The organism is Stenotrophomonas sp. G106K1 (genome assembly GCF_037969685.1).
GTDB classification, from domain to species: Bacteria; Pseudomonadota; Gammaproteobacteria; order Xanthomonadales; family Xanthomonadaceae; genus Stenotrophomonas; species Stenotrophomonas lactitubi.
In genome coordinates, this window is sequence record NZ_JBBPFR010000006.1 from 1 (window position 1) to 226,027 (window position 226,027).

At 66.6% G+C, this 226,027-nt stretch carries 199 protein-coding genes, 1 tRNA gene and 3 pseudogenes; 92 read left to right on the top strand and 111 right to left on the bottom strand.

The genetic code is table 11. The annotated features are described in order from the left end of the window. On the top strand, nucleotides 1-246 hold a 246-nt coding region (locus tag WKB25_RS07665; protein ID WP_340569810.1), incomplete at its 5' end, for a transposase. Between the two features lie 234 nt (nucleotides 247-480). Here the strand turns inward: WKB25_RS07665 and WKB25_RS07670 are convergent. The 7 genes from WKB25_RS07670 to WKB25_RS07700 form a co-directional block, all read right to left on the bottom strand. Beyond that, nucleotides 481-1,368 carry a DMT family transporter gene (locus WKB25_RS07670; protein ID WP_340569995.1) on the bottom strand — a complete coding sequence of 296 codons (888 nt, stop codon included), beginning with the start codon at nucleotides 1,366-1,368 and terminating at the stop codon, nucleotides 481-483. A gap of 32 nt (nucleotides 1,369-1,400) precedes the next feature. Continuing rightward, a complete protein-coding gene (gene murB, locus WKB25_RS07675) occupies nucleotides 1,401-2,465 on the bottom strand; it encodes a UDP-N-acetylmuramate dehydrogenase (RefSeq protein ID WP_340569811.1) in 1,065 nt (354 codons plus the stop codon). A gap of 8 nt (nucleotides 2,466-2,473) precedes the next feature. Beyond that, the gene (locus tag WKB25_RS07680; RefSeq protein WP_340569812.1) at nucleotides 2,474-3,529 is read right to left on the bottom strand and encodes a quinone-dependent dihydroorotate dehydrogenase; all 1,056 of its coding nucleotides are present in this window, start codon (nucleotides 3,527-3,529) and stop codon (nucleotides 2,474-2,476) included. A gap of 9 nt (nucleotides 3,530-3,538) precedes the next feature. Next, nucleotides 3,539-4,309, bottom strand: coding sequence for a class I SAM-dependent methyltransferase (locus WKB25_RS07685; protein ID WP_340569813.1), 771 nt, complete (start codon nucleotides 4,307-4,309; stop codon nucleotides 3,539-3,541). A 7-nt stretch (nucleotides 4,310-4,316) separates the two neighbouring features. Next, a complete protein-coding gene (locus tag WKB25_RS07690; RefSeq protein ID WP_340569815.1) occupies nucleotides 4,317-4,607 on the bottom strand; it encodes a DUF4190 domain-containing protein in 291 nt (96 codons plus the stop codon). 159 nt (nucleotides 4,608-4,766) lie between these two features. After that, entirely contained in the window at nucleotides 4,767-5,555 is a 789-nt protein-coding gene (locus WKB25_RS07695) for an SDR family NAD(P)-dependent oxidoreductase (protein WP_340569816.1), read from the bottom strand. Next, the gene (locus WKB25_RS07700; RefSeq protein WP_025874884.1) at nucleotides 5,555-7,087 is read right to left on the bottom strand and encodes an aldehyde dehydrogenase family protein; all 1,533 of its coding nucleotides are present in this window, start codon (nucleotides 7,085-7,087) and stop codon (nucleotides 5,555-5,557) included. Before WKB25_RS07700 ends, WKB25_RS07695 begins: the two co-directional genes overlap by 1 nt. Before the next feature lie 185 nt (nucleotides 7,088-7,272). Here WKB25_RS07700 and WKB25_RS07705 point away from each other — a divergent pair. The 4 genes from WKB25_RS07705 (at nucleotide 7,273) to WKB25_RS07720 (ending at nucleotide 18,391) form a co-directional block, all read left to right on the top strand. After that, nucleotides 7,273-7,349, top strand: a tRNA-Arg gene (locus WKB25_RS07705). Nucleotides 7,350-7,393: 44 nt separating this feature from the next. Beyond that, complete coding sequence (locus WKB25_RS07710) at nucleotides 7,394-7,858, top strand: N-acetyltransferase (RefSeq protein ID WP_340569817.1); 465 nt, start codon at nucleotides 7,394-7,396, stop codon at nucleotides 7,856-7,858. Between the two features lie 766 nt (nucleotides 7,859-8,624). Beyond that, nucleotides 8,625-14,693: a CshA/CshB family fibrillar adhesin-related protein gene (locus WKB25_RS07715; protein ID WP_340569818.1), complete on the top strand. Its 6,069-nt coding sequence runs from the start codon at nucleotides 8,625-8,627 to the stop codon at nucleotides 14,691-14,693. Next, nucleotides 14,690-18,391 (top strand): hypothetical protein, encoded by a 3,702-nt coding sequence (locus tag WKB25_RS07720; RefSeq protein WP_340569819.1) that lies wholly within the window; start codon nucleotides 14,690-14,692, stop codon nucleotides 18,389-18,391. The genes WKB25_RS07715 and WKB25_RS07720 overlap by 4 nt, the downstream gene beginning before the upstream one ends. A gap of 87 nt (nucleotides 18,392-18,478) precedes the next feature. Here the strand turns inward: WKB25_RS07720 and WKB25_RS07725 are convergent, their stop codons facing one another. Then, on the bottom strand, nucleotides 18,479-18,838 hold the full coding sequence (locus WKB25_RS07725; RefSeq protein ID WP_089240789.1) for a response regulator: 360 nt from the start codon (nucleotides 18,836-18,838) through the stop codon (nucleotides 18,479-18,481). Beyond that, nucleotides 18,828-19,961, bottom strand: a complete 1,134-nt coding sequence (locus WKB25_RS07730) for an ATP-binding protein (protein WP_340569820.1) — start codon at nucleotides 19,959-19,961, stop codon at nucleotides 18,828-18,830. The genes WKB25_RS07725 and WKB25_RS07730 overlap by 11 nt, the downstream gene beginning before the upstream one ends. A gap of 177 nt (nucleotides 19,962-20,138) precedes the next feature. On the opposite strand from WKB25_RS07730, the gene WKB25_RS07735 reads away from it, so the two are divergent. The 5 genes from WKB25_RS07735 (at nucleotide 20,139) to WKB25_RS07755 (ending at nucleotide 26,280) form a co-directional block, all read left to right on the top strand. Continuing rightward, the gene (locus WKB25_RS07735; RefSeq protein WP_340569822.1) at nucleotides 20,139-23,237 is read left to right on the top strand and encodes a response regulator; all 3,099 of its coding nucleotides are present in this window, start codon (nucleotides 20,139-20,141) and stop codon (nucleotides 23,235-23,237) included. Continuing rightward, entirely contained in the window at nucleotides 23,234-24,058 is an 825-nt protein-coding gene (locus tag WKB25_RS07740) for a CheR family methyltransferase (RefSeq protein ID WP_340569823.1), read from the top strand. The genes WKB25_RS07735 and WKB25_RS07740 overlap by 4 nt, the downstream gene beginning before the upstream one ends. Beyond that, the gene (locus WKB25_RS07745; RefSeq protein ID WP_340569824.1) at nucleotides 24,058-24,633 is read left to right on the top strand and encodes a chemotaxis protein CheB; all 576 of its coding nucleotides are present in this window, start codon (nucleotides 24,058-24,060) and stop codon (nucleotides 24,631-24,633) included. Before WKB25_RS07740 ends, WKB25_RS07745 begins: the two co-directional genes overlap by 1 nt. Next, the gene (locus WKB25_RS07750) at nucleotides 24,630-25,769 is read left to right on the top strand and encodes a response regulator (protein WP_340569825.1); all 1,140 of its coding nucleotides are present in this window, start codon (nucleotides 24,630-24,632) and stop codon (nucleotides 25,767-25,769) included. Before WKB25_RS07745 ends, WKB25_RS07750 begins: the two co-directional genes overlap by 4 nt. Before the next feature lie 82 nt (nucleotides 25,770-25,851). Beyond that, nucleotides 25,852-26,280: a BLUF domain-containing protein gene (locus WKB25_RS07755; protein WP_340569826.1), complete on the top strand. Its 429-nt coding sequence runs from the start codon at nucleotides 25,852-25,854 to the stop codon at nucleotides 26,278-26,280. Between the two features lie 3 nt (nucleotides 26,281-26,283). On the opposite strand, the gene WKB25_RS07760 is transcribed toward WKB25_RS07755, so the two are convergent. Further along, complete coding sequence (locus WKB25_RS07760) at nucleotides 26,284-26,601, bottom strand: metalloregulator ArsR/SmtB family transcription factor (RefSeq protein WP_340569827.1); 318 nt, start codon at nucleotides 26,599-26,601, stop codon at nucleotides 26,284-26,286. A gap of 87 nt (nucleotides 26,602-26,688) precedes the next feature. Here WKB25_RS07760 and WKB25_RS07765 point away from each other — a divergent pair, with 87 nt between their 5' ends. The 9 genes from WKB25_RS07765 (at nucleotide 26,689) to thrC (ending at nucleotide 35,540) form a co-directional block, all read left to right on the top strand. After that, complete coding sequence (locus WKB25_RS07765; protein ID WP_340569828.1) at nucleotides 26,689-27,132, top strand: YeeE/YedE family protein; 444 nt, start codon at nucleotides 26,689-26,691, stop codon at nucleotides 27,130-27,132. After that, complete coding sequence (locus WKB25_RS07770; RefSeq protein ID WP_340569829.1) at nucleotides 27,129-27,542, top strand: DUF6691 family protein; 414 nt, start codon at nucleotides 27,129-27,131, stop codon at nucleotides 27,540-27,542. Before WKB25_RS07765 ends, WKB25_RS07770 begins: the two co-directional genes overlap by 4 nt. Nucleotides 27,543-27,605: 63 nt before the next feature. Continuing rightward, nucleotides 27,606-28,658: a linear amide C-N hydrolase gene (locus tag WKB25_RS07775; RefSeq protein ID WP_340569830.1), complete on the top strand. Its 1,053-nt coding sequence runs from the start codon at nucleotides 27,606-27,608 to the stop codon at nucleotides 28,656-28,658. Between the two features lie 66 nt (nucleotides 28,659-28,724). Then, entirely contained in the window at nucleotides 28,725-29,423 is a 699-nt protein-coding gene (locus WKB25_RS07780) for an AraC family transcriptional regulator (RefSeq protein ID WP_340569831.1), read from the top strand. 70 nt (nucleotides 29,424-29,493) lie between these two features. Beyond that, the gene (locus WKB25_RS07785) at nucleotides 29,494-30,444 is read left to right on the top strand and encodes a DMT family transporter (protein ID WP_340569832.1); all 951 of its coding nucleotides are present in this window, start codon (nucleotides 29,494-29,496) and stop codon (nucleotides 30,442-30,444) included. Between the two features lie 138 nt (nucleotides 30,445-30,582). Beyond that, nucleotides 30,583-30,720 (top strand): hypothetical protein, encoded by a 138-nt coding sequence (locus WKB25_RS07790; protein WP_236512853.1) that lies wholly within the window; start codon nucleotides 30,583-30,585, stop codon nucleotides 30,718-30,720. An 85-nt stretch (nucleotides 30,721-30,805) separates the two neighbouring features. Next, nucleotides 30,806-33,310, top strand: coding sequence for a bifunctional aspartate kinase/homoserine dehydrogenase I (thrA, locus tag WKB25_RS07795; protein WP_340569834.1), 2,505 nt, complete (start codon nucleotides 30,806-30,808; stop codon nucleotides 33,308-33,310). Beyond that, on the top strand, nucleotides 33,307-34,221 hold the full coding sequence (locus WKB25_RS07800) for a homoserine kinase (RefSeq protein ID WP_340569835.1): 915 nt from the start codon (nucleotides 33,307-33,309) through the stop codon (nucleotides 34,219-34,221). Before thrA ends, WKB25_RS07800 begins: the two co-directional genes overlap by 4 nt. Before the next feature lie 29 nt (nucleotides 34,222-34,250). Continuing rightward, nucleotides 34,251-35,540, top strand: coding sequence for a threonine synthase (thrC, locus tag WKB25_RS07805; RefSeq protein WP_340569837.1), 1,290 nt, complete (start codon nucleotides 34,251-34,253; stop codon nucleotides 35,538-35,540). A gap of 56 nt (nucleotides 35,541-35,596) precedes the next feature. On the opposite strand, the gene WKB25_RS07810 is transcribed toward thrC, so the two are convergent. Beyond that, entirely contained in the window at nucleotides 35,597-36,349 is a 753-nt protein-coding gene (locus WKB25_RS07810; protein ID WP_340569838.1) for a helix-turn-helix domain-containing protein, read from the bottom strand. Between the two features lie 139 nt (nucleotides 36,350-36,488). Here WKB25_RS07810 and hisS point away from each other — a divergent pair, with 139 nt between their 5' ends. From hisS to cueR, 19 genes are all read left to right on the top strand, one after another. After that, a complete protein-coding gene (gene hisS, locus WKB25_RS07815) occupies nucleotides 36,489-37,886 on the top strand; it encodes a histidine--tRNA ligase (RefSeq protein WP_340569839.1) in 1,398 nt (465 codons plus the stop codon). 23 nt (nucleotides 37,887-37,909) lie between these two features. Next, complete coding sequence (locus WKB25_RS07820) at nucleotides 37,910-38,179, top strand: hypothetical protein (protein WP_340569840.1); 270 nt, start codon at nucleotides 37,910-37,912, stop codon at nucleotides 38,177-38,179. Nucleotides 38,180-38,343: 164 nt separating this feature from the next. Further along, on the top strand, nucleotides 38,344-38,652 hold the full coding sequence (locus WKB25_RS07825) for a YerC/YecD family TrpR-related protein (protein ID WP_340569841.1): 309 nt from the start codon (nucleotides 38,344-38,346) through the stop codon (nucleotides 38,650-38,652). A gap of 34 nt (nucleotides 38,653-38,686) precedes the next feature. After that, nucleotides 38,687-39,598: an ATP phosphoribosyltransferase gene (gene hisG / locus WKB25_RS07830; protein WP_340569842.1), complete on the top strand. Its 912-nt coding sequence runs from the start codon at nucleotides 38,687-38,689 to the stop codon at nucleotides 39,596-39,598. Then, nucleotides 39,595-40,890 carry a histidinol dehydrogenase gene (gene hisD / locus WKB25_RS07835; RefSeq protein WP_340569843.1) on the top strand — a complete coding sequence of 432 codons (1,296 nt, stop codon included), beginning with the start codon at nucleotides 39,595-39,597 and terminating at the stop codon, nucleotides 40,888-40,890. Before hisG ends, hisD begins: the two co-directional genes overlap by 4 nt. Continuing rightward, nucleotides 40,887-41,981: a histidinol-phosphate transaminase gene (gene hisC, locus WKB25_RS07840; protein ID WP_340569844.1), complete on the top strand. Its 1,095-nt coding sequence runs from the start codon at nucleotides 40,887-40,889 to the stop codon at nucleotides 41,979-41,981. The genes hisD and hisC overlap by 4 nt, the downstream gene beginning before the upstream one ends. Continuing rightward, nucleotides 41,978-43,051 (top strand): bifunctional histidinol-phosphatase/imidazoleglycerol-phosphate dehydratase HisB, encoded by a 1,074-nt coding sequence (gene hisB, locus WKB25_RS07845; protein WP_340569845.1) that lies wholly within the window; start codon nucleotides 41,978-41,980, stop codon nucleotides 43,049-43,051. Before hisC ends, hisB begins: the two co-directional genes overlap by 4 nt. Beyond that, on the top strand, nucleotides 43,048-43,650 hold the full coding sequence (gene hisH, locus WKB25_RS07850) for an imidazole glycerol phosphate synthase subunit HisH (protein ID WP_340569846.1): 603 nt from the start codon (nucleotides 43,048-43,050) through the stop codon (nucleotides 43,648-43,650). Before hisB ends, hisH begins: the two co-directional genes overlap by 4 nt. After that, a complete protein-coding gene (hisA, locus tag WKB25_RS07855) occupies nucleotides 43,647-44,381 on the top strand; it encodes a 1-(5-phosphoribosyl)-5-[(5-phosphoribosylamino)methylideneamino]imidazole-4-carboxamide isomerase (protein WP_340569847.1) in 735 nt (244 codons plus the stop codon). Before hisH ends, hisA begins: the two co-directional genes overlap by 4 nt. Next, nucleotides 44,375-45,151, top strand: coding sequence for an imidazole glycerol phosphate synthase subunit HisF (hisF, locus tag WKB25_RS07860; protein ID WP_340569848.1), 777 nt, complete (start codon nucleotides 44,375-44,377; stop codon nucleotides 45,149-45,151). Before hisA ends, hisF begins: the two co-directional genes overlap by 7 nt. Next, complete coding sequence (gene hisIE / locus WKB25_RS07865) at nucleotides 45,141-45,761, top strand: bifunctional phosphoribosyl-AMP cyclohydrolase/phosphoribosyl-ATP diphosphatase HisIE (RefSeq protein ID WP_340569849.1); 621 nt, start codon at nucleotides 45,141-45,143, stop codon at nucleotides 45,759-45,761. Before hisF ends, hisIE begins: the two co-directional genes overlap by 11 nt. Before the next feature lie 74 nt (nucleotides 45,762-45,835). Next, nucleotides 45,836-47,425, top strand: a complete 1,590-nt coding sequence (locus WKB25_RS07870; protein WP_340569850.1) for a calcineurin-like phosphoesterase family protein — start codon at nucleotides 45,836-45,838, stop codon at nucleotides 47,423-47,425. Nucleotides 47,426-47,473: 48 nt separating this feature from the next. Next, nucleotides 47,474-47,758: a hypothetical protein gene (locus WKB25_RS07875; RefSeq protein ID WP_025874818.1), complete on the top strand. Its 285-nt coding sequence runs from the start codon at nucleotides 47,474-47,476 to the stop codon at nucleotides 47,756-47,758. An 85-nt stretch (nucleotides 47,759-47,843) separates the two neighbouring features. Then, a complete protein-coding gene (locus WKB25_RS07880; protein WP_340569851.1) occupies nucleotides 47,844-48,866 on the top strand; it encodes a glucokinase in 1,023 nt (340 codons plus the stop codon). Nucleotides 48,867-48,918: 52 nt separating this feature from the next. Beyond that, entirely contained in the window at nucleotides 48,919-49,917 is a 999-nt protein-coding gene (locus WKB25_RS07885; protein ID WP_340569852.1) for a N(4)-(beta-N-acetylglucosaminyl)-L-asparaginase, read from the top strand. Beyond that, nucleotides 49,914-50,645 carry a copper homeostasis protein CutC gene (locus tag WKB25_RS07890; RefSeq protein WP_340569854.1) on the top strand — a complete coding sequence of 244 codons (732 nt, stop codon included), beginning with the start codon at nucleotides 49,914-49,916 and terminating at the stop codon, nucleotides 50,643-50,645. Before WKB25_RS07885 ends, WKB25_RS07890 begins: the two co-directional genes overlap by 4 nt. Nucleotides 50,646-51,029: 384 nt before the next feature. Beyond that, a complete protein-coding gene (locus tag WKB25_RS07895; protein ID WP_340569855.1) occupies nucleotides 51,030-53,987 on the top strand; it encodes a TonB-dependent receptor in 2,958 nt (985 codons plus the stop codon). Between the two features lie 382 nt (nucleotides 53,988-54,369). Next, entirely contained in the window at nucleotides 54,370-56,871 is a 2,502-nt protein-coding gene (locus WKB25_RS07900; RefSeq protein ID WP_340569856.1) for a heavy metal translocating P-type ATPase, read from the top strand. A gap of 12 nt (nucleotides 56,872-56,883) precedes the next feature. Continuing rightward, entirely contained in the window at nucleotides 56,884-57,336 is a 453-nt protein-coding gene (gene cueR / locus WKB25_RS07905) for a Cu(I)-responsive transcriptional regulator (RefSeq protein ID WP_340569857.1), read from the top strand. A gap of 77 nt (nucleotides 57,337-57,413) precedes the next feature. Here the strand turns inward: cueR and WKB25_RS07910 are convergent, their stop codons facing one another. Then, complete coding sequence (locus tag WKB25_RS07910; protein ID WP_100465215.1) at nucleotides 57,414-57,608, bottom strand: heavy-metal-associated domain-containing protein; 195 nt, start codon at nucleotides 57,606-57,608, stop codon at nucleotides 57,414-57,416. Nucleotides 57,609-57,758: 150 nt separating this feature from the next. Further along, entirely contained in the window at nucleotides 57,759-60,833 is a 3,075-nt protein-coding gene (locus WKB25_RS07915; RefSeq protein WP_340569858.1) for a TonB-dependent receptor, read from the bottom strand. 1,032 nt (nucleotides 60,834-61,865) lie between these two features. Between WKB25_RS07915 and WKB25_RS07920 the strand changes: the two genes are divergently transcribed. The 6 genes from WKB25_RS07920 to WKB25_RS07945 all read left to right on the top strand — a co-directional run bounded on the left by WKB25_RS07920 (nucleotide 61,866) and on the right by WKB25_RS07945 (nucleotide 71,779). Further along, entirely contained in the window at nucleotides 61,866-64,304 is a 2,439-nt protein-coding gene (locus tag WKB25_RS07920; protein WP_340569996.1) for a GH92 family glycosyl hydrolase, read from the top strand. A gap of 96 nt (nucleotides 64,305-64,400) precedes the next feature. Next, entirely contained in the window at nucleotides 64,401-65,450 is a 1,050-nt protein-coding gene (locus tag WKB25_RS07925; protein ID WP_340569859.1) for a LacI family DNA-binding transcriptional regulator, read from the top strand. 70 nt (nucleotides 65,451-65,520) lie between these two features. Beyond that, nucleotides 65,521-66,834, top strand: a complete 1,314-nt coding sequence (gene fucP, locus WKB25_RS07930) for an L-fucose:H+ symporter permease (RefSeq protein ID WP_340569860.1) — start codon at nucleotides 65,521-65,523, stop codon at nucleotides 66,832-66,834. A 7-nt stretch (nucleotides 66,835-66,841) separates the two neighbouring features. After that, on the top strand, nucleotides 66,842-67,837 hold the full coding sequence (locus WKB25_RS07935) for a carbohydrate kinase (protein ID WP_340569861.1): 996 nt from the start codon (nucleotides 66,842-66,844) through the stop codon (nucleotides 67,835-67,837). Beyond that, nucleotides 67,834-69,060 carry an AGE family epimerase/isomerase gene (locus tag WKB25_RS07940; protein WP_340569862.1) on the top strand — a complete coding sequence of 409 codons (1,227 nt, stop codon included), beginning with the start codon at nucleotides 67,834-67,836 and terminating at the stop codon, nucleotides 69,058-69,060. Before WKB25_RS07935 ends, WKB25_RS07940 begins: the two co-directional genes overlap by 4 nt. A 100-nt stretch (nucleotides 69,061-69,160) precedes the next feature. Continuing rightward, nucleotides 69,161-71,779 carry a glycoside hydrolase family 2 protein gene (locus WKB25_RS07945; protein WP_340569863.1) on the top strand — a complete coding sequence of 873 codons (2,619 nt, stop codon included), beginning with the start codon at nucleotides 69,161-69,163 and terminating at the stop codon, nucleotides 71,777-71,779. 51 nt (nucleotides 71,780-71,830) lie between these two features. Here WKB25_RS07945 and mtnC read toward each other — a convergent pair whose 3' ends face one another. The 35 genes from mtnC to WKB25_RS08120 form a co-directional block, all read right to left on the bottom strand. Next, complete coding sequence (gene mtnC, locus WKB25_RS07950; RefSeq protein WP_340569864.1) at nucleotides 71,831-72,526, bottom strand: acireductone synthase; 696 nt, start codon at nucleotides 72,524-72,526, stop codon at nucleotides 71,831-71,833. Nucleotides 72,527-72,529: 3 nt separating this feature from the next. Further along, nucleotides 72,530-73,087 (bottom strand): acireductone dioxygenase, encoded by a 558-nt coding sequence (locus WKB25_RS07955; protein WP_340569865.1) that lies wholly within the window; start codon nucleotides 73,085-73,087, stop codon nucleotides 72,530-72,532. 91 nt (nucleotides 73,088-73,178) lie between these two features. Continuing rightward, nucleotides 73,179-73,820: a methylthioribulose 1-phosphate dehydratase gene (locus WKB25_RS07960; RefSeq protein ID WP_340569866.1), complete on the bottom strand. Its 642-nt coding sequence runs from the start codon at nucleotides 73,818-73,820 to the stop codon at nucleotides 73,179-73,181. A gap of 144 nt (nucleotides 73,821-73,964) precedes the next feature. Next, nucleotides 73,965-74,726, bottom strand: coding sequence for a DNA adenine methylase (locus WKB25_RS07965; RefSeq protein WP_340569867.1), 762 nt, complete (start codon nucleotides 74,724-74,726; stop codon nucleotides 73,965-73,967). A 138-nt stretch (nucleotides 74,727-74,864) separates the two neighbouring features. Beyond that, nucleotides 74,865-75,203 (bottom strand): tail fiber assembly protein, encoded by a 339-nt coding sequence (locus WKB25_RS07970; protein WP_340569869.1) that lies wholly within the window; start codon nucleotides 75,201-75,203, stop codon nucleotides 74,865-74,867. A 2-nt stretch (nucleotides 75,204-75,205) separates the two neighbouring features. Then, nucleotides 75,206-75,955, bottom strand: a complete 750-nt coding sequence (locus WKB25_RS07975) for a hypothetical protein (protein ID WP_340569870.1) — start codon at nucleotides 75,953-75,955, stop codon at nucleotides 75,206-75,208. Nucleotides 75,956-75,960: 5 nt separating this feature from the next. Then, the gene (locus WKB25_RS07980) at nucleotides 75,961-78,267 is read right to left on the bottom strand and encodes a hypothetical protein (RefSeq protein WP_340569871.1); all 2,307 of its coding nucleotides are present in this window, start codon (nucleotides 78,265-78,267) and stop codon (nucleotides 75,961-75,963) included. After that, a complete protein-coding gene (locus WKB25_RS07985) occupies nucleotides 78,212-78,442 on the bottom strand; it encodes a hypothetical protein (protein WP_340569872.1) in 231 nt (76 codons plus the stop codon). The genes WKB25_RS07980 and WKB25_RS07985 overlap by 56 nt, the downstream gene beginning before the upstream one ends. After that, nucleotides 78,439-78,669, bottom strand: a complete 231-nt coding sequence (locus WKB25_RS07990) for a hypothetical protein (RefSeq protein ID WP_180167694.1) — start codon at nucleotides 78,667-78,669, stop codon at nucleotides 78,439-78,441. The genes WKB25_RS07985 and WKB25_RS07990 overlap by 4 nt, the downstream gene beginning before the upstream one ends. Nucleotides 78,670-78,679: 10 nt before the next feature. Then, nucleotides 78,680-79,462, bottom strand: coding sequence for a phage BR0599 family protein (locus WKB25_RS07995; protein WP_340569873.1), 783 nt, complete (start codon nucleotides 79,460-79,462; stop codon nucleotides 78,680-78,682). Further along, on the bottom strand, nucleotides 79,459-81,162 hold the full coding sequence (locus WKB25_RS08000) for a hypothetical protein (protein ID WP_340569874.1): 1,704 nt from the start codon (nucleotides 81,160-81,162) through the stop codon (nucleotides 79,459-79,461). Before WKB25_RS08000 ends, WKB25_RS07995 begins: the two co-directional genes overlap by 4 nt. Next, entirely contained in the window at nucleotides 81,162-82,142 is a 981-nt protein-coding gene (locus tag WKB25_RS08005) for a hypothetical protein (RefSeq protein WP_340569875.1), read from the bottom strand. The genes WKB25_RS08000 and WKB25_RS08005 overlap by 1 nt, the downstream gene beginning before the upstream one ends. A gap of 3 nt (nucleotides 82,143-82,145) precedes the next feature. Continuing rightward, nucleotides 82,146-83,081, bottom strand: coding sequence for a hypothetical protein (locus WKB25_RS08010; RefSeq protein ID WP_340569876.1), 936 nt, complete (start codon nucleotides 83,079-83,081; stop codon nucleotides 82,146-82,148). A gap of 44 nt (nucleotides 83,082-83,125) precedes the next feature. Then, nucleotides 83,126-86,683, bottom strand: coding sequence for a phage tail length tape measure family protein (locus WKB25_RS08015; RefSeq protein ID WP_340569877.1), 3,558 nt, complete (start codon nucleotides 86,681-86,683; stop codon nucleotides 83,126-83,128). Between the two features lie 126 nt (nucleotides 86,684-86,809). After that, nucleotides 86,810-87,328 (bottom strand): DUF6631 family protein, encoded by a 519-nt coding sequence (locus WKB25_RS08020; protein ID WP_340569878.1) that lies wholly within the window; start codon nucleotides 87,326-87,328, stop codon nucleotides 86,810-86,812. After that, nucleotides 87,328-88,092, bottom strand: a complete 765-nt coding sequence (locus WKB25_RS08025; RefSeq protein WP_340569879.1) for a hypothetical protein — start codon at nucleotides 88,090-88,092, stop codon at nucleotides 87,328-87,330. Before WKB25_RS08025 ends, WKB25_RS08020 begins: the two co-directional genes overlap by 1 nt. A 2-nt stretch (nucleotides 88,093-88,094) precedes the next feature. Further along, nucleotides 88,095-88,256, bottom strand: a complete 162-nt coding sequence (locus tag WKB25_RS08030; protein ID WP_340569880.1) for a hypothetical protein — start codon at nucleotides 88,254-88,256, stop codon at nucleotides 88,095-88,097. Then, a complete protein-coding gene (locus tag WKB25_RS08035; RefSeq protein ID WP_340569881.1) occupies nucleotides 88,253-88,732 on the bottom strand; it encodes a hypothetical protein in 480 nt (159 codons plus the stop codon). Before WKB25_RS08035 ends, WKB25_RS08030 begins: the two co-directional genes overlap by 4 nt. Continuing rightward, complete coding sequence (locus tag WKB25_RS08040) at nucleotides 88,729-89,259, bottom strand: DUF1320 domain-containing protein (RefSeq protein ID WP_340569882.1); 531 nt, start codon at nucleotides 89,257-89,259, stop codon at nucleotides 88,729-88,731. Before WKB25_RS08040 ends, WKB25_RS08035 begins: the two co-directional genes overlap by 4 nt. A gap of 8 nt (nucleotides 89,260-89,267) precedes the next feature. Beyond that, nucleotides 89,268-89,756, bottom strand: coding sequence for a hypothetical protein (locus tag WKB25_RS08045; RefSeq protein WP_340569883.1), 489 nt, complete (start codon nucleotides 89,754-89,756; stop codon nucleotides 89,268-89,270). Nucleotides 89,757-89,916: 160 nt separating this feature from the next. Next, complete coding sequence (locus WKB25_RS08050) at nucleotides 89,917-90,867, bottom strand: major capsid protein (protein WP_340569884.1); 951 nt, start codon at nucleotides 90,865-90,867, stop codon at nucleotides 89,917-89,919. Between the two features lie 54 nt (nucleotides 90,868-90,921). Beyond that, nucleotides 90,922-91,281 carry a capsid cement protein gene (locus WKB25_RS08055; protein ID WP_340569885.1) on the bottom strand — a complete coding sequence of 120 codons (360 nt, stop codon included), beginning with the start codon at nucleotides 91,279-91,281 and terminating at the stop codon, nucleotides 90,922-90,924. A 64-nt stretch (nucleotides 91,282-91,345) separates the two neighbouring features. Beyond that, on the bottom strand, nucleotides 91,346-92,500 hold the full coding sequence (locus WKB25_RS08060; protein WP_340569887.1) for a hypothetical protein: 1,155 nt from the start codon (nucleotides 92,498-92,500) through the stop codon (nucleotides 91,346-91,348). Nucleotides 92,501-92,725: 225 nt separating this feature from the next. Next, nucleotides 92,726-93,301, bottom strand: a complete 576-nt coding sequence (locus WKB25_RS08065) for a phage virion morphogenesis protein (RefSeq protein ID WP_242880466.1) — start codon at nucleotides 93,299-93,301, stop codon at nucleotides 92,726-92,728. Continuing rightward, a complete protein-coding gene (locus WKB25_RS08070; protein WP_340569888.1) occupies nucleotides 93,301-94,575 on the bottom strand; it encodes a phage minor head protein in 1,275 nt (424 codons plus the stop codon). Before WKB25_RS08070 ends, WKB25_RS08065 begins: the two co-directional genes overlap by 1 nt. A gap of 3 nt (nucleotides 94,576-94,578) precedes the next feature. Next, nucleotides 94,579-96,099 (bottom strand): DUF935 family protein, encoded by a 1,521-nt coding sequence (locus WKB25_RS08075; protein ID WP_340569889.1) that lies wholly within the window; start codon nucleotides 96,097-96,099, stop codon nucleotides 94,579-94,581. After that, on the bottom strand, nucleotides 96,096-97,832 hold the full coding sequence (locus tag WKB25_RS08080; RefSeq protein ID WP_340569890.1) for a hypothetical protein: 1,737 nt from the start codon (nucleotides 97,830-97,832) through the stop codon (nucleotides 96,096-96,098). The genes WKB25_RS08075 and WKB25_RS08080 overlap by 4 nt, the downstream gene beginning before the upstream one ends. Beyond that, complete coding sequence (locus WKB25_RS08085; protein WP_340569891.1) at nucleotides 97,833-98,432, bottom strand: DUF3486 family protein; 600 nt, start codon at nucleotides 98,430-98,432, stop codon at nucleotides 97,833-97,835. After that, on the bottom strand, nucleotides 98,395-98,709 hold the full coding sequence (locus WKB25_RS08090; protein WP_225792080.1) for a DUF4423 domain-containing protein: 315 nt from the start codon (nucleotides 98,707-98,709) through the stop codon (nucleotides 98,395-98,397). The genes WKB25_RS08085 and WKB25_RS08090 overlap by 38 nt, the downstream gene beginning before the upstream one ends. Next, nucleotides 98,699-99,013 (bottom strand): hypothetical protein, encoded by a 315-nt coding sequence (locus tag WKB25_RS08095; protein WP_340569892.1) that lies wholly within the window; start codon nucleotides 99,011-99,013, stop codon nucleotides 98,699-98,701. Before WKB25_RS08095 ends, WKB25_RS08090 begins: the two co-directional genes overlap by 11 nt. After that, nucleotides 99,010-99,255, bottom strand: a complete 246-nt coding sequence (locus tag WKB25_RS08100; protein ID WP_340569894.1) for a hypothetical protein — start codon at nucleotides 99,253-99,255, stop codon at nucleotides 99,010-99,012. The genes WKB25_RS08095 and WKB25_RS08100 overlap by 4 nt, the downstream gene beginning before the upstream one ends. 16 nt (nucleotides 99,256-99,271) lie before the next feature. Further along, nucleotides 99,272-99,754, bottom strand: a complete 483-nt coding sequence (locus WKB25_RS08105; RefSeq protein WP_340569895.1) for a hypothetical protein — start codon at nucleotides 99,752-99,754, stop codon at nucleotides 99,272-99,274. Continuing rightward, nucleotides 99,751-100,482, bottom strand: coding sequence for a hypothetical protein (locus tag WKB25_RS08110; RefSeq protein ID WP_340569896.1), 732 nt, complete (start codon nucleotides 100,480-100,482; stop codon nucleotides 99,751-99,753). The genes WKB25_RS08105 and WKB25_RS08110 overlap by 4 nt, the downstream gene beginning before the upstream one ends. A gap of 202 nt (nucleotides 100,483-100,684) precedes the next feature. Next, nucleotides 100,685-101,068: a hypothetical protein gene (locus WKB25_RS08115; protein ID WP_340569897.1), complete on the bottom strand. Its 384-nt coding sequence runs from the start codon at nucleotides 101,066-101,068 to the stop codon at nucleotides 100,685-100,687. After that, nucleotides 101,065-101,523 carry a helix-turn-helix transcriptional regulator gene (locus WKB25_RS08120; protein ID WP_340569898.1) on the bottom strand — a complete coding sequence of 153 codons (459 nt, stop codon included), beginning with the start codon at nucleotides 101,521-101,523 and terminating at the stop codon, nucleotides 101,065-101,067. The genes WKB25_RS08115 and WKB25_RS08120 overlap by 4 nt, the downstream gene beginning before the upstream one ends. 98 nt (nucleotides 101,524-101,621) lie before the next feature. Here WKB25_RS08120 and WKB25_RS08125 point away from each other — a divergent pair, with 98 nt between their 5' ends. The 18 genes from WKB25_RS08125 (at nucleotide 101,622) to WKB25_RS08210 (ending at nucleotide 111,681) form a co-directional block, all read left to right on the top strand. Further along, nucleotides 101,622-101,834 (top strand): hypothetical protein, encoded by a 213-nt coding sequence (locus WKB25_RS08125; protein WP_340569899.1) that lies wholly within the window; start codon nucleotides 101,622-101,624, stop codon nucleotides 101,832-101,834. Beyond that, nucleotides 101,831-102,139: a helix-turn-helix domain-containing protein gene (locus tag WKB25_RS08130; RefSeq protein ID WP_340569900.1), complete on the top strand. Its 309-nt coding sequence runs from the start codon at nucleotides 101,831-101,833 to the stop codon at nucleotides 102,137-102,139. Before WKB25_RS08125 ends, WKB25_RS08130 begins: the two co-directional genes overlap by 4 nt. A gap of 15 nt (nucleotides 102,140-102,154) precedes the next feature. Next, nucleotides 102,155-103,078, top strand: coding sequence for a hypothetical protein (locus tag WKB25_RS08135; RefSeq protein ID WP_340569901.1), 924 nt, complete (start codon nucleotides 102,155-102,157; stop codon nucleotides 103,076-103,078). 2 nt (nucleotides 103,079-103,080) lie between these two features. Continuing rightward, complete coding sequence (locus tag WKB25_RS08140; protein WP_340569902.1) at nucleotides 103,081-104,886, top strand: hypothetical protein; 1,806 nt, start codon at nucleotides 103,081-103,083, stop codon at nucleotides 104,884-104,886. Beyond that, entirely contained in the window at nucleotides 104,883-106,058 is a 1,176-nt protein-coding gene (locus WKB25_RS08145) for an AAA family ATPase (RefSeq protein WP_340569903.1), read from the top strand. The genes WKB25_RS08140 and WKB25_RS08145 overlap by 4 nt, the downstream gene beginning before the upstream one ends. 2 nt (nucleotides 106,059-106,060) lie before the next feature. After that, nucleotides 106,061-106,303 (top strand): hypothetical protein, encoded by a 243-nt coding sequence (locus tag WKB25_RS08150; RefSeq protein WP_340569904.1) that lies wholly within the window; start codon nucleotides 106,061-106,063, stop codon nucleotides 106,301-106,303. After that, nucleotides 106,303-106,599 (top strand): hypothetical protein, encoded by a 297-nt coding sequence (locus WKB25_RS08155; protein WP_340569905.1) that lies wholly within the window; start codon nucleotides 106,303-106,305, stop codon nucleotides 106,597-106,599. Before WKB25_RS08150 ends, WKB25_RS08155 begins: the two co-directional genes overlap by 1 nt. Before the next feature lies 1 nt (nucleotide 106,600). After that, nucleotides 106,601-106,990: a hypothetical protein gene (locus WKB25_RS08160; protein ID WP_340569906.1), complete on the top strand. Its 390-nt coding sequence runs from the start codon at nucleotides 106,601-106,603 to the stop codon at nucleotides 106,988-106,990. Further along, nucleotides 106,980-107,288, top strand: coding sequence for a hypothetical protein (locus WKB25_RS08165; protein WP_340569907.1), 309 nt, complete (start codon nucleotides 106,980-106,982; stop codon nucleotides 107,286-107,288). The genes WKB25_RS08160 and WKB25_RS08165 overlap by 11 nt, the downstream gene beginning before the upstream one ends. Further along, on the top strand, nucleotides 107,285-107,767 hold the full coding sequence (locus WKB25_RS08170; RefSeq protein ID WP_340569908.1) for a hypothetical protein: 483 nt from the start codon (nucleotides 107,285-107,287) through the stop codon (nucleotides 107,765-107,767). Before WKB25_RS08165 ends, WKB25_RS08170 begins: the two co-directional genes overlap by 4 nt. A gap of 250 nt (nucleotides 107,768-108,017) precedes the next feature. Further along, nucleotides 108,018-108,641: a DUF3164 family protein gene (locus WKB25_RS08175; RefSeq protein ID WP_340569909.1), complete on the top strand. Its 624-nt coding sequence runs from the start codon at nucleotides 108,018-108,020 to the stop codon at nucleotides 108,639-108,641. Next, nucleotides 108,634-108,933 (top strand): hypothetical protein, encoded by a 300-nt coding sequence (locus WKB25_RS08180; protein WP_340569910.1) that lies wholly within the window; start codon nucleotides 108,634-108,636, stop codon nucleotides 108,931-108,933. Before WKB25_RS08175 ends, WKB25_RS08180 begins: the two co-directional genes overlap by 8 nt. Further along, entirely contained in the window at nucleotides 108,923-109,114 is a 192-nt protein-coding gene (locus tag WKB25_RS08185) for a hypothetical protein (RefSeq protein WP_340569911.1), read from the top strand. Before WKB25_RS08180 ends, WKB25_RS08185 begins: the two co-directional genes overlap by 11 nt. Continuing rightward, a complete protein-coding gene (locus WKB25_RS08190; protein WP_340569912.1) occupies nucleotides 109,111-109,569 on the top strand; it encodes a hypothetical protein in 459 nt (152 codons plus the stop codon). The genes WKB25_RS08185 and WKB25_RS08190 overlap by 4 nt, the downstream gene beginning before the upstream one ends. Beyond that, nucleotides 109,569-109,955, top strand: a complete 387-nt coding sequence (locus tag WKB25_RS08195) for a DUF2528 family protein (protein WP_340569913.1) — start codon at nucleotides 109,569-109,571, stop codon at nucleotides 109,953-109,955. Before WKB25_RS08190 ends, WKB25_RS08195 begins: the two co-directional genes overlap by 1 nt. Then, nucleotides 109,955-110,857 carry a recombination-associated protein RdgC gene (locus tag WKB25_RS08200; protein WP_340569914.1) on the top strand — a complete coding sequence of 301 codons (903 nt, stop codon included), beginning with the start codon at nucleotides 109,955-109,957 and terminating at the stop codon, nucleotides 110,855-110,857. The genes WKB25_RS08195 and WKB25_RS08200 overlap by 1 nt, the downstream gene beginning before the upstream one ends. Before the next feature lie 3 nt (nucleotides 110,858-110,860). Further along, nucleotides 110,861-111,328, top strand: a complete 468-nt coding sequence (locus tag WKB25_RS08205; RefSeq protein ID WP_340569915.1) for a regulatory protein GemA — start codon at nucleotides 110,861-110,863, stop codon at nucleotides 111,326-111,328. Beyond that, nucleotides 111,325-111,681, top strand: coding sequence for a Mor transcription activator family protein (locus tag WKB25_RS08210; RefSeq protein ID WP_340569916.1), 357 nt, complete (start codon nucleotides 111,325-111,327; stop codon nucleotides 111,679-111,681). Before WKB25_RS08205 ends, WKB25_RS08210 begins: the two co-directional genes overlap by 4 nt. A 640-nt stretch (nucleotides 111,682-112,321) precedes the next feature. Here the strand turns inward: WKB25_RS08210 and WKB25_RS08215 are convergent. Together WKB25_RS08215 and WKB25_RS08220 are read right to left on the bottom strand one after the other, a co-directional pair. Then, nucleotides 112,322-113,749, bottom strand: coding sequence for an amino acid permease (locus tag WKB25_RS08215; RefSeq protein WP_340569917.1), 1,428 nt, complete (start codon nucleotides 113,747-113,749; stop codon nucleotides 112,322-112,324). A 97-nt stretch (nucleotides 113,750-113,846) separates the two neighbouring features. Continuing rightward, nucleotides 113,847-115,322, bottom strand: a complete 1,476-nt coding sequence (locus tag WKB25_RS08220; protein WP_340569919.1) for an amino acid permease — start codon at nucleotides 115,320-115,322, stop codon at nucleotides 113,847-113,849. 131 nt (nucleotides 115,323-115,453) lie between these two features. On the opposite strand from WKB25_RS08220, the gene WKB25_RS08225 reads away from it, so the two are divergent. Continuing rightward, nucleotides 115,454-116,068 (top strand): NUDIX hydrolase, encoded by a 615-nt coding sequence (locus tag WKB25_RS08225; RefSeq protein ID WP_340569920.1) that lies wholly within the window; start codon nucleotides 115,454-115,456, stop codon nucleotides 116,066-116,068. A gap of 158 nt (nucleotides 116,069-116,226) precedes the next feature. Here WKB25_RS08225 and serA read toward each other — a convergent pair whose 3' ends face one another. Beyond that, nucleotides 116,227-117,468 carry a phosphoglycerate dehydrogenase gene (gene serA / locus WKB25_RS08230; RefSeq protein WP_089240876.1) on the bottom strand — a complete coding sequence of 414 codons (1,242 nt, stop codon included), beginning with the start codon at nucleotides 117,466-117,468 and terminating at the stop codon, nucleotides 116,227-116,229. 169 nt (nucleotides 117,469-117,637) lie between these two features. Here serA and WKB25_RS08235 point away from each other — a divergent pair, with 169 nt between their 5' ends. The 3 genes from WKB25_RS08235 to WKB25_RS08245 all read left to right on the top strand — a co-directional run bounded on the left by WKB25_RS08235 (nucleotide 117,638) and on the right by WKB25_RS08245 (nucleotide 121,255). After that, the gene (locus WKB25_RS08235; RefSeq protein ID WP_340569921.1) at nucleotides 117,638-119,026 is read left to right on the top strand and encodes an FAD-binding oxidoreductase; all 1,389 of its coding nucleotides are present in this window, start codon (nucleotides 117,638-117,640) and stop codon (nucleotides 119,024-119,026) included. Between the two features lie 62 nt (nucleotides 119,027-119,088). Next, on the top strand, nucleotides 119,089-119,388 hold the full coding sequence (locus WKB25_RS08240) for a DUF2388 domain-containing protein (RefSeq protein ID WP_340569922.1): 300 nt from the start codon (nucleotides 119,089-119,091) through the stop codon (nucleotides 119,386-119,388). Nucleotides 119,389-119,488: 100 nt separating this feature from the next. Beyond that, complete coding sequence (locus tag WKB25_RS08245) at nucleotides 119,489-121,255, top strand: DUF4105 domain-containing protein (RefSeq protein ID WP_340569923.1); 1,767 nt, start codon at nucleotides 119,489-119,491, stop codon at nucleotides 121,253-121,255. Here WKB25_RS08245 and WKB25_RS08250 read toward each other — a convergent pair. Then, nucleotides 121,233-122,300, bottom strand: a complete 1,068-nt coding sequence (locus WKB25_RS08250) for an ATP-binding protein (protein ID WP_340569924.1) — start codon at nucleotides 122,298-122,300, stop codon at nucleotides 121,233-121,235. The genes WKB25_RS08245 and WKB25_RS08250 overlap by 23 nt on opposite strands. Then, nucleotides 122,300-123,016, bottom strand: a complete 717-nt coding sequence (locus WKB25_RS08255) for a response regulator (RefSeq protein ID WP_340569926.1) — start codon at nucleotides 123,014-123,016, stop codon at nucleotides 122,300-122,302. The genes WKB25_RS08250 and WKB25_RS08255 overlap by 1 nt, the downstream gene beginning before the upstream one ends. A gap of 130 nt (nucleotides 123,017-123,146) precedes the next feature. Between WKB25_RS08255 and WKB25_RS08260 the strand changes: the two genes are divergently transcribed. From WKB25_RS08260 to WKB25_RS08275, 4 genes are all read left to right on the top strand, one after another. Then, a complete protein-coding gene (locus WKB25_RS08260; protein WP_340569928.1) occupies nucleotides 123,147-124,295 on the top strand; it encodes an efflux RND transporter periplasmic adaptor subunit in 1,149 nt (382 codons plus the stop codon). A gap of 21 nt (nucleotides 124,296-124,316) precedes the next feature. Further along, the gene (locus WKB25_RS08265) at nucleotides 124,317-127,481 is read left to right on the top strand and encodes a multidrug efflux RND transporter permease subunit (RefSeq protein WP_340569930.1); all 3,165 of its coding nucleotides are present in this window, start codon (nucleotides 124,317-124,319) and stop codon (nucleotides 127,479-127,481) included. A 25-nt stretch (nucleotides 127,482-127,506) separates the two neighbouring features. Beyond that, nucleotides 127,507-127,854, top strand: coding sequence for a nuclear transport factor 2 family protein (locus tag WKB25_RS08270; protein ID WP_340569931.1), 348 nt, complete (start codon nucleotides 127,507-127,509; stop codon nucleotides 127,852-127,854). Nucleotides 127,855-127,937: 83 nt separating this feature from the next. Next, the gene (locus WKB25_RS08275; protein WP_340569932.1) at nucleotides 127,938-128,636 is read left to right on the top strand and encodes an MliC family protein; all 699 of its coding nucleotides are present in this window, start codon (nucleotides 127,938-127,940) and stop codon (nucleotides 128,634-128,636) included. 30 nt (nucleotides 128,637-128,666) lie between these two features. Here WKB25_RS08275 and WKB25_RS08280 read toward each other — a convergent pair whose 3' ends face one another. From WKB25_RS08280 to WKB25_RS08310, 7 genes are all read right to left on the bottom strand, one after another. Continuing rightward, nucleotides 128,667-129,218, bottom strand: coding sequence for a hypothetical protein (locus WKB25_RS08280; RefSeq protein ID WP_340569933.1), 552 nt, complete (start codon nucleotides 129,216-129,218; stop codon nucleotides 128,667-128,669). After that, the gene (gene yeiP / locus WKB25_RS08285; RefSeq protein WP_099818338.1) at nucleotides 129,208-129,774 is read right to left on the bottom strand and encodes an elongation factor P-like protein YeiP; all 567 of its coding nucleotides are present in this window, start codon (nucleotides 129,772-129,774) and stop codon (nucleotides 129,208-129,210) included. Before yeiP ends, WKB25_RS08280 begins: the two co-directional genes overlap by 11 nt. Before the next feature lie 49 nt (nucleotides 129,775-129,823). Then, on the bottom strand, nucleotides 129,824-130,594 hold the full coding sequence (locus WKB25_RS08290) for an SDR family NAD(P)-dependent oxidoreductase (RefSeq protein ID WP_340569935.1): 771 nt from the start codon (nucleotides 130,592-130,594) through the stop codon (nucleotides 129,824-129,826). 79 nt (nucleotides 130,595-130,673) lie between these two features. Further along, complete coding sequence (locus WKB25_RS08295) at nucleotides 130,674-133,247, bottom strand: EAL domain-containing protein (protein WP_340569936.1); 2,574 nt, start codon at nucleotides 133,245-133,247, stop codon at nucleotides 130,674-130,676. Next, nucleotides 133,244-134,137: a hydroxymethylglutaryl-CoA lyase gene (locus WKB25_RS08300; RefSeq protein ID WP_340569937.1), complete on the bottom strand. Its 894-nt coding sequence runs from the start codon at nucleotides 134,135-134,137 to the stop codon at nucleotides 133,244-133,246. Before WKB25_RS08300 ends, WKB25_RS08295 begins: the two co-directional genes overlap by 4 nt. A 171-nt stretch (nucleotides 134,138-134,308) precedes the next feature. After that, nucleotides 134,309-134,695 (bottom strand): VOC family protein, encoded by a 387-nt coding sequence (locus WKB25_RS08305; RefSeq protein WP_340569938.1) that lies wholly within the window; start codon nucleotides 134,693-134,695, stop codon nucleotides 134,309-134,311. 1 nt (nucleotide 134,696) lies between these two features. Then, nucleotides 134,697-135,485: an enoyl-CoA hydratase-related protein gene (locus WKB25_RS08310; RefSeq protein ID WP_340569939.1), complete on the bottom strand. Its 789-nt coding sequence runs from the start codon at nucleotides 135,483-135,485 to the stop codon at nucleotides 134,697-134,699. A 120-nt stretch (nucleotides 135,486-135,605) separates the two neighbouring features. Here WKB25_RS08310 and WKB25_RS08315 point away from each other — a divergent pair, with 120 nt between their 5' ends. The 3 genes from WKB25_RS08315 to WKB25_RS08325 are packed head-to-tail and all read left to right on the top strand — an operon-like array spanning nucleotide 135,606 to nucleotide 137,973. Then, nucleotides 135,606-135,860, top strand: coding sequence for a FeoA family protein (locus WKB25_RS08315; RefSeq protein WP_176020820.1), 255 nt, complete (start codon nucleotides 135,606-135,608; stop codon nucleotides 135,858-135,860). Further along, nucleotides 135,857-137,719 (top strand): ferrous iron transport protein B, encoded by a 1,863-nt coding sequence (gene feoB / locus WKB25_RS08320; RefSeq protein ID WP_340569940.1) that lies wholly within the window; start codon nucleotides 135,857-135,859, stop codon nucleotides 137,717-137,719. The genes WKB25_RS08315 and feoB overlap by 4 nt, the downstream gene beginning before the upstream one ends. After that, the gene (locus WKB25_RS08325; protein WP_340569941.1) at nucleotides 137,719-137,973 is read left to right on the top strand and encodes a DUF6587 family protein; all 255 of its coding nucleotides are present in this window, start codon (nucleotides 137,719-137,721) and stop codon (nucleotides 137,971-137,973) included. The genes feoB and WKB25_RS08325 overlap by 1 nt, the downstream gene beginning before the upstream one ends. A 111-nt stretch (nucleotides 137,974-138,084) precedes the next feature. On the opposite strand, the gene WKB25_RS08330 is transcribed toward WKB25_RS08325, so the two are convergent. After that, nucleotides 138,085-138,864: a 3-oxoacyl-ACP reductase gene (locus WKB25_RS08330; RefSeq protein ID WP_340569942.1), complete on the bottom strand. Its 780-nt coding sequence runs from the start codon at nucleotides 138,862-138,864 to the stop codon at nucleotides 138,085-138,087. Nucleotides 138,865-138,934: 70 nt separating this feature from the next. Here WKB25_RS08330 and dapB point away from each other — a divergent pair, with 70 nt between their 5' ends. The 5 genes from dapB (at nucleotide 138,935) to WKB25_RS08355 (ending at nucleotide 145,882) form a co-directional block, all read left to right on the top strand. After that, a complete protein-coding gene (dapB, locus tag WKB25_RS08335; RefSeq protein WP_340569943.1) occupies nucleotides 138,935-139,654 on the top strand; it encodes a 4-hydroxy-tetrahydrodipicolinate reductase in 720 nt (239 codons plus the stop codon). 308 nt (nucleotides 139,655-139,962) lie between these two features. Further along, nucleotides 139,963-141,093 (top strand): glutamine-hydrolyzing carbamoyl-phosphate synthase small subunit, encoded by a 1,131-nt coding sequence (gene carA / locus WKB25_RS08340; protein ID WP_340569944.1) that lies wholly within the window; start codon nucleotides 139,963-139,965, stop codon nucleotides 141,091-141,093. Nucleotides 141,094-141,242: 149 nt separating this feature from the next. Then, nucleotides 141,243-144,485, top strand: coding sequence for a carbamoyl-phosphate synthase large subunit (carB, locus tag WKB25_RS08345; protein WP_340569945.1), 3,243 nt, complete (start codon nucleotides 141,243-141,245; stop codon nucleotides 144,483-144,485). An 8-nt stretch (nucleotides 144,486-144,493) separates the two neighbouring features. Further along, complete coding sequence (gene greA / locus WKB25_RS08350) at nucleotides 144,494-144,958, top strand: transcription elongation factor GreA (RefSeq protein WP_176022519.1); 465 nt, start codon at nucleotides 144,494-144,496, stop codon at nucleotides 144,956-144,958. A gap of 3 nt (nucleotides 144,959-144,961) precedes the next feature. After that, a complete protein-coding gene (locus WKB25_RS08355; RefSeq protein ID WP_340569946.1) occupies nucleotides 144,962-145,882 on the top strand; it encodes a phosphoglycerate mutase in 921 nt (306 codons plus the stop codon). Nucleotides 145,883-145,919: 37 nt separating this feature from the next. Here the strand turns inward: WKB25_RS08355 and WKB25_RS08360 are convergent, their stop codons facing one another. Beyond that, nucleotides 145,920-146,867 (bottom strand): DUF1176 domain-containing protein, encoded by a 948-nt coding sequence (locus tag WKB25_RS08360; RefSeq protein WP_340569947.1) that lies wholly within the window; start codon nucleotides 146,865-146,867, stop codon nucleotides 145,920-145,922. 111 nt (nucleotides 146,868-146,978) lie between these two features. Continuing rightward, nucleotides 146,979-148,022 (bottom strand): DUF1176 domain-containing protein, encoded by a 1,044-nt coding sequence (locus tag WKB25_RS08365; protein ID WP_340569948.1) that lies wholly within the window; start codon nucleotides 148,020-148,022, stop codon nucleotides 146,979-146,981. A gap of 122 nt (nucleotides 148,023-148,144) precedes the next feature. Between WKB25_RS08365 and recJ the strand changes: the two genes are divergently transcribed. Continuing rightward, the gene (gene recJ / locus WKB25_RS08370; RefSeq protein ID WP_340569949.1) at nucleotides 148,145-149,902 is read left to right on the top strand and encodes a single-stranded-DNA-specific exonuclease RecJ; all 1,758 of its coding nucleotides are present in this window, start codon (nucleotides 148,145-148,147) and stop codon (nucleotides 149,900-149,902) included. Between the two features lie 12 nt (nucleotides 149,903-149,914). On the opposite strand, the gene WKB25_RS08375 is transcribed toward recJ, so the two are convergent. Beyond that, on the bottom strand, nucleotides 149,915-150,964 hold the full coding sequence (locus WKB25_RS08375; protein WP_340569950.1) for a DUF1176 domain-containing protein: 1,050 nt from the start codon (nucleotides 150,962-150,964) through the stop codon (nucleotides 149,915-149,917). A 137-nt stretch (nucleotides 150,965-151,101) separates the two neighbouring features. Between WKB25_RS08375 and WKB25_RS08380 the strand changes: the two genes are divergently transcribed. The 9 genes and pseudogenes from WKB25_RS08380 to WKB25_RS08420 all read left to right on the top strand — a co-directional run bounded on the left by WKB25_RS08380 (nucleotide 151,102) and on the right by WKB25_RS08420 (nucleotide 165,085). Continuing rightward, nucleotides 151,102-153,975: a VIT domain-containing protein gene (locus WKB25_RS08380; protein WP_340569951.1), complete on the top strand. Its 2,874-nt coding sequence runs from the start codon at nucleotides 151,102-151,104 to the stop codon at nucleotides 153,973-153,975. 65 nt (nucleotides 153,976-154,040) lie between these two features. Continuing rightward, nucleotides 154,041-154,333, top strand: a pseudogene (locus WKB25_RS08385) (LytTR family transcriptional regulator); the annotation flags it as partial. Nucleotides 154,334-154,423: 90 nt separating this feature from the next. Next, a protein-coding gene (gene prfB, locus WKB25_RS08390) for a peptide chain release factor 2 (protein WP_099818762.1) occupies nucleotides 154,424-155,549 on the top strand; the annotation gives its coding sequence in 2 pieces (ribosomal slippage) (nucleotides 154,424-154,498 and nucleotides 154,500-155,549; 1,125 coding nt in all). Nucleotides 155,550-155,648: 99 nt separating this feature from the next. Then, nucleotides 155,649-156,431: a helix-turn-helix transcriptional regulator gene (locus tag WKB25_RS08395; protein ID WP_340569952.1), complete on the top strand. Its 783-nt coding sequence runs from the start codon at nucleotides 155,649-155,651 to the stop codon at nucleotides 156,429-156,431. A 325-nt stretch (nucleotides 156,432-156,756) separates the two neighbouring features. Next, nucleotides 156,757-158,139, top strand: coding sequence for an NAD-dependent succinate-semialdehyde dehydrogenase (locus tag WKB25_RS08400; RefSeq protein ID WP_340569953.1), 1,383 nt, complete (start codon nucleotides 156,757-156,759; stop codon nucleotides 158,137-158,139). 75 nt (nucleotides 158,140-158,214) lie between these two features. Beyond that, a complete protein-coding gene (locus WKB25_RS08405) occupies nucleotides 158,215-159,855 on the top strand; it encodes an acetolactate synthase large subunit (protein WP_099818359.1) in 1,641 nt (546 codons plus the stop codon). A 200-nt stretch (nucleotides 159,856-160,055) separates the two neighbouring features. Then, a complete protein-coding gene (gene lysS / locus WKB25_RS08410) occupies nucleotides 160,056-161,567 on the top strand; it encodes a lysine--tRNA ligase (RefSeq protein WP_340569954.1) in 1,512 nt (503 codons plus the stop codon). A gap of 204 nt (nucleotides 161,568-161,771) precedes the next feature. Further along, on the top strand, nucleotides 161,772-162,917 hold the full coding sequence (locus tag WKB25_RS08415; RefSeq protein ID WP_089240946.1) for a two-component system response regulator: 1,146 nt from the start codon (nucleotides 161,772-161,774) through the stop codon (nucleotides 162,915-162,917). Next, a complete protein-coding gene (locus tag WKB25_RS08420; RefSeq protein WP_340569955.1) occupies nucleotides 162,914-165,085 on the top strand; it encodes a response regulator in 2,172 nt (723 codons plus the stop codon). Before WKB25_RS08415 ends, WKB25_RS08420 begins: the two co-directional genes overlap by 4 nt. Nucleotides 165,086-165,190: 105 nt before the next feature. Here WKB25_RS08420 and WKB25_RS08425 read toward each other — a convergent pair whose 3' ends face one another. The 5 genes from WKB25_RS08425 to betI all read right to left on the bottom strand — a co-directional run bounded on the left by WKB25_RS08425 (nucleotide 165,191) and on the right by betI (nucleotide 172,020). Beyond that, nucleotides 165,191-166,063 (bottom strand): crotonase/enoyl-CoA hydratase family protein, encoded by an 873-nt coding sequence (locus WKB25_RS08425; protein ID WP_340569956.1) that lies wholly within the window; start codon nucleotides 166,061-166,063, stop codon nucleotides 165,191-165,193. 161 nt (nucleotides 166,064-166,224) lie between these two features. Then, nucleotides 166,225-167,901 carry a long-chain fatty acid--CoA ligase gene (locus WKB25_RS08430; RefSeq protein WP_340569957.1) on the bottom strand — a complete coding sequence of 559 codons (1,677 nt, stop codon included), beginning with the start codon at nucleotides 167,899-167,901 and terminating at the stop codon, nucleotides 166,225-166,227. Between the two features lie 230 nt (nucleotides 167,902-168,131). Beyond that, nucleotides 168,132-169,814, bottom strand: a complete 1,683-nt coding sequence (gene betA / locus WKB25_RS08435; protein WP_340569959.1) for a choline dehydrogenase — start codon at nucleotides 169,812-169,814, stop codon at nucleotides 168,132-168,134. 101 nt (nucleotides 169,815-169,915) lie between these two features. Beyond that, nucleotides 169,916-171,388, bottom strand: a complete 1,473-nt coding sequence (betB, locus tag WKB25_RS08440) for a betaine-aldehyde dehydrogenase (protein WP_340569960.1) — start codon at nucleotides 171,386-171,388, stop codon at nucleotides 169,916-169,918. Nucleotides 171,389-171,429: 41 nt separating this feature from the next. Then, on the bottom strand, nucleotides 171,430-172,020 hold the full coding sequence (betI, locus tag WKB25_RS08445) for a transcriptional regulator BetI (protein ID WP_340569961.1): 591 nt from the start codon (nucleotides 172,018-172,020) through the stop codon (nucleotides 171,430-171,432). A 170-nt stretch (nucleotides 172,021-172,190) separates the two neighbouring features. On the opposite strand from betI, the gene WKB25_RS08450 reads away from it, so the two are divergent. After that, complete coding sequence (locus WKB25_RS08450; RefSeq protein WP_340569963.1) at nucleotides 172,191-173,741, top strand: BCCT family transporter; 1,551 nt, start codon at nucleotides 172,191-172,193, stop codon at nucleotides 173,739-173,741. A 186-nt stretch (nucleotides 173,742-173,927) separates the two neighbouring features. Here the strand turns inward: WKB25_RS08450 and acnA are convergent, their stop codons facing one another. Further along, complete coding sequence (gene acnA, locus WKB25_RS08455) at nucleotides 173,928-176,681, bottom strand: aconitate hydratase AcnA (RefSeq protein ID WP_340569964.1); 2,754 nt, start codon at nucleotides 176,679-176,681, stop codon at nucleotides 173,928-173,930. A 299-nt stretch (nucleotides 176,682-176,980) separates the two neighbouring features. On the opposite strand from acnA, the gene WKB25_RS08460 reads away from it, so the two are divergent. The 3 genes from WKB25_RS08460 to acnB are packed head-to-tail and all read left to right on the top strand — an operon-like array spanning nucleotide 176,981 to nucleotide 180,243. Next, nucleotides 176,981-177,205, top strand: coding sequence for an AbrB/MazE/SpoVT family DNA-binding domain-containing protein (locus WKB25_RS08460; protein ID WP_008268694.1), 225 nt, complete (start codon nucleotides 176,981-176,983; stop codon nucleotides 177,203-177,205). Between the two features lie 6 nt (nucleotides 177,206-177,211). Beyond that, nucleotides 177,212-177,610: a type II toxin-antitoxin system VapC family toxin gene (locus WKB25_RS08465; RefSeq protein WP_005409506.1), complete on the top strand. Its 399-nt coding sequence runs from the start codon at nucleotides 177,212-177,214 to the stop codon at nucleotides 177,608-177,610. A gap of 41 nt (nucleotides 177,611-177,651) precedes the next feature. After that, nucleotides 177,652-180,243 carry a bifunctional aconitate hydratase 2/2-methylisocitrate dehydratase gene (gene acnB, locus WKB25_RS08470; protein ID WP_340569966.1) on the top strand — a complete coding sequence of 864 codons (2,592 nt, stop codon included), beginning with the start codon at nucleotides 177,652-177,654 and terminating at the stop codon, nucleotides 180,241-180,243. A gap of 162 nt (nucleotides 180,244-180,405) precedes the next feature. On the opposite strand, the gene WKB25_RS08475 is transcribed toward acnB, so the two are convergent. The 41 genes and pseudogenes from WKB25_RS08475 to fliE form a co-directional block, all read right to left on the bottom strand. After that, entirely contained in the window at nucleotides 180,406-181,380 is a 975-nt protein-coding gene (locus tag WKB25_RS08475; RefSeq protein ID WP_340569967.1) for a hypothetical protein, read from the bottom strand. Between the two features lie 44 nt (nucleotides 181,381-181,424). Next, the gene (locus tag WKB25_RS08480; protein ID WP_340569969.1) at nucleotides 181,425-183,008 is read right to left on the bottom strand and encodes a hypothetical protein; all 1,584 of its coding nucleotides are present in this window, start codon (nucleotides 183,006-183,008) and stop codon (nucleotides 181,425-181,427) included. Nucleotides 183,009-183,100: 92 nt separating this feature from the next. Then, nucleotides 183,101-184,174 (bottom strand): chemotaxis response regulator protein-glutamate methylesterase, encoded by a 1,074-nt coding sequence (locus tag WKB25_RS08485; protein ID WP_340569970.1) that lies wholly within the window; start codon nucleotides 184,172-184,174, stop codon nucleotides 183,101-183,103. Beyond that, the gene (gene cheD / locus WKB25_RS08490) at nucleotides 184,171-184,767 is read right to left on the bottom strand and encodes a chemoreceptor glutamine deamidase CheD (RefSeq protein ID WP_340569971.1); all 597 of its coding nucleotides are present in this window, start codon (nucleotides 184,765-184,767) and stop codon (nucleotides 184,171-184,173) included. The genes WKB25_RS08485 and cheD overlap by 4 nt, the downstream gene beginning before the upstream one ends. Next, complete coding sequence (locus WKB25_RS08495; protein ID WP_340569972.1) at nucleotides 184,764-185,633, bottom strand: CheR family methyltransferase; 870 nt, start codon at nucleotides 185,631-185,633, stop codon at nucleotides 184,764-184,766. The genes cheD and WKB25_RS08495 overlap by 4 nt, the downstream gene beginning before the upstream one ends. Before the next feature lie 32 nt (nucleotides 185,634-185,665). Continuing rightward, a complete protein-coding gene (locus WKB25_RS08500; protein WP_340569973.1) occupies nucleotides 185,666-187,930 on the bottom strand; it encodes a methyl-accepting chemotaxis protein in 2,265 nt (754 codons plus the stop codon). A 755-nt stretch (nucleotides 187,931-188,685) separates the two neighbouring features. Further along, the gene (locus WKB25_RS08505) at nucleotides 188,686-191,076 is read right to left on the bottom strand and encodes a methyl-accepting chemotaxis protein (RefSeq protein ID WP_340569974.1); all 2,391 of its coding nucleotides are present in this window, start codon (nucleotides 191,074-191,076) and stop codon (nucleotides 188,686-188,688) included. Nucleotides 191,077-191,174: 98 nt separating this feature from the next. Continuing rightward, entirely contained in the window at nucleotides 191,175-191,558 is a 384-nt protein-coding gene (locus tag WKB25_RS08510) for a hypothetical protein (RefSeq protein ID WP_025878966.1), read from the bottom strand. Nucleotides 191,559-191,695: 137 nt separating this feature from the next. After that, nucleotides 191,696-192,305 (bottom strand): annotated as a pseudogene (locus tag WKB25_RS08515) (chemotaxis protein CheW). Nucleotides 192,306-192,507: 202 nt separating this feature from the next. Next, a complete protein-coding gene (locus WKB25_RS08520) occupies nucleotides 192,508-193,281 on the bottom strand; it encodes a flagellar brake protein (protein WP_340569976.1) in 774 nt (257 codons plus the stop codon). A 213-nt stretch (nucleotides 193,282-193,494) separates the two neighbouring features. Then, entirely contained in the window at nucleotides 193,495-195,741 is a 2,247-nt protein-coding gene (locus WKB25_RS08525) for a methyl-accepting chemotaxis protein (RefSeq protein ID WP_340569977.1), read from the bottom strand. Between the two features lie 384 nt (nucleotides 195,742-196,125). Beyond that, nucleotides 196,126-198,105 (bottom strand): chemotaxis protein CheA, encoded by a 1,980-nt coding sequence (locus WKB25_RS08530; RefSeq protein WP_340569978.1) that lies wholly within the window; start codon nucleotides 198,103-198,105, stop codon nucleotides 196,126-196,128. Nucleotides 198,106-198,150: 45 nt separating this feature from the next. Continuing rightward, on the bottom strand, nucleotides 198,151-198,516 hold the full coding sequence (locus WKB25_RS08535) for a response regulator (RefSeq protein ID WP_025878971.1): 366 nt from the start codon (nucleotides 198,514-198,516) through the stop codon (nucleotides 198,151-198,153). After that, nucleotides 198,513-198,821 carry an STAS domain-containing protein gene (locus WKB25_RS08540; protein WP_059064119.1) on the bottom strand — a complete coding sequence of 103 codons (309 nt, stop codon included), beginning with the start codon at nucleotides 198,819-198,821 and terminating at the stop codon, nucleotides 198,513-198,515. The genes WKB25_RS08535 and WKB25_RS08540 overlap by 4 nt, the downstream gene beginning before the upstream one ends. An 84-nt stretch (nucleotides 198,822-198,905) precedes the next feature. Continuing rightward, entirely contained in the window at nucleotides 198,906-200,135 is a 1,230-nt protein-coding gene (locus WKB25_RS08545) for a chemotaxis protein CheW (protein ID WP_340569979.1), read from the bottom strand. Next, a complete protein-coding gene (locus WKB25_RS08550) occupies nucleotides 200,132-200,914 on the bottom strand; it encodes a ParA family protein (protein ID WP_340569980.1) in 783 nt (260 codons plus the stop codon). The genes WKB25_RS08545 and WKB25_RS08550 overlap by 4 nt, the downstream gene beginning before the upstream one ends. 169 nt (nucleotides 200,915-201,083) lie before the next feature. Continuing rightward, nucleotides 201,084-201,929: pseudogene (motD, locus tag WKB25_RS08555) on the bottom strand (flagellar motor protein MotD); the annotation flags it as partial. Nucleotide 201,930: 1 nt separating this feature from the next. Beyond that, nucleotides 201,931-202,671: a flagellar motor protein gene (locus WKB25_RS08560; protein ID WP_025878976.1), complete on the bottom strand. Its 741-nt coding sequence runs from the start codon at nucleotides 202,669-202,671 to the stop codon at nucleotides 201,931-201,933. A 126-nt stretch (nucleotides 202,672-202,797) separates the two neighbouring features. Then, nucleotides 202,798-204,636 (bottom strand): chemotaxis protein CheA, encoded by a 1,839-nt coding sequence (locus WKB25_RS08565; protein ID WP_340569982.1) that lies wholly within the window; start codon nucleotides 204,634-204,636, stop codon nucleotides 202,798-202,800. A gap of 2 nt (nucleotides 204,637-204,638) precedes the next feature. Further along, nucleotides 204,639-205,244 carry a protein phosphatase CheZ gene (locus tag WKB25_RS08570; protein WP_340569983.1) on the bottom strand — a complete coding sequence of 202 codons (606 nt, stop codon included), beginning with the start codon at nucleotides 205,242-205,244 and terminating at the stop codon, nucleotides 204,639-204,641. Continuing rightward, nucleotides 205,244-205,636, bottom strand: a complete 393-nt coding sequence (cheY, locus tag WKB25_RS08575; RefSeq protein ID WP_005413247.1) for a chemotaxis response regulator CheY — start codon at nucleotides 205,634-205,636, stop codon at nucleotides 205,244-205,246. Before cheY ends, WKB25_RS08570 begins: the two co-directional genes overlap by 1 nt. Before the next feature lie 19 nt (nucleotides 205,637-205,655). Further along, nucleotides 205,656-206,399 (bottom strand): RNA polymerase sigma factor FliA, encoded by a 744-nt coding sequence (locus tag WKB25_RS08580; RefSeq protein WP_025878979.1) that lies wholly within the window; start codon nucleotides 206,397-206,399, stop codon nucleotides 205,656-205,658. Beyond that, nucleotides 206,396-207,283 (bottom strand): P-loop NTPase, encoded by an 888-nt coding sequence (locus tag WKB25_RS08585; RefSeq protein WP_025878980.1) that lies wholly within the window; start codon nucleotides 207,281-207,283, stop codon nucleotides 206,396-206,398. The genes WKB25_RS08580 and WKB25_RS08585 overlap by 4 nt, the downstream gene beginning before the upstream one ends. Further along, complete coding sequence (gene flhF, locus WKB25_RS08590; RefSeq protein ID WP_340569984.1) at nucleotides 207,270-208,889, bottom strand: flagellar biosynthesis protein FlhF; 1,620 nt, start codon at nucleotides 208,887-208,889, stop codon at nucleotides 207,270-207,272. Before flhF ends, WKB25_RS08585 begins: the two co-directional genes overlap by 14 nt. 145 nt (nucleotides 208,890-209,034) lie before the next feature. After that, on the bottom strand, nucleotides 209,035-211,137 hold the full coding sequence (gene flhA, locus WKB25_RS08595) for a flagellar biosynthesis protein FlhA (RefSeq protein WP_340569985.1): 2,103 nt from the start codon (nucleotides 211,135-211,137) through the stop codon (nucleotides 209,035-209,037). Then, complete coding sequence (gene flhB / locus WKB25_RS08600) at nucleotides 211,134-212,264, bottom strand: flagellar biosynthesis protein FlhB (protein WP_033831035.1); 1,131 nt, start codon at nucleotides 212,262-212,264, stop codon at nucleotides 211,134-211,136. Before flhB ends, flhA begins: the two co-directional genes overlap by 4 nt. Before the next feature lie 133 nt (nucleotides 212,265-212,397). Continuing rightward, complete coding sequence (locus WKB25_RS08605; RefSeq protein WP_340569986.1) at nucleotides 212,398-214,524, bottom strand: EAL domain-containing protein; 2,127 nt, start codon at nucleotides 214,522-214,524, stop codon at nucleotides 212,398-212,400. 162 nt (nucleotides 214,525-214,686) lie between these two features. Continuing rightward, a complete protein-coding gene (fliR, locus tag WKB25_RS08610; protein WP_089241001.1) occupies nucleotides 214,687-215,478 on the bottom strand; it encodes a flagellar biosynthetic protein FliR in 792 nt (263 codons plus the stop codon). A gap of 16 nt (nucleotides 215,479-215,494) precedes the next feature. After that, nucleotides 215,495-215,764, bottom strand: a complete 270-nt coding sequence (locus tag WKB25_RS08615; RefSeq protein WP_005413254.1) for a flagellar biosynthetic protein FliQ — start codon at nucleotides 215,762-215,764, stop codon at nucleotides 215,495-215,497. A gap of 77 nt (nucleotides 215,765-215,841) precedes the next feature. After that, on the bottom strand, nucleotides 215,842-216,621 hold the full coding sequence (fliP, locus tag WKB25_RS08620; protein ID WP_025878986.1) for a flagellar type III secretion system pore protein FliP: 780 nt from the start codon (nucleotides 216,619-216,621) through the stop codon (nucleotides 215,842-215,844). A gap of 1 nt (nucleotide 216,622) precedes the next feature. Then, complete coding sequence (gene fliO, locus WKB25_RS08625) at nucleotides 216,623-217,030, bottom strand: flagellar biosynthetic protein FliO (protein WP_340569987.1); 408 nt, start codon at nucleotides 217,028-217,030, stop codon at nucleotides 216,623-216,625. Beyond that, nucleotides 217,027-217,362, bottom strand: a complete 336-nt coding sequence (gene fliN, locus WKB25_RS08630) for a flagellar motor switch protein FliN (protein ID WP_089241007.1) — start codon at nucleotides 217,360-217,362, stop codon at nucleotides 217,027-217,029. Before fliN ends, fliO begins: the two co-directional genes overlap by 4 nt. After that, a complete protein-coding gene (gene fliM, locus WKB25_RS08635; RefSeq protein WP_025878989.1) occupies nucleotides 217,359-218,363 on the bottom strand; it encodes a flagellar motor switch protein FliM in 1,005 nt (334 codons plus the stop codon). Before fliM ends, fliN begins: the two co-directional genes overlap by 4 nt. Nucleotides 218,364-218,373: 10 nt before the next feature. Further along, on the bottom strand, nucleotides 218,374-218,889 hold the full coding sequence (locus WKB25_RS08640) for a flagellar basal body-associated FliL family protein (RefSeq protein ID WP_025878990.1): 516 nt from the start codon (nucleotides 218,887-218,889) through the stop codon (nucleotides 218,374-218,376). Nucleotides 218,890-219,085: 196 nt separating this feature from the next. Further along, nucleotides 219,086-220,249, bottom strand: coding sequence for a flagellar hook-length control protein FliK (locus tag WKB25_RS08645; RefSeq protein ID WP_340569988.1), 1,164 nt, complete (start codon nucleotides 220,247-220,249; stop codon nucleotides 219,086-219,088). Then, nucleotides 220,249-220,731, bottom strand: coding sequence for a flagellar export protein FliJ (gene fliJ / locus WKB25_RS08650; RefSeq protein WP_340569989.1), 483 nt, complete (start codon nucleotides 220,729-220,731; stop codon nucleotides 220,249-220,251). Before fliJ ends, WKB25_RS08645 begins: the two co-directional genes overlap by 1 nt. Further along, nucleotides 220,728-222,128 (bottom strand): FliI/YscN family ATPase, encoded by a 1,401-nt coding sequence (locus WKB25_RS08655; RefSeq protein WP_099818396.1) that lies wholly within the window; start codon nucleotides 222,126-222,128, stop codon nucleotides 220,728-220,730. The genes fliJ and WKB25_RS08655 overlap by 4 nt, the downstream gene beginning before the upstream one ends. After that, the gene (locus tag WKB25_RS08660) at nucleotides 222,125-222,766 is read right to left on the bottom strand and encodes a FliH/SctL family protein (protein WP_340569991.1); all 642 of its coding nucleotides are present in this window, start codon (nucleotides 222,764-222,766) and stop codon (nucleotides 222,125-222,127) included. The genes WKB25_RS08655 and WKB25_RS08660 overlap by 4 nt, the downstream gene beginning before the upstream one ends. Beyond that, nucleotides 222,763-223,749, bottom strand: a complete 987-nt coding sequence (fliG, locus tag WKB25_RS08665; RefSeq protein ID WP_099818764.1) for a flagellar motor switch protein FliG — start codon at nucleotides 223,747-223,749, stop codon at nucleotides 222,763-222,765. Before fliG ends, WKB25_RS08660 begins: the two co-directional genes overlap by 4 nt. A gap of 10 nt (nucleotides 223,750-223,759) precedes the next feature. Beyond that, nucleotides 223,760-225,406, bottom strand: coding sequence for a flagellar basal-body MS-ring/collar protein FliF (gene fliF / locus WKB25_RS08670; RefSeq protein WP_340569993.1), 1,647 nt, complete (start codon nucleotides 225,404-225,406; stop codon nucleotides 223,760-223,762). Nucleotides 225,407-225,418: 12 nt separating this feature from the next. Continuing rightward, nucleotides 225,419-225,784, bottom strand: a complete 366-nt coding sequence (fliE, locus tag WKB25_RS08675) for a flagellar hook-basal body complex protein FliE (RefSeq protein ID WP_340569994.1) — start codon at nucleotides 225,782-225,784, stop codon at nucleotides 225,419-225,421. Nucleotides 225,785-226,027: the final 243 nt, after the last annotated feature.

The following is a 226,027-nucleotide window of genomic DNA, read 5'->3' on the forward strand; positions in this document are numbered from 1 at the left end:
TCCCATGACAGCGGGACGGTGCGCGGCAAACGAAGTATCCACGGTGGTAGAGCCGAGATCCGCCAGGTCCTCTACATGGCCAGCATGTCGGCGCTGCAGCACGAACCTCGATTGCGGGACTTTTATCGCTCGCTGCGGGCGCGCGGCAAGGAGGCCAAAGTGGCCATCGTGGCCGTGATGCGCAAGATGCTGGTGATCCTCAACGCCCGAGTACGTGACGCCCAAAGCGGACCGACCCCCGCCTGACCTCAGTGCGTGCGTACATCCAGAGGCTGCCGGCCAGCGGCCGGCACTACCGTGCCCGTCTGCAGGAAGGGCCGAAGCTCCTCCTGCAAACACAGTTGCTACAGGGACGTATTTACGGCGTCCCCGCAATCCGACACCACCTCGCCATCCCACGGAATGTCGCTGTTGAAGTTGCTTCGGCTGTTGCAGTTGCTCCGGCCTCTGCGGGTGCCGGGCGCAGCCCGGCCAGAACCCTTACTCTGCCGGCTTGGCGGCCGCGCTGGCGGCGACGCTCGCGGCACGCCGTGACAGCACTGCCTCGCGATGGGCGATGTAGGCGTTGGCGGCGAGGATGATGCCGGCGCCAATGATCGTCCAGCGATCTACCGTCTCGGCGAACAGCAACCAGCCGCACAAGGTCACCAGCGGCAACTGGAGGAAGCTGATCGGGGTCAGCGCGGAGACTTCGCCCAGTCGTAACGCGCGCGTCCACAACAACTGGCCGATGGTGCCCAGTACGCCGGTGGCCAGCAGCCAGACCCAGGCGATGCCGGCGGGCCACACCCACACGAACAAGGCCGGTATCAGCGACAGCGGCACCCAGAACACGTAGGTGTAGAGCACCACGGTATCGGCGCTGTCGATGCGGGTGAGCTGCTTGATCTGGATCGCCACCAGCGAGCTGAGCACGGCGGCGGCCACGGCGATCAGGCTGCCGGACGTGAAGCCGGCCGTGCCCGGGCGCACGATCACCAGCACGCCGATGAAGCCGACCACCACCGCCGCCCAGCGCCGTAGGCGGACCTTTTCGCCCAGCCACAGCACCGCAGCGATGGTGACGAACAACGGCGTGGAGTAGGACAGCGAAACGGCCTGTGCCAGTGGCAGGTGGCCCAGCGCCCAGAACGCACACAGCATCGACCCCAGGCCGATCGCGCTGCGCACGAAATAGCGCGGCAGCTGCTGCGTCTTCAACGGGGCATGGCCCGGGCGCAGCAGCATCGGCAGCAGGGCAAGCAGGCCGAAGGCATTGCGGAAGAACGCCACTTCCTGGGTCGGCACGTAGCGGGTGGCGTAGCGGATCGCCACCGCCATCAGGCCGAACGCCATGGTGCTGCCGAGCATCAGCAGCGCCGCCCGCAACGGGGTGGCGCTGGCGGGTAGGGCGGGTGTGCTCACCACTGTGCGCCGAGCAGGCGGGGCTCCGGTTCGATCGGCACGCCGAATTTCTCCAGTACCGAGGCGGAGATCCGCCGTGCCAGCGCCAGCAGTTCAGTGCCGGTGGCGTTGCCGTGGTTGACCAGTACCAGCGCATGGCTGGGCGCAACGCCGGCGTCACCCTCGCGGAAGCCCTTCCAGCCGCAGGATTCGATCATCCAGGCGGCCGAGACCTTGCGGCGATCGTCGCGGTCTGCCGGGAACACCGGCAGCTCGGGGAAGTGCTGCAGCAGCACCTCCACCTGTTCCAGTGGCAGCATCGGGTTCTTGAAGAAGCTGCCCGCGTTGCCCAGCACATCCGGGTCGGGCAGCTTGCGGCGACGGATCGCGATCACCGCATTGGCGACGTCCACCGCACTCGGCAGTTCCACGCCCTGCGCCTGCAGTTCTTCACGGATGCCGGCGTAGCCCATGCGCAGGTCATGCAGCAGGGGCAGCTTCAGTTCGATGGCGGTGATCAGGTAGCGGTCCGGCTGTTGCTTGAACACGCTGTCGCGGTAAGCAAAGCCGCACTGCTCGTTGTCCAGCCGTACCCAGGTCTTTTCCAGGCAGTCCCAGGCCTCTACGGTCTGGATGAATTCGCCGACCTGGGCGCCATAGGCACCGATGTTCTGGATCGGCGATGCACCGGCCGTACCAGGAATCAGCGCCAGGTTTTCCAGTCCGGACAGGCCTTCCTGCAGCGACCACATCACCAGCCCGTGCCAGGACACGCCGGCTCCGGCGCGGATCACGGCGTGGTCCGCACGGTGTTCCAGGAAGGTGATTTCGCGGTTGCCGAACACCAGCACGGTGCCGGGCAGGTCGTCGGCGATCAGCACGTTGCTGCCGCTGCCGAGCACCAGCAACGGGCCATCGGCTACCTCCGGCAGGGCCAGGACCTCCGGCAGCAGCGCGGCATCGTGCAGTTCCAGCAACTGCGCGGCGCTGGCCTGCACGTGGAAGGTGTTCAGCGCCTGCAGCGGCGCGTTACGGGTGAGGGTCCAGCGCAGCGGGGCTGCAGTGTTGTTGGTGTCGTCCATGGGGGTACTCACAGCGGTGCCACCGCGCCGCGGCTGGGCGCCTCGCGTCGGCGCCGGATCGCCTCCACACAATCGGCGACCAGCGCCGGGCCCTTGAAGACCAGGCCGCTGTAGCACTGCACCAGCGCTGCACCGGCGGCCATCTTGGCCACGGCGTCGGCACCGGACAGGATGCCGCCGACACCGACCAGCGGCACCGATTCGGGCAGGCGCGCGCGCAGGCGGCGCAGCACCAGGGTGGACTGCTCCAGCACCGGGGCACCGGAAAGGCCGCCGGCTTCATTGGCCAGCGGATCGCCGGCAACCCGGCTGTGGTCGATGGTGGTGTTGGTGGCGATCACACCGTCCACCTGCAGTTCGCCCAGCACGCGCGCGGCGGCGTCGATGTCGCGCTCGCTGAGGTCCGGGGCCACCTTGACCAGCATCGGCACGCGCCGGCCATGCCGTGCGGCCAGCGCTTCCTGGCGCTCACGCAGCTGGCTGACCAGCTGCCGCAGCGCGGTCTCTTCCTGCAGCTCGCGCAGGCCGGCGGTATTGGGCGAGGAAATATTGACGGTGATGTAGTCGGCCAGCGGGTACACCTTGTCCATGCAGGCGATGTAATCATCGGCGGCCTGTTCGTTGGGGGTGTCCTTGTTCTTGCCGATGTTGATGCCGAGGAGGCCGCGCCGGTTGCGCGCGCGTTCGACGTTGCGCACCAGCGCATCCACGCCCGCATTGTTGAAGCCCATGCGGTTGATGATCGCGTTGTGCGCCGGCAGCCGGAACAGGCGCGGCTTCGGGTTGCCGACCTGCGGCCGCGGCGTGATCGTGCCGATCTCCACGAAGCCGAAACCCAGCGCGAACAGCGCATCGATGTGCTCGCCATTCTTGTCCAGGCCAGCAGCAAGGCCCACCGGATTGGGGAACGTCAGCCCGAACACCGTGCTGGGCATCGGCGCGATGCGTGCGGCCACCAGCGGCGTGGTGCCGGTGCGATAGGCCAGGTCCAGAGCGGACAGGCCGAGACCGTGGGCGCGTTCGGCGTCGAGCGAGAACAGGAAGGGGCGGGCAAGCGAATACATGCGTTGGTTTCAGTCCAGCGTGCCGAGGAAGGCTCGGGTTCGATATTCAAAAGCGACCTGGCCGTCGACGGCGTGGGCGGTGAACAGGTCCTGCAGCGCAGCCAGCATCGGCGCGTGGCGCGGATGGCCGGGCTGCGGCGCGTAGGAAGAAGACAGCAGGCGCCCGCTCAGGGCGTCCAGGTCCAGGTGCTGCACGTTCGGCAGTTGCACCATGCCGCGCAGGCCGGAGCCGAACCAGGCCTGCATGGTGTCGTCGTCCTGGTAGCGTTCGGCCACCGCGGTGTAGTCGGTGCCGTAGTCCAGCAGCAGTTGTTCGTAGCCGACCAGGAACGGACTGGCATCGAGCAGACGCGAATTCCAGTAGATCAGCGCCAGGCCGCCCGGGCGCAGGATGCGCTGCCACTCGGCGCGCACGGCCACGGTGTCGAACCAGTGGAAGGCCTGCGCGGCACTGACCAGGTCAACGCTGGTATCGGCCAGGCCGGTGGCCTCGGCGCGGCCATCGACGGCGGAGAAGTGTGGATACTGCGGCGCCAGCCAGTGCTCGGCGGCGGTGCGCATCGCCGCGTTGGGTTCGACGGCGACCAGTGGATGGCCGGCGGCCAGGAACTGCCGGCTGGAGATGCCGGTGCCTGCGCCGATGTCAGCAACCAGCGCGCTGGTTGCCACGGCCATCGGGCCATGCAGCCAGTCCATCAGCGCGGCCGGATAGCCGGGGCGGTAGCGGACATAGTCCGCGACGCGGCTGCTGAAGCGTTCAGTGCTGTCCGGGGAGGTCATCGTGCTTTCACCAGCGCAGTCCAGGTTTGGCGTCGGCACCAGCCGCCACCATCGCGAAGATCAGGATGGCCACCAGGCCCACCGCAGCGAGGATGTTGAGCCAGCCCATGATCAGCCCGGCCAGGGCCATGCCATCGCCCTCCTGTTCGCCAGCGCGGCGGCGGATCTCGGCGCGGGCCAGGTGCCCGGTGATGATGGCAACGACGGCGGCGACACCCGGCAGCACGGTCCAGCTGCAGATGCCCGCGATCAGGCTGACCACGGCCAGGGCGTTGCTCTGTCGGGGTGGCACGCTCATCGAGTCCTCCATGGCAGTGCCGACATGATAGTGCCTCTGCTCCGGCAATCCCATGGGCAGTGCCCTGTAGAGCCGAGCCCATGCTCGGCTGACGCTTCGGCTGGTACGGCATCGCCCGCGTTGCGCGCGCAAGCCGAGCGTGGGCTCGGCTCTACAGATTCAGCCCATCAACACCTGGCCGCCATCGACGTTGAGCACGTGGCCGGTGATCCAGCGCGCCAGCGGCGAGCACAGGAACAGCGCGGCGTCGGCGATCTCGCGCGGCTGCCCGAAGCGGCCGAACGGAATCTTCGCCAGGGTGCCGTGGTACAGCGCCGGGTCTTCGACACGACGTCGATCCCAGAGACCATCGGCGAATTCGATCGAGCCTGGTGCAATGGCGTTGACCCGGATCCGGTCCGGGGCCAGAGCCAGCGCCTGCGAGGTGGTGTAGTGCGAGAGTGCGGCCTTGGCCGCCGCATACGGCGCGCCGCCGGGACGCGGCTGCTGCGCGGCGATGGAGGACAGATTGAGGATGCAGGCGTCCGACGAGGCGCGCAGCCACGGCAACGCAAGGCGCGAGGCGCGGACAGCGGCCATCAGGTCGATCTGCAGGCTGGCGGCCCAGCTGTCTTCGTCATCGGCCATGCCGTAGCCGGTGGCGTTGTTGACCAGCACATCGATGCCGCCGAGCGTATCGGCGGCGGCCTGCAGCCAGGCGTCTATGCGGCCAAGGTCGCCCAGATCGGCGACGAAGGTGTGCAGCTGCGTGCCCTGTGCCTGCGCATCGGCCTGCAGGGCATCGAGGCCGGCCTGGCCGCGCGCGCAGACCGAAACCTGCGCTCCGGCGCCGACAAACGCCAGCGCCAGTTCGCGACCGATGCCCTTGCTGCCACCGGCAATCAATACCCGGCGGCCGGTGAAATCGATCACCGGCCGGCCGTCGCGCAGAGACGCGGTCTCTGCCATCACAGGTCGAACTTGATGCCCTGGGCCAGCGGCAGCGAATCGGAATAGTTGATGGTGTTGGTCTGGCGGCGCATGTAGACCTTCCATGCATCCGAACCGGATTCGCGACCACCGCCGGTGTCCTTCTCGCCACCGAAGGCACCACCGATTTCCGCGCCCGAAGTGCCAATGTTGACGTTGGCGATGCCGCAGTCCGAACCGGCCGCCGACAGGAAGCGCTCGGCGGTCTTCAGGTTGGTGGTGAAGATCGAGGAGGACAGGCCCTGCGGCACGCCGTTCTGCATGTCGATGGCTTCGTCCAGCGTGCTGTACTTCATCACGTACAGGATCGGCGCGAAGGTCTCGTGCTGCACTACTTCATCGCTGTTCTTCAGGCCGGTGACGATGGCAGGCAGTACGAAGTTGCCGGCGCGGTCGATGCGCGTACCGCCGGTTTCGATGGTGCCGCCGCTGGCCTTGGCCTTCTCAATGGAGGCCAGGAACTGCTGCACGGCACCGTCGCTGTTGAGCGGGCCCATCAGGTTGGCCGGGTCGGTCGGATCGCCGATCTTGCCTTCCACCTGCTTGTACGCCTTGACCAGCGTGGCCAGCACGTCGTCATGGATGGATTCGTGCACGATCAGGCGACGGGTGGTGGTGCAGCGCTGGCCGGCGGTGCCGACCGCACCGAACACGATGCCGGGGATCGCCAGCTTCAGGTCGGCGGTTTCGTCGAGGATGATCGCGTTGTTGCCGCCCAGTTCCAGCAGGCAACGGCCGAGACGGTGCGCCACCTTCTCGGCAACCGTGCGGCCGACCTGGGTGGAACCGGTGAAGCTGATCAGCGGCACGCGCTTGTCGGCCACCATTTTTTCCGACAACGCGGTGCCGGCGTCGTTGATCAGGAAGAACAGATCCGGGAAACCGGCATCGCGCAGCGCTTCATTGCAGATGCGCATCGAGGCGATGGCGGTCAGCGGGGTCTTGTTGGACGGCTTCCACAGGCAGATGTCGCCGCAGATCGTGGCCAGGAACGAGTTCCATGCCCACACCGCCACCGGGAAGTTGAACGCGCTGATGATGCCGACCAGGCCGAGCGGCTGGTACTGCTCGTACATGCGGTGGCCCGGGCGCTCCGAATGCATGGTGTAGCCGTACAGCATGCGGCTCTGGCCCACGGCAAAGTCGGCGATGTCGATCATCTCCTGCACTTCACCGTCGCCCTCGGGCTTGCTCTTGCCCATTTCCAGCGCGACCAGCGAACCGAGGGCGTCCTTGTGCTTGCGCAGCGCTTCGCCGCACAGGCGCACGGCTTCACCGCGACGCGGGGCCGGGGTGGTGCGCCAGACCTTGAAGGCTTCCTGCGCACGAGCGATGACGGTTTCGTACTCGGCTTCGGTGGTGGCGCGGACCTGCGCGATCGGCTCGCCGGTGGTCGGGTTGATCGGGGTGATCAGCTCACCGCCGGTAGCGCTCGACCACTCCCCGTTGCCCAGGTAGGTGCCAGCGTTGATCGCGTCCAGACCAAGGGACTTGAGCAGCTCGGAAGACATGCAGACTCCTGTGTTTCGTTACGTTGTGTTTGGTGCCGTCGCGGGCAGGTGGGGGCGCGACGAACTGAGCCGCCGATGGTAACAGAGCGACCAGAACTGCCATGGTGCGCCGCGCCAGTGGCAGTGGCGTCGCAGACGAATGCTTGGAGGGCAGGGCGGCTTGCCTGTAAACTTGGCGGCTGCATGGCCCCGTAGCTCAGCTGGATAGAGCGTCCCCCTCCTAAGGGGAAGGTCGCCCGTTCGAATCGGGCCGGGGTCACCATCCACGTCGGGCGCATCGACCCGCGCCCGCAAAACGCCGGTGCCATGGATCACGTCCTGCAGCCCGTCCTGCCTTCGCACTTCGCGGTCATCGCCGGCTGGCTCGACTCACCTGAGGCGACCCTGCGCTGGGCAGGTCCCGGTGTGCCGATTCCCTTGCCTGCCGATGCCTTCGCCGCTGCGTTGGCGTTGCCTATGCGCCCGGGCTGGGCACTGCTGGATGCCGACGGCACCTGCCTGGGCTTCGGCCAGTTCTGGCAGACCGCAGCTGGCAGCACACACCTTGGGCGCATCATCGTGTCGCCACAGGCACGCGGCCGCGGGCTGGGCCGGGCGTTGATGATGGCGCTGTGCGCCGAAGCCGTTCGCCGCACCGATGCAGTGCAACTGACATTGAAGGTCTATCGGCACAATCCGGCCGCCGTGGCGCTGTACCGCGACCTTGGCTTCGTTGCCAGCGAAGAAGCGTCCACGCCAGAACTGCTGTTCATGGCCCGCCGTACCGCCTGAGCTGCGGAAGAGCGCTCTCCACTCCCGCTGCACATCACCTGCACGCGCTGCTGCAAGCGGACTCGGCAGTCTGGTGCTGTCCCCATCGGTTGCCTAGGAGCGCCCCCATGAATACCCCCGGCACCCCCAAGCCTTCCTGGCGCCAGCGCAACGTGCTGCTGACCGTTGCCGCCGTACTGCTGGTGATCGTGCTGATCCTGCTTTTCATCCCCTGGTAGCTGCACGGCCGCCGCCAGGTGCGGCGTGATTTCCCTTCCATTTCAATGCCGCCGGTAGCCCATGGCCCGGCGGTTTTTTTGTGCGCGCCCCTGCCGGTCTCCTCGTCCCGGCTCCGAAAATGCGTGACGAATTGCCGGAAAGGGCGGTCCGGCTGCCGGATCCGTGCACGAGCCCCCGGAGGCCGGTTGCTACAACTGTGCTCGCTGGGCCGGCGCCAAATTCAGCAAATTTAAATGTGACGTACATCACACAATTGTTTGTATTGTGTTATCTTCGTCACAGTTTTGCGCACCTGACCAACAGGGGCCAGGGATGGTTGTAGTCGCCACGGAGCCGGCAGACACGCATTCGTAAGCGTCTCCGGGTCCGGGAGAACCATCCCCGGCAACCCACTGAACAGCGGCCCCACTGCGGGGCCGATGACGGGGAAAAAACCAACATGTGGCAGTCGACGACGTCGCGCATCAGCGCGGGCGGTGAATCCGTTCATCCTGAAAAAAGTGCACACCCAGGCCGGGCCGGACGATGGCTGGCCGCTGGCCTGCTGTTGCTGCTCTCAGTGCTGCTGCCATCGTCGACCTGGGCTGCGGCCTACGCGACCGGCGGCACCAGCCCCTACCGCAACACGGTGCTGTGGCTGACCTGGGGCGGCGGCTCGGCGCTGGGCACGCATGGGGTGACGCTGAACAGTGGCGATACCTCGTCGATCTCCATGCCCGTTGCCTCCGGCATCGACCTCAACGTCAGCTGCAGCCTGGCCAACATCAGCGGTGGTGGCATCCTGCAGAGCTACCGTCCCGGCAACTTCAGCGGCGACAGCCTGGATGACCTGTACAACGTCGGTGGCGCTGGCGGTGCCAACCAGCTGATCGCGGGCATCTCGCGCAGCGCCGGCACATCCTCTTTCGAGATCAACTGCGTCTCGACACTGGGCGGCGCGCCCTATCGTCTGCGCGGCGTGGTGATGGCCGACGCCGAGTCGATCAACAACAGCGGCGAGTTCGTCGAAGCCAGTGCACTGGGCACCTGGAACGTGGTGGAGATGCGCAAGAACCTCGGCGCAGGTGCCTACAACGTGACCAAGTCCAGCAGCGGCGGCAACAGCGTGATCCGCTTCGGGCCGGGCAACGACAACAACACTGCTGCGGTGACGTTCCTCAACTTCGACAATGCCGCGCATGCGCCGGGCAACCTCGCGGTGAACATGGGCTTCTCGATGCGCGGCGGCGGCACCACCGCCATCGCCATCGGCCTGCTGGTGCCCTACGCCGACTTCGGCGATGCACCGCAGAGCTATGGCGACGCCATGCACGTGGTGGACGATCTGCAGTTCCGCCCCGATGGCCTGCCGGTCAATGCCACCCCCACCAACATCAACACCGCCGGCTATACACCGGGCGGCCTGGCACCGCCGCTGACCGACTTCCTCGGCACCGTGGGCCCGGATACCGAGCAGAAGAGCAGCTACAGCGCCGATGCGAAGGGCGACGACAACTTCCCCGCGGGCAATCCCAACGAAGAGAATGCCTGGTCGACGAACTACGTGCTGACGGTGATGCAGGCCGGTACCCAGATCGGCCAACCGGTGGCGTGCGTGGGCAACGGCAGCGTGGCTGGCTGGATCGACTTCAACCGCAACGGCACCTTCGACCCGGGCGAGCGCAGCAACACCGCTGCCTGCAGTGGCGGCGGGGCCAATCTGAGCTGGACCGTCCCCGCGCAGGTAAGCGCCGGTACAAGTTACGTGCGCCTGCGCTATGCGACCAATGCGGCGCAGATCCAGCAACCGACCGGCGTGGCCGATGACGGTGAAGTGGAAGACCATCTGATCACCATCACCGCACCCGCGCTGAAGGTGGTGAAGGGCAACAATGCCACCGGCGGCATCTGGAACTACGGCCAGACCGGTACCCAGTACACGCTGACGATCAGCAACACCACCAGCGTGCCGACCGGCAATCCGCCGAACGTGCCGGCGGGTGTGATCACCGTGCGCGACCAGTTGCCGGCGGGTATCGTGCCGAACTGGACCGGAACCCTCAGCAGCGGCAGCTGGAGCTGTACGGCGAGCGGTCAGGCGGTGACCTGCACCAGCAGCCAGGTGCTGTCGGCAGCCGGCACCGCCGGTGACAGCAGCAGCTTCACCCTGCCGGTGACGGTGTCCGCATCGGCAAGCGGCCTGCTGCGCAACCACGCCAGCGCCGGTGGCGGCTACGATCCGTTCAACGGTGGCAATCCGCCTGAACCGGGCGAGGCGTGCACCGACGCCAACCACTGCACCCGCAGCGATGTGACCGTGCCGGTCACCCGGGTGAGCTATGCGAAACGCTCCAACACCACCGGACCGGTGACGGTCGGAGCGACGGTGAGCTACACGGTCGATGTGACCATTGCCGACGGCAACAGCCGCGACGTGCTGACCCTGACCGATACCCTTGGCACCGGCCTGGACTTCGCCAGCGTGACCAATGCCGGCGCCTTCACCTGCAATGCCGCCAATCCGTTGGTGTGCACGCTGCCAGCGGGCACCGTGCCGGGCACCTACAGCCTGACCTATGCGGCCACCGTCAACGCACAGGCCAGTGGCCAGGTGGTCAATACGGTGGTTGGCACCGGCACCGACACTCCCACCTGCAGCAGCAACTGCACCACCACCACACCAGTAGCGGCGCCGCGCATCTCGGTATCCAAGGCCAGCGGTGCGGCCGGCCCGGTCGCGGTGGGCGACAGCGTTGCCTACACGGTGAGCGTGGTCGTGGCCGATGCGCGCACCACCGCTGTGACTACGCTGACCGACACCCTGGGCACCGGCCTGGACTTCGGCAGCCTGACCAATGCCGGCGGCTTCAGCTGCGTGCCCGGCAATCCGCTGGTGTGCACGCTGCCTGTCGGCACGGTGCCAGGAACCTATGCGTTCTCGTATACCGGCATCGTCAATGCACAAGCTGTTGGCCAGGTGCGCAATGCCGTTGTGCCGAGCGGTCCCGACAATCCGTCGTGTGTCGGCAGCTGTGATACCACCACGCCACTGGCCAGCCCGCAGGTGAGCTACGCCAAACAGGCGTCCACCGGTGGACCGGTGGGGGTGGGCGACAGCATCGGCTATACGCTCAGCGTGACCGTTGCCCGTTCGCGCACCACCGATGTGGTCACCCTCACCGATACGCTGGGCAGCGGCCTGGATTTCAGCAGCGTGACCAGCGCCGGCATCTTTACCTGCAATGCGGCCAACCCGCTGGTGTGCACGCTGCCCGCCGGGACGGTGCCGGGTACCTACAGCCTGAGCTACACCGCCACGGTCAATGCGCAGGCCAGTGGCACCGTGCGCAATGCGGTGCTCGGCACCGGCACCGACACGCCTTCGTGCACGACCAACTGCGATACCACCACGCCGGTGGCGACGCCGGGCGTGAGCTATGCCAAGTCGGTGAACAGCGCCGGCCCCGTGTCGGTGGGTGACAGCCTGACCTACACCTTGACCACGGTGGTGACCAACTCGCGCACCACCGACGTGGTGACGCTGACCGACACGCTGGGCAATGGCCTGGATTTCGGCAGCGTGACCGGTGCCGGCCTCTACGCCTGCAATGCGGCCAATCCGCTGGTGTGCACATTGCCGGCGGGTACCGCACCGGGTAGTTATAGCCTGTCGTACACCGCCGTGGTCAACGCCCAGGCCACCGGCCAGGTGACCAATGCGGTGCTGGGCAGCGGCGGCGACAACCCGAGCTGCACCGTCAACTGCGATACCACCACGCCGGTGGCAGGCAGCCAGATCGACTACCGCAAGACCTCGGCCGCCGCCGGCCCGGTCAAGGTGGGCGACAGCATCGCCTACACCCTGACCGCGGTGGTCAGCCGCTCGCGCACCACTGCTGTGTTCAGCCTGACCGACACGATGGGGCAGGGCCTGGACTTCGGTTCGGTCACCGCCACTACCGGCTTCACCTGCAACGCCGCCAATCCGCTGGTGTGCACGTTGCCGGCCGCCACCGCACCGGGGACCTACACGGTCGACTACACCGCGACGGTGAATGCGCAGGCCAAGGGCAGCGTCAGCAACGCCGTGCTTGGCAGTGGCACAGGAACCAATACCTGCACCACCGACTGCACCACCACCACCCCGGTGCTGGCGGCGACAGTCACTTACCGCAAGTCCTCCAGCACCGCATCGCCGGTCAACATCGGCGATGCGGTGGACTACAGCGTCGAGGTGGTGGTCGCCAACTCGCAGACCACCGATGTGCTCACCCTGACCGATACCCTGGGCACAGGCCTGGACCTGCAGTCGGTGACCCAGCCGGGCGCCTTTACCTGCAACGCCAGCAATCCGCTGGTATGCACGCTGCCGGCGGGCACCGCACCCGGGACCTACACGCTGGGCTACCGCGCGCAGGTCAACGCGCAGGCCAGTGGCAGCGTCCGCAATGCGGTGCTGGGCAGTGGCGGCGACACCCCCACCTGCACCGGCACCTGCAGTACCGAACACGTGCTGGCCGAGCCGCGCGTGGTGCTGGAAAAGCTGTCCGGCCCGGCCAGTGGCAGTGAAGTGCGTCCGGGCGACCGCCTGCGCTATACCCTGCGGGCCACGGTCGAGCGCGCTTCGCTGCGGCAGCCGCTGCAGCTGCTGGATACGCCCGACGCCGGGCTGAGCGTGGACACGCTGCCGGCTGGCTGCGTGCAGCAGGGCACCGACATCGTCTGCACGCTGCCGACCGGTACGCCGGTGGGGCAGCATGAATTCGTCTACCAGGCCATCGTCAACCAGGAAGCACGCACGGAAGTGCTCAACCGCCTGCGCGGCCAGTACCCCGATGGTTCGCCGCCGCCGGAATGCAGCACCTGCGAAACGCGGCACAAGGTGATCTCGGACTTCGCGCTGCGCATCACCAAGACCGCCAACCCGCGCCTGGTGAAAGTCGGCGACCTGGTGCGTTACCAGCTGGTGGTCGAGAACGTCGGCAGCAGCCATTGGCGCGACGGCGTGGTGGTCGATACACCGCCGCCGGGCTTCAGCTATGTGGATGGCTCGATGCGCGTGGCCGACGACGACGGCGCGTTCTCGCTGGGCGGCAGCCAGACCCCGCTGCGCATCGGCGCGGTCGACATTGCCGTGGGCCGCAGTGCCACCATCACCTACCTGTTGCGTGTGGGTGCGGGCGTGCGCGCCGGCAACCACATCAACCAGGCCGTGGCCACTGCCGACGACGGCACCCCGCTGTCGAACGTGGCGACCGCTGAAGTGCGCATGGATGCCGATCCGCTGCTGGAAGACAGCCTGGTATTCGGCACCGTGTTCGATGATCGCGATGGCGACGGCTGGCAGGACAGTGCGGAACTGAGGGGCGTGCGCGTGCAGGGTGGTTTCGCACCGGCTGCCTACGTGCCGGGTTCGACCACGCTGGATCGTGGCGATGGCCCGCAGCCGTTGGCCGATGCCAGCGCGCCGCTGCTGCATGGCGTGCAGGTGGGCGTGGTGCATGGGCTTGCGTCTACCTCGGACACGGTCGAGAGCCACCAGGTGGTGATCCGCCAGCGCCTGCGCGAACTGGCCTTCACCGATGATTTCGTGCTGGAAAGCGCACAGGGCCATCGCCTGCAGCTGGATGCCCAGGGTGGCGCAACCGTGCAGCGCAGCGGCGAGGCGGCGAAGGGCCTGACCGCGGCGGAGCCGGTCGTGCATCGCGAGATCGCGCGGGTGGCCGAGGGCTATGAAGTGGCCTACGTGATCCGCAACCACGGCATCCAGGAGCAGGGCATTCCCGGCGTGCGCCTGGCCACGGTGGAGGGCCTGCTGATCGAAACCGATCCGTTCGGTCGTTACCACCTGGCCGATGTGCACGGTGGCGATGCGCGATTGGGCCGCAACTTCATCGTCAAGCTGGATCCGGCAACGGTACCGGGTGGTTCCGAGCTGACCACCGAAAATCCGTTGCTGCGTCGGGTCACCCAGGGCGTGCCGACCCGCTTCAGCTTCGGCGTGCGCCTGCCGCCGTCGCCGCAGGCGGCCGCCGAGCGCGCCGAGCTGGCGTTGGGGGAGGTGTTGTTCGCGCCGGGCAGCAGCGAACTGCGCGCCAGCTATCGCCCGGTGCTGGCGAAGATGGCCGCGGTGGTTGACCGTTACCAGGGCGGTGACGTGGTGATTGCCGCCAACGGCGAAAGCCAGGCATTGGCCTTCGCCCGTGCGGTGGCCGTGCGTGATGCGCTGCAGGCCGAGGTGGCCGAAGGGGCGCGCGCTGGCCTGAGTGTGCAGCTGCGTACCGACGTGCGCGATCCGCACTCGCTGGTTGCTGGCGTTGATGCCGGTGGTGCGTTGCTCGGCAACGTGCTGTTCGACACCGACAAGGCGGTGATCCGCGAGGAGTTCAAGCCGCTGTTGGCCGCGATCGCCGCGCGCTTGGAGCAGATGGGGGGCGGCCAGGTCAGCCTGGTCGGTCATACCGATGTGCGTGGCAGCCACGTCTACAACCAGGCGTTGGGCCTGCGCCGTGCCAATGCCGTGTTCGAAGCGCTGCGCGTCCAGCTCAGCCCCGCCGTGCAGCAGCGTCTGCGCGTGCGCAACGAGGAGACCGCCGCCACCCGCGCGGCGGCCCGCCAACAGGAGGCCCGCCGATGAGCGCCCATCACTCTGTCGTCCGGCGTCCTGCCCGCCTGCACCGCGCCGCGTTGTACCAAGCGCTGCTGTTGAGCCTGACAGCAACCGCACAGGCGGCGCCACCGCCGGCCAACGTCACGTCCAGCGACGCCGCGCCGATCCACTGCGAGAGCAATCAATGCAGCGCCGACGGCGACCTCCTGTTCACCCTGCGCTCGCGCAGCTTCGATGAGCCGGTGACCGACGGCACGTCGACGCGTTCGTCGTCGCAGGTACTGCAGCCCGACCGCCGCGTAAGTGTTGCCCTGGACGAGCCGGGCAAGGCGACCGTGCGCGGTGAGTTCATGATCCGCCTGCCGGAAGGCGGCGCGATCTGGGCCACCGAAGACCCCGCCATGGGACAGCCCGAGCTGTCGATCTCGGCGCCGGGCATGGTGGCGTTCGACCAGGGCCGCATCGTGCGACCGGTCGAATTCTTCGTGCGTGGCAACTACACCGCGTTCATCAAACGCCTGGAAGTGAGCATCTACCGCGGCAGCGACAGTGACCGGGTCGCGCCCCTGGCGACCTTTGAACTGCCTGTGGCTGCGGTCGGGCAGGGCAGTTGGGACGGCACGCTGCCGGCGTCCACGCCACTGCGTCGCGGTGACCGCCTGCTCTATGTGCTGCGCGCATACGATGCCGAGGGCAATGTCGATGAGACGTCTGCGCAGTCCATGCAGCTGGTGACGCTGGCCGAAGTGGAGCGTGGCAACCAGCAGTTGCGTGACGCCATGGAAGATCGCCGCGGTACTTCCGTTGATGCCAGCCAGGCCGCTTCGTTGTCGCTGCTGGAGCAGCTGTTCGACAGCAACGGCCTGCGTCAGCAGAACATCCCGGTGTACGGCTCGCGCGTGCGCCTGCGCGGCCGTGACCTGCCGCTTGGCGCGGCACTGAAGATCAACGGCGAAAGCTATCCGCTGGACCAGGATCGCAAATTCGCCGCAGAATACCTGATGCCGATCGGCCATCACGCGTTCGATGTGCGGGTCGAGCGACCCGACGCACCGGCGATCGCACGGACCCTTGAGGTGGATGTCAGCGGCCGCTATCTGTTCGGCGTTGGCTTGGCCGACGTCACGGTGTACCAGAACAAGGCCAGTGGTGCGGGCCGCGATATCGCCCGTGGCGAGCGCGATGACGATGTACTCAGTGACGGGCGCCTGGCGTTCTATCTGAAGGCCAAGACGCGCGGCCGCTATCTGCTGACTGCGCAGGCCGATACCCAGAACCGGCCGTTGGACGAGCTGTTCACCGGCTTCACCACCGCCGATCCGCAGGACCTGTTCCGCAGCCTGGATCCGGACCTGTATTACCCCACCTACGGCGACGATTCGCTGACCCAGCGCGACGTCGACAGCATGGGGCGCTTCTACCTGCGCATGGACTGGGACAAGAACCAGGCACTGTGGGGCAACTACAACACCGGCCTGAGCGGTACCGAATACGCCCAGTACGTGCGCTCGCTGTACGGTGCGGCGCTGTCGTGGCGCTCACGCGGCGCCAATGCCTGGGGCGATGCGCAGACCGAACTGCGCCTGTTCGGTTCGCAGGCCGAGACCGCGCCGGGCCACAGCGAGTTCATCGGCACCGGCGGCAGCCTGTACTACCTGCGCCACGCCAGCATCCTGCGCGGCTCGGACCAGGTGGTACTGGAAATCCGTGACCGCACCACCGGCCGTGTCGAGCAGCGGGTGTCGCTGGTGCGCGGTGCCGACTACGAGATCGACGCGCTGCAGGGCCGCATCCTGCTGACCCGGCCGCTGGCCCAGGTCAGCCGCGAGAACCTGCGCCGGATCAGCCGCGACGTGCCGCTGGACGGCTACGAGCAGCGCCTGATCGTCGATTACGAATGGGTACCGACCGGTTTCGACAATGACGACATCACCGCCGGCGTACGTGGCAAGCACTGGTTCGGCGATCACGTGGCGGTGGGCGCCACCTATGTGGACGAACAGCGCGCCGGGCAGGACTATTCGCTGCGCGGTGCGGACCTGACCCTGCAGGCCGGTCGGGGCACCTACCTGAAGGTCGAACACAGCCGCAGCGAGGCGACCAGTGCCCCGGTGTTCTTCTCCGACAACGGTGGCCTGAGCTTCACCCGCCTCAACCCCGAAGGGCCGCGCGAAGGCGAGGCGACCGCGGTGGAGGCACGGGTGAACCTGCGCGAGCTGGGCTGGACCCAGCGCGACTGGAGTGCCGGTGCCTGGTGGCGGCAGGTCGACGGTGGTTACTCGGTGGGCCGCTTCGACACCGGCCAGCGCGTGCGTGAGCAGGGCGCCGAGCTGCTGGGCTACGTGACCGACGATTTCAGCCTGTACGCGCGTTACAGCGAAGCACGGCGGGGCAATGAATCGTTGATCCAAGCCCAGGCCACCGCCGAATGGCGGATCGGCGACAACGACCGCGTGTCGGCCGAGCTGCGCCGGGTGCAGGAGGACCGCGGCATCGGCAGCAATGCCGGTGTGCTGGCAGCAGCGCGCTACACCCATCGCATCGGCACCGCGCTGGACATCTATGGCGGCGGTCAGCTGACCGTCGATGACGATCATGGCCGCTACGCGGACAATGATGCGGTGGTCGCCGGTGGTACCTACACCTTTGCCAACCTGTCCACGATCGGCGCGGAGGTGAGCGATGGTGATCGGGGCAGTGCCGCGCAGGTCAATGCCGAGTACAAGCTGACCCCGCAGCACAGCTTCTATGGTGCGTTCACCCAGTCCACCGACCGCAGTGAATACGATCCGCTGTTCAGCCCCAACGCGCAGGACGGCTGGACGCTGGGCCAGCGCTGGCGCCTGTCCGACCAGGTCAACGTGTTCAATGAGAGCCAGTTCCTGAAATCCGGCCAGGAATCGGGCCTGGCGAACACCTTCGGCATGGATTTCTATCCGGCGGTGGGCTGGAACGCGGGCTTCACCCTCAGCGATGGCAAGCTGGATTCGAGCAGTGGCCAGGTCGACCGCAAGGCCGTCAGCCTGTCCGGCGGCCGTACGTCGCCGGGTACCGAGTGGCAGAGCAAGCTGGAGTGGCGTCGTGACACCGGTGCGGAGCGGCGCACGCAGTGGGTCAGCACCAACCGTCTCAGCCATCGTCTCAATGACAGCTGGCGGATCGCTGCGCGGTTCAACTACGCCGACACCGACGATGCGATCAACCCGATGGCCGGTGCGCGCTTCATCGAAGGCAATCTCGGCTTCGCCTACCGTCCCTGGGACAATGACCGCTGGGCGCTGTTCGGTCGCTACAGCTATCTGTACGACCTGTCGACGATGGGCCAGGTCAACGGCGTGGACTACGATCAGCGCACCCAGGTGCTGTCGCTGGAAGGCGTGTACCGCATCGACCAGCGCTGGGAAGTGGCGGCCAAGCTGGCCCGCCGCGAAGGCGAGGTGCGTTATGGCCGCGGCACCGGCCCGTGGTTCGATTCAGCGACGAACTTCGGCACCGCGCAGCTGCGCTATGACCTGGACTACCAATGGCATGGCCTGCTGGAATACCGCCTGCTGGACGTGCGTGATGGTGGTCGCCGGCAAGGTTGGCTGGCGGGTGTAGACCGTGATGTCGGCCGCAACTTCCGGGTCGGCGTGGGCTACAACTTCACCGACTTCAGTGATGATCTGACCAGGTTCGATTACACCCATCGCGGCTGGTACCTGAACCTGGTGGGTCGCTATTGATGACAGGGCAACGCCAGACCATGCCTGGCGGGCCCGAGACGGTCGCTGCGAGTAGTGCCAGGCCATGCCTGGCAAAACAGCGGTTCCTCACTCCTGCTTGAGCAGCTCCACCAGCTGCCGCAACCGGTACGGCTTGGGCAGGAATTCCACCTGCTCGGGCAGCGGCGGCAACTGCGAGCGCGCGTAGCCGGAAGACAGGATCATCCGCGCCTGCGGCTGGTCCCGCGCCACATGCTCGCTCAGCTCGATGCCGGACATGCCGTTGGGCATGCTGATGTCACTGAACACCACATCGAAACGCGCGCCACCCTGCAGCAGGGCGACCGCTTCCTGCGCATCCGCCGTGGTCGCCACGTCGATGCCGAAGTCGCGCAGGGCCAGCCCGATCATCTCGCGCAGATCGGTCTGGTCCTCCACCATCAATACGCGGATCGGATCATCGGTCATCTGCGGGGTCCTCGGTAGCAGGGAGCAGCAGGCTGACCGTGGTGCCGACACCGGGCGTGGTGGACACATCAACGAAACCGCCGCTCTGGGTGGTGAATCCGAACACCTGGCTCAGGCCCAGACCGCTGCCCTTGCCGATGTCCTTGGTGGTGAAGAAGGGTTCGGTCGCACGCTCGGCGATGTCCGGAGCCATGCCATGGCCCTCATCGCAGACGCTCAACGTCACATAGGTCCGTTGCCGGGATGTGTCGGCGTCGGGGTCCATGCGGTGTTCCAGCGCGGTGGCGATCAGTACCCGACCGCCCCCCACCGTGGCATCCGCAGCGTTGCCGACCAGGTTGGCGAGCGCTGTCTGCAGCTGCACGGCATCGCTCAATATCGCAGGCAGGCCGGCCGCCAGCGCGGTTTCCAGGGTGACGCCGGCAGGGCAGGTGGCCTGCAGGGCGGGCAGCCAGTCGTGGATACGCGCATTGATGTCCAGCGTTTCGCGGATCAGGGTCTGCCCGGTGCTGAAGGCCAGCAGTTGCCGGGTCAGCAGGGCGCCACGATCGCTGGCCGCCTGCGCGGTGGTGAGCAGGGCATTGGCACGCTCATCATCACCCATGCGTGCTGACAGCAGGTCCAGCGCATTGACGATGGTGGTCAGCAGGTTGTTGAACTCGTGGGCAAGGCCGCGGCTGAGTTGGCCGACCGTCTCGAACTGCTGGGTCTGGCGCAACGCCCGCTGCGCGTCGCGCAGGAGCCGTTGCGCCTGCCACTGCTCGGTGATGTCGCGGGTGATCTTGACGAAGCCCACCAGCTCGCCGTTCTCGACCACCGACTCGATGACCACGCTGGCGCGGAACGGCGACCCGTCACGGCGCACACGCCAACCTTCGGCGGCCTGGTGCCCGCTTTCCGCCGCCAGTCGCAGCAGCCGCTGCGGCTCGCCGGCATCGCGCTCGGCCGGCAGATAGAAGCGCCCGAAGTGGGTGCCGATGACTTCTTCCGACCGATAGCCCTTGATGCGCTCGGCACCGGGATTCCAGCTGCAGACGATGCCGTCGGGATCGAGCAGGTACAGCGCATGATCGCGCACGCTGTCGATCAGCAGTCGCAGCTGTCGGGAGGGGTCCGTCAACATGGACGGCGTCGAAGCGGCAGCGACCACGATGGAATGCGTATTACCTCTGTGAGGGACGAGAACGTAGGCAGTGGAGTGTGAAGAAAACGTGCACGCAGCGCCCGTGCCATTGGTCGTATGCGGCTGAATGCGACACGGAGTAACATCACCCCCTTTTCCAATGTGGAACCGACCTGCATGCGTCCTGGTGCGACTACGCGTGACCGCTGGATCTGGATGACCTCGGCGGTGCTGGTGGCGGCTACGGCCGCGCTGGAACTGGTGGTGCCGCTGGGCTATGCGGTATGGCTGGCCTATTTCATGGCTATCGGCGTCACTGTGTTCCAGCGCAGCGCGCGGGTGCCGTTCGTGGTGGCCGTCTGCGCCTGCGTGATGCTGGCGGTGGGCTACAACGTGGCGCCGGCCAGCACCAACTCGTCCTTCTCGTTCGTCAACCGGACCATCGGCGGCGCCGCTTTCCTGATGATCGCACTCATCGCATCGCGCGCCATCCAGGCGCGGCGCGAGGCGATGCGCGCGCTGTGGCTGCAGGAAGCGGAGAACGCAGTGGCGATCGGCCTGCGCGGCGAGCTGGCGCCCGAGCAGATCGCCGAAGCGGCGGTGACGGCGCTGGCGACCCACCTGCGCGCAGATGTCGGAGCGCTCTATCGGCTGGAGGGTGGCCGCTTGCAGCTGACCGGTGGGCTGGCGTTGCCTACCGGCATCCCGGCCACGCTGGGCCTGCAGGAAGGGGTGGCAGGGCAGGTCGCCCGCGATCAGCTGGCGCGGCACCTGCAGGGCGGCGACGCGGCCACGCTGGAGCTGCAGACGGGCCTGGGGCGCGTGCCTGTGCGCGAGCGCATCCTCGCCCCGGTCAGCAGTGACGGCGCCGTGGTCGGCGTGATCGAGCTCGGCCGCTCGGTGGTGGGCGATCAGCGCGCACTGGACGACGAGCTGCTGGAGCGCTGCGCCGAAACGATCGGCATGGCACTGCGCACCTCGATGCTGCGTGGACAGTTGATGGTGCTGCTGGAGGAGTCGCAGCGCCAGGGCGAAGAGCTGCAGGCACAGCAGGAAGAACTGCGCGTGGCCAACGAGGAGCTGGAAGAGCAGAGCCGCAGCCTGATGCAGTCACAGAGTCATCTGGAACAGCAGCAGGCCGAGCTTGAGCAGAGCAATGTGCAGCTGGAAGAGCGCACCCACGAGCTGGAGGCGCAGAAGCAGGCGCTGCTGGTCGCGCAGGGCCAGCTGGTCCGCAACAGCAACGAACTGGCCGCCACCTCGCGCTACAAGTCCGAGTTCCTGGCCAACATGTCGCACGAACTGCGCACGCCGCTGAACAGTTCGCTGATCCTGGCCAAGCTGCTGGCCGACAACAAGGACGGCACGCTCAGCGACGAGCAGGTCAAGTACGCCCGCGCCATCCTGTCGTCCAACAACGACCTGCTGGCGCTGATCAACGACATCCTTGACCTGTCGCGCATCGAAGCAGGGCACGTCGAACTGGCCGACGAAGTGGTGGTGGTCGACAGCGTGCTGCAACGGCTGCGCGAAACCTTCGAGCCGATGGCGCGGCAGAAGGGCCTGGCGCTGCAGATCGAGGCCGATGGCCTGGCCCCCAGCCAGCTGGTGGCCGACAACCAGCGCCTGCAGCAGATCCTGAAGAACCTGCTGGCCAATGCACTGAAGTTCACCGAGCACGGCAAGGTCAGCCTGCAGGTGCGCAACGGCGGCAATGGCCGGATCCGCTTCGAAGTTTCCGACAGCGGTATCGGCATCGCACGCGACCAGCTGCAGCTGATCTTCGAAGCCTTCCGACAGGCCGATGGCAGCACCCGCCGCCGTTACGGTGGCACCGGCCTGGGCCTGTCGATCTCGCGTGACCTCGCGGTACGCATGGGCGGTGACATCCAGGTGGACAGCGAGCCGGGCCGCGGCAGCTGCTTCATTCTTGAGCTGCCCTTGCAGGGCGCGCCGATGGCCGAGGCCGGCGGAGACACCGCAGTCGCCACGCCCGAACAACAGGCCCCCGTCGCGCCGACGGCCCCTACGCCTGTTGCCCAGCGCTCCAGCGCCACTCCGGTCGCCACGGTGGCCGATGACCGCGGCCGGCGCCGCCACGCAGGGCGATTGATCCTGGCTGTGGAAGATGACGCGGTCTTCGCCGAAGCGCTGGTGACGCTGGCGCACGAACTCGATTTCGACTGCGTGGTGGCCACCACGGCCGAAGAGGCGTTGGCACTGGCGGCGGAACTGCGCCCCAACGGCATCCTGCTGGACATCGGCCTGCCCGACGTCTCCGGCCTGACCGTGCTTGAACGACTCAAGCGCAACCCTGAGACCCGGCACATTCCGGTGCACGTGGTCTCGGGCATGGACCGCAGCCAGGTGGCGCGCGAGCTGGGTGCGATCGGTTTTGCGATCAAGCCGACCACGCGCGAACGGTTGGTGGCAGCGATCGAGCAGCTTGAACAGACCAGCCAGCGCGACGTACGGCGCCTGCTGATCGTGGAGGACGACAACGACCTGCGCCGCAACCTGGAACTGCTGCTGGGCCGCGATCAGCTGCAGATCGCCGCTGTCGGCACGCTTGCCGCAGCGGTGGAACAGCTGAGCACGGTCACCTTCGACTGCATGGTGATGGACCTGTCGCTGCCCGACGGCAGTGGCTACGATCTGCTTGAGCACATGGCGGGCAACGATGACGTCGGCTTCCCGCCGGTCATCGTCTACACCGGCCGTGCCCTCAGCCGCGAGGAAGAGCAACGCCTGCGCCGCTACTCCAAGAGCATCATCATCAAGGGTGCGCGTTCGCCCGAGCGCCTGCTCGACGAGGTGACGCTGTTCCTGCACAGCGTGGAGGCCAACCTGCCCAGCGACCAGCAGCGACTGCTGCGCGAAGCGCGCCGCCGCGACACCGTGCTCGACGGACGCACCGTGCTGCTGGCCGAGGACGATGTGCGCAACATCTTCGCGCTGTCCAGCGTGCTGGAGCCGCTGGGGGTGACGCTGGAGATCGCCCGCAACGGCCAGGAGGCCGTTGATCGGCTGGCCCAGCGTGACGTGGACCTGGTGCTGATGGACATCATGATGCCGGAGAAGGATGGCCTGCAGGCGATGCGCGAGATCCGCGCGCAGCGCCACCTGCAGGACCTGCCGATCATCGCGCTGACCGCCAAGGCCATGCCCGATGACCGCGAGCACTGCCTGCAGGCCGGTGCCAACGATTACATCGCCAAACCCATCGACGTGGACAAGCTGGTATCGCTGTGCCGGGTCTGGTGCTCGCGGCAATGAACGAGCAGGCGCTGTTCGACCTGGAGCTGAAGCTGCTGCTGGAAGCGCTGTACCAGCGCTACCACTACGACTTCCGCAGCTATGCGGTGTCCTCGCTGCGCCGTCGCGTCAGCCAGGCCATGCAGCGTTATGAATGCGAGCGCCTGTCGGACCTGCAGCATCGGCTGCTGCACGAACCGGAGCTGTTCGCCCAGGCCATGCAGTTCTTCACCGTGCAGGTCTCGGAGATGTTCCGTGACCCGGAGTATTTCCGGCAGATGCGCGAACAGGTGGTGCCGGTGCTGCGCACCTACCCCTCGGTGAAGCTGTGGGTGGCGGGCTGCAGTACCGGCGAGGAAGTGTGGTCGCTGGCGATCCTGCTGCACGAGGAAGGCCTGCTTGAGCGCAGCATCGTCTACGCCACCGACATCAACCCCGCTGCACTGGCCACGGCCGAGGCAGGCGCCTACGGCATCGACCGCCTGGCGCAGTTCAGCCGGAACTACCTTGCCGCTGGCGGCACCGGTTCACTGTCGGACTATTACACCACCGCCTACGACGGCGCGGTCTTCGACCGCCAGTTGCGCCGCAACGTGGTGTTCGCCGACCACAGCCTGGCCACCGACACGGTGTTTTCGGAAGTACACCTGGTGTCCTGCCGCAATGTACTGATCTATTTCAATCGCGACCTGCAGGATCGGGCGGTGGGATTGTTCCGCGAAGCACTGGTGCATCGCGGCTTCCTGGGCCTGGGCAGCAAGGAATCGCTGCAGTTCGGTCGTCATCACGATGCGTTCGAAGCCTGTTCGCGGGAGCACCGCCTGTACCGGAAGGTGGCCTGATGGTGGCGATGTCGCGCCCAGAAATGGTGGTGATCGGCGCATCGGCCGGTGGCGTGGCCGCCCTGCAGATCGTGCTTGGCGCGTTGCCGGCCACCCTGCCGGTGCCGGTACTGGTGGTGCTGCACCTGCCGCGTGATCGTTCCAGCCGCATCGCCGATGTGCTGGCACCGTCCTGCGCGCTGACCGTGCGCGAGGCGGAGGACAAGCAGCCGCTGCAGGCGGGAACGGTAACCTTCGCGCCGCCGGACTACCACCTGCTGGTGGAGGACGCGCAGGCCATCGCCCTGTCGATGGACGAACCGGTGCTGTTTTCGCGGCCGGCCATCGATCCGCTGTTCGAATCGGCCGCCGCCGTGTTCGGCACGCGCGTGCTGGCGATCCTGCTGACCGGTGCCAGCAGCGATGGCAGTGACGGCGTGGCCGCGGTGCGCGCTGCGGGTGGCCAGGCCTGGCTGCAATGCCCCGAGGAGGCCGAGGCACCGCTGATGCCGGCCTCCGCCCTGCAGCACGCCGGCGCCGACGCCGTGCTGCCCCTTGAACTGATGTGTCGTCGCCTGAAGGAGTTGTTTGCATGAACCTGCTGCCACCGGACCCTGCCCAGTCGCAGGCCCCGGTCAACCTGCTGATCGTCGACGACGTACCGCAGAACCTGGTGGCGATGGAGGCGCTGCTGCGCCGCGAGGGCGTCAACCTGCTGCTGGCCGATTCCGGCGCGCAGGCGCTGGAACTGCTGCTGGAGCATGAGGTGGCGCTGGCGCTGCTGGACGTGCACATGCCGGAGATCGATGGTTTCATGCTGGCCGAGCTGATGCGCGGCTCGCAGCGCAGCCGCGACGTGCCGATCATCTTCCTGACCGCCTCGCCGGATGATCCGCTGCGGGTGTTCAAGGGCTACGGGACCGGCGCGGTGGATTTCCTGCACAAGCCGGTAGCGCCGCAGGTGATCCTCAGCAAGGTCAACGTGTTCATCGAGCTCTACCAGCAGCGTCAGCTGCTGAAGGCGCGCAACGAGGCGCTGGAGCGCGCGTTGAAGCTCAACGAGACCATGGCGGCGGTGCTGACCCACGACCTGCGCACGCCGCTGTCGGCCATCCTGCTGTGTGCCGACAAGCTGTCGCTGGAGCTGCCGGCCGACAATGCCGGCGCGCAGCGGACACTGAGCTATCTGGAAGCCAGCACGCTGCGGATGGCGCGCATGGTCGAGCAGCTGCTGGACTTCTCGCGTATCCGCAGTGGTGGCCTGCGCCTGCAGACGGGTGCCTGCGACCTGGCCGAGGTGACGCGTGCGGTGCTGGTGGAGACCGGTGCCGGTCATCGACCCGATCGGATCGCACTGGATGTGCGCGGTGATTCGACCCTGCAGGGCGACATGGATCGTTTGGGGCAGATCATCGCCAACCTGGTCGGCAACGCACTCACCCATGGCGCCGACGCGGCGATACAGGTACAGGTCGATGGTAGCGATGCAAGTATTGTCGCGTTGCGCGTAAGCAACGCCGGCCATGTCGATGAAGCATTGCTGCCGCGTTTGTTCGAACCGTTCAAGGCAAGTTTCCACCAGAGCAACGGGCTTGGGCTGGGGCTGTACATCGTTGACCAGTTCGTGCGTGCCCATGGTGGACAGCTGAGCGCGCGCAACGACGCCGGACAGGTGGTGTTCGAGGCACTGCTGCCGCGCCGCGCCGATGGGCGCAGTCCGGTCGTTTCCTGAATTCTTCAGCTGGCGCGTGAGCGTACTGAGACGAATTCGTCCGCAACTGCTACCGTGGCACCACTCTTGCAAAGGAAGCCCCATGCCACTGCGTGCCATCGCCTACGTCAGCCAGTCCAAGCCGGATCTTTCCGCCGAACGTCTGCAGACGCTGGTCGATGATGCTGCGCGCTTCAACAAGCTGGCAGGGGTGACCGGCGTATTGCTGAATGACGGCGAACGCTTCCTGCAGTACATCGAAGGGCCACCCGATGGCATCGATTCGGTGTATGAGCGCATCCTGCAGGCTGGCAGTCATGTCGACATCGTCGAGCTCGCGCGCGGCCGGGTTGGCCAGCGTCAGTTTCCGTACTGGGCGATGCGCGTGTTGCCGGTGGACGCTGCGCTGCTGCGCCAGCTTTCCGCAGGGGACTGGTCGGGATTCGCACGTACGATGAACGGTGACAGTGGACTGTTTACCGCAGTGGATCTGTTGACCGAGGTCGTGCGGCCGGCGCTCAGCGCGGGCTGATCGCTAGCGCTGCGGTGCGCAGTACGCCGTGTGCAATGCCTGCAGCACCCCCAGCGCCGGACCTTCCAGCAGCCGATAGTGCAGTGTCTGTGCCTGCCGTCGCGTTGCCACCACATCCAGATGGCGCAGAACGGCCAGATGCTGTGACAGCGCCGATGCGCTCAGGCCGGTCACCGCCTGCAGTTCCGGCACCGGTGCTTCACCTTCCACCAGACGACACAACACACGCAGGCGCGCCGGGTGGGCCAGCGATTTCAGCAGGGCAGCCGCCTGTGTGGCGTGCGTGGCCATCGCAGCGCTGTCGGTGCTGATGCTGCGCATGGCTTGACCGGATAGTTAAGGAAAGTCTAATTTAGATAAATCTAAATTGAAGGGCAAGCCGATGCGCGCGATGCGGAGGGGCGGGGCATGAACCTGCCATGGGCGGCAATTGCAGGCGGCGGCCTGATCGGTGCGTCGGCAGTGGTGCTGCTGGCCACGCTCGGTCGGGTGGCCGGCATCAGCGGCATCGCCGCCGGCGCCGTAGCCGCACCGCGAGGTGATCGTGGCTGGCGCTGGGCTTTCCTGCTCGGACTGATGGTGGCGGCGGCGGCGGCGGCGGTGCTGAGCTGGCAGGCGGGCGCGGGACAACCACCGCGCGTGTTGTTGCGTGACGCACTGCCGGCCTGGCAATTGATCTGTGCCGGTGTGCTGGTGGGCTTCGGTACGCGGCTGGGCAATGGCTGCACCAGCGGCCACGGTGTCTGTGGGCTCGCCCGTGGTTCACGACGATCGCTGGTGGCGGTGCTGGTGTTCATGGCCTGCGCGATGCTCACCACGTTCCTGGTGCGCCACGGCGGGGGGCTGTCATGAGCCGCGGCTTGTGGGCCGCATGTGGTGCCGGTGGCCTGTTCGGTGCCGGCCTCGCCCTGGCCGGCATGACCGACCCGCGTCGCGTGCTGGGTTTCCTCGATGTGGCTGGGGACTTCGATCCCACGCTGGCCTGGGTGCTGGCGTCGGCGCTGCTGGTCAGCGCACTGGGGCACTTCTGGCTGCGGCGGCAGGAACGTCCACGCTGCGCCGAGCGCTTCCAACTACCGACGGCGCAGGCGGTTGACAGGCGGTTGCTGCTGGGCGCGGCAGTGTTCGGTATCGGCTGGGGCTGGGTCGGCTACTGCCCGGGGCCCGTGCTGGCCGCGTTGGCGGTGGGCGCGCGCGAAGCCCTTTGGTTCGTGCCGGCGATGGCGGCTGGTTTCTGGCTGCATGACCGCTGGCTGCGCTGAGGTTTCACGTTTGCCTCACCGGTGCAGGGTTCAGATCACTTTTCCCGGGGAAAGGAGCATGGCATGGCACGGATGAAGTGGAACGGCAGCGCGTTGTTGGCGGCGGCACTGGCGACAGCGGCGATGCCGGCGATGGCCTGCACGCGCGCGGTGTATCTGGGCGACAACGGCGATGTCATCACCGCCCGCTCGATGGACTGGAAAGTGGATGTCGCCACCAATCTCTACGTGTTGCCGCGCGGCATCGCGCGCACCGGAAAGGCCGGGCCGGGTTCGATCGCCTGGACCGCGCGCTACGGCAGCGTGGTGGCCACCGGCTATGACATCTCCACCACCGATGGCATGAACGAGAAGGGCCTGGTCGCCAACCTGCTGTGGCTGGTCGAGTCGGAATACCCGGTCCAGCGCAGCGGCAAGCCCGGCCTGTCGATTTCGTTGTGGGCGCAGTACGTGTTGGACAATTTCGCGACGGTGGAAGAAGCCGTGACCGCGCTGCAGCGCGAGCCGTATTCGATCATCACCGACAAGGTGCCTGGCGAAGACCGCCAGGCGACGCTGCATCTGTCGCTGTCCGATGCCAGTGGTGACAGCGCCATCGTCGAGTACATCGGCGGACGCCAGGTGATCCACCACGATCGCCGCTACCAGGTGATGACCAATTCGCCGATCTTCGACCAGCAGCTGGCGTTGAACAGCTACTGGCAGCAGATCGGCGGCACGGTGATGCTGCCAGGCACCAACCGTTCGGCCGACCGCTTCGCGCGTGCGTCGTTCTACATCAACGCGATTCCGAAAGCAGAAGATCCGGTGGAGGCGCTGGCCAGTGTGTTCAGCGTGATCCGCAACGTGTCGGTGCCGTTCGGCATCACCACGCCGGGCGAGCCCAACATTTCGTCCACCCGCTGGCGCACGGTCGCCGACCACAAGCGGCGCCTGTACTTCTTCGAGTCGGCTCTGACGCCCAACACCTTCTGGGTCGACCTGACCAAGGTCGATTTCGGCGGCAAGGTTCTCAAGCTCGATCTCGGCCGTGATCAGCGCAATACGTTTTCCGGGGATGCGCTGCAGCACTTCGTGCCCAGCGCGCCGTTCACCTTCCTTGGCGTGGAGGGGTAACGCGGGGCTGTGCCGCCAGCGCCTGGCAACGTTGCGGGCCGGCAGCGGCGCGCGCACACTCTTTAAATGGGCGCGATCTTCCATCTACGACACTATGGTCAGGCCACCGGCCTGGATCGCCACGACTATGCGCAGTGGGTGTTGCCCCTGCAGGGTGAGCTGCAGTTCGAGATGGAGGGCAGGGGCGGCCGTCTTGACCTGCTGCAGGGGGCCTTCGTGGCTGCCGGCGAGGCGCACGACCAGGTGGCCGATGGCCCCAACGGTTTCGTGATTGTCGACTGCGGACCGGGTGTGCTTGATGACGCGACCCAGGAGCACCTGTGCCGGCAACGCTGGCTGCACCTGCCGTTGTCGCTGCGGCAACGGCTTGCCCGGGTGCAGGCAGGGCAGCCGGTGCCGGCGCTGCTGCCGGAACTGCTGCGGATGTTCGCCCCAGCGGGCAGCGGTGCGCGCCTACAGGGTGTGTGCGCTGCCCTGGAGGCAATGCCCGGACAGGTGTGGTCGGTCGCGCGCATGGCCGCCTTCGTCGGCATCAGCGAAAGCCGCCTGCATGCGGTGTTCCGGCGCGAGTTCGGGGTCAGTCCACAGGCCTGGCTCAGTGCCAGCCGCCTGCGTTGGGCCAAGCACCAGTTGCGGGTCAGCCCGGCGTCGATCAGCGACATCGCACTGGCCGCTGGGTATTCCGAACAGAGTGCACTGACCCGTGCGCTGCGCCGCGAATGCGGGCAGACCCCGGCGGCATGGCGGCGGGCGGGCGGCCAGTAGCCTCGGTCAATACGCCGCCCTCTCTGTCGCCTACACTTCGCGGCCCGTGCTCTCCCGCCAAGAACCTGCAATGCGCAACAACCCGATTGCTCTGGGCATCGCCAATGGCATTGCCGCCGGTGCGCTGTGGGGCGTGGTCTTCCTCGCGCCCGCCGTGCTGAACACCTTCAACGCACTGCAGCTCTCCGCTGGTCGCTATCTGGTCTATGGCCTGATCGCGGTGGCCCTGCTGCTGCCGCGCTGGAAGCGCCTGGCGCCGAAGCTCGGCCGCGCCGAATGGATCGGCCTGTTGTGGCTGAGTCTCGCGGGCAACCTGGTGTACTTCCTGCTGTTGGCCACGGCGGTGCAGTGGGCCGGTGGCGCCGCTGCTTCGTTGATTGTCGGCCTGATTCCGGTAGTGGTCACCCTGGTGGGCGTGCGCGAGCAGGGCGCAGTGCCGTTGAAGCCGTTGCTGCCGGCGCTGGGCCTTTGCATGCTCGGGGTGGCGATGGTCGGCTGGGAAGCGCTGATGTCCGAACACTTGGGCACTCCCTGGCGGCAGCGCTTGATCGGCCTGCTGTGCGCGTTCGGTGCATTGTTCTCGTGGGCGCTGTACTCCATCGGCAACAGCCGCTGGTTGGCGCGACGGCCAGATCTTTCCAGCCATGACTGGTCGCTGCTGACCGGCGTCACTACCGGCGGCTTGTCACTGCTGCTGGTGCCGATGGCGTTCGTCGGACACGCCGGGCCTCATACGGCCGCGCAGTGGGGTGGGTTCTGGGCCATCAGCGCGGGCGTTGCGGTGGTCGCTTCGATCCTCGGCAATGCGTTCTGGAACCGCGCCAGTCGCCTGTTGCCGCTGACCCTGACCGGGCAGATGATCGTGTTCGAAACCCTGTTCGCGTTGCTGTATGCCTTCGCCTGGCAGCGGCGTTGGCCAAGCCTGCTGGAACTGCTGGCGATCGTGCTGCTGGTCGGCGGCGTGCTGTTGTGCGCGCATGCGCACCGCACCCCACGCGCGATCACCGAACATGTCGGCTGAATCGACGCATTGAAGCCGACGATCACCGGTTTGTCTCAATTGCAACCAAATGCCGGCACGTTGACCGATGATCGCCGCAAAGAAATATTGCGCCGCAACACTTGACAGCGGCCATCGTGCCGGTGTTTTCTGTACGCCATGGTTCTTGATGCCGCCAACGCCCGTCTGATCGCCCCCGCTGCCGCGGGCCGTTCGACTGCGCCGGTCGCCATCACCACCACCATTACCACCACCACCGTCACCACTGCCCTGGTGCGGCCCGTCGTCTTCGTGTAACTCCCGAAAACAACGGCCCCGCACCATCCAGGTGACGGGGAAACTCGACCACCTGCATGCGACGGGGCCTCCAACCGAGGTCTGCATGTCTTCCATCGCCCCCGCCCATCCGCCTGCTCCGTCCGTTCTGGCCGCGCCGTCCACCGTCGTGCACAAGTTCGGCGGCACCTCAGTGGCCGACGCTGAGCGCTATCGCCATGTTGCCGGTCTGCTGCTGGCCCGCCCCGAGTCGTTGCAGGTCAGCGTGGTCTCGGCCATGAAGGGTGTTACCGACGCGCTGATCGAACTGGCGCATCTGGCAGCCCAGGGCGATGCCGGCTGGCAGGAAGCCTGGCATGCACTGCGCGCGCGCCATCGCGGTGCCGCAGTAGCGCTGCTGGGTGAGCAGGTGGGCGACACCGTGGACTGGATCGATGCACGCTTCGACCAGCTGGCAGAGGTGTTGGCCGCCCTGGCGGTGATCGGTGAACTGCCGCGCGAAGTGCTCGACCGCGTGCAGGGCCTGGGCGAAGTGTTCTCCGCACAGTTGCTTGGCACACACCTGCGTGCGCTGGGTGAGGACTGCGCGGTGCTGGATGCGCGCGATGTTCTGGTGGTCGGTCATGGAGAACTGGGCGTGGATGTCGACTGGGATGCCAGTGCCGGCCGCCTTGCCGCGTGGCGGCTGCAGCACCCGCAGCTGCGCGTGGTCGCTACCGGTTTCGTTGCGCGCGATCGCCAGGATCGCGTCACTACGCTGGGCCGCAACGGCAGCGACTACTCCGGTGCGATCTTCGCCGCATTGTTCAACGCCGATGAACTGCATATCTGGACCGACGTCGACGGTGTGCTGTCGGCCGACCCGCGGCTGGTGCCGGAGGCCGTGCAGCTGCACGCGCTGAGCTACGACGAGGCCTGCGAACTGGCCTACTTCGGGGCCAAGGTGGTGCATCCGCAGACCATGTCACCGGCGATCAGGCTGGGCCTGCCGATCTTCATCCGCAATACGTTCCACCCCAGCCATCCGGGTACCCGCATCAGCGCCGAGCGCTCAGCACGTGGCCCGGTGAAAGGACTGACGCTGAGCGCGGATCTGGCCCTGCTGAACCTGGAAGGCACCGGCCTGATCGGCGTGCCGGGTACCGCCGAACGCGTGTTCGCCGCGCTGCGCCAGGCGCAGGTCTCGGTGGTGATGATCTCGCAGGGGTCTTCCGAACATTCGATCTGCTGTGTGGTCCGTGCTGGCGAAGCGGGGCGTGGTCGTGATGCCGTGGTGCAGGCGTTCTCGCACGAGCTGGCTGCAGGCCAGGTGCAGCGCGTGCAGGTCAGCGAGGGCGTCAGCGTGCTGGCCGCGGTCGGCGATGGCATGGCGGGCCAGCCGGGCGTGGCCGCACGGCTGTTCGAATCGCTGGGGCGCGCACAGGTGAACATCCTGGCGATCGCGCAGGGGTCGTCCGAACGCAACATCTCGGTGGCGGTGGCCAGCGCCGATGCGACCCGCGCGCTGCGTGCCGCACATGCCGGTTTCTGGCTGTCGCCGCAGACGTTTGCGGTGGGTGTGATCGGTCCGGGCAATGTCGGTGCGGCGCTGCTGGACCAGCTGCTGGCCGCGCGCCCGCAACTGCTGGCCAAGGCCAACGTCGATCTGCGCCTGCGCGCACTTGCGTCACGCTCGCGCATGCGCCTGGAGGCCGATGGCCTGCATAAAGACTGGCGGCAGGCTCTGCAGGACGCCGGACAGGCCAGCGACCTGGACCACTTCACCGAGCACCTGCTGGCCGCGCATCTGCCGCATGCGGTGGTGATCGACTGCAGTGGCAGCGCCGAGGTCGCCGAGCGCTATGAAGGCTGGCTGGCCGCAGGCATCCATGTGGTGACCCCGAACAAACAGGCTGGTGCTGGGCCGCTAGCACGCTACCAGCGCATCCGCGCGGCGGCCGCCGGCAGTGGCGCGCGCTTCCGCTACGAGGCCACGGTGGGTGCCGGCCTGCCGGTGATCACCACGCTGCGTGACCTGGTGGATACCGGCGACGAAGTGCTGGCGATCGAAGGCATTTTCTCCGGCACGCTGGCCTGGTTGTTCAATCGCTTCGACGGCAGCCAGCCGTTCTCGGAACTGGTCGCACAGGCGCGTTCGATGGGCTACACCGAGCCGGACCCGCGCGACGACCTGTCCGGTGTGGATGTTGCGCGCAAGCTGGTGATCCTCGCCCGTGAGGCCGGTCACGCACTCAGCCTGGAGCAGGTGCAGGTGGAGAGCCTGGTGCCGGCGCTGCTGCGCGAGGGAAGCGTGGACGACTTCATGGGGCGCCTGGGCGAATCGGACGACGCGCTGTCGGCACGGCTGCACGACGCCCGCCAGCGCGGTGCGGTGCTGCGCTATGTCGCACGGCTGGGGCCGGATGGTGCCTCGGTCGGCCTGCAGGAGCTGCCGGCCGACCACGCGTTCGCCAACCTGCGGTTGACCGACAACGTGGTGCAGTTCCGTACCCGCCGCTACTGCGACAACCCACTGGTGGTGCAGGGCCCGGGTGCGGGTCCGGAAGTCACCGCTGCCGGTGTGTTCGCCGATCTGCTGCGGGTGGCGGCCGGCGAAGGGGCGCGCCTGTGATCGCACGCGCCTTCGCGCCCGCATCGGTGGCCAACGTGGCCGTGGGCTTCGACATCCTGGGCCACGCCATCGCCGGTATCGGCGATACGGTGAGCGTGCGCCGCATCGACGAACCTTTGGTACGCATCGACGCCATCCGCGGCAGTGCGGTCGAGCTGCCGCTGGAAGCCGCCGGCAACACCGCTGGCGCGGCGCTGATATCGCTGCGTGAGGGGCTGGGACTGGGCTTCGGTTTTGCCATCGAGATCGACAAGGGCATTCCCTTCGGCTCCGGCATGGGCGGATCGGCCGCTTCCTGCGTAGCCGCGCTGGTGGCGGCCAATGCGCTGTTGGACGTACCGCTCTCGCGCGAGGCGCTGTATCCGTTCGCACTCGATGGTGAAGCGGTGGCGAGCGGTGGTCGCCATGGCGACAACGTCGGCCCGCTGCTGTTGGGGGGCGTGGCGCTATGTACGGCTGATCGCCTGGTGCCGGTTCCGGTGCCGGCCAGCTGGCACAGCCTGCTGGTGCATCCACATGCGGTGCTGGAAACCCGGCGTGCGCGGCAGGCGCTGCAGGGCAGCTATGCGCTGGGCGAATTCGTTGCGCAGAGCGCCAACCTGGCGCTGGTATTGAGTGGTTGCCATCGCAGCGATGCATCGCTGGTGCGCGCCGGCCTGCGCGACGTGCTGGTGGAGCCGCGGCGGGCGGGCCTGATCGTTGGCTTCGACGCGGCGCGTGACGCCGCACTGGCCGCAGGTGCGATGGGTGCGGGCATTTCCGGTGCCGGGCCCAGCGTATTCGCCTGGTTTGAAGATGCCGACCAAGCGCGCGCGGCAGCGGAACCGGTGCGTGCGGCCTTCGCCGCTGCCGGTTTCGACAGCGATGCCTGGGTGTCGCCACTCGATGCCCCCGGAGCCCTTTTGTGCTGAATTCTTCCTCCCTACCGGATATCGATCCCATGCAATTCGTTTCGACCCGTGGCCAGTCGCCGGCTGTTGGACTCAGTGCGGCCATCGCCGCCGGTCTTGCACCCGATGGTGGGCTGTACGTGCCGCAGGTGCTGCCGGCACCGCGCACGCTGCAGGCCGGTGCGACCCTGGCCGACACCGCGGCAGACCTGCTGGCGCCTTTCTTCGATGGGGATGCGCTGGCCGATGCCTTGCCATCGATCTGCCGTGAGGCCTTCGATTTCCCCGTGCCATTGCGTGCGCTGGGCAACAGTGGTGATCACGTGCTGGAGCTGTTCCATGGGCCGACGGCCGCATTCAAGGACATCGGTGCGCGCTTCCTGGCCGGTGTGCTGTCGCGGTTGCAGACCGGCAAGGACCGCGATCTGACCATCGTGGTGGCCACCTCCGGTGACACCGGAGCGGCGGTCGCGGCAGCCTTCCACCAGCAGCCGGGTGTGCGTGTGGTGGTGCTTTATCCCGATGGGCGGGTGTCGCCGCGGCAGGCGCATCAGCTTGGCTGCTTCGGCGACAACATCCAGGCGCTGCGGGTGGCCGGTTCGTTCGATGATTGCCAGGCGATGGTGAAGCAGGCACTGGCCGATCGTGATCTGCAGGCGCGGGTGCCGCTGAGTTCAGCCAACAGCATCAGCCTGGGCCGGCTGCTGCCGCAGATGAGCTATTACGCGCATGCGGCGCTGACCCATCACGCGCAGCATCAACGGCGATTGAACCTGGTGGTGCCGACCGGAAATCTTGGCAACGCCATGGCGGCGGTGCTGGCACGCGCACTGGGCGTGCCGATCGGGCAGATCGTGCTGGCGACCAATGCCAATGCGGTGCTGCCACGCTACTTCGGTGGCGATCAATACCAGCCCGCGTCCAGCATTGCGACCGTGGCCAACGCCATGGATGTCGGCGCTCCCAGCAATTTCGAGCGGCTGCGCTGGCTGTACCACGGCGACGATGCCGAGCTGCGGGCGGCGTTCCGTGCTTCTGCAGTGGATGACGTGACCATCCGCGCGACCATCGCCAGTGCCCATGCCAGCGACGGTGAACTGTTCTGCCCGCACACGGCCACGGCGCTGAAGGTGCTGCAGGATCTGCGCGCGGGCGGCGCCAAGGGCAATTGGGCGGTGGTCGCTACCGCGCACCCTGCCAAGTTCGAGGCGGTGGTGGAACCGTTGATCGGCGAAACGGTGGCGGTGCCGCCGGCATTGGACGCGCTGCTGCAGCGTCCAGCGCATGCCGAGCCGCTGGCGGCCGATTACGCGGCGTTGCGCGCGGTGCTGATGCGTTGATTGGAGGTCTCTGCGGTTGCCGGCCAGCGGCCGGCAACCCGATACCGATCAGGCACTCAGCCCTGCACTTCACCGGCCAGACTGCGCAGTCCATCCTCGTCGAGGATCTCAACGACGCTCAGATGGGGCAGGGCGATCAAGCCCTGCTGGCGCAGCTTGGTGAAGGTGCGGCTGACCGTCTCCATGGTCAGGCCCAGATGGTCGGCGATGTCGCCGCGCCCCATTGGCAGCGAAACGCGCAGGCCATCCCCGCCCAGCCTGGCCTCGCGCGCGGCCAGGCGAAGCAGGAAATCAGCGAGTTTTTCCGCCGGTTGCAGGCGTGCCAATGCCAGCGCGGCATCCTGTGCGGCATCCAGTTCCTGGCAGGCGCGCTGCAGCAGCTTGCGCTCAAGGTGCGGATAGCGCGCACGCAGGCCCTTCATCTGCGGCAGGGCGACGCGACAGACGCGGCTGTCGGCGATGGCCTCGATGTCGTAGCGATGGTGGTCGCTGCCGCTCAGGCCCAGGTAATCGCCGGGCAGCACGAAGCCATTGATCTGGCGGCGGCCATCGGCAAGCGTGCGCACCAGCCGCAGCGCGCCACCGGTCAATGTATAGACGTGCTGGCGCTCTTCGCCGCTGCGGGCGAGGGTGCTGCCCATCGTCACCTGCTGCGACACGGTCACCTGCTCCAGCGCCTGCACTTCATCGGGAGACAGCGCCGAGCACACCGCAAGGTGGCGAACCGAGCAGTGCAGGCAGTCCAGCGTGGCGCAGGACGGCGCGGCGGGGTCGTTGGTGGCGGGCGGAGCGCCGGAAGGCCGGGACATGTTGCGTGGGCGTATCGCGGGCGGGGGAGGGCTTTATGATACTTCAAGCGGCCGTTGGACCCCTTATCTCCGGCTGAGCGATGCGGGGCGCTAGAATGTCGCCCCCTCCCACGTCCCCGTTCCCGCAGGAGTTCCGCCCGTGATCAAGCCCCGTACCCCGCCCGGCACCCTTGAACTGCTGCCGCGCGAGCAGATTGCGTTCCAGCGCATGCTGGACGTCATCCGCCGCAACTACGAGCGCTTCGGGTTCCTGCCGGTGGAGACGCCGGTGTTCGAGCTGTCCGATGTGCTGCTGACCAAGTCCGGCGGCGAGACCGAGCGCCAGGTGTATTTCGTGCAGTCCACCGGCGCGCTGGCCAACGCCGCCGAATCCGGTGACCGTTCGCTGCCGGAGATGGCGCTGCGCTTCGACCTGACCGTGCCGCTGGCGCGGTACGTGGCCGAGCACGAACACGAGCTGACCTTCCCGTTCCGTCGCTACCAGATGCAGCGCGTGTACCGCGGCGAGCGTGCGCAGCGCGGCCGCTTCCGCGAGTTCTACCAGTGCGACATCGACGTGATCGGCAAGGACAGCCTGAGCGTGCGTTACGACGCCGAAGTGCTGGCGGTCATCCACGCGGTGTTTGCCGAACTGCGCATCGGTGACTTCAGCATCCAGCTGAACAACCGCAAGCTGCTGCGCGGCTTCTTCGAGAGCCTGGGCGTGGCCGAAGGCGAGCGCCAGCTGGCGGTGCTGCGAGAAGTGGACAAGCTGGACAAGCGTGGCCCCGACTACGTGCGCGACACGCTGGTGGGCGAGGGATTCGGTATTCCGGCCGAACAGGTCGAGAAGATTCTTGCCTTCGTCGCCGTGCGTTCGCAGGGTCATGCCGATGCGCTGGCGCAGCTGGCGGCACTGGAAGCCGGCGCCGGTTCGTCGGAGATCCTGCGTGCCGGCGTGGCCGAGCTGCGCGAAGTGCTGCAGCTGGTGCAGGCGCTGGGCGTGCCGGAAACCGCGTACTGCCTGAACTTCTCCATCGCGCGTGGCCTGGATTACTACACCGGCACGGTGTACGAGACCACGCTGACCGACCACCCGCAGATCGGTTCGATCTGTTCCGGTGGCCGTTATGAAGACCTGGCCAGCCACTACAGCAAGTCCAGGCTACCGGGCGTGGGCATTTCCATCGGCCTGTCGCGCCTGTTCTGGCAGCTGCGCGAAGCTGGCCTGATCGAGGGCATCGAGGCCAGCAGCGTGCAGGCGCTGGTGGCGCTGATGGACGAGCAGGGCATGCCGCAGTCGCTGGACATTGCCCGCCGCCTGCGCGCCGGTGGCATCAACACCGAAGTGCAGATGGAGCCGAAGAAGATCGGCAAGCAGTTCCAGTACGCGGCCAAGGCGGGTATCCGCTTCGTGGTGTTGGCGGGCGAAGACGAACTGGCGCGCGGCGTGGTGGCGGTGAAGGACCTGCTGCGCGAGCAGCAGTTCGACGTATCCCGCGACGAGCTGGCCAGCACCCTGCAGGTGGAGCTGGAGCAGTCGCGGGTCATGGCGTGAAGCCTGCCGCCGCAGGGGCGCTGATGCTGCTCCTGCTGGCGGGCTGCCAGAGTGATCCGGCGCTGCGCAGCACCAGGATCGGCCCGGCGCACTACCAGCTGGTGGTTGATCGCTGCCATGTGCTCGACCGGGCGCAGCTTGAGCAGGATCTGCATGCCTTGGCCGAGCGCGCGTGCCCGGGCCGGGCCGGGGCGCTGCACAACCTGCAGTCCCATCCCAGCCGGCAGGGCAGCCTGTTCGGCGAATGCCTGCGGCGCGGCGCGCTGCAGGCGGAGGTCCGCTGTCTGCCCTGAGCGGGGCCACGTCCATCGCGGCATCCGAACGCCCACCGCCTGGTGGGCGTTTTCGTTTCCGCCGCCTGAACGGGCCTGCCGGCACCTGATCGGCCCTTTGACGCAGTGCGCAAGAATGCGTTAATGTACTAACACGCTATTACATTGATGCAAGAGTCCTGCCCGTGAAAGCCCGCCCCGACATCGCCGCCAAAGACCCGCAAGCCGATCTGGACGCCCTGGCCCGAGCCTTTGCCGCCCTGCGCGAGCCGGAACAGGTGGTCGCCTTCCTGCGTGACCTGTGCACGCCGGCCGAGCTGGAAGCCATGGCCGACCGTTGGAAGGTGGTGCCGCTGCTGCAGCAGGGCATGCCGTACCGCGAGATCCACGAGCGCACTGGCGTCAGCGTGACCACCACCGGACGGGTGGCACGCACGCTCGAGCATGGCCATCGAGGCTATGCCGCTGCCGTCGACCGCCTTGCTTCGCGCTGATCCGCGCCCTGTTCCGAACTTCGAGACCTCCCCCATGAGTGCAACCCAGGCAGCGCCGGCGCGAGACCGGCTGCGTATCGCCATCCAGAAGAGTGGCCGGCTGGCCGAACCCGCCCGCAATCTGCTCAGTGCCTGCGGCCTGAGCTGGCGCGAGAGCCGCGACAAGTTGTTCTGCTACGGCGAATCGTTGCCGGTGGACCTGCTGCTGGTGCGCGACGACGACATTCCCGGCCTGATCGCAGATGGCGTCTGCGACCTGGGCATCGTCGGCCGCAACGAACTGGACGAGCAGGCCGCTGCGCGTCGCCAGATCGGCCTGCCGGATGCCTACCAGGCGCTGCGCGGGCTGGGCTTCGGACAGTGCCGGTTGATGCTGGCGGTGCCGGAAGAGTGGCAATGGCAGGGGCCCGCGCAACTGGCCGGCACCCGCATCGCCACCAGCTATCCGGCCATCCTCAAGCAGTGGCTGGCCGCGAAGGGCGTGGATGCGCAGGTGGTGGAACTGTCCGGCTCGGTTGAGATCGCGCCGCGCTTGGGCACCGCCGATCTGATCTGTGATCTGGTCTCCAGCGGCGCCACCCTGCGCGCCAACCAGCTCACCCCGGTGCACAACCTGCTCGACAGTGAGGCCGTGCTGGCCGGTGCGGTGCGCATTCCCGATGATGCCCGTGGTGCCCTGCGCAGCATGCTGCTGCGTCGCCTGGACGGTGTGGTGCAGCGGCAGGACCGCAAGCTGCTGATGTTCCGCGCCAACGAGGACCGCGTCGACGCGCTGGCACAGTTGCTGGCCGATGCCGAGCCACTGGTGCGTTTGCCTGCCGATGGCGGTGCATTGCGCCTGCAGACCATGTGCCCCGGTCCGTTGACTTGGCAGCGCATGGAAGAACTGGAGCGCGCCGGCGCCCAGGGCCTGATGGTACTGAGCGTGGAGCGGTCGCTGGCATGAATCGTCTTATCTGGTCGCAACTTGATGAGGCCGCGCGCAGTGCGGCGCTGACCCGCCCGGTGCAGACCGTGGCGCAGCAGACCCGTGATGCGGTGGCCGCGCTGATCGCGCAGGTACGTACACAGGGCGACGCCGCACTGCGCGCGATCACCGCGCGCTTCGATGGCGTGGACCTGCAGGATTTCGAAGTCTCCGACAGCGAGTTCGCCGCTGCCGAAGCAATGGTGCCTGCCGCGCTGCGCCAGGCCATGGTCGAGGCGGCCGAGCGCATCACCCGCTTCCACAAGGCGGGAATGGGCCAGGGCTATGCGGTGGAAACCGCGCCGGGTGTGGTCTGTGAGCGCATGCTGCGGCCGATCGGCCGGGTTGGCCTGTATGTACCGGCCGGCAGTGCGCCATTGCCGTCCACCGCGCTGATGCTGGGCGTGCCGGCGCAGCTGGCCGGTTGCCCACAGGTGGTGCTGTGCACGCCGCCGCGTGCCGATGGTACGGCCGATCCTGCAGTGCTGGTGGCCGCGCGCCTTACCGGAGTGCAACGTGTGTTCAAGCTGGGCGGCGCGCAGGCGATCGCGGCGATGGCCTATGGCACCGGGAGCATCCCGGCGAGCGACAAGCTGTTCGGGCCCGGCAACAGTTTCGTCACCGAGGCCAAGCAGCAGGTGGCGCAGGACGGTGCCGCCGCCATCGACATGCCAGCCGGTCCCTCGGAAGTGCTGGTGATCGCCGATGCCGGCGCCAATCCGGCGTTCGTCGCCGCCGATCTGCTGTCGCAGGCCGAGCACGGCCCGGATTCGCAGGTACTGCTGCTGACCGATGACGCGGCGATGCTGCTCGCCGTCGAGGCCGAAGTCGAACGCCAGGTGGCCCTGCTGCCGCGGCAGGACATCGCCCGCCAGGCACTGTCGGCGTCGCAGTTGATCCAGGTTGAATCGCTGGTGGATGCGTTTGCGATCAGCAACCGCTACGCCCCCGAACACCTGATCCTGGCCCTGCGTGAACCGCGCGACTGGCTGGGCCAGGTGCAGGCGGCCGGTTCGGTGTTCCTCGGCGACTACACGCCGGAAGCACTGGGCGACTACTGCAGCGGCACCAACCACGTGCTGCCCACCGCCGGTGCCGCGCGTGCCTACAGCGGTGTCAGCGTGGCCAGTTTCCAGAATCTGATCAGCGTGCAGAGCGCGAGTGCCGCCGGCTTGGCCGCGATCGGTGGCTGCGCGCGCATCATCGCCAGCGCCGAAGGGCTGGACGCGCACGAACGTGCCGTGGCGCTGCGCATGGAGGTGGCCGCATGAGCGCGGACATCGACGGCGTGCTGGCCTTGGTGCGCTCGGATCTGCAGGCCTTTGCCGGCTACAGTTCGGCGCGCAGCAGCGCTGTGCAGGGTGAAGTGTGGTTGAACGCAAACGAATCGGCGTGGGCCAATCCGGCCGATGCCACCGGCGGCAGCCGTCGCTACCCGGAGCAGCAACCGGCTGCGCTGCGTGAAGCGCTGGCGTCGCTGTACGACGTGCAGCCGCAACAGCTGCTGGTAGGCCGTGGCAGCGACGAAGCGATCGATCTGCTGGTGCGCGCCCTGTGCGTGCCGGGCCGCGATGGCGTGCTGGTGACGCCGCCGGTATTCGGCATGTACGCGGTCTGCGCGCGGTTGCAAGGTGCACCGTTGATTGAAGTCCCACTGATCGATGATGAAGAGGGCCTGCGCACGGACCTGGATGCGGTGATTACCGCTGCGAAGGGGCAGGGCGCCAAGCTCGTTTTCCTGTGCGCGCCGTCCAATCCTGCCGGCAGCGATATCGCGCTGGCGGAGATCGAGCGCGTGGCTGTTGCCCTGCGTGGGCAGGCACTGGTGGTCGTGGATGAGGCCTATGTCGAGTACGCGCAGCGCGCCTCGGCGACCTCGCTGCTGGCCACGCACGCCAACCTGGCGGTGCTGCGCACATTGTCGAAGGCGCACGCACTGGCTGCCGCGCGCCTCGGCACCCTGATCGCCGCGCCGGAACTGATTGCCGTGCTGCGTCGCTGCCAAGCGCCATACCCGGTGCCGACGCCGTGCGCCGAGCTGGCCGTGCAGGCACTGCAGCCGGCTGCGCTGGCACGCACCGCCGAACGCGTAGCCACGGTCATCGCTGAGCGCGAGCGCCTGGGCACCGCGCTGGTTGGCCTGCCGGGCGTCCGTCGCGTGTACGCCTCGGCCGGCAACTACCTGCTGGTCCGCTTTGCCGATGCCCAGGCCGCATTCGACACGCTGCTCGCTGCGGGCGTGGTGGTGCGCGACCAGCGCGCTGCGCCGCTATTGGGCGATGCACTGCGCATCAGCATCGGCAGCCCCGAGGAGAACGACCGCGTGCTTGCGGCCCTGTCGGCACGGAGGGCTGCGGCATGACGCCCATCCTGTTCATCGACCGCGACGGCACCCTCATCGAGGAACCGGCGGATTTCCAGATCGATGCCTACGAAAAGCTGCGCTTCGTGCCGCAGGTGATCCCGGCGCTGCTGAAGTTGCGCGATGCCGGTTACCAGTTCGTGATCGTCACCAACCAGGACGGCCTGGGCAGCGAAGGCTATCCGCGCGCCAGCTTCGATGGCCCGAACGACCTGATGCTGCAGATCTTCGAAAGCCAGGGCATCGTCTTCCGTGATGTGCTGGTCGATGCCAGCTGGCCGCACGAGAACGCGCCGACGCGCAAGCCCGGCATCGGCCTGATGACCGCCTATCTGCAGGACCGCAGCATCGACTGGGCGCGCTCGGGCATGGTCGGCGACCGCATCACTGACCTGCAGTTCGCCGACAACCTCAACATTCGTGGCTTCCAGCTGCGCACCGAGCAGTTCGGCGGCGAATGGGACTGGCCGGGCATCGCCCACGCACTGGCCGATGCGCCGCGTACGGCGCTGGTCCAGCGCAATACCAGGGAAACGAAGATCCGTGTCGAACTGGATCTGGATCGTGCCGGCGATGCGCACATCCACACCGGCCTGCCATTCTTCGACCACATGCTGGAACAGATCGGCAAGCACGGTGGCTTCGCTCTGGACATCCGTGCCGAGGGCGACCTGCACATCGACGAACACCACACCATCGAAGACACCGGCCTGGCGCTGGGCCAGGCCCTGCGCGAAGCACTGGGGGACAAGCGCGGCATCGGCCGCTACGGTTTCACCCTGCCGATGGATGAAACCCTGGCCAGCGCTGCGCTGGATTTCAGTGGCCGCCCGTATTTCGTGTTCGAAGGCGAGTTCAAGCGCGAGCGCGTGGGCGACATGCCGACCGAGCTGGTCCCGCACTTCTTCCGCTCGCTGTGCGATGCCAGCGGCCTGAACCTCAACCTGCAGGTGCGTGGCGACAACGACCACCACAAGGTTGAAGCCTGCTTCAAGGCATTGGCACGTGCGTTGCGTCCGGCGCTTGCGCGGCAGGGCACCGCGTTGCCGACCACCAAGGGGGCGCTGTGAGCGAGGTTGTGCTGATCGATGCCGGCGGCGCCAACCTGGGCTCGGTGCGCTACGCATTGGAACGGCTCGGTGCCACGGTGAAGCTGGTCCGCGACCCTGCTGGCCTGGCCGGTGCACGACGGGTCATCCTGCCCGGCGTCGGTGCGGCTGGCCCCGGCATGCAACGCCTGCATGCGCAGGGCCTGGTCGAGCCGCTGCGCCAACTGCAGGTGCCGCTGATGGGTATCTGCCTGGGCATGCAGTTGTTGTTCGATCGTTCCGAGGAGGCCGGCGTGGATACGCTTGGATTGATCCCCGGGGTGGTGCGCAAGCTGGTGCCGGCCTGTGGCATCCGCGTGCCGCACATGGGCTGGAACCGGCTGCTGCCGCTGCGCCCGTCGCTGCTGCTGCAAGGGGTGCCCGAGCGCGCCAGTGCGTATTTCGTGCACAGCTACGCCGCGCCGCTGAACAGCCATACCGTTGCCGCCTGCGACCACGGTGGGCTGTTCACCGCCGTGGTCGAGCAGGGTCGCTACTTCGGCGCCCAGTTCCATCCAGAGCGTTCCGGCGATACCGGCTCGCTGATGCTGCGCAATTTCCTTGAGGGCACCGCTGCATGAGTTTCATCGTCTATCCCGCGCTGGATATCCGTGATCGCCGGGTGGTGCGGCTGCGCCAGGGTGACTACGCGCAGGAAACCCACTATGGCGACGATCCGTTGCCGCGTGCGCAGGCATTCGCGACGCAGGGCGCACAGTGGATGCACCTGGTCGACCTGGATGCCGCACGTGCCGGTGGCTATACGCTGGCGCCGTTGTTGGCGGCGATCCGTGTGCAGACCCCGCTGCAGGTGCAGACCGGTGGTGGCGTACGTGGCCGCGACGACGTGGCGCGCATCCTCGATGCCGGCGCCAGCCGCGTGGTGATCGGGTCATTGGCGGTGCGCGAACCCGAACAGGTGATCGGCTGGCTGGCCGAATTCGGCCCGGAGCGGCTGACCATCGCCCTCGATGCACGCCAGGACGCGCAGGGACAGTGGCAGTTGCCGGTGCACGGCTGGACCGAAAACGCAGGGGTGACCCTGGATGCGCTGGCCGAACGCTACGCGCAGGCGGGCATGCGCCACCTGCTGTGCACCGACATCGCCCGCGACGGCATGCTGGCCGGCCCCAACATCAGCCTGTATCAGCACCTCGCAGCATTGCTGCCGGGCGTGGCGGTACAGGCGTCGGGCGGTATCCGCGACGTGGCCGACGTGGCGGCGGCGCAGGCCGCCGGCTGCGGCGGTGCGATTCTCGGCAAGGCGCTGCTGGAACAGCGGATGGACCTGGCGGAGGCGCTGGCATGCTGAGCCGCCGCATCATTCCCTGCCTGGACGTACGCGATGGCCGCGTGGTCAAAGGCGTGCGCTTCCGCGATCACGTCGACATGGGGGACATCGCCGAACTGGCCCAGCGCTATCGCGACCAGGGTGCCGACGAGCTGGTGTTCTATGACATAGGCGCCAGCCCGGAGGCGCGTTCGGTGGACGTGGCCTGGATCGAACGCATCGCGCGCCTGATCGATATCCCGTTCTGCGTGGCCGGTGGCATCGACCGCGTGGAGACGGCGCGCCGCGTGCTGTTCGCTGGTGCGGACAAGATATCGATCAACTCACCCGCGCTGGGCCGCCCGGAACTGATCACCGAACTGGCTGAAGAATTCGGCGTGCAGTGCGTGGTGGTGGGTGTCGACTCGGTGCGCGAGGAAGACGGCCAGTGGCGCGTGCGCCGATTCAGCGGCGATCCGGACAAGACCCAGGCGGTGCCGTTGCGCACGCTGGACTGGATCGTCGAGGCGCAGCGCCGCGGTGCCGGCGAGATCGTGCTGAACTGCATGGACAGCGATGGCGTGCGCCGCGGCTACGACGTGGAGCAGCTGCGGCAGGCGCGTGCGCTGTGCCAGGTGCCACTCATCGCTTCCGGTGGTGCGGGTGCGATGGAGCACTTCGCCCAGGCCTTCGACCAGGCCGACGTTGACGGTGCGCTGGCGGCCAGCGTGTTCCACAGTGGCGCCATCGCCATTGCCGACTTGAAGCGCTACCTGCGCGAGCAGCAGATCGAGGTACGAGATGTCTATTGACGTGCGGCCGTCGCCGCAGGCGCTGGAAACGCTGGACTGGGACAAGGGTGATGGACTGTTGCCAGCCGTGGTGCAGGACGTCGACACCCTGCAGGTGCTGATGCTGGGCTACGTCAGCGCCGAGTCGCTGGCAGCGACGCTGGCGATCGGACACATGACCTTCTTCAGCCGCAGCAAGCAGCGCCTTTGGACCAAGGGCGAGCAGTCCGGCAATGTGCTGGTGGTGCAGTCGATCAGCGTCGATTGCGATGCCGATACGCTGCTGGTGCTGGCACGCCCGGCAGGCCCAACCTGCCACACCGGTGCGGAAAGTTGCTTCGATGGCGCTCCGAAGGACTTCCTCGGTGGCCTGGACCAGCTGGTCGCCGTGCGTGAGGCGCTTCGCCCTTCCGGCAGCTATACGACGTCGCTGTTCGAGGGCGGCATCCGCCGCATCGCGCAGAAGGTGGGCGAGGAAGGCGTGGAGACGGCGCTGGCCGGCGTGGCGCAGGGCGATGAAGCACTGCTCGGTGAGGCCTCGGACCTGCTGTACCACCTGCTGGTGTTGCTGCGCGCGCGCGGGCTGTCGCTGGAAGATGCCCGCGACGTGCTGGAAAAGCGCCATCGTTGAACATCGTTGAACAAGGTGTGCGGACCAACGGTCCGCACCTACAATATGGGGTCTCTTTTGCCCGGACCGCCCCCATGAAACTGCCTGCCGCCTGGCTGTGCTGCCTGTTGCTGACCTCGCCGGCCTGGGCCGCGGACACCGTGGTCAGCGGCAAGGTCTATCTGGAGCGTGACGGCAAGCCGGGCCGCGGTGCGACCGATCCGGGTCTGGCTGGCGTGCAGGTGTCCAATGGCGAAACCATCGTCAAGACCGACGCCGACGGCAGCTACAGCCTGCCGGTGCGTGACGGCCAGACGGTCTTCGTGATCAAGCCCGATGCCTATTCCTTCCCGAAGGCCGCCGACGGCCTGCCGTCGTTCTGGCGGCACTACCGGCCCAACGGTTCGCCTGCGCTGAAGTACGGTGGCATTGCGGCCACCAGTGACGTCGCCCGCAACTGGGACTTCGCCCTGCAGAACGACCGGCATGACAGTCGCCGTGGCTTCCAGATGCTGGTGTTCACCGATTCGCAGACCGCCAGCCTGCAGGACATCGGCTACTACCAGCAGTCGATCGTGGCGCCGCTGGTGGGGCAGACCAAGGCCCGCCTGGGCACTACGCTCGGTGACATCGTCAACGACGACCTGACCCTGTACCCGGCGATCAACAAGGTCACCACCGAGCTCGGCGTGCCGTGGTTCCACGTGCCCGGCAACCACGACCTGGATTTCGACGCGGCCAATGATGCGCATTCGCTGGACAGCTGGCGCAACATCTACGGCCCCGATACCTATGCAGTGGAAGAGGGCGGTGCCAGCTTCGTGTTCCTCGACGACGTGGTGTACGACCCCAATGCCAAGTCGAAGTATGTCGGTGGCCTGCGCGAGGATCAGTTCGCCTTCCTTGCTGCCTATCTGAAGGGCCTGCACAAGGACCGCCTGCTGGTGCTGGGCATGCACATTCCGCTGTTCGATGCGGCACCGGGTCGCGAGACCTTCCGCCATGCCGACCGCCAGCGCCTGTTCGACCTGCTGAAGGACTTCCGCAACGTGCTGGTGCTCAGCGGCCACAGCCACACCCAGCAGCACGTCTACCACGGCAAGGCTGACGGCTGGCAGGGTGCCAGGCCGTTGCACGAGTACAACGTCGGTGCCAACTGCGGTGCGTTCTGGTCGGGCGTGAAGAATGCCGCCGGCGTACCGGACAGCACCATGAGCGACGGCACGCCGAAGGGCTATGCGCTGCTGGACGTAGCCGGCAACGGCAGCTACCGCCTGCAGTACCGCGTGGCCGGTGCGGCAGCCAGCGAGCAGATCGGCCTGCATGCGCCGAAGGTGCTGCGCAAGGGCGCGTACCCGGCGTGGGGTATCTACGCCAACGTCTACATGGGCGAGGATGCCAGCGTGGTCGAGTACCGCGTCGATGGTGGCGCCTGGCATCCAATGAAGCAGGTCAGCCAGCCTGATCCGCGGCTGATGGTGGAGAACGTCGCCGACGATCTGGCCTCCACGCTGCGCGGCTACGACCGTTCGCCGGAAGCCACTGCTTCACCGCACCTGTGGCGTGGTGCGTTGCCGACCGATCTGGCCGTGGGCAGCCACAAGGTCGAGGTGCGTTCCACCCAGCCGGATGGTGCGGTGTTCACCGCCAGCACCAGCTACAGCCTGCAGACCGCGCAGCCCTGAGCGCGGGCCGGGCTGCCCTCACGAACTTCCATCACGAAAGGACGCAGCATGGATATCCGCTTCATGGCCGGCACCACGCCAGTCACCCTCAGCCGCCACTGGTTTACCGGCGCGATGATGCTGCAGAGCGCCAGCGAGAAGGTATGGGTGCAGCATCCGCTGCATCCGGGCACGCACTTCTCGTTTTCGCTGGTACAGTCGTGGCAGCGCCATATCGCCGGCCACGAAGTGCTGGTGGAGCGGACCCGGCCGCTGCTGTTCGCCGGGTTCCGCCCGCAGCGCCTGCGGGTGCTGGTGGACGGCGTGCAGGTGGCCGAGCAGGAAGGCATGTGACCCCGGGCGCCGCTGTCGCCGCGCTAGGCAAAGGACGGCCGATGCCTGAGAATCGGCACGATTCAATCGATCCAAGCAGGCCAGCGTGAACGTTGCAGCAGTGTCCCCGGTTCCATCCGAACCCGCCCGCAGCGGCGTTCCCCGCAGCCTTGTGGTCGCCGATGTCGGTGGTACCTTCGCCCGCCTGGCGCTGGCCGAGACAGTGCCGGGGCAGGCGCCGCGGCTGGGCAGCTACCGCACCTACGCCTGTGCCGACCACCCCAGCCTGGCGGCGATCCTCGCCGATTTCACCGCCAGCCTCGGCCAGCCGATGGCCAGCGCTGTGGTGGCCATCGCCGGCCTGCTCGATGGCGATACCCTGATCAACGCCAATCTGCCGTGGACGGTTTCGCTGTCGGCAACGCGCCGCGAGTCGGGCCTGCCCGACCTGCAGCTGATCAATGATTTCGAAGCGGTGGCGCTGGCCATTCCGTACCTGCAGGCCGACACGCTGGTGCCGCTGAACGGCGACGCCGATCCGGCCAAGACGTTCCCGGCGCTGGTGCTGGGGCCCGGCACCGGCCTGGGTGCGGCATTGCGCTTCGCCGATGGCGAGCGCCCGGTGCTGGCCAGCGAGATCGGCCACGCTGCGTTGGGCGCCGGCAACGCGCTGGAACTGCACGTGCTGGGCCAGTTGCTGCAGCGCTGGCCGCACGTGGACAACGAGCGCGTGCTGTCCGGCAGCGGCCTGATGAACCTGTATCCCTGCCTGTGCGAACTGCGCGGCGTGGCGCCGCAGTGGACCAGCACCGAAGCGCTGATCGCAGCTGCGCGGCAAGGCGACGATGCGCTGGCGGTGGAGACCCTGCAGGTGTTCTGTGCCTGGCTGGGCAGCCTGGCCGGCGACGCGGCGATCGCGGTGGGGGCGCGTTCGGTGTATCTGGCCGGCGGCATTTCCACCCATGTGCAGGACTTCCTGGCCGACGGCCGTTTCCGTGAGCGCTTCCTCAACAAGGGCGTGCTGACCGACGTTCTGCGGCAGGTGCCGGTGTGGCGGGTCGAACATGGCCAGCTGGGCGTGCTCGGTGCAGCGGCCTGGCACGCAGCGCGGGCGCCCGCGCACGATTGATCGGCGCTGCCGGCATCGGGCCGGCGGGCGCAGCATGCAGACGGAGGCGAAGATGGTGGATCGCAGGCAGTTCCTGCAGGCCGGTGCACTGGCCGCAGGTGTGGCAGCGTTGCCGGTGGTGAAGGCGCGCACGCAGGGCGGGGCCAAAGTGGTATCGACCTGGGACTTCGGCGTGCCGGCCAACCAGGCCGCGTGGAAGGTGCTGGCGCAGGGCGGCAGTGCGCTGGATGCGGTGGAAGCCGGTGCGCGCTGGGCCGAGAGCGAGCTGTGCAACCCCACCGTCGGCCATTGCGGCAACCCGGACCGCGACGGCGTGCTGAGCCTGGACGCCAGCATCATGGATGGTGACGGCCGCTGTGGCGCGGTCGCTGCGCTGGTCGACATCCTGCATCCGGTGTCGGTGGCCCGCAAGGTGATGGAGAACAGCCCGCACGTGCTGCTGGTGGGCGAGGGCGCCCAGCAGTTCGCCGTGCAGCAGGGCTTCGAGCGCCAGCACCTGCTGACCCCGAAGGCCGAAGCGGCGTGGCGCGAATGGTTGAAGACCGAGAAGTACGCGCCGCAGATCAATGCCGAGCGCCGCGGTCTACCCGGCAACAGCGACAACCACGACACCATCGGCATGCTGGCGCTGGATGCCAAGGGCAATCTGGCCGGTGCCTGCACCACCAGCGGCATGGCCTGGAAACTGCACGGCCGGGTGGGCGACAGTCCGATCATCGGCGCCGGCCTGTACGTGGACAACGAAGTGGGCGCCGCCACCGCCTCGGGGGTGGGCGAAGAGATGATCCGCAACGCGGCCTCGTTCCTGGTGGTCGAGTTGATGCGCCAGGGGCGCTCGCCGGCACAGGCCTGCCGCGAGGCGATCGACCGCGTGGTGCGCAAGCGCCCTGAAGCGAGCAAGACACTGCAGGTCTGCTTCCTGGCCATGAACAAGCAGGGTGAGGTGGGCGCTTACGCGCTGCATCGCGGCTTCGTCTATGCGGTGTGCGATGCGCAGCGCCAGGACGATCTGCGCGATTCACCGTCGATCTATACGAGCACGCAGGCGTGAGCGCGCGCCTGACGCTGGAGATCGCCAGCAACTCGGTGGCTTCGGCGTTGGCTGCGCAGGCCGGTGGCGCAGATCGCATCGAACTGTTCGACAACCTTGCCGAAGGCGGTACCACGCCGTCGTTTGCCAGCATCGCCATCGCCCGCGAGCGGCTGCAGATTCCGTTGTTCGTGCTGGTGCGGCCGCGTCCGGGGGATTTCCACTACGACGCGCTGGAAACCGAGCTGATGCTGCGCGACATCGCCCAGTGCCGCGCACTGGGCTGCGATGGCGTGGTGATCGGTGCGCTGGATGCGCAGGGCGATATCGACCTGCCGCTGTGCCGCGAACTGCTGCGCGCGGCCGGCCCGTTGCAGGTGACCTTCCACCGTGCCTTCGATGCCGCGCGCGATCTGCCGGCGGCGCTGGAGCAGGTGATCGGGCTGGGCTGCCAGCGGGTGCTGACCTCCGGCGGCCAGGCCAGCGCCGACGCCGGTGCCGACGTACTGGCCGCGCTGGTCGCACAGGCGGCCGGCAGGATCAGCGTCATGGCCGGCGCCGGGCTGGGCCCGGGTAACATCGCCGCCGTGGCGCGGCAGACCGGCTGCCTCGAACTGCACGCCTCGGCCAAGGGGCAACGACGCTCGGCCATGCAGTTCCAGAACCCGGCCCTGCGCGGTCTGGATCCGGACTGGAGCCAGACCGCGACCGCCACCGTGGCCGCATTGCGGCAGGCGCTCGACGCCTGAGAGCCGCCGGGGGGGCGGATCCCTTCGCAGAAGGGCTCTGACCCCGGCCAGACGCTATCGGGTCAGAGCCCCTCTACGAGAGGATCCGACCCGGGTACCAAGTTCGCCACGGACAAAACCGTTCTGCGCGCGAGTGTCGTGATCGTGTCATCGACATCTGATTTGCATTGGCAACGATGTTTCGCAACCCGTTGATTCAATTGCCTACCGGCAGCCGATAGTGACACGCAGCGGTCGGATGCTGCGTCGCCGCATGCTGGGCGCGGTTCAGCTGTGCTTTAGTTTGGATCGATCCACAGGGGAGGGTGATCGAATCGAGATGGATCGATTCAACGCCCGGGATCGCCATCCGACCGCGCGCCCACCATCCAAGAGCAACCACCCATGGCTCAGTTCGTCCGCAACCGTCGTCATCTGCTGTCCCAGGCCCTCGTGCTTGCCTTGCTGCCCTTCGCAGCGGGCGCACAGGAAGCGGCCACGTCGTCCACCAAGGACCTCGATGCCGTCACCGTTACCGGCTCACGCATCAAGCGCGCTGGCGTCGAGGGCCCAGCCCCGGTCAACGTGATCACCGCCGCACAGATCCAGAAGGAAGGCTTCGTCACCGTCTACGACGCCCTGAAGACGCTGACCGAAGCGACAGGCACCGTTGAGGCGGCATCGCAATGGGGCTCGCACACGCCCAATGCGAGTGGCCTGAACCTGCGCGGCATGGGCCCCAACCGCAGTCTGTTGCTGGTCAATGGCCGCCGCGTGGCCGACTACCCGCTGCCCTATGGCGGCGAGACGAATTTCTCCAACTACAGCAACATTCCTGCCGCTGCCGTGGAGCGCATCGAAGTGCTGACCGGCGGCGCATCGGCGATCTATGGTTCGGACGCCATCGCCGGCGTGGTCAATGTCATTCTGAAGACCAACTACGACGGCGACGAAGTGCGCGTGCGCGGTGGTACCTCCACCGAAGGCGGCCGCGATACCTGGGACCTGTCCTGGGCAGGTGGCAAGACCGGCGACAACTGGAGCGTGACCTATGCCCTGCAGTACACCAAGCGCGATCCGCTGTTCGGCCGCGACCGGCCGCAGATGGACGACGCTGACGATGCGCTGTACCCGTCCTGGAATATGGAACAGCGCAAGGTCGGTTTCCGTCCCACCGCAGGCCTGGCGCTGATCGACCCGAGCAACGGCCAGCGCCTGGCGCCGCCGGACGGCACCTGCGAGAAATTCGCTGGCGAGTACTACACCGCCGATCGGCTGGTCTACAACTACAACGCCAATACAGTGAGCAACACCGGCCGCCTGTGCGGCATGAGCGCCGACTACGCCAACTGGCTGCTGACCGGTGGCTCGGAGAACGTGTCGGGCAATCTCTATGGCACCTTCGATTTTGGTGACGGCCTGCAGGCCTGGAGCAGCCTGGCGGTGTACCGGTCCGAGGCGATCTGGGGCACCAACCCACCCAGTGTTTCGTTGATCGACGATGCCAACGGTTACTACTGGGACGCCAACCGCAATCGCCCGGTGCTCGGCGTGCGCCAGTTCACCCCTAATGAAGTCGGTGGCCTGGGCACGCTGCGCAATACCAACCGCGAGTTGTCGTGGGATATCAGCGCAGGCCTGCGCGGGCGCTTGGCCGAACGCTTCGACTGGAGCGCCACGGTTGGCCGTTCCTACTACCGCGTTGAAGAGCGGCAGAACGTGGTGGACGAACAGGACTCGTACGACTTCTTCCTCGGCCCACGGCTGGGCACCACCGGCGACGGTGAGGCCATCCATGCATTGAACGAGTCGCGCTGGTGGAACCCGGTCACCCCGGACCAGTACTGGCAGATGGGTACGGTCGCGAAGAATCGCGCGTCGTCCTACGTCAACCAGGCCTCGGCCGACATCACCGGTGAACTGTTCCAGGGTTGGGCCGGGCCGATTTCGTTCGCGGCAGTGGCCGAAGTGGCCAAGCAGGGCTATCACCTCAGCCCGGACCCGCGTGCCGGCATCGATTTCGACCTGCAGAACGTTGATCGTGGTGGTGGTGAGCGCACCCGCTATTCGGCCGGTGTCGAGTTCAAGATCCCGTTGGTCGACAGCCTGATCGCCACCGCGGCGGCACGCTACGACCGTTATGGCAGCTACAAGGCCGACGGCGGCGGCGAGGCGCTGGATGTCGGCAGCCAGAAGGAAACCACCTGGAACGCTGGCCTGGAATGGCGTCCGTTCGAGTCGCTGCTGGTGCGCGGCTCCTACGCCACCAGCTTCCACGCGCCGGACATGCACTACCTGCTCGGCCAGGCCAGCAGTTCCGAAGTGCTGACCTACGATCGCCTGCGCTGCATCGAGAGCGGCGCCTATCTGGTCAACAACTGCGGCGTGGGCAATACCGATGTCTGGTATGCGTTCGACGTGAACCGTCGGGGGACGCCGTTGCTGCGCTCGGAAACCGGCGATTCGTGGACGGTCGGCTTCGTCTGGGACGTGCTGCCGAACCTGTCGATGAGCGCGGATTACTGGGCGATCAAGCTGGAGGACATGATCGTCGACGTCGGTGCGGACGAGGTACTGGCCAGTGAGGCCGGCTGCCTGACCGGCAAGAACATGGACGGCACGCCCTGGGCGAACCCGGCGGGTGACGCGTACTGCGCCGGCATCCTCGCCCGCGTGAATCGTGACAGCAGCGGACGGTTGGTGTCGATCGAGCGCGGGCCGTTCAACCTGGCCAGCCGTGAAGTGCGTGGTATCGATCTGAGCGCGCGCTATCGGCTGGAGACGGCCGCATGGGGCAGCTTCCAGCTGGGGGTGAATTACACCAACCAGATCTCGACGAAGGAGCAGCGCTACGCCAACGACCCGAACCCCGAGCGCCGCGACCGTGACCTGCGCAGCAAGCTGCGCGCGAGCCTGGCCTGGCAGGGAGGAAACTGGAATGCGAACGTGTATGCCGACCGCATCGGCTCGGTGCCGGGTGTGCGCTACCACTGGGGCACCGACCGCCTGGACAACCCTGGCGGCTGCCTGCCCTTCGCCGATGGCTACGTGCCCAGTGACAGCCCGTCGCTGAACTGCCTGGAGCCTGCCACGCGTCCGGACGGATCGGTCAATCCGAACCCGAATGCGGGGCAGCAGACGGCGCGCTATTACGGCCGGGTCGGGCCGTTCATCACCTGGAATTTCAACATCGGCTACCAGGTGACCGAGTTCATGAAGGTCAATCTGTATGTCAACAATGCCTTCAACGCGACCAGCTGGAACCACAAGGACCCGTACAAGGTCGACTACGATTTCGCCCCGACGCGTCTGCTGGGTGCGGTGGGGCGTGAGTTCGCGCTGGAGTATGTGTTTACGTTCTGAGGGACGGCGGCGCCGGGCATGACCCGGCGCCAGCCACAGGGTGCCGGGCAGCCACGCATGGCGTGGCTCTACTGGGCGAGCGCGGGATGCCGGGCAGCCACGCATGGCATGGCTCTACTGGGCGTGGGCGGGATGCCGGGCAGCCACGCATGGCGTGGCTCTACTGGGCGAGCGCGGGATGCCGGGCAGCCACGCATGGCGTGGCTCTACTGGGCGAGCGCGGGTGCCGGGCGGCCACGCATGGCGTGGATCTACTGCAAAGCCGCAGTAGAGCCACGCCATGCGTGGATAGGCTGTCGGCGGGAGATGGTGGATTTGACCTTCCCACGATGGCAAGGTCTAGGCTGGTCACCTCTCCAGATGGAACCAGGGAAACCAGGCCATGAGCACCTCCAGCGTTACAGCCGTCCCCGGGACGGCTTCCACCCTCAGCCTGCCAATCGAAGGCATGACCTGCGCCAGCTGTGTTGGCCGGGTCGAAGCGGCCCTGGCCAAGGTCGAGGGGGTCGCCAGCGTGTCGGTCAACCTGGCCACCGAACGTGCGGACATCCGCTCCTCTGGCCCTCTCAACCGCGACGCCCTGATCCAGGCGGTGGAAAGCGTGGGCTACGAGGTACCGGCGGCGACCACCGAACTGGCCGTGGAAGGCATGACCTGCGCGTCCTGCGTCGGCCGCGTGGAGCGCGCGCTGCTGGCGGTGCCGGGCGTCAGCCAGGCCAGTGTCAACCTCGCCACCGAACGTGCGACCGTGCGCGGCGTCGCCGGCATCGACGCACTGGCAGCGGCGATCGACAAGGTCGGCTACGCGGCGCACGCGATCGATGGCGGCACCCAGGTCGATGAGGAAGCGGCGGAAAAGAAGGATGCCGAGCGGGGGGCGCTGAAACGCGACCTGATCCTGGCCAGCGTGCTGGCGGCCCCGGTGTTCGTGCTGGAAATGGGCTCGCACCTGATTCCCGGCATGCATCACTGGGTGATGTCCACGATCGGCATGCAGGCCAGCTGGTACCTGCAGTTCGTGCTGACCACGCTGGTCCTGGCCATTCCCGGCCGGCGCTTCTACCAGAAGGGCTTCCCGGCGCTGCTGCGCCTGGCGCCGGACATGAACTCGCTGGTGGCGGTGGGCACCGCCGCGGCATTCGGTTATTCGGTGGTGGCCACCTTCATCCCGCGCCTGCTGCCAACGGGCACGGTGAATGTCTACTACGAAGCGGCGGCGGTGATCGTCGCGCTGATCCTGCTCGGCCGGTTCCTGGAGGTGCGCGCGAAGGGCCGCACGTCGGAGGCGATCAAGCGTCTGGTCAACCTGCAGGCCAAGGTGGCGCACGTCAGCCGTGAGGGTCGCATCGTCGATATCCCGATCAGCGAGGTGCTGCTGGGCGACCTGCTGGAAGTGCGTCCGGGCGAGCGCGTGCCGGTGGATGGTGAGGTGACCGACGGTCGCAGTTTCGTCGACGAATCGATGATCACCGGCGAGCCGATCCCGGTGGAGAAGTCGGCCGGCAGCGGCGTGGTCGGCGGCACCGTCAACCAGAAGGGCGCGCTGACCCTGCGTGCGACGGCGGTGGGCGGGCAGACCATGCTGGCGCAGATCATCCGCCTGGTTGAACAGGCGCAGGGCTCCAAGCTGCCGATCCAGGCCGTGGTCGACAAGGTGACGCTGTGGTTCGTGCCGGCGGTGATGCTGGCGGCCCTCGCTACCTTCCTGGTGTGGCTGATCTTCGGACCGTCGCCGTCGCTGACCTTCGCGCTGGTCAACGCCGTGGCCGTGCTGATCATTGCCTGCCCGTGCGCGATGGGGCTGGCGACGCCGACCTCGATCATGGTCGGCACCGGCCGCGGCGCCGAGATGGGCGTGCTGTTCCGCAAGGGCGAGGCGCTGCAGCTGTTGAAGGACGCAAGGGTGGTGGCGGTGGACAAGACCGGCACCTTGACCGAAGGCCGTCCGCTGCTGACCGACCTGGAGATCGCCGACGGCTTCGATCGCGCGCAGGTACTGGCACGGGTGGCAGCGGTGGAATCGCGCTCGGAGCATCCGATCGCCCGCGCCATCGTCGAGGCGGCGACGGAGGAGGGCATCGCGCTGCCGGCGATGGCTGATTTCGAGTCGGTGACCGGCATGGGCGTGCGTGCCACCGTCGATGGCGCACGCGTGGAAGTGGGCGCCGATCGTTTCATGCGTTCGCTGGGCGTGGACATCGGCAGTTTCACCGCGCTGGCCGATCGCCTGGGCAATGAAGGAAAGTCGCCACTGTATGCCGCCCTCGATGGCCGCTTGGCGGCGATCATCGCAGTCTCCGATCCGATCAAGCCGAGTACGCCGGCCGCCATTGCCGCCCTGCACCAGCTTGGCCTGAAGGTGGCCATGATCACCGGTGACAACGCCGCCACCGCACAGGCCATCGCCCTTCAGCTCGGCATCGATGAAGTGGTGGCCGAAGTGTTGCCGGAAGGCAAGGTGGAGGCGGTGCGCCGGTTGAAGGCAGCTTACGGGCAGATCGCGTTCGTTGGTGATGGCATCAACGATGCGCCGGCGCTGGCCGAGGCTGATGTCGGCCTGGCCATCGGCACCGGTACCGACGTCGCAGTAGAGTCGGCCGACGTGGTGCTGATGTCGGGCAACCTGCAGGGCGTGCCCAACGCCATCGCGCTGTCGAAGGCGACCATTGGCAACATCCGCCAGAACCTGTTCTGGGCCTTTGCCTACAACACCGCATTGATCCCGGTCGCGGCCGGTGCGCTGTATCCGGTATGGGGCGTGTTGCTGTCACCGGTGTTTGCCGCCGGTGCCATGGCCCTGTCCAGCGTGTTCGTGCTCGGCAATGCGCTGCGCCTGCGGCGCTTCCAGGCGCCGATGGCGGACGCGTCCCAAGCGGCCCACTGAAGGAGCGATTGAATGAACATCGGTGAAGCATCGAAGGCCTCCAGCGTGTCGGCCAAGATGATCCGCTATTACGAGCAGATCGGCCTGATTCCGCCGGCTGAGCGCACCGGCGGGGGCTATCGCGCCTATTCTCAGGCCGACGTACATCGGCTGCGTTTCATCCGTCGCGCGCGAGATCTCGGCTTTTCGGTGGCCGAGATCACCGACCTGCTGGGCCTGTGGAACGACACCTCGCGCCACAGTGCCGACGTCAAGCGCCTGGCCGAGCAGCACATCGCTGATCTGCAGCAGCGCATCGAGAGCATGCGGCAGATGGCCGACACGCTGCAATCGCTGATCAGCTGCTGCGCCGGCGATGATCGCCCCGAGTGCCCGATCCTGCAGCGGCTGGGCGACGGCGAAGAGGGCGCTGCGCCGATTGCAGCGCCCGCAGGGGCAGTACGCAGGCGCGCGCGCAGAACCTGACCAAGGCAGACAGAAAAGAAAATGCCCGCCCCGGCAATTGCATGGGGCGGGCATCGTTCATGCAATCGGCCGCGTGATCAGGCCGTGCGCGGCGGGAAACCCGCTTCGGTCAGCGCCGCGACGATCTGCGCTTCGCTGGCCGAGGTCTGCACCTGCACGCGGCGGCTGGCCGGATCGGCCGACACGCTTGCCGCCGGGTCGACCAGCTCGATCGCCTTGGTCACGCTGCGCGCGCAGCCACCGCAGGTCATGCCTTCCACATGGAATTCCATCTGTAGCTCCTTTGATGCTCTGGGGGTGGAGCCAGTGTGCACGTTCCAACGATGGCAGGGTCAAGCGATACGCTGAACAAAAACGGCAGCCACCTGTACCAGCGCGGCTGCCGTGGAGGATCGTCCCCGCCCGAAGGCGGGGGTACTGCTTCAGAACTTCCAGTTCACGCCGAAGTACAGCTGGCGGCCGGCGTAGATGTTGGACAGCAGGCGGGCCTGGCTGTCGTTGCCCATATAGCTGCGCAGCTCGGACTTGGTGGCGTTGAGCACCGAGGCGGTAACGGTCCAGTCCGGGGTCAGGTTGTAGGCCACGTTCAGGTCGAGCTGGTCGTAGGGCTTGGTGTAGGTGGTGAGGCCGTTGTTGAGGCCGCCGACCACTTCGCCGCGACGGTTGTACGAGGCGCGTGCCAGGAACTTCTCGTTCTCGTAGAACACGGTCACGTTGGCCTGGTTCTTGGCGCTGCCCACCAGCGGCGAGGAACCGATCTCTTCGCCATCCAGCACGATCGAGGCCAGATTGGTGTCGTTGTAGGTGTAGTTGGCCTGCACGCCCAGACCGAAGTCGAAGGTGTACTGACCGTACAGCTCCACGCCCTGTGAGACACCGTCACGGCCGTTGGCCTGGGTTTCATACTTCTGCACCGTCACCGATTGCCCGCCAACGGTCATCTGCTGGTCGCGCACCACCGGCACGGTGAAGTTGTCCACGTTCTTGCGGAACAGCGCCACGCCGGCCACCGAACCCGGCTTGAAGTACCACTCCAGGCCGAGGTCGAACTGCACGGCTTCGAATGGCTCCAGCGCCTTGTTGCTGCCCGATCCATACCAGCCCGGGGTGTCGGTGCCGCCGGCGACGCGACGGTCGTTGCTGTATTCCTCGCTGACGTAGCGCAGGCCGCCTGGGTAGGCGATGGAGGTGTAGCTCGGGCGGGCGATCACCTTCGATGCGGCACCACGCAGCACCAGGTTGTCGGTGATGTCCCAGGCGATGTTGAAGCTGGGTAGGAAGTCGGTGTAGGTCTTGTCCAGCGAGCTGAGCGTGTAGACCTTGTCGCGCACCTGGTTGTCCGGCAGGCGCACGAAGCCGCCCTGGCATCGCAGGTTCGGATCGGCGGCCGGATCATCGCAGCTCATCGGTGCGCCGCTTGCGTTGTCGACGAAGTAGTCGTTGAAGCGCTCGACCGAATCGCTGGACTGGGCGAACTGCTTGGTGCGCACCACGCGCACGCCGACGTTGCCGCGCACGCGGTCGGTACGGAAGTTGGCCTGGAAGTAACCCGAGTAGATCTTCTCGTTGACGTCGTAGACGAAGTCTTCCTCGGTGCGGTTGTACGAACCGCCGTAGGTCTTGTTGAGATAATCGATGTAGGCCGGGTAGTTGATGCCCGGGAACACGTTGGCGTTGAAGCCACCGGTGATGTTGCTGATCGGATTGGACAGGAAGAAGCCCGGCTGGGCATTGCCTGCCGTTGGATCGCAACCGGCCTGGTAGCGGTTGTTGTCATAGTCGGCCGGGTCCAGGCCCGGGCACACCCAGTAGGTGTTGCCGGTGTTGCGGTGGACCTGGCCGTCACGGTACTTGGCGCCGAACTGGATCGAGTCCAGCCAGCCGGCTTCGAACAGCTTGGTGACGTCGGCCTGGAAGTAGTTCTGCTTGACCTCGGTCTGCATCCACGACGAATCGGTCGAGCCGGTATCCACTTCGGCGATGCCGGCCATCAACTGCTGCTGCAGATCCGGCGAGAACTGCACCGACGGCGTGCCGGTCAGGTCCCACGCGGTGTACTGGTTGCCCGACTGCCATTGATCGCCGACCTTGCGGCGCGGCTTGGCCGACATCCGGAAGTTCATCGACGGGCCGCCTTCAGACCAGGTACGGCCACCGGTGAACGACGCCTTCCACAGCGGGCTGATGTCCCAGTCGATGGTCAGGTCGGCGGTCTGCGAGAGCGCCTTTTCCTTGCTGTAGCCACCGGTCAGCTGCGGGGTGGGGATGGTGCAGTCGTCCGGGCCCCAGCCGCCGGGCTGCATGCCGGCAGCTGCGGCTTCCTGTTCACTGCAGTAGTAGGTCTTGCCGGCCAGCTTTTCATACTGCGCGCCGGTGACGATGCTGCCGCTGGGGTCGAAGTCCAGCCCGTTGAGCAGGCGGCCGCCGGCCCAGTTGCCGTCCTGGTTGTAGCGGGCCAGGTTCCACTCCGGCACCTTCAGCATGTTCTGGGTGTAGTCACCCTGCAGCTCGAAGCGGAAGTAGTTGGCGGTCAGGGTGAGGTTGTCGACCGGCTTGAACTGGAAGGTCAGCTGGCCGCCCTTGCGCTCGCGCTTCTCTTCCTTCACCGCGAAGTTCACAGAGGTCGGCATGAAGAACTCGCTGTAGTTCTTGCCGGTTTGGTTGTTGAAGCCGGACTCGCCCCACCAGTAGTGGATGCCATCCTGTTCCAGCAGGTTGCCGTTGGCATCGCGGGCGGTGGTGCCGTTGCCGTACCACTGGTAGTCCTCGGTGCTGGCTTCCATGGTGCGGCTGGTGCGCTTCTGCTGGGTCACGCCGACCAGCACGCCGAAGCGCTCGTCCTTGCTGTGCCAGGAGTACAGCGCCGATACCTGTGGATCGACGTCGTGGCTGGTGTCCGACGAGGTGCCTTCCAGGTTGACGTAGCCGGAGTTGGCTTCCATCTCCAGGGGGCGGCGGGTGTGCAGGATGACCGTGCCGCCGATGCCGCCTTCATCGATGCGTGCTTCCGGCGACTTGAACAGCTCGGCGCTGGACAGCATGTTCGACGGCAGCAGGGTGTAGTTGAACGAGCGGGTGGCTTCGTTGTTGGTTTCCGACGAAGCGACGAAGTTGCCGTTCAACTGGGTCAGGGTCAGGTCGGGCGCGAGGCCGCGCACGCTGACCGACTTGCCTTCGCCACCGCTGCGGGTGATGACCACGCCGGGCACGCGCTGCAGCGCGTCGGCCACGTTCTTGTCGGGGAACTTGCCAACGTCCTCGGCGGTGATCACTTCGACCACGGCATTGGCGTCGCGCTTCTGCTGCAGGCTCTTTTCGATTGCATAGCGGTAGCCGGTGACCTGGACGCTGTCCAGGGTGGTGGCGTCCTGCGCGCCGGTCGTTGCCGCCTGCTGCGCGGAAGCGCCAAGCGGAGCGACGGCGGCGGCCAGGGCCAGCGCGATGGCCAGCGACAACGCGTCGTGGCCCTGCGTACGTGTTGATTGCTTCATTGCCATCTCTCCCTCTCTCCTGGATTGATCCGGTGACTGACTGACGCGGAAACTTGAATCGATCTAATTCGTGATGCTGATCTTGCCTTCGCCGTGCAGATGCAACGAGCGCGTGGCAGATGGCGCGGCACGTCCTGTCTTGCTCCCCAACTCCGGGCCATCGCGCTGTCGTCTTGGATCGATCTAAGCGATGGGCGGGGCGATTTTTAGCACGGCAACGGCGCCGGTGCATGTTGCTGCGCAATATGGCAGCGACGTGTCGCGCAAATGACCCTTTATGGAAAAATGCTGTAAGCGTTTACATGCGCAAATGGGCGGGGCCGGCCGGGCTGCGCCCGGCACCCGCATAGGCCTTCAAGCCAGGGCAGCAGCAACAGCAGCAACAACAACAGCGGTTTTCCGTGGGATGGCGGGGGGGGCGGTTGCGGGGGACGCTGCAAGTACGTCCATGTAAGCTCGGTCGCGCCATCCATGGCGCTCACGCCCCCGCAACCGGACCCACCCCGCCTTCGACAGATTCCCGATGCCGTTGGTAGGTGTCGACCTTGGTCGATACGAAGATCCACGCCGTGCGTGGATGAAATCCAATTCCATTCGATGATTTCGAAATCGGTAGGAACATCCATCCACGCATGGCGTGGATCTACCAGGCATCAGGAAACTGTCAGGGGTGGGGCGGTGTGGGTATGCAAGACCGTTGGCGCCATGGATGGCGCCATCGAGCCCCCATGGATGGGTTTACGGCGCGTCCTGCATACCCGCAGCGCCCCGCCCAGCTCGGGAGCCTGCATCTGCTGTTGCTCCGGCCTCTGCAGGTGCCGGGCGCAGCCCGGCCGAAGCCCCACCCCTCATGCTGCGCCGCAGAATGCATTGGGCGAAATTCCCATGGTCTACTTGAATCGATCTAAATCCGCCGGGGTGCGGATTTGTACCGATGGAAACGAGGGCTGGGCCTGTGCGGCCGGTCCTTCGCTGCCGCCCTGCCGCCAAGGAGTCCTGCCCGTGACCAGGTTGTCCCACCGTCGTCCCGACCGCCGCCTGTCGGCACTGTCCCATCGGCCCTTGGCCCGCATCGCCTGCCTGTTGGCCCTCGCGGTGACGCCCTGGCTGCAGGCCGCACCGGCCGCGCTGGAGCGCGAGGTCAACACCTTCATCGGCAGCAAGGATGATGGCAACACCTTCCCCGGTGCCTCGGCGCCGTTCGGCTTGATCCAGGTCAGTCCGATCGGCAGCCATTATTCGGGCTGGCGCTACGACGACGACAAGATCCGCGGCTTCGGCCACTCCTTCCTGTCCGGCGCCGGTTGCTGGGAGCAGGGTGGGCAGGTCTCGGTGCTGCCGGTGACCGGTAGCATCGGCCCCGGTGGCGACTTCGATACCGCCAACCCCAAGCAGTTCGACCACAAGGCGTATGCCTCGGCCTATACCCATGACGGCGAAATCGGCCAGGCCGGCTACTACAAGGTGCGTCTGACCAGTTACGGCGGAATCGACGCTGAGGCGACGGCGCGTACGCGTGCGGCTGCCGAGCGCTACACCTTCAGCCAGGGCAAGGGCGATGGCCACGTGCTGGTCAATGTCGGCCAGGCCAACGAGCGCCATTCGGTGATCGGCAGCGTGATCGACGTGGTGGGTGACCGCGTGGTGGAAGGCAAGCTGGTCACCAAGAGCTTCTGCGGTGGCCATCAATACACCACCTGGTTCCGTATCGAATTCGACCGTCCGTTCAAGGCACATGGCACCTGGGGCGAGGGCGGTGGCCTGCCGGGCGCGCGCCACAGCATGGAAGGCGAGCAGAAGCCGAATGGCGCGTGGCTCAGCTTCGACCTGGCCAAGGGCCAATCGGTTACTGCCGTCAGCGCGATTTCGCATGTGGACGCCGAAGGTGCACGCACCAACCTGCGCGCCGAGGGCATGCAGGGCGGGGCGCTGCTGGGCTTCGAACGCATGCGCGCGCTGTCGCAGCAATCCTGGCGTGAGCAGCTGGCACGCGTGCGCGTGCAGGGTGGCAATGGCGATGACCGCACCGTGTTCTACAGCGCGCTGTACCACGCACTGCTGCAGCCGCTCACCGGCAGCGATGCCGACGGTCGTTACCGCGGCTATGACGATGGTATCCATCGCGCCGATGGTTGGACCTACTACGAGTATTTCTCGCTGTGGGACACCTACCGCGCACAGAACCAGTGGCTGGCACTGACGCGCCCGGACGTGGCGCGCGATATCGGTCGCAGCCTGCTGGCGATCGACGAGCAGGGCGGTTGGCTGCCGCGCTGGGGCTATGCCAACTTCGAGACCAACATCATGACCGGCGACCCGGTCACCCCCTTCATGGTCGACCTGTGGCGCTTCGGTGCACTCAAGGGCCGGGAAGGACAGGCGTGGGATGCGCTGCGTCGCAATGCGTTCGGTACGCCGCCGCTGAATTCGCGTGCTGCCGGTCGCTCCGGCAACCCGACCTACCTGGACAAGGGCTACGTGGTTTACGACCGTGCGTTCCCGTCCAAGGGCATGGACGTCGATCCGCACCACGGAGGTTCGGCAACGCTGGAGTACGCCTTGGCCGACTGTGCGCTTTCGCAGATGGCCGATGGGCTTGGCCATGTCCAGGATGCAGCGACGCTGCGTGAGCGCGGTCGCAACTGGCGCAACGTTTGGGACCCGCAGGTACGTGATGCGGAAACCGGCTTCAGCGGCTTCCCGCGCCCGCGCACCGAAGATGGCCAGTGGTATACCCCGGCAGACGGCCATTACAGCCCGCGCTCGCACCATGGCTTCCATGAAGGGACCGCCTGGCAGTACCAATGGCTGGCGCAGCAGGACGTGCCGGGCCTGGTCGAGGCGATGGACGGTCGCGAGCAGGCGGGCCGCCGCCTGGATGCGTTCTTCGCGATGGATGCGCTGCAGGCCGACCCGCTCAATGCGGCGCGCCGCGAGTGGGTGGTGGGCCCGTACAGCTACTACAACCAGTTCCGCTACAACCCCAACAACGAACCCGACCTGCATTCGCCGTGGCTGTACACGCTGATCGGCCAGCCTTGGAAGACCGCCGCAGTGGTGCGTGCTGCGCAGCAGCTGTTCACCAATGCGCCCAATGGCGTGACCGGCAACGATGACCTCGGCACGATGTCGGCCTGGTACCTGTTCAGTGCGATCGGCGTGTACCCGGCGGTGCCGGGCAGCGGCGAGTTCCTGCTGCATACGCCGCGCTTTGCCAAGGTCGAAGTCGAGCTGGGCAATGGCCGCACCCTGCGCATCGAGGCGCCTGGCGCCGATGGCCGTCGCCTGCAGTACGTGCAGGGCGTGCAGGTCGATGGCCAGGCGCATGCCCCGGTGTGGCTGGGCTGGAACCAGCTGCAGCAGGGCCCGAAGCTGCGCTTCGCTCTCGATGGCACGGCGCCGACGCAGGGCTGGGGCACGGCGGTGCAGGATCTGCCGGTGTCCTGGTGCGCGGCACCGGGCAGCCAGCTGCACTGAGCCGGGCTGTGCCGTTCGAGGCAACCCAGCGAACGGCACGGCACGACAGGGCCGCGATCCATTAGGCTTGAGCATCCATCGGAGTGCGGGAAGACGATGAACGACAACGGCGACAGTTCCAGCAAGCGTTCCGGCAAGGCGGTGACGGTGACCGACATCGCCCGTGCCATCGGCGTTTCGCGCGCGACCGTGTCGCTGGTGCTGCGCGGCAGCCCGCTGGTCAACGTCGATACCCGCGCCCGGGTGGAGGCTGAGCTGCGGCGCCAGCGCTACGTCTACAACCGCGCGGCGGCGAACCTGCGGCGACGCACATCGTCCAGCATCGCCCTGGTCATCAACGATCTGTCCAACCCGTTCTTCGCCGAGTTCGCTTCCGGTGTGGACGAAGCACTGGGGGGGCGTGGTTACGTGACCCTGCTCGGCAGTACCGGCGAGTCACCCGAGCGCCAGCAGGCGGTGCTGTCCACGTTGATGGAGCACACGCCTGCAGGCCTGATCCTGTCGCCGGCCGAGGGCAGCGATGCCACGCTGCTGCGGCAGGCGCTGGGTGCCAATGCCAACGTACTGCTGTTCAACCGCGAGCTGGAAGGTGCCGAGTGGGACTTCCTGACCCTGGACAACCAGCATGGCGCCTACCTGGCTACCCGCCACCTGATCGAGCGCGGTCATCGCCAGATCGCCTTCTTCGGTGGTCATGCGGCATCGAGCTCCTGCCACCAGCGTCGCGCTGGTTTCCAGCAGGCGCTGGCTGAAGCCGGGCTGGCGCTGCCGCCGGGCTGGATGATCGAATCGGCACCCAACCGCCTGGAAGCGGCCGCGCGCACCGACGAACTGTTCGTCGACGGCCATCGGCCGAGCGCGGCGGTCTGCTACAACGACACCGTCGCGCTGGGGCTGATGCTGGGCCTGAACTCGCGCGGCATCCGTCCTGGCGGTGACTTCGCGGTGACCGGTTTCGATGATATTTCCGAAGCGTCGGTGGCCGTGCCGCCGTTGACCACGTTGACTGCCGACCCGCGCGAGCGCGGCCGGCAGGCGGCGTCCCTGCTGCTGCAGCGACTTGAGGAACCGGAGGCGCCACCACGGCGCACGGTCGCCCCGGTACAGTTGCGCATCCGCGAAAGCAGTGCCGCTCGTCCGAACTGATGCTCTGCTGCTGAACTGATTGCACCCTTCCACGCACCAACGACCTTTCGCGCATCGAGGCGCGTACCGCATGCCGATCTCCGCAACGCCCCGTCCATCCGGTTCCCCGGGCAACCAGCCTGCCGTCACCAACGGCAAGGCACTGGCCGTGGTCACCACCATCTTCTTCATGTGGGGCTTCCTGACCTGCCTCAATGACATCCTGATTCCGCACCTGAAGGCGGTGTTCGAGCTGAACTACGCCAAGGCGATGCTGGTGCAGTTCACCTTCTTCGGCACTTACTTCCTGATGTCGTTGCCGGCCGGGCGGCTGGTGGCAGCGCTGGGTTACAAGAAGGGTATCGTGGCCGGCCTGGTGATCGCCGGCGTCGGCGCGCTGGGCTTCTGGCCGGCGGCCGAGCTGCGTGTCTATGGCGCCTTCCTCGGTGCGTTGTTCGTGTTGGCCACCGGCATCACCGTGCTGCAGGTGGCAGCCAACCCGTATGTCGCCCTGCTTGGGCCGGAGCAGACCAGTTCCAGCCGCCTGACCCTGGCGCAGGCGCTGAACTCGCTGGGTACGGCCATCGCGCCGATCTTCGGCGGCATGCTGATCCTGTCCAACACGGCCATGAGCGGTGAGCAGATCGCCGCGCTGCCGGCCGCCGAGCAGCTGGCCTACCGTACCGCCGAGGCGCACGCGGTGCAGGGTCCCTACGTGGGTCTGGCGGTGGCGTTGATGCTGCTGGCCCTGTTCGTGTTCCTGTTCCGCCTGCCGGCGCTGAACGACACCACCGAGCAGGCTGACCAGGGTCATCAGCACAGCTACCTGGATGCGCTGCGCAAGCGCCATCTGCTGCTGGGCGTGCTCGGTATCTTCTTCTACGTCGGCGCTGAAGTATCGATCGGCAGCTTCCTGGTCAACTACCTGTCCATGCCCACCATCGGCGGCTTCAGCGAGCAGGAAGCCACCCACTATGTGTCGGCCTACTGGACGATGGCGATGATCGGTCGCTTCGCCGGTTCGGCGCTGCTGGCGCGCTTCTCGCCGAGCCGCCTGCTGGCGATCTTCGCTCTGGTCAATGTCGGCCTGCTGACGCTGACCATGATGACCTCCGGCAATGTCGCGCTGTATTCGGTGGTGGCGATCGGCCTGTTCAACTCGATCATGTTCCCGACCATCTTCGCGCTCAGCATCGAGCGCCTTGGCCCGCTGACCAGCAAGGGCTCGAGCCTGCTGATCATGGCCATCGTCGGTGGCGCCGTGGTGCCTTACCTGCAGGGCGTCCTGGCCGACCACGTCGGCGTGCAGGCCAGCTTCATCCTGCCGCTGCTGTGCTACGGCTACATCATTTTCTACGGACTGGTCGGCGCCCGTGCGCCGGCTGCCGGCACGCACGGAGGCTGAGTCGAAAATGGGTTCCATCGTCTGCTTCGGCGAAATTTTGATCGATCTACTAGCGCAGCCGCCGGCCTCGGCCGATACCCCGCGCGCGTTCCTGCAGTACGCCGGAGGGGCACCGGCGAACGTCGCGGTGGCCGCCGCACGGCTGGGCGCGAAGACGCAGTTCGTCGGCATGCTCGGCCGCGACATGTTCGGCGACTTCCTGGCGGAGAGCCTGAGCGAACACGGCGTCGGCACCGACTACATCGTGCGTACCGACGCGGCCAAAACCGCCCTGGCCTTCGTGGCACTGGACGCCGGTGGCGAACGCAGCTTCAGCTTCTACCGTCCACCTGCCGCCGACCTGCTGTTCCGTGACAGCGACTTCCAGGCAGGCTGCTTCGATGGCGCGCAGTGCTTCCATGTCTGTTCCAACAGCCTGACCGAAGCAGACATCGCCGACGCGACGTTCGCCGGCATGGACCGGGCGCGCACGGCCGGTGCGGTGGTCAGCCTGGATCTCAACCTGCGTCCGGCGCTGTGGCCGGCCACTGTCGACCCGGCACCGCGGCTGTGGCAGGCGCTGGAACGTGCCGACCTGGTCAAGCTGTCACGCGAGGAACTGGAGTACCTTGCGGCACCGCTCGGCGATGACGGCGAGGCACTGGTGCTGCGACGCCTGCTGGCCGCGCAGGCACGCTGGGTGATCATCACCGACGGCGCCGCCACGCTGCATTGGTACACCCGCGAAACGCAGGGCAGGGTCACCAGCTTCCGCGTGCCCACCGTGGACACCACCGCCGCCGGTGATGCCTTCGTTGGTGGCGTGCTGGTCGGGCTGCTGGAGCGGGGTGGGGCGGGTGCGGGCTTCGCCGCGTTCTGCCAGGACCCGCAGGCGATCGCCGCCACGCTGCGCTTCGGCGCCGCCGTTGGCGCACTGGCGGTGACACGCAAGGGCGCGTTCGCTGCGATGCCCTCGTTCGATGAAGTGCAGCAGCTGCTGCAGGCACAGGATCTTCCCGCATGAGCACCTCGCCCGATTTCCGTTCTCCCGCCTTCCTGCGCGCGCACATCGCCGACACGATGGCGTTCTACCACCCGCGCTGCATCGATCCGAGGGGCGGCTTCTTCCACTACTTCCGTGACGACGGCAGCATCTACGATGCCAGCCATCGCCATCTGGTGAGCAGCACCCGTTTCGTCTTCAACTACGCCATGGCTTACCGCGAATTCGGCAATGCCGAGTATCGCGATGCGGTCGAGCACGGCGTGCGCTATCTGCGCGAGGTGCATCGCAATCCGGCCACCGGCGGCTACGCCTGGACCCTGCGCGATGGCGTGGTCGAGGACGACATGAACCACTGCTACGGCGTGGCCTTCGTGCTGCTGGCCTACAGCTGTGCATTGAAGGCGGGCATCGAAGAAGCCCGCACGTGGATGGACGAGACCTGGCAGCTGTTGGATGCACGCTTCTGGGAGGCGGAACACGGCCTGTACAGGGACGAGGCCGACGGCCAGTGGAACTTCACCGGCTACCGCGGCCAGAACGCCAACATGCACATGTGCGAGGCGATGCTGGCCGCGTTCGAGGCCAGTGGCGAGCAGCGCTATGTCGAGCGCGCGCTGCAGCTGGCCGACAACATGACCCGCCGCCAGGCGGCCAAGGCCGGTGGCCTGGTCTGGGAGCACTACGACGTCAACTGGAACATCGACTGGGACTACAACCTGGACGATCCCAAGCACCTGTTCCGGCCGTGGGGCTTCCAGCCGGGACACCAGACCGAGTGGGCCAAGCTGCTGCTGATCCTGGACCGTCACGTGCAGGCCGACTGGCTGGTGCCGACCGCGCAGCATCTGTTCGATGTGGCCGTGGAGCGCAGCTGGGACGAGGCGCGCGGCGGCCTGTACTACGGCTTCGCACCGGAGTCGCGCCGGCAGCCTGGCATGGACGGCGCGCCGATCGGTGGCGACAGCTTCGTCTGCGACGACGACAAGTATTTCTGGGTGCAGGCCGAGACGCTGGCCACCGCCGCACTGATGGCCAAGCGCACCGGCGATGACCGCTATTGGCTGTGGTACGACCGTATCTGGGCGTACTCGTGGGAGCACTTCGTTGACCATCGGTACGGCGCGTGGTTCCGCATCCTCGACGCTGACAACCGCAAGTACAGCGACGAGAAGAGCCCAGCTGGCAAGGTCGACTACCACACCATGGGCGCCTGCTACGAAGTGCTGAACGTCGTGCGTTGAGTCTGCCGCGCTGCGCGCTCGCCGGACGTGGTCCGGCGCTACCGTGGCGTGTTGCATTGGTAGCGCCGGGTCATATCCGGCCGAACAACAGGAGCATCACGTGCATCGCCTTCCCCTCGTTGTCCGTCTGCTCCTGCTGCTGATCGCAGCTGTCGCGTTTCCCGCCGCCGCGGCACCGCTGCAGGCGCAATGGGAGTTCCGCCTGCTGCCCGGTGATGCGCAGGGCGCGGCCCATCCGGGCCTGCAGCAATGGCGCGCGGCCACGGTGCCGGGCAGCGTGCATACCGACCTGCTGGCGCACGAGCTGATCCGCGATCCCTACGTCGGCGCGCCCGAAGCCGAGCTGCAGTGGATCGGCCTGGCTGACTGGGAGTACCGCGCCCGTTTCGATGTGGACGGCGTCACCTTGGCCAGGCCCAACGCCGAACTGCGCTTCGATGGCCTGGATACCTATGCCGAGGTGAAGCTCAACGGCAAGCCGCTGCTGCGTGCCGACAATGCCCACCGCACCTGGCATGCCCGCGTGGAGGGGCGCCTGCGGGCGAAGGGCAATGAGCTGCAGATCGTGTTTCGTTCGCCGATCCGCACGCTGCTGCCGGGCGTGCAGGCGATGCCGCACAAAATCGCAGGCAATTATCCTTCGCCGTACGGCGATGAACCCAAGGATACGATGGTCGGCAACTTCGCGCGCAAGCCGGCCTACCACTTCGGCTGGGACTGGGGCCCGCGCTACGTTACGGCTGGTGTCTGGCGCGGCGTCGACCTGCAGGCATGGGATGCGCATCGGTTGACCGACCTGGCCGTACGCACCGATGCGCTTGATGCGGAAAAGGCAATGCTGGCCGTAGTGCTGCAGGTGGAGCGGGGCAGTGCGGCCGGCTCGGCCATGCTGAATGTGGCGGTGCGCGATCCTGAAGGACGCAGCGTGACCCAGGTACAGCGCACGGTGTTGCTGAAGCCTGGCCAGAACAGCCTCGAGGTGCCGGTCGAGCTGGCCAAGCCACGGCGCTGGTGGCCGGTCGGCCAGGGTGCGCAGGACCGCTACACCGTGCTGGCCTCGCTCGACGGTAGTGCCGATTCCACGTTGAAGCGCGAGCAGCGTATCGGTCTGCGCACGGTCGAGCTGCGCCGTGAGCAGGACGACAAGGGAGGGCAGGGCTTCGCCTTCGTGATCAATGGTGTGCCGATCTTCGCCAAGGGCGCGAACGTGATCCCGTTCGACGCCTTCCCTGCGCGCGTTGATGCTGCGCGACTGCGCCAGGTGCTGGTCGCCGCGCGCGATGCCAACATGAACATGCTGCGCAACTGGGGCGGCGGTTACTACGAGGACGATGCGTTCTTCGATATTGCCGACGAACTGGGCCTGCTGGTCTGGCAGGACTTCATGTTTGGCGGTGGCATGCAGCCCGGTTACGACCCGGCATTCCGCGCCAGCGTGGTCGCCGAGGCGCGCGACAACGTGCGCCGCCTGCGCCACCATCCCAGCATCGTACTGTGGTGCGGCAACAACGAAGAAGAGACGGCGTGGAAGGACTGGGGCCACGGCCGCGACCTGAAGGCCGCCGATCCGGCGTTCGCAGCGAAGGTCTGGCAGGGCTATGTCGACCTGTTCGGCAACGACCTGCGCCAGGTGGTGGGCGAAGACGGGCTGGGCGTGCCGTACTGGTCCAGTTCGCCCAGCAACGATCTGGACGGGAAAGCCAACGACTCCACCCGCGGTGACAAGCACTACTGGCAGGTGTGGGGCAATCCGGCATTGCCGGTGCAGGCCTATCTGCGCGAGACCCCGCGCTTCATGTCCGAGTACGGCCTGCAGGCCTGGCCTGCGGTGGCAACGGTGGACCAGATCGCCACCCGCGCCGAGCAGCGCATCGACAGTCCGGTGATCCGTGCACACCAGAAATTCATGGCCGGCGAGGGCAATACGCGCCTGCTGCACTACATCGCGCTGGGCTACGGTACGCCGAAGGACTTCCAGGACTTCGTCTATCTGAGCCAGGTGATGCAGGCCGATGGCATTGCCCTGGCGGCGTTGCACCATCGTGCTTCGCGACCGTACACGATGGGCTCGCTGTACTGGCAGCTCAATGACGTCTGGCCGGGTGCATCGTGGTCAAGCGTGGACTACTTCGGCCGTTGGAAGGCGCTGCACTTCGCCGCACGCCGCTTCTTCGCGCCGGTCACGGTGGCGGCGCTTCGCGATGAGGGTAGTACGCGCGTGCGCCTGATCAACGATGGTGCTGCGCTGGGCGCACGCTGGCGCCTGCGGGTGATGGACATGGAAGGCAAGGTGCTGCGTCGGCGCGAGCAGGCAGTGACGCTGGTCGCTGCCGGGGTGACCGATATTGGCAACTACGCGGATGCCGAACTGCTGGCCGGCGCCGATCCGGCGCGGACGGTGGCGGTGTTCGAGCTGCTGCAGGACGGCAAGGTGACGGCGCGGCAAGTCGTCGGATTCGTCGAGGCCAAGGACCAGGTGCTGCCACGGCAGCAGTTGAAATCAACCCTGGCGATCGACGGTGACCACTATCGCCTGCGGCTGCAGAGCGCTGCGCTGGTGCGCGCGGCCTGGATCGATTTCGGTGCGCTCGACGTGCAGGTGGAAGACAACCTGCTGGACCTGCTGCCGGGTGAAACCCGCGACATCGCCGTGCGTGGACCTGTGGACCTGACTGCGCTGCGTGAAGCGTTGAAGGTGCGCACCCTCAACGATCGTTGAGGGACACGCTTTGGTAGATGCCAACCAAGGTTGGCATCTACCAGTTTTCGCTTACAGCTGGATCTGCTGGAAGTTCTCGACGCGGTCATGGCCGTTGGCGGCTGCGCCGATGCGTGGCATCGGGTAGTCCTCAAGGCGATCGATCAGACGCGTCTGCAGGCCGGCTTCGCGGGCGGCGTCCAGTTCCTCGACCACGTCGGACAGGAACAGGATCTCGCCAGCGGGAACGCCGATGGCCTGCGCGATATGGTGATAGCTGTCGGCCTCGCGCTTGCCACCGACTTCGGTATCGAACCAGCCCGACACCAGTGGACTGAGGTCACCGGCATCGCTGAAGCCGAAGAACAGCTTCTGCGCCGGCACCGAGCCGGAGGAGTACACATACAGCGGCAGGCCCGAGGCGTGCCAGCCTTTCAGCACCGGCGCCACTTCCGGGTAGAAGTGCGCGGTGTAGTCGCCACGACGGTAGCCCGCGTCCCAGATCAGCCCCTGCAGGGCCTTCAGCGCGGTGTGCTTGCGGTCCTGGTCGATCCAGCCCTGCAGCGTCTCGGCCACCAGACTGTCCTGGCAGGCGCCGCCGATCTCGCTGGCGACGGCGTCCAGCCAGCGACGCACCTCCGGCTGCTGGCCATGTTCGGCGACGAAGCCGGGCAGCGCCTGGCGTGCGTACGGAAACAGCACGTTCTTGACGAACGAGATGCTGCTGGTGGTGCCTTCGATGTCGGTCAGGATGACGCGGGGCTGCATTGATCAGGACGCCTGGGTCGGAATGTAACGGGGGAATTTCTGCGCGATGTCGGTGCCGGTGAAGTGACCGACCCAGCCATCCGGCTCGGTGAAGAAGCGGATCGCCACGAAGCTGGGCTCATCGCCCATGTCGAACCAGTGGGTGGTGCCGTCGGGCACGGCGATCAGGTCATCCTTCACGCATTCGATCTCATAGACCTTGTCGCCCACGTGCAGGGTGAACAGGCCGGAGCCAGCAACGAAGAAGCGCACTTCGTCTTCCTTGTGGAAGTGCTCGTCGAGGAACTTCTTGCGCAGCTCGGCGCGGTTCGGGTTGTCCGGCGCGATCGAGGCCACGTCCACGCTCTTGAAGCCGCGCTCGGCGACCAGGCGGTCGATGTCGGCGCGGTAGGCAGCAAACACCTCGTCCTGGCTCGCGCCCGGGGCGACCGGCGCGGTGGCCTGCCAGCGTTCAAAGGTGACGCCGATCTTCTGCAGTTCGGCAGCAATGGCCGCGCCATCCTGGGTGTCCAGCAGCGGCGATTCGGGGCGGGTGTCGTCGTAGATGCGCAGTCGGCTCATGGCGGCAGCTTGAACGTCTCGGGGGAGGACAGGGTAGCAGGGTGGCAGCGATGGCCAGATTCCAGAATGGCATCTGGCCGTGCCCGACGCTTCAGCGGTGCAGCTTGCGCAGCTCCAGCTCGCAATGCAGCAGGAACTCGAATGCTTCCATGTGCCGGCGCGCTTCGGCCATGTCGCGACCCCAGGCGTACAGGCCGTGGCCGTCGATCAGGTAGCCCCACAGGGGCTGGGTATCGAGCAGGGCGTCGACCTGGGCCGACAGCACGTCCATGTCCTGGGTGTTGGCAAACACCGGGATGTCGATGGCCATCTCGTGGGTGCTGTTGCCGGCGAAGGCCTTCAGCAGTTCGTAGCCTTCCACCCGGATATGGCCCTGCGGGGCGTACAGCCGCGAGGCGATGGTCTGCACCGGCGAATGGGTATGCAGCACGCAGCCGATCTCCGGGAAACGGCGATACAGCTGGGTATGCAGCAGAGTTTCGGCGGACGGGCGCAGCGGGCGGCCGACGGCCTTGCCATCGAAGTCCACCACCATGATGTCGTCTTCGATCAGGCGGCCTTTGTCCTTGCCGGACACGGTGATCGCGGCGTGGCGGTCATCCAGGCGGTGGGAGAAGTTGCTGCTGGTGGCCGGAGTCCAGCCGGCCTGGGCCAGTTCGCGGACGTTGTCGATCAGCAGCTGGGCCAGTTCGCTCAGGCGCGCGGTGTCGTAGGGGAAGGTGGGGGCGTTCATGGGGGCGATTTTACTGGATTCGGCCAACGTGTAACGGCGCGCGATAAATCGCCCGCCACGGGTGAGATAAACGGTGGGGTGCCCATGTTGCCCCCGCTGAAATGAAATTGCACGGGGCGGAATCCGCCCCGTGCCCCTGGGCATCTACCAGGTCGTGTAGATCAACTCTCGCCGCTGGACCGCCTGCCGGCCGATCGTGTATCGGATCGGTACCACCCGCGCCCTGAACTGTCCGAACACCTCCCGCATAGCCGGGTGGTCGTTGATCGTCAGGATGGCCAGGCCACGCAGCGCCGCCATCTGCTTGGCCAGTTCCCGGTACTGCTCCATCTCAAACGGAGCGCCATACCCCTCAGTCTCCCAGTACGGTGGATCGAGGAAGAACAGCGTGTCGGCTGCATCGTACTTGCCCATGCACTGCTGCCAAGCCAAGTGCTCGACGGTGACCTTGTGGAGCCGCAGGTGGGCGGCGCTCAGATCTTCCTCGATGCGCAACAGGTTCAAACCCTTGCCACCCCGGCCAAAGCCGGGGGTCTGGCCGGTTGCCTTTCCACCCCAAGCCAGCCGCTGCAGGTAGTAGAAGCGCGCAGCGCGCTGGATGTCAGTCAGTGTGTCCGGGTGCTGGAGCTGGCACCAGCGGAACATTTCCCGGCTCGTCAGGGCCCATTTGAACTGGCGGACGAACTCCTCAAGGTGGTTCGCCACCACCCTGTAGAGGCGCACCAGCTCGCCGTGACAGTCGTTCAGCACCTCGGCCCTGGCGGGCTCCCTGGCAAACAGCAGGGCGGCACCGCCGGCGAATGCCTCGACATAGGTTCGGTGGGGCGCATCTGCCACCAGCGGCAGCAGGTGCGGCAGCAGGCGGGTCTTCCCGCCCGGCCAGGGGAACAGCGTGGTCGTCTTCATTCTCAGCCTCTGCGATGGTTCTAGGCCAGGCTTGGTTTCCCCGCGCGGGGAGCAGGGCCTTGGCCAATATCACGCGGGCTGTACGCGTGTGTTGCGGCGCCAAGCTGGCAGTTGCTGCTGCCAGCCTGGCGCCCTGTTTTAGGAGGCGTCTGTCGCTGGCCGCATCACGGAAGCAGCGCCATCCAGCCCGGCCGGCGGGCTCGGCATAGGGCAATACGGAAACCCTGCCTTCTCGGGCAGATCGCGAAGCTCCTGCCGATAAAGGGCCCAGGCCAGCTTTGCGTTAGATTCCAGCGGACTGTCAGGTGCCTGCGTCCAATCGGTCGCCCGCAGCATGCGGCTGCGTTCCACCCTCATCTGCTCCGCCGCGACACGGGCGAGGACCGCCACCGGGATTTCATCTGCGCGGACCTCTCCAGGGTTCAGATCCATGCCAAGCGTGATTGCCCGATACCCGGATTCAGTTACTGCGTACATGCTCACCTCTCATACCTGTAGCCATAGACGCGGACGTAAAGGCCCGACCCCGTCACCGAGGTGTCGAACTTGTAGAGGAACTGCTGGCTGGTGCTGAGCGGCACGTCTGGCGACAGGTTGTTCTTAGGAGGGATGGGGCCGATGTAGTTGGTGCTGGTGAGCGTGCCGACGATGGGATGCCCATAGAGCACGCTGGCGCTCGCGTTGTCATTCCCCATCAAGCACTTCGCAGCCACTCCGGTGACGGGCACGTAGGGCGAACAGTCGACCGCAGTGGACACGGAGGCCAAACCATTGCCGACTACGAAGTCGTTCAGGGAGCAAAAGAGAACCTCGCCAGAAGCCACCGCGTGAACAAACGGGCGAATAGCGCCGGTAGCATCGGTGCGGAAGCTACCGATATAGCGGCGCGTGTTGGCCCCGGTTTTGGCACGGGCACTCCCGCTGTAGGGAGCGGCCGGCGCATCGGTTACAGCCTCGATCGACGGCGTTGAGCCGTTGAGGAACAGATAGAGGTGGTACCAAGTGTTGCCTGCGAGCGTTAGACCGCTGAGGGTCAGGGCGCTGGGAACCTCGATCGCCTGCTGCAGCGACGGGATCCAAGCGCTGCCGCTGGATACGCGGACGGAAGCTGGCCCCACATACTCCATGCGCAGGCCGAGGATGTGGCCGGCCATCGTCCACAGGCCGGCGCCGGCCGCCACCGAGGCCGCGCTGGCGGCGGCGAGCTGAGAGAGTTTGACGTCAGGCATTGGGGTTACTCCAGGATGATCGGGTCGCCGGCTTCCGTGACGATGCGGTCGCCCGCTTCGGTCACCAGCTGGGCGCGGTAGAGGAAGGTGTGCTGCAGACGCTGCCAGCTGGGGAAGCCAGCCCGGACGGCCTCGACCTCCACCCGCAGGGTCTTGCCGCCGCTGCCAATTGGCGGCTGGTAGCTGGCCGTGGTGCCGGCGATATCGTCCTGCCTCAGCACCTGCTGGCCAGCCAGGTACCAGCGGACCGTGTAGGTAGTGCCAGGCTCAGGGCCGATGCTGGCCTGCTCGGAGTCGATCAACTGGTCAGCCTGCAGGATGCGGTCGCGGTGCGCCCAACTGGCCACCACAGTGCCACCCGTGCCCCATGCATCGACCGGATATGCATCGCCGTTGATCCGAAGCCGCCCAGGCGGATACGGCAACGCCTGCCGACGCTGGATCGTCATCGGAATCACCGTCGCCAGGGCTGGGTTCAACTGGCCTTGGGTGGTGCGCGTGAGCAGCCTGGCCTGGATGAACTCGCCAGCGAGGTATTCGCGTCCGTCAAAGCCCACGTACTCATCGGTGAACCAAACCCGTGCACCGATCGAGTGCGCCACCGGAACCGTATCGACACAGCCTCGGGCCACAGTGAGGGTTGCCGCCACTGGGTCGATCGCCACCACACGAACCAGTTCATCGTCGATCAATGCTTCGGTCCCGACCTCGACGCCGTCCAGACTGATGCCGGCGGAAAGACTGATGGCTGTCGTGGTGGCCGTCATCGGGGTAATCAGCAGGCCACTGGGGGCGAAATCGGCGGTGCCGACCTCCGCGTAGTCGGCGCTACCGATCCTAGTCTGCAGGGTGTACCCGAACGCGGCCGACGTGGGCCGGACGCCAATGGAGGTCAGGAAGCCGACATTGACGTTCAGGGCGCCGACGGCAGTAGGGCCCAAGGTCGCAGCGAGGTCGCGGTAGCTGGCCTCCTGCAGCCGCTGCACCGTCACGGGCTTGGGCGCATTGTCCGGTTCCACCCAGTCACTGCTTTCCGGCTGGATGTAGCTGGCTGCGGCCATGCCGCTGACGTCCTGGCTGACCGTGAGCGTGTAGGAACTGTCGGTCTGCGTGCCCTCATCGACTTCCAGGATCCGCACGGGCATCCGGACTACACCTCGGCGTGGCCACGTCAAAGCACGCAGCTGCCCGCGCTTGAATGGGCCGGCATCGTGGCGCACGCGCACTTTGACCCGGCAGGCCAAGCTACTGACGGCCGCCACCTCTCGCGCGGCCACGCGAGAGGCCAGAGCGGCGTTCCAAAGGCCGGGATAGGTCTTGCGCTGGTTGATGACACGTCCCTGCGCCTGGACATTGGCGGCGTTCTGGTAGGTGACCGCTGCATCCTTGTTGGTGGCCACGTCGCGATAGACGACGGTCACCTCGTTGACGCTGTTATCCAGCATCGGCTGCTGCCACTCAACGACCTCCAAAATGGCGTCCGGCCCGATCTCGACCAGGGCGGCCGGGTCGTAGTCGGCTCGCAGCAGTACCAGCTCGGTGAGGCCACTAACCGGGTCTTCGATTCGCATCGCGCCAATGTGGTCACAGACGATGTCCATGAACTCCTTGGCACTGGTCGACCTCGACCACTTCAGGCACAGCCCGAAACCCTCGGCTTTGAGTGTCTGCGCCGCCTGCCGGAAGCTCTCGTCGTTGATGACGTCGACCGGGTGCCCCATTCCCTCAGTTCGCACCTGATAGATGATGTGGGCCGGGTTCATACCCTCATCGATCTGCACCAGGTCAGCCTGCCAGAGCCCGTTCCGCCAGCCCTTTCGCCAGCGGGAGACCTTCTTGGCCCAATTCTTGATGTAGGGATTCATGGCCGAGACCTGGCCATTGAACACGGTCGTCAGAAGGTTCCGGGCAGCCGGCCACGGGCCTGGCACCTGCGCCTGCAGGTAGGCGCTGGGCATCTGATCCGGTTCGCCCATGCGAACCTCCAGCGTGCCCGCGATGCCGCCTTCGCCCTTGTCGCCGCCGAACACCTCCGGCGCCAGGATCCGGATCGTCTGCGAGGTCGTTATCGGGCCCGTGGCTGGGACAACAGACGGAACGTTCACGCCGATGATCTTCTGCCAGTACTCCTGCCGGCTTCCGTCCCATACAAGACGGTCGCCCACCCGGATTTCGCGCAGCGAATCGACGGGCCCAAGGCACTCACCCATGTAGATGCCCATGAAGTAGCGATAGCCGACGGTTTGTTTCTTGCCACTACCCACGGTCAGCCTCCCCGCGCGCAAGGGCTGCCAGGCGATGCGCGAAGGCATCGTCCAATGCTTCGAACTGCTCCACCGGCAGCCCCTCGTCCAGGAACTGACGCAGATCCAGTCCGTGCCTGTCCATCCAGGTGCGGATGCCGGCGGCGCATAGCACGCCGGCCTGCTCGCCCAGCTTCGCGGCGCGAGCGTGTTCGACGGTGACCAGGACCGGCGACCGCTTCACTTCTTCCCGCCCTTGACCTTGATGGGGGTCGTTCGCAGATCGCCATACCAGACCACATTGGGGTCATCGATCCAGACGGTGCCGAACACCATCGCCACCTCGCGCCCATCCTCCGCGGTAGGCACGTTGAAGTCTTCCAGCGCCGACGGCCGTGGCACCTTCGGCTTGGGCATCATCACGTAGCTGATGATGAGTGCCACGATCATTACGACGATTTGAACCCACATAGTCAGCTCCTCAGAAGATGGGATCAGGGCCGAACGGATTCTTCTTCGGCAGCGTGTGCTGACCGCCGTAGTTCGGTGCGTTGTTGAACTTCTCGTGGCAGACCTTGAGCGAGTGGCCGCAGCCCGGATAGGCCGAAACCAACTCACCCGCCGCCAGCGGCGAGGCAGTCAGAAGCGTGAGCGTGGGGCCCACATGCGCCGTCACAAATCGGTACTCGGTGGCCGTGCCTCGGCGCCACATGATGTATCCGCCCTGGAACCAGCCATCCGGCTTGGCTGCGAATGCGGTCGACGACACGGTAGAGGTGGTGGCAGCGGTCAGTACGCCGTCGATCCGAAAATCCTCGCGATTAAGGGCGCAATCGCGGTCGAACACCGCAAAGGGGCAAAGCACCTGCCAGCAGCGCCGCAATCCGTTGGTGGCGGCCGCGTTGGCGTTGCTCTGACAGGTGAGCACCATGTCGCTCTGCCGTTCGTTGCAGTCGGTCAGCACCCCATTCCAAGTGCCACGGATGACCCCGTCGCTCTTGCGGATCCGGCGCCAGCGCACGGTGATCCGCTCGGTCGGTGGATAGGGGCGCAGTACGGAAAGCAGCGGCAGTGTCAGCGGCACTGTCAGCTCCAGGTTGGAGCGCGCATCCTGGGAAGACTGACCAATGCGGCCACGCTTGATGGCGGCGGCCACAAACTGCTGGGCATCGTAGGTTTCGGCCCGATCGGCTGAGGTGTAGCGCCAGCGCTCAGACCCCCGGCCGAATTCGTACAGCTCGATGTGGCGAGAAAACAGGCTCACGGCTCAGCCTCCTCGGCGCCAACGCCGGCGAAGGAGACGCGGCAACGTGCAACACCCTCGCCATCGGTTTCATGGGAAAGCTCAACCGTGTCGGAGCTGAGGCGCCCAAGCACCATCCAGCTGATCAACCGGACGTTGTCCGGCTGCAGCGCGACACCATGCGGCACGTCCAGCTGGAGGAACTCCCGCTGCGGATCCAGCTCGGTCGTCTGGATGAGCTGCCGGTACAGCACCTGGCCGCCGAACAGCTCGATGCGAAGATGCCGGCGACCTGCCTGCGCACGCCCGAAGCGGGCGACACCTGCCCAAGCGACAACGATGCCGCTGGAAGTCGACAGGGATGGTTCAACCAGCTCCAGGTCGTCAGCCCAGGATGGCACCCATAGCGCCGAGGCGCGACCCTGCAACCAGTACAGCAAGCTGCGCAGGGTGACCTGCTCCGATCGGCCCCAGGTCTGCCACGCATGAGACTGCAGTGGCCAGGCCTTGCCGCTGATGTCGTCGATCGTCACCGGACCGATGTCACCGTCGATCACCACCAGCTGCCGACCGAATTCGGCCGTCTGTGTCTGGTCGAGGTCGGGGCGCTGCTCCAGCACGGGTCGACCGCGATAGGCCGCAGTCGGCGCCACCGCCGGCCAGTCGCAGGTCTCCACCGCAGCCAGGCGCACGGTCGACCGCATGACCTGGTCGGTCACGCGTTCCAGGCTGGGAGTCTCGGCAATACGAGCCGTCCTGCAGGGCAACACGCGGGTGCCAGGCGCCCAGGCATTCGCCGTGGGGCGGGCAAGCTGCAGGCTGTCGGCGGCAATGTCTGCCACTTCCACCAGCTCGTATGTGGTGACGTCCTTCCAGAGCATGGCCAGCCCGCCTGGCCGGTAGTCGCGATGGGCGGCGGCCTGCACCGGAATGGATTGGACACCCAGCGCCAGGCGCGCCTGCAGCCACGACACGTCGTTCCAGACCGGCAGCGCCCAGGTACGCGCGGACCAGTCGAACAGAGCGTGTTCGAGCACCTGGCGCTCGCGCCGGTCGGCCAGCACGCTGAACTCCCAAGAGCGCCTCGGCGCACCACGTAGAGGAAATCGGGCTTCGCCACCGCCGACCGATTGCTGGACGTCCGTGGCCCACGCCAGGGTTTCCGTGACTGGGCGCTCCCAGTCCGGGGGAAGCATCCACGCCGACATGCGATTACCGGTGATGGTGATCGCCCGGGCTCCCAAGAGGCTAAACGTGAACGTGAGCGTGGCGGTGATGATCGGGGGCCCCTCGGTCGATACGGTAAGGCTCCACTGCCGAACCTGCAGCGGAGCGAACACCAGCGGCGGCGCTCCGGGGCCGGTCAGGTCGATGCCTTCGCCGCCGTCGAGGGAAACGGCCGACAGATTCTGTGGCTGGAAGTACGCGTTCCAAAGACGAACTGAGCGAACCTGGTTTGTCACAAGGTTGCCGAGGTCGATGCGCAGGGGCAGAACGTGCAGCCTGTAGAACCAATCATCGTGCGAGGTTCGCAGTGCCGAGCCGGCCACCGGCTGGTCGGGCACAACGATGGCACCCGCCACAGCCGGCCCCGAGCGCAGATCTGGCCGTGACAGAGACGCGCGCGTCGGCATCAACGGGAAAGGAGTGCGTGGAATGTCCAGGTTCTGGCTTTGCCAGAACCCTGCCACGCTGCTGACGTCGGGAAGGATGAGCGCCATCAGGACTTCCGCACTGCCCAGCCATAGTTCCCCGTTGCTGGGGGCGCGTTGCTGGTAGTACTCATGGCGAGCTTGCGCAGCCAGGGAAATACCACCCAGGTCTCATCGCCAATGGTGACCTCCTGTTCCGGCTCCAGCTTGGCGATCGAGCAGGCGCGCGTGCCAACCACCACACCCACAGGGGACAGATTCGGAGTTGCGCCCGCACGGCGAATGGACATTGTGATCGGGTGGAAGACGCTACGTCCTGAGAAAATGTTCTCGTCCGCACCACCCAAGGCGCGCCCCAGCCACATGAGGTCGTACTGGGATGAAGTGGTCGTCGCCTGCCCGAGCGAACCGATGCCGGTGCATGCAGAGCCCTCCGCTCCCAAAGCTCCGTTGTAGTAGTTGCTGATGCGGTGGAAGCTGTTGCTTCGGCCATCCTCCACCGAGTCGGCGCGCAGATGCCCGCAACCGGTCGACGACGAGTTGTGACCGAACAGCGCCCTGTTGTTGCCGTTGGACGTGAGGTAGCCACTCCACGTTCCAGTTAACTGGCCCCAATAGGTTCCATCGGCATACGTGCCACCAGCGTAATCCCCAGCCTTCTGCAGGACACCGAAGGCGTGATGACGATAGTCGCCAGCGGTTGCCGTCGAGATTGCGACATGAACAGCGGTCCCATTGGCGAACAGCTTGAGCCGAGGATACGGGCCGGCTTGCACGTTGCTGTTGCCATCTGATGGCGAAACATTCGGCTGTGATCCGGGGACCGCAGCGGCCGAGAATCCGACGGACACACGGCTCTTCAGACTGATCTGATCGGTATTGTAGAGATGGACGTAATCTGACACGCCCGGAATGCGCAGGGTGATCGTCCTGTTGGTGCCGCTGAGTGTGTTGCGCTCCACAGTCCAACCGTTGGCCGCGCAGAACTGCGCGATCAGATCAATCAACGTGTGGAGATTGGCCACATTGGCGTGTTCGATGTACGGCATGACTTACTCCAGGGCGAAGGCTGCGAACTGCCCGTCGCCTGTGCGATAGACGTTGGGGATCAGCAGGTGTTCAACGCCACCAGCAGTTACGCGCTGCTCCGCGACAGCACCGAGTGACGGGGTGTAGAACACACCATCGAATCCACCATAGAACTGTCCGCCCTCTGGAACCTGGTCGAAGGCAGTTCCGATATCAGGGCTTCCGGACTGGTAGGCGACGGCCAGTAGTTGGCCACGTTGCAACCATGCAGTGCCGTCCAGGAGGCGGCGATAATTGCTGTTGCAGATCGGCGCCCAGGGCACCGTAAGCCGACCGACAGTCTGACTGGAGTAGCTGATGTTGTAAGTGTTCCGTATCGGAACCCATGCCTGCATTGGGGAGAACAGGTACGACTGCGCCAGCGAGGTATTGGACGTGCCGGAAGCCGATGGGTTCCAGAAGTTGCTGTGCATGTTGCTGTCATCGGATGCAAGGTTCAGCCGCGAGTAGCTGGATGCGCCAACGAACAGCGGGTACGACCAATCCTCCGGCAGATGCTCTGGGAGGATGAAACCTGCGTACAGAGCATCGTAGCGGCCATTGACCCTGGTGATGACCTTGAAGCACCGACCGTTGGCGATGAACCAGTAGACGAACGCGGAATTCACCAACGGCATGCCGACGTGGTTGCTGTTGGCGCCAACCGGGTCGATGGACGGCAGTGCCGGGTTGTACGCGGTGTGCCCTCGCAGGGCCAGCGTGTAGTAGCTGTTGGACACGTCGGTGTAAGCCTGCAGCGACAGGTAGATTTCATCGGTCCCTGCCAGACCCCTGCCTTTGAACGACACGAAATCGTTGGCAGCGACAGGGCCGGAGATGGCCCCGCCGATCGCAGTCCACTGCTGGTCCGCCGCGACCAGTGCGGGGTCGGAGGTCAGGAAGTCGCGCAGCTGCAGCAACAGATCGTTGACGTTGGCGGCCGTGCCGCTTTTCCAGGCCATGCTCAGAGTCCCAATACTTGTCGGATCGCCGCAGAGTTGCGGCTGATCTTGTTGATGACGGTGGTGTCGCTGCCCGGGTCGTCCAGGTACTGGTCGAGCAGGTCTGGCGACACCTGGTTGATCACGCGTAGACCCAGCTGCGCGGCCGCTGCCACCGGCGTAGGCGACGCGGCGGTGAACATGGGCGTGTTGGCGATCATCGGCGTAACTGCGCCGCCCTCGGCGTAACCGCGCCAGCGATCGATGGCCGCCATGCCGATCTGGTTGAAGGCCGAAAGGAATGCCAGCGCACCCGGTTGGCGCACGACCTCCTGGCGGTGGACAAACTCACCCGCATGGACACTGCCTGCGTACTGGTACTTGCCGCCAGGGCCGGTGTAGCCACCGGTGGCGAAGCTTGATGCTGCGCCAATTGCATTGGCTGCAGCCATTGCCGCCGCCGCCGACTGCATCTGAATAGCTGCGGCCGTAACGGCCGCTGCGCCACTGATCAGGCCGGCGCCAGACGTACTCAGTGCGGTGGCGCTGGTGGCCACGGCGGTGGCGCCAGCGGTGACGCCTGCGGCTGCGCTGGACAGGGCAGCTGCAGACGCCTGCGTGGCAGCGGCACTGGCGACGTCAGTGCCGGCATCGACGCCCTTGTCGAACACCATCGAGGTAATGCGGTTGGCCAACGCCTGCGACCACTGATCAGCCACGAACTCGGCCAGGCCGGTCGACACGGACACGAAGAAGGACCGGACTGTCTCGCCCAGGGACGCGTTGCCGGTCGCCAGCGACATGAACGCGTCCTTGAACGCGCTCTGGAAGGTGGTGCGAACGTTCTGCTGCAGGAGGTTGGTGGTCTCGGCCATCTCCCGCAGCTTCAGCTCGATCTGTTCGACCGCAGCCAGGGCCTCCGGATTACCGAGCGCGGTCGCTGCTGCCCGCATCTGCGGCACCAGGTCGCGCAGGGTGACCAACTTGGCTTGGTACAGGTTCACGATGCGCTGTTGGGCGTCGGCCTCGGTGATCAGCCCCGCCTGCAGTTCGACCTGGATGCGCTGCTGCTCCAGCCCGACCTGGCCCATCGTGCGGTTGTAGGTCTCCTGCACACCCTTGAGCTGGGCGCTGGCCTCGGTGAGCTTCATCAGTTTGGCGACGTCGGCCGCCTCGGCGCTCTTGCCGACGTTGTCCAGCTGCTGCTGCAGGCGCCCCAGCTCCTTGACCGTTCTGGCCACCTCGGCGTCCTGGCCGGCGCCCTGCAGCTGGGCCAGCTGCAGGCGGACGTCGACCATGCGCTTGGCCATCTCAACGCGCTGGCGTTCGCTGTCCAACAACTGTGCCTGGTCGACCAGCTGGGACTTGAGCGTCTCGCTGGCATTCTTGTAGGCGCCGCTCTCGATTTCGTAGCGGATCCGTGCCGCTTCGCCGGCCTTGGTTTCACCCTCCTGCAGGTCGCCCAGCATGGAGACCTGCTTGGCGAGGTTGTCCAGCTCACGTTGAGCCGCAGTGTCGGCCTTTTCGCCGTCGGTTTTGCCCGGCTTCCGCGTACGGCTGCGGTCCTTGTACTGCTCCTCAAGCTGCTTGAGGGCCTTGTCGTAGGCGCCGCCTTTGATGCTGCCATCGGCACCGAAGACGACATCGCGCAGCAGCGCCGGGTCCGTGTTGCCAGCCGCAGCCCCGTCACGCAATGCGCGGAATTTTTTCCCCAGCTCATCGACGGCCTTGGCCATCTTCTCAGCCTTCGGCGCGCCGCTGTCGAGCTGATCCTGGATTGCCTTCGATGCAGCTACTGCCTTGGTCTGAACGTCCTGGTTGGCCTTGTCAGCCGCAGCCCGCTGCTCCAGGGCCGCCTTCTCCGACTCCAGCGCCGCGATGCGCGCCTTGGTCTGCTGCTCGCCTGCAGCGCCACGGGTTGCATCACCCGGAATCGGGCTGTTGCGCAGCGACTGGAAGAACGCCAGATCCTCGCGGAGCGAGCTGAGGCGCGCCTCCACGTCCGTGCGGCCGACGTCCTTCATGGCCTGCCAGGTGCGCAGTACCGCGCCCTTGACGCCTTCCCAGGCCTGCTCCAGGAACCCCGCCGACTGGCGGGCTTCTTCGATCCTCTGTTTGTGCACTTCGGCGAACGCGCTGATGGCCAGCCGCGCAGCATCGGTTTGGCGCCCCTGATCCTCCAGGGCGCGCACGTGGTCGTACACCTCCAGCGTGAGGAAGTTGTACTGCTCGTTCAGTTCGGCAAGCGTCGCCGACGGGGCCTTGGCCAGGGCGATGATCTTGGCGGTCGTGTTCTCAATGCTGTCGCCGGTGAGCTTGGACAGGTTCACCGCTGCCTCGGCCGCCTCGCCGAGCGAATCGCTCGCAATCCGGCCGGAGCCGGCCAGGCCATTCAATGCCTGCTGGGCCTTGCCGTACTCGCCAGTGGTGCCACCCACCTGATTGCGCAGCTCAGCCAGGTGTCCGGCCGTCGTCCCCGCCGCGTTGCCGGTAGCGATCAGGGACAGCTCCAGGGCGCGGTTCTCCTGATAGCCCTTGTACGCGGCGGCGGCGAACAGACCCAGCGTGGCCACGGTGCCACCAATGGCTGCGCCGAGGAGGCCGAAGCCGGCCGCGCTGCGACTGCCCAGGTTGAGCAGCATGCTGCCGGCGCCGGAGACATTGCCCTGCAGGAGATTGGCGCCGACGCCGGCCAAGCTGGTGCGCACCTCACGGGCCGAGAGGCTGAGGTTGCGCATACGCCGATCGGCCAGATCGACGCCGTCGCTCAGCTGCTGCCAGTGGGCACGCTGGCTGGCGATGCCCACCATTGCGCGGTTGTATGCCTCACGCGAGATCGTGCCGGCATCGACCGATTTCTTCAGCTTCGCCTCGTCAGCGTCGAGCCTGACCAGGGCGGCGTGCGCAGGATCGTAGGCGCGCAGCAGCTGCTGCATCTGACGCTCTTCCTTGGCACGGGAGGCCGCCGTCTGCTCCTTGCTGGCCTGCAGCTGTTTCTCTTGCTTATCCAACTTGCCGAAGATCTCGACCTGCTCTTCGACCGAAACCAAGCCGGCGCGCATGTTGCGGTCGAGCAGCTGCTCGGTCTCGGCCAGGTCTTCGAACGAGCGTGCGCCGCGCTCGACGCGCTGCTGCAGCTCAGAGATGGACTGGATCTGCTGGGTTGTGGTGGCCTGAGAGGCATAGGCCGCCTGAACGGCCTCGCGTGAGGCGCGCGCCTGCTCGGCGGTGGCGGCGGCGTGCCGCGACGTCGCTTCGCTGTTGGACTGGCTCGACTGTACTTGAGCATCTAGCGCCCGCTTGTAGTCCAGCGATGCCTGCACCATGTCCTGGATGCGTTTGGCCGCCTGCTCGGCGGTCTCACCCTGACGCTGCAGACCGGCGGCCGCTGTCTCTGCCGCCTTACCAGTTTCGGCAACGCCCTTGGCATTACCGACCTTGGCCAAGCCGTCGGCTGCCTTCTGCGCCGAGCCGCCAATCTTCTCCAGATCCTTGTCCAGGGCTTGGACCGCGCTGCCGGCCTGCCCGAGGTCCGCTCGGATCTTGAGGGCCAGTTCCATGTTGCCGGCGTTGCGGTTCACGTGATTACTCCAGTTGCTTGGATAGATCCTTGGCTACGGCGCCACCAGCGAATGCGGCGTTGATGTCGTGCAGCCTGGCGCGGCGCTCCCTGCGGCTGCGCCTGTCCTCTTCCCGCAGGAAGAGCATCAGCTGCCGCTGGGTGTATCGCCCGATTTCGGCGGGGGTTCGTCCGTAGCCCGCCCGGATGAGGATTGAGTAGAGCTGGGCCCAGCCAATGACCTTGCCAGCCGCTCGGCCGCTACCTTTCGCATCAGGCGTTCGATGAAAAAATGGCCGTTCACCCGCCACCACAGCAGCTGCAGCTGCTCGCCGTCGCGATAGCTGAGGCCAGAGATCCATTCCTTGTCCTGGTCCGTCGCAGCAGCGATCAGCACCAGCACGTCGTCGATGTTGGTGGCCAACACTTCGGCGACGGCTTCCATGCTCGGGATTGCAGTCGCATCACCGAACGCGTGATGCAGCCCCTCGATCAGCGGGCGGATGTGACGGTCCAGCCGAGCGGCTTCCACGAAGCCGTACTCGCGCACGGTGATTTCGCGTCCGCCGATCACCGTCGTGCCCTCCGGGTGCAGGATGGCCAGCTCGTCGGGAGCGCCCGTCCTGGGCGCTCCCTTCTTGGCCGCGTCCTCGACCTTCCTGGCCATCAGGCGGCCTTCTTCTGCAACAGGCGACCGAAGCCACCCAGCACCGGATCGCTGGCGCGGGCCGGATCGAACAGGATGGCGGCCGACAGAGCCAGGTTGCCGTACTCCTGGTTAATCAGGCCCAGCGACTGCACCGGGGCAAAGCGTGCGCGCCACAGTTCGATGACCACAGCATCACCGGTCTCGGTGTTGATGCCGTCAAACTGCAGGAACTGTACTTTGCCCGGAGCGGAGAACAGCACGGTGTTCTCCACCCCCTCGTAGCTGTAGGCCGCTTTGAACGGCTGCTGGAAAGAGCCGATCTCCTTCACTTCGACGACGCTCTGGCTATGCCCCACCAGCCCGTAGTTCGCGGGCGGCACAGTGGCCGGCGTGGTGGCGCTGTCGGTGAGCACCAGGGCGGACGCGAACGGATGGTCCAGGCGCACCTGGTCACCCACCACCAGGCCGGTCGGGAACACCTCGCCGGTCACCGTGGCGGCGGCGATGTCCGCCACTGTTGCCTGGAAGCCCAGCGCGAGGTTGGCGGAGGACCAGTAGTCCAGCGTCAGGTTCAGCGCAGCGGTAGTGCCGGTGTCCAGGCGGCCGAGCTGCAGGCGCTTGCCGGAGAACGAGTCGGTCTTGTCGGTGCTGTTGGTCGAAAGCTCCAGAGTGGCTTCGGGAACGTTGCCGAGCCAGCGCAACTTACCGATCTTGCCATCGGCCTGGACGTCGGCGCTGCGGATGTAGCCCTGCAGCGAGAAAAGGGAACCGGTACCGGACATCGTTACTTCTCCTTCGTATCGGCGACCACGCGGTTCGCGACCAACCACTCGCGATCGGCTTCGGACACCTTGATCTTGGCCTTGGCGTCGTACTGGACGCCGGCGTGGGTGTGGGGCTTGTCGAGGGTGACTTCGACCAGCTTCTGGACGGGTGCTTCGTTCACCGCGCTGCTCCTTTGATGATGTGCTGCGTTTGATAGATGTCGGCCCACAGGGCGACGCTGGCGTTGTAGTCCTGCATGTCGCCCTGGACGAACTGGCAGGCGCGCGCGCCCGGCAGGTTGGGAACCCAGCCAATCAGCGCTCCGCGAATGGCGGCCAGCACCGCCTGCAGATCCTGGGCGACCTGCTCGCCCCGCTGATCCCGGTAGTTCCGCGCCGCGACGACGACAGCAAAGCTGGCGTAGGCGATCTGGCTGCTCGGCACCTGCTGGCCCGGAGGAGCCACGCCCTGCTGCTGGGAAACCGCCTTTTCTCGGGCCAGTACCAGGTAGGCACAGGGCGCCGGGAAGTCCTGGAGCGACTGCACGGCGTGGTAGTCGGCCGCGCCTTTGATAGACCGCAGCGTCTGGTTCTCCAGCAGCTTGGCCGCCACCAGGCGCTCACGGACCAGCTCGACGTCGAAGGGCGCGGCGCTCACTTGCCGTAGTCCTCCAGCGTGGCGTGGGTGAACTGTCGCGCCGGCGCGCACCACTCAGGCGAACCACTGCTCGGAGGCGGAAGCGGATCGTCCACGCCCAGCGAGAACTTGCCGTCCCTGGTCAGTTCCAGAAATCGCAGTGCTTCCTTGTAGTCGCGCACCACCGGGTCCGTCCGGTCTTCGGTGTTGACCCGATCCTTGTGCAGCAGGTAGCGGGCGATCCAGCGTGCCCACGTCGGGACGATCGTCGGCACCGGGTTGAGCGGCACGGTGTAAGGCACCGGCTTGCGCACGACCAGGTAGCCATTGATTAAGCCGTCGGCGTCGTCCAGGGCGCGCTGCACGTGCGCTGCAGCCTGGTCGGCGATCGCAACGTCTGCAGGATCGTAGGCACTGCGGTCCTCGCCGAGGAGCGTGGCGTCCATCAGTGCCTCATCGACGATGCGGAAGCGCTCCGGCGTGGCCACCTCGGCCAGTTCCCTGGCGAGTTTGGCGGCCGACAGCAGGGGCAGCGTGCAGTAGGACATGGCGGCCCTCAGACGTGGTCGAAGGGTTCGGCCGGCTCGGTGCCGAGGACGCCAGCATCCTGGTAGATCGCCGCGTCGTCCTCGGAGATTTCGATCCAGGCCGGAGGCTTGACGGGGTGCCCCTTGAACTTGAACGGAGTCAGCACTTCAAAACAGACGCGTGCCGGCGCGTCGGCATCGTGCGAACTCACGCCGGCGGCATCAGCGGCACCGGCCGCGCCACTGGCTTCAGCGGTGGCCGGCGGTACAGACGCGGTAACGTCGCCGCCGGCGCCAGGAGCCTGATCGTTCTCAGCCGGTGCCAGCGCCGGGTCGGCGGTCAAGTCCGACGATGCGGCGGCGCCGACATCGATCTCGGAATCGGCATCGGCCGGAGGATCCAACTGTGCCGTGGCGATCGCTACGGGCTTCTCTTCCGTGACGGCCGGCGCGGCGGCCGGCTTGCTGTCCTGGACGGTCTTGGGTGCGCTGGGCGGCGCAGTGCGGGGCTTGGCCACGACGAGGATCTCCGAATAGATGGCGCCGTGCTCTCCGGCTGTCACGCATGGTTCGCTGTGCTCCGCACTGCCAGGCCCGCGTTCGCCTGGTGCCGCTGCCGCTCTTGGTGTGGCGTCGGCCGCTCTGGGGACAGTCCTGTCACCAGCGACCGGGTTGTTGTTACTCCGCGCCAGCGCCCTGGATCAGGTAGCCGGCGAGCATGCCGCTCATCACCGGCGTACGATCGGCGTCCACCGGGTACACCCAGGAGCGAGCGTTCTCATCGCGATACGGCTTGCGGACCAGCGGCATGCCGGTGATCGAGTACGTGTAGCCATAGCTCGGGCGGGCGTTGCTGCGACTGTTGCCACCGGTCGGCGGGGCCACGTAGGCCACGATCACGTCGTTGCCCCAGACGTCGCTGAGGGCGTCGTCCTGGCCGCTCGCGCCCACGGCCTCACCGACGACCACGTTCTGCACGTTCCACAGCTTGGCCAGCAGCTCCGCAGTCACCGAGTCACGTCCGGTGTACTTCAGTCGATCGATGATCGACTTGTTGGCTTCCAGGGCAGCGAAGGACGAGGCCGACAGCAGAACGGTGTTGGGGCGCACGCCGATCGAGCCGCGCACCGCGTTCTTGGCCTTGCCGATATCCTGGGTCGGATCGCTTCCATCAGCCGTCCAGCGATCGGCGGCGAGCAGGGCGATCTTGTGGTCGTTGTCGTACTTGCTGGCGTCGCGGGCGAGTTCAGCGCACTCGTACTCATGTGCCAGCTCGTGGGTATCCAGGACGACGTCGACCGCGTCGCTGGCCAGATCGAGCCCCGGCACCTGGGCTGCGTCGTTCGAATTTTCGTCCGGTACCAGCGCTTCCAGCCCCGCCGGCGTGATCGCGTAGGGCTTGCCGGCGTAACCGAAGGTGACGCGCTTGGTTGCCGAGCCCGGCGCGCGCTTGGTGTTGTAGCGGCGGAAGCTCTCCTTGCCGAACTCCAGGATCTGGCCGCCGTAGGCACGCACCGTGGCGATCGGGAAGAGGAAGCGACCCACGTTGCCCGGGCGCAGGTAACCCTGCGCGTGGGTGGTCAGGATGGGGTCGATGACGCGGGACTGGGCGAGCGTTTGCTGGGACATGACTGGGTCTCTTGGATTCGACGAAGGTGTGGGTGTGCCGCTGTGGCGTTTGGCTTAGCCAGCCGGTGCCGGGGTCGGCGCGTTCTGGATCAGCAGCACTTCGATGCGGTCGCCATCGGCAGCTGCGGCCTGCAGCGCCTGTGCGACGGCGACGCCGGTCGTAAGGGCAACCGCCTTGCCATCACTGCCGACCTGCACATACGCGTTCTTGGCAATCGCGCCGCCGGCGGTCACGACCGACGTGCCCAGCACGTCGGTCGTGACCAGGTCGCCGACCTTTGCCTCGGTGGTAGTCACGCCGAAGGTGTTTCCGGCGGCGGTGGCATAGGCGCCAGCTGCGCCGACAAAGCGCTCGCCGGCCAGTGCGGCCGTGGCGGCGATGGAGAGGGAAAGCAGAGCAATCTTCTGGGTCATGGTCGTGCGCTCCTGGCGCCTATAGCTGCGAATGGTCTGGGTGGTGCCTGGTTGTCGTTGGCGATCAGCGGCCGCCGACGGCCTTCACCGCGTCCAGGTACTTCACGCCGGGGTTGGTCTGCTGGAAGGCAAGTGCCTTGCGATGCAGTTCCATGCCGGCGGCATCGACCTGCAGGCCGCCGCCCGGCGTGGCGAAATCGGCCGGAGCGGAAATGTCGGGAAGGCCGCCGCCGGACTTCTCGCTGAAATCGATGGCCTTGGGCAGGCTGGACAGCAGCTCGCGCAGGACTGACTCGGCGGGTTTGGTGACCTGGGTTTCGCCCTCGGCGAAGTTCAGCGGCTGACCACCGGCCGGCAGCGCCAGCAGCAGCTCGACCACACCTGCCTTCTGGCGCGGCAGCAGCTTGCCGTCGTTGACCAGGCCCTCGGCAAAGTTGGTGACGTCTTCGCGACGCGCACCTGCCTCCCGTGCGGCAAGCGCTTTCTCGCGCGCATCCAGGGCGGAAGTCTGCTGGTCCAGCTCCTGCTGGCGCTGGGCGATCTGTTCCGAGGTCTGCTGGGACATGTGAATCTCCGTTGTTCGTTCATCGGTGGGTGCCGCGAAGGCGGTGGGTTGCAATCCCGAACGCTCGTCCGGGTCACGGGTGCTTTCCGTGACCTCGCGGATCTGCCATTGCGGGATGAGCTTGTCGGCGGTTTCCAATCCATCGCGGTCGATGAGGTAATCGCGCATCGACTGCAGCAAGCTGCTCAACGTCCAGCCCAGGCGGGCGAGCGGCTGCGAGAAGCAAACCGCCTCTTCGCCCTCGGAGAAGGACGCGGACTTCAGGCCCTTCACTGCTGGCGGCTGCGCGCCCAGGAAACCGATGTGCCGCAGATAGAACTTGCCGGGTGTCGGATTGCCAGGCGTGTCGGGAAGGAAGATTGATGCACTGATCTTCTTGAAGCGCCCCTTGTTCACCATGCCGGCGAAATCGGGGTCGACCTGGTGCGGCTCGGCGAACAGCACGCCGTCGCGACACTCCAGGGATTTACCCCAGCCGTATGCCGGCAGGTCGGCCTTGGGATGACCGACAACGATCGGCGCCTCATGCAAGTCGACGCTATAGGTCTGCGCGATCTGCTGAACGTCGGCTGCGCTGAACGTAAAGGAGCGACCGTCCTCGGCGACGTGCGTTCCGGCCTTGAAGATTTCGAGAGCTGCGGCGGGCTGGTTCATGCCGCCATGTTCCTGTCGCGATCGCGTCAGGTCATATGCACGGGTTCACAGCTTTTCGGACGTCGCGCGCGTGCGAGTTTTGGCGGCTTCGATACGCACGCTGGCATAGGTGCGTTCGATGCGGGAAGGATCACGCAGAAAGCGGTGTCTGACACCTGCGGCACCCGAGCGATGCACCACCGTGCCACTCAGCGCGCCATCGGGCGCAGCGGCGCGCTGTCGCGCTCACTCGGAAAACAACCCGGCCACGTGATCGGAGGCAATGAGGACGACCTCTTGCTCGTCCTCGTTGGACAGACCGAGCCAGGGGCGTGCGGGAATGCCGATGGTGTACGCCGGCAAGGTGACCCACTGAGCGAAGTTGGATTGTCGGCGCTTCACGAACTGCGTACCGACTTCGCCGTCCCGGCCCTGCCGGAAGTACACCTGCGTGGATCGTGCAGGGCGATTGATCGTCGCTCCGAACTGGTGGACAGCCCCGTAGGGCGCGTTGGTGCCGACCAGCAGCGTGTCGCCTACCACCTGATGCGCGAGCTGGTCGCCGAGCATATGGAAGTCAAAGCGGAGCATCGGAACGCCAGGACGCTTGCGCTCCTTCTGGCGTCGATAGCTTGGGGAGAGCGGCGCCCAAGGCGCGCCGTCCGGTGACACCTGGCGTGCTGCTCGGTCCCGCGTTGAACGCAGGAGGTACTCGCCGATGTCCTCAAGCATCGGCTGCAGTGCATCGTTGCGCAGGCCCTTGGCCGCGCTGCGAAGCGCGGGGCCTGCTGTGTCCTTGGTGATCTCGACGCGCGCGGCCATTAGGGAATCCCGCCCTGGATCAGCTGCCAGCTTCCACGGTCGACCAGGCGACGAAGATCCACCGACGAAACGACGCTGGCATCCTGGATCAGGTTGGGCATGGCGGCGCTTCCTTGGATCCGAACGTCGACGACAAGGCGCTGCCGCCGATCACCTTGAAGCACGAAGCGCACGATGCTGCTCGCGGCGTCATATAGAAGAGCGAATGGCGATCGCAGCGCGTTCGCCAGCGATGGAAGGTATGCCGCTGGCACCCGGTCCAATACCTCGGCTGCCTCAACGGCGATCGCGGCCGACCCCAGTTCGGCCGCCTTGCTTGACAGAGCATCGACTGCACTGACCTGGAGGGCGCCAACGAGATACCGGCTCGAATGCGCGCGACCAGCCGCTGCAGCCGCGCGCCATTCGCTTAGGCCGGCCTGCAGCGCGTCCAGCGCACGGGGGCGCTCCAGCACCTGAGTAGCGGTGCGCGCTGCTGGCGTGGCCGGCAGGCGCACATTTCGGCGCAGCGCGGCCTGTAGCGCTTCCTCGATACCGCTGCCCAGCGCAGGAGGCGTTTGTGGTCCGCCCCTGCGAATCGGCCAACCGTCCAGACTGCGGCCGGGGGCATAGCCGAAACCGGGATCCACGCCCACCGGCGTTTCCACCAGGAACGGACCGCCGGGACTTCGCTGCCCGACCATGCGCTGTTCAAACTCGATCGCAGGCGCTGTGTCTGGGCCGTCCTTACCCAGCCGCGTCAGGTCACGATCGTTCAGCGCCTCGACATAGCACTGGCAGCCCCAGCCGTTGGCCGGGAAGAACCACTGCCACCACGGATCATCACAGTGCAGAACCATGCCATCCCAGGCCTGGTGCAGTGGCCGGGGCGTCTCGACTGCGTCGCTGTGGCGGTAGCGCCACCACGGCCTGGACTTCTTCAGGGCCTGCAGCTGATGCCATCGGCCCGCGTTGTAGCTCTGGCGCAGGTTGGTTTCGTAGATGACGCGGGAGCGCCAGTTGCGTCCACCGTTGTAGTCCCAGCCATGTGTGGCGACGATGCGGTCGAAATCACGACGGAACTGCTCCAGCGTCACTCCATCGTCGATGGCCTTGCGGATCGCCGTGGCAAAGTCCGCCACCAGCTCATCACGGTTGGCGCCGGCGACCATGAAACCCTGGTCATGCTCCGACTCCCATACGTCCAGCCAGCTTTCCGTGACGATGTTGCGCTTGCGACGGAAGAACGCGATCTGCTGCTCAAAGGGAACTTGGCCATAGCCCACGGTCGCCATCGATCAGCCTCCGGCGGCGCGCTGTGCGTCGTCTCGCCCGCGCAGGTGGGCGGCGCTCAGGCCAAGGGCGACGCCGTTGGCGAATTCCTCCAGGCTCATCTCCGGCGCCGCTGCCAGGACCTGGTCGTACAGCTCCTCCAACGAGGTGGCGTTTTCTGTCAGCTGCTGCAGCCCCTGAACCCACGCCGCGCCGGCTTCGCGCGTTGAGCGGTCGAGCTGGGCCGTCATGCTCCCAACGTGCTGGCCGTCCGCTTCTGCGAACGCCGCCGGATAGTGACGCCGGAGCAGCGCCAGGACCGAATTTTCCGGGTCGGCGAAACGCGCGTCGTCGATGGCGGTCGGTGGCGTCTGCGGCTCGGCTGGCGGCTCCCTCAGCTCATAGTTCGGTCCATACGTCTGCTCGATGTAGACGGGCTTGGGGCGATAGCCCAGGCGATAGAGCTTCTCGTCGCGAGATGCCGCTGCATCAAGATCCTCAGCCTCATCAGTGACCCGATAGACACGCGGGACTTCCGCACCTGGGAAGTTCATTTCCGTCAGCCAACGGGCCGGCCCTTTGGTGAAGGACTCACAGATCAGGTCGGCGTCGGCCTTGATGATGTCCCTGCGGACCTCGGCCTGCAGTTCGTCATTGCCAAGCTTTCCGGCCGTGCCTTGCGTGCTGGCGGTTTGCCCGAGGACGACCTTCTGGATCGTGGCGTCCATGTAGTCCTGCAGCGCCTTGTAGTCCGCCGTCCCGCTACGACCTGCCTCAAGCAGGGCAACCTCCATTTCCTTGGGCATGATGATGCCGCTGTCGGTCTGGATGGCGCGGGTCGCGCCCAGCAGCCTATTCCGCTCTTCAGCAGTGGCGTTCTCGTCGTACTTGCCCACCGCCGTGGGCATGCCGAACTTCTCCAGGAAGATCAGCCAGAACTTCAACCCATTGCGCTTGAACAGCACCGGCCAGTACAGCCAATGCGCCAGGCCGAGGCCGTAGGGCTCATCATCATGATCGGCGCCTGCGCAGTAGTTCCAGAAGTATGGAGCCGGCGCCGGGATACCTTCAGCCATGTGGGACTGAGTGAGCAGGCGCAGATCGCCATCCTTGCCGAAGCGGAAGCGCCGGCGGTTCCGCACCTTGATCGCGCTCATCGCGATGCGGTTGCCGTCAGCCTTGTAGATGATCTCTGCCGGGGCGTAGCCGTAGAAGACACCGAAGTGCATCTTGCGGGTCACGTTATCCCAGCCAATGTCGTGGAGCTGATCGCGCAGATGATCCGCTGCCGCGCGGTCAATCGCGCGCTTTCCGCCAGGCTCAACCTGCCATTCGCAGGCGACGACGGAATCCTGCCGGGAGCCAAACGTCGCCTTGACCTCGGGATCAGACAGCACCTGCTCGTAGATCTGCAGGTCGTAGCCGCCGCGATTGCGCAGCACGCTGTCGAACGGAAGCATCAGTGGCCCGGTGTAGCCGCGGGTGATGTCCATTCCGTCCGCAGTGGTGGCCACCTCGCGGTTCAGTTCAGGGCGGGCGGTGGTCATGCGAAGCCTCCAAAATCATTGCCACCCGACACGGTGCCGAAGCCCCTATCGGAGGTGGTTGCTACAACTCCATCATCAAGCGCCTCGCCCACGTACACGCGCTGCCCGGTCGACTGGAACTCGATCGAGCCACGGGGCACATGATTCAGCGCCGCGAACTGCGTCAGGGCACCAGCGATAGCGCCGTCGCCGTGGCGCACCAGGTCGGGATCCTGCAGATCCTTGCGCTCCAGTTTGGGAACCATCGGAATGCCGTCGACGTATTCGACCGCTCGGTGGTCATCCTCCAGCGAGGCGTCCCTGGGAAGGCTGATGAAGCCGTCTTCGAAGAGCGAGATGTACTTGGGCATCCACTCGCCGTACCAAGGGCGCGACAGTGTCACCTCGTGGATGGGGCCGCCCTTGTAGCGCCCGGCTTCCTTGTCCAGCTCGGCCCTACCGTATCGGTCGCCGGTGTACTCCATCAGCGTCTGGCCGGGGCCGGTGGCATCCCCTGCGAACGTCCAGCGCCCTGCAGCTTCCGTCTTCAGGAAGTCCAGCAGCGCCCACAGGATTTGCTCCTGCTGGCGGGTGGGAGCATTGGCCAGCTCGATCAGGAACGGCACTACGCGGCGCAGATCCTGTTCGATTCGGGCGGGCATAATCACCGAGAAGTGGCGATGGCGGGCGAAGTCCATGCCAACCGCCCAGCGGCCTGTGAATCCCTTGGCGGCCGCCCTCAGTGCCGGCATCAGCTGCGTGGCAATCCAGGATGCGCACCACACCTCGCGCTCTTTCTCGGGGCGCTTCGGGAAGTCGTCATCGAAGACGATCCGCAGTACCGGCCGGGTCTCCGCCATTGCGCGGTCCAGCCACACCGAAGGAATGGCCGAACCATCGCCGTCGCGGGGGATGACGTCCAGCTCCTCGCGCATGGCAGCCTTGCGCGGGCCATAGGCGGATCGGATCGCGTTGTACCAATCGCGCTTTCCATCCGGCGTGGCGATCTTGCCGCGCATGGTGCAGGCCCGCTCGTAAAGGCCGTTGGCCACGGCATCGTCGAAGCTGATCCGGATCACCTTCGCCTTTGCACCGTAGCGCCCTGCACGAATGTCCTGCACCAGCTGATTGAACGGGTTCTTCTTGCCCCGGTGCGTTGACCACACCCGGATGCGACCGCCCCAGATGAGCAGTGCAGTGGCCGACTCCAGCACCTTGGCGACGTCCTTGTGGAGCGCCGCTTCGTCCAGGTCGACCACGCCCTGCAGGCCGTGGATGTTCTCGGGGCGCGAGGACAGAGCGGTGACCCGGAATCCGCTGGCGAAGCGGACGCGGAAGGCCTGGATCTGACGGCTGGTGCCGTCAGGCGCTTGGTCCTGGAAGATGTGCTGTTCAACTCGCGAGGCCTGACCGCGCGCGATGATGGGCGCGAACTTGGCAACGTAGCCGATGAACTCCAGGCCCTTTTCCTTCGTATCGGCCATGTACCACACGTTGTCGCCGCCAGCCTCCTTGGACGAGGCGGCCGTGATCGTGTCGGTCAAGGCCTGCGCGAAGGTGATACCGGTACGGCGCCCCTTCTCGCATACCGCGATATCCAGTCCTTCCTGCATCCGGATCCATTCGGACTGGTGGGCCATCAGTACGCCGGCCTCACGCGGGTCGAAGTTGGACGAGATGGTGCGGACGCTCTCTGGAAGGTCATCCCAATCCAGAACGCGCTCAGTATCCGGCAGTGGCATCAGGTCGGACACTCAGCCGACTCCCTGCAGGACGGTGTTGCGCCAGAAGGCGACGTCGTCAGCGCCGAGACCACGCGCACGCGCCGCGTCCTCCACCCGCTGGGAGGCTTCTTGCAGCGCCTTCTCACGTACCTCAGTGGCCCATTTGTGGCGATTCACGCTCGCACGGCTGAGCGTGGCGATGTTCTTGGCCGCCTTGCCCAGCAGCGCAATGCGCGCGCCTGGATCCATGCCTTCCTCGGCGCCTTCCTCAACTTCCTGCAGTGCTAGCAGTGCGTCGAAGATCTCGGTCTGCACAATGCTGATGATCGCGTTGCTGCGCTCGTCGGCATCGTCGGGCGCTGCCTGGCTGATCAGCCTGGCAGCTTCGGTGCTGGCCTTTACGGCAGCCAGGCGCCGCTCCAGCTTCTGGCCGTATGCGCCGACGGCACTCTTGCCGATGCTGAATCCCTTTTCCGTGAGCCAGTCGGCCAGGCCGACATAGCCACCGAAACCGGACGCAATCAGGCGCGTGTCCAGCTCGGCGCGGACATCCTGGGGAAGCTGTTCGATCTTGCTGGCCGGAGGCATGGCGTCACCAGTACCGTTCGGGGCGAGCGATGCCGGGGTCACACTGCGCGGTGTACTCGGCGATATCGGTGCCAAGACGGGTCATGTCGGCGTGCCAACGGCCATCCGGCCGCTTGTCCAGTTCGATCATGCGGCGGTCTTCCAGGTAGTCCAGGGCGCGGCGCACCTCCAGTTGCGTGGCATCGGGGTACAGTGCGTGCGCAATGCTGAGCAGGATTTCCTCATAGGCGCCATAGGGCGCCGCATTGTGAAGCCCCAGCAGCATCACCCAGCGCAGGTTTTCCCGGCGAACTTTGTCCATGTCCAACTTAATGCTCACGTCTTGCTCCTTGGATCTGAATCGACTTGATCTCTGAGTTGATCGCGTCGAGCTTCGCCTCAATGACAGTCTGGCTCCGGATGTGGTCGTCCCTTCGCACGTATTTCTCAGCCAGTTCCGCACGCAGCCCCAGGAGATCCACCTCCTGCTTTCGCCAGCCCTCGGCGGCCTTTTCGAACCCCGCCATCCGCTGGTCGATGCTTGCCTTGACCTGGCTGATCCCCCACTTGACCAAGCCCAGCAACGTGCCGAGCAGCGCGATGGTCAGCGAGAGGAGGTGCCACAGCTCCAGCTCGATCTTCATTTCGTGGCGTCTCCGCCACTGAGATTTGCCTGTGACATTTTTCTGGCGCCACTGAGCCGTCCCGACGTGGCGCGATCGTCGTTGGCTCTCTGCAGCAGCTGCTGCCAAGCGGCCTCGCGGACAATCGCGTCGATGACGCAGGGTGTGAGCGTGCCGTCCTGGAGACGGCACAGCGGGGCCGGCGGCGCCGGAGCCTGCAGCGGATCGGTCAGTGCCGGCGGCAGCTCGACGTAGACCAGCACCGGCCACTCGACCAGCTCAGTTCGGGTCAGCGGTTGCTTGGTCTCCCCACAGCCCGCGAGCAAGAGCAGCGCACACAGGAGTGGTGCGAAGCACGTTGCAGTCTTCATCGGAATCCACCTTCTTGGTCAGGGCCTGCTGGCGCTGTGCCGCCAGGCGTTCGAGTTGAGCGATGCGATCTGCACGGGCATCCAGTTCGGCGATTGCTGCGCGCTGCTGGGCCAGCTTCGTATCTGCCTCCCGTTTGAGGGCGGCTCGCAATGTGGCAACGGCATCGGCGTTGCCGGCGGCGACGTTGCGCGCGGTGTCGCGCTCCGCACTCAGTGCGATGACCTGATCGGATAGAGCGTCGACCCGATCGGCCTGGTTGCCTGCGCCCCAGCGGTGGCCGAGCCAGAGTCCCAAGAAGAAGGCGACAAACACCACGGCCAGGGCAAACCGCACCACGACTGGCCCCGTGGCAGCACCCACGATGTGCTTGGTGGTCAGGTGTGGATTCACGCACTCACCGCCTTGCGGGCACGGCGCAGGCGCCACCAGGTGAAGATGCTGGCGCCTGCCAGTGCCATCACCCCGATGGCGATGGCCAGACGTAGCCAGCTGGGCATGCCGGTCGTGGCCTGCGCGACAGCATTGACCTGCTGGATCGCTGGCAGCACGCCCTGGATCACCGGTTGCAGTTGCTGTGCGGCTTCCACGGCAGCCATCGTGCCGCCCGCTGCGGCGGCGGTGGCTGCCGCCGTGGTGACCGACGCAGGCACGGCAACCAGCGGTTTCGCGCCGGGGTTGACGACGCCGGCCAGGCGCAGGCCCTCCTCGATCACGTCCGAGCTGTAAGGCTGCTGGCCGTTCTCGTGGCGAATGATGGCCTCGACCAACGGGCGCATGCGGCGGAATTCATGGGTGCTGATGAACTGGGTCGAAGCTACGCCGACAGCGTCAGCCACTGCACCAACGTAGGCATCGGTGTTGTTCTCGCTCGGCGGTGCCCAGCGATCAATCAGCTGCCGCACGTTGCTGCAGCCGTGCTTGTCCTGGTAGTTGATCAGCAGCAGTGCCATCGCGCGGATACCCCAGGCCGGCGCCGAGAACACTTCGAAGCGCGTTTCGCCGCGCTGCTCCTTGGTCATCCGCTCGCGGGGCATGCGCCCCTGCCACTTGTTGGCGGAGTTGCGTTCGATGTTGCCCGGATTGTTGTTGCGGATGCCGCGCGTGGTCTTGGTCGTCATGGCCTGCTCCTGGAATAGAAGGGCCGACGGGACACGACGAGGAGCGCCCGTCGACCAAGCGCGCCCCGAACGCGCCGAATCGATGGGATGCAGTCTCTATTTCGACAGTGCGCAGGTCATTTGCACGCGTTCCAAGCCTTCCTCGCGCGCGCGCGAGATAGTGGGCTGGAAACGAAGAAGGCCACCCGGAGGTGGCCTTCAGTCAGTTCGCCGCGTGTAGCGCCGCAGGCTGTTCCATCAGTCGCTTCCGCGCGTCTGGATCAAGGTCGATGCCGCGCAGTTGCAGGATGCGCTGGAAGGTTCCATCCGTGTTGAACACCAGCATCACATGCTTGAACTGGGTGTCGGATCGCCCGGTCCAAACGCTGGATTTCGACTGGACGTGCTGCCAGAGGTACGCAATTGCCCCGCTCTTACCCACGGTCGAACTCTGCGGTTCGACTCCGAGCAGCGCTACCGCTTCGGCGAGCGTGGTCTTGCCGACTTCCAGCTGAGCGATGTTGGCCGCGTTGAACTCTTGACCAACGGTTGCCTTTGCTCCGGTCAGCAGCACCAGGGCGAGGAAAGCGAGATAGAGCTTCTTCATGGCGACTTTCTCCTTGTCGTCTTGCGAGGTGTTTTGGCGTGGTCGGCTTCAACTGGAGTCGAGCGGACGTCGTGAACGAATCCATCGATGGTGGTCTGCAAGAGATCCGACTGCCCTAGCGCCGCGCCGACCAGGATGTCGCGAACCAGCGCCTGGTAGGTCTCCGGCAGGTCCAGCGTCGACGCCTTCTGTGACGCGTCCGAGAGCAGCTTCATCCGGCGGCCCAGCTCGACCTCTGCAGGTTGCGCGAATACAGGCCCGTTGCCGGTGGCAAGGAACTCAGCGCGAACGTGTAGTTTTTCCACCAGGGCGCGCATTTCTTCGGACGACAGCTTCTTGACCCGGCCCGAGGTCAGGTTTTTTACGCGATCGATAGACACGCCAAGCCTTTCAGCCAGGTCGACCTGCCTGAATCCCCCGTCGTCCATGATCTGGCGGATGAGTGAAGAAACCACACGAACCCCTTGCAAGGTGTACTTTTTACACTTAGGATTGTTCCGGAGTCGTCAACGGCCCTTTTACACCCCGGCAATAAGAACCGAAGGATAACCCAATGCGTTCCACTGACCCCGGCCTTGATCTTCACAAGCGCGTACGTGCCGGCTTCCTTCTCCAGGGCACAACCCTGACCGAGTGGTGCCGTGAAAACGGCACGCATGTATCCAATGCCCGTGGCGCCCTGGTCGGCACTTGGGACGGCCCGAAGGGCCGCGCGATGCGGAGCCGAATCGTCAAGGCGGCGCGTATCGAGCGGGTGCAGGCATGAGTGCGCCCGCCCAGCAGCCCGTCCGCCGAGCGCTCCGCCTGATCTTTGCCCTGCAGGGGCACACGCTCGACGGCCTGCGGCTCAAGCAGCTGGCCGACTCGATCAAGGCAACGCCGTCAACGGTGCTGCGCGACCTGGAAGTGCTTGCCGACGAAGGCATCGTCGAGCGCATCGCCGGCCGCGATGAGTACTGGCGCCTTTCCCCCCGACTGATCCAGCTGGCTCGCGCTCACGAACAGGAGATGGCGCGCGTGCGCCAGCGCCTGGAAGAGACCGAGCAGCGCTACTCCCGCAACCCCAACTGATCGACGAGGACCGCAATGAGCAACAGCAAAAAAGAGAACGCAGGCCGCAAGGCAGTCGCCCAAGCCGAGCCGGTCGGACCGGAGTTCATTGGCAAGACCGATGCCAACGACGCCGTGCAGATGGAAGAAATGCGCGAGCGCCAGCTGGCCTTGGTCGAACAGTTCGGCGAGGGCCTCGCGTGGCACCCCGATCACTACGAGGCCGCTATCCGCCGCGAGCTGCATCGGGGTTGTGAAGCGTTCCTGCGAGCCGGCAGCTACCTGCTTGTAGCCCGCGAGTGCAGTGTCCACGGGGAATGGAGCGGCATGCTCCAGCGTCTCCGGATGGAGCCGCGCCAGGCACAACGAATGATGGAGGCTGCCCGGCGCGTGGCAACCCTGTCGAATGCGTCGACGTCGACGCAATTGGTCTCTGCGGTCAACAGCGAAAGCAAGTTCATCGAACTGCTTTCGCTGCCCGAAGACCAATTCAAGGAGCTTGCCGAAACCGGGGAGACCGGCGAACTGCAACTCGATGACGTGGGCAATATGTCCGTGCGCGAATTGCGCGAGGCGGTCCGCAATGCACGCGCTGATATCGAGGCAAAGGATCAGCGAATCAGCAAGTTGTCGGATGACCTGAACAAGGAGCATGAGAAGACGACGAAGGCTCAGCGCCGCTGGAAAACTGCGGACGCTGACCAGCAGTTGATCATCCTCAAACAGGCCGTCACCGAAGCGGAGCAGGCTGTTCTCGCCGCCCTTGGCAATGGTAAGGCCGGCTTGACGGCCGCCTTCCGCACGCTCGCCAGCCACGCCGCCGAGACCGACCAGGACACGGACGCTGCCGTCTTCCTCAGCGACACCATCGGCCGCTTGCTCAACGCGGTCCGTACTGTCCGCGACGACGACGAGCTGCCGCTTTCCCTGCCGCTGGTGCATGACGGCTCGGAGGCCTGAGCATGTCTGCCGAAGCCCTCATCCAAGCGGCGGCCGGCAAAATGCTGGCGGCGCCGCACGGTAGCAAGAGCCGCATAGCGGCCGAGCTGGCCGAGCAGATGGGTTGCTCGGTCCAGACCGCCTACCGTCGCCTGCAGCAGGTGACTGGCGGCATCAAGCCCCGCAAGCGGCGATCGGACGCCGGCGAGCTTGCGCTCACGCGCGACGAGGCGGCTGCCATCGCCGCCCTGGTCGAAGAAACCCGACGCCTCACCGGCACTGGCACGCTGCCGGTCGAGGATGCAGTCCAAATCCTGCGCGCGAATGACCGCATCGAGGCGCTGCGCGTCGACAAAGCAACCGGGGAACTGGTCCCGTTGAGTGTGTCCTCGATCTGCCGTGCCATCCGTGCCTACGGCTTCCATCGTGACCAGCTGGCGGCACCGACGCCAGCTGCGCGGCTGTCATCGCCGCACCCCAATCACCTCTGGCAGATCGACGCCTCGGTGAGCCGCCAGTTCTATCTGGCAGCCGATGGCACCGAAGTGATGGACAAGCGGCGCTTCTATCGTGGCAAGCCGGAGAACTTCACCAAGATCGCAGAGAACCGCCTGTGGCGTTACGCCGTCACCGACCACGCGAGCGGGGCGATCGAGGTGTTCTATGTGCTTGGCGCCGAGAGCAGCGCCAACCTGCTTTCGGCACTGATCCACGCCATGACCCGGCGCGAAATGGGCACGATGCACGGCATCCCGAAGCTGCTGATGATGGATCCCGGCAGCGCAATGGTCGCGGCCACGACGCGCAGCTTCCTGTCTGCCTGCGGTATCGAAGTGATCATTAACGAGGTCGGTAATGCCCGCGCAAAGGGGCAGGTCGAAAACGCGAACTACCTGATCGAAACCCACTTCGAAGCCATGCTCAAGACCAGGGCGCCGGTCACCAGCCTGGAGGAAATGAACACCCTGGCCCAGCAGTGGGCACGGGCGTACAACGCCACCCGCATCCACACTCGCACCGGCATGACCAGGCGCGATGGTTGGCTACGTATTACCCCAGACCAGTTGCGCATCGCGCCGGAAGTGCAGGTGCTGCGCCAGCTGGCCACCAGCTCCCCGAAGGCGTGCACGGTGCGCGATTGCATCATCCGCTTCCGGGGCAAGCAGTACGACGTGCGCGGCATCCCTGGCCTTATCAATGGTCAGCGCGTGGACGTGGTGGCCAACGCGTTGGAACCGGATAGCAGCGTGCGCGTGCTGATGCCGGGCGAGCAGGACAGCGCGCCGGTGCACTTCGTCGCGCCGCGCCTGCACCACGACGACTGGGGCTTCCTTGATACCGCAGCCCAGGTTGGCGCGGAGTATCGCGCCGCACCCGAGACGCCGGCCGACGCAGCGCGCAAGGAACTGGATCGCCTGGCGATGGGGGTCAAGACCGATGCCGAAGCTGTGGTTGCGCGAAAGGCTCGCCGTGTGGCGTTCGGCGGCAAGGTCGACCCGATGAAGCACATCCGGGAGGCCAACGTCGCCCCAAGCCTGCCGCGCTCGGGAACGTTGGCCGAGGTCGACGCGCCGCAGGTGCTGGCGGCTCAGCGCATCGAGCCGGAGGTGGTACGGGCCGAGCTGCCTCCGCTGAACCACGTGGAGGCAGCCATGCGCCTTAAGCCCCTGGTCGAGCGCTCCGGCAACACCTGGACCCCGGAAATGTACGCGCGCACCAGCCAGCGCTGGCCCGAAGGCCTGCCAGTGCATGAAGTCGAGGCCTGGGCGATCGCCCTGGTCGAGCCCGAACGCGGTGGCCTGCGCGTCATCAACGGAGGTGCTGCATGACGCTGCGCCTGAAATCGATCCTGGCCAACGCCGGCATCAAGCAGGGAACGCTCGCCACGGCGGTTTCTCTGAGCCGGCCGGCCCTGAACGCTCTCATCAATCACGGCGTGTTGCCGACCGGCTGCGACCAGCCCCGAGTCCGCTCAGCCATTTCCGTGTTTCTGCTGGAAAGCGGCGCCCCGGCCGTCGACTGGCACCTGGAAGAGGAGCCGGCGTGCGCTAACACGCCGGCTCCGGTTTCCCCACCGCAAGACCCCGATACCGCTACCGAAATCAACGACGAGGAGATTCAGATGCTACTCCGTAAGCAGACCCTGACGCCGCAGGCACGCCGCCATTTTGGCCTGACGGCCGATCCTTTCGCCGACCCGGCCAGTGCAGACGAGGTGTTCCTCAGCGCCGATATTCGCTACGTGCGGGAGAGCATGTACCAGGTCGCGCGCCACGGCGGGTTCATGGCCGTCATCGGTGAATCCGGTGCCGGCAAGTCCACGCTACGCGAGGAGCTGCTCGACCGTATCCGTAGGGAAGAGCAGGCAATCATCGCCGTCGAGCCCTATGTGCAGGCGATGGAAGGCACCGAGAAGAACGGCAAAACCCTGCGGAGCCTGCACATTGCCGAGGCCGTAATGTCGGCCGTGGCGCCGCTGGCCAAGACGATGAGCAGCCCGCAGGCTCGCTTTGCGCAGCTGCACGCGGCACTGCGTGACAGCGCCCGCGCCGGCCACAGCCACGTGCTCATCATCGAAGAGGCCCACTGCCTTCCGCTGGCCACGCTCAAGCACCTCAAGCGCTTCCGCGAATTGAAGGACGGCCTTCGCCCGCTGCTGTCGGTGATCCTGATCGGCCAGCCCGAACTGCAGGTCAAGCTGTCCGAACACAATCCCGAGGTGCGGGAGGTCGTGCAGCGCATCGAAATTGTGAACCTGCCGGCCTTGGATACGGAACTGGAGAGCTACCTCACCCACCGGTTCAAGCGCAACCAGCTGCCGCTTGAGCGTGTCCTGGACACGTCGGCAATTGAGGCGCTGCGCGCCAAGCTGACGCCGACGCGTGGCGCTGCGTCGTTGCTGTATCCGCTGGCTATCCAGAACACCCTCGCGGCGGCGATGAACCGGGCGGCCAACCTGGGCGTGCCGACCGTCACCGCCGACGTGGTCAGGGGAGTCTGATCATGGCGATCGCACCCACCATCGAAGGCCAGCAGTACCTGCGCGACTTCGCGGTCCAGCTGCTGCGCGACGCCGAGCTTCCGCATCGGCAGGTGACGGTCCTGCACCGCGACATTCTTCGCCGCGCAGGCATCGCATGGCAGGACGGCCAGAGCATGGCCTCGCTTCTGTCCGCCCTGTCCCAGCAGCAGCTGCGCTCCCTCATCGATCAGCTTCGCGACGACGACCAGGACGAGGAGGAGTGATGGCTGCCCCATCCAGAAAGCGCTGCGCTGGCCAGGCCCGCAACCGCAAGGCCCATAGCGCCAACCCTAAGCACCGTCGCAAGGTCGGAACCATCGCGTGCGTTCAGACGGACGGCGCCGCGAGGTCGGCCGGAAAGGTGATGGATCCGGCCACCGGCGCCGAGTACTCGGTCGATATCGGTATCGACGGCGGCGTGCAGATCACATCCGGCGCCACCGGCCGCCGATGGACGGCAGCATGGGACGAGCTGATCGACCTGGCGATCGCCGCTGGCATTGATCGGGGGGCTGACTGACATGCAACTGGCCCTGCTACCGCAAGAGCTGTCCCCCGAGGCGGTACTGGCGGAGCTGCAGGGCCGCCGTGGCGCTGCCAATGGCGTCACTGCCCGCGACCTGGTGCATGCAGTCACCCAGCGATTCAGCACCGCCGACGAGCGGCGCCTGCGCCAGATCATCGAAAAACTGCGCCGCGATGGGCATCCCATCTGCGCCCACCCCGCCAACGGCTACCACCTGGCCGCGAGCGCAGACGAACTGGACCGGTGCTGCGAATACCTGACCGGTCGCGCCATGACTTCCCTGCAGCAGGTGTGCGCCATGAAGCGCGTCGCCCTGCCGGATCTGTACGGACAACTCGGGCTGAGCAAGCCCATTACCGACGAGGACACCAACGATGAACGTTGATCGTAGCTCTGACATGCTCTTCGCTGCCGCCAACACTGCGCGCGAACTCGAAAACGCCGGCATCGACGTGCTGGCCCATTACAGCAACGGGCGCCGCCCGGTGCTGATCATCACCCAGCCGCCGGCCGACATTGAAGGCCACCTCAAGCGCTGGGGCCCCAATGGCAGCGGCGGCCGCGATCGCGTGCTGGCAGCGGAGTACCAGGGCCTGCAGCTGGAATGGACCGAGCGTGCTCCGGTGGTTGTGACCATCCGCTCCCGCCGCGACACCTTCGAAAGCCGCGAGGTGATGCTGTGACCGTGCCGAGCGTCCGCCTGCAGGCGGCCTTCGCTGCCGTGCTTGGCACCAGCACCTTGGAGTCGCGCGATCTGATCGATGGCGTCATGGATTACGGCTTTGAGTATCGCGGTTATGTGCAGCACGGCCTGACCAACGCACTCAACTGCGGCATGGTGGAGCGCGTCGGCGGTCGCTTCTCCCGCCGGTACCGCCTGAATCAGGATTGGAAGATCGACCCGAAGCGACTGGACGCCGCCCTGGCGCAGTATGCGAAGCACGCAGGCACCGCGCCGAAGCGCTGCGGCGCCGAACCCCGCGCGGCGGTCGCGCCGTTGAACATCGGTCCGGCGATCAACCCTGCGCCGTTGGTGCCGTCGATCGGCACCCCGTGCATGTCCCAGGAAGAGCGCGAGGGCGAGCTGCCGCCCTACCTGGGCGGGCGCATCGTGGATTCCCTGCATTCGCACTTCGACCAGATCCTCGGCGGGGTGGAGTAATGGCTCGCACCGGCCGCCAGCGGTTCGACCACCTGCGGGCGATGCGCTTCGCGCTATGGGCCAGGACGCAGGACCAACGCTCCCTCACGCCTCTCCGCATCGCATGCCTGCTCGGCATCTCCCCCGACGCCGCTCGCCGGTGGCGAGCTGACTGGTTCACAGCCGTCAGCCCCGTCCACGTCGAAGGCGTACCCGAGCAGCTGCGACCCATCTACCTGCATACCGAATCCGCCGTCCAAGGAGGCACCCAATGACCAGTAGCACCATTCCCGAAGGCTATCGCGAGGATCGCAAGGGTCGCCTGGTACAGGAGAACCAGATCGCGGCGATCGACCTCGCACGCGATCAGTTGGTCGCCGATCTGAGCGATAACGCGAAAAAGCTGCAGCAGCTGCTGATCGAGTTCAGAGCCAGCGCCTTCGGCGATATCGCGGCCTTCGTCCAGCTCAGTGCCGAGCAGTACGGCGCCCGCATCGGCGGCGACAAGGGCAACGTCACCCTGATGAGCTACGACGGGCGCTTCAAGATCGTCCGCGCGGTGCAGGATTCCATTCAGTTCGACGAGCGCCTGCAGGCCGCCAAGGCCTTGATCGATGAGTGCCTCATTGATTGGACCGAGGGCTCGCGCGCGGAGCTGCGGACCTTGGTGAACAACGCCTTCCGCGTCGACAACGACGGCAGCATCAAGACCGGCGAGGTGCTGTCGCTGCGCCGGTTGAAGTTCGACGACCCACGTTGGACGCAGGCGATGGCCGCAATCAGCGATGCGGTGACCGTGGTCGGCAGCAAGACCTACGTGCGCTTCTACGAACGTGATGCGCATGGGCAGTACCAGCCCATCAGCCTGGATATCGCGGCGGTGAAGCATGTCTAAGCATGCCCTCCACGACGCCTGCTACCTGGCGGTGCTGGCCAGCGACATCGCCGACGCCGCCGTGCGTTCCGAGGTCGAGCTGTTCGCATACGAGCAGCGCGACGAGAACGGCTATCCGATGTTCGACACGCGCCAGGGCGCCAACTCCCCGGCGGATCTGCAGCGCGTCAACAACGCGATCGCCTACATCGAGCGTCGCGGCATCGCCGCCTTCCCCTGGGACATGAAACGGCGGATCGACGCGCCGACCCTGGTCCAGTTCTTCGACAAGGAGGATCCCAATGAACGGTGAGCAGCGTCTTTCAACCTGCTGCCCGAGCTGCAGCGTCCCCGCACTGTTTGCGAGCTTGGCCACGGTCGCCAATGACCCTCAGCAGCTTCTGCTCTATGTGGTGTGCCAGGAGTCGCACGGCGGCTGCGGCATCGAGTACTCGTTCATGGAGCGCCTGCTGGCGCCGAAGGCGGCGACGTGATCGCTTACTGCTGGGCTACCGGCCTGATCGAGTTTGGCGAGCAACTGCCGGAACACGCAATCCTCATCGCCAGCGGCGAAGCCGCGCAGCTGCGCAAGGTCATCAGCGCCCGCGCCCGCCACGGTCAGGGCGAGAGCCAGGGCTGCCTGCTGGTGCCCGGCGTCCCCGAAGCGGCCGACCAGGCCGCGAAGGGTGATGCCCTGGGTCACTGGCTCGCCTGGTGCGCCCAAGCACCGAATGGCCTGCGCTGGGGTGCGATGGCCGCAGCGCAGGCACGTCGCGAGCCGCTGACCAGGAAGGCCCAGGTCATCGAAGTAGTTCAGGCAGGCGGTCGGATCGTCGCCGGCGACCGTCCCGGTATCCGTCGACTGCTCGATTCGCTGGGCGAGGAGGTTCCCGCCTGGCAGACCGCCCTTACTGTCGCCCAAGCACAACTTTTGAAGGAAAAGAACTGATGTCTGCACAAACCACCCGCTGCAGTGGAACCCGGCGCTACAAGGTTGAGCACGCGTGGCTCGACGTAGAGGTAACTCTTGATGTCGATCACCGACTGCTGACGCCGGAGTTGGCGAAGGACATCAACGAGTACTGGACCGATGCAGAACAACGTCTGGAGGCCGCAGATGGGGACGTCGTTGTCGCTGTCATCAAGATGGCCGGCGCTGCCTTCCTGGGGATGGTCCTGGATGTTCGTGCGGACCTGACCGAGTACGGCATGCAGAAGGAGTTCGACAAGATGGAAGCCTGGGACAGCGAAGTCTGCGGGATCCGCCTGGTTGACTTCGATGGCCGGCCCGACCTGGAATCCGAGGAGCTGCGCGTCACGGAGCTGGAGGTCTGATGTTCATCAGAAACGTCACGATGTTCCAGTTCTCGCCGGTGATCGATTGGTCGCAGGTGGAGAAGCTGCTGCCACTGTCCCAGCAGCAGCCGGTGGGCGCGCTGGAGCTGTCGTCGCGCGGGTTCATTTCTCCGTATGGGCGCGAGAGCGGTGCGGCGTTGTCGCACCGCTCCGGCGCGTTCCTGTGGCTGGCGATCGGCACGGAGACGAAGATCATCCCGGCCGCCAGCGTCGATGAAATGCTGAACACCAGGCTGCAGGCGTTGGAAGCGCAGGGGCGCCGGGCCGGTGGCCGCGAACGGCGCCGCATGAAAGACGACCTGCTGCACGAACTGCTGCCCCGCGCCCTGGTCAAGTCGGCCCGCGTCGACATGTTCGTGGATACCCAGCGCGGCATCGCGTTCGTGGACACCAGCGGCAGCACCGCCGCGACTGACGCAGTTTCGGAAGTCAGGAGCCTGCTCGGCAGCTTCCCGGCGAGCAGGCTGCGCCCGGCGGTCGCCCCTCGCTCTGTGATGACTGGCTGGGTCGCTGGCGAACAACTGCCTGCCGGCCTGACCTTGGGCGAGGAATGTGAGCTGCGCGACCCGGTTGAAGGCGGTGCCACGATCCGCTGCCAGCACCAGGAACTGCGCTGCGACGAGGTGGAAAAGCATCTTGAGGCGGGTAAGCAGGTCTACAGGCTGGCCTTGGTAATGGAGGACTGCCTTTCCTTCGTGATCAGCGACGACCTGGTCATCCGCAAGCTCAAGTTCCTTGACGGCGCCTTTGATGTGCTGACCGACTTGGCCGAGGACGAGCAACGGCAGGAGTTGGACGCTCGCTTCGTCCTGCAGACCGGGCAGCTCAGCAGGCTGTTCGACGTGCTGCAGCGTACGTTCCAACTGGAAGAGGAGGCCTGAGCAATGGCCCGCAGCCGCCCGCCAACCGACCGTCGCAAGCGCACCTTGGCGGCCATCCATGCCGCCGCCAAGGCGCTCGGCTTGGCCGAGGACGTCTACCGCGACCTGGTGCAGCGCGTGTCCGGCCAGCACGGCCAGCCGCAGCGAAGTGCTGGCAGCTGTGATCAGCGCCAGCTGGACGCGGTCGCCAACGAACTGCGCCGCCTCGGTGGCATGCCGGAACGTGCGGCCCGCACAGCAGAGCGCTGGGCCGGACGCCCGAAGGGCGATCTGGCACCCCAACTCGCCAAGGTCGAGGCATTGCTTGCCGATGCCGGCCGGCCTTGGGCCTATGCCCACAGTCTGGCGCTGCGCATGTGCAAGGTGACCCGTATTGAGTGGTGCAACAAGGACCAGCTGCAGAAGGTAATTGCCGCTCTCCAGTACGATGCCAATCGTCGCGCACAAGCTGTACCGAAGGATGTGCCATGAGCAGGAACTTGATGGAAGCGCGCCGCAGTGAGCTTCTGGCCGACGCCGCCGCCCAGGCGGCGGACGTGGCCAAGGAGCTGGGGCTCGATCAGGACCGCGCCGACCAGGTAGGGGCGGCGGTCGCTGACCGGCTGGCCGAGAACTGGTCCGGTCAGGTGCTGTCCTTCCCGAAGAACCACGCCTTCAAGCTGAGCCAGCGAGAGCGTGAGATACTGGCCGCCCACCGCGACGGGGCCTCCTACGCGGATCTGGCCAGGAAGTACGACATGACTGAACGTGGCATCCGTAAGCTGATCCGACGCGCCGAGCTGCGCGATCGCGACCTCCGCCAGATGGGTCTTTTCGCCCCCTGAGCCAATTGCACGACGTGCAATCTCTTTGCGAGGCGGGCTTTCAACTTCCGCCATCTTCCGGGGTCTTCCGGCTAGATATCGCAGCCTCCCCCCTGATATATCTCACCCCTGCACACCAACGGCTGAGCCCCTCGTGGCTGGCGTCAGAAGCAGATTTCGTGGGCTGGCCGGTCGGGTGGACTGCGCAGGGGGCGCCGTAAACCCGTCCATTGGGGCTTGGCCGCGGCAAACATGCCGCGGACACCCCTGCGCAGCCCACTCGACCGGCCACCGACAGGTTACGTGCGTCTCAGCCACGGAATGAAGAAGTAACATCAGAAGCGGATCGCTTCGCTGCGCTTGCTCGGAGCGGAGCATGGCTCCGCTCTACTGCAGATTCGTCCCCGAACATTCATTTCCGGGAACGCTTCATCCACGCATGGCGTGGATCTACCGACAGCTGCGTGGACCTGTCGAAGGCGGGGAGGGGTGAGATTGCGGGGGCGTGAGCTGCATGGATGCGGCGACCGAGCTTACAGGGACGTACTTGCAGCGTCCCCCGCAATCTCACCCCTCCCCGCCAAACCCTCAGACCCGCCGCTGCCGTTGCTCTGGCTTCAAAGGCAGGTGCAGGGCCGCAGGCCCTGCAATGCAGAAAACCTCACTTCCCCCGCAGGCGGCTGTGCTTGAAGCCGTAGAAGAAGTAGATCACGAAGCCGACAAACGTCCACACGCCCATCAACATCCAGTTGTGCAGCGTCATCGCCGACAGCAGCGCCAGGCAGCTCAGCACGCCCAGGCTGCAGATCAACCACGCGCCCCGGATGCGGAACGGACGCGGCAGGTCCGGCTGCGTGCGGCGCAGGATCAGTACACCGGCACAGACCGCGGCGAAGGCGATCAGCGTGCCCATCGATGTCAGTTCACCGAGGATGTCCAGCGGGAACAGCGCCGCCAGCAGGGCGATGCCGATGCCGGTGATGACCGTATTGATATGCGGCGTGCGGTACTTCGGGTGGATCTTGGTGAACACCGGCGGCAACAGGCCGTCGCGTCCCATGATCATGAAGATGCGTGGCTGGCCGATGATCATCACCAGCACCACCGAGGACAGGCCGATCAACGCACCGATCTCCACCACCACCCGCAACCAGCCCAGCTGCGGATGCGCGGCTACGGCAGTCACTACCGGCTCATCGGTGCCCAGCAGCTGGTAGGGCACCAGGCCGGTCATGACCGCAGCCATTGCGATGTACAGCACGGTGCAGATCACCAGCGACAGCATCATGCCGATCGGCATGTCGCGCTGCGGTTTGTGTGATTCCTGCGCCGCCACCGATACCGCTTCGAAGCCGATATAGGCGAAGAACACCATCGCCGCGCCGCGCAGCACGCCTTCCATGCCGTACTTGCCGGGCCCTTCGTTGGCCGGGATGAACGGGGTCCAGTTGCTGGTGTCCACGTATTTCCAGCCGACCACGATCACCAGCACGATCAGGCCGGTCTTGAGGATGACCATGGCCATGTTCATCGCCGACGACTTGCTGATGCCGACGTAGCACAGCCAGGTCAGCAGCAGCACCAGGATCGCGGCGGGGACGTTGGCGATGGCGCCGGTCGGGCGCAGCTGCGCGTCCAACGGGGCACTGACCAGCGCAGCGGGCAGATGGATGTCGAAATGGCTGAGCAGGCTGAGGAAATAGCCGGTCCAGCTGACCGCCACGGCCGAGGCGGAGACGCCGTACTCGAGCACCAGCATCCAGCCGATGAACCAGGCCGAGAGCTCGCCGAAGGTGGCGTAGGTATAGGTATAGGCGCTGCCGGAGACCGGCACCATCGCCGCGAACTCGGCATAGGCCAGGGCGCAGAAGGCGCAGCAGATCGCGGCCAGCACGAACGACAGCATGATGGCCGGGCCGGCGTGGTTGGCGGCGGCCTGGCCGGTGATGACGAAGATGCCGCCGCCGATCACCGCGCCGATGCCCAGGGCGGTCAGGCCCCAGGGGCCGAGGTGGCGACGCAGGCTCAGGCCGTTGGCGTCTTCGTGGGCGGCGTGCGGGTGCTTGGTGGCCCACAGTTGCTTGAACATGTGTGGTGGTCTTGTGCGGTGCGCCCCGTGAACGGGCGCGGGCGGAAATGCTTGCGGATATCGACGGGCCGGCGCAGGGGCCAGCCCGTCGGGAGGATCAGGGCGACTTGGCCAGCTTGCTGTGGCGCATGCCGTAGCCGAAGTAGATCAGCAGGCCCAGCACGGTCCAGCCCACGAACAGGTGCCAGTGCACCACGAACGCCTGCCAGAACAGGAACAGGCACGACAGCGCGCCCAGCGGGCAGATCACCCACACCAGCGGCACGCGGAACGGGCGGTGCAGCTCCGGGCGGGTGTAGCGCAGGATCAGCACGCCCACGCAGACCGTGGCGAAGGCAAGCAGGGTACCCATCGACACCAGCTCGCCGAGCACGTTCAGCGGCACCAGGCCGGCCAGCGAGGCGGCGATCACGCCGACCACGATCGTGGCCCAGTACGGCGTGCGGAAGCGCTTGTGTACCTTGCCGAATACCTTCGGCAGCAGGCCATCGCGCGAGATGGTGTAGGCGATGCGGGTCTGGCCCATCATCATCACCAGCACCACTGAGGACAGGCCGGCGATCGCGCCGATTTCCACGGCGGTCTTCAGCCAGGACAGGCTCGGGTAGGCTTCCAGTGCGGTGGCCACCGGCTTGTCGGTGCCCAGCAGGTGGTACGGCAGCATGCCGGTCAGCACCGCGCAGACGATGATGTAGACGATGGTGCAGACCGCCAGCGAGCCGAGCAGGCCGATCGGCATGTTGCGCTGCGGGTCCTTGGTCTCACCGGCGGCGGTGGAGACCGCATCGAAGCCGATGTAGGCGAAGAACACGATGGTGGCCGCGCGGAACACGCCACTCCAGCCGAACTCGCCGGACACGCCGGTGTTTTCCGGGATGAACGGGTGCCAGTTGGCCGGGTCCACGTGGGCCGCGCCGATGCCCACGAACAGGCAGATCACGAACACCTTGATGGCCACGATGATCGCGTTGACGAACGCGGACTGGGTCACGCCCACGTACAGCAGGCCGGTCACCGCTGCCACGATCAGTACCGCCGGCAGGTTGAACAGCTTGCCGGAAGCGGCGAACTCGTGCCCGTTCCAGGCAATCGGCGCCGCACTCAGCGTGTCCGGGAACGGCATGTGCAGCGTGGTGGTGATGAAGCTGATCAGGTACGCCGACCAGCCCACCGCCACCGAGGCCGAGGCGAACAGGTACTCCAGCACCAGGCACCAACCGATGAACCAGGCCATGCCCTCGCCGAGGGTGGCGTAGGAGTAGGAGTAGGCGCTGCCGGAGACCGGCATCATCGCTGCGAACTCGGCGTAGCACAGGCCCGCCAGCGCGCAGGCAATGCCGGCGAACACGAACGACAGCATCACCGCCGGGCCGGCGTGGTTGGCCGCAGCCTGGCCGGTGAGCACGAAAATACCTGCGCCGATCACCGCACCAATGCCAAGCATGATGAGGTGTTTCGCCGTGAGGGTCCGTTTCAACGTGGCTTCGCCGTCCAGGCTGCCTTCGATGGGTTCGCCGGCATCGACGTGCCCGGCCGGTTCGACCGGCTTGACCCTCAACAGAGCTTTCAGCATGCAGTACTTCCTGATGATCGGATTGGGAGGGCCGCCGGTACATTGCCAGCGGCCTGAATGGTGAAGGCCGTGCAAACGGCCCGCTGTACCTTAGCCAATGCTGAAGGCACCGCACAAGCGCAAACGCAACAATGAACGGCGATAATGGCCGGTATTTTCCCGGGTACCCCGCATTCATGAGCGAAACCACCGAATCCCTTGCCGTGCTTGACGATCGCCTGCGCCGCCTGCTGCATGACTATGCGCGCAAGGAACCTGCCCACGACGCCCTGGCTGCCGAATTCGGCACATTGATCGACGATGTGGAGGATGCGTTCCGCCGCGAGCGGCTGGCAGGCCATTTCACCGCCAGCTGCTGGCTGGTCAGCGCCGATGGCCAGCGCCTGCTGCTGACCCACCATCGCAAGCTGCAGCGCTGGCTGCAGCTGGGTGGGCATGCCGATGGTGACCGCGACCTGGCCCGGGTGGCGTTGAAGGAGGCCGAAGAGGAGTCCGGCCTGAGCGGGCTGGTGCTGGACGATCCGGCGATCTTCGATCTGGACAAGCACTGGATTCCGGAACGCAAAGACGTGCCGGGGCACTGGCACTACGACGTGCGTTTCGTGATCCGTGCGCTGGGCGGAGAGGATTTCGCGCTCAGTGAAGAGTCGCTGGAGCTGGCCTGGCGCCCGGTGGCCGAGGTCGCCAGCGATCCGCAGTCGGATGAATCGATGCAGCGCATGGCGCGCCGGTGGCTGGCGCGCTGAAAAATGCATCCACGCATGGCGTGGATCTACTGGCATTGCGACCACCTGGCCGGATATGGCGTGGGTCTACTGAGCGCGTGATCTCTTGTAGATCCACGCCATGCGTGGATGGCGTGGTGCCGAAGCATCCCGCCGGGCGTGGCCCGGCGCTACCTTGATCAATACAGGATGCGCGTGCGCAACGTGCCCGGAATCGCCGCCAGTTCGTCACGCACCGCGCTGGCCTGTTCCTCGCTGGCAGTGATGTCGATCACCACGTAACCCACCTTCGGGTCGGTGCGCAGGAACTGGCCGTCGATGTTGACGTTGTGCCGCGAGAAGATCTCGTTGACCTTGGACAGCACGCCCGGCACGTTCTGGTGGATGTGCAGCAGGCGCAGGCTGTCGGCGTGCTCGGGCAGGGTCACTTCCGGGAAGTTGACCGCCGACAGGGTGCTGCCGTTGTCGCTGTAGCGCACCAGCTTGGCGGCCACTTCGATGCCGATGTTGTCCTGCGCTTCCAGCGTGCTGCCGCCCACGTGCGGGGTCAGGATCACGTTGTCGTGGCGGGTCAGCGGTGATTCGAAGATATCGCCGTTGCCCTTCGGCTCGACCGGGAACACGTCCAGCGCCGCGCCACCGATGTGGCCGCTGGCCAGCGCAGCATCCAGCGCATCGATGTCGACCACGGTGCCGCGGGCAGCGTTGATCAGGTGCGCGCCACGGCGCATCTTCGCCAGCTCGGTGCTGCCGATCATCCACTGCGTGGACGGTGTCTCCGGCACGTGCAGGGTGACGATGTCGGCGCGCGCCAGCAGGTCATCCAGGCTGGCCGCGGCACGGGCATTGCCCAGCGACAGCTTGGTTTCCACGTCGTGGAAGATCACCTGCATGCCCAGCGATTCGGCCAGTACGCCCACCTGGGTGCCGATATGCCCGTAGCCGATGATGCCCAGCACCTTGCCGCGCACCTCATGGCTGCCGCTGGCCGACTTCGACCAGCCGCCGCGATGGCATTCGGCGTTCTTCTGCGGGATGCCACGGGTCAACATGATGGCTTCAGCGATCACCAGCTCGGCGACGCTGCGGGTGTTGGAGTAGGGCGCGTTGAATACCGGTATGCCGGCCAGCTCAGCCGCATCCAGGTCGACCTGGTTGGTGCCGATGCAGAAGCAGCCGACCGCAATCAGGCGCTTGGCCTCGGCCAGCACCTCGGCGCTGAGTTGGGTGCGCGAACGGATGCCGACGATGTGCGCCTCGGCAATCCGCGCTTTCAGTTCGTCCTCGGGCAGTGCCTTGGTGTGCGCTTCGATCTGGCTGTAGCCGGCGGCGCTGAACACCTCCACGGCGGTCTGGCTGACCCCCTCCAACAACAGTACGCGGATATCCTGCTTCGGGAACGAGGTCTTCTTCGGCGACATGGGGCGGCACGGCCAGTGGGACAGGGGCTGACCACTATGCCAGATCGCAACGCGCATGGTGCAGTGCGCAATTGGTTGCAACTGCAGCTATTGATGGCGTTGCGGGGCTGGACGCTGGCCCCTGCCGCTGGCACGCTTGCCCGTTCTTCACGCCCCGCGCTGGACCGTCATGACCGATTCCCGCATCGCCTCGTTGCAGCAGGCCTGTCCCGGCCTGAAGCTGAAGACCGACCCTGCCGACCTGGAGCACTACGGCCGCGACTGGACCCGGCGCTGGACGCCGGCGCCGCTGGCGATCGCGTTGCCGGCCACGGTGGAAGAAGTGCAGGCGGTGATGCGCTGGAGCGCGGCCGAAGGCGTGGCGGTGGTTCCATCCGGTGGTCGCACCGGTCTGTCCGGCGGCGCGGTGGCGGCCCATGGCGAGCTGGTGCTGAGCCTGGAGCGGATGAACAAGGCGCTGGACTACGACGCCGTCGACCGCACCCTGGTGGTGCAGGCGGGCATGCCGCTGGAGGCGCTGCACAACGCCGCGCTGGAGCACGGTCTGATCTACCCGGTGGATTTCGCCGCGCGCGGTTCCTGTTCGATCGGCGGCAACATCGCCACCAATGCCGGTGGCATCCGGGTGATCCGTTACGGCAATACCCGTGAATGGATCGCCGGACTGAAGGTGGTCACTGCCACGGGCGAACTGCTCGAGCTCAACAAGGGCCTGATCAAGAACTCGAGCGGCTACGACTTCCGCCAACTGCTGATTGGTTCGGAGGGCACCCTGGGCGTGATCGTCGAGGCCACGGTGAAACTTACCGACCCGCCGCCGGCCAGCAACGTGATGCTGCTTGCGCTGCCAAGCTTCGACGTGCTGATGCAGGTGTTCGCCGCCTTCCGCGCGCGACTTCAGCTGCAGGCCTTCGAATTCTTCACCGATCGTGCGCTGGAGCACGTGCTGTCCCACGGCGCGCAGGCACCATTCGATGAAGTACACCCCTATTACGTGGTGACCGAGTTCGCTGCCGGTGATGATGCGCAGGAAGCAGCGGCAATGGCCGCCTTCGAAGACTGCATGGGCAATGGCTGGGTCAGCGACGGGGTGATCAGTGCCAGCGATGCCCAGGCGGCGCAGTTGTGGCGCCTGCGCGAGGGCATCACCGAGGCGCTGGCGCGCTACAAGCCCTACAAGAACGATGTCTCGGTGCGGATCTCGTCGATGCCGGCGTTCCTGGCCGAGACCCAGGCGCTGATCGGCGATGCCTACCCGCATTTCGATGTGGTCTGGTTCGGCCATATCGGTGACGGCAACCTGCACATCAACGTGCTCAAGCCCGATGACACCAGCGATGCCGACTTCGTGACCCAGTGCGAGCACGTGACCAAGCTGCTGGCGCAGGTGCTGGCGCGCTTCAATGGCAGCATTTCGGCCGAGCACGGTATCGGCCTGGTCAAGAAGGGCTACCTCGACAGCACCCGTGGCCCGGCCGAGATCGGGCTGATGAAGGCGGTCAAGCGCGCGTTCGATCCCGAAGGGCGGCTGAATCCCGGCAAATTGTTCGACCTTTGACACGGGCAAAGACTTCACCCAGCCGTTACGCTCCACTCACCCAATCAACGAACTCCCTGACCATGATCCGTCCGCTCCTGCTGGTTGCCCTGTTGTCCCTGCCGCTGGCCGGCGTCGCTTCGAGCTTTGCCGGCACCTCGGCCGGGTCGGCGACGGGCGCCTCTTCGGGTTCCTCGGGCAGCAGCTCGGGAGACGACAAGGTGGTGCTGGCTGCGCGCGACGATGCGGCGGCTTTTGTCGCCAGCGATGGCCAGATCCGTGGTGCACGCCTGCAGGCGGCACTGGTGCACCTGCGCGAGCACGATGCAGCTGCACAGCAGCAGAGTGATATGGAACTGGCCCGCGCGCTGCTGGCGCGTTGATCCGGGCAGCATGACCTCCGCGTCATCGCTTTCTGTAGAGCCGAGCCATGCTCGGCTGAATGCCAAGCGCAGATGGGCGATCACAGCAGCCACGCATGGCGTGGCTCTACTGCTGACGGCTCACATCGCGCACGCGGCTGATCGCCTGCAGCTCGATCCGTCCGGTCTCGATCCGGCACAGCAGCAGCTCGCCAGCCAGACCTTGGCCGACGTGCAGTCACTGCTGCCGGAAGGCCTGCTGGCTGCATTGCCGGCGCAGGTAAGGGTGCGCTGGAGCGATGACCTGCCGGCCGATGTACATGGCCGTGCCTTCGCCGGGCGCATCGCGCTGCGCCGCGACCTGCTGGATGAAGACGTGGCCGGCGCCCGTCGTGCCCGCCGCAGCGCGCTGGTGCACGAACTGACTCATGTCGCCGACCGCAACAGTGCGCACTGGTCGCGCAGCGCCCGCTGGCGTGACCTTGCAGGTTGGCAGCGCAAGCCATGGCATCTTGGCCGCGGTGACAATGCCTTCCGCGACCGCAGCCCCGATGCCTACGAACTGACCGACCCGGCCGAGTACCTGGCGGTGAATGCCGAACACTTCGTGCTGGATGCAGAGTTCGGGTGCCGCCGCCCAGCACTGGCGCAGTGGTACCGGACGCACTTCGGTACGCCGCCATCGCTGCCTGCGCCGCACTGCACGGGCACGGTTCCGCTGCTGCAGGCCGACGCGGAAGAGGGCGCCGCTTCGCTGCTGGCACTGGACCCGGCCCGGGTGTACGCCGTGGACTATCTGTTCGCCGAAGGCAGTGCGCAGCCGATGAGCCGCTGGGGCCACAGCATGCTGCGGCTGGTGATCTGCCGTCCCGGCCGCGCACCGGGGCCGGACTGCAGGCTGGACCTGGAGCATCACCGGGTGCTGTCCTTCCGCGCCTTCGTCGGCGACGTGCAGATTTCCAACTGGCGCGGCCTGACCGGTGGCTATCCTTCGCGCCTGTTCGTGCTGCCGCTGCAGCAGGTGGTGGACGAGTACACCAAGGTCGAGCTGCGCGGATTGGCCTCGCTGCCGCTGCAGCTGGACCGCAGCGAAATCGCCAGCCTGCTCGAGCGCACTGCACAGGTGCACTGGAGCTATGACGGCCGCTACTACTTCGTCAGCAACAACTGCGCGGTGGAGACGGCGAAGCTGTTGCAGGCCGGTGTTCCGCGTCTGGGCGAAGCCGGCCTGGCGCAGCTGAGTCCGCGCGGACTGCGCCGCCGGCTGGCGCGGCTGCATGCCCTGGACGAGCAGGTGCTGGCCGATCCCGCGCAGGCCCAGGCGCAGGGCTACTACTTTGCGTCTGCGCGCGACCACTACCAGCAGTTGTTCTCGGTTGCCGCAGCGCAGATGGCGTTGCCGGCGCGCGATGTGCGCGCTTGGCTGGCGCTGCCGGCGCAACAGCGCGCACCGTGGTTGCTGCGCGGTGATGTACGTGCCAGTGCCGGCCTGCTGCTGCTGGAACAGGCGGCGCAGCGGCGCGCGGAGCTGCGCGCACGCGATGCACTGAAGCGGCGGTTGCTGGCCTACCCGGACAGCAGTGCCACCCGTTCGCTGCGTGCATTGTTGGAACAGAGCGGCCAGTGGTTGCGCCCGGGCCAGTTGCTGGCCGACGCTGGTTACGGCCTGCCGCAGGCGGAAGAACAGGCAGAGGTTGCACGCGCAGTGGCCGTTGCCAGCGCACAGGCCATACCCGCCTGGCAGGCACTGCGCGTGCAGTTGCGCGCGCAGTTGCCGGCGTCGCAGCGACGTGAGCTGGATGACATCGACAACAATCTGGCCGCGTTGGGTGCGCGCGTGCGTGAGCAGGCCGCCGAAGTGCCTCCTACTGGCGCGGCAGCTCGATGACGAAACGACTGCCACCGGCCGTGCCCGGAGTGCAGTAGACCTGGCCGCCGTGTGCATCGGCGATGGCCTTGACCACCGCCAGGCCAAGGCCACTGCCACCGCCCAGGCGCGATCGTGAACCGTCGCCGCGCATGAACGGATTGAAGATGTCCGCATGCAGGGCCGGATCGATACCGGGGCCTTCGTCCTCGATCGCCACCTGCACATGGGCCACGGTGTCATGCACGGCGATGCGTACCTTGCCCGGGTTGGCATAGCGGCGCGCGTTCTCCAGCAAGGCCAGCAGCGCCTGCCGCAACCGCGTCGGATCGCAATGGGCGGGGTGCTCCTCGCGGCTGGTTTCCAGCTCCAGCACGAAGCCGGCACTGCGGAAAGCGGGATCGACCAGGGTCATCACCGAATGCACTTCGGCCACCACATCGGTGCGGGCGCGGCGCACATCAAGGCGGGCATTGTCGGCCAGGCTCAGCACCCGCAGGTCCTCGATCAGCCGTGACAGGCCCTCGACCTGCGCCAGCAGGCTGCGGAACTGCGACTCATCGGGCTGGAACACGCCTTCGGCCAGGCCCTGCAGGCGGCCGCGCAGGATCGTCACCGGCGTGCGTAGTTCGTGGGCGATGGCCGCGTGCCACATCACCCGTTCGCTTTCCATGTGCTGCAGGCGGCGCGCCATCGCATTGAAGTCGTCGACCAGCGCTGCGACCTCGCCGGGAGAGTTGGCCTCGGCCGTGGCGCGCGCGCCGAGATCGCCGCCCGCCAGCGCACGCACGCTGTCCACCAGTGAGTTGAGCGGCGACAGGATGCGGTGCGCCAGGCGGAACGAGGCGGCGATCGCCAGCGCCAGGCCGGTCAGGATCACCCCGACCATCCACGCCAGCTCCGGTCCCGTCGGCAGCCAGCCTTCCGGCTGTTCGGCGCTGGCCGGGAAGAATTCGATCAGCACGGCATACAGCAACCACGAAGAGAGGATCACCATCACGATGACGCCGACGACCATCAGCGACATCGACACGATGATGTGCCGGCTGAGCCCGGAGCGGCGCATCAGCGGTCGGCCATCAGTCGGTAGCCGACTCCGCGCACGCTGGCCGGAATCTGGGTGAGGCCCACTTCGTCCAGTTTGCGCCGCAGCTTGCTGACATGGCTGTCCACGGTGCGTTCCAGCGCTTCGCTTTCCGGCAGGCATTCGTGCATCAGCTCGCTGCGGCTGAAGATCCGTGACGGCGCCAATGCCATGCAATGCAGCAGCTTGAACTCGGTCAGGGTCAACAGCAGCTCGTGGCTGTAGCCGTCGCCTTCCACATGCACTGCGTGGGTGGCGGTGTCGATCAGCAATGGGCCGACGCGCAGGGCACTGGGCGCATCCGCCCGCGAACTGCGCAGCGTACGCCGCAGTACTGCGCGAACGCGCGCCGCCACCTCGGCGGGGTTGAACGGTTTGACTACATAGTCATCGGCGCCCATCCGCAGTGCGGTCAGCTTGTCCAGATCCTGGTCCAGCGCGGTCAGCATGATGACCGGCGTTTCGCCGCGCTGGCGCAGCTGGGTCAGCACGCTCCAGCCATCCAGGCGCGGCAGCTGCACGTCCAGCAGTACAAGATCCGGGCGCATGCTGCGATGCATGTCCAAGGCAATCTGGCCATCGGTCGCACGCAGGGTACGCAGGCCCTCGCGTTCAAGGTAGGCGGCTAGGATGTCGGCGATCTCGGCTTCGTCCTCGACGATCAGGACCAGCGCCGCGAGGGCAGGGGAGGCATGCATGGCAAGGCGAGGCCGGAAGGTGCTTGCCCTCCATCGTATCTCCACAGTTCCTCCATCGAAACCCCATCATCGCCACGCACACTGCGCGCTTCATGATTCGTCAGCCGCGTCTGCGGCACTGTGCACAGCAATGAGAACCTTCAGGACTCCGGTCGCGCTGGTCGCGGCCTTCGCCTTGGCCATGACGGCCTGCTCCCGCCCCGAACCCACCGTCGAAGCCGTGCCGCGTGTCAGCGTGGTCACCGTCGGCCCGCAGGTGGTGCAGCGCGATGATGAACTGCCCGGTCGGGTGGCAGCGGTGCGCACCGCGCAGATCCGTGCGCAGGTCGGCGGCATCGTGCAGCGCCGGATGTTCGAGCAGGGTGCGGAGGTGCATGCTGGGCAGCCGCTGTTCCAGATCGACCCGGCGGCATTCCGCGCCGACGTCGATTCGGCGCTGGCGGCCCTGCAGCGCAGCGAGGCCGCCCTCGGCCGCAGTCGCGTGCAGTCACATCGGCTGCAGGCACTGGCCGCCGCGCAGGCGGTCAGCCAGCAGCATCGCGATGATGCCAGCGCCGAGCACGAGCAGGCCCGCGCAGCGGTCAACGAGGCACGCGCGATCCTGGCGCGTCGCCAGCTCGACCTGCGCTATGCGACGGTCAGCGCACCGATCGATGGGCGCATCGACCAGGCATTGGTGACCGAAGGCGCACTGGTCGGCGTCGCCGATGCCGAGCCGATGGCGGTGGTGCAGCAGATCGACCAGGTCTACGTGGACGTGCGCCAGCCGGCATCGCAGCTGCAGTCCTTGCGGCGCGGTGCGGTGGACGGCGAGCTGCCGGTGACGATCATCGGCGCGGCGGGTACACCGCTGCCCGAGCGCGGCCGGTTGCTGTTCTCCGGTGTCAATGTCGATGCACGCACCGGCGATGTGATCCTGCGCATCCTGGTCGACAACCCTGAGCGGCAGCTGTTGCCGGGCATGTACGTGCGGGCCCGGGTGCCACGCGGTGCGCCGGCCAGCGCGCTGTTGCTGCCACAGCAGGCGGTGCTGCGCAGCGCCGGTGGCCAGGCCTATGCCTGGGTCATCGCCGCCGATGGCAAAGCAGTGATCCGCACGCTGGAGGTGGACGGCAGCGTCAACCGGCAATGGCTGGTGCGGCGGGGCCTGAAGGCGGGCGAGAAGGTCGTGGTGGAAGGTCAGGAGCGCTTGCAGGAAGGCGTGCTGGTCGACCCGCGCGACTGGCAGGTCCCCGTTGCCAGTGCCAGTGCACCGCCGACATCCGCAAGCCAGGGCTGAGCCCTTCCAGGAACCTACGACATGGCTCGTTTCTTCATCGATCGCCCGGTATTTGCCTGGGTGCTGGCGATCTTCGTCATCCTGGCCGGCGTGCTGGCCATTCCGCGGCTGGCGGTCGAGCGCTACCCGGCGGTCGCGCCGCCCAGCGTCAGCATCTATGCCAGCTATCCCGGCGCCAGCCCGCAGACGTTGAATGATGCGGTGGTCGGGCTGATCGAGCGTGAGCTGTCCAGCGTCAAGCACCTGCTGTACTTCGAATCGTCGGTGGACACCTCCGGTGAAGCGTCGATCACCGCCACCTTCAAGCCCGGTACCGATCCCGAGCTGGCACAAGTGGACGTGCAGAACCGGATCAAGGCGATCGAGCCGCGCCTGCCACGCAGCGTGCGCCAGAACGGCCTGTTCGTGGAGGCTGCCGACTCCGGGTTCCTGATGCTGGTGGGCCTGCGCTCACCGGATGGCAGTGTCAGCGAAGCGGCGCTGGGCGATTTCATGGCGCGCAACATCATCGAAGAGCTGCGGCGCATCGACGGCGTCGGCCGCGTGCAGTTGTTCGGTGCCGAACAGGCGATGCGGATCTGGCTGGACCCGACCCGCCTGACCGGCTACGGCCTGACCATGGGCGATGTGGCCAGCGCGATCGAGCAGCAGAACCTGGAAATCTCGCCGGGCCGCATCGGCGATTCGCCCGGCGTCCCCGGCCAGCGCATCACCGTGCCGTTGAGTGCCGAAGGCCAGCTGTCCACGCCCGAGCAGTTTGCAGCGATCGTGCTGCGCGCCGGTGCCGATGGTTCGCGGGTGCTGCTGGGTGATGTCGCCCGGGTCGAGCTGGGTGCGCAGAGTTATGCCTGGGGCACGCGCGAAGATGGCTATCCGGCGACGGCCGCCGGCGTGCAGCTGCGCCCCGGTGCGAACGCAGTGCGTACCGCCACGGCTGTGCGCGAACGCATGGCCGACCTGCAGCCGCTGCTGCCGCAGGGTGTTGAATCCAGCATTCCGTTCGATACCGCGCCCTTCGTCAAAGTCTCGATCCAGAAGGTGCTGCAGACCCTGGTCGAGGCGATGCTGTTGGTCTTCGCAGTGATGTACCTGTTCCTGCAGAACTGGCGCTACACGCTGATCCCCGCCCTGGTCGCGCCGATCGCGCTGCTGGGCACCTTCGCGGTGATGCTGGCGCTGGGCTTCTCGATCAACGTATTGACCATGTTCGGCATGGTGCTGGCGATCGGCATCATTGTTGACGATGCGATCGTGGTGGTCGAGGGCGTGGAGCGGATCATGGCCGAAGAGGGGCTGCCGCCGCGTGAGGCCACGATCAAGGCGATGCGTGAGCTGACCGGTGCGGTGATCGGCATCACCCTGGTGCTGACGGCGGTGTTCATCCCGATGGCGCTGGCGAGCGGCTCGGTCGGCGCGATCTACCGCCAGTTCAGCGTGGCGATGTCGGTGTCCATCCTGTTCTCGGCACTGCTGGCCCTGAGCCTGACCCCGGCACTCTGCGCGACGCTGCTGCGGCAGGGCACACGTGGTCATCATGGCCGCGGCGGCGTGTTCGGTGCGTTCAACCGTGGCTTCGAGCGGATGACCGGTCGTTACCAGCAGGGCGTGGCGGCGGTCCTTCGGCGCAGTGGCCGGGTGATGGGCCTGTTCGCAGCATTGCTGGTGGCACTGCTGATCGGCCTGCATTGGTTGCCGGGTGCGTTCCTGCCGGAAGAGGACCAGGGCTATTTCATGACTTCCATCCAGCTGCCGGCTGAGGCAACCGCCGAACGCACGCTGGCAGTGGTCGAGGCCTACGAACAGCATGTCGCCTCGCGGCCGGCGATCGCGTCCAACCAGGCCATCCTCGGTTACAGCTTCTCCGGTTCCGGCCCGAGCGCGGCGCTGACCTACACCATGTTGAAGGACTGGGGTGAGCGCGGCGGCAGCACCGCAGCGGACGAAGTAGAGGCGGCGCAGCAGGCGATGGCGACGGTGCCGGAAGGCGAGGTGATGAGCGTGATGCCGCCGGCCATCGACAGCCTTGGCCGATCCTCCGGGTTCTCGTTGGCGCTGCAGGCACGTACCGGGCAGGGGCAGGCCGAGTTGCGGGCCGCCCTGCAACAGCTGCTGAAACTGGCAGAGGCCAGCCCGCTGCTGGCCGAAGTGCATGCCGATGGCCTGCCTGCGGGCAGCAATGTGCGGCTGGACATCGATCGCGCCAAGGCGGAGGCGATGGGTGTGGCGTTCACCGACATCAGTGCAACGCTGTCGGCGGCGATGGGCTCGCAGTACGTCAACGATTTTCCCAATCGCGGGCGCATGCAGCAGGTGATCGTGCAGGCCGATGCGCCGCACCGGATGGAGCTGGAGGACGTGCTGAAGCTGTATGTCCGCAACAACGAAGGCGGCATGGTGGCGCTGTCCGAGCTGGTCACCGCGCAGTGGACCGAGGCGCCGCTGCAGCTGCAGCGTTACCTGGGGTTCCCGGCATTGAACCTGTCCGGCGCACCCGCCAGCGGGGTGTCCACCGGCCAGGCGATGGCCGAGATGGAGCGCCTTGCGCAGCAGCTGCCCGCGGGCTTCGCCCTGCAGTGGACCAGCCAGTCGCTGCAGGAGCGTGAGTCCGGTGCACAGGCGCCGTGGTTGCTGCTGCTGTCGATGCTGGTGGTGTTCCTGGTGCTGGCGGCGCTGTACGAGAGCTGGTCGATTCCGCTGGCGGTGATGCTGGTGGTGCCGTTGGGCCTGCTTGGCGCGGTTGCCGCGGTACTGCTGCGCGGGATGCCCAATGATGTGTTCTTCAAGGTCGGCATGATCACGGTGATCGGGCTTTCGGCGAAGAACGCGATCCTGATCGTCGAGTTCGCCCGCCAGCTGCAGCTGCAGGGGCGCGGCCTGGTCGAGGCGACCATCGAAGCGGCACGCCTGCGGCTGCGGCCGATCGTCATGACCTCGCTGGCGTTCGCGCTGGGCGTGGTGCCGCTGATGCTGGCACAGGGTGCTTCAAAGGAAACGCAACAGGCCATCGGTACCGGCGTGTTCGGCGGCATGGTCAGTGCGACCGTGTTGGCCGTGTTCTTCGTGCCGGTGTTCTATGTGGTAGTGCAGGGCGCGCAGCAGTGGCTTGCGCAGCGCCTGCGCCGACGCCGGCCGACGCCGGGAGGAAGCGTGGATGAAAAGCAGGTGGATGGAAAGCAGGAGCCCTGAGGGCCTGTACGAGGCGCAGCTGCGCGTGCTGGAGCAGCAACTGCGGGATGCACTGCTGGACGGCGACCATGGCGCAGCCACTGCGCTGCTGTCACCGGTGTTGTTCATGATGGACGGGCAGGGCGGTCGGATGCTCGACCTGCCCTGGCTGAGGGACTGGCAGCAAGGACGCCTGCAGATTATTGCGCTACAGGTGCATGCAGTTGAAACGTTGCTGTGTGGACGCTTGGCGTTGTTGTCCGGCGATGTTCAGCTGCAAGTGTACTGGCTGGGACGCGAACACGTGCAGCGCTTTCGCCTGTTGCGCGTCTGGACAAGCGCTTCCAATGCAAGCGGCGCGCAGCTGCTGTCGATGGCGGTGCTGGCAGGCTGAACACGGTCATGCAGCTTTCAGGCCCCGTTTGCGTGCAGATGGTAGGGTCCAAGGTCTCTGTAGTTTCGACAAGGAGTCGAGCCATGCGTGTAGTTTCCAGTCTGTTGGCTGCCTCCCTCGGCCTTGCGCTGAGCGCCTGTCAGCCGGCGCAGACGCCGGCCGCCAGTGGCGCAGGCGATGCGGTCGCAACGCCGGCACCGGCACCTGTGGCTGCCGCTGTTGATGGCGGCGGCAACGAAACCCTCTATCGCTGCGGCGACCTCGATGTGCGCGCGACCTTCAACGGTGAGGACGCAGCGACGGTTGTGGTTGGCGGGCGCAGTTTCGCGATGTCCTCCGAACGTGCGGCCTCCGGTGCGAAGTATGCCGACGGCAAGGGCAACAGCTTCTGGACCCGCGGCAGCGATGAAGCGCTGCTCAGCCTGAAGGGCGAAGCGGATCGTGAGTGTGCAGCGGTGGAAGCCACCGAGGGCGATGGCAGCGCCGGCAACGCCACGTTCCGTGCCACCGGCAACGAGCCGGGCTGGCTGGCCGTCGTCGACGGTGATGCACCGGGCCTGCAGGTGGACGTCGACTATGGCGAGCGCCGCTTCAACGTCGCCAAACCGACCGAGGGCGCAGATGGCTGGGTTGGCAAGGCGGCCGATGGCACCGACATCAAGTTGAGCTTCCAGCGCACCACCTGCCAGGACGGCATGAGTGGCGAGACATTCGAGGCCAAGGCGATGATGACCGTGGGTACGCGCCAGTACCACGGCTGCGGCAACTTCGGCGGCAAATAGGAAAAAGGGGACGGAGTCGCCTTTTTAGCGTCAGCCCTCGCAGGGCTTCAGATCCAGATCGAACGCAAGGTCGTAGCGACCATTGATGTCGATCAGTGCCTCGCGGATCGCGCAGTCGTTCTGGTGGCGGGCCACCAGGTCGGCGAAGATCTTCTCGCGACCCTCGCAGTACGTCGCATTGGCCTCTTCGAGTTCCCGACGGCGCTCGTCGTCGTAGGGTTCTTCGCCGGCGAAATGCTGGCAGGTGTTTTCGCGCGCGAAAAACGCCTGTACGTCGCCGGGCACCTGACAGTAGATGCGTATGTCTTCGATGCCGTACACGTCGTTGGAGACCGCGCAGCCAGCGGCAGCACGGGCCTGTTCCAGTTCCTCGTAACTCGAGGGCAGGTTGGCAGCGGACGGCTCCTCGGCCAGTTCCTGCACGGCCGCCGCGTGCGAAGCCGCTGCCGGTGCGATGGGGGCCACCTGGTCGACTGCTGCGGCCTCTGGCGTGGCATCACCAGCGCCGTTGTCCGCTGCCTGCGGCGAGCACGCCGCAAGCAGGGACAGGCAGGCGATCAGTGCCGCGCGCTCAATCGGCACGGCCGGCAAATTCGCCGGTGGCGGTGCTCACCAGCACACGCTCGCCGTTGACGATGTACTCCGGCACCATGATCTCGATGCCGGTGTTGAGCTTGGCCGGCTTCGGGCGCTTGGTGGCGGTACCGCCCTTCAGTTCCGGCGGCGTCTCGATCACTTCCAGCACCACCGAGGCCGGCAGCTGGATGGCCACCGGCTGCTCGTCGATCACCTGCACGTAGATGCCGGTCAGGCCGTCGGTGATGTAGCCAGCGTCATCGCCGATCACGTCCGCGTCCAGGGTGTAGGGGGTGTAGTCCTCGTCATCGAGGAACACGAACGCATCGCCGTCCTTGTACGAGTAGGTGGACTGACGGCGCAGCAGTTCGACTTCGACCAGGTTGTCGTCGGCATCGAAGCTGGCGTCGAGCTTGTTGCCGCCCGGCACGCTGTACATGATGAAACGGAAGCGGACGTTGCCGCCGCGACCCTGCGGCGAGCTGCGCTCGATGTCGCGGATCTGGTAGACGCCGTTGTTGAACTCGACGACGTTGCCCTTCTTGATGTCGTTGGCTTTCATGATGATGTTGGTCGTTGGGGGAGGGCGCCGTCCCGGCGCCCGGGGGGAATCACTTCGGAGCGAGCCGGGTGGCGCCGTCCAGGCGGATGGTCTCGCCGTTGATGTAGGTGTTGCCGAGGATGTGGCCGACCAGGCTGGCGAAGTCTTCCGGCTTGCCCAGGCGCGGCGGGAACGGGATCGATGCGGCCAGCGACTCCTGCACGGCTTCGGGCATGCCATCGACCATCGGTGTCCAGAACACGCCCGGCGCGATGGTGTTGACGCGGATGCCGAAGCGCGACAGCTCGCGGGCCATCGGCAGCGTCATTGCCACCACGCCCCCCTTGGAGGCGGAGTAGGCGGCCTGGCCGATCTGCCCTTCGTAGGCAGCAACGCTGGCGGTGTTGATGATGACGCCGCGCTCGCCGTCCACGCCGGCCTCGTTGTGCTGCATGCGATTGGCGGCGGCCTTGGCGACGTTGAAGCTGCCGACCAGGTTGACCATCACCGTGCCCTGGAACCCGGCCAGCGGCATCGGGCCTTCCTTGCCCAGCACGCGGCCAGCGCCAAGGATGCCGGCGCAGTTCATGGCGACATTCAGGCCGCCGAGGAAATCGAAGGCCTGGTCGATGGCCGCCGACACGGATGCTTCATCACTGACGTTGACATTGAAATAGCGGGCGTTGTCCTGCCCCAGCCCGGCAACAGCGGCCGCACCCTTGGCGTCGTTGAGGTCGAACAGGGCGACCTTGCCGCCCTGGGCAACCAGGTGCTGGGCCACGGCCAGGCCGAGGCCGGAGACGCCGCCAGTGATCACGGCACGTACGGAAGACAGCTGCATTGCACGGTCCTGCAGGTTCAAGAACCGCCGATTCTAACGGAAGCGACGGCAGCCGCCGTTGTGCACTGCGCCGCCGGCCTCAGCCCAGTTCGCGGGCGCGGCGCAGGCGACGCTCGAAGTCCGCGGCGGGCAGGCCGTGGGCGAACAGGAAGCCCTGGCCGACGGTCACCCCCAGGTCGAGCAGGCATTGCCGTTGCGGCTCGGTTTCCACGCCTTCGGCGACTACGCCCAGGCCGAGGCTGCGTGCAATCGCGCAGACCGCCTCGCAGACCGCCACATCCGAGCGGTTGCGGGGGATGCCTTCGACGAACAGCTGGCTCAGCTTCAGCCCATGGATGGGTAGCCGGCGTAGGTAGTTCAGCGCGCTGTAGCCCTCGCCGAAGTCATCGATGGTCAGCATCACCCCCATCTCGCGCAGGCGGGCGAAGGTGCGCAGGGTATCCGGCGCATCCTCGATCAGCACCCGCTCGGTGAACTCCAGCTCCAGCACGCTGCCGGGCAGGCCGAACTCGTCCAGCACCTGCCGCACCCAGCGGGCGAGATCCTCACCGACGAACTGCCGCCAGGAAACGTTGACAGCCACCCGCACCAGGCCGAGCCCGTCGTCCTGCCATTGCCGTACCTGCCGGCAGGCTTCGCGCAAGGCCCATTGGCCGATGCGCACGATGTCGCCGGTGTGCTCGGCGTGGCGGATGAACAGGTCCGGGCGCATCGGCCCCAGCTGGATGTTGTGCCAGCGCATCAACGCCTCGCAGGCGATGGTGGCGCCGCTGCGCAGGTTGACCTGTGGCTGGTAGACCAGGTGGAACTCGTCGCCATCGAGGGCCTTGTGCAGGCGGCTCTCGATCTGCAGGCGGTCATGCTGGCGCTGTGCCAGTTCCGGGGAGAACACCTGCCAGCCATTGCGGGTGCGTCGCTTGCACTCGTACATCGCGGTGTCGGCGTTCTGGATCAGCTGCTGCGGCCGGTCGCCATCACGTGGTGCACGGGCGATGCCGATGCTGGCGGTGACCGGGAACTCGTCGCTGCCCAGCTGGAACGGTGCCGAGAAGGCTGCGGTGATGCGCTCGGCCAGTTGTTCGGCCTGGTCCGGCTGGTCGCGCAGGTCACAGATCACCAGGAACTCGTCGCCACCAAAGCGTGCAAGCAGGCCTTCGGTGCCGATCGCGGTGGCGATGCGCCGGGTCGCTTCGATCAACAGTTCATCACCGGCGTTGTGGCCGAGCAGATCGTTGACCACCTTGAAACGGTCCAGGTCGATGTACAGCACGGCCACACGGTCGTGGCTGGGGCTGTCCATGCGCACGCCCAGATCGCTCAGCACCGCATCGCGGTTCATGATGCCGGTCAGCGGGTCGGTGCGGGCCTGCACGCGCAGGGTTTCCTCGGCCTGCTTGCGCTCGGTGATGTCCTGCACGGTGCCGGTGATGCGCGCGGCATCGACATCGCCGGCCGAGACCTCGCCGATCATCCGGATCCAGAACGAGTGGCCATCGCGGCGCTGGCCCTGCAGCTCCAGGCCGAAGCTGCTGCGGTGCTCGATGGTGTCGGCCAGCGCCTGCTGCAGGGCGGCGCGGTCGTCGCTGCGCAGGCAGTCCAGCAGGTCCGGCATGTCTTCCAGATCGGCTGGCTGGCCGACGATGCGCCGCGCCTCATCGGTGAGGTACAGGCGCTGCAGGCCACGATCCCACTCCCAGCCGCCGATGTGGGCCAGTGACTGCGCGCGCGCGAACAGGGTGCTGTTGCGCTTCAGTTCGGTGATGTCACTGAACATCGCATAGACATGGTCGGCCTGGTCGCAGCCGTTGCCGAACACCGGTACGTTGGTGGTGGACAGCCACAGCATGCGTCCGCGTGGGCGGTGGTACAGGCCGATGATGGTGCTGCGGATCATCCGCCCGGCCTGGAAGCAGCGGCTGGTCGGCCACTGTGACTGGGTCAGCGGATGGCCGTGTTCGTCGACAATGATCCAGGCTTCGGGATCGAGCATCGAATTCAAGCCCACGCCACCACCGGTGAGGCCGAGGATGCGGTGCGCTGCGGGATTGGCGGACAAAACGCGCAGATCACGGTCGAACAGGATCACGCCCTTGTCGATCGATTCCATCAACAGGCGATAGCGGGACTCTGCGCGCCAGCGTCCGCTCAGGTCGCGGGCGACGGCCACGATGCAGGGCTGGCCTCGGTCCTGGAAGCCGGCCGAATGCACCTCCACTGGAAAACGACTGCCGTCGCCGCGCATGTTGGTTACTTCGATGACATAGGTGTCGCCGCGGTTCAGCGCCTCCCACACCGGTTGCAGGTGGTCGCTGGGCAGGTCGGGATTGAGCAGTTCGATCGGCTGGCCGACGATGTCTTCGCGCCGGCGGTCGTAGGCAATGATGCCGGCACGATTGACGTCCAGCACCACGCCTTCGGCGCTGAGGATGCTGACCGGGTCGGGTACGGCGTCGAACAGCGCGGCATAGCGGGCCTGGGTATCCAGCTCGCGCTGCTGTGCATCGGCCAAGGCTTGCCGCACCTGGCGCAGCAGTCTGGCCTGGGCCGGCGATGGAGAAGCGGCCAACGCCGCGTCCAGAGCGGCCAGCGCGTCGTCGGTTGCGGCGGAAGCATCGCCGATGGCCGGACGGTCGCGCGGGCCGCTGTCGTTCATGTCGCCGCCAGCGCCTGCCCGACGCGGCTGGCGGTGGCACGGCCGAGCAACCCGGCCAGCCAGCGGCCGGTCTCGGCCAGCGATGGCAGGTCCACGCCGCATTCCAGGCCCAGGCCCTGCAACAGGTACACCACGTCCTCGCTGGCTACGTTGCCGCTGGCGCCCTTCGCGTACGGGCAGCCGCCGGCGCCGGATACGGCGCTGTCGACCACGCGCACGCCTTCTTCCAGGCAGGCCGCGATGTTGGCGATGGCCTGGCCATAGGTATCGTGGAAGTGCACGGCCAGTGCGCTCATCGGGATCTCGGCAGCTACTGCCTGCAGCATCGCGCGGGCCTTGCGTGGCGTACCGACGCCGATGGTGTCGCCCAGCGAGATTTCGTAACACCCCATTTGATGCAGGGCACGGGCCACACGCACGACGTCGGCCAGCGGCACCTCGCCCTGGTACGGGCAGCCGAGCACAGTGGAGACGTAGCCACGCACGCGCACACCATCAGCCGCCGCACGGCGCAGGATCGGTTCGAAACGGGCCAGCGATTCATCGATGCCAGCGTTGGTGTTGGTGCGGTTGAACGCTTCCGATGCGGCGGTGAAGACCGCGATTTCCTGCACGCCGACGGCGCGCGCACGGTCGTAGCCCTGTTCGTTCGGCACCAGTACCGGATAGGCGATGCCCGGGAGACGCTGGATGCCGGCATAGACCTCGGCCGCGTCGGCCAGTTGCGGGACCCAGCGTGGGCTGACGAAGCTGGTCGCCTCGATGGTGCGCAGGCCGGTGGCCGACAGGCGATCGATCAGGGCGATCTTGTCGGCGGTGGCCACGGCCTGCTTTTCGTTCTGCAGCCCATCGCGTGGGCCGACTTCGACGATGCGGACGAAATCGCTCATCGCGGCATCCCCACGGCAGGCGGGGCGGGACGGGCAGGGCGGATGGGATCGACTGGGGTCACGGCGGTTCCTGGGAAGCGGGGGCGGCCCGGTCTTCGCCAGGCTGCCAGATGAGATACGCAGGCGGGTCGCACAAGCGGCCACGCCTGCGCCTGGTTACGGTGGAAGGGCCTACCCGGGCAGGTGGCAGACCGCCTCGATGTTGTTGCCGTCCGGATCGATCACGAAGGCGGCGTAGTAGTCCGGGTGGTACCACGGGCGCAGGCCGGGCGCCCCGTTGTCGCGGCCACCTGCGGCCAGGGCGGCGGCATGGAACGCATCAACCTGGGCGCGTTCGCCGCAGACGAAGGCCACGTGCACACCCTGGCTGAGGGGGGCCGCATTGCCCAGCCAGAAGAACGGCTTGCCGTGTTTGCCGAAACCCACGTGGTCGTGGGCGCCGGTCTGCTCGGCACTGACCTCCATCACCACGTCGATCTGCAGCGGTGCCAGCGCCTGCAGGAAGAAGGCCTTGCTGCGCGGCAGGTCGCCACTGTTCACACCGATATGGTCCAGCATGTCAGGCCTCCGTGACCCAGTGCGGCGCGCGCTTGTCCAGGAACGCGCCCAGGCCTTCCTGGCCTTCGGCCGACACCCGCAGGCGGGCGATCAGGGCGGCATTGTCACGGTCCAGGCTGTCGCGATCATCGGCGTCGCGCACCTGCCGGACCAGCAGCTTGGCCGAGGCCGAGGCGATCGGCCCGGCCTTGTCGAGCAGGGCCAGCTGCCGCTGTACCGCCTCGTCCAGGCGTTCGGGCTCCACCAGATGGTGGATCAGGCCGATACGCAGGGCGATGTCGGCGTCGAAGTGCTCGCCGGTAGCGAACCAGCGACGGGCCTGGCGGCTGCCGATGGCCTCGATCACATAGGGCGAGATCACTGCCGGCAGCAGGCCCAAGCGGCTTTCGGTCAGGCCGAAGCGGGCGGCGCTGGTGGCGATGGCGATATCGCAGCAGGCCACCAAACCGACACCGCCACCGAAGGCGGCGCCGTGGACCCGGGCCAGGGTCGGCTTGGGCAGCTCGTCCAGGGTGCGCATCAGCCGGGCCAGGGCGAGGGCGTCCTCGCGGTTGTCCGCCTCGCTGGCCGAGGCCATGCCGCGCATCCACTGCATGTCGGCACCGGCGGAGAAGGAGGCACCGTGGCCGGCCACTACCACCGTGCGCACCGTGTCATCGTGTCCGGCCGCTTCCAGGGCTGCGGTCAGCCGGGCGATCAGGCCGGCGTCAAAGGCATTGTGCAGCTCCGGCCGGTTCAGCCAGAGGGTCAGGACAGCGCCATTGCGCTCGATCTGCAAAGCATCGTTCATGGGATTCCGGGGGTTGCTCCATACCTGTATGGATCATAGCGGGCCATTGGTCATGGGCCATGACGCGACGCGGGAATGTTAGAATCGAGAACCATTTACATCCAGCAGAGAACACGCTAGATGACGCTGTCCGAACTGCCCCTGCACGCCTCGGCCGTGGTCGATTCCGTGCAGGACCTGCATGCCAACGATGCCATCGCCCGGCGCCTGCGCGAGCTGGGCTTCGTCAAGGGTGAGGAAGTGCGCCTGGTGGCGCGAGGTCCGGTCGGCGGCGAGCCGCTGCTGGTGCAGGTCGGGTTCACCCGTTTCGCGCTGCGTATCAGTGAGGCACGGCGCGTGGTCATCGACCCGGCCAGCCAGGAGCGACGCGCATGAGCGCCACCGCAACCACCGCCCCGCTGCGCATCGCGCTGGTCGGCAATCCCAACAGCGGCAAGACCGCCCTGTTCAACCAGCTGACCGGCAGCCGGCAGAAGGTCGCCAACTACACCGGCGTCACTGTCGAGCGCAAGGAAGGCCGCCTGCGTGCGCCGTCCGGCCGCGAGTTCGCCGTGCTCGATCTGCCGGGCGCCTACAGCCTGCATCCGGCCAGCCTCGACGAGGCGATCACCCGCGACCTGTGCCGGGGCTTCTATCCGGGTGAGGCCGCGCCGGACGTTCTTCTGTGCGTGATCGACGCCACCAACCTGCGCCTGCACCTGCGTTTCGCGCTGGAACTGCGCGAGCTGGGCAAGCCGATGATCATCGCCCTGAACATGGTCGACGCTGCGCAGCGTCGCGGCATCCAGATCGACGTTGCCGCGCTGGAACGTGAGATCGGTGTGCCGGTGGTGGAAACCGTGGCGGTGCGCAAGCAGGGCGCGCGTGCGCTGGTGGAACGCCTGGACACGATGGTGCCGCACCTGGATGCGCCGCTGGCCGGTGTTGAAAAGGACGTGGATTACCACGCGCAGGTACGCGCCATCCTGGCCGCCGCCGTACGGATGCCGGCGCGGACCGCGAAGATCGACGACACGCTCGACCGCTGGCTGCTGCATCCGGTGTTCGGCCTGATCACCCTGGTCGTGGTGATGTTCCTGATCTTCCAGGCGGTGTTCGCCTGGGCGACGCCGCTGATGGATGGCATCGAGGCCGGCTTCGGCTGGCTGGGTGAACTGGCTGCCAGCGTGCTGCCGGCAGGGCCGCTGACCAGCCTGCTGACCGACGGTATCATCGCCGGCCTGGGTGGCGTGGTGGTGTTCCTGCCGCAGATCCTGATCCTGTTCGCCTTCATCCTGGCACTGGAGGAGTCCGGTTACCTGCCACGCGCCGCGTTCCTGCTGGACCGCATGATGGCGGCGGCAGGCCTGTCCGGTCGTTCGTTCATCCCGCTGCTGTCCAGCTTCGCCTGTGCGGTGCCGGGCATCATGGCCACCCGCAGCATCCAGGACCCGCGTGACCGCCTGGCCACGATCCTGGTGGCACCGCTGATGACCTGCTCGGCGCGCCTGCCGGTGTATGCGCTGCTGATCGGCGCGTTCATTCCGGCCGGCAAGATCGGTATCTTCAACCAGCAGGGCCTGGTGCTGTTCGGCCTGTACGTGGCCGGCATCCTCAGCGCGCTGGTGATGTCGTGGGTGATGAAGAAGTGGCGCCGCGACAAGAGCGAGCACCCGCTGATGCTGGAGCTGCCGTCGTACCGCATTCCGCATCCGCGCGACCTCGCCGTCGGCCTGTACGAGCGCGGCATGATCTTCCTGCGGCGCGTCGGCGGCATCATCCTGGCGCTGACCATCCTGCTGTGGTTCCTGCTGTCGTTCCCGGGCGCACCCGCCGATGCGACGATGCCGGCCATCGACTACAGCTATGCCGGCCAGATCGGCCATGCGATGACGGCGATCTTCGCGCCGCTGGGCTTCAACTGGCAGATCTGCATCGCGCTGATTCCGGGCCTTGCCGCGCGCGAAGTGGCGGTGTCCTCGCTGGCGACGGTATACGCGCTGTCGGCCGCCGATGACGATGCGGCGATCTCCGCGCTGTCGCCGGTGGTGGCTGATGGCTGGTCGCTGGCCACCGGTCTGGCCCTGCTGGTGTGGTTCATCTACGCGCCGATGTGCATCTCGACGCTGGCCACCATCAAGCGCGAGACCAACTCGTGGAAGCAGATGGGCTTTGCGGCGTTCTACCTGTTTGCTGCGGCCTATGTCGCGGCGCTGATCACCTACCAGGTGAGCGTGGCGCTGGGAGGCGGCTGATGGACGCTGGCCTGCTGATCCAGTACCTGATCATCGCGGTGGCCGTGCTGTTCAGTGCCTGGGTGGTGCTGAAGAAGCAGGCGCCCGGCACCGTGCGCAAACTGCGTGGTGCGCTGGCACTGGCGCTGCTGAAGCCGGGCCGCGCGGCCTGGCTGCAGGCGCTGGGACGGAAGATCGCGCCGCCGGCCACTGGCGGTGGCGGCGCGTGTGGCGGCTGTGACAGCTGCGGGCCGACGCCGCCGAAGCAGCACTGAGGCTGCCTTTCCTGCTTTGGTGGGTGCGAACCTTGGTGCTTTGGTGGGTGCGAACCTTGGTTCGCACGCCCTTGATCTTCATCCACGCATGGCGTGGATCTAGTGGATCTACTAGTCCCTGACCAGTCCGCCATCCACCACCAGGTTCTGCCCGGTGACCGCGCGCGCCCACGGGCTGGCGAAGAACAGCACGGCATCGGCGAACTCGGCCGGCGTGGTGACGCTGCGCAGCGGCGTGTTGGCGGCGATGTAGTCGAATACGGCTTCCGGCGTGGCGGCGCTGGCGTCGGTAGCGCGCAGCAGGCCGCCGGAGAGCATGTTGACCGTGATGCCGTGCGGGCCGAGATCCCCGGCCAGGGTGCGGGTGAGCGACAGCAGCGCGGCCTTGGCGGCGGTGTAGTCGTGGTAGGGCACCACCGGGTTCTGGAACAGGTTGGTGCCGATGTTGATGACCCGGCCGAAGCGCCGCGCCTGCATGCCGGGCAGGGTGGCCTGCACGGTGTTCAGGGCGCCGCGGACGCTGCCTTCGAACTGCGCCTGGAAAGCCGGCCAGCCGATGTCGGCGGCGCTGTCGCGGGCTTCGCCATTGAACGAGAACGCGGCCAGCGCGTTGTTGACCACGGTGGTCACGCCCTGGCCGAAGTGCGCCAGTGCGTGCTGCAGCAGGTTGTCGACCTGGGTGCGGTCGGTGACGTCGGCCTGCAGGGCGATGGCCTGGCCGCCCAGTTCGCTGGCCAGAGCGCGTGCGGCCGCTTCGCTGCGGTGATAGTTGATGACAACCCGCGCGCCCTGCGCGGCGAAGGCGCGGGCGATGTGCTGGCCGAGGCCGCGACCGGCGCCGGTGACCAGCACCAGCTGTTCGCTGATCTGCATGATGGTCAGGCAATCCATGGCAAAAGGGCATGCAGCGTAGCAGCGACAGTGCTTGCCGGACCATGCGTGCTGCCGCTAGCCTGCGTGCATGAACCAGACTCCCCTGCGATTGCTTATTCACGGCGCCTCCGGGCGCATGGGCCAGGCCCTGTTGCGGTTGGCCGCCGAACACCCTGATTCCCTGCAGATCGTCGCTGCGGTGGCCGGCCGCGCGCCGGCCCAGCGGGTGATTGATGGTGTGCCGTTCTTCGCCGCCAGCGAGTTGCCGGGGGCGCCGGTGTTCGACGTGGCGATCGATTTCAGCCTGCCGGAGGGCTTCGATGCACTGCTGGCACTGTGCGTGGAGCGCGGCGCAGGCCTGGTGTCGGGCACCACCGGTATCTCCACTGCGCAGCGGCAGGCGCTGGAGACGGCGGCGGTGAAGATCCCGCTGGTGTGGGCGTCGAACTTCAGCCTGGGCGTGGCGGTACTGGATGAGCTGGTGGAGCGCGCTGCGCAGGCGCTGGCGGGCTGGAACTGCGACATCGTCGAGTCGCACCATACACAGAAGAAGGACGCGCCCTCGGGCACGGCGCTGACCCTCGGTGCCGCAGCACAGCGGGGCGGGGCCGAGCCTCAGTACGCCAGCCTGCGCGCCGGTGACATCGTCGGCGAGCATCTGGTGCAGTTCACCGGCCTGGGCGAGCGCATCGAGCTGGTGCACCGGGCCACCAATCGCGACATCTTCGCCCGCGGGGCACTGTTTGCCGCTCGCCAGCTGCAGGGCCGGGCGGCGGGCAGCTACCGGGTACGCGACCTGCTGGAATAAGACAGGTAGTGCCGGCCGCTGGTCGGCAATCCCCTTGCCGTCGGGCATCCCGTGGTTGCCGGCCAGCGGCCGGCACTACCGGGGGCAGGGCCTGCATACGCCCCCGGATTGAAATGAATGCGCAATCGCCTGTTCATGAATGGCGATAACCGCTGGCGCGCGCGCCCCGGCACCGCTACAATTCGCACTCGCCGAATCACGAAAGCCGGACCGGTCCCAGACCGTACGTCCGCGCTTTTTTGCAACCGGATTTCCGTGAAGCGCAGGCGTGACTTCGGCACCCCCTCGGTAGCCAAAGTGAGAATTCCGTGACCCAAGCCGCAATCCTCGTCCTCGAAGACGGCACCGTATTCGAGGGCGAATCCGTAGGCGCGCCCGGCCTGTCCGTCGGTGAGGTGGTGTTCAACACCGCCATGACCGGCTACCAGGAAGTGTTGACCGACCCGTCCTACGCCCGGCAGATGGTCACGCTGACCTATCCGCACATTGGCAACACCGGCATGACCGACCAGGACAATGAAGCGTCCAGGGTGTGGTCGGCCGGCCTGATCGTGCGCGATGTGCCGCGCCGCCCCAGCAACTGGCGCAGCCAGGTGTCGCTGCAGGACTGGCTGATCCAGCGTGGCGTGGTCGCCATCGCCGGCATCGACACCCGCAAGCTGACCCGCATCCTGCGCGAGAAGGGCGCCCAGAACGGCGCGCTGATGGCTGGCGACGGCATCGATGTGGAAAAGGCACTGGAAGCGGCCCGCAAGTTCCCCGGCCTGAAGGGCATGGATCTGGCCAAGGTCGTCACCACCGACAAGTCCTACGTCTGGACCGAGGGCCAGCTGGACCTGGATGCCAATGCCTTCGTCAGCGTGCCGGCCAAGTACAAGGTCGTGGCCTACGACTTCGGCGTGAAGACCAACATCCTGCGCATGCTGGCCGAGCGCGGCTGCGAGGTCACCGTGGTGCCGGCGCAGACCCCGGCCGCCGACGTGCTGGCGCTGAAGCCGGATGGCGTGTTCCTGTCCAACGGCCCGGGTGACCCGGAGCCGTGCGACTACGCGATCGCCGCGATCAAGACCTTCATCGACGTGAAGATCCCGACCTTCGGCATCTGCCTGGGCCATCAGTTGCTGGGCCTGGCTTCGGGCGCGAAGACCATCAAGATGGGCCATGGCCACCATGGTGCGAACCACCCCGTGCAGGACCTGGACAGCGGCCGGGTGATGATCACCTCGCAGAACCACGGCTTCGCAGTGGATGAAGCGACCCTGCCGGCCACCCTGCGGGTGACCCACCGTTCGCTGTTCGACGGCACCAACCAGGGCATCGCCCGCACCGACGTGCCGGCCTTCTCGTTCCAGGGCCACCCGGAAGCGTCGCCGGGCCCGACCGATGTGGGCCCGTTGTTCGACCGTTTCGTGGCGCTGATGGACCAGGCCAAGGCGTGATCAGTACGCCGCCGGTTCGCCGGTGGCGTCGCGATGGACCGTAAGCCTCCGCATCGCGGCTGCCCCTGGCGCGGCGCTGCGGATCAAGATTCCTGATCGACAGCGTGCGATCACCCCCCTTGTCACGCTGTACTGACTTAGAGAAGAAAATGCCCAAGCGCACTGACCTCAAGACCATCCTCATCATCGGTGCCGGCCCGATCGTCATCGGCCAGGCCTGCGAGTTCGATTACTCCGGCGCCCAGGCCTGCAAGGCCCTGCGTGACGAGGGCTACCGCGTGGTGCTGGTCAACAGCAACCCGGCCACGATCATGACCGACCCGGAGATGGCCGACGCCGTCTACATCGAGCCGATCAACTGGCAGACGGTCGAGAAGATCATCGCCAAGGAAAAGCCTGACGCGCTGCTGCCGACCATGGGTGGCCAGACCGCGCTGAACTGCGCGCTGGACCTGGCCGACAACGGCGTGCTGGAGAAGTACAACGTCGAGCTGATCGGCGCCAAGCGCGAAGCCATCATGATGGCCGAAGACCGCGAGCTGTTCCGCGTGGCGATGAGCGAGATCGGCCTGGAGTGCCCGACCGCTGCCGTTGCCCATACCCTGGACGAAGCGCTGGAGATCCAGACCCGCGTCGGCTATCCGACCATCATCCGCCCCAGCTTCACCTTGGGCGGCAGTGGCGGCGGCATCGCCTACAACCGCGAAGAGCTGATCGAGATCGTCAACCGCGGCCTGGAACTGTCGCCGACCACCGAAGTGCTGGTCGAAGAGTCGGTGCTGGGTTGGAAGGAATTCGAGATGGAAGTGGTCCGCGATACCGCGGACAACTGCATCATCGTCTGTTCGATCGAGAATCTGGACCCGATGGGCGTGCACACCGGTGACTCGATCACCGTGGCCCCGGCGCAGACCCTGACCGACAAGGAATACCAGCGCCTGCGCGATGCCTCCATCGCCGTGCTGCGCAAGATCGGCGTGGATACCGGTGGTTCGAACGTGCAGTTCGGCATCAACCCGGACACCGGCCGCGTAGTGGTGATCGAGATGAACCCGCGCGTGTCGCGTTCCTCGGCGCTGGCCTCCAAGGCCACTGGCTTCCCGATCGCCAAGGTCGCCGCCAAGCTGGCCGTGGGCTACACCCTGGACGAACTGAAGAACGAGATCACCGGCGGCCTGACCCCGGCATCGTTCGAGCCGTCCATCGACTACGTCGTCACCAAGATCCCGCGTTTCGCCTTCGAGAAGTTCCCGGCTGCCGATGCGCGCCTGACCACCCAGATGAAGTCGGTGGGCGAGGTGATGGCAATGGGCCGCACCTTCCAGGAATCGATGCAGAAGGCCCTGCGTGGCCTGGAAACCGGCAAGGTCGGCTTCGACCCGACCGGCCTGGACCTGAGCAACGAAGACGATCTGCAGACCCTGCGTCGCGAGCTGAAGGCGCCGGGTCCGGAGCGTCTGTTCTTCGTCGCCGATGCGTTCCGCGCCGGCATGAGCGTGGAGGACATCTTCAAGCTGTCCTACATCGATCCGTGGTTCCTGGACCAGATCGAAGAAATCATCGCTGCCGAGACCCAGGTCGCCGCCGATGGCATCGACGCACTGGACGCGGCGCGCCTGCGCAAGCTCAAGCGCGCCGGCTTCTCCGATGCCCGCCTGGCCCAGCTGACCGGCACCAACGAAGCGGCCGTGCGTGCGCTGCGTCGCGCGCACAAGGTGCGCCCGGTGTACAAGCGCGTGGATTCCTGTGCCGCCGAGTTCTCCACCGGCACCGCCTACCTGTACTCGACCTATGAAGACGAGTGCGAAGCCGTGCCGAGCAACCGCGACAAGATCATGATCCTCGGCGGTGGCCCGAACCGCATCGGCCAGGGCATCGAGTTCGACTACTGCTGCGTGCACGCGGCACTGGCGCTGCGCGAGGATGGCTATGAAACGATCATGGTCAACTGCAATCCGGAAACCGTGTCGACCGACTACGACACCTCTGACCGCCTGTACTTCGAACCGCTGACCCTGGAAGACGTGCTGGAAATCGTCGAGCTGGAGCAGCCGAAGGGCGTGATCGTGCAGTACGGCGGCCAGACCCCGCTGAAGCTGGCACGCGCGCTGGAAGCCAATGGCGTGCCGGTGATCGGCACCAGCCCGGATTCGATCGACCTGGCCGAAGACCGCGAGCGCTTCCAGCAGCTGGTGGACCAGCTGGGCCTGAAGCAGCCGCCGAACCGCATTGCCCGCAACGACCAGGAAGCCCTGCTGCTGGCCCGCGAGATCGGCTACCCGCTGGTGGTGCGCCCGAGCTACGTGCTGGGTGGCCGCGCGATGGAAATCGTCTACGGCGAATCCGACCTGGCCCGCTACGTGCGCGATGCGGTGAAGGTGTCCAACGATTCGCCGGTGCTGCTGGACCGCTTCCTCGACAACGCCGTCGAGTGCGACGTGGACATCATCGCCGACGCCCAGGGCAACGTCCTGATCGGTGGCGTGATGGAACACATCGAAGAAGCCGGCGTGCACTCGGGCGATTCCTCCTGTTCGCTGCCGCCGTACTCGCTGTCGGCGCAAACCCAGGCAGAGCTGCGTCGCCAGGTGATCGAGCTGGCCAAGGCCCTGAACGTGGTGGGCCTGATGAACACCCAGTTCGCGATCCAGACCGACGAGGAAGGCAACGACACCATCTTCCTGCTGGAAGTGAACCCGCGTGCCTCGCGCACCGTGCCGTTCGTGTCCAAGGCCACCGGCATGCCGCTGGCCAAGATCGCGGCCCGCTGCATGGCTGGCAAGACCTTGGAAGAGCAGGGTGCCACCAAGGAAATCGTGCCGGACTACTACTCGGTGAAGGAGGCGATCTTCCCGTTCGCCAAGTTCCAGGGCGTCGACCCGATCCTTGGGCCGGAGATGCGCTCCACCGGTGAAGTGATGGGCGTGGGCCGTACCTTCAACGCCGCCTTCGCACGCGCGCAGGAAGCGGGTGGCATCAAGGCGCCGCCGGTGGGCAAGGCCTTCGTGTCGGTGCGCGACCCGGACAAGAAGCGCGTGTTGCCGGTGGCCAAGGCCCTGCTGGCACGTGGCTACAGCCTGGTTGCCACCCGTGGCACCGCAGCGTGGCTGCAGCAGCACGGCATGGATTGCGAGATCATCAACAAGGTGGTCGAGGGTCGCCCGCACATCGTCGATTCGATCAAGAACGGCGAGATCGTCTATATCGTCAACACGACCGAGGGCCGTGCAGCGATCAACGACTCGTTCTCGATCCGTCGCGAGGCGCTGCAGCACCGCGTCACCTATTCGACCACCATTGCCGGCGCCAAGGCGCTGGTGGATTCACTGGAATTCCGCGGTACCGGCCCGGTCTGGTCGCTGCAGGAACTGCACAAGGAGTTGAACGCATGAGAGCACCCATCACGATGAAAGGCGCGCAGCGACTGCGCGATGAACTGGATCACCTGAAGTCGGTCAAGCGCCCGAAGGTGATTGCCGCGATCGCCGAAGCGCGCGAGCATGGCGACCTGAAGGAGAATGCCGAGTACCACGCCGCGCGCGAGGAACAGGGCTTCATCGAAGGCCGCATCAAGCAGCTGGAAGGCGAGCTGTCGCACGCCGAGATCATCGACGTGAGCAAGCTCAATGCAGGCTCCAAGGTGGTGTTCGGCGCCAGCGTGACCCTGGCCGACGTGGAATCGGACGAAGAGAAGAAGTACCAGATCGTTGGTGATCTGGAAGCGGACATCAAACTGGGCCTGATCGCCATTTCCTCGCCGGTCGCCCGCGCGATGATCGGCAAGCTGGAGGGTGACTCGATCGTGATCGATGCGCCGGCCGGCCAGCGCGAGTACGAGATCGTCAGCGTCAGCTACCAGGACTGATCCGTGGCGACGGCGACCCTGCTGTTGCCGGCACGCAGCCGCTTTGCGGTGGCTGCACTGCCGGATGACGTGGCGCGTGCCCTGGGCCGTGCCACCACCTCGCAGGGCGACGCCGGTGAACGCGCGCAGCTGCTGCGCCACTTCACGGTCGCCGCGCCGCACTGGCCGGTAGCCGCGTTGACCCGCCAGCGTGACGTCGGCGATGCCGCCGGCGCCTGCTGGCTGCGTGCCGATCCGGCCTGCATGGTGCCGGACATGCATGGCGCGCGCATGATGGGCCACGGCGAAACGCTGCAGCCCAGCCTGGCCGATACGTTGGCCCTGCTGCCCGTGTTGCAGCCGCTGTTTGCGGATGCAGGCTTCGTGCTGGATGCACCCGACCCTTCGCGCTGGTACCTGCGGCTGCCTATCGGTACCGAGCTGCCGGAGTTCGACGGCCCTGATGAAGTGCTCGGTGATGATCTGTTCTCGCATCTACCTGAGGGCGAGGCGGGCCGCCGCTGGCGTGCATTGATGACGGAAGCGCAGGTGCTGCTGCACACCCATTCGTGGAACCAGCAGCGCGCCGCACAGGGGCAGCAGCCGATCAATTCGCTGTGGTTCTGGGGCGGTGGCGTGATGCCGGTATCGGTAGCCACGCCGCATGCGCAGGTGCGCAGCCGCGATGCGCTGCTGCAGGGCCTGGCCCAGGCCGCAGGCGTCGCGGTGGATGGTGAACAGTCGGTCGATGCACTGGTCGACCTGCGCCAGCTGCGCTCGCTGCAGCAACTGGGCAACGATGCGATCCGGCCGCTGTTGGCAGCGCTCAAGCGTGGCGAGCTGCAACGGCTGGTGCTGGATTTCGAGGACGGCCTGCAGTTCCAGCTGGACAAGGGGCAGCGCTGGCAGTTCTGGAAGAAGCCGCGGCAGCTTCACGACGCTTGAAAGAAGCGGTATCGCCGGGCCATGCCCGGCGGATGCGCTATCGAACATCGGTGACATAGGTCGGCAACTGCCAGTGCCTGCGGCTCGGGCCGGTGCAGTAGTGACCGACAAACTCCGCGCTCAGGCTCAGACGGGTTCCATCCCACGCCCAATGCCGGCTCGTACCGCAGGCATCCGAACCGGCCACGAACCCTTCTTCAAGGAACACGGCATGCGGGTAGAGCGGAAACAGCGGGGTCCGGGCGATCAGCGTGGGTGCGAAGGGGGGACGGTCGCGGATCAGCCACGTACCCGCGGACACGATGTAGCGGCCGGTTGCACAGCTCAACATGGCAAGTACATGGGTGGCATCCACCCGTTCGATGCGTAGTTGGCGCGACGACATCCGTCCGCAGGCGTCCCGCGCGGCGGCCACCGGTTGCAGTTGCTGAAGCAGCTCTGCCCGCTCAGCCAGCTGCCCATCGTCTTCATGTGCTTCGACCAGCAGGGGCGGTGCCTTCAGGGGTGGCGCGGCTACCGCGGCCGGCACCTTGGATTCCGGCTGTGCGCCCTTGCGCACCAGTGCGCCTGGGGTATCCAGCCGACCTTGTGCCTCGTCCATCTTCAGCAGCAACGTGCGAATGCCGCGATCTGACAGTGGCCACGCGTGGCCTGAAGCGTCGCTCATCTCGATGCGCCTGCCAGCCAGCAGTGCATCGATCGTCGCTGTCACATAGTGGGCGGGCAGCTCCAGGCCAAGGTCGAGCGCGTCGCTGTGGCCAATGGCGCCGAGGTCCCTTCCGTCCACGCGCAGTCGCAACGTCCCTTCGGGTGCCACCGCCACAGGGGTACGCGGCGCGTCCTCGGCGCCCTCGGCCATTGACAGCCGTGCGGTGACCGCGGTCTGCGGCCCGCCGGCACGTTCGAGCAGCACGCTCAGCATCAGCGGTGCCAATGGACCGTAGACTGCCAGCCGGCAGGTGCGCGTGTTGTCGCAGGCCAGCACCCCGTCACCCTCGACGAACGATGTGCCAAGCGGTTCAGCGGCCGAGGCAATCGACGCCAGAGTGAGGGAGGCCAGCAGCAGCGGCGTGCGTAACAGTGAAGATGCGCGCACTCAACGAACCTCGCTGACCAGCGTCGGCAGCGTCCAGTGCCCGCCCGGCATGCCACGGCACAAGCCGGTACTGAAGGCACTGCTGGGCTGGAATCTGCGGCCATCCCAGGCCCAGTCCGAGCCGGAAACGCAGTCGCCGATGCCGCGGCCCTTGTAGCGTGCGTACAGCGTGCGCTCGACGCGCGAGAAGCCCTCCGCTTCCAGCGTCACCGTCTGCGGGGCGTAAGGGGGCTGGTCGCGTGCGATCCAGAAACCATTGCTGTAGTTGTACGCACCCATCTGGCACAGCGCCTGCACCAGCACATGGCTGTCGTCCAGTCGCTCGATCACCATCTCCGGGGTTCCCTTGTACTCGATCAGGCGCGGGCAGTCGTCGCTGTCGCCGAGCGTGGCAATCAACGCGTCGCGCAGCGCTTCGCTGCTGCCCAATGCGCTATCTTCGGCGCGTGGGGCCGTCAGCGCCGCGCTCACGATCACAGGCTTGACGCGCGCAGGCGGCACGCTCGCTTCGGCACGCGTCCCACGCCGTATCAGGGCGCCGGGCGTGCCCACGCGCCCTTGTGCCTCGTCCATTTTCAACAGTACGGCGGCGGCACCACGATCGGAGATCGGCCAGCGCGTGCCCCTGCTGTCGATCACCTCGATGCGTGCCTGGCCGGGCAGGGCGGCGAGCAGGGCTGCAACCTGCGCCGGTCGCAGCGTCACGGCTTCGTCGGCCCCGGTGTCCTGCACAGTGCCCAGATCGCGGCCATTCACCTGCAGGCGCATCGCGCCTTCAGGCATCGCACTTTCGCCATCCTCACCGACCCGCAGCCGCGCCTTCACTGCCGTACCGGGACCACCGGCACGTTCCAGCATCAGGCCCATCAGGCTGTCTGCGTTCTCCGGGCCATAGCCGGCGGCGCGGCAGGTGCCGGTGTTGTCGCAGGCCAGGAACCAGTCGTGGTGTACGAACTCGATACCGGGTTCCAGCGGCGTGTTTCCGGCGTCGGAAGCAAGGGGCAGCAACAGGCTGGCTAGCAGTGCGGACAGCGGGCGATACATGGCGGATTCCGATTCAGAAGCGAACAAGCATGGGCGATCAGCACGCCTGCGCCAAGCCCGCGCAGAGCCTGACACGCCGAGCGGGGTATCATGCGCGGGTCTTCCGTAACCCGGCGATGCCGATGTCCCTTGCCGCCGATGCTGCGCCGCTGTGCTCTGATTCGCCGATGATCCGCCGCCGCGATGCGGTCGCGCCCGGTAGCTGGCCGGATGGCACGCTGCCACTGTTGGCGCGTCTGTACGCCGCACGCGGTGCGCACACCCCGGAGCTTGCGCTGCCCAAGTTGGGCAACCTGCACGCCCCCGAACTGTTGACCGGCATCGACGCGGCGGTGGATCTGCTGGTGCAGGCCATTGCTGCGGACAAGCGGATCCTGGTGGTCGGTGATTTCGACTGCGACGGCGCAACCGCCTGCGCGGTCGGTGTGCGTGGTCTGCGCATGCTCGGTGCGCAGCATGTCTTTCACGCAGTGCCCAACCGAATGGTGCACGGCTACGGTCTGTCGCCATCGCTGGTGGACGAACTGGCTGCGCTGCAGCCGGATCTGCTGGTCACCGTCGATCACGGCATCGCCTGCCATGCCGGTGTGACTGCGGCCAAGGCGCGTGGCTGGCAGGTGCTGGTGACCGATCACCATCTGCCCGGTCCGCAGCTGCCACCGGCCGATGTCATCGTCGACCCCAATCTGGACGGCGACGCCTTCCCCAGCAAGTCGCTGGCCGGCGTCGGCGTGATCTTCTATGTGCTGATGGCGCTGCGCCGGCAGATGCGCGAAGCGGGAGTGTTTGCCGATGGCAAGGGGCCGGACCTGACCACCTTGCTGGATCTGGTGGCGGTGGGCACCGTGGCCGACCTTGTTGCGCTGGATGCCAACAACCGCGCCCTGGTCAGTGCGGGTCTGCGCCGGCTGCGCAACGGCCAGGGCTGCGCCGGCCTGAAGGCATTGATCGAGGCCAGCGGCCGCGACGCCGCACGCCTGACCGCTACCGACATCGGCTTCGGGCTCGGCCCACGCTTGAACGCGGCCGGTCGGCTGGAAGACATGGCACTGGGTATCGCGCTGCTGCTCACCGAAGATCCACGGCAGGCCCGTGACATCGCGCAGACGCTGGAACAGATCAACGCCGAGCGGCGTGCGGTGCAGCAGTCGATGACCGATGACGCCGAACAGGCGCTGTCGCGGGTGGTGCTCGATACCGCTGGGCAGCGACCGGTGGCGGCTTGCCTGTTCGATGCCGATTGGCACCCCGGTGTGGTGGGCCTGGTCGCATCGAAGATGAAGGATCGCCTGCACCGTCCGGTGATCGCGTTCGCGCCGGCCGAGCCGGGCGCCGACACCCTGCGCGGTTCAGCGCGTTCGATCGCAGGCCTGCATATCCGTGATGCGCTGGCGCTGGTCGATGCACGCCATCCCGGCTTGATCGAGCGCTTCGGTGGTCACGCAATGGCTGCGGGCCTGAGCATGCGACTGGATCATCTGGCCGACTTCGAAGCCGCTTTCGTCGCCACCGTGCTGGAAATGCTCGACCCGGCTGCACTGCAGCAGCAGGTGCTCAGTGACGGCGAACTGGCAGCGGACGAGCTTGATCATCGCCATGCCGATGCCCTGCGCCTGGCGGGGCCATGGGGACAAGGCTTCCCCGAGCCGCTGTTCGACGGCCACTTCGAAGTGGCCAACTGGCGCGTACTGAAGGAGCGGCATCTGAAACTGGAGCTGCGCCTGCCCGGCGTTCCGGGCATGATCAACGCGATCCATTTCGGTGGCTGGCACGGCAATGCACCCGGCAAGCATGTCCACCTGGCCTATCGCCTGGCCTGCGATGACTATCGCGGTGGCGCAGCGATCCAGCTGATCGTCGAGCACTGCCTGCCCGCATGAAGAAAGGGTGCGTCAGCGGACCTCGCTTACCCGCGTCGGCAGCTCCCAGGTTCCACCGGGTACGCCACGGCACAGGCCGCCGCTGATCGCCGAGGTCGCGACGAAGCGCGTGCCATCCCAGGTCCACGTTTCATCCGACACGCAGTCGGCCAGGCCACGGCCCTTGTGCGAGGCGACAATCTGCCCGTCGCCGTAGTCGATCGCGTCGCTGGTCACCCACTGCGGCTGGTAGGGCGCTTTCTCACCGATGACCCAGTAGCCATCGCCGGTGTTGTAGGCGGTGCGCCAGCAGGGAACGTTGACCAGCAGATGCTTGGCATCCAGACGTTGGATCTGCAGCGGCGAATTGCTGATCGGAAGATCCGGGTCGGCGTCCAGCAGGCCTTCGCAGCTGGGTTCTTTCAGGGTGGCGCGCAGCGCTGCACGCAGCGCCGGTGAAGCGGCCAGCTTGGCAAACGCCGGGTCGTCCGGTGGCGTCGACAAGGTCGGCGCCTTGCGCACCACGGGTTTGGCGACGGCGGCCGGCACGCTGCTTTCGGCGGCAGTACCCTTGCGCATCACCGCGCCCGGCGTACCCACGCGGCCCTGGAACTCGTCGCTCTTCAACAGCACTGCTGCTGCACCCTTGTCCGACAGTGGCCACGCATGGCCGGCCGCATCGACAACCGTGATGCCGCCATCGCGCACCAGCGCCGACAGCACTGCGGCGGTCTGCGTCGGGCTCAGCGCATAAATGCCTGTGTCCTTGGCCGGCGCCAGCACGCCGAGATCACGCTGCTGGATGCGCAGGTGCAGCGCGCCCTTGGGCTGCGGCTGGTCATCGATCGGCTGCAACGACACGCGGCCGTTGATGGCCTGATCGGGGCCACCCTTCCGCGTCAGCAGCACGCTCAGGGTGCTGTCATTGCCACTGGCATAGCCGGCCGCGCGGCAGGTGCGGGTGTTGTCGCAGGCCAGGACCCAGTCGTGATGCTGGAAATACAGCCCGGCAGGCGCGTCGACGGCGCCGGCGGCCAGTGGCCAGCACAGGGCCAGCAGGGTGGGAAGCAGGGGAGAACGCATGGGCATTCTTGCTTGCGCGGGATCGGGAGGTCGCACATGGTGCGCCCAGGGGCGGCGAAGAGCCAGCATCGAATCGCGTTAACCCCATCCACCCGTTTGGTGCGTTCTAGCAATCACGATCCCATTGGAGTCCTGTCATGGTCTTCGTCCGTTGCTGCACCGTACTGCTGTTGGCCCTGGCAACCTGGCCGGCATCGCCCCAGGCGGCGCGTCGTCCGGCACCGCCGATGACGTCTACGCCGCTGCTGATCGCACCCGCGGCGGAACAGCCCGTGCAGCTGCGACAGGCGCGCATCGAGGGCGAGGTGCAGGCCGGCATCGCCCAGACCCGGATCACCCTGGAGTTCCACAACCCCAACCAGCGCGTGCTGGAGGGTGAGCTGCAGTTCCCGCTGGGCGAGGGCCAGCAGATCACCGGCTTCGCCCTGGACATCAATGGCGAGTTGCGCGAGGCGGTACCGGTGCCCAAGGACCGCGGTCGCCAGGTGTTCGAGGAGATCGCCCGTCGTGGCGTCGATCCGGGCCTGCTGGAGCAGACCGCCGGCAACCAGTTCCGGCTGCGCGTGTATCCGCTGCCGGCAGGCGGCAGCCGCCGCGTGCAGCTGGTCGTACGCGAGCCGCTGGCATACGCCGGGCAGGGTTGGCGTTGGACGCTGCCGCTGCAGTTCGTCGCCGGCGCTGCTGCCGTTGAACTGGACGTGCAGGCACCGAAGGGTGCTGATGCTGGCAGTGCACCATTCCGCATTGCCGATGGTCGCCTGCACTGGCAAGGTCGGGGCGCACAGTTGCCGGCCCAACTGCAATGGACGTTGCCGGCCGAGCGCAAGGCACAGGTGCAGGTTGCACGCTGGCAGGACGGTCACTATCTGTTGGCACAGCTGCCGGTGCCGACGTCGGCCGCGCCGCGCCGTGTGCCGTCGGAAGTGGGGCTGCTGTGGGATGGTTCCGGCTCCGCAGGCCAGCGTGATCGCACCCGCGAGTTCGCGCTGCTCGATCGCTACTTCGCTGCGATGGGCGAAGGCAACGTCGCGCTGACGGTGCTGCGTGATCGTGCCGAGCCTGCGCGACGTTTCCGTATCCGCGGCGGCGACTGGAGTGAATTGCGGCGGGCATTGATGGCGGTGCAGCCGGATGGTGCAAGTGCACTGGCGCAATGGCAGCCGCTGCCCGAGGTGAAGGAATACCTGATGGTCAGCGATGGCCTGCTGACCTACGGGCCGGAAGCACTGCCGGCGTTGGCCGCCGACCAGCGCCTGTTCGCGATCAGCAGTGCTGGTGCACGCACCGATGCCATCCGCCTGCGTGGTTGGAGCGAGGCGCATGCAGGTACTTTCGTGGCGCTCGGCAGCGATATCGATGCCGCCGCGCGGGAACTGCTGTCGGTACCGCTGGATGTCCAGATCGATGCCGGCCGCGGCGTGCAGGATGTGGTGATCGACCGCCGCAGCCAGGGCCAGGGCTGGCTGTGGTTGCATGCGCGGTTGGCGGCCGAAGGCGTGCCGATGCGGGTGCGCGTGGCCGGTGGCGAGTGGCAGGCACTGCCCGCGGCGCAGAAGAACGAAGACGGTGATCTGCTGGCCGGCCTGTGGGCACAGGCACGCCTGCAGCAGTTGTCGACCGATCGACGAAGCAACCGCGAGGCGATGCAGCGGCTGTCGCAGCAGTTCAGCCTGGTAGGCCCGGACACCTCGCTGATCGTGCTGGAAACCCTGGACGACTACCTGCGCTATGCGATCCGTCCCGCAGGCGCCCTGCGCGCGCAGTACGACCAGCGCTTCGCTCGTCAGGTCGCAGACCGCGATGCGGCCGACCGCCAGCGCCTCGACAAGGTGGTGACGCAGTGGCAGCAGCGCCAGCAGTGGTGGAATCGCAGTTGGCCGAAGGGTGCACCGCCGCAGGCGGATTCGAAGGCACTGGAGGTGGCGGCCGGCGCCCCGCCGGCACCCGTAGCGATGCTGGTTGCTCCGGCACCGGCCGCAGCGGAGATGCAGTTGAATGCAGCCACTGCGCGCCAGCGTTCGGTCGCACGCCCGGCACCGGCGCCAATGCAGGAAGCGGCCGCCGATGCGATGGCGGCCGAGCCGGCCGCCGCCAATGACGGCCAGCTGGGAATCAAGCTGGCTGCGTGGCAGCCGGATTCGTCGGTTGCCCGCCGCCTGCGCCAGGGGCCGTCGTCGCAGCTCTACGACCGCTATCTGGCCGAGCGCGCTGCGAACGCCAACAGCAGCGCGTTCTTCCTCGACGTGGCCGATCTGTTGATCGAACAGGGGCAGCGCGATCTTGCCCTGCGCGTGCTCTCCAACCTGGCCGAGATGGATCTGGACAACCGCCATCTGCTGCGGGTGCTCGGCTACCGGTTGCTGCAGGCCGACGCTCCGGCGCTGGCGGTGCCGGTGTTCGAGCAGGTGCTGGCGATGGGGCAGGAGGAACCGCAGAGCTTCCGTGACCTTGGCCTGGCGCTGGCCGCAGCGGGCAAACCGCAGCTGGCGCTGGCGCCGCTGTACCAGGTGGTCGTGCGGCCGTGGGATGGTCGTTTCGACGGCATCGCGCTGATCGCCCTGGACGAGCTGACCAACCTGGTGGCCGGCAGCAAGCCGCGGCTGGATACCAAGAGCATCGACCCGCGCCTGCTGCAGGCGATGCCGCTGGACCTGCGCGTGGTGCTGGCCTGGGATGCCGACAACAGCGACATGGACCTGTGGGTGACCGACCCGAACGGCGAGCGTGCGTACTACGGCAACCGCCTGACCTACCAGGGCGGGCAGATGTCGCAGGACTTCACCGGTGGCTATGGTCCGGAACAATTCTCGCTGCGCAACGCCAAGCCGGGCAAGTACAAGGTGGAGGCGAACTACTTCGGTAGCCGCCAGCAGCTGGTGACCGGTGCGACGACGCTGATGCTGCGCCTGACCACCCATTGGGGTACGCCGAAGCAGAAGGACCAGATGGTGACGATGCGGCTGAAGGACCGCGCCGAGACCGTGCTGGTGGGCGAATTCGAGGTGAAGTAGAGCCACGCCATGCGTGGCTGTCGCAGCCCTCGCCTTGTGGAACCGAGCCTGGCTCGGTCCCACAAAAGGATGTGCGCACCTTCGCGATGTTCGTGGCGCTGGAGCACTTTGCCAGCTGGTTCGGTCGGCGCAGACAGGGCGAGCCTGCTGGCCGAGCCCGACGTCGGCCCGCCGGTCGAGTCGGTCGATCGTCCCGACCATTTCCTGGTGCGCAAGCTGGGCAAGGAGTTCCTGGTGGCCACGGCCGACGATCGAGCCGCTGGATGGCGGCGAGGCCTTGCTGCACATGGCTGACGGGGCCCGGGTGCCGTGCAGCCGGCGGCAGCTGCCGCTGCTGCGTCAGGCCCTGGGCGGATAGGGGTGTGGCGGGGCGGGACTGGCTTCTGCGCCGGTTCACCCCGCCCTGCGGTATCATTTGCAGTCATCTTTTGAATGTATAACCGCCGACATGATCGAACTGAATCCTGTCCGCCAGCGCATCGCCGATCTGACCGATCGCGTGTTGTCGCTCCGGGGGTATCTTTGACTACGACGCCAAGAAAGAGCGTCTTGAAGAAGTAACGCGGGAGCTGGAAAGCCCCGACGTCTGGAACAACGCCGAATACGCCCAGAACCTGGGGCGCGAGCGCTCGACCCTGGAAAAGACCGTGGGCGGCATCGCCGCGGTGCTGGAAGGCCTGAGCGACGCCACCGAACTGCTGGAGCTGGCCGAGTCCGAACAGGACGAGGACACCGCGCTGGCCGTGGTGGCCGACCTGGACAAGCACCAGGCGCACGTGGAGAAGCTGGAGTTCCAGCGCATGTTCTCCGGCCAGATGGACACCGCCCCGGCGTTCGTCGATATCCAGGCCGGCGCCGGTGGTACCGAAGCCCAGGACTGGGCCGAAATCCTGCTGCGCATGTACCTGCGCTGGTGTGAATCGCGTGGCTGGAAGACCGAGCTGATGGAAGTGTCCGGTGGCGACGTCGCGGGCATCAAGTCGGCCACGCTGCGCGTGGAAGGCGACTACGCCTACGGCTGGCTGAAGACCGAGACCGGCGTGCACCGCCTGGTGCGCAAGTCGCCGTTCGACTCGGACAACCGCCGCCATACCAGCTTCACCTCGGTGTTCGTGTCGCCGGAAGTGGACAACAACATCGAAATCGACATCAATCCGGCCGATCTGCGTACCGACGTGTACCGCTCCTCCGGTGCCGGTGGTCAGCACGTCAACAAGACCGAGTCGGCGGTGCGTATCACCCACATCCCGACCAACACGGTCGTGGCCTGCCAGACCGGCCGCAGCCAGCACCAGAACCGCGACAACGCGATGAAGATGCTGGCCGCCAAGCTGTACGAGCTGGAAATCCAGAAGCGCAACGCCGAGCGCGATGCGGTGGAAGCCACCAAGTCCGACATCGGCTGGGGCAGTCAGATCCGCAACTACGTGCTCGACCAGAGCCGTATCAAGGACCTGCGCACCGGCATCGAGCGTTCGGATACGCAGAAGGTGCTCGATGGTGACCTGGACGAGTTCGTCGAGGCCAGCCTGAAGGCTGGCCTGGCGGTTGGCTCCAAGCGCATCGATGCCTGATGCGTGCCCGGCGACAGCGGTACCGTCCGCTGCCCGGGCCCTGCGTTGCGGGACGTCATGGGCGTCCCGCAATGCTGTTGATACCTGCAGGGCAGGGTGATGATGCGCAGTGAAGCCGAACGCAAGGAACTGGGTGGCTTTCTCAAGGCCTGCCGCGCGCGGGTCGACCCAGCAACGCTTGGGCTGCCGGCGGGACGCAGGCGCACGCCGGGTCTGAAGCGCGAGGAAGTCGCGCTGGCGATCGGGGTCAGCGTCAGCTGGTACACCTGGATCGAGCAGGGCCGCGAAGTGCGGGCCTCGCCCGAGGTGCTGGAGCGCCTGGCGCAGGTGCTGCGGATGAGCGACGACGAGCGCGCCTACGCGTTCGCGCTGTCTGGCTACGGGGTGCCGCTGGAATCGCCCGACGAGACGGTGACCGATGGCCTGCGACAGCTGGTGGAGGCGATGCAGCCGATCCCGGCCTACGTGCGCAATACCCGTTTCGACATACTGGCCTGGAATCCGGCCATCGCAGATCTGTTTGTCGACTACGGTCAGTTGGCGCCGCATGAGCGCAATACGCTGCGGCTGATGTTCCTGTATCCGCCGTACAGAACGTTGATTCTCAACTGGGAAGAAATGACCCGCGGGCTGCTGGCCAGCTTCCGTGCGGCGATAGCACAGGCGCCGGACAAGGTGCCGTTCCTGGCGCTGGCCGAGGACATCGGCACGCACAGCGAGCAGTTCCGCCAATGGTGGCCAGAGCACGATGTGCGTCGTTTCGACGAAGGTGCCAAGAAGCTGAACCATCCCACGCGCGGACTGCTGGACCTGCAGTACGTGGCGTTGGTGCCGGAGAGCCGGCACGACCTGTCGCTGGTGACCTACCTGCCGCGAAGGTAAAGCGTTTGGCGGGGCGGTGTCGGATTGCCGCGATCGAGTAGATCCACGCCATGCGTGGATGCTTTTCGATTTCAATTCGAGATATTCGATCTCGATGGAAATTCATCCACGCATGGCGTGGATCTACTGTGTCGACCAAGGTCGACACCTACCAACAGCCGCGGGAAATTGTCGAAGGTAGGGCGCAGCCCCGCCGATAACCCCATTCAGGCAGGTAAGTGCAGGTCACAGGATAAACAGACGCCTTGTTGCCTTTGCCGATCGGGTCCACATTCCTTGTCAGGAAACGGGCAGCCGCCCGTTGTCGAGACAACAGGAGACCTGCATGTCCACTTCCCCCGCTGCCATTTCCCGTGATCCGGCCACCGGCCAGCAGATCGCCAGCCACCCCTTCGCCACTGACGCCGAGCTGGAAGCGATCCTTGATCGTGGCCAGGCGGGTTTTGCTGCCTGGAGTGCGCAGTCACTCGAGCAGCGCGCGGGCGTGCTGCGTGCGATGGCGGCCGTGCTGCGTCGCGACCGTGAGCCCCTGGCGGCGCTGGCCACCGCCGAGATGGGCAAGGTCCACGCCGAGTCGCTGGCCGAGATCGAGAAGTGCGCGGTGTTGTGTGACTGGTACGCCGACAACGGCGCGGCGTTCCTGCGCGACGAGCCGACCGCGGTGGCCGACAACAAGGCCTATGTCTCCTACCTGCCGCTGGGCGTGGTGCTGGGCATCATGCCGTGGAACTTCCCGTACTGGCAGGTGATGCGTGCGGCCGTGCCGATCCTCATGGGCGGCAACGGCTTCCTGCTGAAGCCGGCCGAAAACATCGTCGGCACCGCCGGGCTGCTCGCCGCTGCGTGGCGCGATGCGGGCCTGCCGGAGGGCACCTTCATCGCTGCCAACATCAGCCGCGAGGGCACGAGCGCCGCCATCGCCGATGACCGTATCGCCGCGGTGACCCTGACCGGCAGCGTCGCCGCCGGGCGCAGCATCGCCGCGCAGGCCGGGCAGGCGCTGAAGAAAGTGGTGCTCGAGCTCGGTGGCTCGGATCCGTTCATCGTGCTGGCCGATGCCGACCTCGATGCCGCGGTCGATGCTGCTGTGGCCTCGCGCTTCCAGAACACCGGGCAGGTGTGCATTGCCGGCAAGCGCATCATCGTCGAAGAGTCGGTGTATGAGCGTTTCGTGGCGCTGTTCTGCGAGCGGGTGCAGGCGCTGACCGTCGGCGATGGCCGGGAAGCCGGCAACCGGATCGGCCCGATGGCCCGGCAGGACCTGCTTGAACAGCTTGATGCGCAGGTGCGCGCCTCGGTCGAGGCCGGTGCGCAGCTGCTGGTGGGCGGCAAGCAGCTTGATCGCCCGGGCAGCTTCTACGCACCCACCGTGCTGGCCGGCGTCGAGCCCGGAATGCAGGCGTTCGATACCGAGACCTTCGGGCCGGTGGCATCGATCAGCCGTGCGCGCGATGCCGACCATGCGGTGGAGCTGGCCAACCAGAGCGAGTTCGGGCTCAGCGGCAATCTGTGGACGGGCGACCACGCCCGTGCGATGCAACTGGCGCGCCGGCTGCAGACCGGCGGCGTGTTCGTCAACGGTTTCTCGGCCTCCGATCCGCGCGTGCCGATCGGCGGCGTGAAGAAGAGTGGCTTCGGCCGCGAGCTGTCGCACTTCGGTATCCGCGAATTCGTCAACGCGCAGACGGTGTGGTTCGACCGCCGTTGACGCGGGCCATCCACGCTTGCTGTCAGCATCCCTGCAACGTTCCATCATCACGCACTGCGAGAAGGACGTCATTCCATGTCCAAGGGTTCCGATCTGCTCGTCGCCGCACTCGAAAACGAGGGCGTCGAGCGCATTTTTGGCATTCCCGGTGAAGAGAACCTCGATGTTGTCGAGTCGCTTCGCCACTCCAGCATCGAGCTGGTCATCACCCGCCACGAACAGGCTGCCGTGTTCATGGCCGCCACCTACGGCCGCCTGACCGGCAAGCCCGGCGTGTGCCTGGCCACGCTCGGCCCGGGTGCACTGAACTTCACCACCGGTGCCGCCTACGCACTGCTCGGCGCGTGGCCGGTAATCATGATCACCGGGCAGAAGGGCATCGTTGCCAGCAAGCAGGCGCGCTTCCAGATCGTCGACATCGTCAGCACGATGAAGCCGCTGACCAAGTCGGCGCGGCAGATCGTTTCGGCGCGCACCATCCCCACCATCGTCCGTGAGGCCTTCCGCACGGCGCTGGAGGAGCGCCCCGGGCCGGTGCTGCTGGAGCTGCCCGAGGACATCGCGGCGATGGAGGTCGAGGACGTCGCGCTGATCCCGCCACACCCGGTGGATCGGCCGATTGCCAGTCCCGAGGCGCTGGACCGCGCGGCGCAGATCATCCGCGACGCCAAGCGGCCGCTGCTGGTGATCGCGTCGGCGGCCTCGCGGCCGCAGTCCAGCGAGGCGCTGTCGGCCTTCGTGCTGCGCGCCGGCATTCCGTTCGTCACCACGCAGATGGGCAAAGGCGCGGTGGCCGGTGGCTCGGGCCTGTACATGGGCACGGCGGCATTGAGCGAGCGCGACTACGTGCACATGGCCATCGACCAGGCCGACGTGATCGTGACCATTGGCCACGAGGTGACGGAGAAGCCGCCGTTCGTGATGCGCCCGGGTGGCCGCACGGTCATCCACATCGGCTATTCGCAGGCCGCGGTCGAGCAGGTGTATTTCCCGCAGGTGGAGGTGATCGGCGATATCGGCCGCTCGCTGACCCTGCTGGCCGACCGTATCGAAGGCAAGGTCGACAACGCCGCTGCGCTGTTGCCGTTACGCGCGACGATCCTGGAACACATCGCCGATCGCGCCGAAGAGGCCGGCTTCACGCCGCAGCGTCTGGTGCATGACGTGCGCCAGGTGATGCCACCGGACGGCATCGTGGCGCTGGACAACGGCATGTACAAGATCTGGTTCGCGCGCAATTACCGCACCCAGGTCGCGAACACGCTGCTGCTGGACAACGCATTGGCGACGATGGGTGCGGGCCTGCCGTCGGCGATCATGGCCTCGATCCTGTACCCGCAGCGCCGCGTGCTGGCGGTATGTGGCGATGGCGGTTTCATGATGAACAGCCAGGAGCTGGAGACGGCGCGTCGGCTGGGGCTGAACCTGGTGGTGCTGATCCTCAACGACGGTGCCTACGGCATGATCCGCTGGAAGCAGGCGGTGGACGGCTTCGCCGACTACGGCATGACCTTCGGCAATCCGGACTTCGTCAAATACGCCGAGGCCTATGGCTGCCAGGGGCATGAGGTGACGGCCATCGAGCAGTTCATTCCAACGCTGGAAGCGGCGTTCACCGCGGGCGGCGTGCACCTGGTGTCGGTGCCGATTGATTATTCGGAGAACCAGCGGGTGCTGGTGGACGAGCTGCGCCAGGCGTTCCCCGGGAACGGGTGAATCCGGGGCATGGCCCGGTAGGTGTCGACCTTGGTCGACACACGATGAATCGCCAACCTGGGTTGGCGGCTACCGGAGTAGGGGCGGCCCACGGCCGGGGAGGGGCCGCCCAGGGGCCGGGGCAGGGCGCTTTTGGTATGCTGGGCAACCGGCTGTGCCGGGCGCAAGACTCCCCCTCACTACACGATTCCCGCAGATCCATGAGCGAAGCTACCGATACCCCCCCCGTCGACGAAAACAAGTTGATCGCCGAGCGCCGTGAGAAACTCAAAGCGCTGCGTGGGCAGGGCGTCGCGTATCCGAACGACTTCCGTCGCGAGGACTTCGCCGGCAGCCTGCAGGACGAGTTCGCCGATGCGGAGCAGTGGACCGCCGAAACCCTGGAAGGCAACGGCCGCCAGGTGAAGATGGCCGGTCGCCTGATGGCCAAGCGGGTCATGGGCAAGGCCAGCTTCGCCCAGATCCAGGACGAATCCGGCCGCATCCAGCTGTTCCTGCAGGGCAGCGTGCTGGGCGATGCCTACACCGCCTTCAAGGGCTGGGACGTGGGCGACATCATTGCGGTCGAAGGTGGCCTGACCCGTACCAAGACCGGCGAGCTGTCGGTCAAGGCCGAGTCGATCCGCCTGCTGACCAAGTCGCTGCGCCCGCTGCCGGACAAGTGGCATGGCCTGGCCGACGTCGAGCAGCGCTACCGCCAGCGCTATGTCGACCTGATCGTGACGCCGGAGTCGCGCGCGGTGTTCATCAAGCGCTCGAAGATCATCCGTGCGATGCGTGCATGGCTGGACAACCGCGACTTCCTCGAAGTCGAGACGCCGATGATGCATTACATCCCCGGCGGCGCGGCGGCCAAGCCGTTCACCACCCACCACAACGCGCTGGACCTTGACCTGTACCTGCGCGTGGCGCCGGAGCTGTACCTCAAGCGCCTGACCGTCGGTGGCCTGGAGCGCGTCTACGAAATCAACCGCAACTTCCGCAACGAAGGCGTCAGCACCCGCCACAATCCGGAATTCACCATGATGGAACTGTACGAGGCGTATGCCACGTACAACGAGATCATGGACCTGACCGAAGGCGTGATCCGTGACGTGGCCCAGGCGGTGAACGGCTCCACCACGGTTGAGTGGGACGGCGCGAACATCGACCTGGGCCCGGCGTTCCGCCGCTGGCGCATGGACGAGGCGGTACGCCACCACAACCCGGAAATTTCCGCGGCCGACTGCACCGACCGTGACGCACTGCTGCGCCATTGCGAGCGCTTGAAGATCCGCGTCAAGCCATCCTACGGCTGGGGCAAGCTGCTGCTGGAGATCTTCGAAGCCACCGTCGAGCACACCCTGATCCAGCCGACCTTCATCACCGATCACCCGGTGGAGGTCTCGCCGCTGGCCCGCGCCAACGACAACGATCCGGGCTACACCGACCGCTTCGAACTGTTCGTCAATGGCAAGGAACTGGCCAACGGCTTCTCCGAGCTGAACGACCCGGAAGACCAGGCCCAGCGTTTCCAGGCGCAGGTGGCGGCGAAGGAAGGTGGCGACGACGAGGCCATGCACTACGACGCCGACTACATCCGTGCGCTGGAGTACGGTATGGCGCCGACCGGCGGCCTTGGCATCGGCGTCGACCGCCTGGTGATGCTGCTGACCGGCAGCAGCTCGATCCGCGACGTGCTGTTGTTCCCGTACATGCGTCCGGAGCAGTAACCGGCTTTTTCCGACGTCTGTTTGTGCGCGCCGTCTCGATTTGAGACGGCGCGATTGACGCGTCCCGCACTCGGCGTATCGTTATTGCACAACCTTGACACCGGCTATGGCTTGATGGCGTCAGGGGAGGCCGCAATGTGGAGAATCCGCTTCACATTGTGACGACGATCATGAATCGGGGAGCTTGTGACGGGAGTCGAGCCGATGCAGGGTGCCAGCGTGCACAGCGGCGGGGTATCCTCGCCCGCTGACCTTTCAGCATGGTCGAGAAAGCAGGCAGAGAACGCCTTGAACATCGTCATCGTCGATGACCAGACTTCCGCACGGACGATGCTTCGTCACGTCATCGAAGACATCGCGCCGGAGCTGAGCGTGCATGACTTCGGCGACCCGTTGACCGCGTTGGCATGGTGCGAATCGTATCCGGTCGACCTGCTGCTTCTCGATTACCGCATGCCGGAGATGGACGGGCTGGAATTCGCCCGCCGCTTCCGCCGGCTGCCCAAGCATCGCGATATCCCGGTGATCCTGATCACCGTGGTCGGCGACGAGCCGATCCGGCAGGCGGCACTCGAAGCCGGCGTGATCGATTTCCTGGTCAAGCCGATCCGCCCGCGCGAGCTGCGCGCACGCTGCTACAACCTGTTGCAGTTGCGCCAGCAGACCGAGAACGTGAAGCAGCGTGCGCTGTCACTGGAGCAGCGGCTGCTGGCCAGCATGCATGAGGTGGAGGAGCGCGAGCGCGAGACGCTTTCGCGGCTGGCGCGTGCGATCGAGTTCCGTGATGCCGGCACCAGTGCCTACCTTGAACGGATGGCGCGCGTGGCCGGCTTGATCGCCGAGCAGCTGGGCCTGCCGGAAGACGACGTCAAGCTGATCGAAATGGCTGCGCCGCTGCATGACATGGGCAAGATCGCCATTCCCGATGCGGTGCTGCTCAAGCAGGGCAAGCTCAATGATGAGGAGCTGGCGATCATGCGTCGGCATCCGCGCATTGGCCATGAACTGCTCAGTGGCAGCCAGAACCGCTTCATCCAGGTTGGTGCATTGATCGCGCTGCGTCACCATGAGCGCTACGACGGCAGTGGTTATCCCGATGGCCTGGTCGGCGACGCGATTCCGCTGGAGGCGCGTATCGTCGCCGTGGCGGACGTATTCGATGCGCTGATCTCGCCACGCCCTTACAAGGAAGCGTGGACCATGGAGGCCACCATGGCCTACCTGTACGCCCAGCGTGGGCGTCTGTTCGATCCGCGTTGCGTGGATGCATTGCTGCGCGGCCGCGAACAGCTGGAACAGATCTGCGCCGAGCACTCCATCGCCTCTGCGCGGCCGGGACTGGGCGCGTGAAACGCCTGCTGTCGCGATTGCGGCTGCGCCTGTCCCAGCGACAGGACAGCGAGCACGGACAGCAGATCGTCCGCATCATCCTGATAAGTTTGATCCTGGCGTACGTGCTGCTGCCTTCGGCACGGCATGAACTGCCGCACAGCCAGTATGTCGGTGTGCTGGCGATCGTGCTGACCGGCCTGAGCCTGTCGCTGCTGTTGTTCGGCTGGCTGCTATGGCGACCGCAGCGCTCCGATCCCCGGCGCGTACTGGGCATGCTGGCCGACTACGGGCTGATCGCCGCCGGCATGATCCAGATGGGTGAGCCGCTGTCGTGGGTCTACATCGTGGTGATGTGGGTGACGGTGGGCAACGGCATGCGCTTCGGCAACCACTACCTGTATGTGGCCGTGGCAATGGCGATGGTCAGCTTCGGCAGCACCGCAGTGTCCACCCCGTACTGGCAGCAGAACACACGCCTGGCCATCGGCCTGTGGCTTGGCCTGGCGGCGGTTCCCCTGTATTTTTCCACGCTGCTGCGGCAGTTGACCGAAGCGATGGCCGAGGCGCGGCGCGCCAGCGAAGCCAAGAGTCGATTCCTGGCCAACATGAGCCACGAGTTTCGTACCCCACTCAATGGACTGAATGGCATGACAGAAGTATTGGCGACCACGCGCCTGGACGATGAGCAGCGTGAGTGCGTGAGTACCATCCAGGCGTCATCGCGCAGCCTGCTGGCGCTGGTCGAGGAAGTGCTGGACATCTCGGCGATCGAGGCCGGCAAACTGCGCGTCGTTGCCGAGGATTTCGTCCTTTCCGAAGTGATGCAGGCGATCGGCCTGATCCTGTTGCCCCAGGCCAAGGCCAAGCGCCTGGACTATCGGGTGAAGGTGGCCGAGACCGTTCCGCCGACCCTGCGCGGCGATGTCGGGCATCTGCGGCAGATCCTGCTCAACCTGGCCGGCAACGCGGTCAAGTTCACCGATCATGGCCGGGTCGAGATCCGCGTCGGCGTTGTCCATGCAGACACGCAGGGTGGGGTGCGGCTGCGCTTCGACATTCTCGATACCGGCATCGGCGTCGCACCGGCGATGCGCCCGCGTCTGTTCGAGGCCTTCGAGCAGGCCGACGTCAGCATGGCCCGTCGCCATGAAGGTACCGGCCTGGGCACGACCATCGCCAAGGGGCTGGTCGAAGCGATGGATGGCGAGATCGGGTATCTGGACAACTCGCCGCAGGGCAGCCACTTCTGGGTGGAACTGCCGTTCGCGCCACCGCAGCCGGTGGTCCCGGGAGCGGTGCCGACCCTCGCTGCGGGCGACGAAGCCGATGCTCGCGGTAATGTCATTGCGTTCGCCGACCCGTTCCTGCGCCATCGCGCGCGGGTGCGCAGCATGCAGATCCTGGTCGCCGACGACCATGAGGCCAACCGCATGGTGCTGCAGCGGCTGCTGCAGAAGGCGGGGCACAAGGTGCTGTGCGTCGATGGTGGCGAGGCGGTGCTGGATGCATTGGCCGAAAGCGAGTTCGATGCGGCCATCGTCGATCTGCACATGCCGGGCATGAGTGGCCTGGACATGCTGAAGGAGCTGCGGGTGATGCAGGCCGGTGGCGGCCCGCGCACGCCGGTGCTGGTGCTCAGCGCCGACGTCACGCCCGAAGCGATCCAGCGCTGTACCCAGGCCGGTGCACATGCGTTCCTGGCCAAGCCTGTAGTGGCCGTGCGCCTGCTGGATACCCTGGCCGAGATCGCCAACAACGCCCAGCTCAAGGCCAGTGCGCCACCGATCGTGCGCACCGTTACCAACCTCGATGGCGTGCTTGATACCGGCGTGCTGGATGAACTGGTGTCGCTGGGAATGGGCGAGGGTTTCGAGCGCGAATTCATCCGCCAGTGCCTGGACGATGCCGAATCGTGCCTGCGCAAGGCCGAAGGCGACGGCGAAGCGGCCCGCTGGAGTGCTTTCCGCGAGCAGTCGCATGCGATCAAGGGCGTGGCCAGCAACCTGGGACTGGTGCGCGCGTCCAACCGTGCCGGTGAGTTGATGCGGATGGCCGACTGGCAGCTCAAGGCCGAATGGCGGCAGCGTCTTGCGGTGCTGCAGGGGGCGATCAAGGAAGGCCGGCAGGCGCTCGATGCGCGCGCAGAACGCAAGGCGCGTGGTGTCGCTGACGACGGCGAACGCTAGCGCCGGGCCTGCCTGGCCTGTGCGGCGGATTGCACATGCTCGCGCGCCCCATAAAAAAAGCCCGGTGGCCAGCCGGGCTTGAACCCTGCGGGGGAGGGGAACGTATCAGGCCACATCCAGATTGGCGCGTCGGGTCTGCGCCTTGATCAAGCGGTCCATGGTGCGCAGCGAACGATCGCCCAGGGCCAGTGCCGAATCGACCCAGACCTTGGTGATTTCCAGCAGTTCGTCATAGCTGACCGCCTGCGCCAGATTGCGCGCGGCATTCATTGCCAGGTACGACTGCGGCAGGCGCTGCTGCTGGCGGATCATCTCTTCCACTGCACTGCGACCTTCACCTTTCCTGACCAGCACGTCGACCACGCCCATCGCGTGCATCTCCTCGGCGCTGTAGACACGGCCGTCGAGGATGATCTTTTCGGCCAGCTGCGGTGACACCCGGCGGCACAGGAACGAATAGGCGCCCATGCCCGGGAACAGGCCGAACAGCACTTCGGGCAGGCCCATGCCGCAGCCTTCCTCGGCCACGATGGTGTGGCAGGCCAGGGCCATTTCCAGGCCGCCACCCAGTGCATCGCCCTGGATCAGGGCGATCGAGCGGACGTCGCCGCCGAAGCCGGTGTGCAGGTGATGCACGCCCTCCACGCAGCGTTGGGCGTAGGTCAGCAGCAGGTCGCGGTTGCCCTCCCGGATCAGGCGGGTGAACAGATCCAGGTCACCGCCCAGATTGTAGGCGGCGGCGTCGGAGGCCAGCACGAAATGGCGCAGCTGGCCGCTGTGGCGCTGCGCCGGGCTGCGGGTGATGGCGCTCATGTAGCTCCACATCTCGTCCAGCATGTCCTTGCGGCAGCAGGGACGCACGCCGGTGGAGGCGTCGGCGTGCATGAACAGCCAGTGGGCGGCGCCGTCGGCGCTGTCCTGGGTGCGGATGGTGGCATAGGGCGAGCCGCTGCTGGGCAGCTTTTCGATGGTACTCATGGAAGGGTCCTCGGCGGTGCGGCCCGCAGATCAAGGTGGTGGCCGGCGGGCCGAACGGTCCACTCACGCGGCGATGCTACACCGGCCCCGGGCCCGCGCATGCGAAAAGGCCCGGGTCGTTGCCGACCCGGGCCTGAGCGCGTTCAATTTTCCGCAAACCCTTACGGGGCGGGCGTATCGCGGAGTTCGCGACGCAGGATCTTGCCGACATTGGTCTTCGGCAGCTCTTTTCGGAATTCAACGATTCTGGGGTGCTTGTAGCCGGTCAGGTTGGCCCGGGCGTGTTCCTTGACCATCTCGGCGGTCAGGTTCGGGTCCTTCTTGACGATGACCACCTTGACCACCTCGCCGGACTTCTCGTCCGGTACGCCGACCGCGGCCACTTCCAGCACGCCCGGCATCATCGCGATCACGTCTTCGACTTCATTGGGGTACACGTTGAAGCCGGACACCAGGATCATGTCCTTCTTGCGGTCGACGATGTAGAAGAAGCCGTGCTCGTCCATCTTCGCCATGTCGCCGGTGTGCAGCCAGTCGTCGGCGTCGATGGCCTTGGCGGTTTCCTCCGGGCGCTGCCAGTAGCCCTTCATCACCTGCGGGCCGCGGATGCACAGTTCGCCCACTTCACCCAGCGGCAGGATGTTGCCGTTGTCGTCCTTGATGCAGGCATCGGTGGACGGAATCGGCAGGCCGATCGAGCCGTTGTACTCGGCCAGGGTAAGCGGGTTGATGCAGGCCGCCGGTGAGGTCTCGGTCAGGCCATAGGCCTCGACCAGGGTGACGCCGGTGGTCTTCTTCCAGCGCTCGGCGACCGCACGCTGCACGGCCATGCCGCCGCCCAGGGTCACCTTCAGCGAGGAGAAATCGACCGTGTCGAAGCCGGGGGTGTTGAGCAGGCCGTTGAACAGCGTGTTGACGCCGGTGATGGCAGTGAAGCGTACCGACTTGAGCTCCTTGACGAAGCCCTTCATGTCACGCGGGTTGGTGATGAGGTGGTTGCAGCCACCGAACTTCATGAAGACCAGGCCGTTCGCCGTCAACGCGAAGATGTGGTACAGCGGCAGGGCGGTGATGATCCATTCCTTGCCCGTCTCGATGCCCGATGCGCTGATCCAGGCCGAGGCCTGCTGCATGTTGGCGATCAGGTTGCGGTTGGTCAGCATCGCGCCCTTGGCCACACCGGTGGTGCCGCCGGTGTACTGCAGGAACGCCACATCGTCGTGGTCGATCTCGACCTTCGGCAGGGTGTGGCGGCTGCCCAGCCTGAGCGCCTGCTTGAAGCGGATCGCACCCTTCAGGTGGTAGTTGGGCACCATCTTCTTGACGTACTTGAGCACGAAGTTGACGATCGCGCCCTTGGCGCCGAGCAGATCGCCCAGCCCGGTGGTGATGACCTGCTTGACCTGGGTATCGGCGATGACCTGTTCGACGGTGTCGCCGAAGTTGTCCACCACCACCAGTGCGGTCACGCCGGCATCGACAAGTTGATGCTTCAGCTCGCGCGCGGTGTACAGCGGGTTGACGTTGACCACGGTCAAGCCGGCACGCAGCACGCCAAAGGTCGCCACCGGGTACTGCAGGCAGTTGGGCATCATCAGGGCGACGCGGTCGCCCTTCTTGAGCTTCAGCTCACCCAGCAGGTAAGCGGCGAACTGCTCGACCAGGGCATCGGTCTCACCGTAGGTGAGGGTCTTGCCGAAACTGGAGTAGGCCGGTCGGTCGCGGTACTTCGCGACCGAGGCGTCGAAGACCGAAACTACCGAATGGAACTCGTTGACGTCGATTTCGGCGGGAACGCCTTTCGGATAGCTCTGCAGCCAGGGACGATCCAGACTCATATTCCCCCTCCAGGAATCGTGATGATGGGTGCGGCGCGGACAGTATCCACCAGAACCGCTCTCCGCAGCATACCGTCCCGTAGGGAAAACGCGAAGAGGCGTGCGCGAGGGCCGCGGCGGTGGGTGCCGACCTTGGTCGGCACCGCATGTCCGCCGGCGCGCCCGGAGGCGTGCCCACCAAGGTGGGCACCCACCAATGGGGGACGCACGCCGGTGCGGGGCTGTTTGCGTCAGCCGCGGCTGCGCACCGGAGCGCCGTTGGCCTTGTAGTACGGCGCGGTGCTGCGCGGCAGCGGGGTGCGGCCACGGATCACATCGGCCAGCTTCTCGGCGATCATGATGGTCGGCGCGTTGAGGTTGCCGGTGACCACCTGCGGCATGATCGAGGCATCGACGATGCGCAGGGCTTGCAGGCCGTGCACGCGACCCTGGCCGTCGACCACCGCCATCGGATCATCGGCGTGGCCCATCTTGTTCGAGCACGACGGGTGGTAGGCGGTCTCGGCATGCTCGCGCACGAACGCATCGATCTGCGCGTCTGTCTGCAGCGCGCTGCCCGGCGAGATCTCGCGGCCACTGTACGGTGCCAGCGCCGGCTGCGCGAAGATCTCGCGGGTGATCCGGATCGCCGAGCGGAACTCGCGCCAGTCCTGGTCGTGCGACATGTAGTTGAACAGGATGCTGGGATCTTCGCGCGGATCCTTCGAGCGTACGTGGATGCGGCCACGGCTGGGCGAGCGCATCGAGCCGACATGCATCTGGAAGCTGTGCGCCTTGATCGGGTTGGAGCCGTTGTAATTGATCGCCACCGGCAGGAAGTGGTACTGCAGGTTGGGCCAGTCGAATTCGGCATCGCTGCGGATGAAGCCGCCCGCCTCGAACTGGTTGCTTGCGCCGATGCCGGTGCCCAGGAACAGCCATTCGGCGCCGATCGCCGGCTGGTTGTACAGCTTCAGTGCCGGGGCCAGCGAGACCGGCTTCTTGCACTCGTACTGCAGGTACATTTCCAGATGATCCTGCAGGTTGGCGCCGACGCCGGGCAGGTGATGCACCAGGTCGATGTCCAGGCTGCGCAGCAGGTCGGCCGGGCCGACGCCGGAACGCTGCAGGATCTGCGGCGAGGCGATGGCACCGCCGCACAGCAGCACTTCGCGGCGTGCGGTGGCGCGCTGCGGCTGGTCGTTGTGCAGCCACTGCACGCCCACTGCGCGCTTGCCGGAGAACAGGATGCGGTCGGTCAGCGCATGGGTGACGATGGTCAGGTTCGGGCGCGGCCTGGCCAGGTCCAGGTAGCCACGGGCGGTGCTGGAGCGACGGCCCTTCGGCGTGACCGTTCGGTCCATTGGGCCGAATCCTTCCTGCTGATAGCCGTTGAGGTCGTCGGTGCGCGGATAGCCAGCCTGTACACCGGCCTCGACCATCGCTGCGAACAGTTCGTTGTTGCCGGACTTGGGCGTGGTGACGCGCAGCGGGCCGTCGCCGCCGTGGTAGTCGTTGGCGCCGATGTCGCGGGTTTCGGCCTTGCGGAAGTACGGCAGGCAATCCAGGTAGGCCCAGTCTTCCAGGCCCGGCATGCCGGCCCAGTTGTCGTAGTCCATTGCGTTGCCGCGGATGTAGCACATGCCGTTGATCAGCGACGAACCACCCAGGCCCTTGCCACGACCGCAATCCATCCGGCGGTTGTTCATGAAGGGCTCGGGATCGGTCTTGTACGCCCAGTTGTAGCGCTTGCCCTGCAGCGGGAAGGCCAGTGCAGCGGGCATCTGGGTGCGGAAGTCGAGCCGGTAGTCCGGGCCACCGGCTTCCAGCAGCAGCACGCTGACATCGGCATCTTCGGTGAGGCGGGTGGCCAGCACGTTGCCGGCCGAACCGGCGCCGATGATGATGTAGTCGTACGCGTTATGGGTGCTCATGGTTGCTCTCCTGCAGGCCGGGCGCGCTGCATGCAGGCGTCCCGGCGGAATGTCGGATCGGCGCGGTGGCCGGACGATGGGCGGTGCTCAGGGCGCGCCGGTCAGAACACGCTGGCGTAGTCGCCCAGTTCGACCTGCACCGACTTGATGCGGGTGTAGTGGCCGAGGGTGGAGATGCCGTTCTCGCGGCCGACACCGGACTGCTTGTAACCACCCACCGGCATTTCGGCCGGCGACTCGCCCCAGGTGTTGATCCAGCAGATGCCGGCTTCCAGGCGATGGATGATGCGATGTGCGCGGCTGATGTCCTTGCTGACCACGCCTGCGGCCAGGCCGAAGGTGGTGTCGTTGGCACGGCGCACCACTTCGTCCTCGTCGTCGTAGGCGAGGATGCTCATCACCGGCCCGAAGATTTCTTCGCGGACAATCGTCATGTCATCGCGGCAGTCGGAGAACACCGTCGGCAGCACATAGGCGCCCTCGGCCAGGGCGCCGTCGGTGGCGCGACCGCCGCCGGTCAGCAGGCGCGCGCCTTCGCTCTTGCCGCTTTCGATAAAGCGCAGCACGTTTTCCATGTGCGGGAAGCTGGTCAGCGGGCCGAAGTTGGTCTCTTCAGCCATCGGGTCGCCGATGCGGATGCGCTTGACGCGCTCCACCACGGCGGCTTCAAACGCGGCCAGCATGCTGCGCGGCACGAACACGCGGGTGCCGTTGGTGCAGACCTGGCCGGAGCTGAAGAAGTTGGCCATCACCGCGATGTCGGCAGCACGGCCCAGATCGGCGTCGTCACAGATCACCAGCGGCGACTTGCCGCCCAGTTCCATGGTCACTTCCTTCAGCGACGACGACGCGGCGCTGGCCATCACCTTCTTGCCGGTGGCGACGCCGCCGGTGAAGGAGATCTTCTCGATCACCGGGTGCTCGGTCAGCCAGTTGCCGATCTCGCGGCCCGGGCCCTGCACGACGTTGAACACGCCGTCCGGCACGCCGGCTTCGGTGTAGATCTCGGCAAGCTTGATCGCGGTCAGCGGGGTCACTTCGGACGGCTTGAACACCATCGCGTTGCCGGCGGCCAGGGCCGGGGCCGACTTCCACATGGCGATCTGGATCGGGTAGTTCCAGGCGCCGATGCCGGCGACCACGCCCAGCGGCTCGCGGCGGGTATAGAAGAAGCTCGATTCGCGCAGCGGCAGCTGGATGCCTTCGATGGCGGTGGCCAGGCCGGCGTAGTACTCCAGCACGTCGGCGCCGGTGACGATGTCCACCGTGGTGGTTTCGGCCAGTGCCTTGCCGGTATCCAGGGTTTCCAGGTGGGCCAGCTCGTCATTGCGCTCACGCAGGATCTCGACGGCGCGGCGCAGGATGCGCGAGCGCTCCATCGCGGTCATCGCTGCCCACACCTTCTGGCCTTCACCGGCGCTTTCAACCGCGCGCTCGACATCGGCCTGGCTGGCGATCTGCACGTCGGCCAGCACCTGGCCGTTGGCTGGGTTGATGGTCTGGAAGGTCTTGCCACTGGTGGCATCGACGCGGCGGCCGTGGATGTAGAGCTGTTGCACGGGCAGGGTGGTCATCGGCTTGCTCCTGGAAGGGGTGGGGCGGGTTGCTGGCGCGCTCAGGGCGCGTTGGCCTGCAATTGGAAATCGATGTAGCCGTAGGCGATGCGACGCGCCTTGTCGGCGTTGAAGTCACCGCCGACCAGGCTGCCGCGCAGCCACAGGCCGTCGATCATCGCGGCCAGTCCGCGTGCGGACTGGCGTGCCTGCGCATGCGGCAACTGGCGGTTGAACTGGTGGCAGAGGTTGGAGAACAGTCGCTGGTCGTTGGCACGCTGCAACCGCGCCAGTTCCGGCTGGTGCATGCTCGCGGCCCAGAAGGTGAGCCATACACGCATGGCGGTCCCGTTGGTCTGGCTGTCGTCGAAGTTGCCATCGACGATGGCGCGAAGCTGTGAACGTGCGTCGTCGGCGGCAGCGTCGCGATAGCGGGCGACGGCGGCCTTCAGCTCGCGCAGGATCTGCCGCATCGCGGCATTGAGCAGGCCGTCCTTGTCGCCGAAGTAATGGGCAACGATGCCGCTGGACAGGCCAGCCTTCTTCGCGATGGTGGCGACGGTGGCATCGGCCATGCCGATCTCGTCGATGGTCTGGAAAGTGGCCCGGATCAGCTGCTCGCGGCGGACCGGTTCCACGCCTTTCTTCGGCATTGTCTCTCCACGGATTGCGACCCGGGATGCCGGGCTGGTGAAGATCATACTTTTTATTGATTGAACGTTCAATCAATAAACCCTACGATGCCGGTCGCGCCCCCACGCCATGGGCCCGGTTTCCGGTCCGGCCCCGCCCATGTGCCCCCCTGGACTGATGAGACGACCCCATGTCTTCCCTGGCTCATCCCAAGCGCTCGCCCCTGCGCTTGAACCGTTTCGTGTTCCTCAGTTCGTCGGTCTCCATCGGCATCCTCGGTGCGTTGACCGTGTTCTTCCCCGAGGCCAGCGAGCACTGGCTGCAATGGGCGCAGGCCGAGGTCTCGGCGGCGTTCGGCTGGTGGTACATGCTGTTGATCGTGGCCTGCCTGGGCTTCGTGCTGTGGCTGGCGTTCTCGCCGTATGGGCGCATCCGCCTGGGCCATAACGAGGAATCGCCGGCGTTCGGCTACGTGGCCTGGGTGTCGATGCTGTTCTCGGCCGGCATTGGCATCGCGCTGCTGTACTACGGCGCCTACGAGCCGCTGGACCATTTCCTCAACCCGCCGGGGCAGCCCGGCGGCACCGTCGCCGCTGGCCGCGAAGCGATGGTGCTGACCTTCCTGCACTGGGGCCTGCACGGCTGGGCGCTGTATGCGCTGGTCGGCGTGGCGCTGGGTTACTTCGCCTACCGCCGCAACCTGCCATTGGCGCTGCGTTCGGCGCTGTACCCGATCTTCGGCGAGCGCATCCATGGCCGCATCGGCGACATGGTCGATGGCTTCGGCATCCTGGCGACGCTGATCTCCATGGTCACCAACCTTGGCATTGGTGCACTGGTGGTGCAGTCCGGCCTGGTCTACCTGTTCCACATCCCGGATACGCCGCAGGTGCTGGTGGCGATCGTGCTGGTGATGATGATCGTGGCCACCATCGGCGTCGTTGCCGGCGTGGAGAAGGGCATCGCCTGGTTGTCCAACCTCAACGTGCGCCTGCTGTGCCTGCTGCTGCTGTTCGTGTTGGCGACCGGCCCGACCCTGCACCTGTTCGACGGCCTGGTGCAGAACACCGGCGACTACCTGGGCGCGTTCGTGCGCAAGAGCTTCGACATGTACCTCAATGACCCGAAGGGGCGTGAGTGGATGGGTTCGTGGACGTTGTTCTACTGGGCGTGGTGGATTGCCTGGGCGCCGTTCGTGGGCTTGTTCGTGGCGCGCATCTCGCGCGGCCGCACCATCCGCGAAGTGATCATGGGCGTGCTGTTGATCCCGCTGGGTTTCACCCTGGCGTGGCTGTCGATCTTCGGCAACACCGCCATCGACCTGGTGCTGAACCATGGCCAAGCGGTACTGGGCGAAGTGGCCCAGCACGATGCGGCGATGACGCTGTTCAAGCTGCTGGAGTATCTGCCCGCGGCGCCGTACATCGCCGGTGCGGCGGTGGTGATTGGTTTCGTGTTGTTCCTGACCCCGGTTGATTCGGGCACGCTGATGATCGCCAACCTGTGCACCCGGCGTGTCGATGATGGCGTGGAGGATGGGCATGACGCGCCGATCTGGCTGCGCGTGTTCTGGGCGGCGGGCATCACTGTGGCCAGCGTCGGCCTGCTGTTGGCCGGCAACTTCAGCGCGATGCAGACGGCGGTGGTGCTGTGCGGCCTGCCGTTCTCGTTCATCCTGGCGTTCTACATGTGGGGTCTGCTGAAGGCGCTGCGTACCGACCCGGATGCGCCTCGACGTTGAGCGGGCATCCGGTGCGTATTCCGATGCCGCCGGAGATGCAGTAGAGCCAGGCCATGCCTGGCTGCGGAGAAACAGGAAGGGCCGGATCCGCGAGGATCCGGCCCTGCTTCTTGTAGAGCCGAGCCCATGCTCGGCTGATGCTGTGGCGATGTAGCCGAGCGCGGGCTCGGCTCTACAGTTGATGCGTTACTTGCTGGCCAGCTGGCGCAGCACGTACTGCAGCAGGCCACCGTGGCGGAAGTACTCCACTTCCTTCGGGGTCAGCAGCATCACCGACACTTCGAAGGTCTTCTTCGTGCCATCGGCCTTGGTCGCGGTGACCGTGGCGCGCTTGCTGGCGCCATCCTGCAGGCCAGTGACATCAATCACTTCCGAACCATCCAGGCCCAGCGACTGTGCGTTTTCGCCGTTGCGGAACTGCAGCGGCAGCACGCCCATGCCGACCAGGTTGGAACGGTGGATGCGCTCGAAGCTCTCGGCGATGACCGCCTTCACGCCCAGCAGCAGGGTGCCCTTGGCCGCCCAGTCACGCGACGAGCCGGTGCCGTATTCCTTGCCGGCCAGCACCACCAGCGGCACCTTGTCGGCCTTGTACTTCATCGCCGCGTCGTAGATCGCCAGCTTTTCCGGCTGGCCGCCATTGGTCGGGTAGTACAGGGTGTTGCCGCCTTCTTCGCCACCGAACATCAGGTTCTTGATGCGGATGTTGGCGAAGGTGCCGCGGACCATCACGTCATCGTTGCCGCGGCGGCTGCCATAGCTGTTGAAGTCGGCCGGCTGCACGCCGCGCTCCTGCAGGAAGCGGCCCGCCGGCGAATCCTTCTTGATGTTGCCGGCCGGGGAGATATGGTCGGTGGTGATGGAATCGCCGAACAGGCCCATCACCCGCGCGCCGTGCACATCATCGATGCTGCCGACCTGCATGGTCATGCCGTCGAAGTAGGGCGGATTCTTGATGTAGGTGGACGCATCGCTCCATTCGTACAGATCACCGTCCGGCGAGGCGATGGTGTTCCAGCGGGTATCGCCCTTGAACACGTCGGCATAGTTCTGCTTGAACATTTCCGGGCCGACGGTAGCGGCGATGACGTCGCCGATTTCCTTGTTGCTCGGCCAGATGTCGCGCAGGTACACCGGCTGGCCATCGCTGCCGGTGCCCAGCGGTTCGCTGGTCAGGTCGATGTCGGTGGTACCGGCGATGGCGTAGGCCACCACCAGCGGCGGGCTGGCCAGGTAGTTCATCTTCACTTCGGGGTGCACGCGGCCCTCGAAGTTGCGGTTGCCCGACAGCACCGAGGTCACCACCAGGTCGCCACTGGCGATACCGGCGCTGACTTCGGTCGGCAGCGGACCAGAATTACCGATGCAGGTGGTGCAGCCATAGCCGACCACATAGAAGCCGATCTTTTCCAGCTCGGTGAGAACGCCGGCCTTTTCCAGATAGTCGGTGACCACGCGCGAGCCTGGGCCGAGCGAGGTCTTGACCCACGGCTTGCGGTCCAAGCCCTTGGCGGCCGCGTTGCGGGCCAGCAGGCCGGCGCCGATCATCACCGCCGGGTTGGAGGTGTTGGTACACGAGGTGATGGCGGCGATGACCACCGCGCCATCCTTCAGCCGCACCTTCCTGCCGTCCATCTCGATGTCGGCATGGCCCTTGGCCAACTGCTCGTTGCCCACTGCGGCGCCGCCGCCTTCATTGACGAAGGTGGAGACATCCTCGCTGCGCTTGTCGCGGTTGGCGGTCATGCCGACCAGCGCGTCGCGGTAGTTCTTCTGCACGTCTTCCAGCAGCACACGGTCCTGCGGGCGCTTGGGGCCGGCCAGCGAGGGCTTCACCGTGCCCATGTCCAGTTCCAGCGTGGTGCTGTACTGCGCATGCGGGCTGTTGGCGTCGTGCCACAGGCCCTGCGCCTTGGCATAGGCTTCGACCAGGGCGATCTGCTCCTCGCTGCGGCCGGACAGGCGCAGGTAGGTCAGCGATTCGTTGTCGATCGGGAAGATGCCGCAGGTGGCGCCGTATTCCGGGGCCATGTTGCCGATGGTCGCGCGGTCGGCCAGCGGCAGGTGCTGCAGGCCGTCGCCATAGAACTCGACGAACTTGCCGACCACGCCGAGCTTGCGCAGCATCTGGGTGACGGTCAGCACCAGGTCGGTGGCGGTGGCGCCTTCGGGCAGCTTGCCGGTCAGCTTGAAGCCGACCACCTGCGGAATCAGCATCGACGAGGGCTGGCCGAGCATGGCTGCTTCTGCCTCGATGCCGCCCACGCCCCAACCGAGCACGCCGATGCCATTGATCATCGTGGTGTGGCTGTCGGTGCCGAACACGGTATCTGGGTAGGCGATGGCCTTGCCATCCTTGTCCGCGGTCATCACCACGCGGGCCAGGTTCTCCAGGTTGACCTGGTGGACGATGCCGGTGTTGGGCGGCACCACCTTGAAGTTGTCGAAGGCCTTCTGGCCCCAACGCAGGAAGCCGTAGCGTTCCTGGTTGCGCTGGAACTCGATCTTGCCGTTGAGGTCCAGCGCGTCGGGCTTGCCGAACACATCCACCTGCACCGAGTGGTCGATGACCAGTTCGGAGGGGATGAGCGGATTGATCTGTTCCGGGCGGCCGCCCAGCTTGACCACTGCATCGCGCATCGCGGCCAGGTCGACCACGCAGGGCACGCCGGTGAAGTCCTGCAGCACAACGCGTGCGGGCATGAAGGCGATTTCGGTGTCGGGCTCGGCGCTGGGCTGCCAGCGGGCGACGGCTTCGATGTGATCCTTGCCGACGGTGACGCCGCCATCTTCGTGCCGGAGCAGATTCTCCAGCAGGATCTTCATCGAGTAGGGCAGGTGGGAGATGTCGAAGCGCTGGCCCAGCTTGGGCAGGCTGAAGTAGTCGTAGGTCTTGCCGCCGACGTCCAGCTGGCTGCGGGTGGAGAACGAATCGCTCATGCGGGATGACTCCTCTTGCGGATGGCTTGCAGTGGCCCGCATGGGCGGGCCTGCTTGCGGTCGCCGCGGGCCTGGTGGCCCCGGTCCTCCCAGTATGAACCCCAATCTGAATGGATTCACTCGGGCCGGGTGCCGGCCTGCGGCATCGGTTCAAGACTACAGGGGGCGGTGTATGGCGTATGTCACGTTTGTGGCCGATCCTTTGCGAGGCAAGGGCTGGCGCAGGGCCGAGCCGGTTCAGGGTGGAAGTATGCCGGGGGAAGTATGTATAATTTGTGCATACTCTGGAGGGCCTACCGATGGAAGCCACTGTTGCAGAACGCGGACAGATCACCCTGCCCAAGGCGGTGCGTGATGCTCTCGGCCTGACCAAGGGCACGCTGCTGAAGGTCGAGCTGGACGGCAGCCGGATCATCCTGCGCAAGAGTGTTGACGATGCCATTTCACGGGCGCGCGGCAAGTTCGCGCTGGACGGCTTCGAATCGTCCGACGCGGCCGTGCGTTCGGTGCGCGACGAGGACTGACCGGTGATGATCGCCGTCGATTCGCCGGTACTGGTCGAGCTGCTCAGCAATGGTCCGCAGGCCGATGCCGTGGAAGCCATCCTCCGGCAGAGCCTGGTGGGTGGCCGCGTGGTGGTCTGTGGCGCGACTTTGGCCGAGGTCTGCGCATCGCTGCGCGGCGGCGCCGAAGTGCTCGAAGCGCTGGAAGAAATGGGCGTGCATTTCAATCCGATGGAAGCCAAGTCGGCGCTACGCGCCGGCGAGATGCACCGTCGCCACCGCCAGCGCGGCGGCAGCCGCCGCAGCCTCGACGAATTCATGGTTGGCGCCCACGCCCTGCTGCAGTGCGATGGCCTGATCACCTGGAACGACACGTTTTATCGCGACTACTTCAAGGGCCTGAAGCTGATCGTGCCGCAAGCCTGAGCCCACTTTTTATTCACCTCACGCATTACCCGGGAGTTGTCATGTTGGAAGCCTACCGCCACCACGTCGCCGAGCGCGCTGCGCTTGGCATCCCGCCCCTGCCGCTGACCGCGCAGCAGACGGCCGATGTCATCGAACTGCTGAAGAACCCGCCGCAGGGCGAGGCCGAGTTCCTGCTCGACCTGCTGACCCACCGCGTGCCGGCCGGCGTCGATGACGCTGCCAAGGTCAAGGCCTCGTACCTGGCCGCGATCGCCCTGGGCAGCGAGCAGAACCCGCTGATCAGCCGTGAGCGTGCCGCCGAGCTGCTGGGCACCATGCTGGGCGGTTACAACGTCGCGCCGCTGGTGCAGCTGCTGGACGATGCCGCCATCGGCACCATCGCCGCCAACGGTCTGAAGAAAACCCTGCTGGTGTTCGATGCCTTCCACGACGTGCAGGAAAAGGCCAAGGCCGGCAACGCCAACGCCCAGGCCGTACTGCAGAGCTGGGCCGATGCCGAGTGGTTCACCAGCAACCCGGAAGTGCCGCAGAGCCTGACCGTCACCGTGTTCAAGGTGCCGGGCGAGACCAACACCGACGACCTGTCGCCGGCACCGGACGCGACCACCCGCCCGGACATCCCGATGCACGCCCTGGCGATGCTGAAAAACAAGCGCGACGACGCGCCGTTCACCCCGGAAGAAGACGGCAAGCGTGGCCCGATCCAGCAGATCCTGTCGCTGAAGGACAAGGGCCACCTGGTCGCCTATGTCGGCGACGTGGTCGGCACCGGTTCCTCGCGCAAGTCGGCCACCAACAGCGTGCTGTGGTGGACCGGCGATGACATTCCGTACATCCCGAACAAGCGCGCCGGTGGCGTCTGCCTGGGTTCGAAGATCGCCCCGATCTTCTACAACACCATGGAAGATGCCGGCGCACTGCCGATCGAGCTGGACGTGTCGAAGATGGAGCACGGCGATGTGGTCGAGCTGCGTCCGTACGAAGGCAAGGCGCTGAAGAACGGCGAAGTGATCGCCGAATTCCAGGTCAAGTCCGAAGTGCTGTTCGACGAAGTGCGCGCCGGTGGCCGCATTCCGCTGATCATCGGCCGTGGCCTGACCGGCAAGGCGCGTGAAGCGCTGGGCCTGGCCCCGACCGATCTGTTCCGCCTGCCGGTGCAGCCGGCCGACACCGGCAAGGGCTTCTCGCTGGCGCAGAAGATGGTTGGCCGCGCCTGTGGCCTGCCGGAAGGCCAGGGCATGCGCCCGGGCACCTACTGCGAACCGAAGATGACCTCGGTGGGCTCGCAGGACACCACCGGCCCGATGACCCGCGACGAGCTGAAGGACCTGGCCTGCCTGGGCTTCTCGGCCGACCTGGTGATGCAGTCGTTCTGCCACACCGCAGCCTACCCGAAGCCGGTGGACGTCAAGACCCACCACACCCTGCCGGAGTTCATCTCCACCCGTGGCGGCATCTCGCTGCGTCCGGGCGACGGCGTGATCCACAGCTGGCTCAACCGCATGCTGCTGCCGGACACCGTCGGTACCGGCGGCGACTCGCACACCCGTTTCCCGGTGGGCATTTCGTTCCCGGCCGGTTCGGGCCTGGTCGCCTTCGCCGCTGCCACCGGCGTCATGCCGCTGGACATGCCGGAGTCGGTGCTGGTGCGCTTCAAGGGCAAGATGCAGCCGGGCGTGACCCTGCGTGACCTGGTCAACGCGATCCCGCTGTACGCGATCAAGTCGGGCCTGCTGACCGTGGCCAAGGCTGGCAAGAAGAACATCTTCTCCGGCCGCATCCTGGAAATCGAAGGCCTGCCGGAACTGAAGGTCGAACAGGCGTTCGAACTGTCCGACGCCTCGGCCGAACGTTCGGCCGCAGGCTGCTCGGTGCGCCTGAACAAGGAACCGATCATCGAGTACCTGACCAGCAACATCACGCTGCTGAAGTGGATGATTGCCGAGGGTTACCAGGATCCGCGTTCGCTGCAGCGTCGCATCGAGAAGATGGAAGCATGGCTGGCCAACCCGGAGCTGCTGGAGCCGGATGCCGACGCCGAGTACGCGGCCGTCATCGAGATCGACCTGGCCGACATCCACGAGCCGATCGTGGCCTGCCCGAACGATCCGGACGACGTGAAGACCCTGTCCGAAGTCGCCGGTGCCAAGATCGACGAAGTGTTCATCGGTTCGTGCATGACCAACATCGGTCACTTCCGCGCCGCTGCGAAGCTGCTGGAAGGCAAGCGCGACCTGCCGACCCGCCTGTGGGTGGCTCCGCCGACCAAGATGGACGCTTCGGAGCTGACCAAGGAAGGCGTGTACGGCACCTTCGGTGCGACCGGTGCACGCATGGAAATGCCGGGCTGCTCGCTGTGCATGGGCAACCAGGCGCAGATCCGCGAAGGCTCCACCGCGATGTCGACCTCGACCCGCAACTTCCCGAACCGCCTGGGCCGCAACACCAACGTGTACCTGGGTTCGGCGGAACTGGCGGCGATCTGCTCGCGCCTGGGCCGCATCCCGACCAAGGAAGAGTACATGGCCGATGTGGGCGTGATCGCCGCCAGCGGTGCGGAAATCTACCGTTACATGAACTTCGACCAGATCGAGGAATACCAGGACGTGGCCAACACGGTCGCCGCCTGAGGGTAGTGCCGGCCGCTGGCCGGCATCCAGCTGAAACGAAGAACCCCCGGTGAACGCCGGGGGTTTTTTGTTGTGCGGATGATGCCTGGTAGTGCCGGCCCCATGCCCGCACACGCGGGAGGTCAAGAACGTTGCCGGCCAGCGGCCGGCACTACCGGGGCGTCAGGCCTGGGTGACGGCGGCCGCTTCCTCGGTCACGGCCGGCGCGTCCGTCGGCAGCTCCGGTTCCGCGGCCGTTTCCGGCAACACGCCGTGGTCGGGGAACAGGCGCGGCAGTTCGGCGACGAAGCGGACCATGCAGGCTTCGGCGAACTCACGCGATGCGGCTTTCGCCTTGGCATAGTCATCGGCCTGCCATTCCTGCAGCGGGGCAACCCGTGCTTCATCCTGGCAGTGCACGCCCTGGCCGCCACTGGCGCTGCGGAACAGCTTGCGCACCAGCGGGAAGCCGATGGTTACATCGTGGCGCAGCTCATACGGGGTCTCTGCGTCGCTGAGCTTCTGGTACACCAGCGACCACTGACCGGCGCTGGCCTCCACGGTACGCTCGTCGCTGGGAATGGCGCCGGGATGCGCTGCGAAATAGAGCGCCAGCTGCTCACGAATCATGCCCGGCAATGCACCGTAGGCCGGGCTGGGCACGGATTGAATGTCGTCGCCACGGACGTTGTTCTTGCTGAAGCTGTTGCTGGTGCCGATGTCACCCACACCGGTGACGAACGCCAAGGCAGACAGCCCGACCTTGGCCGCGGTGACGGCAGCAGTGTCGGCGCGCATTACCAGGCGCAGGACAGGGTCGCCCACGCGATTGCCGTTGGGCCCAAGCCCCAGGCCGGAGGTGACCTTCACCCGTTGCAGGCTGCTGAGATCGGTGGCGGGCGCCGGAGCCGCTGCAACATTCTCGGCGGCGGGTGCGGCCACGGTTGCCGCTGCTTCATCAACGGATACAGCAGCCGTGGACGCAGCGTCCGATGCCTCTGGCGCCGGTGCGGCATTCGCCGCCGGATCGGGCGTTGCCTCGGTCTCGGCTACGGCGGCGGCGACAGGTGCGGGCGCTTCGTCGATGGCGTGGGCCGACGGAGCCAGCAGCAGGCAGGCCGCGATCGCGGCGGTGAGGCAGGTTGGGCGTAATGCCACGGTGGTACTCCTTGGGGAAAAATGATGGAGGCGCGCGCTGCGACTCACTGCGCCACGAATTCCTTGATCGGGAACGCCTTGCAGTGGCTCACCGCAGTGGCGATGTCGAGCGGAGCATCGGCGGCGGCATTGCGGCGCTGGTTCACTGACGCCGCTTCCTCCCACAGGCTGGGCAACACCTGCGGTGCATCCAGCACGCGTTGGCGAACGGCATCGTGCAGGACGCTGCTGTAGTCCGTGGCCGGTACCACCACGCACAGGCGAGTGCCGGGATTGCCGCTGGCCTGCTGCAGCATCTGCTGCAGTGCCTCGCTGCTGCCCGCATCGTCGCTCAGCTGCTTCGGCGCGCTGCCTTGGTTGGCATCCTGGATCTGCAGCTGGCCGGGGTTGAACAGCAGCACCTGCATGTCCTGGCGCGGCTCGATGCGGACCGGCGCGCGGGTGCCCTCACAGATGGTCGGGGTCGCCCGTGCCTGCTGCGGGGTCATGCTGCCGTCGGCATGCACCTGGCGGATATGCAGCCGACAGATCTTGTCGGCCACTTCAAATTCCACCTCGTAATCCTGGCCGGGCCTGGCCACGAACTGGCCCGACAGCTTGCCGTCGCAGTACAGGCGACTGCTTGCGTCGAAATGTGCCTCGAAGATCAGCGGCTTGCCACCGGGTACTTCGTATTCCTGGTAGCTGAGCATGGAGAACCGCTCGTTCTCCTTGCTGCGCAGGGTTTCCGTGACGGGGATGCCGAGCACGCCCTTGTCGCCGGCGTTGTTGTACTTGACGTCGATCCTGTCGCGGTAGTCTTCGCGGCAGGCGGCATCGGTGTACAGGGTGGTGGTCCGCCCCAGGGCGGCGTAGACGCGCACGCGTGCCGGTGGCACGACGCCGTCAGCGTAGGCGCTGACATCTTCAGCGGCCAACGGGCGCGGGTACATCGCGGGGATTCTCTTGACCAGCTTTTCGATGCATTTCATCGTGATCATCTGCGCGGCCGCCTTGAGCCGCGCGTAATCATTGGCTTGCCATGCGTCCAGAGTCGCCCGGTTGTCGCTGTCATTGCAGCTGATGATTTCCGCCAGCGTGCCGTCGGCACGGCGCTGCTGGATGGTGCTGGAGTGATTGAGGCAGTAGAGGGGATCCTTCCGCGTATTGCCCTGGTGCACCAGGGCCCATCTGTCCGCACTGAAGCGCAGGGTGCTGGCTTGGTTGGGCACAGCATCGGGGACGTGCCTGAAGTAGCCGCCCACCAGTGCCTTGGCCACCGACGGCATGAGGGTGATGGCGGGGCTGGCCTGGCTCTCGACGATGCTGCCGGGCAGGGTGTTGCGCCGGAAGTAGTCCGGCTCATTGCCGCTGAAGAGCAGTGCCAGTCCCTTCGGGGTGAGCGCCTCGCTGTCATCGGGGGTAACGATGCGCAGTGCTACATCCGGTGCGTGGACACGCTGCGATCCGGTATCCGGACCGCTCTGGATCTGGACCCGCTCGGTCCACGGTGCAACACCGTCCGTGACGGCGGCAGCGGCAGGGGTGGCCTGCGGCGATGGCGGCAGCCCGCCAGCGGCAGCCGTCAGTGCGACCAGCAGGGCGGTCGCCAGCAGGGATGATTGAATGCGGAAGGTACGCTGGGCCATCGTCAAGCTCCTTGAAAATCAAAACAGCCACGCCGACCCTTCCGGGGCCGGCGTCTGGAATACAGGGTGAGGCGGTGCGATGCGGTGGACGGTCAGCCGCGGGCCAGCGCCAGCAGCCGTTCGGTAATGCGCTCCAACGGCACCTGTTCCTCGGCCGCACCGAGCTTGAACGCGGCACCGGGCATGCCCCAGACCACGCTGGTGGCCTCGTCCTGCACCAGCGTCGGCGCACCGGCCTGGCGCATTTCCAGCAGGCCACGTGCGCCGTCATCGCCCATGCCGGTGAGGATGGCGCCGATGGCATTGCCGCCGGCGGCCTGCGCCACCGAACGGAACAGCACGTCCACGGCCGGCTTGTGCCGGTTCACCGCCGGGCCGTCGTCGACCCGGCAGCGCCAGCGCGCACCGTCGCGAATGATCCGCAGGTGCTTGCCGCCGGGAGGCAGGTAAGCGTGGCCGGGCAGCACTGCTTCGCCATCGCTGGCTTCGCGTACGGCCATCGCCGAGTGGCGGTCCAGGCGCTCGGCGAAGGCGGTGCTGAAACTGGCGGGCAGGTGCTGGGTCATCACCACTGCGGGACCGTCGGCGGGCATGCCTTCCAGCACCACGCGCAGTGCTTCGGTGCCGCCGGCCGACGAGCCGATGGCGATCAGGCGGTCGGTGGTGCGGAACTGCGTTGCTGCCGGACGCACGGCAGGGGCGGCGTCCAGCGTGAGTTTCGGTGTGGCAACGCGTACCAGCGGGCGCACCCGTGAGCGCGCGGCCATCTTCACCTTGGCGATGATTTCATCGGCATAGGCCTGCAGGCCACGGGCTACATCAAGCTTGGGCTTGGAGACGAAGTCCACCGCGCCCAGACCGAGCGCCTGCAGGGTGGTATCGGCACCGCGCTCGGTCAGCGACGAGATCATCACCACCGGCAGCGGGTGCAGGCGCATCAGGTTTTCAAGGAACGCCAGGCCGTCCATGCGTGGCATTTCCACGTCCAGGGTGATCACGTCCGGAGCCAGGCGCTTGATCTTCTCGCGCGCCAGCAGCGGGTCGGCCGCGGTGCCGACCACGTCGATGGCCGGATCGCTGGACAGGATTTCGGTGAGCATCTGCCGCACGACGGCGGAATCGTCGACGATCAGGACCCGGCAGGGGGCGTTGCCGGTCAGGGTCATTCGAACAGCTCCACGCCACCGGTGACCGGGGCCTTGGACAGGCGTGCGCGCACCGCCGATTCGGTCGCGGCCACTTCGGCTTCGTGGGCGTGCGGCAGGCGCTGCACGACGACGCGGCCGGTATCGGCGAAGAACCAGATCTTGCGCGGGTGGATGCCGCACAGGTCCTCGGCGAGGATCGGGATGTGTTCGGCCTGCAGGTACTGGCGCACGAACTCGGCGTTGCGCGTGCCTACCGGATTGCTGGTGAAGCCCTTCAGCACGTTGGCGCCGCCGAATACCTTCGCCTCGATGCGCTTGCGATGTGCGCCACGCTTGAGCATGTCGTTGATCAGCAGTTCCATCGCGTAGCTGCCATAGCGCGCCGGCGCGCCGTCGCCAGCGTTGCCCTCGGGCAGCAGGAAATGGTTCATGCCACCGATCTTCAGCACCGGGTCGCGCAGGCACGCGGCCACGCACGAGCCCAGCGTCGTGGTCAGCGCGGTGGTGTCATCCACCACCAGGTACTGGGTCGGCAGCAGCTTGGCGGCGAGAGTCTTGAAGCGTGCGTCCTGGTAGCGCATCACATCGTCGGTGCGCAGCGATGCATTCATGCGCGGGCTCCCTGCGCGCGTCGGTACAGGGTACGGCCGCAGGGCTGGATCAGATCGGCAGCGTGCAGGTAGTTCTCCGAGTGGCCGGTGTAGAGCAGACCGTCGTCGGCCAGATGATTGACCAAGCGGCCAAGAATCGCGCGCTGGGTCGGCTTGTCGAAGTAGATCATTACGTTTCGGCAGAACAGCGCATCGAACGGGCCGCCGACGTCGTAGCGCGGTGCCAGCAGGTTCAACGGGCGGAACTCGATCAGCTCGCGCAGCGCCGGCAGCACGCGGCACTGGCCTTCATTGGGACCACTGCCGCGCTGGAAGTAGCGGCGACGCAGGTCCGGATCGAGGCCGGCGACGCGGTCGATGTTGTAGACACCGCGCCCGGCGGTGGCCAGCACCTGGGTATCGACGTCGGTGGCGACAATGCGCACCGGCGGCTTCAGGGTGCCGAACGCTTCGCAGGCGGTGATCGCCATCGAGTAGGGCTCTTCACCGGTGGAGGCGGCGCACGACCACAGCAGCAGCGAGCCGCGCCCGTTGCGCTGCTGCAGTTCCTCGCGCAGCTTGTCGAAATGGTGCGGCTCGCGGAAGAACGCGGTGAGATTGGTGGTCAGCGCATTGGTGAATGCCTGCCACTCGTCACCATCGCCCTGTTCCAGGTGGTCCAGGTACTGCTGGAAGCTGCGCATGCCCAGCGTGCGCAGGCGGCGCGACAGGCGTCCGTACACCATGTCACGCTTGGCCGGGGCGAGGGCAATGCCCACGCGCTGGTAGATCAGGTCGCAGACGCGGCGGAAATCACGGTCGGCGAACTCGAATTCGCGCGTACCGCTGACGATGGGGGTAGGGCTCTGCACGGGTGACGTGTCCATCGGCGGGGCGGCGGCCGCAGCCGCCGCGAGGATCAGAATTCCTGCCAGTCGCCGTCGTTGGAAACGACGGTGCTGGAGTGGGTACGGCGGATCGGTGCGGGCGTCGACAGCGGCTGCGAGGCCGCGGGGCTGGCGGCCTTCGGTGCGACCTTCGCGGTCACCGCCTTCACTGCGACGGCGACCTGGTTGTCGAGGCGGAAGATCGCCACGGCGTCGGCCAGCTGCGCGGCCTGCTCTTCCATCGCACGTGCGGCGGCGGTGGCTTCTTCCACCAGCGCGGCGTTCTGCTGGGTGGTTTCATCCATCTGCACCACGGTCTGGTTGACCTGTTCGATGCCGGCCGACTGTTCCTGCGAGGCAGCGGAGATCTCGGCCATGATGTCGGTCACGCGCTGCACCGAGGCGACGATCTCGCCCATGGTGCTGCCGGCCTGGTGGACCAGGCTGGAGCCTTCGGCGACCTTGCCGACCGAATCATCGATCAGGCCCTTGATCTCCTTGGCGGCGGCGGCCGAGCGCTGGGCGAGGGTACGCACCTCGCTGGCGACCACGGCGAAGCCACGGCCCTGTTCGCCGGCACGGGCGGCTTCGACTGCGGCATTCAGCGCCAGGATGTTGGTCTGGAAGGCGATGCCGTCGATCACCGAAATGATCTCGGCGATCTTCTTGGAGGAGGCTTCGATGGCCGACATGGTGGTGACCACCTGGCCGACCACTTCGCCGCCCTGCGAGGCCACGCCATGCGCACCGATGGCGAGCTGGTTGGCCTGGCGTGCGTGCTCGGCGTTCTGGCGCACGGTGGAGGTCAGTTCCTCCATCGACGCGGCGGTTTCTTCCAGGTTGGCGGCCTGCTGCTCGGTGCGGCGCGACAGGTCACTGTTGCCCGAGGCGATTTCGCCGGCCGACAGGGTGATGCTGGAGGCGCTGAGCTGGATCTGGCCAACGATCTGGGTCAGCTGGCTGACCGTGGCGTTGGCATCGTCACGCATGCGCGCGAACACACCCTGGTAGTCACCGTGCATGCGCGCGGTCAGGTCACCGTCGGCGATCGACGACAGCAGCTGTGAGAGCTTGCCGAGGTTGTCATCACTGACCGCCATCATGGCGTTGAGGTTTTCCAGCATGGTGCGGAAATCGTGATCGAAGCGCTGTGCGTCGCCGCGCTGGCTGAAGTCACCGGCGGCTGCGGCGCTGGCCAGCTGCTTGATCTCGGCATTGATGCGGCCGAGGTTGGCCTTGACCGTGTCGACGGTGGTGGTCATCGCCGCCTTCTCGCCCGGGTAGCGGGCGATGTCGCTGCTGAGGTCGCCGACGGCGTACTGCTGCACGACGTTCAGTACATCGTGCAGGGTCTGCACGTGGCTGCCGACGAGGACATTGGTTTCCTGCACCATCAGTCCGTATTCGCCGGGGAAGGCGCTGGCGTCGATACGGTAGCTGAGTTCACCTTCATCGTGACGGCGCGCCATCTCGCGCTGGCCACTGATGACCGCGTGCAGTTGCTGCTGCATGCGTGACATCGCTTCGAGCAGGCGACCGGGTTCGTCATGCGGCTGCGGACCGATGTGGCTGTCCAGCTTGCCGCCGGCGATGCCCTCTGCGACGGCAGTGGCCTGCTTCAGCGGACGCGCGATGCGGTTGCCGATGACCCAGCTCAATGCGAGCACGATCAGCACCAGCACGCCGCCGGCCAGGGTCATGATGGCGGTGAAGACCAGTGCCTGCTGCTGCACGTCATCCATGTAGACGCCGCTGCTGACCACCCAGTTCCACGGCTTGAACAGGCCGGCATAGGCGACCTTTTCGATCTCGCCCTTCTCCCCCGGCTTGGCCCAGCGATAGGCGACGAAGCCGCCGCCGGCCTTGGCCGCTTCGATCTGGTCGTAGTAGATGCGGATGCCATCGCCGGTACGGAAATCCTTCATGTCCTTGCCCACCAGATCCTTGCGGAACGGGTGCATGAGCACGTGATAGCCGGTGTCGTAGATGTTGTAGTAGTAGGTATCGTTGTGCGCGCGCATGACTTCCAGCGCCTGCAGCGCGGCGGCCTTGGCGGCTTCTTCGCTGAGCTCACCGGTTCCGGCGAGGCGGTGGTAGTGGTCGAGGATGCCGTAACTCAGTTCGACCTGGGTCTTCAGCGAAGACTTGCGGGTATCGGTGAGGTCCAGATACTGCATGCGGGCAGCGATCACCGAGAGCGCGATCACGCCAAGCGCGATCAGCAGCGTGAGCAGATTGAGCTTGCGCCGGACGGAGAGATTGCTGAAGTAGTGTTGCCAGCGATGCAGGAGATTCATCGAGCAGTACCCGGGTCGTGGTGGGTGGAGGCGCCGGTGCTGGTCGGGAGCAGCGGTGACATGACCGTTATCGGCCGCGGGGGCGGGGGATTGAGGCGGGCTGTTCGAACGTATTCAGGTTTGCTTGCAGCGGCGGCTGCGGCGCTGCCTGCGGCAGGCTTTGAAGCAACAGCAACAGCAACAGCAACAGCAACGGCAACGGCGGTTGGTCGGCTCTGCGATGTTGAGAGGGAGCCGCGCGGGGATGGGCTGGCGGGACACGCCGTAAACCCATCCATGGGGGCTCGATGGCGCCATCCATGGCGCCATCCATGGCGCCAACGGTCCCGCCAGCCCATCCCCGCACGACTCATCCGGCATTCCAATGTCGGACGGCAAGAGCGTTGGGTTTCCAGGTGGAAAGAGGGGTCAGATCCGTTTTCCTGCGGAAAACGGATCTGACCCCGGAAATGGTGCGGCTGGTGCTCTTGCTCTTCCTTCTTCAATCCGTGGTGGATCGCGCACGGAAACCGTCCGTGGCCGGGAGGGTGGGTTGCGCAGGGGCGTGAGCCGCATGGATGCAGCGACCGAGCTTACATGGACGTACTTGCAGCGGCCCCTGCGCAGCCCACCCTCCCGGCCAACCTGCAGCGGACATGCGTATTTCGCGATTCACCACGAGGGGCTTCGCCGTTGGCTGGACATCTAGATACCCCGTAAACGAAAACGCCCCGGCGTAGGGCCAGGGCGTCGTCGTACGTCAGGTCAGGCAGGAATCAGAACTCCTGCCAGTCTCCATCGGCCAGTTCGGTGGCCATCGGGCGGCCGCCAGCGGTGCGACGGGCCGGCGGCGCGACCGGGGCCGGGGCGGCCGGTGCAACAGCACGAGGACCCGGTGCTGCTGCACGTGCTGCCGGCGTGCGCGTGGCGACCAGTATTTCGGCTTCGTCGACCACGAAGATCGATACCGCCTCGCTCAGATGACCCGCCTGTTCTTCCATCGCCCGTGCAGCAGCAGTGGCTTCTTCCACCAGCGCGGCGTTCTGCTGGGTGGTTTCATCCATCTGCACCACGGTCTGGTTGACCTGCTCGATGCCGGCGCTCTGCTCCTGCGAGGCAGCGGAGATCTCGGACATGATGTCGGTGACGCGCTGCACCGAGGCGACGATCTCGCCCATGGTGGCGCCGGCCTTGTGCACCAGTGCGGAACCATCATTGACCTTGCCGACCGAGTCGTCGATCAGGCCCTTGATTTCCTTGGCTGCTGCAGCCGAACGCTGGGCGAGGGTACGCACTTCGCTGGCGACCACGGCGAAGCCACGGCCCTGTTCGCCGGCACGGGCGGCTTCCACTGCGGCGTTCAGCGCCAGGATGTTGGTCTGGAAGGCGATGCCGTCGATCACCGAGATGATCTCGGCGATCTTCTTCGACGAGGCCTGGATGGCCGACATGGTCGTGACCACCTGGCCAACGACTTCACCGCCCTGCGAAGCCACGCCGTGCGCGCCGATGGCAAGCTGGTTGGCCTGGCGGGCGTGCTCGGCGTTCTGGCGCACGGTGGAGGTCAATTCCTCCATCGAGGCGGCGGTTTCTTCCAGATTAGCGGCCTGCTGTTCGGTACGGCGCGACAGGTCGCTGTTGCCGGAAGCAATTTCGCCGGCGGCGGAGCTGATCGCACGGCTGGACTGCTTGATGCGGGTGACGATCTCGCTCAGCTGCGCGGCGGTGGCATTGGCATCGTCGCGCATGCGGGCGAACACGCCCTGGTAGTCGCCGTGCATGCGCACGGTCAGGTCGCCCTGCGACAGCGCTGAAAGCAGGCCGGAAATCTGTTCGATGCTGCCCGAGTTGGCGTCCAGCAGGCCGTTGATCTGCTGGGCCAGCTGCAGGAAGAAGCCTTCCTTGTCGCTGGCATCGATGCGGCCGGACAGGTCGCCGGCAGCGGCCTGGGCGATCACGCGTGCCACTTCCGCCTCGACCTGCGCTTCCTGGGTGCGGTCGCGCCATTCCACCACATAGCCGACGGTGTCGCCGTCTTCGTTGCGGATGGTCGACACGACCTGGGCGAACTGGGCATCGCCGTACTGCATCGGGCGGCGGGCAACGCCATGCTGCTTGAGGTTGGCCAGCAGGGTATTGTCCATCTCGCCACGGTGCTCGAGCACGGTGACCGGCTTGCCGACCAGCGAGGCGTGAACGTCGAAGTCGGGCAGGTCGCGGCGCAGCTCGTCCTGGTACTGGGCGAGGGTCTGCTGCAGGGCGCGGTTGCTGTAGACGATGGTGTTGTCGGGGTCGGTCAGGTAGACGCCGGTCGAGCTGTAATCCAGCGCGGTGCGGATGCGCAGGTTCTCGCGGGCGATGGCCTGGTCGGTTTCGATGCGCTCGCGGAGGTCGCGCTGCATGCGCTGCATGGCCTGCATCAGCTCGCCCACTTCGTCCTGGCGGCTGACATCGATGTGACCATCGAGCTTGCCACCGGCGACATCGTTGGCCACCGAAACGGCGCCACGCACGCTGCCGACCAGGGCGCGGGCGAACAGCCACACCAGCACCAGGCCCAGGGCGGCGCCGCCGAGCAGCGCGATCACGGTCAGCGCGGCCGAGGCGGAGTAGGTGGAGGCGGCTTCGTCGCGCGAGGCGCGGGCGAGGCGGTTGTCTTCGGCGATCAGCGCTTCCAGCGCGGCGCCCGCCTTGCGGTGTTTGGTGCGGGTCTCGCCGACGAAGGTGTCGATCGCATCGTCGGGCAGGTCCAGTTCCAGCATTTCGGTGACGCTGTCATAGGAGGCCAGCGCGTCCTTCCAGTCCTTGGCGAAGGTGTCGAACAGCTTCTTCTGCTGTGCGTTGTCGACCAGCTTCGGATAGTCCTTGATCGACTTGTCCATGCTGGTGCGCAGTTCGACGGTCCGCTTGCGGGCGTCAGCCTTGACGTCGTCGCTGGCGCGGATCAGCTGCTGGTAGGCGCTGTTGCGGTACTCGCCGAGCATGCCGCGCATTTCGCCTGCCATGCGGATGCTCTCCATCCGCGAACCCGCCAGTTCGGTGGTCACGTTGTTCAGCGAATGCAGGCCACGGTAGGCGACGATGCCCTGCAGCAGCATCACCAGCAAGAGGACACCGAAGGTCAGCATGAGCTTCGGCATCAGTTTCAGGTTGTTGATCCACGGCATGGGCGTTGCGATCTCCTAAGGCAGACGCGGCCGGGCGCGGGGCCCGGTTGCAGCAGCCGCGCCGGCACGCTGGCCGGCGCGGTCTGACGGACAGCGGATTACTTGATGTTGGCCAGCTTCAGGCTGGACGGCGAGCTGACTTCGATTTCCGCACGCGAAGCATCGCGCTGGATCTTGCCGATCACGCACACGGTCTTGCCTTCCAGGGTTTCCAGCGGGAAGGAGAACTTGCCGCGGTTCTCGCCGGCGATACGTGCCGAGAAGGTGTGGCGCGGGAAGGCGCCGCCCATGTACAGGAAGGTCGGCTGGCCTTCGGAACCTTCTGCGAAGCGGGCCTTTTCGACCTTGCCGCAGACCATGCCGTCCTTGCCGACGGCGCGCGGTGCCATCTCCGGCGGAATCATCTCGGCCGACTGCGCGAAGGCGGAGGAAGCGGTGGTGGCCAGGACGGCAGCCGAAACGAACGCAAGCAGGGACTTCATCGGGGTGATTCTCCGGGGATGGTGATGGTGGATCCGGCCTTGGCGCGTTCCTGCGCGACCGGCTTCTGTCCCCCTATCGGCATGGATGGGGGGAACTGAAGGGCTGCGTAACAGAAACGTGAAGAAGGTCCGTTTGTTCAGGCGGCGGCGTCTTCGACGACGTGGGTCTGGCCCATGTCGGCGCTGTCCAGCAGGGTTTCGATATCCAGCAGGATCAACATGCGGTCGTCATGGGTACCGATGCCGGAGATGAATCGGGTGTCGACGGCGGCGCCGAATTCCGGGGTCGGGCGGATCTGCTCGGCCGACAACGGGATCACGTCGGAGACGCTGTCGACCACGATGCCGACCACGCGGTCTTCCACGTTGAGCACGATCATCACGGTGAAGGCGTCGTAGCGGGCATCTTCCAGGCGCAGCTTCAGGCGCAGGTCGATCACCGGCACGATGGTGCCGCGCAGGTTGATGACACCCTTGATGTAGTCCGGGGCATCGGGGACGCGGGTGACGGCGTCATAGCCACGGATTTCCTGCACCTTGAGGATGTCCACGCCGTAGTGCTCGGCACCGAGGGTGAAGCTGAGGAATTCGCCATCGGCGCCGGCGGCGGAGCTGTTCTTGTCGTTCATCGAGGGGTCCTTGTTCTGCCGGAAGTGCCGGTGTCAGGCTCGATATCGGCCCCGCGGTGGGGGACTTTAGAGATCTGGTGGTGCTGGCCGCGGGCCGGCAATTCCTGCATCCACGCATGGCGTGGATCTACCAGGAACCATGCATCCACGCATGGCGTGGATCTACCAGGAACCATGAATCCACGCATGGCGTGGATCTACCAGGAACCATGAATCCACGCATGGCGTGGATCTGCCGGGGCCATGAATCCACGCAGGGCGTGGATCTACCTGGGATGGGTAGTGCCGGCCGCTGGCCGGCAGATGCCGCCGTGGGTGCTTCAGAGCTCGCCGTTGCGGCGTGCCTTGCGCTGGCGGTCGATGCGGAAGATGTAGCGCTGGATGGCGCTGTCGCCACCGCGCGGCAGGTCGTCGAAGCGCATGCCGACGCGCTTGACCTCGGTGCCGTTGGGCAGGCGTTGCGGCAGCAGGTTGCAGACCACAAGTTCGATCTGCAGGTCCGGGCCATCGGGCATCGACAGCTGCGCCCGGTAGCGCTGTTGCAGGCTGAAGATCGCGCAGTCGGTGGGTACGGTCACCGCCAGCCCGCCGCCACTGATGTCCACTACCCGCATCGACAACGCTTCGGCGCGGGCCTCGCCCGGGGGCAGCAGCAACTGCGGTGAATCGGTGATGGGGGTCTCCAGGCGGTACATTTCACGCCGTTGCAGGTGCACCAGCTCCTCGGGGAACGGTGCCCGGAAGGCGACGTGGCCTTCGTTGTCCACGCGCTGCAGGTCATGCAGGCGGAAACGCACCAGTACCCGTTCCAGCTGGGCGAAACAAAGCAGGTGGTCAGCCTGTTCGGCGGCGCGGTTGGAGGCTTCCTGCGGGCTGCCATCGAGCAACAGGATGTCCTCGTCCTCGTTCAGTTCGAGCAGGGCCGTCGGGAAGGAGCGGTCGCGGCCATCGATATGGGCGTTGATCAGTGATCGCTGCTCGATCAGGGAACGCAGCAGCTGCCGCACCTGGCGGGGATTGCGGACCAGAAAGCGATCGTCGGCGGCGTCGGCCGCATGGACTTCGGGCGGTGCAGTGTCGTGGCCGTCGGACATGGAATCTGTGGTCAGGGGCGGGCGCCAACGCGTGTGGGCGCGTGGCTCGAAAGAAGTATCGGCTGCGTTGCGGATTTATGTAGCACCGGACGCGTTCGCCTGCTTCGTTGCGCCATGCCGGAAGCCGAAGGGCAAGCTGGACGCTGGGACCGGGCATGGCCCGGCGCCAGCTGTCCGCTGTCGGGGTGGCGCGGGGCCACCCCGATGCTGCGATCAGAACTCCTGCCAGTCGCCGTCGCCGGCCAGCACCGGCTGTGCAACGGGCTTGCGCACGCGCGATGGCGTGGCGATGGGGGCGGACGCCGCTTTGCGCGGAGCACTGCCGGCTGTGGCCATCGCTGCACGCGGCATCGCATTGCCTGCACCCGGTGCGGCCAGGCGGAAGCGTGCAACGGCTTCGCCCAGCTGCGCGGCCTGGTCTTCCATCGCCCGTGCTGCAGCAGTGGCTTCTTCCACCAGCGCGGCGTTCTGCTGGGTGGTTTCATCCATCTGCACCACGGTCTGGTTGACCTGCTCGATGCCCGCCGACTGTTCCTGCGAGGCGGCAGAAATCTCGGCCATGATGTCGGTCACGCGCTGCACCGAGGCGACGATCTCGCCCATGGTGCTGCCGGCCTGGTGGACCAGGCTGGAGCCTTCGGCGACCTTGCCGACCGATTCGTCGATCAGGCCCTTGATCTCCTTGGCGGCGGCGGCCGAGCGCTGGGCGAGGGTACGCACCTCGCTGGCGACCACGGCGAAGCCACGGCCCTGTTCACCGGCACGGGCGGCTTCCACCGCAGCGTTCAGCGCCAGGATGTTGGTCTGGAAGGCGATGCCATCGATGACCGAGATGATCTCGGCGATCTTCTTCGAGGACGCTTCGATGGCCGACATGGTGGTGACCACCTGGCCGACCACTTCGCCGCCCTGCGAGGCCACGCCGTGCGCGCCGATGGCAAGCTGGTTGGCCTGGCGGGCGTGCTCGGCGTTCTGGCGCACGGTGGAGGTCAGCTCCTCCATCGAGGCCGCGGTTTCTTCCAGATTCGCGGCCTGCTGTTCGGTACGGCGCGACAGGTCGCTGTTGCCCGAGGCGATTTCGCCTGAGGCCAGGGTGATGCTGGAGGTGCTGGCCTGGATCTGGCTGACGATCTGGGTCAGCTGGGCAACCGTGGTGTTGGCATCATCGCGCATGCGGGCGAACACGCCGTGGAACTGGCCGTCCATGCGTGCGGTTAGGTCCCCCGCGGCGATCGCCTGCAGCAGCTGCGACAGCTGGCCCAGGTTGCCGTCGGCAACCTGCATCATGCTGTTCAACTGCTCGATCATCACGCGGAAATCGTGATCGAAGCGCTGCGCATCGCCACGCTGGCTGAAGTCGCCGGCGGCGGCGGCCGAGGCCAACTGCTGGATCTGCGTGTTGATCGCCAGCAGGCTGGCCTTGGCCGCATCCATCGATTCGTGCAGGATCGCGCGGCTGCCCGGCAACCGGCGCGCATCGGGGGCGAGGTTGCCGGTGGCGTACTGGTTGAGCACATCGATGGCATCGCGGATCGCATCGAGGTGCTCGAAGATCACCGTGTTGATGCCGCCGGCGAGCTGGCCATAGACGCCCGGGAAGTCTTCCGGAATGCGGTGGCTGATATCGGGACCGGCATGCATCTGTGCCATCAGCTGGGTCTGCTCGGAGAAGCGACGCAGCATCGCGGTCATCTCTGCGGTGGCGGCCAGCATGCGGCCCGCCTCATCCTTGCCGGTGGCCTGGGTGGTGACGCTGAGATCGCCCCGGGCGACGGCCTGGATGGCATGCACGGCCTTGCCCAGCGGACCGACCACGGCGCGCGAGATGACCACGGCCAGGGTGGCGGCGACCACGACCAGCAGCACGATGGCGGCGATGATGGCCAGCATGCTGTTGCGGTGGGTGGCGTTGGCGTCGTCGATCTTGCCCTGCATCTGGGTTCCCAGCAGCGCACCCAGCGCCTTCAGGTCCTCAAAGGCCTTGCGGCGCAGCGGGCGCGACTGCTCATCGGAAATCTGCCGGGCGGCCTCGCCATCACCCGCTGTCGCCGCTTCGCGCAGCTTGGTATTGGCGGCGAAGTAGCCATCAACGTCGGCCTGCACGGCCTGGTACAGCGTGCGCTCCTTGTCGCCGGCCGGCAGCTTGGCATAGGCGGCCAGCTGCTCGCGCACTACGGCAGCGGTGTCGTTCATGCGCTTGTTGTAGTCGGCCACCTTTTCCGGCTGGTCCAGCATGCTGATCTGGGCCAGTTCATAGGTGCGGAACTCACCCAGCTGCGAGCGCACTTCACCGAGGTACTGCACCGATGGGATGTCGTTGGTCGCCATCGAGGTCAGCTTGGCATTGGCTTCGGACAGGCGGACCAGGGCGAATGCACCCAGCACGACGGTCATCAGGGTGGTCAGGGTGAATCCCACAGCCAGCTTGCGGGCGATGGGCAGATCGTGGAACCACTTCATGCAGGGTGCTCCAAGGTGGGCAGAATGCTGGCGGCGGCGCCGCTGGCAAAAAGGTCGTTGCAGGAGGGAACGGTCGTGCCGGGTGGGGGTTCGGTGACTGCCGTCATGCCGAGATAGCGGCGCCTGTGCGGCGGACTTTATGGACCTGTGTCACATTCGCTGGCGTAGGGAGATGCAACGCAAAGCACGCTATGGCGGGGCTTTCGCATCGATATCGTGGTTTCAGGCGAAACCATGCGGATGATGGGGTTCACAGTGCGGGTTGACGGAGTTCACACCAGACCGCGCAGCCCTGTCAGGCGCGAAGGAGGGGGTGTTGTACGCGCGCGCAAATAGAAACCGCCGCCCCGGAGGGCGGCGGTCAGGCACAGCGCGCGGAGCGGCTCAGGCGGCCTGCGGCACCCGCAGCGAACGCACCAGGCCGCCGATGTCGACGATCAGGGCGACGCGGCCGTCGCCGAGGATGGTGGCGCCGGATACGCCACCGATGCGGCGGTAGTTGTTCTCGATGTTCTTCACCACGACCTGCTGCTGGCCCACCAGTTCGTCCACTTCCAGCGCGATCTTCTGGCCATCACCTTCCACCACCACCACCAGCGATTCACTGCCGGGTGCGCGCTGTCCATAGCCGTAGTACTCGCTCAGCGACAGGATCGGCAGGTACTCACCACGCACGCGCAGCACGCGGCCTTCGCCGGCCATGCTGCGGATGTCCTCGGGCTGCGGCTGCAGTGCTTCGAGCACGTAGGCCAGGGGCAGGATCAGGGTTTCGCCGGCCACCGCCACGGTCATGCCGTCGAGGATGGCCAGGGTCAGCGGCAGCCGGATCAGCGTACGGGTGCCGGTGCCGAGGCCGCTTTCAATCTGCACCTCGCCACCGAGCGCCTGGATGTTGCGGCGGACCACGTCCATGCCGACGCCACGGCCGGACAGGTCGGTGACCGCATCGGCGGTGGAGAAGCCGGGCTGGAAGATCAGGTCCCAGACCTGGGAATCGGTCGGATTGTCCGGCACGGCCAGGCCGCGCTCGTGCGCCTTGGCCAGGATCTTCTCGCGATTCAGGCCGCGACCGTCGTCGCTGACCTCGATGACGATGTGACCGCCCTGGTGCGAAGCGGCCAGGGTGATCGTGCCGGTCTCGTCCTTGCCGGCATCGCGACGCACGTCGGGCATTTCCAGGCCGTGGTCGATGGAGTTGCGGACCAGATGCACCAGCGGATCGGCGATCTTTTCGATCAGGCCCTTGTCCAGTTCGGTGCCTTCGCCGATCGTGCGCAGGCGCACGTGCTTGCCGAGGCGGCCGGACAGGTCGCGGACCAGGCGCGGGAAGCGGCGGAAGACTGCATCGACCGGCAGCATGCGCACGCCGATCACCGCTTCCTGCAGGTCGCGGGTATTGCGTTCAAGCAGGTCCAGGCCAGCGAACAGGCTCTCGGCATGGACCGGATCCAGCGCGTGCGAGACCTGCTTGAGCATGGCCTGAGTGATGACCAGTTCGCCGACCAGGTTGATCAGTGCATCGACCTTGTCGACGCTGACGCGGATGGAGGTTTCCGCTTCCTGGCTGGTGCCGGCGCTCGCCGTCGGTGCGGCAGCGGCAGGTGCGACGGCGGCCACCGGCGCGGCAGCCGGTGCCTGCGTCGCCAGGTTTGGCGGTGCGGCCGGACGGATGTCCAGCTCGCAGTCGTCCAGCACCCAGGCGAAGGTATCTTCGATCTTGCTGCGCGGCACCTTGCCGACCAGGCCCAGGTCCCACGCAAGGTGGGCTTCGAGTGGATCGAGCTGGGTAAAACCGGGTAGGCGATCCATGCGTGCGGCCACCTGCAGCGAACCCAGGTGTTCCAGTTCGCGGATGATGCGCAGCGGGTCGTTGCCGCTCATGAACAGCGACGGCGCCGGGGTGAAGCCGATCTGCCAGGCTTCCGGCGTGTCGTCGACCTTGCTGGCGGCGGCCGGCGCAGCGGCGGCTGGCGCATGGCCGGACAGCACCGATTCCAGGCGCGCCTTCACCGCGGCAACCGCTGCGGGGTCGGCGGGCTGGCCGTGCTCGGCCTCGCGCAACAGGGCACGCAGCACGTCCACCGACGACAGCATCGCATCGACGGCGTTGCCTTCCAGCGCGCGCTTGCCGGCACGCAGCTCATCCAGCAGCGTCTCCAGCACGTGGGTCAACCCGGCGATGGCATCGAAGCCGAACGTGCCGGCGCCACCCTTGATGGAGTGGGCCGCACGGAACACTGAGTTGATGATCTCCGGGTCCTGTTGTCCCGATTCCAGGGCCAGCAGGCCAGCCTCCATGGCGTCGAGGCCTTCGCGGCTCTCCTCGAAGAAAGTGGCGTGGAAGCGTTGCAGGTCCATGCTCATGGCAGTGGCGATCCGGAAGCGAAGAGGGGGAGCAGTGCGGGGCGATCAGCCCAGCACTTTCTGCACGGTGGCGACCAGCTGTTCGGGATTGAACGGCTTGACCAGCCAGCCGGTGGCACCGGCGGCCTTGCCTTCGGACTTCTTGTCCGCGGCCGATTCGGTGGTCAGCATCAACATCGGCGTGAACTTGTAGTCCGGCAGCTGGCGCAGTTCGCGGATCAGCGCGATGCCGTCCATGTTCGGCATGTTGACGTCGGTGACCACCGCATTGAAGCGCTGGCCCTTGGCACGTCCGAGCGCGACCGCGCCGTCTTCAGCTTCTTCGACGGCAAAACCGGCCGAGGTGAGGGCGAAGGAAACCATCTGGCGCATCGACGCCGAATCGTCCACCACCAAGATACGTGCGCTCATGCAGCGTTCTCCACAGATTTCAGGTTGTCATGGGGTACGTCCAGGCCCAGGGCCTGGGTGACGCCCAACAGGCGTGCAGCGTCACGGAAGGTTGCAGTGCAACCGTGGAAGCCGGTGCCCAGGCCTGCCTCGCGGCGGGCCTGCACGAAGGCACACAGCACCTGCACGCTGGCGGTATGGATGCGACCGACCTGGCTTGCATCCAGGGTCAGCTCGCCTGCTTCCGCCACCAAGGGCGAAAGGCGGTTCTTGAGCTCGGTGCTGCTCTCGATGCCGAGATCCTCACCCAGTTCGACAGTGCTCATCGTTGCTCCGGACAAACGGTTCCAGCATTCATAACGGCACCGCGCGGTAGTTCTTTAGGGGCGTGATCGGCGCGAAGTGCCGATTCACCCCAGCAGCTGCGTGGCGTCGAGCAGGATCATCGGCCGTTGGCTGATACGGGCCACGCCGCGGAACAGGTCATTGGAGATCTGGCAGATGCGGGCGGTATCGGGCGGTTCGATCTGCGAGTCGGTCAGGTTGGCGACATCCTCCACGGCCGATACACGTAGGCCCAGGGTCTCGCCGTTCTCTTCGAGCACGACGATGCGGGTCTGCGCGTCATCCTCGGCGGACGCCGCGCCCAGGTGCAGGCCAAGATCCATCACCGGCACCACCTGGCCGCGCAGGTTCATGATGCCGAGCATTTCCGGGGCGGTACCGCGCAATGGCAGCAACGGCACCGGCAGTACCACTTCCTGCACCTTCAGCAGCTCCAACGCGTAGGCCTGGGTGCCGCAGCGCAGGCGCAGCCAGCGCGAGGTGCGCTCGCCGGCGCGGCGGTTCTGCGGGTGCGGACTGCTGGCGGGCTGATGCGCCTGCGCCTGCAGCTCCTGCCAGGTCCCGGGGCGGTTGCTGGATGGGGTGTCGACTGCGATCCGTGGCGGCGGCGTTACGGCGGCGCGGGTCATCGACGGCATCGCTGCCGGTGCCGGGCGCGCTGCAGGCGTGGCAACGGCCGGCGCGGTGATGGCAGCAACCACCTCGCCGTCGGCGGCGGCTTCGAACGCGGCCTGCAGCCCGGGGCTGTCCATGTGCGCGAGGCTGTCGGCGGCGTCGGTTTCGTAGATCACTTCGTCCGGCAGGTCATCCCAAGTGGGTTCCGGCGCGGGCGGTGCGGCAGGGGCAACGGCCACGGGCGTGGTTTCATGGACGACTTCAGCCGGCAGATCGTCCCAGGTCGGCTCGCGGTCGGCGTCCGCCGCAGGTGCGGCGACGGCGTCAAAGGCGGCTTCGAGGGAAGCATCGTCGCTGGCCGGGGCGGCCGTGACGGTGTCGGTTTCGTAGATCACCTCGGCCGGAAGATCGTCCCAGGTCGGCTCGCGCTCGGTGTCGGCCGTGGGCGCGGTGGCGGCGTCGAACGCGGCTTCGAGGGAAGCATCGTCATTGGCCGGGGCGGCTACGACAGTGTCGGTTTCGTAGATCACCTCGGCCGGCAGATCATCCCAGGTCGGCTCGCGTTCGGCGTCGGCCGCTGCGCTCGTTGGGCGGGGCACGGCATCAGCTGCGACCGGTGCGACGGCAATGTCGCCGAGCAGCTCGTCCAGATAGTCATCCAGCATGCCGGTGGTGTTCATGCCGCCTGCTCCAGGGCACGTGCGTCCTCACCGAGGATCCAGTTCAACGCGCGGCGATAGGCCGCCAGGCCACGGCCCGGGTAGTCCTCGCCGATGCTTGGCAGGGTCAGCCCGGCCGCATTGCTGATACGGGTGTCGATCGGGATCGCATCTTCCCAGACGCGGCTTGCGTGGCGGTCCTGCATGGCGCGCAGCGATTCATTGCCGGTGCGGGTGCGGCGGTCGAACAGCGTTGGCAGGATCGAGATCGGCAGCGGGCGGCGGCGCGAACGCTCGACCATCTCGCCAGTGCGGACCATGCCATCCAGGCCGTGCAGGGCCAGCGGCTCGGCCTGGGTGGGAATGATCAGGCGATCGGCCGCGGCCAGTGCGTTGATCATCAGCAGGCCCAGCGTCGGTGCGCAGTCCAGCAGGATGTAGTCGTGCTGGCCCTGGTGGCGGGCGAGGGCGTTCTGCAGTGCCAGGCCCAGGCCCGGCTGGTTGGCGCTGCGTCGTTCCAGCGTGGCCAGCGAGGCTTGCGCGCACACGTAATCGAGCCCGTCGATGTTGCTGGCGTGACTGAGCGTGGACAGGTCGGCTGGCGGTGCGCTGAACAGTTCCAGCACGCCAGTGGGTGCCGGTTCGATCGGCACACCGAAGGCGCGGGTCAGCGAAGCATGCGGATCGAGATCGATCAGCAGCACGCGGTGGCCGAGCGCGGCCAGGCCGCGACCGAGGGCGAGGGTGGTGGTGGTCTTGCCGACTCCGCCCTTCTGGTTGGCGACTGCCCAGATGCGCATCGGATTACTCCTTCATTGCCGGGGGAACGGCGGCGCCGACACGGCTGCCAGCCGGCACCGGTGGCAACTGCACCGGTGCGGTGGGGGAAGTGGGGGTGGCCGGCGCTGCGGCGGCCTGGTCGCTGGCGCCACGTGTGGCGCCGGTGGCGGCATTCAGGCGTTCGCCGAGCGGGTCCACAGAATGACTGGTGTCGGCCAGGATGATGACCATCACCCGCCGGTTGCGGTTGCGGCCCTGCGCGCTGTCATTCTCTTCGCGCGGGCGGAACTGGCCATAGCCGACCATCGCCAGCCGCGACGGCTGCAGGCCCTGGTCGGCAAACAGATGCACGACGCTGGCCGCGCGCCCGGCCGACAGTTCCCAGTTGGACGGGAAGGTGGCGGTGGCGATCGGCACGTTGTCGGTGTGGCCTTCCACGCGCACGCTGTTGGGCACGTCGCGCAGCACGCCGGCCAGGCTGGCCAGGGTGTCGCGCGCGTGCACGTCCAGCGCTGCCGAGCCGGTCGGGAACAGGATGTCGCTGTTGATCTCGACTTCGATCCACAGTTCGGTGCGGCGCACGCTGATCATGCCGCGGTCGATCAGGGGCGCCAGCGCAGCGGTCAGGCGGTCGGCGATGCTGTTGAGCTGCCGCTCGGCACGCGCGATCTGTTCCTGGTTGTGCACCGACACCGGCATGCGCATCTGCGAGGCCATCGCTGGCAGCAGGGTGGGGTCGTGCGACGGCGCCGGAGCGGAAGGGCCGATCCTGGTGCCGGACTTGATCACCGACGGGCTGTCCCAGCCGCCGCCCTGCACCTGCTTGTTGCCCACCTGCACCGGATTGATGGTGCGCGGCGCGCCACCGAAGGCATCGGTGAGAGCGTCGGCCATGATCCGGTACTTGCCCTCGTTGACCGAGGAGATCGCGTACATGACCACGAAGAAGGCGAGCAGCAGCGTCATCAGGTCGGCATAGGGGATGGCCCATGCTTCGTGGTTTGCGTGCTCTTCGTGGTGCTTGCGGCGGGCCATGTCAGTGCAGGAAGCCGGAGAGGTTGGTTTCGATGTTGCGCGGGTTCTCGCCCTGGGCGATCGAGATCAGGCCTTCGATGACCATTTCGCGGTCGCGGCTGGAATGGGCGATCACGCCCTTCAGCTTGGCGGCGATGGGCAGGAACAGCAGGTTGGCCGAGGCGATGCCGTAGATGGTGGCGGTGAAGGCGGCGGCGATGCCGTGGCCGAGCTTGCTCGGATCGGCGAGGTTCTTCATCACCGCGATCAGGCCGAGCACGGCGCCGATGATGCCCAGCGTGGGCGCATAGATGCCCATGCTTTCGAACACCTTGGCGGCGGCCTGGTCCTGGTGCTCCTGGCTGCCCAGTTCGATCTCCAGCATGTGCCGGATCGATTCGGGTTCAACGCCGTCCACCAGCAGCTGCAGGCCCTTGCGCAGGAACGGGTCCTGCTGCGCTTCCACCTGCGATTCCAGACCGAGCAGGCCCTGGCGGCGGGCGATGTTGCTCCATTCCACGATCTGCTGGATCAGTTCGCGACGGTCGCTGTGTGGCGGCCGCACGACCCAGCGCACGATCTTGAAGGCATGCTTGAACACCGCTGGCGAGGTGTGCAGCAGGATGGCGGCGATGGTGCCGACGATGACGATCACGAACGCCGCAGGCGACCACAGCGACGCCAGGCCGGCGCCCTTGAGGATGCTGCCACCGACCAGCGAGGCCAGGGCGAGGAAAAGTCCAATGAGGCTGAGTCTATCCATGGGTCCGGTATCGGCTTGTATGAATGGGACTTGAGACACCGGGAGAATCTGCTGTAACGGAGTTCACAGTTTCTTGTGTCGCCAGGCCTGGCCCGGCGACACGGTGCGCCGGGTTCAGGAACGAGGTCAGTCGTGTGGGCTGCGCAGTCCGTCCACGTCCAGGATCAGGGCCATGCGACCATCGCCGATCAAGGTTGCACCTGCGTAACCGCGCAGGCCGCGCAGGGCCTTGGGCAGTGGCTTGATGACCACTTCCTCGCGCCCGCGCACCTGGTCCACCACCAGCCCGAAGCGCGCTTCACCGGCCTGCAGCACGACGATGGTCAGCAGCGGCGAGGCGGCCGGCGTCACATCCAGCCATTGCCGCAGGTCGACCAGCGCCAGCGTGTGCGAGCGACGGTCCAGCACGGCGCGGCCATCGAACCAGCCCAGCGAGGTGCGCGGTGCATGCAGCACTTCCATCACGCGGGCCAGCGGCAGTGCGTAGACGTCTTCGCCGGCCTGCACCAGCAGGGTCGGCAGGATTGCCAGGGTCAGTGGCACACGGATCATGAAGCGGCTGCCGCGGCCCAGTTCCGACTGGATCTGGATCTGCCCGCTCAGTTCGCGGATGCGCGACTGCACCACGTCCATGCCGACGCCGCGGCCGGAAATGTCGGTGACCTGCTGCTTGGTCGAGAAGCCGGGCAGGAACACCAGATGCAGGCACTCCTCACTGCTCAGGCGGGCAGCGGCCTCCGGATCGATCAGGCCCTTCTCGCGTGCCTTGGCGCGCAGCTTCTCCGGATCGATGCCGGCACCGTCGTCCTGCACTTCGATGCTGACGTAGTCGCCTTCCTGCTGCGCTGAGAGGCGCACGTGGCCCATCCGCGGCTTGCCCTGCGCCTCGCGCAGGTCAGGCATTTCCACGCCATGGTCGATGGCGTTGCGGACCAGGTGCACCAGCGGGTCGGCCAGCGCTTCGACCAGGTTGCGGTCGAGCTCGGTTTCGGCGCCGATCAGTTCCAGGTCCACTTCCTTCTTCAGCGAACGCGCAACGTCGCGCGCCACCTTCGGGAAGCGCGAGAACACCTTGCCGACCGGCTGCATGCGCGTGCGCATCACCGCCGACTGCAGGCGCGCAGTGGCGATGTCCAGCGTCGACACGGCGCGGTCCAGCTCTTCATCGCGCAGGCGCGTGCGCAGCGTCTTCAACCGGTTTCGTGACAGCACCAGTTCGCCGATCAGGTTGACGATCGCATCCAGGCGCTTGGTGTCCACGCGCACGGTGTGTTCGGCTTCGGCGACGGGCTTGTTGGGTGCGGGCCTGGCAGCGGGCGGGGCCGGCGAGGGCGCCGGTCGCGGCGCCGGTACGGCGGCAACCGCTGCGATGGCGTTGCTGCCCGGGGCGGCGCCGCCATGCAGCTGGTCGAGCAATGCCTCGAACTCGTCCTCGCTGATCATGTCGTCGGCCTTCTTCGCCGCCGCCACGGTTGCCGGCGCCTTGCCGCCGTGCAGCTGGTCGAGCAGGGCCTCGAATTCGTCGTCGGTGATCAGGTCTCCAGCGCCCGCATTCGGCGTCGCGGCCGAAGGCGCAGCTGTGCCACCGCCATGCACATCGAACTGGGCGACCAGTTCGGGCGGGGCAAAGCCGGGCTCGGTACCCGAGGACACCGCGTCAAGCATCGACTGCAGGTAGTCCAGTGACTGCTGGGCGGCATCGAAGTGATGTGCCTGCAATACGGCCTGGCCGGCACGCACGGCGCCCAGCGCTTCTTCGGCGGCGTGGCACAGCTCGACCATCGCGGTGATGCCGAGGAAACCTGCGCCGCCTTTCAGCGTGTGGTAGCCACGGAACACCGCGTTGAGCTGTTCACTGTCCTGCGGTGCCTGTTCCAGCGACACCAGCTGTTCGCCGAGGCGATCCAGGATTTCCTGGGCCTCGATGATGAAATCGGCAGTGATGTCGTCGGCTACTGCGCCCATGGTTACAGCCCCAGATCCGACAACAGGTCGTCGGCGTCGTTCTGCGAGACCGCATGGCGGTCCAGTCCCTTCAGTGCCGGCCCAGCCAGTTCCGGATCGGTGCGATGCTGTTCCGGCGGCAGGCCGAGCGCGCCGAACCCTTCGTGCACGCGGCGGACGATGCCGACCACGCGACGGATGATCTGCCCGGTCAGGTCCTGGTAGCTCTGGGTCAGGGCGATCTCGGTGAGGTTGTGGCGGATGCGGTCCAGCTGCACGTCCTGGCCCGGCTGCAGGCCGTCGGCACGCAGCTGTTCGGTCAGCCTGCGGCACTCTTCGGCCAGGTCCAGGGTGCGGTGGGTGGCCTGTTCGGTCATCGCCACCACGTGGTCCAGGCGTGCGCAGGCGTCGTCTAGCTCACCGGCTTCATCGGGCACGGTCGGCAGTTCGCCCAGCGCCTGGCCCAGTTCGCGGGCCAGCCGCGAAAGGCCGCTCATCATCGGCTGGGTGCGCAGCGCGACTAGGCCGTCGATGCGCTGGCGCCACGCCGCCTCGTCGCCGGATTCCAGTGCATCCAGGGCTTCCTGCAGGCGCAGGGCGAGGGCGCTCTTGTCGACCGTGGTGTCCATCAAGCGCTGGCCGCCAGGCGTTCGAAGATCTTGCCGAGCTTCTCTTCCAGCGTCTGTGCGGTGAACGGCTTGATGATGTAACCGTTCACGCCGTTCTGCGCCGCTTCGATGATTTGCTCGCGCTTGGCTTCGGCAGTCACCATCAGCACCGGCAGGGTCTTCAGCTTGGCATCGGCACGGATCGCCTTCAGCAGCTCGATGCCGGTCATCACCGGCATGTTCCAGTCGGTGACCACGAAGTCGAACGGCTGGCTCTGCAGCAACGACAGCGCGGCATGCCCGTCCTCGGCTTCGGCGGTATTGGTGAAGCCCAGATCGCCCAGCAGGTTCTTGACGATACGACGCATGGTCGAGAAATCGTCGACGATCAGGATGCGCATGTTCTTGTTCAAAGCAGAGTTCCTTTGTTGATCAGCTCTCGAGGCCGGCGTCGGCCGCCTCGAAAATCTTCAGTCGGCCACGCAGGCGCAGAACCGCCTGGCCGTGGATCTGGCAGACCCGCGACTCGCTCACGCCGAGCACTGCGCCGATCTCTTTCAGGTTCAGTTCCTGCTCGTAGTAGAGCGACAGCACCAGCTGTTCGCGCTCGGGCAGGTGGCCGATGGCATTGCCCAGCTCGCGGCCGAACTCGCCGCGTTCCAGCACCTGCTGCGGGGTCGGCCCGCCCTGGGCGACGGTGTCCAGCTCGCCCTGGTCTTCAATGCGTGATTCCAGGCTCAGCACCTGCCCGCGCGAGGCATCCTCCATCAGGCGCAGGTACTCGGGCAGCGGCATCTCCATCGCGGCGGCCACTTCGGTGGCGCTGGCGGCGCGACCGGTGCTCTGCTCCAGGCGGCGGATGGTGGCAGCGGCGTCGCGGGCACGGCGGTGCACCGAACGCGGCACCCAGTCGCCACGACGGATCTCATCGATCATCGAACCGCGGATGCGGATCGAGGCGTAGGTCTCGAACGAGGCGCCCTGGTCGGCGTCGTAGCTGCGCGACGCTTCGATCAGGCCCATCATGCCGGCCTGGATCAGGTCGTCCACTTCAACGCTGGCCGGCAGGCGTGCGGCCAGATGGTGGGCGATGCGCCGCACCAGGTCCGAGTGCTGGGCGATCACTTCATTGGCCGCCGTGCGCTGGACCTCTCTGTACTGGGCGGCGCCTTTCATGCGGCCACCCCGCGCTGCTTGATGATGCGTTCGAGGAAGAACTCGACGCCACCGCGCGGCTCGGTCGGGGCCTGCCAGCGGGCGGTGCGGCGGGCGATCTCGGTGATCGCCAGCGCCGACGGGCTGGACGGATAGGCCTTCACCACCGGTTGCTGGCGCTGCACCGACAGGCGCAACCAATCGTCCTGCGGCACGCAGCCGAGGTAGTTCAGCGAGACATCGGCGAGGAATTTCTCGCAGACGCGGGTCAGCTTCTCGTACAGCACGCGGCCTTCGTTGGGGTCGCGCACCATGTTGGCCACCACCTGGATGCGGTCCACGCCACGTTCACGCGACAGCACCTTGATCAGGGCATAGGCGTCGGTGATCGACGCCGGTTCATCGCAGACCACTACCACGGTGTCCTGCGCGGCCTGGCAGAAGGTCAGTACGCCATCGGTGATGCCGGCGGCGGTGTCCACCACCATGATGTCCAGCTCGCGCTCCAGTTCGGAGAACACGTTGACCAGGCCCACATGCTCGGCCGGGGCCAGCTCGGCCATGTGCCGGCGGCCGGACGCAGCCGGTACCACCAGCACGCCGTTCGGGCCTTCGATGATCACGTCATCCAGGCTGCAGCGGCCAGCGACCAGGTCGGCCAGGGTATTGGTGGGGCTCAGGCCGAGGATCACGTCGATGTTGGCCAGGCCGAGGTCGGCGTCCAGCAACAGGGTGCGTTTGCCCATGCCGGCAAGCGCCACGGCCAGGTTGGCCGACACGTTGGTCTTGCCGACGCCGCCCTTGCCGCCGGTCACGGCGATCGTGCGCACAGGGCCGAGCGGCTCGCTGCGGGTCGCCGTCAGCGGGAAGGTGGTGGTCAGCTTGGCGTACTCACGCGACGGCATGGTTCAACTCCGGGTTGCAGGGCATATCGGCCGCGCGGCGCAAATCTTCAAGGCGAAGTACAAGATTGGCTGCACTGGCCCGGTGCAGGTCGTCCGGGACGTCCTGTCCATCGGTCACCCAGGTGATCGGCAGCTTGTGGTCCACCGCCACCGACAGGGCGTTGCCGAAGCGACCGGTCTCGTCCAGCTTGCTCAGCACCAGGCCCTGCAGGTTGGCCGCGCCGAAGCGGCGCACCACCTCGTCCATGTCGCCGAAGCTGGTGTTGGCCGGCAGCACCAGCAGGGTGCGGACCTGGCGGGCGGCGCGCAGCCATTGCAGCTGGGCGGCCAGTGCACGGTCGCGCGGGCCCAGGCCGGCGGTGTCGATCAGCACCAGCTTGTAGTCCTTCAATCGCTCCAGCAGCTGGTCCAGGTCGGTGCCGCTGTTGGCCTCGTGCACCGCGATGCCGAGCTGGCGGCCGTAGCCGTACAGCTGTTCACGGGCGCCGATGCGCATCGTATCGGTGGTGACCAGGGCGACATCGCGGGCCGCATGGGCTTCAGCGAAGCGCGAGGCCAGCTTGGCGATGGTGGTGGTCTTGCCGGCGCCGGTCGGGCCGACCAGGGCGATCACACCACCTTCCTCCATCGGGTCGACCGGAGCGATCGGCAGCTTGCGCGAGATCAGTCCAAGCATCAGGCCGCGGCCACGATGCGCTTCGGTTTCCAGCGGGATCTGCATGGCCACGTCGCGGGCGATGCCGGCGTCGAATCCGTACTCGTCCATCAGGTCCAGCGCAGTGGCGCGCACCGCGCAGCCACGCAGGCGCTCGTCGGTGAAGCGGTTCATTTCGCGCTCGATCACCTGGCGCATGCCGGCCACTTCCTGGCGCAGGTGGCGGATCTCGGCGTCATCGGCGACCAACGTCAGCGCGGGTGCTGGCGTCAGTGTAGGCATCGGTACCGGTGCAACCTCGGTCGGCTGCACGGCGACCGGCGCGTGCGAGGCTTCGTCTTCGGGTGTGGTGGTGGCCTGGAGGGCAATCGGCAACGGCGGCGGCGACACTGCCGGCATCTGCGCGCTGTCTTCCAGCGGCGGATCGATCTGGAAGCGGGCGCGGTTCACCGGCGCGGCTGCGGCCGGCGAGGGCGCCACGATGGCGTCGGCGAACGGGGCGAATATCTGTTCCGGCAACGTCGATTCATTGACGGCGGCACGCGCCAGCGTAGCGGCGAAGCCGGTGCTGCCGCGCGTCGGTACGATTTCGTCGGCGCTGTCCAGGGTGCGACCGGTAGCACCGACGGCGACGCGGGCGAGGGCGGCAACGGCCGAGGTGGTGGCCGCCACCGGCTCCGGTGCCGGGGTGCTGCTGCGACGGCGGGTGACCGCGGCGATCACCGCGTCGGCGGCGGTGCGCGGCTTCGGTGCGGGCGGCGGCGCCACGTCGCGGCGCGACGCTTCCAGGGCGCGCTGCACGGCACTCTCATCGTAGTTGGCGGCAGCCACGATCTCGATGCCTTCCTCGATCCGGCGGTTGGACAGGATCACGGCGTCAGGACCATGTTCCTTGCGCACCAGGTTCATGGCCGAGCGCATGTCGGCGGCGACGAATCGTTTGATTTTCATGCTGTGGTCACGGGACGAAGTCGGCGGAGTGGCGGTCGGAGAACGCGGGTGGTCGGTGGTCTGCACGGTTCGGGTTCCCCTTGGAATCTGTCTGTTGCGGGTGTTTGAAAGTGGTGTCTGTTTTCTGGCGCGTTGCAGGGCGGCGTCAGCTGATCGTTCCGACCAGCTTCAGGCGCTTGTCCTCCGGCACCTCGCTGTAGGCCAGGACCGACAGCGACGGAACGCTGTGGCGGACCAGGCGGGCCAGCGCGGCACGCACCGGGCCTGGTACCAGCACCACCGCGGGCTCGTTGCGGGCTTCCTGCTTGCTGACACATTCGGCCAGGCTCTGGTGCAGTCGCTCAGCGAGTCCGGGTTCCAGCGCGGCGCCGTTGCCCTGCGTGGACTCCTGCAAGACACGTTCCAATTGCGGGTTGAGGGTGAACACCGGCAGCTCCGCCGACATTCCGGCGATCTCCTGCACGATGAAGCGGCCCAGCGCGGTGCGCACTGCGGCGGTCAGCGTGGCCGGGTCCTGGCTGTGCGGGGCGTGTTCGACCAGTGCTTCGGCGATCTTGCGCAGCTGGCGGATCGGAATGCGCTCGACCAGCAGGTTCTGCAGCACGCGCACCACCGCCGACAGCGGCAGCGCCTTCGGCGTCAGATCTTCGACGAGCTTGGGCGCGCTCTTGGCCAGGTTGGCCAGCAGGTGCTGCACTTCCTCGTGGCCGAGCAGTTCCGGTGCGTGCTCGCGGATCAGGTGCGAAAGGTGGGTGGCGACCACCGTGGCCGGGTCGACCACGGTGTAGCCCAGGGTTTCTGCCTGGGCGCGCTGGTGCGGCTGGATCCAGGTCGCATCCAGGCCGAAGGCGGGGTCCTTGCCGGCGATGCCTTCCAGCGGACCGAGCGCACTGCCGGGGTCCAGCGCCAGTTCGCGGTCGGGATGGATTTCGGCGGTGGCCACCGGCACGCCATGCACCAGTACCCGGTAGCCGTTGGCCGGCAGTTCCAGGTTGTCGCGGATGTGCACCGACGGAATCAGGAAACCGACGTCCTGGGTCAGCTTGCGGCGCACGCCCTTGATGCGCGGCATCAGTTCGCCACCCTGGTTGCTGTCCACCAGTGAAATCAATCGATAGCCGACTTCCAGGCCAAGCGGATCGACCGGGCGCAGCTCGTCCCAGCTCAGTTCCGCCGTGGGTGCGTGGGCAGCGGGGCGGCCCAGCGCGTTCAGCGCATTGGTATCGCCTGCAGCGGTGTCGGCCTGTGCCGGCGCCAGGCCCTTGCGGTACGCCTTCCAGGCGATGAAGCCGAGGATTGCCGCCAGCGTCAGGAAAGCGACGTTGGGCATGCCCGGCACCAGGCCGACGACGCCGAGGATGCCGGCGGTGATGGCCAGCGCACGGTACTGGCCGAACACCTGGCTGGTCATCGCCTGCGCCATGTCCTGCGAGCGCGAGGCACGGGTGACCAGCATCGCCACCGCGCTGGACACAAGCAGCGCCGGCAGCTGCGCCACCAGGCCGTCGCCGATCGACAACAGGGTATAGGTGGCCGCGGCGTCGCCGAATGGCATCCCATGCTGCAGCACGCCCACGGCCAAACCGCCGAGCATGTTGATGAACAGGATCAGGATGCCGGCGATCGCATCGCCGCGGATGAATTTGCTGGCACCGTCCATCGCGCCGTAGAAGTCGGCTTCCTCGCGGACCTCTTCGCGACGCAGCTTGGCCTCCTCGCGCGTCAGCAAACCGGCGTTGAGATCGGCGTCGATCGCCATCTGCTTGCCGGGCATGGCGTCGAGGATGAAGCGCGCGGTCACTTCCGAGACGCGGCCGGCGCCCTTGGTGATGACCACGAAATTGATGATGGTCAGGATCGCGAACACCACGATGCCGACGGCGTAGTTGCCGCCGATCACGAATTCACCGAATGCGGCGATCACCTTGCCGGCCGCGTCGTGGCCGTTCTGGCCGTTGAGCAGGATCACGCGGGTGGAGGCCACGTTCAGCGCCAGCCGCAGCATGGTGGTGATCAGCAGCACGATCGGGAAGATGGTGAAGTCCAACGGGCGCTTCACGTAGACCACCGCCAGCAGCACCATCAGCGAGATGGCGATGTTGAAGGTGAACAGCGCATCGAGCACCGGCGCGGCCAACGGCACCACGACCATGGCCAGCAGGGCCAGCACGATCAGTGGCGCGCCCAGGCCCTGGCGGATCATCTCAAGTGCGCGGCGGGTATTGAAGCTGGATGCCTGGGCGCTCATGGGCGGCCCCCGTTGCCGAACTCATCAACCTGGATGTGCGGCGTGGACGGCATCGGGCCGGTCCGCCAGCTGCGCAGCTGGTAGACGTAAGAGAGGACCTGGGCGACGGCTGAATACAGTCTCACGGGGATTTCCTTGCCGAGTTGGCCTTCCCGATACAAGGCGCGTGCCAAAGGCGGGGCAGAGACGATGGCGACCTTGTTGCCGTCGGCCACTTCACGAATGCGCAGGGCGGTTTCATCCACGCCCAGGGCGACTACGGTGGGCGCATTCATGGCCCCACCTTCGTACTTCAGCGCCACCGCATAGTGGGTCGGGTTGACCACCACCACGTCGGCGGTGGGGACCGCCTCCATCATCCGGCGGTTGGCCATCTGCTGCTGCAGCTGGCGGATGCGGCCCTTCACTTCCGGGCTGCCTTCGCTTTCCTTCATCTCCCGGCGCAGCTCTTCGCGGGTCATCTTCAGCTTGCGCATCCAGTTCCAGCGCTGGTACGGCGCGTCGATGGCGGCCAGCACCAGCATCGCCCCGGCGGTGGCCAGCAGCAGCCGCAGGGTGAAGCCCAGGCCGTCGCCGATGGCGGTTTCCAGCGGCTGGTGGATCAGCCCGCGCAGGGTGTTGAAGCTGGTCCATACGACCATGCCGGCGGCGACGCCGACGAAGGCCACCCGCAGCAGCGACTTGATGAACTCGGCGATGGCTTCGGGACCGTACAGGCGCTTGAGCCCGCTCATCGGGTTCATGCGGTTGATGTCGGGCATCATCGCCTTGGCCGACCAGCGCAGGCCGCCCATCACCACCGGCGCCAGGAAACTGGCCAGCAGGCAGACCAGCACCAGCGGCGCGATCACCCACATCAACTGCAGCAGCAGGTCGCCGAAGTGGCCGAACAGGGCCTTCGGGTGCTGGCGCAGGCTCTGTTCGGGGCTGAGCGCATGGCGCATCCAGGCGCTGGCGCCGCTGGCCATCGAGCCACTCATGGCCATCACCGCGATCACCCCGGCGCCGAACACGGCGGCCGTGCCCAGTTCACGCGAGCGCGGCAGGTTGCCCTGTTCGCGGGCGTCGCGCAGGCGTTTTTCTGTGGGTTGTTCGGTTTTTTCGCCGGCGGATTCGTTCTCGGACATCACAGGCACTGCAGCAGGGGATGCCGGGGTGCGTGCAAGAATCGTTCCGTGACGGCGGCGTGGGGCATCCACGCATGGCGTGGAGCGACCGGGTTTGGGTCCGCGGGAAGGGCCATCCACGCATGGCGTGGATCTACTGGGGGTTGCGGGGTGGTCCGCTGGCCAGTTCCACCCGTGGCCGCGGCAGGTCGTGCAGCTGCATGAAGCGGGCGGCGTCCACCGGCCGGCCCAGCAGGAAGCCCTGCAGGTAGTCGCAGCCCAGGCGCTCCAGGTAGGCGCGCTGCGCGGCGGTCTCCACGCCCTCGGCCACGATATCCATGTCCAGCGCGTGGCCCAGCGCCACGATGGCCGACACGATCACCACGTCCTCGGCGCTGTGTTCCAGGTCGCGCACGAACGCATGGTCGATCTTGATCTCGGTGGCCGGCAGGCGCTTCAGGTACAGCAGGCTGGAGTAACCGGTGCCGAAATCATCGATGGAAATGCCCACGCCCAGGGCGGAGAAGCTCTGCAGCAGGCGCAGGCTGGTATCGGTATCGCGCATCACCGTGCTTTCGGTGATCTCCAGCACCAGGTTGCGCGGGGCGATCGCGTAGCGCTCGATCACCTCGCGTACGTCCTGCAGCAGGTGCGGTGAACTGAACTGCACCGGCGACAGGTTCACCGACATGGTCCAGCCGTCGTGGCCGGCATCGTGCCAGTGCCGCAGCTGCTGGCAGGCCTGGTCCAGCGCCCAGCGGCCGATTTCGTTGATCGCACCGCTGCGCTCGGCCAGGCGGATGAAGCGGTCCGGTGGAATCAGGCCCTGTTCCGGGTGGCGCCAGCGGATCAGCGCTTCGGCGCCGGCCACCTTCTGGCTGGCCACGCGGATCTTCGGCTGGTAATGCAGGAACAGCTGCTCGCTGCCGATCGCCCGGCGCAGGTCGGCCAGCAGGCGGAACTGCTGCTCGGCGCTGTCGTTCATCCAGTCGGCAAACAGCACGAACGCGTTGCGGCCCGACTCCTTGGCCTGGTACATCGCCGCATCGGCGAAGGCCATCAGCTGGCGTTCGCTGGCGGCATGGTCGGGGCAGATCGCGATGCCGATGCTGGCGCTCACCTGCAGCTCGTGGTCCGGCAGCAGCGGGCCGCTGCCCACCGCCTGCAGGATGCGCCGGGCCAGGGTCGGCAGGTCCTCGTCCTGCTCGATGCGCACCACCAGCACGAATTCGTCGCCGCCCAGCCGTGCCAGCATGTCGTGCGGGCGCAGCAGCTGGCGGGTGCGTTCGGCCACGGCCACCAGCAGCGCGTCGCCGGCCTGGTGGCCATAGGCATCATTGACCTGCTTGAAGCCATCCAGGTCCATGAACATCACCGCGAAGCGGCTGCCGCCCTGTTCGGCCTCAGCCAGGGCCTGCAGGATGCGCCGCTGCAGCAGCAGCCGGTTCGGCAGGCGGGTGAGCGGGTCGTGCAGCGCGGCCTGGGTCAGTTCCTGCTGGGCGTCGGTCAAGGAGGTGCTGAGCAGAGAATTGCGCAGGCGCAACAGCTGCGCCTCCACCCGCTGGTCCAGCCAGGACACCACCAGCACCACTGCCAGGATCGCCACGGTCAGCACCACCACCAGCATCGCCAGCCAGTTGTTCTGCAGGCCATCGCCCACCGCGGCGCCGCAGACGCTGCCTTCGGGGAAACGGGCGGCGGCCATGCCGGTGTAGTGCATGCCGACGATGGCCAGGCCGAGCAGGCCGGCCGCGGCCAGGCGGTCGCCGATGCGGGTGTGCTGCGCGCGCAGGCGGAAGGCCACGTACAGCGCGGTCCACGACGCGGCCACCGCAACCAGCAGCGACAGCAGCAGCCACACCGGCTGGTAGTCGATGCCCGGTTGCATGTGCATCGCGGCCATGCCCACGTAATGCATGCTGGCGATGCCGCTGCCCATCAGCAGGGCACCACCGGCCAGGCGTGGATGGGGCAGGGTACGCAGCGATACCAGCCAGAGCGCGAACACCGACGAGCCGATCGCCAGTGCCAGCGACAGCAGGGTGATGGGCAGGTCGTAGCCCAACGGAATGGGCAGGTCGAAGGCGAGCATGCCGATGAAGTGCATCGACCAGATGCCCAGCCCCATCGCAAAGCCGCCACCCAGGCGCCACCACCAGGTCGCGCCCTTGCCGGGCGCGGTGACGGTGCGCCCGGCCATCGCCAGTGCGGTGTAGGACGCCATCACTGCAACCAGCAATGAGGTCGCCACCAGCCACGGGTTGTACGTGCCTTCCAGCATTCGTCAGTCTCCCGGACCTGCCTGTCAACGGAAAAACTACGGCGGGGCATGCGTAAGGCGGGCGACCAGAGGCCGCCGGTTGCAGCGTCCCCCCGGTCGCTGCCCATTCACTCTAACGCGGGCACCGGGGGGGACGGCAAGCAGCAAAACGTGATGACCGCGTCAGCGGGTCACGGCACCCGCAGCCTCGAAGGCGGCATCGAACAGGCGCTGCACCGGCGGACCCATTTCACCGACCAGCAGGGTCAGCAGGAACAGGCCCAGCAGCAGCGACACCGGCAGACCCAGCTGGATCGGATTCAGCGCCGGTGCGGCGCGGGCCAGTACGCCGAAGGCCAGGTTCACCGCCAGCATCGCCACGGTCAGCGGGATGGCCAGGGTCAGTGCCCCTCGCAGCACCGTCAGCAGGAAGGTCGGGGCGATGCTGAAGAAGGCGTGCGGGTCGGGCAGGGGCGCACCGATCGGCAGGGCGCGGTAGCTGTCCACCACCAGCGAGATCAGCGCCAGATGGCCGTTGGCGGTGAAGAACAGCAGGCCGAACAGCAGGTAGAACCACTGGCCGATGACACCGGAGGTGCCGCCGCGCAGCGGGTCGCTCATCTGCGCAAACGCCAGGCCGGTGCCCTGGGCGACCAGTTCGCCGGCCATCGCGCCCGCCTCGAACACCAGACGCAGCATGAAACCGATGGCCACGCCGATGGCCAGCTCGCGGGCAATGGTCAGCACGGTGGCGGCGTCGAAGCCGGTCCAGTCAGGTACCGGCGGCAGCAGGGGCGCCAATGCAATGGCCAGGGTGCCGGCCAGCATCACGCGCACCCGGCCGGGCACGGCGCGGGTACCGATCATCGGCATTGCCATGGCCACCGCGCCGATGCGCAGCATGGTCCACAGCACGGTGCCGATCATGCCGAAGGCATTCAGGCCGTCGGCAGCCATCTGGGTGGCGGCGTCCATCTGCGTGCGCGTCCGTCTAGCCGATCAGGTGCGGAATGCGCTGGAACAACAGCGTGGTGAATTCGACCAGATGGCCGATCAGCAGGCTGCCCAGTGCGAACAACACCGCAGTGAGCGCTGCGGCCTTGGCAACGAAGGCGATGGTGGGCTCGTTGAGCTGGGTCGCGGCCTGCACCACGCCCACCACAACGCCGACCACCAGTACGGTCAGCAGCAGCGGGCCGGCAACCCACAGCACGGTGATCAGGCCGCCACGCAGTTCGGTCAGGGCAAGTTCGGGAGACATCAGGGTTCCATCGGTAGCGCCAGGCCATGCCTGGCGGTGGTCAATGCGGCGGCCGGCACTGCCCGGCGTCGCGTCTGTCAGGCCGGATTGAAGCTCGCCGCCAGCGTGCCGACGGTCAGCACCCAACCATCGACCAGCACGAACAGCAGGATCTTGAACGGCGCGGAGACCAGCATTGGCGACAGCATCATCATGCCCATCGACATCAGCACACTGGCCACCACCAGGTCGATGATCACGAACGGGATGAAGATCAGGAAGCCGATCTCGAAGGCGGTCTTCAGTTCACTGGTGACGAACGACGCGACCAGCACCGGGAACGGAATCGCATCGGGGCTGGCGTAGGTACCGTGCCCGGCGATGCCGGCGAAAGTCATCAGGTCGGTCTCGCGGATCTGCGCCAGCATGAAGGCGCGCAGCGGCGTGGTGGTCAGCGTCCAGGCAGTCTGGAAGTCGATCTCGCCATTGAGGTACGGCGCCATGCCGGTGCTCCAGGCCTTGTCCCAGGTCGGCAGCATGATCATCGCGGTGAGGAACAGGGCCAACCCCAGCAGCACCTGGTTGGATGGCGTCTGGCCGGTGCCCAGCGCCTGCCGCAGCAGGCCCAGCACGATGATGATGCGGGTGAAGGAGGTCAGCACCAGCAGCATCGACGGGATCAGGGTGATCGCCGTCATCAGCAGCAGGGTCTGCAGCGGCAGGCTGACCGGCGCACCGCCGATCTTGCCGACGTTGATGTCCGGCAGCGGCGTGGTCGGCGCGCCCGGTGCGGCGAACGCCAACGCAGGCAGCAGGCACAGGGCGATCAGGCTCAGCCACGGCAGCAGGGTGGCAAGACGGGAACGGGTCACACGCATGTCAGGGGTCCTTGCGCAGCCGCTGTTGCAGCAGCTGGGCGAAATTCGGCAGGTTCTTCAGGTCGGGTACGCGCACCGGCGCAGGTGGCGGCAGCGGTTCGGGCAGCGTATGCAGGGCATTGATGCCACCGGCGGTCACGCCCAGCAGCAGCTGCTGGCCGTTGACCTCGACCACCACCACGCGCTCCTTGGCGCCGACATTCAGGCTCGCCACCAGCTTCATGCCCTCGGCCGGGCGGAAGCCGCTGCCGGGCAGGCGCTTGAGCAGCCAGCCCAGGCCGATGACCAGGGCCAGCACCGCCAGCAGGGCCAGCACCGCACCGAACAGGCTCGGTGCGGCCGGCGCATGCTGGCCGACCTGCGGGGCCGTCTTGGCGACGGCCAGCGTGGTGGCGGCGAGCAGGCTCAACGCAGTCTCCGGATCCGCTCGCTGGGGCTGACCACATCGGTCAGGCGCACGCCGAAGCGGTCGTTGATCACCACCACTTCGCCATGGGCGATCAGCGTGCCGTTGACGAACACGTCCAGCGATTCGCCGGCACCACGCTCCAGCTCCACCACCGAACCCTGGTTGAGCTGCAGCAGGTTACGGATCGGCAGGCGGGCGCGACCGACTTCCAGCGACAGCGTCACCGGCACATCGAGGATCACGTCCAGGTTCAAATCCGGGCCGGTCGCCTCATCGGCCTGCAGGCTGCTGAACTGGGCCGGGGTCGGTTCGAGGGCGTCGATATCGTTCATTGCGGGTCTTCCTGGATGACGGGTACGCGCGGACGGGTGCCCGGCGGATGGGTAGCGGTGATCTTTACGGCGTTCATGCCGTTGGCGACGCCGAACTCACCGGTGAACACCGGGATGTTCTCCACGCACAGCGGCACCTGCGGGCTGAGGTCGATCGGCAGGATGTCGCCGACCTTCAGCCGGGTCAGGTCGCGCAGGGTCATGCGCTTGCTGGCCAGCACGCTGGACAGGGTCACTTCGGCCACGTTGAGCTGCTCGCGCAGGGTGCGGCCCCAGCTCTCGTCGCGGTCGTTGCGGTCGCTCTGGATGCCGGCGTCGAGCAGTTCGCGGATCGGCTCCAGCATCGAGTAGGGCAGGGTCACGTGGATGTCGCCGCCACCGCCGTCGAGTTCGACATGCAGTCGGCACACCACCACGTATTCGCGCGGCGTCACGATGTTGGCGAAGTGCGGGTTGATTTCCGAGTTGATGTACTCGAATTCCACGTCCATCACCGGGGCCCACGCCTCACGCAGGTCGGCGAAGGTCTGCTTCAGCAGCAGGTGGATCACCCGCATTTCGGTAGCGGTGAACTCGCGGCCCTCGATGCGCGTCGGGTAGCGCCCGTCGCCGCCGAAGAAGTTGTCGACGATGGCGAACACCAGGGTCGGTTCGAACACGATCAGGCCGGTACCGCGCAGTGGCTTGAAGCGGATCAGGTTCAGGTTGGTCGGCACATACAGCGAGTGCATGTAATCGTTGAACTTGATCAGCTCGATGCCGCGCACGGACAGTTCGGCCGAACGCCGGATCAGGTTGAACAGGCCGATCCGCCACAGGCGCGCGAAGCGCTCGTGGACCATTTCCAGGGTCGGCATGCGACCGCGGATGATGCGGTCCTGGCTGGCAAAATCGTAGGAGCGTGCTTCGCCACTGGGGGCGTCCGGCTCGGTTTCGACCGCGCCACTGTCCACGCCATGCAACAGGGCATCGATCTCATCCTGGGACAGCAGGTCATTCATCGGAGAGCCCTTACTGGGTCACGAAGCTGGTGAACAGCAGGTCGTCGGCACCGTTGCTGCCGGTCTCGGCCTTCAGCACCTTCTGCACTTCGGCCAATGAATCGGCCTGCAGCTTCTGCTTGCCGGCGATGTCGGCGATCTGCTGCGGGCTGACCTGCGAGAACAGCATCAGCAGGCGTGCGCGGATGGCCGGGGCGTGGGTCTTGATCGCTTCCAGCGCGGCCGGATCGCGGGTCATCAACTGCACTTCCACCTGCAGGTAACGGGGGCCGTCGATCGAACCGTTGAGGTTGACCACGAACGCCGGTTCCAGTGCGAAGTACTGCGCCGGGGCCGGGGTGGTGGTCTTCTTCGGTGCCTGCGCGGTCTTGTCTTCGTGCTTGGACTGGGTGAAGAACCACACCCCGCCACCGGCGGCGCCGGCGGCCAGTACGGCGACCAGGGCGGTGATCAGGATCGGACTGCGCGGCTTGGCGGTCTTGTCCTTGTCGGCGGTCTTCTTGGTTTTGTCAGCGGCTGCGGCCACGGGGTGAAGCTCCTGAGGGTTGCTTCACCGGGATATGCAAGGGGTGTGCCGGAGTGGCCGGCGAGGGGTGCGACGGAATTCCGTCGGGTGTTGATATCGGTCGGTAATCCGCCGGGCATGGCCCGGCGCTACCCGTGTTCTGGTGGGTGCCAACCGTCCCGCTCTTGGTAGGTGCCAACCTCGGTTGGCACGCCTGTCAGGCGTAAGCGTCCAGCAACCCGCGCTGGCGGATCAGCTGCGACGCCGACACCGTGGTGTCGGCCAGTGACGGTTCTCCGTCACCACCGCGACCGCCGCCGGCCGTCTGGCTGCCCGGATTGCCATCGCCACTGTGCTGCGGGCCGACATCGGCATGGGCCAGCTGGAAGCCCTGCTCGCCGAGCAGTTCACGCAGGCGCGGCAGGCTGCTTTCCAGCGCCTGGCGGACATCGACGTGCGGGCTGCTGAAGCTGGCATGCACCTTGTCGCCGTTCATCTGCAGGCGCACGTCCACCGGCCCCAGGTCTTCCGGATTGAGGCGGATGTGGGCATGGCCGATCTTCTGGTCGGCCAGCCAGCCGATGCGTGCGCCGATGGCCTGGTCGAAACCATCGTCGCCCAGCACCGGCTTCGGTGTGGGTTCGCCATTGAAGACGGCATTGCTGGCCAGTGCGGCCTTCAGATCCTGCAGGGCGGCGGGCAGCGGGGGTTGCAGCGGTGCCGGCGGCGCGCGGTCGCCGATCTGCAGGCCGTCGCCGTCGTCTGCACGATCCAACGCCTTGCCACCCAGCACCAGCTCGGGCAACGGCAGGCCGCTGGCCTCAGCGTCGCTGGCAGCGGATGCCGATGCACTGGTGGCTGGCGCTGCCGCGCCTTGTGCCGCGTTGGCGGCTACTGCGGCGGCCGGCAGTGCCGGTGCAGCGGAGGGCAGCGCGCCGCCGTCGGTATCGCTGGCGGTTGGCGGCGGCAGCGCCGGTGTCGGATCGACGCCGGTGGGCACGGCCAGCATCAGGCCAGCCAATCCCAGTGGCGGCCAGGGTGCGTCGTCCGCGCTGGCCGGGGTGTCCTTGTCGTCGGCGGCTGCCGACGCTGCCGGTGCAGCGGGTGTCGATGGCGTGGCGTCCGTGGCGGTGGCTTCGGCGTCGGACGATCGCGGCGTCGCCTTGCCAGGATTGCCATCGGAGGTTGACGTGGCGGTGGCCGGTTTCGCGGGACTGCTGGCGGTGGCCGCGGCTCCGGTAGTGCCGGTCGACGCGCTGCCGCCCTGCAGCATCTGGCCGAAATCCTTGCGCGAATCACTGCTCGAGGTGCGCGCAGTGCTGGCATTGCCGCTGCCGCCAGGCGTCGGTGCGCTGGCGTTGCTGCTCAGGGGCGAGGGCATCACGACCGGCCTCCCTGCTCGCCATCATCCTGGTCTTCGGTCTGCGCCAGGCGCGCGCGGCGTGCGCCGATGTCATCCATCTCGCGCTGGTCGCGGCGGTCGGTCACCACCTTTTCCTGCGCGCGATAGCTGGCGGCCAGCTGCTCCAGCACCGCCTTGTCACGGCTGGCCAGGATCAGGCGCGCACGCTCGGCTTCCACCTTCTCGCGGTTGCCGTTGACGGTCTGCTGCTGCTGTTCCACCGCACTGTCCAGCCGGTCCAGGAAGGCGCGCCGGTTCAACAGCTGCGCCGGGCTGGTCGCGGCCATCTGCGCGTCGGCCATCTGTTGCGAGGCATATTCCTCGGCGTAGCGACGCAGTTCGTCCAGGCGCGACAGATGGGTGTCGAGCACGCTCTGGCGCTCGGCCAGGTCGCGGGCGACCGCATCCTCATGTTCCTGGGCCCGCTTCAGCAGCGGATCGATGCGCTTGGACTGGATCATGTCAGCCTCTCATTCTCTTGTTCCACCAAGCGCTGCAACGCCGCCTGGCTGTGCGGTAGATCTGCGGCCTTGGCGACATCCTGGCCGAGGAATTCCATGATTTCCGGCCAGCGCTCAAGGGCTTCATCGGTCGCGGCGTCGTTGCCGCGCTGATAGGCACCGATGGCGATCAGGTCGCGGTTGGCCGAGTAGGCCGAGACCAGCCGCTTCAGCTTGCGGATGCGCAGGCGCCACGGTTCGTCGGCGATTTCCGTGACCACGCGGCTGACCGACGATTCCACATCGATGGCCGGGTACAGGCCGCTGTCGGCCACCCGGCGCGAGAGCAGGATGTGGCCGTCGAGAATCGCGCGTGCGGCATCGGCGATCGGATCCTGCGGATCGTCGCCCTCGGTCAGCACGGTGTAGAAGGCGGTGATCGATCCGCGGCCCTTGGCGCCGTTGCCTGCACGTTCAACCAGTGCCGGCAGCTTGGCGAACACCGATGGCGGGTAGCCGCGTGTAGTGGGCGGCTCGCCCACCGACAGGCCGATCTCGCGCTGTGCCTGCGCGAAGCGGGTCAGCGAATCCATCAGCAGCAGGACGTTCAGGCCCTGGTCGCGGAACCACTCGGCGATGGCGGTGGCGCGGTAGGCGCCATGCAGGCGGGCCAGCGGCGGCCGGTCGGCCGGGCTGGCCACCACCACTGCACGACGCAGGCCTTCCTCGCCGAGGGTGCTTTCAACGAAATCGCGCACTTCGCGGCCACGCTCACCGATCAGGCCGACCACGATCACGTCGGCGGCGGTGTAGCGGGTCATCATGCCCAGCAGCGTCGACTTGCCGACGCCGGAGCCGGCGAACAGGCCGACACGCTGGCCACGGCCGATCGGCAGCAGCGCATTGATCGCGCGCACGCCCACGTCCAGTGGCTGGGTGATGGGTTCGCGTGCCAGCGGATTGATTGAAACGCCGGCCATGCCGACGTGGCCTTCCGCACGGATCGGGCCCTTGCCATCCAGCGGTACGCCGTCGCTGTCGATGACGCGACCGAGCAGCCCTTCGCCCACTTCCACGCCGCCACGCCGCGCCGACGGCACCACCCGCGCATTCGGCAGCAGGCCGTGCAGTTCGGCGCTGGGCATCAGGTAGGTGCGTTCGCCGGCGAAGCCGACCACTTCGGCATCGACCCAGCCGCCGTCGACCACTTCCACCTTGCAGCTGGCGCCGAGCGGCGCTTCGCAGCCGACGGCCTCCAGGGTCAGGCCAACCGCCCGGCGCAGCACGCCCTCGCGGATCAGCCCGCGGCCGTGCGCGGTGTCGACCTTCAGGCTGTCCAGGCGGTTGCCCAGGCGCAGATTGCGGGCAACGGCCCAGTCGGCCGGAGGCGACGGTGTCGCGGCGGTATCGGTGTTCATGCGATGGCTCCGGTCTGGCGGATCACGGCGTCCAACGCGCCGCGCAGGCGGGCTTCCAGGGTGCCGTCGATGCGCACCGCTTCGGCATGCACGCGCAGGTCACCACGGCTCAGGCTGGTGTCAGGCACCAGCCGCTGCTGCGGCGACAGGGTCAACAACGGGGCGAGGGCGGTGATGTCATCCGGATGCAGGCGCACTTCCACCTCACGGCTGCTGCCGCCAACGGCGTCAATCGCCTCGTCGACCAGTTGCCCCAACAGCGCCGGATCGGCCTCGTAGGCACGGCCGACCAGCGCACCGGCGATGCGTACCGCCAGTTCGCCGAGCGCGCCGACCACTTCATTTTCCAGACGCGCCAGCGGCCGCCCGAAGTTGTCGAGGATGCCCTCGATCTGTGCGACCAGTCGGCGTACCTCGGCCTGGCCCTGGCTGAAGCCATCGGCATGGCCATGGTCGAAACCCTCCTTCTCGGCGCTGTCCTGGATCGCCTGGATTTCTTCCAGAGTAGGCAGCTGCAGCGGCGGCTCCGGCTCATGTTCGGGGTCCGGCTCGGTGAGTTCGAAGGCATGTTCGTGGTCCAGCACCGGTTCGGGCTGGGCCAGCAGGTCCGGGGCAAGCCAGCGCACGACGTTGCTCACAACATCGCCTCCGCGCTGCCACCGATGGTGACGGTGCCTTCATCGGCCATGCGCTTGACGATGGCCAGGATCTCGCGCTGCGCCACTTCCACGTCGGACAGGCGCACCGGGCCGCGTGCTTCCATGTCTTCCAGCAGGATCTCGGCCGCGCGCTGGGACATGTTGCGGGTGATCTTGTCGCGCACCTTGATGTCGGCGCCGCGCAGGGCCAGGCCCAGTCGTTCGCCGCTGACCTCGCGCAGCACCAGCTGCATCTCGCGGTCGTCCAGGTCCACCAGGTCGTCGAACACGAACATCAGGTCCTGGATGCGGCCGCTCAGCGGTGCGTCGATGCGTGCGATTTCGCCCAGGATCGCCTGGTCCTGGCCGCTGTCCATGAAGTTGAGGATGTTGGCCGCACACTGCACGCCGCCGATATTGGACGACTTCAGGTTCTGGTTGCCGGCGAACTGGCGTTCCATGATCTCGTTGAGCTCGTTCAGCGCATTGGGCGGAATGCCGTCGAGGGTGGCGATACGCAGCAACACGTCCACACGGGTGCGGTCGGGCAGCAGCTTCAGCGCGTCGGCAGCCTGGTCGGTTTCCAGGTGTGCCATCACGATGGCGATGATCTGCGGGTGCTCGTTGCGCACCAGGTCGGCCACCGCACGCGGGTCCATCCACTTCAGTGCGTCCAGGCCGGTGGTATTGCGGCCCAGCAGGATGCGGTCGATCAGGTTGCCGGCCTTTTCGCTGCCCAGCGCCTGCACCAGCATGTTGCGGATGTAGTCGTCCGAGCCCACACCCAGCGAGGTCTTCGAGCCCAGTTCCTGGCTGAACTGGTCCATCACCCGTTCCACCTGTTCGCGGGTGATGTCGGACATGGTGGCCATGGCGATGCCGATCTTCTGCACCTCCTTCGGCTCCATGTGGCGCAGCACTTCGGCCGCGTCCAGTTCACCCAGCGACAGCAGCAGGACGGCGGCGCGCTGCACGCCGGTCAGGGGCGCGACCTCAGTCATTGGCCACCCAGCCCTTGACCACCTGGGCCACGCGCTTGGAGTCGGTCTTCACGGCTTCACGCGCCATCCGCAGTCGTTCCTCATAGGAATCCACCGGCAGGGCCAATGCTTCCGGCCCGCCCAGGCTGGCCCGATCGGCGCCGAGCGCCGGCAGCGGGGTGCCATCGTCATCGACCAGCTGCACGTCCGCGGTATGCGGCTCCAGCGCCAGTTCTTCGTTCTTGCGGTTCTGCCCGGTGATGCCGCGCAGTGCCGGGCGCAGCACGCCGAACAGCAGCGCCATCACCACCAGTGCACCCAGCAGCATGCGTCCGGCATCGTGCACCCACGGCAGTTCCCACCAGTTCGGGCCTTCCACCGGCGTGGTGTCACGCACGAACGGGGCATTCATCACCGACACGGTGTCGCCGCGCTCGGCACTGAAGCCGACGGCCTGCTTGACCAGTGCCTCGACCCGGGTCAGTTCGGCCGCCGACAGCGGCTGCGGTGCAACCTTGCCGTTGGCGCCGGCGCGCGGCACGTTGTCCACCAGCACGGCTACCGACACGCGCTTGATGCGGCCGGCCGGCTGCCGGGTGTGCTGCAGGGTACGGTCCAGCTCGTAGTTGCGGGTCGCGTTCTTGCTGCTTTCGGTCGGCGCCTGCGTGGTGGCTGGTGCGGCGGCCTGGCCCGGCGGGCTGTTGCTGGTCGCACCCGGTACGCCCTGCGGGCCCGGCGTGCTGCTGCTGTTCTCGCTCATCTGCTCGCTGCGCAGCTTCTGCGGCTCGCCGTTGTACAGCTCGCGCGCTTCTTCGGTCACCGAGAAGTCCATGTCCACGCTGACTTCCGGATTGACCCGGCCGGGGCCGGTCATCGGTTCCAGCAGTTCGCGGATGCGCTGGTTGAACGAGGTTTCCTGGCGGCGCACCTGTTCGAACTGGGCGGCGTTGACCGCCGCTTCGCTGTTCGGGTCGCTGACGCTGAGCATGCGACCGCTCTGGTCGACCACGGTGACGCGTTCCGGCGCCAGATCGGGAATGGCGGCAGCCACCATGTGCACGATCGCATCGACCTGGCTGCGTTCCAGCTGCTGGCCGCCGCGCAGTTCCAGGGTGACCGAGGCACTGGCCACGTCACGCTGGCGGGTGAACGCGCTGGGCTTGGGAATGGCCAGGTGCACGCGCGAATCGCGCACCGGGCGCAGCGTATTGATGGTGCGCGACAGTTCGGTTTCCAGCGCGTGCTGGTAGCGCGCGCTTTCCACGAACTGGCTGACACCGAAACCGGGGTCGCGCTCCATCAGCTCGAAGCCGAGCTTGCCGCTGTCGGTCAGGCCCGAGCCCGCCAGTTTCAGGCGGGCATCGTGCAGGTTCTTTTCCGGCACGGTGATGCCACCGGTAGCCGGGTCCAGCTGGAACGGAATCTGTGCGGCACGCAGCAGGTCGGTCGCTTCAGCGGTGGCCTTCTGGTCCAGGCCGGTGTACAGCGGCACCATGCCCGGCTTCTGCGACCAGAAGAACACGAACAGCCCGGCCGCTACGGCCACGGCGATCATCGCCATCAGTCCGAGCCGACGGGTGATCTGCAGGCTTTGCAGCCGGTCGAACCACTGGCCCGCCTTTTCGGCGTTCAGGGATTCCTTGGAGAGCGACAGGGCCATGCGGTTCTATCCTTACAGCGGCATGTTCATCACGTCCTGGTAAGCCTGGACGAGACGGTTACGGACTTCCACGGTGGCGCGGAAGGCGATCTGGGACTGCTGCGAGGCGACCATCACCTTGGCCAGGTCGGCGCCGGGTTCACCCAGTTCGAAGGCCTTGGCGAGGGCGCCGGATTTCTGTTGCGCGTTGTTGACGCCGGCGATGGCGCCGCGCAGGGTTTCGGTGAAGCTGGCAGGCTGGACCTGCGGCGCATCCAGCACCGTGCCCGGCAGGGCATTGCTACGCGGCGCTTCGGCCAGCGGGTTGAGCGCGGGCTGTCCCACCTGGGTCTGGTAGGAGCGGATCTGGGAAAGGATCGAAGTGACGGAGTGGGACATCTGCAACGGTTCCAGAAACAGGGATGGGGGTGTCTGCTGGAGCTAGTGCAAGTGCCGTGCCGAAATCGCTGATCGGTTCAGTGACGTGACGGTTGGGGGGGTGTTCGGCAGGGCTGCGCCCTGCACCTGCCGAAGCAACGTCAACGTCAACGTCAAAAACCTGCATTCCGTGGGATGGCGGGGTGGGTCCGGTTGCGGGGGACGCCGTAAACCCGTCCTTGGGGGCTTGGCCGCGGCATGGAT

Coding starts and splice junctions, on each gene's coding strand:
- murB (WP_340569811.1), bottom strand. CDS start 2,465: ATGGACGACACCAACAACACTGCAGCCCCGCTGCGCTGGACCCTCACC.
- WKB25_RS07680 (WP_340569812.1), bottom strand. CDS start 3,529: ATGTATTCGCTTGCCCGCCCCTTCCTGTTCTCGCTCGACGCCGAACGC.
- WKB25_RS07685 (WP_340569813.1), bottom strand. CDS start 4,309: ATGACCTCCCCGGACAGCACTGAACGCTTCAGCAGCCGCGTCGCGGAC.
- WKB25_RS07690 (WP_340569815.1), bottom strand. CDS start 4,607: ATGAGCGTGCCACCCCGACAGAGCAACGCCCTGGCCGTGGTCAGCCTG.
- WKB25_RS07695 (WP_340569816.1), bottom strand. CDS start 5,555: ATGGCAGAGACCGCGTCTCTGCGCGACGGCCGGCCGGTGATCGATTTC.
- WKB25_RS07700 (WP_025874884.1), bottom strand. CDS start 7,087: ATGTCTTCCGAGCTGCTCAAGTCCCTTGGTCTGGACGCGATCAACGCT.
- WKB25_RS07710 (WP_340569817.1), top strand. CDS start 7,394: ATGGATCACGTCCTGCAGCCCGTCCTGCCTTCGCACTTCGCGGTCATC.
- WKB25_RS07720 (WP_340569819.1), top strand. CDS start 14,690: ATGAGCGCCCATCACTCTGTCGTCCGGCGTCCTGCCCGCCTGCACCGC.
- WKB25_RS07725 (WP_089240789.1), bottom strand. CDS start 18,838: ATGACCGATGATCCGATCCGCGTATTGATGGTGGAGGACCAGACCGAT.
- WKB25_RS07730 (WP_340569820.1), bottom strand. CDS start 19,961: ATGTTGACGGACCCCTCCCGACAGCTGCGACTGCTGATCGACAGCGTG.
- WKB25_RS07735 (WP_340569822.1), top strand. CDS start 20,139: ATGCGTCCTGGTGCGACTACGCGTGACCGCTGGATCTGGATGACCTCG.
- WKB25_RS07740 (WP_340569823.1), top strand. CDS start 23,234: ATGAACGAGCAGGCGCTGTTCGACCTGGAGCTGAAGCTGCTGCTGGAA.
- WKB25_RS07745 (WP_340569824.1), top strand. CDS start 24,058: ATGGTGGCGATGTCGCGCCCAGAAATGGTGGTGATCGGCGCATCGGCC.
- WKB25_RS07750 (WP_340569825.1), top strand. CDS start 24,630: ATGAACCTGCTGCCACCGGACCCTGCCCAGTCGCAGGCCCCGGTCAAC.
- WKB25_RS07755 (WP_340569826.1), top strand. CDS start 25,852: ATGCCACTGCGTGCCATCGCCTACGTCAGCCAGTCCAAGCCGGATCTT.
- WKB25_RS07760 (WP_340569827.1), bottom strand. CDS start 26,601: ATGCGCAGCATCAGCACCGACAGCGCTGCGATGGCCACGCACGCCACA.
- WKB25_RS07765 (WP_340569828.1), top strand. CDS start 26,689: ATGAACCTGCCATGGGCGGCAATTGCAGGCGGCGGCCTGATCGGTGCG.
- WKB25_RS07770 (WP_340569829.1), top strand. CDS start 27,129: ATGAGCCGCGGCTTGTGGGCCGCATGTGGTGCCGGTGGCCTGTTCGGT.
- WKB25_RS07775 (WP_340569830.1), top strand. CDS start 27,606: ATGGCACGGATGAAGTGGAACGGCAGCGCGTTGTTGGCGGCGGCACTG.
- WKB25_RS07780 (WP_340569831.1), top strand. CDS start 28,725: ATGGGCGCGATCTTCCATCTACGACACTATGGTCAGGCCACCGGCCTG.
- WKB25_RS07785 (WP_340569832.1), top strand. CDS start 29,494: ATGCGCAACAACCCGATTGCTCTGGGCATCGCCAATGGCATTGCCGCC.
- WKB25_RS07790 (WP_236512853.1), top strand. CDS start 30,583: ATGGTTCTTGATGCCGCCAACGCCCGTCTGATCGCCCCCGCTGCCGCG.
- thrA (WP_340569834.1), top strand. CDS start 30,806: ATGTCTTCCATCGCCCCCGCCCATCCGCCTGCTCCGTCCGTTCTGGCC.
- thrC (WP_340569837.1), top strand. CDS start 34,251: ATGCAATTCGTTTCGACCCGTGGCCAGTCGCCGGCTGTTGGACTCAGT.
- WKB25_RS07810 (WP_340569838.1), bottom strand. CDS start 36,349: ATGTCCCGGCCTTCCGGCGCTCCGCCCGCCACCAACGACCCCGCCGCG.
- WKB25_RS07820 (WP_340569840.1), top strand. CDS start 37,910: ATGCTGCTCCTGCTGGCGGGCTGCCAGAGTGATCCGGCGCTGCGCAGC.
- hisG (WP_340569842.1), top strand. CDS start 38,687: ATGAGTGCAACCCAGGCAGCGCCGGCGCGAGACCGGCTGCGTATCGCC.
- hisD (WP_340569843.1), top strand. CDS start 39,595: ATGAATCGTCTTATCTGGTCGCAACTTGATGAGGCCGCGCGCAGTGCG.
- hisC (WP_340569844.1), top strand. CDS start 40,887: ATGAGCGCGGACATCGACGGCGTGCTGGCCTTGGTGCGCTCGGATCTG.
- hisB (WP_340569845.1), top strand. CDS start 41,978: ATGACGCCCATCCTGTTCATCGACCGCGACGGCACCCTCATCGAGGAA.
- hisA (WP_340569847.1), top strand. CDS start 43,647: ATGAGTTTCATCGTCTATCCCGCGCTGGATATCCGTGATCGCCGGGTG.
- hisF (WP_340569848.1), top strand. CDS start 44,375: ATGCTGAGCCGCCGCATCATTCCCTGCCTGGACGTACGCGATGGCCGC.
- hisIE (WP_340569849.1), top strand. CDS start 45,141: ATGTCTATTGACGTGCGGCCGTCGCCGCAGGCGCTGGAAACGCTGGAC.
- WKB25_RS07870 (WP_340569850.1), top strand. CDS start 45,836: ATGAAACTGCCTGCCGCCTGGCTGTGCTGCCTGTTGCTGACCTCGCCG.
- WKB25_RS07875 (WP_025874818.1), top strand. CDS start 47,474: ATGGATATCCGCTTCATGGCCGGCACCACGCCAGTCACCCTCAGCCGC.
- WKB25_RS07885 (WP_340569852.1), top strand. CDS start 48,919: ATGGTGGATCGCAGGCAGTTCCTGCAGGCCGGTGCACTGGCCGCAGGT.
- WKB25_RS07895 (WP_340569855.1), top strand. CDS start 51,030: ATGGCTCAGTTCGTCCGCAACCGTCGTCATCTGCTGTCCCAGGCCCTC.
- WKB25_RS07900 (WP_340569856.1), top strand. CDS start 54,370: ATGAGCACCTCCAGCGTTACAGCCGTCCCCGGGACGGCTTCCACCCTC.
- cueR (WP_340569857.1), top strand. CDS start 56,884: ATGAACATCGGTGAAGCATCGAAGGCCTCCAGCGTGTCGGCCAAGATG.
- WKB25_RS07910 (WP_100465215.1), bottom strand. CDS start 57,608: ATGGAATTCCATGTGGAAGGCATGACCTGCGGTGGCTGCGCGCGCAGC.
- WKB25_RS07915 (WP_340569858.1), bottom strand. CDS start 60,833: ATGGCAATGAAGCAATCAACACGTACGCAGGGCCACGACGCGTTGTCG.
- WKB25_RS07925 (WP_340569859.1), top strand. CDS start 64,401: ATGAACGACAACGGCGACAGTTCCAGCAAGCGTTCCGGCAAGGCGGTG.
- fucP (WP_340569860.1), top strand. CDS start 65,521: ATGCCGATCTCCGCAACGCCCCGTCCATCCGGTTCCCCGGGCAACCAG.
- WKB25_RS07935 (WP_340569861.1), top strand. CDS start 66,842: ATGGGTTCCATCGTCTGCTTCGGCGAAATTTTGATCGATCTACTAGCG.
- WKB25_RS07940 (WP_340569862.1), top strand. CDS start 67,834: ATGAGCACCTCGCCCGATTTCCGTTCTCCCGCCTTCCTGCGCGCGCAC.
- mtnC (WP_340569864.1), bottom strand. CDS start 72,526: ATGCAGCCCCGCGTCATCCTGACCGACATCGAAGGCACCACCAGCAGC.
- WKB25_RS07955 (WP_340569865.1), bottom strand. CDS start 73,087: ATGAGCCGACTGCGCATCTACGACGACACCCGCCCCGAATCGCCGCTG.
- WKB25_RS07960 (WP_340569866.1), bottom strand. CDS start 73,820: ATGAACGCCCCCACCTTCCCCTACGACACCGCGCGCCTGAGCGAACTG.
- WKB25_RS07965 (WP_340569867.1), bottom strand. CDS start 74,726: ATGAAGACGACCACGCTGTTCCCCTGGCCGGGCGGGAAGACCCGCCTG.
- WKB25_RS07970 (WP_340569869.1), bottom strand. CDS start 75,203: ATGTACGCAGTAACTGAATCCGGGTATCGGGCAATCACGCTTGGCATG.
- WKB25_RS07975 (WP_340569870.1), bottom strand. CDS start 75,955: ATGCCTGACGTCAAACTCTCTCAGCTCGCCGCCGCCAGCGCGGCCTCG.
- WKB25_RS07980 (WP_340569871.1), bottom strand. CDS start 78,267: ATGCCTTCGCGCATCGCCTGGCAGCCCTTGCGCGCGGGGAGGCTGACC.
- WKB25_RS07990 (WP_180167694.1), bottom strand. CDS start 78,669: ATGTGGGTTCAAATCGTCGTAATGATCGTGGCACTCATCATCAGCTAC.
- WKB25_RS08000 (WP_340569874.1), bottom strand. CDS start 81,162: ATGGCGCTCATCCTTCCCGACGTCAGCAGCGTGGCAGGGTTCTGGCAA.
- WKB25_RS08005 (WP_340569875.1), bottom strand. CDS start 82,142: ATGCCGTACATCGAACACGCCAATGTGGCCAATCTCCACACGTTGATT.
- WKB25_RS08020 (WP_340569878.1), bottom strand. CDS start 87,328: ATGGCCAGGAAGGTCGAGGACGCGGCCAAGAAGGGAGCGCCCAGGACG.
- WKB25_RS08025 (WP_340569879.1), bottom strand. CDS start 88,092: ATGTCCGGTACCGGTTCCCTTTTCTCGCTGCAGGGCTACATCCGCAGC.
- WKB25_RS08040 (WP_340569882.1), bottom strand. CDS start 89,259: ATGTCCTACTGCACGCTGCCCCTGCTGTCGGCCGCCAAACTCGCCAGG.
- WKB25_RS08050 (WP_340569884.1), bottom strand. CDS start 90,867: ATGTCCCAGCAAACGCTCGCCCAGTCCCGCGTCATCGACCCCATCCTG.
- WKB25_RS08055 (WP_340569885.1), bottom strand. CDS start 91,281: ATGACCCAGAAGATTGCTCTGCTTTCCCTCTCCATCGCCGCCACGGCC.
- WKB25_RS08060 (WP_340569887.1), bottom strand. CDS start 92,500: ATGAACCAGCCCGCCGCAGCTCTCGAAATCTTCAAGGCCGGAACGCAC.
- WKB25_RS08065 (WP_242880466.1), bottom strand. CDS start 93,301: ATGGCCGCGCGCGTCGAGATCACCAAGGACACAGCAGGCCCCGCGCTT.
- WKB25_RS08070 (WP_340569888.1), bottom strand. CDS start 94,575: ATGGCGACCGTGGGCTATGGCCAAGTTCCCTTTGAGCAGCAGATCGCG.
- WKB25_RS08075 (WP_340569889.1), bottom strand. CDS start 96,099: ATGACCACCGCCCGCCCTGAACTGAACCGCGAGGTGGCCACCACTGCG.
- WKB25_RS08095 (WP_340569892.1), bottom strand. CDS start 99,013: ATGAAGATCGAGCTGGAGCTGTGGCACCTCCTCTCGCTGACCATCGCG.
- WKB25_RS08110 (WP_340569896.1), bottom strand. CDS start 100,482: ATGACGACCAAGACCACGCGCGGCATCCGCAACAACAATCCGGGCAAC.
- WKB25_RS08115 (WP_340569897.1), bottom strand. CDS start 101,068: ATGAAGAAGCTCTATCTCGCTTTCCTCGCCCTGGTGCTGCTGACCGGA.
- WKB25_RS08125 (WP_340569899.1), top strand. CDS start 101,622: ATGCGTTCCACTGACCCCGGCCTTGATCTTCACAAGCGCGTACGTGCC.
- WKB25_RS08130 (WP_340569900.1), top strand. CDS start 101,831: ATGAGTGCGCCCGCCCAGCAGCCCGTCCGCCGAGCGCTCCGCCTGATC.
- WKB25_RS08135 (WP_340569901.1), top strand. CDS start 102,155: ATGAGCAACAGCAAAAAAGAGAACGCAGGCCGCAAGGCAGTCGCCCAA.
- WKB25_RS08140 (WP_340569902.1), top strand. CDS start 103,081: ATGTCTGCCGAAGCCCTCATCCAAGCGGCGGCCGGCAAAATGCTGGCG.
- WKB25_RS08145 (WP_340569903.1), top strand. CDS start 104,883: ATGACGCTGCGCCTGAAATCGATCCTGGCCAACGCCGGCATCAAGCAG.
- WKB25_RS08150 (WP_340569904.1), top strand. CDS start 106,061: ATGGCGATCGCACCCACCATCGAAGGCCAGCAGTACCTGCGCGACTTC.
- WKB25_RS08155 (WP_340569905.1), top strand. CDS start 106,303: ATGGCTGCCCCATCCAGAAAGCGCTGCGCTGGCCAGGCCCGCAACCGC.
- WKB25_RS08160 (WP_340569906.1), top strand. CDS start 106,601: ATGCAACTGGCCCTGCTACCGCAAGAGCTGTCCCCCGAGGCGGTACTG.
- WKB25_RS08165 (WP_340569907.1), top strand. CDS start 106,980: ATGAACGTTGATCGTAGCTCTGACATGCTCTTCGCTGCCGCCAACACT.
- WKB25_RS08175 (WP_340569909.1), top strand. CDS start 108,018: ATGACCAGTAGCACCATTCCCGAAGGCTATCGCGAGGATCGCAAGGGT.
- WKB25_RS08180 (WP_340569910.1), top strand. CDS start 108,634: ATGTCTAAGCATGCCCTCCACGACGCCTGCTACCTGGCGGTGCTGGCC.
- WKB25_RS08185 (WP_340569911.1), top strand. CDS start 108,923: ATGAACGGTGAGCAGCGTCTTTCAACCTGCTGCCCGAGCTGCAGCGTC.
- WKB25_RS08195 (WP_340569913.1), top strand. CDS start 109,569: ATGTCTGCACAAACCACCCGCTGCAGTGGAACCCGGCGCTACAAGGTT.
- WKB25_RS08200 (WP_340569914.1), top strand. CDS start 109,955: ATGTTCATCAGAAACGTCACGATGTTCCAGTTCTCGCCGGTGATCGAT.
- WKB25_RS08205 (WP_340569915.1), top strand. CDS start 110,861: ATGGCCCGCAGCCGCCCGCCAACCGACCGTCGCAAGCGCACCTTGGCG.
- WKB25_RS08210 (WP_340569916.1), top strand. CDS start 111,325: ATGAGCAGGAACTTGATGGAAGCGCGCCGCAGTGAGCTTCTGGCCGAC.
- WKB25_RS08215 (WP_340569917.1), bottom strand. CDS start 113,749: ATGTTCAAGCAACTGTGGGCCACCAAGCACCCGCACGCCGCCCACGAA.
- WKB25_RS08220 (WP_340569919.1), bottom strand. CDS start 115,322: ATGCTGAAAGCTCTGTTGAGGGTCAAGCCGGTCGAACCGGCCGGGCAC.
- WKB25_RS08225 (WP_340569920.1), top strand. CDS start 115,454: ATGAACGGCGATAATGGCCGGTATTTTCCCGGGTACCCCGCATTCATG.
- serA (WP_089240876.1), bottom strand. CDS start 117,468: ATGTCGCCGAAGAAGACCTCGTTCCCGAAGCAGGATATCCGCGTACTG.
- WKB25_RS08235 (WP_340569921.1), top strand. CDS start 117,638: ATGACCGATTCCCGCATCGCCTCGTTGCAGCAGGCCTGTCCCGGCCTG.
- WKB25_RS08240 (WP_340569922.1), top strand. CDS start 119,089: ATGATCCGTCCGCTCCTGCTGGTTGCCCTGTTGTCCCTGCCGCTGGCC.
- WKB25_RS08250 (WP_340569924.1), bottom strand. CDS start 122,300: ATGCGCCGCTCCGGGCTCAGCCGGCACATCATCGTGTCGATGTCGCTG.
- WKB25_RS08255 (WP_340569926.1), bottom strand. CDS start 123,016: ATGCATGCCTCCCCTGCCCTCGCGGCGCTGGTCCTGATCGTCGAGGAC.
- WKB25_RS08260 (WP_340569928.1), top strand. CDS start 123,147: ATGAGAACCTTCAGGACTCCGGTCGCGCTGGTCGCGGCCTTCGCCTTG.
- WKB25_RS08265 (WP_340569930.1), top strand. CDS start 124,317: ATGGCTCGTTTCTTCATCGATCGCCCGGTATTTGCCTGGGTGCTGGCG.
- WKB25_RS08275 (WP_340569932.1), top strand. CDS start 127,938: ATGCGTGTAGTTTCCAGTCTGTTGGCTGCCTCCCTCGGCCTTGCGCTG.
- yeiP (WP_099818338.1), bottom strand. CDS start 129,774: ATGAAAGCCAACGACATCAAGAAGGGCAACGTCGTCGAGTTCAACAAC.
- WKB25_RS08290 (WP_340569935.1), bottom strand. CDS start 130,594: ATGCAGCTGTCTTCCGTACGTGCCGTGATCACTGGCGGCGTCTCCGGC.
- WKB25_RS08295 (WP_340569936.1), bottom strand. CDS start 133,247: ATGAACGACAGCGGCCCGCGCGACCGTCCGGCCATCGGCGATGCTTCC.
- WKB25_RS08300 (WP_340569937.1), bottom strand. CDS start 134,137: ATGAGCGATTTCGTCCGCATCGTCGAAGTCGGCCCACGCGATGGGCTG.
- WKB25_RS08305 (WP_340569938.1), bottom strand. CDS start 134,695: ATGCTGGACCATATCGGTGTGAACAGTGGCGACCTGCCGCGCAGCAAG.
- WKB25_RS08310 (WP_340569939.1), bottom strand. CDS start 135,485: ATGAACGATGCTTTGCAGATCGAGCGCAATGGCGCTGTCCTGACCCTC.
- WKB25_RS08315 (WP_176020820.1), top strand. CDS start 135,606: ATGACGCTGTCCGAACTGCCCCTGCACGCCTCGGCCGTGGTCGATTCC.
- feoB (WP_340569940.1), top strand. CDS start 135,857: ATGAGCGCCACCGCAACCACCGCCCCGCTGCGCATCGCGCTGGTCGGC.
- WKB25_RS08325 (WP_340569941.1), top strand. CDS start 137,719: ATGGACGCTGGCCTGCTGATCCAGTACCTGATCATCGCGGTGGCCGTG.
- WKB25_RS08330 (WP_340569942.1), bottom strand. CDS start 138,864: ATGGATTGCCTGACCATCATGCAGATCAGCGAACAGCTGGTGCTGGTC.
- dapB (WP_340569943.1), top strand. CDS start 138,935: ATGAACCAGACTCCCCTGCGATTGCTTATTCACGGCGCCTCCGGGCGC.
- carB (WP_340569945.1), top strand. CDS start 141,243: ATGCCCAAGCGCACTGACCTCAAGACCATCCTCATCATCGGTGCCGGC.
- WKB25_RS08365 (WP_340569948.1), bottom strand. CDS start 148,022: ATGTATCGCCCGCTGTCCGCACTGCTAGCCAGCCTGTTGCTGCCCCTT.
- recJ (WP_340569949.1), top strand. CDS start 148,145: ATGTCCCTTGCCGCCGATGCTGCGCCGCTGTGCTCTGATTCGCCGATG.
- WKB25_RS08375 (WP_340569950.1), bottom strand. CDS start 150,964: ATGCGTTCTCCCCTGCTTCCCACCCTGCTGGCCCTGTGCTGGCCACTG.
- WKB25_RS08380 (WP_340569951.1), top strand. CDS start 151,102: ATGGTCTTCGTCCGTTGCTGCACCGTACTGCTGTTGGCCCTGGCAACC.
- WKB25_RS08395 (WP_340569952.1), top strand. CDS start 155,649: ATGATGCGCAGTGAAGCCGAACGCAAGGAACTGGGTGGCTTTCTCAAG.
- WKB25_RS08400 (WP_340569953.1), top strand. CDS start 156,757: ATGTCCACTTCCCCCGCTGCCATTTCCCGTGATCCGGCCACCGGCCAG.
- WKB25_RS08405 (WP_099818359.1), top strand. CDS start 158,215: ATGTCCAAGGGTTCCGATCTGCTCGTCGCCGCACTCGAAAACGAGGGC.
- lysS (WP_340569954.1), top strand. CDS start 160,056: ATGAGCGAAGCTACCGATACCCCCCCCGTCGACGAAAACAAGTTGATC.
- WKB25_RS08415 (WP_089240946.1), top strand. CDS start 161,772: ATGCAGGGTGCCAGCGTGCACAGCGGCGGGGTATCCTCGCCCGCTGAC.
- WKB25_RS08425 (WP_340569956.1), bottom strand. CDS start 166,063: ATGAGTACCATCGAAAAGCTGCCCAGCAGCGGCTCGCCCTATGCCACC.
- WKB25_RS08430 (WP_340569957.1), bottom strand. CDS start 167,901: ATGAGTCTGGATCGTCCCTGGCTGCAGAGCTATCCGAAAGGCGTTCCC.
- betA (WP_340569959.1), bottom strand. CDS start 169,814: ATGAGCACCCATAACGCGTACGACTACATCATCATCGGCGCCGGTTCG.
- betB (WP_340569960.1), bottom strand. CDS start 171,388: ATGACCACCCTGCCCGTGCAACAGCTCTACATCCACGGCCGCCGCGTC.
- betI (WP_340569961.1), bottom strand. CDS start 172,020: ATGCCGAAGAAAGGCGTGGAACCGGTCCGCCGCGAGCAGCTGATCCGG.
- WKB25_RS08450 (WP_340569963.1), top strand. CDS start 172,191: ATGTCTTCCCTGGCTCATCCCAAGCGCTCGCCCCTGCGCTTGAACCGT.
- acnA (WP_340569964.1), bottom strand. CDS start 176,681: ATGAGCGATTCGTTCTCCACCCGCAGCCAGCTGGACGTCGGCGGCAAG.
- WKB25_RS08460 (WP_008268694.1), top strand. CDS start 176,981: ATGGAAGCCACTGTTGCAGAACGCGGACAGATCACCCTGCCCAAGGCG.
- WKB25_RS08465 (WP_005409506.1), top strand. CDS start 177,212: ATGATCGCCGTCGATTCGCCGGTACTGGTCGAGCTGCTCAGCAATGGT.
- acnB (WP_340569966.1), top strand. CDS start 177,652: ATGTTGGAAGCCTACCGCCACCACGTCGCCGAGCGCGCTGCGCTTGGC.
- WKB25_RS08480 (WP_340569969.1), bottom strand. CDS start 183,008: ATGGCCCAGCGTACCTTCCGCATTCAATCATCCCTGCTGGCGACCGCC.
- WKB25_RS08485 (WP_340569970.1), bottom strand. CDS start 184,174: ATGACCCTGACCGGCAACGCCCCCTGCCGGGTCCTGATCGTCGACGAT.
- cheD (WP_340569971.1), bottom strand. CDS start 184,767: ATGAATGCATCGCTGCGCACCGACGATGTGATGCGCTACCAGGACGCA.
- WKB25_RS08495 (WP_340569972.1), bottom strand. CDS start 185,633: ATGGACACGTCACCCGTGCAGAGCCCTACCCCCATCGTCAGCGGTACG.
- WKB25_RS08500 (WP_340569973.1), bottom strand. CDS start 187,930: ATGAATCTCCTGCATCGCTGGCAACACTACTTCAGCAATCTCTCCGTC.
- WKB25_RS08505 (WP_340569974.1), bottom strand. CDS start 191,076: ATGCCGTGGATCAACAACCTGAAACTGATGCCGAAGCTCATGCTGACC.
- WKB25_RS08510 (WP_025878966.1), bottom strand. CDS start 191,558: ATGAAGTCCCTGCTTGCGTTCGTTTCGGCTGCCGTCCTGGCCACCACC.
- WKB25_RS08520 (WP_340569976.1), bottom strand. CDS start 193,281: ATGTCCGACGGCCACGACACTGCACCGCCCGAAGTCCATGCGGCCGAC.
- WKB25_RS08525 (WP_340569977.1), bottom strand. CDS start 195,741: ATGAAGTGGTTCCACGATCTGCCCATCGCCCGCAAGCTGGCTGTGGGA.
- WKB25_RS08530 (WP_340569978.1), bottom strand. CDS start 198,105: ATGAGCATGGACCTGCAACGCTTCCACGCCACTTTCTTCGAGGAGAGC.
- WKB25_RS08535 (WP_025878971.1), bottom strand. CDS start 198,516: ATGAGCGCACGTATCTTGGTGGTGGACGATTCGGCGTCGATGCGCCAG.
- WKB25_RS08540 (WP_059064119.1), bottom strand. CDS start 198,821: ATGAGCACTGTCGAACTGGGTGAGGATCTCGGCATCGAGAGCAGCACC.
- WKB25_RS08545 (WP_340569979.1), bottom strand. CDS start 200,135: ATGAACACCACCGGCATGCTGGATGACTATCTGGACGAGCTGCTCGGC.
- WKB25_RS08550 (WP_340569980.1), bottom strand. CDS start 200,914: ATGCGCATCTGGGCAGTCGCCAACCAGAAGGGCGGAGTCGGCAAGACC.
- WKB25_RS08560 (WP_025878976.1), bottom strand. CDS start 202,671: ATGGATAGACTCAGCCTCATTGGACTTTTCCTCGCCCTGGCCTCGCTG.
- WKB25_RS08565 (WP_340569982.1), bottom strand. CDS start 204,636: ATGGGCGCAGTAGCCGACGACATCACTGCCGATTTCATCATCGAGGCC.
- WKB25_RS08570 (WP_340569983.1), bottom strand. CDS start 205,244: ATGGACACCACGGTCGACAAGAGCGCCCTCGCCCTGCGCCTGCAGGAA.
- WKB25_RS08580 (WP_025878979.1), bottom strand. CDS start 206,399: ATGAAAGGCGCCGCCCAGTACAGAGAGGTCCAGCGCACGGCGGCCAAT.
- WKB25_RS08585 (WP_025878980.1), bottom strand. CDS start 207,283: ATGCCGTCGCGTGAGTACGCCAAGCTGACCACCACCTTCCCGCTGACG.
- flhF (WP_340569984.1), bottom strand. CDS start 208,889: ATGAAAATCAAACGATTCGTCGCCGCCGACATGCGCTCGGCCATGAAC.
- flhA (WP_340569985.1), bottom strand. CDS start 211,137: ATGAGCGCCCAGGCATCCAGCTTCAATACCCGCCGCGCACTTGAGATG.
- flhB (WP_033831035.1), bottom strand. CDS start 212,264: ATGTCCGAGAACGAATCCGCCGGCGAAAAAACCGAACAACCCACAGAA.
- WKB25_RS08605 (WP_340569986.1), bottom strand. CDS start 214,524: ATGCTGGAAGGCACGTACAACCCGTGGCTGGTGGCGACCTCATTGCTG.
- fliR (WP_089241001.1), bottom strand. CDS start 215,478: ATGGACGCCGCCACCCAGATGGCTGCCGACGGCCTGAATGCCTTCGGC.
- WKB25_RS08615 (WP_005413254.1), bottom strand. CDS start 215,764: ATGTCTCCCGAACTTGCCCTGACCGAACTGCGTGGCGGCCTGATCACC.
- fliP (WP_025878986.1), bottom strand. CDS start 216,621: ATGCGTGTGACCCGTTCCCGTCTTGCCACCCTGCTGCCGTGGCTGAGC.
- fliN (WP_089241007.1), bottom strand. CDS start 217,362: ATGAACGATATCGACGCCCTCGAACCGACCCCGGCCCAGTTCAGCAGC.
- fliM (WP_025878989.1), bottom strand. CDS start 218,363: ATGAATGACCTGCTGTCCCAGGATGAGATCGATGCCCTGTTGCATGGC.
- WKB25_RS08645 (WP_340569988.1), bottom strand. CDS start 220,249: ATGCCCTCGCCCCTGAGCAGCAACGCCAGCGCACCGACGCCTGGCGGC.
- fliJ (WP_340569989.1), bottom strand. CDS start 220,731: ATGATCCAGTCCAAGCGCATCGATCCGCTGCTGAAGCGGGCCCAGGAA.
- WKB25_RS08655 (WP_099818396.1), bottom strand. CDS start 222,128: ATGAACACCGATACCGCCGCGACACCGTCGCCTCCGGCCGACTGGGCC.
- fliF (WP_340569993.1), bottom strand. CDS start 225,406: ATGGCCCTGTCGCTCTCCAAGGAATCCCTGAACGCCGAAAAGGCGGGC.
- fliE (WP_340569994.1), bottom strand. CDS start 225,784: ATGTCCCACTCCGTCACTTCGATCCTTTCCCAGATCCGCTCCTACCAG.